General features: G+C 48.3%; 194 protein-coding genes, 2 pseudogenes and 2 riboswitches (2 of these 198 only partly in view). Of the genes and pseudogenes, 140 read left to right on the top strand and 56 right to left on the bottom strand.

The features are described 5' to 3' along the window. From EDD67_RS01535 to EDD67_RS01515, 5 genes are all read left to right on the top strand, one after another. Positions 1-211, top strand: partial view of an amidohydrolase gene (locus EDD67_RS01535; protein ID WP_121439414.1) — the 3' end only. The gene continues 1,115 nt to the left of window position 1, outside the view; the window shows 211 of its 1,326 coding nt (coding positions 1,116-1,326); its start codon lies off the left edge, out of view; its stop codon occupies positions 209-211. 20 nt (positions 212-231) lie between these two features. Next, on the top strand, positions 232-1,479 hold the full coding sequence (locus EDD67_RS01530; protein ID WP_121439413.1) for a M20 family metallo-hydrolase: 1,248 nt from the start codon (positions 232-234) through the stop codon (positions 1,477-1,479). Between the two features lie 2 nt (positions 1,480-1,481). After that, positions 1,482-2,780, top strand: a complete 1,299-nt coding sequence (locus EDD67_RS01525; protein WP_121439412.1) for a helix-turn-helix domain-containing protein — start codon at positions 1,482-1,484, stop codon at positions 2,778-2,780. A 509-nt stretch (positions 2,781-3,289) separates the two neighbouring features. Beyond that, entirely contained in the window at positions 3,290-7,255 is a 3,966-nt protein-coding gene (locus tag EDD67_RS01520) for an MMPL family transporter (RefSeq protein ID WP_158638180.1), read from the top strand. A gap of 176 nt (positions 7,256-7,431) precedes the next feature. Next, on the top strand, positions 7,432-8,202 hold the full coding sequence (locus EDD67_RS01515) for an SDR family NAD(P)-dependent oxidoreductase (protein ID WP_121439410.1): 771 nt from the start codon (positions 7,432-7,434) through the stop codon (positions 8,200-8,202). Between the two features lie 306 nt (positions 8,203-8,508). On the opposite strand, the gene EDD67_RS01510 is transcribed toward EDD67_RS01515, so the two are convergent. From EDD67_RS01510 to EDD67_RS01500, 3 genes are all read right to left on the bottom strand, one after another. Beyond that, complete coding sequence (locus EDD67_RS01510; protein ID WP_121439409.1) at positions 8,509-9,648, bottom strand: glycerate kinase; 1,140 nt, start codon at positions 9,646-9,648, stop codon at positions 8,509-8,511. A gap of 15 nt (positions 9,649-9,663) precedes the next feature. Further along, a complete protein-coding gene (locus tag EDD67_RS01505) occupies positions 9,664-10,923 on the bottom strand; it encodes a GntP family permease (protein ID WP_121439408.1) in 1,260 nt (419 codons plus the stop codon). Between the two features lie 112 nt (positions 10,924-11,035). Further along, a complete protein-coding gene (locus EDD67_RS01500; RefSeq protein ID WP_121439407.1) occupies positions 11,036-12,160 on the bottom strand; it encodes a CdaR family transcriptional regulator in 1,125 nt (374 codons plus the stop codon). Positions 12,161-12,306: 146 nt separating this feature from the next. Here EDD67_RS01500 and EDD67_RS01495 point away from each other — a divergent pair, with 146 nt between their 5' ends. Both EDD67_RS01495 and EDD67_RS01490 read left to right on the top strand, forming a co-directional pair. After that, on the top strand, positions 12,307-13,764 hold the full coding sequence (locus tag EDD67_RS01495; RefSeq protein ID WP_121439406.1) for an MBL fold metallo-hydrolase: 1,458 nt from the start codon (positions 12,307-12,309) through the stop codon (positions 13,762-13,764). Then, on the top strand, positions 13,754-14,038 hold the full coding sequence (locus EDD67_RS01490) for a DUF3006 domain-containing protein (protein ID WP_158638179.1): 285 nt from the start codon (positions 13,754-13,756) through the stop codon (positions 14,036-14,038). The genes EDD67_RS01495 and EDD67_RS01490 overlap by 11 nt, the downstream gene beginning before the upstream one ends. Positions 14,039-14,340: 302 nt before the next feature. Here the strand turns inward: EDD67_RS01490 and EDD67_RS01485 are convergent, their stop codons facing one another. After that, the gene (locus EDD67_RS01485) at positions 14,341-16,161 is read right to left on the bottom strand and encodes a 5'-nucleotidase C-terminal domain-containing protein (protein WP_121439404.1); all 1,821 of its coding nucleotides are present in this window, start codon (positions 16,159-16,161) and stop codon (positions 14,341-14,343) included. A 695-nt stretch (positions 16,162-16,856) separates the two neighbouring features. After that, positions 16,857-16,957: riboswitch (guanidine-I (ykkC/yxkD leader) on the top strand. A 49-nt stretch (positions 16,958-17,006) separates the two neighbouring features. On the opposite strand from EDD67_RS01485, the gene EDD67_RS01480 reads away from it, so the two are divergent. Then, a complete protein-coding gene (locus EDD67_RS01480; RefSeq protein WP_121439403.1) occupies positions 17,007-17,840 on the top strand; it encodes a DMT family transporter in 834 nt (277 codons plus the stop codon). A 55-nt stretch (positions 17,841-17,895) separates the two neighbouring features. Here EDD67_RS01480 and EDD67_RS01475 read toward each other — a convergent pair whose 3' ends face one another. From EDD67_RS01475 to EDD67_RS01460, 4 genes are all read right to left on the bottom strand, one after another. Beyond that, the gene (locus EDD67_RS01475; RefSeq protein ID WP_121439402.1) at positions 17,896-19,323 is read right to left on the bottom strand and encodes a dihydrolipoyl dehydrogenase family protein; all 1,428 of its coding nucleotides are present in this window, start codon (positions 19,321-19,323) and stop codon (positions 17,896-17,898) included. Positions 19,324-19,392: 69 nt separating this feature from the next. Further along, positions 19,393-20,736 (bottom strand): glycoside hydrolase family 30 protein, encoded by a 1,344-nt coding sequence (locus tag EDD67_RS01470; protein ID WP_242005959.1) that lies wholly within the window; start codon positions 20,734-20,736, stop codon positions 19,393-19,395. 83 nt (positions 20,737-20,819) lie between these two features. Further along, entirely contained in the window at positions 20,820-22,154 is a 1,335-nt protein-coding gene (locus tag EDD67_RS01465; protein ID WP_121439534.1) for an ABC transporter substrate-binding protein, read from the bottom strand. 207 nt (positions 22,155-22,361) lie between these two features. Further along, the gene (locus tag EDD67_RS01460; protein WP_121439400.1) at positions 22,362-23,009 is read right to left on the bottom strand and encodes a TVP38/TMEM64 family protein; all 648 of its coding nucleotides are present in this window, start codon (positions 23,007-23,009) and stop codon (positions 22,362-22,364) included. A gap of 168 nt (positions 23,010-23,177) precedes the next feature. Here EDD67_RS01460 and EDD67_RS01455 point away from each other — a divergent pair, with 168 nt between their 5' ends. Continuing rightward, positions 23,178-23,627 carry a VanZ family protein gene (locus tag EDD67_RS01455; RefSeq protein ID WP_121439399.1) on the top strand — a complete coding sequence of 150 codons (450 nt, stop codon included), beginning with the start codon at positions 23,178-23,180 and terminating at the stop codon, positions 23,625-23,627. A 19-nt stretch (positions 23,628-23,646) separates the two neighbouring features. On the opposite strand, the gene EDD67_RS14075 is transcribed toward EDD67_RS01455, so the two are convergent. Next, on the bottom strand, positions 23,647-24,000 hold the full coding sequence (locus EDD67_RS14075) for a TetR/AcrR family transcriptional regulator (protein WP_121439533.1): 354 nt from the start codon (positions 23,998-24,000) through the stop codon (positions 23,647-23,649). Between the two features lie 30 nt (positions 24,001-24,030). Here EDD67_RS14075 and EDD67_RS01445 point away from each other — a divergent pair, with 30 nt between their 5' ends. Next, entirely contained in the window at positions 24,031-24,669 is a 639-nt protein-coding gene (locus EDD67_RS01445; protein WP_242005958.1) for an SDR family oxidoreductase, read from the top strand. A gap of 388 nt (positions 24,670-25,057) precedes the next feature. Here the strand turns inward: EDD67_RS01445 and EDD67_RS01440 are convergent, their stop codons facing one another. The 3 genes from EDD67_RS01440 to EDD67_RS01430 form a co-directional block, all read right to left on the bottom strand. After that, a complete protein-coding gene (locus EDD67_RS01440) occupies positions 25,058-26,548 on the bottom strand; it encodes an amidase family protein (protein ID WP_121439397.1) in 1,491 nt (496 codons plus the stop codon). A gap of 40 nt (positions 26,549-26,588) precedes the next feature. Further along, positions 26,589-27,407 carry a hypothetical protein gene (locus EDD67_RS01435; protein WP_121439396.1) on the bottom strand — a complete coding sequence of 273 codons (819 nt, stop codon included), beginning with the start codon at positions 27,405-27,407 and terminating at the stop codon, positions 26,589-26,591. 129 nt (positions 27,408-27,536) lie between these two features. Further along, a complete protein-coding gene (locus EDD67_RS01430) occupies positions 27,537-27,740 on the bottom strand; it encodes a hypothetical protein (RefSeq protein WP_121439395.1) in 204 nt (67 codons plus the stop codon). A 319-nt stretch (positions 27,741-28,059) separates the two neighbouring features. Here EDD67_RS01430 and EDD67_RS01425 point away from each other — a divergent pair, with 319 nt between their 5' ends. The 3 genes from EDD67_RS01425 to EDD67_RS01415 all read left to right on the top strand — a co-directional run bounded on the left by EDD67_RS01425 (position 28,060) and on the right by EDD67_RS01415 (position 32,325). Next, positions 28,060-29,880, top strand: a complete 1,821-nt coding sequence (locus EDD67_RS01425) for a glycoside hydrolase family 2 protein (RefSeq protein WP_158638178.1) — start codon at positions 28,060-28,062, stop codon at positions 29,878-29,880. A 19-nt stretch (positions 29,881-29,899) separates the two neighbouring features. Next, entirely contained in the window at positions 29,900-31,315 is a 1,416-nt protein-coding gene (locus EDD67_RS01420) for an MFS transporter (RefSeq protein ID WP_242005957.1), read from the top strand. Between the two features lie 98 nt (positions 31,316-31,413). Further along, complete coding sequence (locus EDD67_RS01415) at positions 31,414-32,325, top strand: ArsR/SmtB family transcription factor (protein ID WP_121439393.1); 912 nt, start codon at positions 31,414-31,416, stop codon at positions 32,323-32,325. Positions 32,326-32,480: 155 nt separating this feature from the next. On the opposite strand, the gene EDD67_RS01410 is transcribed toward EDD67_RS01415, so the two are convergent. Beyond that, entirely contained in the window at positions 32,481-33,944 is a 1,464-nt protein-coding gene (locus EDD67_RS01410; protein ID WP_093072997.1) for an alkaline phosphatase, read from the bottom strand. A gap of 389 nt (positions 33,945-34,333) precedes the next feature. Between EDD67_RS01410 and EDD67_RS01405 the strand changes: the two genes are divergently transcribed. The 15 genes from EDD67_RS01405 to EDD67_RS01335 all read left to right on the top strand — a co-directional run bounded on the left by EDD67_RS01405 (position 34,334) and on the right by EDD67_RS01335 (position 50,715). Beyond that, positions 34,334-35,116 carry an ABC transporter ATP-binding protein gene (locus tag EDD67_RS01405; RefSeq protein WP_121439392.1) on the top strand — a complete coding sequence of 261 codons (783 nt, stop codon included), beginning with the start codon at positions 34,334-34,336 and terminating at the stop codon, positions 35,114-35,116. Positions 35,117-35,138: 22 nt separating this feature from the next. Continuing rightward, positions 35,139-36,113, top strand: a complete 975-nt coding sequence (locus EDD67_RS01400; RefSeq protein ID WP_121439391.1) for an ABC transporter substrate-binding protein — start codon at positions 35,139-35,141, stop codon at positions 36,111-36,113. Next, positions 36,110-36,871: an ABC transporter permease gene (locus tag EDD67_RS01395; protein WP_121439390.1), complete on the top strand. Its 762-nt coding sequence runs from the start codon at positions 36,110-36,112 to the stop codon at positions 36,869-36,871. The genes EDD67_RS01400 and EDD67_RS01395 overlap by 4 nt, the downstream gene beginning before the upstream one ends. Before the next feature lie 49 nt (positions 36,872-36,920). Beyond that, the gene (locus tag EDD67_RS01390; RefSeq protein ID WP_093073001.1) at positions 36,921-37,457 is read left to right on the top strand and encodes a DUF4242 domain-containing protein; all 537 of its coding nucleotides are present in this window, start codon (positions 36,921-36,923) and stop codon (positions 37,455-37,457) included. Between the two features lie 46 nt (positions 37,458-37,503). Next, positions 37,504-38,547 (top strand): acyl-CoA dehydrogenase family protein, encoded by a 1,044-nt coding sequence (locus EDD67_RS01385; RefSeq protein WP_121439389.1) that lies wholly within the window; start codon positions 37,504-37,506, stop codon positions 38,545-38,547. A 243-nt stretch (positions 38,548-38,790) separates the two neighbouring features. Beyond that, on the top strand, positions 38,791-40,476 hold the full coding sequence (locus tag EDD67_RS01380) for a C40 family peptidase (protein ID WP_121439388.1): 1,686 nt from the start codon (positions 38,791-38,793) through the stop codon (positions 40,474-40,476). Between the two features lie 388 nt (positions 40,477-40,864). Continuing rightward, the gene (locus EDD67_RS01375; protein ID WP_121439387.1) at positions 40,865-41,833 is read left to right on the top strand and encodes a LacI family DNA-binding transcriptional regulator; all 969 of its coding nucleotides are present in this window, start codon (positions 40,865-40,867) and stop codon (positions 41,831-41,833) included. Between the two features lie 14 nt (positions 41,834-41,847). Continuing rightward, positions 41,848-42,732, top strand: a complete 885-nt coding sequence (gene rbsK / locus EDD67_RS01370) for a ribokinase (RefSeq protein ID WP_121439386.1) — start codon at positions 41,848-41,850, stop codon at positions 42,730-42,732. 2 nt (positions 42,733-42,734) lie between these two features. Then, a complete protein-coding gene (rbsD, locus tag EDD67_RS01365; RefSeq protein WP_121439385.1) occupies positions 42,735-43,130 on the top strand; it encodes a D-ribose pyranase in 396 nt (131 codons plus the stop codon). Between the two features lie 22 nt (positions 43,131-43,152). Then, positions 43,153-44,649 carry a sugar ABC transporter ATP-binding protein gene (locus tag EDD67_RS01360; RefSeq protein ID WP_121439384.1) on the top strand — a complete coding sequence of 499 codons (1,497 nt, stop codon included), beginning with the start codon at positions 43,153-43,155 and terminating at the stop codon, positions 44,647-44,649. Next, positions 44,639-45,577 (top strand): ABC transporter permease subunit, encoded by a 939-nt coding sequence (locus EDD67_RS01355; protein WP_121439383.1) that lies wholly within the window; start codon positions 44,639-44,641, stop codon positions 45,575-45,577. Before EDD67_RS01360 ends, EDD67_RS01355 begins: the two co-directional genes overlap by 11 nt. A gap of 19 nt (positions 45,578-45,596) precedes the next feature. Then, entirely contained in the window at positions 45,597-46,547 is a 951-nt protein-coding gene (locus EDD67_RS01350; RefSeq protein WP_093073009.1) for a D-ribose ABC transporter substrate-binding protein, read from the top strand. 451 nt (positions 46,548-46,998) lie between these two features. Next, positions 46,999-48,051: a homocysteine S-methyltransferase family protein gene (locus EDD67_RS01345; RefSeq protein WP_093073010.1), complete on the top strand. Its 1,053-nt coding sequence runs from the start codon at positions 46,999-47,001 to the stop codon at positions 48,049-48,051. 185 nt (positions 48,052-48,236) lie between these two features. Continuing rightward, positions 48,237-49,349: a hypothetical protein gene (locus tag EDD67_RS01340; RefSeq protein WP_121439382.1), complete on the top strand. Its 1,113-nt coding sequence runs from the start codon at positions 48,237-48,239 to the stop codon at positions 49,347-49,349. Between the two features lie 169 nt (positions 49,350-49,518). Continuing rightward, positions 49,519-50,715: a cation:proton antiporter gene (locus EDD67_RS01335; protein WP_121439381.1), complete on the top strand. Its 1,197-nt coding sequence runs from the start codon at positions 49,519-49,521 to the stop codon at positions 50,713-50,715. Positions 50,716-50,798: 83 nt separating this feature from the next. Here the strand turns inward: EDD67_RS01335 and EDD67_RS01330 are convergent, their stop codons facing one another. Both EDD67_RS01330 and EDD67_RS01325 read right to left on the bottom strand, forming a co-directional pair. Next, positions 50,799-51,203 carry a type II toxin-antitoxin system death-on-curing family toxin gene (locus EDD67_RS01330; protein WP_093073013.1) on the bottom strand — a complete coding sequence of 135 codons (405 nt, stop codon included), beginning with the start codon at positions 51,201-51,203 and terminating at the stop codon, positions 50,799-50,801. Next, the gene (locus EDD67_RS01325; RefSeq protein WP_121439380.1) at positions 51,203-51,475 is read right to left on the bottom strand and encodes an AbrB/MazE/SpoVT family DNA-binding domain-containing protein; all 273 of its coding nucleotides are present in this window, start codon (positions 51,473-51,475) and stop codon (positions 51,203-51,205) included. The genes EDD67_RS01330 and EDD67_RS01325 overlap by 1 nt, the downstream gene beginning before the upstream one ends. Before the next feature lie 198 nt (positions 51,476-51,673). Between EDD67_RS01325 and EDD67_RS01320 the strand changes: the two genes are divergently transcribed. The 4 genes from EDD67_RS01320 (at position 51,674) to EDD67_RS01305 (ending at position 56,745) form a co-directional block, all read left to right on the top strand. After that, complete coding sequence (locus EDD67_RS01320; protein WP_121439379.1) at positions 51,674-52,978, top strand: hypothetical protein; 1,305 nt, start codon at positions 51,674-51,676, stop codon at positions 52,976-52,978. Next, entirely contained in the window at positions 52,979-53,992 is a 1,014-nt protein-coding gene (locus EDD67_RS01315; RefSeq protein WP_121439378.1) for a hypothetical protein, read from the top strand. 170 nt (positions 53,993-54,162) lie between these two features. Beyond that, on the top strand, positions 54,163-55,854 hold the full coding sequence (locus EDD67_RS01310; RefSeq protein ID WP_121439377.1) for an acyl-CoA dehydrogenase family protein: 1,692 nt from the start codon (positions 54,163-54,165) through the stop codon (positions 55,852-55,854). Between the two features lie 192 nt (positions 55,855-56,046). Continuing rightward, positions 56,047-56,745 (top strand): hypothetical protein, encoded by a 699-nt coding sequence (locus tag EDD67_RS01305; RefSeq protein ID WP_121439376.1) that lies wholly within the window; start codon positions 56,047-56,049, stop codon positions 56,743-56,745. A gap of 42 nt (positions 56,746-56,787) precedes the next feature. Here the strand turns inward: EDD67_RS01305 and EDD67_RS01300 are convergent, their stop codons facing one another. The 3 genes from EDD67_RS01300 to EDD67_RS01290 all read right to left on the bottom strand — a co-directional run bounded on the left by EDD67_RS01300 (position 56,788) and on the right by EDD67_RS01290 (position 63,194). Beyond that, positions 56,788-57,315, bottom strand: coding sequence for an acyl-CoA thioesterase (locus tag EDD67_RS01300; protein ID WP_093073019.1), 528 nt, complete (start codon positions 57,313-57,315; stop codon positions 56,788-56,790). 97 nt (positions 57,316-57,412) lie between these two features. Beyond that, the gene (locus tag EDD67_RS01295) at positions 57,413-61,087 is read right to left on the bottom strand and encodes a chitobiase/beta-hexosaminidase C-terminal domain-containing protein (RefSeq protein WP_121439375.1); all 3,675 of its coding nucleotides are present in this window, start codon (positions 61,085-61,087) and stop codon (positions 57,413-57,415) included. A gap of 118 nt (positions 61,088-61,205) precedes the next feature. Beyond that, positions 61,206-63,194, bottom strand: a complete 1,989-nt coding sequence (locus EDD67_RS01290) for a bifunctional metallophosphatase/5'-nucleotidase (protein ID WP_199739582.1) — start codon at positions 63,192-63,194, stop codon at positions 61,206-61,208. Between the two features lie 615 nt (positions 63,195-63,809). Between EDD67_RS01290 and EDD67_RS01285 the strand changes: the two genes are divergently transcribed. Genes EDD67_RS01285 through EDD67_RS01270 form a run of 4 tightly spaced genes read left to right on the top strand, consistent with a single transcriptional unit; the run spans position 63,810 to position 68,345 of the window. Next, a complete protein-coding gene (locus EDD67_RS01285; protein WP_158638177.1) occupies positions 63,810-64,547 on the top strand; it encodes an HAD family hydrolase in 738 nt (245 codons plus the stop codon). Positions 64,548-64,562: 15 nt separating this feature from the next. Next, complete coding sequence (locus EDD67_RS01280; protein ID WP_242005956.1) at positions 64,563-65,543, top strand: extracellular solute-binding protein; 981 nt, start codon at positions 64,563-64,565, stop codon at positions 65,541-65,543. A 32-nt stretch (positions 65,544-65,575) separates the two neighbouring features. Continuing rightward, positions 65,576-67,246 (top strand): ABC transporter permease, encoded by a 1,671-nt coding sequence (locus tag EDD67_RS01275; RefSeq protein WP_121439373.1) that lies wholly within the window; start codon positions 65,576-65,578, stop codon positions 67,244-67,246. Positions 67,247-67,262: 16 nt separating this feature from the next. Beyond that, positions 67,263-68,345 (top strand): ABC transporter ATP-binding protein, encoded by a 1,083-nt coding sequence (locus tag EDD67_RS01270; RefSeq protein ID WP_121439372.1) that lies wholly within the window; start codon positions 67,263-67,265, stop codon positions 68,343-68,345. 405 nt (positions 68,346-68,750) lie between these two features. Here EDD67_RS01270 and EDD67_RS01265 read toward each other — a convergent pair whose 3' ends face one another. Together EDD67_RS01265 and EDD67_RS01260 are read right to left on the bottom strand one after the other, a co-directional pair. Further along, positions 68,751-70,076 carry a 6-phospho-alpha-glucosidase gene (locus EDD67_RS01265; RefSeq protein WP_121439371.1) on the bottom strand — a complete coding sequence of 442 codons (1,326 nt, stop codon included), beginning with the start codon at positions 70,074-70,076 and terminating at the stop codon, positions 68,751-68,753. A gap of 21 nt (positions 70,077-70,097) precedes the next feature. Next, positions 70,098-71,714 (bottom strand): alpha-glucoside-specific PTS transporter subunit IIBC, encoded by a 1,617-nt coding sequence (locus tag EDD67_RS01260; protein WP_121439370.1) that lies wholly within the window; start codon positions 71,712-71,714, stop codon positions 70,098-70,100. Positions 71,715-71,925: 211 nt separating this feature from the next. Between EDD67_RS01260 and EDD67_RS01255 the strand changes: the two genes are divergently transcribed. Beyond that, complete coding sequence (locus tag EDD67_RS01255; RefSeq protein ID WP_121439369.1) at positions 71,926-72,678, top strand: MurR/RpiR family transcriptional regulator; 753 nt, start codon at positions 71,926-71,928, stop codon at positions 72,676-72,678. 125 nt (positions 72,679-72,803) lie between these two features. Then, positions 72,804-73,127 carry a DNA primase gene (locus EDD67_RS01250; RefSeq protein ID WP_123875790.1) on the top strand — a complete coding sequence of 108 codons (324 nt, stop codon included), beginning with the start codon at positions 72,804-72,806 and terminating at the stop codon, positions 73,125-73,127. 69 nt (positions 73,128-73,196) lie between these two features. Here EDD67_RS01250 and EDD67_RS01245 read toward each other — a convergent pair whose 3' ends face one another. Then, positions 73,197-74,885, bottom strand: coding sequence for a glycoside hydrolase family protein (locus EDD67_RS01245; protein WP_121439368.1), 1,689 nt, complete (start codon positions 74,883-74,885; stop codon positions 73,197-73,199). Positions 74,886-75,059: 174 nt separating this feature from the next. Here EDD67_RS01245 and EDD67_RS01240 point away from each other — a divergent pair, with 174 nt between their 5' ends. The 4 genes from EDD67_RS01240 to EDD67_RS01230 all read left to right on the top strand — a co-directional run bounded on the left by EDD67_RS01240 (position 75,060) and on the right by EDD67_RS01230 (position 77,488). Next, complete coding sequence (locus EDD67_RS01240; protein WP_121439367.1) at positions 75,060-75,857, top strand: carbon-nitrogen family hydrolase; 798 nt, start codon at positions 75,060-75,062, stop codon at positions 75,855-75,857. Positions 75,858-75,975: 118 nt separating this feature from the next. Then, complete coding sequence (locus tag EDD67_RS13760; protein WP_154718748.1) at positions 75,976-76,122, top strand: hypothetical protein; 147 nt, start codon at positions 75,976-75,978, stop codon at positions 76,120-76,122. Positions 76,123-76,280: 158 nt separating this feature from the next. After that, a complete protein-coding gene (locus EDD67_RS01235) occupies positions 76,281-76,553 on the top strand; it encodes a hypothetical protein (protein WP_121439366.1) in 273 nt (90 codons plus the stop codon). Positions 76,554-76,624: 71 nt separating this feature from the next. Then, positions 76,625-77,488: an SGNH/GDSL hydrolase family protein gene (locus tag EDD67_RS01230; protein WP_121439365.1), complete on the top strand. Its 864-nt coding sequence runs from the start codon at positions 76,625-76,627 to the stop codon at positions 77,486-77,488. Positions 77,489-77,962: 474 nt separating this feature from the next. Here the strand turns inward: EDD67_RS01230 and EDD67_RS01225 are convergent, their stop codons facing one another. The 3 genes from EDD67_RS01225 to EDD67_RS01215 are packed head-to-tail and all read right to left on the bottom strand — an operon-like array spanning position 77,963 to position 79,607. Then, the gene (locus tag EDD67_RS01225; RefSeq protein ID WP_121439363.1) at positions 77,963-78,799 is read right to left on the bottom strand and encodes a S1C family serine protease; all 837 of its coding nucleotides are present in this window, start codon (positions 78,797-78,799) and stop codon (positions 77,963-77,965) included. A 31-nt stretch (positions 78,800-78,830) separates the two neighbouring features. Further along, complete coding sequence (locus tag EDD67_RS01220) at positions 78,831-79,367, bottom strand: hypothetical protein (protein ID WP_123875789.1); 537 nt, start codon at positions 79,365-79,367, stop codon at positions 78,831-78,833. Positions 79,368-79,397: 30 nt separating this feature from the next. Next, positions 79,398-79,607, bottom strand: a complete 210-nt coding sequence (locus tag EDD67_RS01215) for a hypothetical protein (protein WP_093075094.1) — start codon at positions 79,605-79,607, stop codon at positions 79,398-79,400. Between the two features lie 252 nt (positions 79,608-79,859). On the opposite strand from EDD67_RS01215, the gene EDD67_RS01210 reads away from it, so the two are divergent. From EDD67_RS01210 to EDD67_RS01115, 20 genes are all read left to right on the top strand, one after another. Beyond that, on the top strand, positions 79,860-81,203 hold the full coding sequence (locus EDD67_RS01210) for a C40 family peptidase (protein ID WP_121439361.1): 1,344 nt from the start codon (positions 79,860-79,862) through the stop codon (positions 81,201-81,203). Between the two features lie 385 nt (positions 81,204-81,588). Further along, the gene (locus EDD67_RS01205; protein WP_121439360.1) at positions 81,589-83,412 is read left to right on the top strand and encodes a C40 family peptidase; all 1,824 of its coding nucleotides are present in this window, start codon (positions 81,589-81,591) and stop codon (positions 83,410-83,412) included. A 118-nt stretch (positions 83,413-83,530) separates the two neighbouring features. After that, positions 83,531-85,561, top strand: coding sequence for a penicillin-binding transpeptidase domain-containing protein (locus tag EDD67_RS01200; protein ID WP_121439359.1), 2,031 nt, complete (start codon positions 83,531-83,533; stop codon positions 85,559-85,561). Between the two features lie 57 nt (positions 85,562-85,618). Further along, positions 85,619-85,840 carry a hypothetical protein gene (locus EDD67_RS01195; RefSeq protein WP_123875788.1) on the top strand — a complete coding sequence of 74 codons (222 nt, stop codon included), beginning with the start codon at positions 85,619-85,621 and terminating at the stop codon, positions 85,838-85,840. 480 nt (positions 85,841-86,320) lie between these two features. Beyond that, positions 86,321-87,451 (top strand): glycosyltransferase, encoded by a 1,131-nt coding sequence (locus tag EDD67_RS01190; protein WP_121439357.1) that lies wholly within the window; start codon positions 86,321-86,323, stop codon positions 87,449-87,451. 88 nt (positions 87,452-87,539) lie between these two features. Further along, the gene (locus EDD67_RS01185; protein ID WP_242005955.1) at positions 87,540-88,589 is read left to right on the top strand and encodes a glycosyltransferase; all 1,050 of its coding nucleotides are present in this window, start codon (positions 87,540-87,542) and stop codon (positions 88,587-88,589) included. A gap of 8 nt (positions 88,590-88,597) precedes the next feature. Beyond that, on the top strand, positions 88,598-89,365 hold the full coding sequence (locus EDD67_RS01180; RefSeq protein WP_186805979.1) for a glycosyltransferase family 2 protein: 768 nt from the start codon (positions 88,598-88,600) through the stop codon (positions 89,363-89,365). Between the two features lie 38 nt (positions 89,366-89,403). Continuing rightward, on the top strand, positions 89,404-90,180 hold the full coding sequence (locus tag EDD67_RS01175; RefSeq protein ID WP_121439354.1) for an ABC transporter permease: 777 nt from the start codon (positions 89,404-89,406) through the stop codon (positions 90,178-90,180). Between the two features lie 14 nt (positions 90,181-90,194). After that, positions 90,195-91,718, top strand: coding sequence for an ABC transporter ATP-binding protein (locus tag EDD67_RS01170; protein ID WP_121439353.1), 1,524 nt, complete (start codon positions 90,195-90,197; stop codon positions 91,716-91,718). After that, complete coding sequence (locus EDD67_RS01165; RefSeq protein ID WP_121439352.1) at positions 91,715-94,249, top strand: glycosyltransferase; 2,535 nt, start codon at positions 91,715-91,717, stop codon at positions 94,247-94,249. Before EDD67_RS01170 ends, EDD67_RS01165 begins: the two co-directional genes overlap by 4 nt. Beyond that, on the top strand, positions 94,230-96,827 hold the full coding sequence (locus tag EDD67_RS01160) for a glycosyltransferase (RefSeq protein WP_121439351.1): 2,598 nt from the start codon (positions 94,230-94,232) through the stop codon (positions 96,825-96,827). Before EDD67_RS01165 ends, EDD67_RS01160 begins: the two co-directional genes overlap by 20 nt. Beyond that, positions 96,811-98,196 (top strand): ATP-grasp fold amidoligase family protein, encoded by a 1,386-nt coding sequence (locus EDD67_RS01155; protein WP_121439350.1) that lies wholly within the window; start codon positions 96,811-96,813, stop codon positions 98,194-98,196. Before EDD67_RS01160 ends, EDD67_RS01155 begins: the two co-directional genes overlap by 17 nt. An 18-nt stretch (positions 98,197-98,214) precedes the next feature. Beyond that, positions 98,215-99,846 (top strand): acylphosphatase, encoded by a 1,632-nt coding sequence (locus tag EDD67_RS01150; RefSeq protein WP_121439349.1) that lies wholly within the window; start codon positions 98,215-98,217, stop codon positions 99,844-99,846. A gap of 12 nt (positions 99,847-99,858) precedes the next feature. Beyond that, the gene (locus tag EDD67_RS01145; RefSeq protein ID WP_307723718.1) at positions 99,859-101,478 is read left to right on the top strand and encodes an ATP-binding protein; all 1,620 of its coding nucleotides are present in this window, start codon (positions 99,859-99,861) and stop codon (positions 101,476-101,478) included. Between the two features lie 30 nt (positions 101,479-101,508). Then, positions 101,509-102,552, top strand: a complete 1,044-nt coding sequence (locus EDD67_RS01140) for a CapA family protein (RefSeq protein ID WP_121439347.1) — start codon at positions 101,509-101,511, stop codon at positions 102,550-102,552. A gap of 35 nt (positions 102,553-102,587) precedes the next feature. Then, positions 102,588-104,243: an ATP-binding protein gene (locus EDD67_RS01135; RefSeq protein ID WP_121439346.1), complete on the top strand. Its 1,656-nt coding sequence runs from the start codon at positions 102,588-102,590 to the stop codon at positions 104,241-104,243. Between the two features lie 245 nt (positions 104,244-104,488). Next, the gene (locus EDD67_RS01130; RefSeq protein ID WP_158638175.1) at positions 104,489-108,244 is read left to right on the top strand and encodes a peptidoglycan-binding protein; all 3,756 of its coding nucleotides are present in this window, start codon (positions 104,489-104,491) and stop codon (positions 108,242-108,244) included. Positions 108,245-108,369: 125 nt separating this feature from the next. Then, on the top strand, positions 108,370-112,497 hold the full coding sequence (locus tag EDD67_RS01125; RefSeq protein ID WP_121439344.1) for a peptidoglycan-binding protein: 4,128 nt from the start codon (positions 108,370-108,372) through the stop codon (positions 112,495-112,497). Positions 112,498-112,626: 129 nt separating this feature from the next. Beyond that, positions 112,627-114,006: a sugar transferase gene (locus EDD67_RS01120; protein ID WP_121439343.1), complete on the top strand. Its 1,380-nt coding sequence runs from the start codon at positions 112,627-112,629 to the stop codon at positions 114,004-114,006. A 31-nt stretch (positions 114,007-114,037) separates the two neighbouring features. Further along, a complete protein-coding gene (locus tag EDD67_RS01115; RefSeq protein WP_121439342.1) occupies positions 114,038-114,988 on the top strand; it encodes an NAD-dependent epimerase/dehydratase family protein in 951 nt (316 codons plus the stop codon). A 23-nt stretch (positions 114,989-115,011) separates the two neighbouring features. On the opposite strand, the gene EDD67_RS01110 is transcribed toward EDD67_RS01115, so the two are convergent. Next, positions 115,012-115,998 carry an LCP family protein gene (locus EDD67_RS01110; protein ID WP_093072861.1) on the bottom strand — a complete coding sequence of 329 codons (987 nt, stop codon included), beginning with the start codon at positions 115,996-115,998 and terminating at the stop codon, positions 115,012-115,014. 88 nt (positions 115,999-116,086) lie between these two features. Further along, positions 116,087-116,965 (bottom strand): UTP--glucose-1-phosphate uridylyltransferase GalU, encoded by an 879-nt coding sequence (gene galU / locus EDD67_RS01105; RefSeq protein ID WP_093072860.1) that lies wholly within the window; start codon positions 116,963-116,965, stop codon positions 116,087-116,089. Positions 116,966-117,168: 203 nt separating this feature from the next. Here galU and EDD67_RS01100 point away from each other — a divergent pair, with 203 nt between their 5' ends. The 15 genes from EDD67_RS01100 to EDD67_RS01030 all read left to right on the top strand — a co-directional run bounded on the left by EDD67_RS01100 (position 117,169) and on the right by EDD67_RS01030 (position 132,991). Then, complete coding sequence (locus EDD67_RS01100; RefSeq protein ID WP_121439341.1) at positions 117,169-118,479, top strand: LCP family glycopolymer transferase; 1,311 nt, start codon at positions 117,169-117,171, stop codon at positions 118,477-118,479. A 190-nt stretch (positions 118,480-118,669) separates the two neighbouring features. Next, the gene (locus EDD67_RS01095; protein WP_158638174.1) at positions 118,670-119,539 is read left to right on the top strand and encodes an N-acetylmuramoyl-L-alanine amidase family protein; all 870 of its coding nucleotides are present in this window, start codon (positions 118,670-118,672) and stop codon (positions 119,537-119,539) included. Between the two features lie 222 nt (positions 119,540-119,761). Further along, positions 119,762-121,063 carry an N-acetylmuramoyl-L-alanine amidase family protein gene (locus EDD67_RS01090; protein ID WP_121439339.1) on the top strand — a complete coding sequence of 434 codons (1,302 nt, stop codon included), beginning with the start codon at positions 119,762-119,764 and terminating at the stop codon, positions 121,061-121,063. Between the two features lie 33 nt (positions 121,064-121,096). Further along, on the top strand, positions 121,097-121,300 hold the full coding sequence (locus EDD67_RS01085) for a YwbE family protein (protein ID WP_093072856.1): 204 nt from the start codon (positions 121,097-121,099) through the stop codon (positions 121,298-121,300). A gap of 206 nt (positions 121,301-121,506) precedes the next feature. After that, entirely contained in the window at positions 121,507-122,160 is a 654-nt protein-coding gene (locus EDD67_RS01080; RefSeq protein WP_121439338.1) for a helix-turn-helix transcriptional regulator, read from the top strand. Between the two features lie 21 nt (positions 122,161-122,181). Then, positions 122,182-122,631 (top strand): gamma-glutamylcyclotransferase family protein, encoded by a 450-nt coding sequence (locus EDD67_RS01075; RefSeq protein WP_121439337.1) that lies wholly within the window; start codon positions 122,182-122,184, stop codon positions 122,629-122,631. A gap of 278 nt (positions 122,632-122,909) precedes the next feature. Continuing rightward, positions 122,910-123,770, top strand: coding sequence for a MurR/RpiR family transcriptional regulator (locus EDD67_RS01070; RefSeq protein WP_121439336.1), 861 nt, complete (start codon positions 122,910-122,912; stop codon positions 123,768-123,770). A 135-nt stretch (positions 123,771-123,905) separates the two neighbouring features. After that, positions 123,906-124,814 carry an N-acetylmuramic acid 6-phosphate etherase gene (gene murQ / locus EDD67_RS01065; protein ID WP_121439335.1) on the top strand — a complete coding sequence of 303 codons (909 nt, stop codon included), beginning with the start codon at positions 123,906-123,908 and terminating at the stop codon, positions 124,812-124,814. A 54-nt stretch (positions 124,815-124,868) separates the two neighbouring features. After that, the gene (locus EDD67_RS01060; protein WP_093072851.1) at positions 124,869-126,230 is read left to right on the top strand and encodes a PTS transporter subunit EIIC; all 1,362 of its coding nucleotides are present in this window, start codon (positions 124,869-124,871) and stop codon (positions 126,228-126,230) included. Positions 126,231-126,248: 18 nt separating this feature from the next. Next, complete coding sequence (locus tag EDD67_RS01055) at positions 126,249-127,307, top strand: MupG family TIM beta-alpha barrel fold protein (protein ID WP_158638173.1); 1,059 nt, start codon at positions 126,249-126,251, stop codon at positions 127,305-127,307. 115 nt (positions 127,308-127,422) lie between these two features. Beyond that, on the top strand, positions 127,423-128,163 hold the full coding sequence (locus EDD67_RS01050) for a sulfite exporter TauE/SafE family protein (protein WP_121439529.1): 741 nt from the start codon (positions 127,423-127,425) through the stop codon (positions 128,161-128,163). Positions 128,164-128,259: 96 nt separating this feature from the next. Beyond that, on the top strand, positions 128,260-129,315 hold the full coding sequence (locus EDD67_RS01045) for a sigma 54-interacting transcriptional regulator (RefSeq protein WP_121439333.1): 1,056 nt from the start codon (positions 128,260-128,262) through the stop codon (positions 129,313-129,315). Positions 129,316-129,553: 238 nt separating this feature from the next. Continuing rightward, complete coding sequence (locus EDD67_RS01040; protein WP_121439528.1) at positions 129,554-130,555, top strand: thiamine pyrophosphate-dependent dehydrogenase E1 component subunit alpha; 1,002 nt, start codon at positions 129,554-129,556, stop codon at positions 130,553-130,555. 25 nt (positions 130,556-130,580) lie between these two features. Further along, entirely contained in the window at positions 130,581-131,615 is a 1,035-nt protein-coding gene (locus EDD67_RS01035) for an alpha-ketoacid dehydrogenase subunit beta (RefSeq protein ID WP_093072847.1), read from the top strand. Positions 131,616-131,716: 101 nt separating this feature from the next. Continuing rightward, positions 131,717-132,991 (top strand): dihydrolipoamide acetyltransferase family protein, encoded by a 1,275-nt coding sequence (locus EDD67_RS01030; protein ID WP_121439527.1) that lies wholly within the window; start codon positions 131,717-131,719, stop codon positions 132,989-132,991. 107 nt (positions 132,992-133,098) lie between these two features. Here the strand turns inward: EDD67_RS01030 and EDD67_RS01025 are convergent, their stop codons facing one another. The 3 genes from EDD67_RS01025 to EDD67_RS01015 form a co-directional block, all read right to left on the bottom strand. After that, positions 133,099-133,368 carry a hypothetical protein gene (locus EDD67_RS01025; RefSeq protein WP_123875786.1) on the bottom strand — a complete coding sequence of 90 codons (270 nt, stop codon included), beginning with the start codon at positions 133,366-133,368 and terminating at the stop codon, positions 133,099-133,101. 47 nt (positions 133,369-133,415) lie between these two features. Further along, the gene (locus tag EDD67_RS01020) at positions 133,416-135,095 is read right to left on the bottom strand and encodes an ABC1 kinase family protein (protein ID WP_121439332.1); all 1,680 of its coding nucleotides are present in this window, start codon (positions 135,093-135,095) and stop codon (positions 133,416-133,418) included. Positions 135,096-135,184: 89 nt separating this feature from the next. After that, positions 135,185-135,730 carry a prepilin-type N-terminal cleavage/methylation domain-containing protein gene (locus EDD67_RS01015; RefSeq protein ID WP_121439331.1) on the bottom strand — a complete coding sequence of 182 codons (546 nt, stop codon included), beginning with the start codon at positions 135,728-135,730 and terminating at the stop codon, positions 135,185-135,187. Between the two features lie 49 nt (positions 135,731-135,779). On the opposite strand from EDD67_RS01015, the gene EDD67_RS01010 reads away from it, so the two are divergent. Then, a complete protein-coding gene (locus EDD67_RS01010) occupies positions 135,780-136,259 on the top strand; it encodes a type IV pilus modification PilV family protein (protein WP_158638171.1) in 480 nt (159 codons plus the stop codon). Next, positions 136,259-137,116 (top strand): type II secretion system protein, encoded by an 858-nt coding sequence (locus tag EDD67_RS01005; RefSeq protein WP_121439329.1) that lies wholly within the window; start codon positions 136,259-136,261, stop codon positions 137,114-137,116. Before EDD67_RS01010 ends, EDD67_RS01005 begins: the two co-directional genes overlap by 1 nt. Before the next feature lie 42 nt (positions 137,117-137,158). Here EDD67_RS01005 and htpG read toward each other — a convergent pair whose 3' ends face one another. The 5 genes from htpG to EDD67_RS00980 form a co-directional block, all read right to left on the bottom strand. After that, a complete protein-coding gene (htpG, locus tag EDD67_RS01000) occupies positions 137,159-139,048 on the bottom strand; it encodes a molecular chaperone HtpG (protein WP_121439328.1) in 1,890 nt (629 codons plus the stop codon). A gap of 169 nt (positions 139,049-139,217) precedes the next feature. Beyond that, positions 139,218-139,577: a DUF2500 domain-containing protein gene (locus EDD67_RS00995; RefSeq protein ID WP_162843771.1), complete on the bottom strand. Its 360-nt coding sequence runs from the start codon at positions 139,575-139,577 to the stop codon at positions 139,218-139,220. Between the two features lie 68 nt (positions 139,578-139,645). Next, positions 139,646-140,380, bottom strand: coding sequence for an SIS domain-containing protein (locus EDD67_RS00990; RefSeq protein ID WP_121439326.1), 735 nt, complete (start codon positions 140,378-140,380; stop codon positions 139,646-139,648). 137 nt (positions 140,381-140,517) lie between these two features. Then, positions 140,518-141,108, bottom strand: coding sequence for a hypothetical protein (locus EDD67_RS00985; protein WP_093072838.1), 591 nt, complete (start codon positions 141,106-141,108; stop codon positions 140,518-140,520). 115 nt (positions 141,109-141,223) lie between these two features. Continuing rightward, a complete protein-coding gene (locus tag EDD67_RS00980; RefSeq protein ID WP_121439325.1) occupies positions 141,224-141,745 on the bottom strand; it encodes a DoxX family protein in 522 nt (173 codons plus the stop codon). A 548-nt stretch (positions 141,746-142,293) separates the two neighbouring features. Between EDD67_RS00980 and ppc the strand changes: the two genes are divergently transcribed. From ppc to EDD67_RS00960, 4 genes are all read left to right on the top strand, one after another. After that, a complete protein-coding gene (gene ppc / locus EDD67_RS00975) occupies positions 142,294-145,059 on the top strand; it encodes a phosphoenolpyruvate carboxylase (protein ID WP_121439324.1) in 2,766 nt (921 codons plus the stop codon). 180 nt (positions 145,060-145,239) lie between these two features. After that, positions 145,240-146,727 (top strand): sodium/proline symporter PutP, encoded by a 1,488-nt coding sequence (putP, locus tag EDD67_RS00970; protein ID WP_093072835.1) that lies wholly within the window; start codon positions 145,240-145,242, stop codon positions 146,725-146,727. Between the two features lie 181 nt (positions 146,728-146,908). Continuing rightward, a complete protein-coding gene (locus EDD67_RS00965) occupies positions 146,909-147,931 on the top strand; it encodes a BMP family ABC transporter substrate-binding protein (protein ID WP_121439323.1) in 1,023 nt (340 codons plus the stop codon). 18 nt (positions 147,932-147,949) lie between these two features. Then, on the top strand, positions 147,950-149,764 hold the full coding sequence (locus EDD67_RS00960) for a sensor histidine kinase (protein WP_121439322.1): 1,815 nt from the start codon (positions 147,950-147,952) through the stop codon (positions 149,762-149,764). A gap of 238 nt (positions 149,765-150,002) precedes the next feature. Here the strand turns inward: EDD67_RS00960 and EDD67_RS14130 are convergent, their stop codons facing one another. After that, positions 150,003-150,131, bottom strand: coding sequence for a hypothetical protein (locus EDD67_RS14130; RefSeq protein WP_277872117.1), 129 nt, complete (start codon positions 150,129-150,131; stop codon positions 150,003-150,005). A gap of 251 nt (positions 150,132-150,382) precedes the next feature. Here EDD67_RS14130 and EDD67_RS00955 point away from each other — a divergent pair, with 251 nt between their 5' ends. After that, positions 150,383-150,637 carry a hypothetical protein gene (locus EDD67_RS00955; protein WP_121439321.1) on the top strand — a complete coding sequence of 85 codons (255 nt, stop codon included), beginning with the start codon at positions 150,383-150,385 and terminating at the stop codon, positions 150,635-150,637. Positions 150,638-150,843: 206 nt separating this feature from the next. Here EDD67_RS00955 and EDD67_RS00950 read toward each other — a convergent pair whose 3' ends face one another. Further along, entirely contained in the window at positions 150,844-151,083 is a 240-nt protein-coding gene (locus EDD67_RS00950) for a hypothetical protein (protein WP_123875785.1), read from the bottom strand. A 98-nt stretch (positions 151,084-151,181) separates the two neighbouring features. On the opposite strand from EDD67_RS00950, the gene dcd reads away from it, so the two are divergent. Next, complete coding sequence (gene dcd / locus EDD67_RS00945) at positions 151,182-151,772, top strand: dCTP deaminase (protein ID WP_093072830.1); 591 nt, start codon at positions 151,182-151,184, stop codon at positions 151,770-151,772. Positions 151,773-151,914: 142 nt separating this feature from the next. Further along, complete coding sequence (locus tag EDD67_RS00940; RefSeq protein ID WP_121439320.1) at positions 151,915-153,600, top strand: methyl-accepting chemotaxis protein; 1,686 nt, start codon at positions 151,915-151,917, stop codon at positions 153,598-153,600. A 59-nt stretch (positions 153,601-153,659) separates the two neighbouring features. Here EDD67_RS00940 and EDD67_RS14125 read toward each other — a convergent pair whose 3' ends face one another. Both EDD67_RS14125 and EDD67_RS00930 read right to left on the bottom strand, forming a co-directional pair. Continuing rightward, positions 153,660-154,646: a C40 family peptidase gene (locus EDD67_RS14125; protein WP_093072828.1), complete on the bottom strand. Its 987-nt coding sequence runs from the start codon at positions 154,644-154,646 to the stop codon at positions 153,660-153,662. A 328-nt stretch (positions 154,647-154,974) separates the two neighbouring features. Then, a complete protein-coding gene (locus tag EDD67_RS00930; RefSeq protein WP_121439319.1) occupies positions 154,975-155,955 on the bottom strand; it encodes a C40 family peptidase in 981 nt (326 codons plus the stop codon). A gap of 245 nt (positions 155,956-156,200) precedes the next feature. Between EDD67_RS00930 and EDD67_RS00925 the strand changes: the two genes are divergently transcribed. Next, on the top strand, positions 156,201-156,890 hold the full coding sequence (locus tag EDD67_RS00925) for a response regulator transcription factor (RefSeq protein WP_158638169.1): 690 nt from the start codon (positions 156,201-156,203) through the stop codon (positions 156,888-156,890). A gap of 44 nt (positions 156,891-156,934) precedes the next feature. Here EDD67_RS00925 and EDD67_RS00920 read toward each other — a convergent pair whose 3' ends face one another. Then, the gene (locus tag EDD67_RS00920) at positions 156,935-157,264 is read right to left on the bottom strand and encodes a metal-sulfur cluster assembly factor (protein WP_093072825.1); all 330 of its coding nucleotides are present in this window, start codon (positions 157,262-157,264) and stop codon (positions 156,935-156,937) included. Between the two features lie 209 nt (positions 157,265-157,473). Between EDD67_RS00920 and EDD67_RS00915 the strand changes: the two genes are divergently transcribed. Then, positions 157,474-158,034, top strand: a complete 561-nt coding sequence (locus tag EDD67_RS00915) for an FAD-dependent oxidoreductase (RefSeq protein WP_093072824.1) — start codon at positions 157,474-157,476, stop codon at positions 158,032-158,034. Between the two features lie 18 nt (positions 158,035-158,052). Then, on the top strand, positions 158,053-158,424 hold the full coding sequence (locus EDD67_RS00910; protein ID WP_121439317.1) for a ComEA family DNA-binding protein: 372 nt from the start codon (positions 158,053-158,055) through the stop codon (positions 158,422-158,424). Between the two features lie 54 nt (positions 158,425-158,478). Here EDD67_RS00910 and EDD67_RS00905 read toward each other — a convergent pair whose 3' ends face one another. Further along, positions 158,479-159,120, bottom strand: coding sequence for a YigZ family protein (locus EDD67_RS00905; protein ID WP_121439316.1), 642 nt, complete (start codon positions 159,118-159,120; stop codon positions 158,479-158,481). 357 nt (positions 159,121-159,477) lie between these two features. Here EDD67_RS00905 and EDD67_RS00900 point away from each other — a divergent pair, with 357 nt between their 5' ends. The 18 genes from EDD67_RS00900 (at position 159,478) to EDD67_RS00815 (ending at position 177,996) form a co-directional block, all read left to right on the top strand. Further along, positions 159,478-160,638, top strand: a complete 1,161-nt coding sequence (locus EDD67_RS00900; protein ID WP_093072821.1) for a sensor histidine kinase — start codon at positions 159,478-159,480, stop codon at positions 160,636-160,638. Between the two features lie 147 nt (positions 160,639-160,785). Next, complete coding sequence (locus EDD67_RS00895; RefSeq protein WP_093072820.1) at positions 160,786-161,484, top strand: response regulator; 699 nt, start codon at positions 160,786-160,788, stop codon at positions 161,482-161,484. Between the two features lie 161 nt (positions 161,485-161,645). After that, positions 161,646-162,503: a DegV family protein gene (locus EDD67_RS00890; protein ID WP_121439315.1), complete on the top strand. Its 858-nt coding sequence runs from the start codon at positions 161,646-161,648 to the stop codon at positions 162,501-162,503. A gap of 111 nt (positions 162,504-162,614) precedes the next feature. Next, the gene (locus tag EDD67_RS00885) at positions 162,615-164,063 is read left to right on the top strand and encodes an ATP-dependent helicase ComFA (protein WP_121439314.1); all 1,449 of its coding nucleotides are present in this window, start codon (positions 162,615-162,617) and stop codon (positions 164,061-164,063) included. Positions 164,064-164,077: 14 nt separating this feature from the next. Beyond that, a complete protein-coding gene (locus tag EDD67_RS00880) occupies positions 164,078-165,067 on the top strand; it encodes a nuclease-related domain-containing protein (protein WP_121439313.1) in 990 nt (329 codons plus the stop codon). 245 nt (positions 165,068-165,312) lie between these two features. Next, entirely contained in the window at positions 165,313-165,825 is a 513-nt protein-coding gene (locus tag EDD67_RS00875; RefSeq protein WP_123875784.1) for a ComF family protein, read from the top strand. Between the two features lie 81 nt (positions 165,826-165,906). Further along, positions 165,907-166,344, top strand: coding sequence for a TIGR03826 family flagellar region protein (locus EDD67_RS00870; protein WP_121439311.1), 438 nt, complete (start codon positions 165,907-165,909; stop codon positions 166,342-166,344). A 134-nt stretch (positions 166,345-166,478) separates the two neighbouring features. After that, positions 166,479-166,736 (top strand): flagellar biosynthesis anti-sigma factor FlgM, encoded by a 258-nt coding sequence (gene flgM, locus EDD67_RS00865; RefSeq protein ID WP_093072815.1) that lies wholly within the window; start codon positions 166,479-166,481, stop codon positions 166,734-166,736. A 45-nt stretch (positions 166,737-166,781) separates the two neighbouring features. Beyond that, the gene (locus tag EDD67_RS00860) at positions 166,782-167,288 is read left to right on the top strand and encodes a flagellar protein FlgN (protein ID WP_121439310.1); all 507 of its coding nucleotides are present in this window, start codon (positions 166,782-166,784) and stop codon (positions 167,286-167,288) included. A 54-nt stretch (positions 167,289-167,342) separates the two neighbouring features. Continuing rightward, positions 167,343-169,007, top strand: coding sequence for a flagellar hook-associated protein FlgK (gene flgK, locus EDD67_RS00855; protein WP_121439309.1), 1,665 nt, complete (start codon positions 167,343-167,345; stop codon positions 169,005-169,007). 266 nt (positions 169,008-169,273) lie between these two features. Further along, positions 169,274-170,395 carry a flagellar hook-associated protein FlgL gene (gene flgL / locus EDD67_RS00850; RefSeq protein WP_121439308.1) on the top strand — a complete coding sequence of 374 codons (1,122 nt, stop codon included), beginning with the start codon at positions 169,274-169,276 and terminating at the stop codon, positions 170,393-170,395. Positions 170,396-170,423: 28 nt separating this feature from the next. Further along, positions 170,424-171,005, top strand: coding sequence for a DUF6470 family protein (locus EDD67_RS00845; RefSeq protein ID WP_121439307.1), 582 nt, complete (start codon positions 170,424-170,426; stop codon positions 171,003-171,005). A gap of 608 nt (positions 171,006-171,613) precedes the next feature. Continuing rightward, on the top strand, positions 171,614-172,066 hold the full coding sequence (gene fliW, locus EDD67_RS00840; RefSeq protein WP_121439306.1) for a flagellar assembly protein FliW: 453 nt from the start codon (positions 171,614-171,616) through the stop codon (positions 172,064-172,066). 3 nt (positions 172,067-172,069) lie between these two features. Further along, positions 172,070-172,318 (top strand): carbon storage regulator CsrA, encoded by a 249-nt coding sequence (gene csrA / locus EDD67_RS00835; RefSeq protein ID WP_121439305.1) that lies wholly within the window; start codon positions 172,070-172,072, stop codon positions 172,316-172,318. 177 nt (positions 172,319-172,495) lie between these two features. Then, positions 172,496-173,200: a response regulator transcription factor gene (locus tag EDD67_RS00830; RefSeq protein ID WP_121439304.1), complete on the top strand. Its 705-nt coding sequence runs from the start codon at positions 172,496-172,498 to the stop codon at positions 173,198-173,200. 227 nt (positions 173,201-173,427) lie between these two features. Then, complete coding sequence (locus tag EDD67_RS00825) at positions 173,428-174,315, top strand: flagellin N-terminal helical domain-containing protein (RefSeq protein ID WP_121439303.1); 888 nt, start codon at positions 173,428-173,430, stop codon at positions 174,313-174,315. Between the two features lie 244 nt (positions 174,316-174,559). Beyond that, positions 174,560-175,450: a flagellin Hag gene (hag, locus tag EDD67_RS00820; protein WP_121439302.1), complete on the top strand. Its 891-nt coding sequence runs from the start codon at positions 174,560-174,562 to the stop codon at positions 175,448-175,450. An 818-nt stretch (positions 175,451-176,268) separates the two neighbouring features. Next, the gene (locus EDD67_RS00815; RefSeq protein WP_123875783.1) at positions 176,269-177,996 is read left to right on the top strand and encodes a hypothetical protein; all 1,728 of its coding nucleotides are present in this window, start codon (positions 176,269-176,271) and stop codon (positions 177,994-177,996) included. A 428-nt stretch (positions 177,997-178,424) separates the two neighbouring features. On the opposite strand, the gene EDD67_RS00810 is transcribed toward EDD67_RS00815, so the two are convergent. Next, positions 178,425-179,240: a hypothetical protein gene (locus EDD67_RS00810; protein ID WP_121439300.1), complete on the bottom strand. Its 816-nt coding sequence runs from the start codon at positions 179,238-179,240 to the stop codon at positions 178,425-178,427. A 48-nt stretch (positions 179,241-179,288) separates the two neighbouring features. Between EDD67_RS00810 and EDD67_RS00805 the strand changes: the two genes are divergently transcribed. The 3 genes from EDD67_RS00805 to EDD67_RS00795 all read left to right on the top strand — a co-directional run bounded on the left by EDD67_RS00805 (position 179,289) and on the right by EDD67_RS00795 (position 184,415). Continuing rightward, a complete protein-coding gene (locus tag EDD67_RS00805) occupies positions 179,289-181,697 on the top strand; it encodes a coiled-coil domain-containing protein (RefSeq protein WP_121439299.1) in 2,409 nt (802 codons plus the stop codon). A 404-nt stretch (positions 181,698-182,101) separates the two neighbouring features. Next, entirely contained in the window at positions 182,102-182,782 is a 681-nt protein-coding gene (locus EDD67_RS00800; RefSeq protein WP_121439298.1) for an HNH endonuclease, read from the top strand. Positions 182,783-183,005: 223 nt separating this feature from the next. Further along, positions 183,006-184,415 (top strand): sugar-transfer associated ATP-grasp domain-containing protein, encoded by a 1,410-nt coding sequence (locus EDD67_RS00795; protein WP_158638167.1) that lies wholly within the window; start codon positions 183,006-183,008, stop codon positions 184,413-184,415. Positions 184,416-184,459: 44 nt separating this feature from the next. Here EDD67_RS00795 and EDD67_RS00790 read toward each other — a convergent pair whose 3' ends face one another. Then, positions 184,460-185,569: a DUF5050 domain-containing protein gene (locus tag EDD67_RS00790; RefSeq protein ID WP_121439296.1), complete on the bottom strand. Its 1,110-nt coding sequence runs from the start codon at positions 185,567-185,569 to the stop codon at positions 184,460-184,462. A gap of 418 nt (positions 185,570-185,987) precedes the next feature. Here EDD67_RS00790 and EDD67_RS00785 point away from each other — a divergent pair, with 418 nt between their 5' ends. Next, a complete protein-coding gene (locus tag EDD67_RS00785; RefSeq protein WP_158638166.1) occupies positions 185,988-186,758 on the top strand; it encodes a DUF429 domain-containing protein in 771 nt (256 codons plus the stop codon). Between the two features lie 464 nt (positions 186,759-187,222). Here the strand turns inward: EDD67_RS00785 and EDD67_RS00780 are convergent, their stop codons facing one another. Next, on the bottom strand, positions 187,223-189,622 hold the full coding sequence (locus tag EDD67_RS00780; protein ID WP_121439294.1) for a S8 family serine peptidase: 2,400 nt from the start codon (positions 189,620-189,622) through the stop codon (positions 187,223-187,225). 351 nt (positions 189,623-189,973) lie between these two features. Here EDD67_RS00780 and EDD67_RS00775 point away from each other — a divergent pair, with 351 nt between their 5' ends. The 6 genes from EDD67_RS00775 to EDD67_RS00750 all read left to right on the top strand — a co-directional run bounded on the left by EDD67_RS00775 (position 189,974) and on the right by EDD67_RS00750 (position 196,922). Next, a complete protein-coding gene (locus EDD67_RS00775) occupies positions 189,974-191,644 on the top strand; it encodes a SulP family inorganic anion transporter (protein ID WP_121439292.1) in 1,671 nt (556 codons plus the stop codon). A gap of 220 nt (positions 191,645-191,864) precedes the next feature. Beyond that, on the top strand, positions 191,865-193,058 hold the full coding sequence (locus EDD67_RS00770) for an NAD(P)/FAD-dependent oxidoreductase (protein ID WP_093073814.1): 1,194 nt from the start codon (positions 191,865-191,867) through the stop codon (positions 193,056-193,058). A 39-nt stretch (positions 193,059-193,097) separates the two neighbouring features. Beyond that, positions 193,098-193,646: a hypothetical protein gene (locus EDD67_RS00765; protein ID WP_121439291.1), complete on the top strand. Its 549-nt coding sequence runs from the start codon at positions 193,098-193,100 to the stop codon at positions 193,644-193,646. A 66-nt stretch (positions 193,647-193,712) separates the two neighbouring features. Then, on the top strand, positions 193,713-195,140 hold the full coding sequence (locus EDD67_RS00760) for an MBL fold metallo-hydrolase (protein WP_121439290.1): 1,428 nt from the start codon (positions 193,713-193,715) through the stop codon (positions 195,138-195,140). A gap of 115 nt (positions 195,141-195,255) precedes the next feature. Next, entirely contained in the window at positions 195,256-196,293 is a 1,038-nt protein-coding gene (locus tag EDD67_RS00755; protein WP_121439289.1) for an ATP-binding protein, read from the top strand. Next, on the top strand, positions 196,290-196,922 hold the full coding sequence (locus EDD67_RS00750; RefSeq protein WP_121439288.1) for a response regulator: 633 nt from the start codon (positions 196,290-196,292) through the stop codon (positions 196,920-196,922). Before EDD67_RS00755 ends, EDD67_RS00750 begins: the two co-directional genes overlap by 4 nt. A 41-nt stretch (positions 196,923-196,963) precedes the next feature. On the opposite strand, the gene EDD67_RS00745 is transcribed toward EDD67_RS00750, so the two are convergent. Further along, a complete protein-coding gene (locus EDD67_RS00745) occupies positions 196,964-197,104 on the bottom strand; it encodes a lmo0937 family membrane protein (protein WP_121439287.1) in 141 nt (46 codons plus the stop codon). 200 nt (positions 197,105-197,304) lie between these two features. On the opposite strand from EDD67_RS00745, the gene EDD67_RS00740 reads away from it, so the two are divergent. The 3 genes from EDD67_RS00740 (at position 197,305) to EDD67_RS00730 (ending at position 199,584) form a co-directional block, all read left to right on the top strand. Continuing rightward, the gene (locus tag EDD67_RS00740) at positions 197,305-197,676 is read left to right on the top strand and encodes a DUF8042 domain-containing protein (protein WP_093073824.1); all 372 of its coding nucleotides are present in this window, start codon (positions 197,305-197,307) and stop codon (positions 197,674-197,676) included. A 126-nt stretch (positions 197,677-197,802) separates the two neighbouring features. Next, a complete protein-coding gene (locus tag EDD67_RS00735) occupies positions 197,803-198,447 on the top strand; it encodes an SDR family oxidoreductase (protein ID WP_121439286.1) in 645 nt (214 codons plus the stop codon). Between the two features lie 402 nt (positions 198,448-198,849). After that, positions 198,850-199,584, top strand: a complete 735-nt coding sequence (locus EDD67_RS00730; RefSeq protein ID WP_121439285.1) for an SDR family NAD(P)-dependent oxidoreductase — start codon at positions 198,850-198,852, stop codon at positions 199,582-199,584. A gap of 78 nt (positions 199,585-199,662) precedes the next feature. Here the strand turns inward: EDD67_RS00730 and yyaC are convergent, their stop codons facing one another. Further along, entirely contained in the window at positions 199,663-200,310 is a 648-nt protein-coding gene (yyaC, locus tag EDD67_RS00725) for a spore protease YyaC (protein WP_186805972.1), read from the bottom strand. Positions 200,311-200,467: 157 nt separating this feature from the next. Here yyaC and EDD67_RS00720 point away from each other — a divergent pair, with 157 nt between their 5' ends. Together EDD67_RS00720 and fliD (EDD67_RS00715) are read left to right on the top strand one after the other, a co-directional pair. Then, a complete protein-coding gene (locus EDD67_RS00720) occupies positions 200,468-200,671 on the top strand; it encodes a putative motility protein (protein WP_158638165.1) in 204 nt (67 codons plus the stop codon). Positions 200,672-200,819: 148 nt separating this feature from the next. Next, positions 200,820-202,373 carry a flagellar filament capping protein FliD gene (gene fliD / locus EDD67_RS00715; protein WP_121439283.1) on the top strand — a complete coding sequence of 518 codons (1,554 nt, stop codon included), beginning with the start codon at positions 200,820-200,822 and terminating at the stop codon, positions 202,371-202,373. Positions 202,374-202,448: 75 nt separating this feature from the next. Here the strand turns inward: fliD (EDD67_RS00715) and EDD67_RS00710 are convergent, their stop codons facing one another. The 3 genes from EDD67_RS00710 to EDD67_RS00700 form a co-directional block, all read right to left on the bottom strand. Further along, positions 202,449-203,117: a DUF3159 domain-containing protein gene (locus tag EDD67_RS00710; protein WP_093073836.1), complete on the bottom strand. Its 669-nt coding sequence runs from the start codon at positions 203,115-203,117 to the stop codon at positions 202,449-202,451. After that, on the bottom strand, positions 203,110-203,529 hold the full coding sequence (locus tag EDD67_RS00705) for a DUF1475 family protein (protein ID WP_158638164.1): 420 nt from the start codon (positions 203,527-203,529) through the stop codon (positions 203,110-203,112). The genes EDD67_RS00710 and EDD67_RS00705 overlap by 8 nt, the downstream gene beginning before the upstream one ends. Before the next feature lie 161 nt (positions 203,530-203,690). Continuing rightward, entirely contained in the window at positions 203,691-204,587 is an 897-nt protein-coding gene (locus tag EDD67_RS00700; protein ID WP_121439281.1) for a LysR family transcriptional regulator, read from the bottom strand. A 160-nt stretch (positions 204,588-204,747) separates the two neighbouring features. On the opposite strand from EDD67_RS00700, the gene EDD67_RS00695 reads away from it, so the two are divergent. From EDD67_RS00695 to EDD67_RS00680, 4 genes are read left to right on the top strand one after another with little or no spacing between them, the layout of a single operon-like run. Next, a complete protein-coding gene (locus tag EDD67_RS00695) occupies positions 204,748-205,845 on the top strand; it encodes an ABC transporter ATP-binding protein (protein WP_121439280.1) in 1,098 nt (365 codons plus the stop codon). Beyond that, positions 205,829-206,869: an ABC transporter substrate-binding protein gene (locus EDD67_RS00690; RefSeq protein WP_121439279.1), complete on the top strand. Its 1,041-nt coding sequence runs from the start codon at positions 205,829-205,831 to the stop codon at positions 206,867-206,869. Before EDD67_RS00695 ends, EDD67_RS00690 begins: the two co-directional genes overlap by 17 nt. Further along, positions 206,869-208,542, top strand: a complete 1,674-nt coding sequence (locus tag EDD67_RS00685) for an ABC transporter permease (RefSeq protein ID WP_121439278.1) — start codon at positions 206,869-206,871, stop codon at positions 208,540-208,542. Before EDD67_RS00690 ends, EDD67_RS00685 begins: the two co-directional genes overlap by 1 nt. Before the next feature lie 19 nt (positions 208,543-208,561). Continuing rightward, positions 208,562-209,746: an MBL fold metallo-hydrolase gene (locus EDD67_RS00680; protein WP_121439277.1), complete on the top strand. Its 1,185-nt coding sequence runs from the start codon at positions 208,562-208,564 to the stop codon at positions 209,744-209,746. Positions 209,747-209,841: 95 nt separating this feature from the next. Here EDD67_RS00680 and EDD67_RS00675 read toward each other — a convergent pair whose 3' ends face one another. Next, positions 209,842-210,597 (bottom strand): bacteriorhodopsin, encoded by a 756-nt coding sequence (locus EDD67_RS00675; RefSeq protein WP_093073848.1) that lies wholly within the window; start codon positions 210,595-210,597, stop codon positions 209,842-209,844. A 595-nt stretch (positions 210,598-211,192) separates the two neighbouring features. Here EDD67_RS00675 and EDD67_RS00670 point away from each other — a divergent pair. After that, positions 211,193-212,314, top strand: coding sequence for an NADH-dependent flavin oxidoreductase (locus EDD67_RS00670; protein ID WP_121439276.1), 1,122 nt, complete (start codon positions 211,193-211,195; stop codon positions 212,312-212,314). 651 nt (positions 212,315-212,965) lie between these two features. Here the strand turns inward: EDD67_RS00670 and EDD67_RS00665 are convergent. After that, positions 212,966-213,688, bottom strand: coding sequence for an alpha/beta hydrolase (locus EDD67_RS00665; protein ID WP_242005953.1), 723 nt, complete (start codon positions 213,686-213,688; stop codon positions 212,966-212,968). Positions 213,689-213,856: 168 nt separating this feature from the next. Here EDD67_RS00665 and EDD67_RS00660 point away from each other — a divergent pair, with 168 nt between their 5' ends. Continuing rightward, a complete protein-coding gene (locus EDD67_RS00660) occupies positions 213,857-214,726 on the top strand; it encodes a DMT family transporter (protein ID WP_093073856.1) in 870 nt (289 codons plus the stop codon). Between the two features lie 56 nt (positions 214,727-214,782). Here EDD67_RS00660 and EDD67_RS00655 read toward each other — a convergent pair whose 3' ends face one another. Further along, positions 214,783-215,574, bottom strand: a complete 792-nt coding sequence (locus EDD67_RS00655; protein ID WP_121439275.1) for a 2-oxo acid dehydrogenase subunit E2 — start codon at positions 215,572-215,574, stop codon at positions 214,783-214,785. 207 nt (positions 215,575-215,781) lie between these two features. Here EDD67_RS00655 and EDD67_RS14185 point away from each other — a divergent pair. The 5 genes and pseudogenes from EDD67_RS14185 to EDD67_RS00625 all read left to right on the top strand — a co-directional run bounded on the left by EDD67_RS14185 (position 215,782) and on the right by EDD67_RS00625 (position 219,722). Continuing rightward, a pseudogene (locus EDD67_RS14185) lies at positions 215,782-216,648 on the top strand (DUF6920 family protein). Between the two features lie 62 nt (positions 216,649-216,710). Further along, the gene (locus EDD67_RS00640; protein WP_121439272.1) at positions 216,711-216,926 is read left to right on the top strand and encodes a PLD nuclease N-terminal domain-containing protein; all 216 of its coding nucleotides are present in this window, start codon (positions 216,711-216,713) and stop codon (positions 216,924-216,926) included. Further along, entirely contained in the window at positions 216,923-217,825 is a 903-nt protein-coding gene (locus EDD67_RS00635) for an ABC transporter ATP-binding protein (protein WP_121439271.1), read from the top strand. The genes EDD67_RS00640 and EDD67_RS00635 overlap by 4 nt, the downstream gene beginning before the upstream one ends. Beyond that, positions 217,825-218,613: an ABC transporter permease gene (locus tag EDD67_RS00630; protein WP_121439270.1), complete on the top strand. Its 789-nt coding sequence runs from the start codon at positions 217,825-217,827 to the stop codon at positions 218,611-218,613. The genes EDD67_RS00635 and EDD67_RS00630 overlap by 1 nt, the downstream gene beginning before the upstream one ends. A 173-nt stretch (positions 218,614-218,786) precedes the next feature. Beyond that, a complete protein-coding gene (locus EDD67_RS00625) occupies positions 218,787-219,722 on the top strand; it encodes an aldo/keto reductase (RefSeq protein WP_121439269.1) in 936 nt (311 codons plus the stop codon). Between the two features lie 23 nt (positions 219,723-219,745). Here EDD67_RS00625 and EDD67_RS00620 read toward each other — a convergent pair whose 3' ends face one another. Genes EDD67_RS00620 through modA form a run of 3 tightly spaced genes read right to left on the bottom strand, consistent with a single transcriptional unit; the run spans position 219,746 to position 222,248 of the window. After that, positions 219,746-220,783: a sulfate/molybdate ABC transporter ATP-binding protein gene (locus EDD67_RS00620; protein ID WP_121439268.1), complete on the bottom strand. Its 1,038-nt coding sequence runs from the start codon at positions 220,781-220,783 to the stop codon at positions 219,746-219,748. Positions 220,784-220,788: 5 nt separating this feature from the next. Further along, on the bottom strand, positions 220,789-221,460 hold the full coding sequence (modB, locus tag EDD67_RS00615; RefSeq protein WP_121439267.1) for a molybdate ABC transporter permease subunit: 672 nt from the start codon (positions 221,458-221,460) through the stop codon (positions 220,789-220,791). Beyond that, positions 221,460-222,248 (bottom strand): molybdate ABC transporter substrate-binding protein, encoded by a 789-nt coding sequence (modA, locus tag EDD67_RS00610; protein ID WP_121439266.1) that lies wholly within the window; start codon positions 222,246-222,248, stop codon positions 221,460-221,462. Before modA ends, modB begins: the two co-directional genes overlap by 1 nt. A 68-nt stretch (positions 222,249-222,316) precedes the next feature. Beyond that, a riboswitch (molybdenum cofactor riboswitch) is annotated at positions 222,317-222,472 on the bottom strand. A gap of 177 nt (positions 222,473-222,649) precedes the next feature. On the opposite strand from modA, the gene fliD (EDD67_RS00605) reads away from it, so the two are divergent. From fliD (EDD67_RS00605) to EDD67_RS00580, 6 genes and pseudogenes are all read left to right on the top strand, one after another. Then, positions 222,650-224,440 carry a flagellar filament capping protein FliD gene (gene fliD, locus EDD67_RS00605; protein WP_121439265.1) on the top strand — a complete coding sequence of 597 codons (1,791 nt, stop codon included), beginning with the start codon at positions 222,650-222,652 and terminating at the stop codon, positions 224,438-224,440. A 31-nt stretch (positions 224,441-224,471) separates the two neighbouring features. Further along, entirely contained in the window at positions 224,472-224,828 is a 357-nt protein-coding gene (gene fliT / locus EDD67_RS00600) for a flagellar protein FliT (protein ID WP_093073874.1), read from the top strand. Positions 224,829-224,891: 63 nt separating this feature from the next. Further along, on the top strand, positions 224,892-225,296 hold the full coding sequence (locus EDD67_RS00595) for a flagellar protein FlaG (protein WP_121439264.1): 405 nt from the start codon (positions 224,892-224,894) through the stop codon (positions 225,294-225,296). A 156-nt stretch (positions 225,297-225,452) separates the two neighbouring features. Continuing rightward, positions 225,453-225,836: pseudogene (gene fliS, locus EDD67_RS00590) on the top strand (flagellar export chaperone FliS); the annotation flags it as partial. Positions 225,837-226,129: 293 nt separating this feature from the next. Next, positions 226,130-226,522, top strand: coding sequence for a DUF8042 domain-containing protein (locus tag EDD67_RS00585; RefSeq protein WP_121439262.1), 393 nt, complete (start codon positions 226,130-226,132; stop codon positions 226,520-226,522). A 4-nt stretch (positions 226,523-226,526) separates the two neighbouring features. Continuing rightward, positions 226,527-227,477, top strand: coding sequence for an ROK family protein (locus EDD67_RS00580; RefSeq protein ID WP_121439261.1), 951 nt, complete (start codon positions 226,527-226,529; stop codon positions 227,475-227,477). Between the two features lie 102 nt (positions 227,478-227,579). Here EDD67_RS00580 and EDD67_RS00575 read toward each other — a convergent pair whose 3' ends face one another. After that, on the bottom strand, positions 227,580-229,352 hold the full coding sequence (locus EDD67_RS00575) for an alpha-glycosidase (RefSeq protein WP_121439260.1): 1,773 nt from the start codon (positions 229,350-229,352) through the stop codon (positions 227,580-227,582). Between the two features lie 194 nt (positions 229,353-229,546). Here EDD67_RS00575 and manA point away from each other — a divergent pair, with 194 nt between their 5' ends. Continuing rightward, positions 229,547-230,524, top strand: a complete 978-nt coding sequence (gene manA / locus EDD67_RS00570; RefSeq protein ID WP_121439259.1) for a mannose-6-phosphate isomerase, class I — start codon at positions 229,547-229,549, stop codon at positions 230,522-230,524. On the opposite strand, the gene EDD67_RS00565 is transcribed toward manA, so the two are convergent. Next, on the bottom strand, positions 230,513-230,686 hold the 3' portion of the coding sequence (locus EDD67_RS00565) for a hypothetical protein (protein ID WP_121439258.1). 90 nt of this gene lie beyond the right edge of the window; 174 of the gene's 264 nt are visible here — the last part of the coding sequence; the start codon falls outside the window, past its right edge — the gene reads right to left on this strand; it ends in the stop codon at positions 230,513-230,515. The genes manA and EDD67_RS00565 overlap by 12 nt on opposite strands.

The raw sequence follows: 230,686 nt of genomic DNA, 5'->3' as shown, positions 1-230,686 counted from the left end.
GGTCCGCGCGTCGGAAGATGTGACACACATGATTAAGCGCGTTCAGGACAACGGCGGCACAGCGACGTATCTCTTGTTCGGCACGCCGCTGTCCTACAATCATCACCACCCGAAGTTTGATTTTGCCGAAGCGACGCTTTCCGTTGCCGTTGAGACGCTCGTGCGGACGCTCTTGGAAGCAACGCCGCGGCAAGAAAAAGCCGGACAATGAAGCTGGAGGAGGAACGAGCGATGCAGCAATGGCTGGAAGAACGCTTACTAAAATTAAATCTCACCGAGACGATGGAAAAGCCGGACGGCTTTTCCCGCCTGTCTTACAGCGCCGAAGAATGGGCGGCGCGCGCGAATTTTATTGAATTGGCTGAAGAACTCGGGCTCGCTGTCCGTGAAGATGCAGCCGGAAACGTCATCGCCCGCTGGAACCCGCCGTCCGTACCGGACGACGCGCCGGCGATTGCGTTCGGCTCGCACGTCGATACCGTGACGAACGGCGGCGGCTACGACGGTGTCGCCGGTGTGCTGTGCGCGCTGGCGACCGTCTATCAGCTCCAACAAGACGGTTTCGTGCCGGCGAAGCCGCTGGAAGTCATTTGCTTTGCTTCGGAAGAATCGGCCCGCTTTGGCGTCTCGACGATCGGAAGTAAAGCGATGAGCGGTCTGTTGGATAAAGACGCGCTCGCTGATGTCGCGGATCAAGACGGCGTGACGATCAAAGAAGCTGTCGAAGAACGCGGCCTCGTGTATGACGACACCCCTTCCGCAGCGCGGAGCGAAGCCGAGCTGGAGGAATTTATTGAACTGCATATTGAACAGGGCACGCGGGTTGAACAAGCCGGGGCTGATGTCGGGGCGGTGACGGCGATTGCCTGTCCGATTCGGCTCCAGGTGGATGTGCAGGGCAAGGCGGGTCATACGGGCACGACGCCGATGGATCGGCGTCAGGATGCGCTCGTGATGGCGGCGGAGCTGATTACGTATGTTTATGAGCGGGCGCAGGCGTTAAATGAGCGCGGCGGCATGCCGATTGTTGCGACGGCGAGCACGGTGTCTTGTGAGCCGAATGTGATGAATGTGATTCCCGACCGGGTGCAGCTCGGGATCGATATCCGCAGTGTGTCGGATGTGCTGAAAGAGGAATTGGCGGCGGATATTCGTGAGAAATCGGCGGAGATTATGGCGCGCTTTCGTGTTACGCTGGAGATTGCGACGTTAGTGAACAATCCGTCCGTCCAGCTTGATCCGTCGGTGCATGAAGCGCTTGTCCGTGCGGCCGGTTCGGCGGGGTTGACGAATTACACGCTCGAGAGCGGCGCGGGGCATGATGTGATGAATATGGCGCATCGATGGCCGGCGGGGCTGTTGTTTATTCCGTGCCGCGACGGGCTGAGCCATCATCCGGATGAACATGCGTCGCTTGCCGATTTGGAAAACGGCGTGAAAGTGCTGACAGCGTATGTGAAAAATAAAGCGGGGGACTAATCGTGCAAATACGTCTCGGGGTGATGGGGCCGAAAGATTCGGTCGATAAAATTATCAATATTGCGAAAGCGTATCCGGATTTTATCCTGTACAGCTTTGCCTACGAACATACGGAAGAAACGCCGGCGATCGTGGCCGAACATAACGATTACATTGACCAGTGGCTGTTTTCCGGGCAGTCGCCTTATGCCTTGGCGCTGGCTGAAGGGTTAATCTCTGAGGAAACGGCGTTGTTTCCGCCGCATCACGGGTCGAGTCTGTTAGGCGCGCTGTTGGAGGCGAGTTATAACAGCGGCGCGAAGATGGCGGCGGTAAGCGTCGATACGCTCGATGACAGTGAGATCGCCTTCGTGCGGGAGACATACTCGCTGCAGGCGTTGACGGTGCACGGGCTGCCGTACAGCGGGTATATGCCGCCGGATGAGCTGAGCGCTTTTCATCGTGAGAAATACCGGAACGGCGAGGCGGAGATCGCCTTTACGACGATCCGCTCGGTGTATCAGACGCTGGCCGCCGAAGGGATTCCGGTCTACCGGATCACGGTGACGAAACCGACGATTGAAGTGAGCCTGCGGCTTTTGAAGGAGCGGGCGCAGGCGAACTGGTACCGGAAAAGCCAATTGGCGATCGTCGGCGTGGAGATTTTTGAAGCGGAGCAGGAGTCGGAAGCGCAGCAGTATTCGTATAAACGAAAGCACCAGGAGCTGGAATTAAAGCGGCTGTTGCTCGATTATACCGAAGAGCTGAAGGGCTCGTTCGTGCAAATGGGCGACGGGTTGTTTTACATTTATACAACGCGCGGGGAGATCGAGTCGCATCCGTCGCCGTTTTATTTGCTGGAGTCGGCGCAGCTGCAGGCGAAACTGGCTGTCCGGCTCGGTGCCGGGTACGGGGTGACCGCGCTTGAGGCCGAAGAGCACGTCCGGCTTGCCTTAAAGCATGCGCGCAAACCGGGAACTTCGGCGATTATCTCTGTCGATGAAACGAAGCAGATTACCGAGGTGTTTGCCGATGACGAGCCGGTCTCGTACGATTCGCGCCGGCTGAATGAGGATGTGAAGGCGAAACTCGGCGAGCGCAATTTAAGTCCCGGCGTCGTTTCGAAACTTGCTTCGTCGGTGAAGCATTATCAAAAGCAGGCGGTCACCTCGCAAGAAGTCGCCCAGTGGCTCGCGAGTTCGGAGCGCAATGCCCGGCGGATTTTACTGGAGCTTGAAGACGCCGGGCTTGCCGCGATCGTCGGCGAAGAACAGTCCGGCAGCCGCGGCCGCCCGCGAAAAATTTACCGGCTCGACTTGTAACCGTTTATTCGGCGGTTGGAAAAACACGCTTCTAAAGTGAAGGATGTTTTAGACTGTTGCTAAGTAAGAAAGCCATACAGCCACTTCCTCCGACGCCTCCGGGAAAGCAAGAGACGAAGATCCGGCTTTGGCGGTCTGAGACCGCCGAAGGCTAGCTGAGTCCTTGCCCGGGGCAAGCGGAGGTTAGTGACTGTATGGCTTACGTCAAAATAATCGTTTATCTACACTCTGAAGCATCCTTCCAAAGCGGGAGGGGGTTTTTTATCTGGATATTTGTAAATTGGGAACCCTTTTGGCGGTGAATCGTAGTTATTCGTAGGTTCGATGATGGTTGAGCGGGCGATTCGTTGTCAGTGATGTTAGTGACTGATTGTCAGTCATTGTGTCTCTTCCGAAAAGGGGCACGTTATTTTTATGTTTAGGAGATGCTCATTTTGAACGAGAAGTTTAATCACAGGCTGTTCAGCAAGCAGACATGGCGTCACTTAAAATCAAAGAGGCCTGACAAGATGACGCTTGTATACATAATTCCGATCATTTGGCTGATCTTGGCAGCGGTTACTTACGTATATTCTCCTGATATCGAAAAATTTGTCCGTGAACAAGGCCAGGAAAGTCCGCCGGACGGTTATCCTTCCACTCTCGTCGATCCGATGATTGAAAGCGACGGCGGTTTTGCCGGGGAAGAAGTCATAGTCGTATACAGAGAAGAGGACGGCATCGGGGAAGAGGTTCAGCTCAATATAAAAGAGACGCTTGCAGAGCTGGAGGAGTCTCCCGGTGATTTGCCGCTTAACGATGTGATTACGCCGTTTGACGGCGAGGAAGAAGAACAGCTGTTAAGCGACGACGAAGATGTGCTCTTAGCGATGCTGGAATTAGAGGTTGATTCTGCTGACTTTCAGTTTATCCGTGACGATATTAACGAGAAGACGGAAGCTGACGGCGTTGACCATTATTTAACCGGAGCTGTCGTCATTGATGAAGATGTCAATGTAAGCACGGAACAAGGTCTTGAAACGTCTACATATATCACGGTCATTCTTGTTTTCACGGTTCTGGCGATTATTTTTCGGTCTCCGGTCGCACCGATTGTGCCGCTTCTGCTGTTAGGGAGTGTGTATGTCTCGTCGATTGGTGCAGTGTCGTATTTAATCGGCAACGCAGGGTTTCCGGTTTCGAATTTTACGCAAATTTTTGTGTTAACCGTCGTTTTTGGTGTCGGAACGGACTATTGCATTCTTGTCATGAAACGGTTTCAGGCGGAGCTTTCTGCCGGGGACGGCAAGGAAAGTGCGATGAAACGAACGATGAGCGGATCGCGAAAAACAGTGCTGTACAGCGCCTTTACAGGCTGGATCGGCTTTTCTGCGATCGGCTTGGCAGATTTTGAGTTATACCGCTCTGCTGTCGGTGTTGCGATCGGGATGATTTTTCTTATGATCGGCTTATGGGCTGTGATGCCGGCTGTACTAGCGCTGATGGGCGGATTGATGTTTTGGCCGGCAAAAGTAACTTCTGTTGCGGTCGACAATCGTTTTTGGGGCGCGCTCGGACGTTTTTCGATTTTCCGGCCGAAAACGGCGTTATTGGTCGTCGTGTTGATCATGATTCCGCTGTTGTTCTTTTATGAAAATGCGCGTTCGTTTGATTCGATTGAAGAGATTCAAGGCGATTTCGAATCGGTTGAAGCGTATGATTACATCGATGACGCATTCGGTGAAGGTGAAATGTTTTTCGCTACCGTTGTTTTACAAAGCGATGACTCCTGGAAAAAATCCGAACATGCTCCTTACTTAGAACAGACGGCGAAAAATATTGCCAAGCTTGATGGCGTTGATTCCGCGCGGACCGTCAGCCGTCCTTTAGGCGAGACGCAAGAGGAGTTCACTGTACCTTATCAGGCTGCGGAGCTTTCTGACGGGCTGAGCGAAGCAATTGACGGCTTAGAAGAGCTGGAAAGCGGCTTAGAGGAAATGCAGGAGGAAGTTGAAAACAGCGAAGAGGATATCGACGAAGCGGAAGAAGGGATCAATGAGTTAATTGCCGGCACTGATGAGGCGCTTGAAGGTGTCCGCGAAATAAGGTCGGGCTTAAACGAGCTTGCCGCGGAGCTTGCGGAGGCAGAAGCGGAAGTCCGCGAAGCTGAAGATCAAATCGATGCTTACCGTGCGGAAGTCGCAGCCGCGGAAGAAGACGTTGAAGAGATCGAAGAAGATATCGCAGAAGCAAGGTCCCGGGCGGAGGAAGCGGCAGCTGACGCCGAGGAGCGGATTGACGAGATTCAACGCGAAGCTGAGAGTTTTCAAAACAGGGCTGAAGCGATTATTACTGACGCTGAAGAAAGTCTCGACAGGGCGCGCGAGTTGATTGATGTTGAAGATCTTCCGCTTGAAGAATTGGCCGAGCTTGATATCGATGCAGATCTTGATTTTGCCGATGCGGACAGTTTCTTCGACAATCTAGAGGCGCGGCTGTCTGAAGTGGAAGAGCAGCTCAACCAGTCGCTTGATCAAATGGAAGAAGTGCTTACCGGCTTGGACGTAGAAGATTGGCAAGAAGATGTCCGCGAGCGATTAAGGGATGAATGGAAAGAGCGTGATCTGTTTGAAAACGGCGCGGAGCTGGATATCGAGGAAATTCTCGCCGGAATTTCGGAAGAGAGCGGCGTGGATGGAGAAGAACTGCGCGGCGCGGTGCTGTCGTACCTGGATGAAGTGGATGCGTTTTTAGCGGCTTTACCGGAGATAGTTCCGGATGAGCTGGCGGAGGAATTCGACGATCGAATCGATGAGGCGAAAGGAGCGGTTGACGAGGTTCGCGGTCGTGTCGCCGATCTGGAAGAAGAAGAGTGGCAGGAAGAACTGGAAGCGGTGTTTGCCGAACTGGAGCTCGTCGACGAGACGGTCAACCAATTGGAAGAAGCGGTAAGAGAATATTTGTTTACAGAGATCGAAGACTTTATCGGCGGCTTTGAGGATGAGTTTTCCCGTGCTGAAGAGGAGCTTACAGAGATCAGTGAACGGCTGCCGGATTTGGGCCGCGACGAAATCGATGCAGTGTTTGCAGAGATTTACGATCGGTTAGATGAGGTAGAATCCACGCTTCTCGCGGTCGCTGACGATTTTCCCGACGTTTCGCCGCGTGAATTTGCGGCTGCGCTCGAACAAGCTATCGATGACATGAATCGGATTGAAGCTGATGTGCGCGCGCTCGTAAGCGATGTCGAAGAGGCTTACGGTCAATTAGAGGACGATTTTGCCGGGCTGGAATTAGAAGATGAGTTGGAAAGCTTTTTCCCGGATGGCGACTTGCCCGATCCGGATCAACTTTTTCAGACGATTTACAGCGAATTAGATCGTGCCGAAGACGATCTCAATGAATTGGCTGATGGGCTGGCAGAGGCTGTTTCGGCGCTGAACGAAGCCGTCGACGGGCTGAACGAACTGGAAACAGGTCTGTTAGAGATTCAAGAAGGCCACCTGGAACTGCTCGAAGGGTTGCAAATGGTTCGCGAGGCCGCCGATGAATTGACAACCGGTTTGCAAGAAGCGCGAGACGGTGCCGATGAAATCAGCGAAGGTTTGGAAGATGCCCGAGAGCTGCTTGATGAAATCGCCGATCAACCGGCCAATCCGCTCGAAGGGTTTTTTGTTCCGGAAGAGGCGATGGACGAAGAGGATTTTCAAGATGCTTGGGACATGTATGTTACGCCGGACGAGCATAATGTCGCGCTGATCGAAGCGACGCTTGAATATGATCCATACAGTCACGAGGCGATGGATTTGCTTTACGAAATGGAATACATTACTGAGTTTTCCTTAAATGATACACCGTTTGAGGAGGCGGATATGGCTATTGACGGAATCATGAGTGATAACCGCGATTTACGTGATGTTTCTACGAGTGACTTTATCCGCACCGCGGCGATTATGCTGATCGGCATTTTCACCGCCTTAGTCGTGCAGTTTCGTTCGTTAGTGATGCCGTTAGTCGTTTTGATCTCTCTAGTAGCTGCATACTTTGGCGCAGTTTCAATAACTGAATATGTTTTTACAACATTTTTCGGAGCGGACGGACTAATGTGGGCAGTGCCGTTTTTTGGTTTTGCCTTGTTAACAGCATTAGGTGTCGATTATTCGATCTTTTTGCTCGGGCGGATGACGGAAGTTTATAAAGGCGGCGGCACGGATGAAATCAGCGTTCAACAAAACGCTACAGCGATCCAGCGTGCACTGTTATTTTCGATGAAGCGCGTAGGCGGAACCGTGCTCTCGGCCGCATTCATTCTTGGCGGTACGTTTGCATCGATGATTCCTTCCGGAGTGTTGACACTCTTACAAATCAGTATTTTAACGATTACCGGTCTGCTTTTTTATACGCTGGTGATCCTCCCCCTCTTTGTCCCGGCATCGATCGCGTTATTAGGCCGGCTCAGCTGGTGGCCATTGATGAAGGGGAGAGAAAAGGAATAACGAAGGCGCTTCACAGCAGGAGGACTGAACGGCAGTCTTTCCCGCTGCTGAAGCTTCTTCCTTTCGTATCGCTGAAAAAATGGAAGTTTTTTAAAGATGTTTGCGCCTATTAGTCAAGGGAATAAGACAAGTGTATAAGATTGGAAATTACTCTAGGCGAAAGGGGTGCTGTTTGTATGGCGAGACTGGCAGGGAAGACGGCGATTATTACCGGCGGCGCGAACGGAATCGGGAAAGCGACGGCGCAGCGTTTTCTTGAGGAAGGCGCGAGCGTAACGATCGTCGATTTGGATCAAAAAGCGCTCGATGAGACGAAAAGCGAGCTGGAAAAACACGGACAGGTGATCGCGCTCCAGGCGAATGTCACGAACGAAGCGGACGTCAAACAGTATGTCGAGAAAACCGTCGAAGCGTTCGGGAAAATTGATATTTTCTTTAACAATGCCGGGATTGAAGGGAAAGTAAAGCCGCTTCCGGAACAAACGCTCGACGAGTTTCAAACTGTGATGGCAGTCAATGTCGACGGGGTGTTTCTCGGCTTGAAATATGTGATGCCGGTGATGGCAAAACAGGAGAGCGGCAGTATCATTAACCATTCGTCTGTAGCCGGATTTATCGGTTCGCCGGGCGTTGCGCCGTACGTGGCGTCAAAGCATGCGGTGATCGGGTTGACGAAAACGGCCGCGCTCGAAGCGGCGGAGTCAAACGTGCGGGTGAATTCGATCCATCCGTCGCCGGTTAATACGCGGATGATGCGCTCCTTGGAGAAAGGCTTCAGCCCGGATCACGCCGAGGCGGTTAAAAGCCAGCTCGAGCAGGACATCCCGCTTCACCGTTACGGCGAGTCTGAAGATATCGCGAACCTCGTACTGTTTTTAGCTTCGGACGAGTCGGCGTTTATTAGCGGTTCGCAATACCGGATCGACGGGGGAATGTCGGCGAAATAAGCAGTTTAATGACCACTGTCAGAAAAGCGTTCCTGCCGGATTCGCGGCATGAACGCTTTTTGTTTTTATATCGGCGTCAATATTCGCTTCTACGGCTTCGATAAACGGGTTCAGCCCTTCAATAATCGGACTCACCCCTTCAATAAAGAGTCTTAACGCGTCAATAATGAAGTTATCGTCCTCAATATAGTGTTAACCTCGCTGAAAAACAACCAATCTTCCAACGAAAAAGGACGGTCCTTCCATGAAAGAAGGACCGTCCTTTGGAGAAACCGTTTTTCCGCTAGTGCGAAGCGTTTATCTCGTTTAGCTGGAAAGTTTCATTGCGAGAAGCCGTCCGAGGTTTTCCGCAGCGGTCGCAACCGGGGTGATCGGATCGGCTTTCAGTTCGTCGAAGGTTACAGGACCGGTGACCGCGCTGAAAACAGCGTCGATGCCGGCGTCAAAGACGGTTTCGTAGCCGAGGCTGATCGTGCCGCAGAGAGCGATCACCGGCAGGTTGTGCGTTTTGGCGAGTTTCGCGACGTGGATCGGCGTTTTGCCGTAGACGGTTTGGTGATTGATGCCGCCTTCGCCAGTGATGACGAGGTCGGCGCGGGCGATCGCTGCGGCGAGGTTCGTTTCGTCCGCGACGATCGTCGCACCGCTTTCGAGTTCCGCGTCTAAAAACGCGACCATCCCCGCGCCAAGACCTCCAGCGGCCCCCGAGCCGGGAATTGCGGACGGGTCGATGCTGACGTCACGCGCAAGGTATCCCGCGTAACGGGCGAGCGCAGCATCTAACTGGGCAATGTCGTCCGCTGACGCGCCTTTTTGCGGGCCGAAGACCGCGGAGGCGCCCCGTTCGCCGGTGAGCGGATTGTCGACGTCGCAGGCAATGCGGAAGCGGACGTTTTTGAGCCGAGGATCGAGGTTCGCGGTGTCGATCACGGCGAGCTCGTTCAATGCGCTCCCGCCGCGCGCGACCGGCTCCCTGTTCGCGTCGAGAAAGCGGGCCCCGAGCGCTTCCGCCATCCCGGCGCCGCCGTCGTTCGTCGCGCTCCCGCCGATGCCGATGATCATGTTTGTGACGCCGTGATCGAGCGCGTCGCGGATCAGTTCGCCCGTGCCGAACGTGGAGGTGATTTTCGGATCGCGCTCATCCTCGGCGACGAGGTGAATCCCCGAGGCTTCTGCCATTTCAATTGCTGCCGTTTCGCCGTCGCCGAGCAGTCCGTAGCGCGCGGTGACCGTGCGGCCGAGCGGATCCTCGACGTCAGCTGAAACATAGCGGCCGTTCGTCGCCTCCACAAGTGCATCGACGGTCCCCTCGCCGCCGTCGGCCATCGGGGAGGTTGAAAGATTTGCGGCGGGAAAACCGCGGCGGAGGCCTTTGGCGATCGTATCTGCCGCTTCACCGGCCGTGAGTGTTTCTTTAAACGAATCAGGTGCGATCAGTATGTTCATTAAGGGATCCCTCCGTTAAAATAGTTGAAATACACCGAAGATCAAGGTCGAAATCAAGGCAAGCGTCAACCCGACGAGCGATTCGTACGGCATAATTTTCAGTCGTTCTTTAAAGCCCATCAATACGCTTCCCGCAGTCGCATGAAAGAAACTTCCGTGCGGCATATGGTCAATCACGGTTGCACCGGCGTGAACCATCGCGGCCCCGGCAAGTCCGGAAATACCGAGTTCAAGCAGCGTGCCACTGAATACTTCTCCGGCGACAACGGCTCCGGATGTTGTCGATGCCGTTGCACCACCCATGAAAATTCCTGACGCTGGGGCGAGCGCATAACTTGGGAGTCCGATCGCATCGATGCCGTCAATTAACACATACTGCAAATCCGAGTTGGTAATAATTCCTGCAATCGTACCGGTACCAAGTAAAAGGACGGCTACGCCGGACATTTTGCTGAGACCGGTCAAAATAAAGGAATTGATCGAGCGGAATTTTCCCATCGCAATTGCACCGATCAAACCGCCGAGCGGAAGCGCAATCATCGGATCGATTTCGATATCCGCCAGCGGACGAAGCACTAATAACGAAATCGCGACAAACGGTGCAATAATAGCGGTTATAAGCGAAGGCAATTCTGCATTTTCTGATTCTTTTAAGTCTTCATTTTCAACGAATGTTCCTTTCACCGCGAGGCGCTTAGCAAGAATATATGTGACGATTACCCCGAATACGGCAGGAATAATACCAGCAGCCATCACGGAAGTTAACGGTACTTGAAAGGCTTCTGCAACAGCGATCGTGTTCGGATTCGGCGACATAATGTTACCGGCTTTACCGCCGCCGACCATCGCAAGCAAAATCGCTGTTTTACTCAGTCCGGCCTTATGGGCAATCGCTAATGCAATCGAAGCAACAGTAATAACAGCAACGTCGACAAAAACGCCGACTGCTGTCAAAAGCATCGTTGCGAACACAAGGGCGAGCAAAGCTTTCTTTTCACCGAGGCGCTTTACAACACTTGTCGCAATCGTCACCGCAGCTCCTGATTCAATTAAAACCCCGGCTAAAATACCGGCAGCGAGAATTCTAAGTACAGCCGGAATAATTCCTTCCGCGCCTTCCATCATTAAATCCACCGTTTCCTGAATCCCTGCGCCGCCGACGAGTCCGCCGAGAACAGCTCCGGTGATCAACGCATACACAGGAGGCACTCTTCGAAAAATAAGTATAATAGCTAACACTAAACCGAACATGGCTCCAAACGCACTTACGGGCATCACTCTCACATCCCTTTCAGAGTTATTGTACACCCTGATTGTAAGCGCTTAATATTATCCCGGTCATTGGTCCGTCGACCAAATATAAAGCGTTATCATGAAAGTTTTTTGTTCAAGTCGTTCTCGGTTTAGCGGAGGAAATTTTTAGGGCAGCATACAAGTAAAGCAAATCTTGCAGATTGCGCGGATCCTTCCCCGTTTCTTCCGTAATTTTATTCAACCGGTACTGCAACGTATTACGATGGATAAATAACGCTGCTGCCGTATCACCAATAAAACCGTTATGCGCGATGAATTCACGAAGAGTCTTTTTCAGCACAGGCTGGTCTTTGAGTAAATGGTTTAATTCGCTTAATGAAAAATAGCGATAGCATCTTTCATCCTCGGTTGTATATTGCAGTAAAGCATCGATCATATAATCTTGGTAATAATGAATTGTATCCTCGTTACATTCATCTGAGGAAGCGGATAACGTTCGCCCGGCTTGATAAAAAGAAATCGGCACCTCTCTTGGCTCCGTTGCTTGATTTCCGGCTGCAATATGTACGCTTGCAGGTAAAATATTTCTTTGCCAGTGCGATAAAGTAAGGGTTACGTCTGAATGTGTGCAATCTTTGATAATAATCACTTGGTCATGAAAAACCGCGATCAGATCATGCGCTTGGAGCTGGGGTTTAAGCATTTTTTCAATACGGTTCGCATCTTGGCGCTTAGAAGCTGGATCTAATGGTGTCTGGCTTTCCAATAACAGCACTCGGCGCGGACGGTGCAAGTCAACTGCTAATGACTCGGCTTTTTCTTTTAAGGCGTTCCCAGTCAGTTCTTCATTGATCCATTGAAAAACAAATTCGCGCTGAATCCGTTCATCAAATTGAATTTGTTCAATTAAATATGTTTGTTCGAGAATCATTTCTGCTGTCATTTTTACGAGCTGTCCGAAAGGTGTCACCTCCTCTGGAGCTCCCGTGATCCCAACGGTCCCGATCGTTTCACCGTGAAAGTGAATTGGCATATTCACTCCGGGTTTGACACCTTGCCATACATGATTATCCTGTTCACTTATCGTGAGTTTGTCAGCGACTCGTTGAATTTGTTGGGCCCCACCATGTAAAGATCCGATGCGATTGGGATCGCCTGATCCGATAATAATGCCCCGTTCATCCATTACGTTAATGTTGTAAGGGAGAATTTCCATCGTCCGTGTAACAATCGCTTGTGCGGTTTCATGAGAAAGCATAAGCTGTCCCTCCTCGTTTTCTGTCCGTATTCACTATATCACGAATAAACAGCGTTTTTCCGCCTCGTTCAATTCCAGTCATATGGTAAAATGAGGGCGAGAAAAAACGACAGATCACGATCATTTTTTCAGAGGGGGAATCGGTCATGCACCGCCTGGGTGTGCGCCTGACAGTTGCGTCGGCTGCTTTGCTATTAGGAGCGGCTTGTGCGAACGAGGACGACGCGAATGGGGAAGTGAACGAGGGAGCTGACGCGGAAGAAGAGAGAAACGAGGAGGCCGAAAACAACGAGGAAAACAGCGGCGCGGACAATGACGAAAATGGCGATAATGAGGACACGGCAGACTCGGACACCGGCAATGAACCGGCTGAGGACAATGATAACGATGACAATCAGAACGAATCGGCCGCAGCGGCTGAAAACGATGAAGAGAATGAAAATAGCGCCGCGAACGCTGAAGAGAGCAATAACAGCAACAGCGGCGGAGCCGACATCGACGGCGAACTCGACGTGCATTTCATCGATGTTGCCCAGGCGGACGCGGCGCTCGTTGAAGTCACCGCCCCCGACAGCGACACGCAGCGCATCCTTTACGACACTGGCGACTGGAACCAGACGTACGCGCTCGATTACCTCGAAGCCGAAGGAATTACCGAGCTCGACGCGGTCATCATCAGCCACCCGCACGCCGATCACATCGGCGGCGTTGATCAAATAATGGACGCCGGCATCACTGTCGACGAGCTTTGGATGTCCGGCGAAGAAACGGACACCGACACGTTCGAACGCGCGCTGGATGCCGCCGATACGCACGACGTTGAGCTGATCGAGCCCCGCACCGGCGACGAATTCACCTTCGGCACGCTTGAGCTAGAAATCATTAATCCTGACCAACTGACCGGCGATTTGCACGAGAGCTCGCTCGCCGTCCGCTTCGATTACGGCGACGTCTCGCTCCTCTTCACCGGCGATGCCGAAGACACCGCCGAAGCGCGGATAGCGGAAAAAGGTGAAGCGGCAGACGCTGATATTTTGCAGCTCGGCCACCACGGCTCGGCGACGTCCACAACGGCGCCGTTTCTCGAAGCCGTTGATCCGTCGACAGCCATCTACTCGGCAGGCGAGGGCAACACGTACGGCCATCCGCACGCAGAAGTGATTGACCGTGTCAAAGAAGCCGGCATCGATCTCTACGGCACGGACGCGCACGGCACCGTCCGCGTCGAATCGGACGGCGATGGTTACATTGTCGAGACGGAACACGACGGCGAGGTTGCACCTGGAGATGAAGGAGCGGCTGACAGCGGAGATACGAATGAAGGCAATGGAAACAACGGCAGCACAAATAATCACAGAACAAATGACAGCGAAAATGACGCGGCTCTAGCCGATAATAATAACGGCGTTGCCGCCGGTTGCATCGATATTAACAGCGCGCCGGCCGACGAGCTTGAGGAGATTCACCAAATCGGCGAAGCGCGCGCCCAAGAGCTGAAAGATTTGCGTCCGTTTGATTCGCTCAGCGGCCTCGACGCGATCGACGGCATCGGTCCAGCGCGCGTGGACGAGATCAAAGAGGAGGGACTCGCCTGTGTCGACTGAACGTAAAGCGCACGGCGTGATTGATCGGATCGTTGACGGCGGCACCGCTGTGATCCTGCTTGAAGCGGAACACAGCGAAATTCATGCCGACAAAGCGGAGCTGCCGGACGGCGCCGGCGAAGGCACTCATTTGACGCTGACACTCGCCGGCAATGAACTGATCCGCGCGGAGATCAACACCGACTCGGAAACCGACGCGCGCGCCCGCGTATCGGCGAAAATGACCCGCCTGCGCCAAAAAAGCGCCCGCTCCCGCTTTAAAAAAGACGAATAAAAACAAACGAACGCCCGGCATTTCGGGTTGATGCCCTGCAAGATTTAACCTTTCCCTGTTCTTGTGCAAAATAAGAAAGCCACGCAACCACTTCCTCCGACGCCTGTAGGAAAGCAAGAGCTGAAGATCCATCTAAGACCGGTAAAATACCGGTCTTAGATTAGCTGAAGCCTTGCCTACGGCAAGCGGAGGTTAGTGGCTGCGTGGCTTACGTCAAAATAATCTTTTTTCTAAAAATACGGACGCCCGACAATGCCGGGCGTCCGTTTTCACCTGTCGATCGCTAAAATCGACGGTGATTTTTATTCTTCTTCGATTTGAATACGCCCTTCACCGTCTTCGTAGTCAACAGCGCCTTCTTCTTCCATCAATTCGTCATTCAATTGGAACATCGCGTTTGTGATATAACCGGCAGCTCCTTGCACGACCTCAGCTTCAGAGAAGTCATAGCCGCTTCCGCCTTCAGCCATAAAGTCATTGGTAATCAGCGTATACGTCTTATCGTCTTCGATCGGTTCCTCATCAACGTACAGATCGGCATCGACATACTCGCCGTCTTCATCAGTATACACCGTATAGTTTAACCCGGAAGCCTGCAGATCGATACTGTTGCTTCGTGAGTAAGAATATTCGATCACGTCGCGCATATCTTCACCGGTAATTTCCAATTCAGCCAGTTCATTGCCGAACGGTTCAACCGTGTAAATATCCTGAGCTTTAATCTCGCCTTCGTCAATATTCGCGCGAATGCCGCCGTTATTTGTTACAGCCATATCTCCGCCGACAGCGTCTTTCATCGCATCAGTGATGAAGTTTCCTAATGACGTATCTCTCTCATAACGGGCTTCGCGGCTTAAGCCGGTATTCGTGTAGCCGATGACTTCTTCAAGCAGCTCTTCGGCTTCTTCATTGTAGCCGTCAACCATTGCTTGCACGTCTTCGTTCACTTCGGTCAGTTCTTCAACATCTTGCAAGTAATAATCGTTGAATGTCACGTCGGACCCGTCAAATTCGAGGTTAAATTGCCCGACAAACAACGAATCGCTCCCTGCTTGCACGACAGGGGTGCCGTTAACGACTTTTTCTTCAAACACTCGTGTGTGACTGTGACCGCCGATAATCACATCGAAGAAATCGACGTTTTCGGCAAGGTTTTTATCCGCATTGTTGCCAATATGCGTCAACGCAATCAACACATCGGATTCGTCTTCTAAGTAAGAGTAGGCTTCCGCGGTTTCAACGTAATCATGAAACTCCAGTCCGACAATACCGGACGGGCTTGTCGCAGGCGGACTCTGCGTTAACGAGAAGATCCCGACATCTACGCCGTCAATTTCTTTAATTGTGTATGGTTCGGGCTGTTTGATCGGGATATCCGGGTCGACGACTTCCGTATTGGCACTCAGCCAATCAAACTCTGCTTGTTCTTCTCTCGCGGCAAACGCTTCTTGACCGTAGTCAAATTCATGGTTGCCGATCGCCATTGCATCTAAGCCCATTTCATTGAGCAGCGCAACAATCGGTTCGCCGTCTTCCAGGTCAACGACCGCATTGCCGCTGAAAATGTCGCCGCCGTCTAAGAAAAGGTGATTTTCCGCTTCTGCTTCTTTTTCATCAATAAAGGCAGATATTTTGCCAAAATTATCAATTTTTGAGTGGATATCATTTGTATGAGAGATATCTAACGATAAGCTTTTAGCATAGTCAAACTCCGTTTCAACGCTGTCTACGGCTAACGTTCCTTGCAGCCCCTCGAGGTCATCGTTTTGATGTTCGACCGTGACGTGCGAACGATCCTCGGAAGAAACTTGGTAATCGGTGACTTCTGGTTCGATCTGCTCGCCATCAGCCGTTTCAACCGTCACATCGACAACTCTGTCAATCTCCAGTCCTTTCGGGTACGTTTTATCAAAATCGATCTCAAAGCTGGTTGAATCCAACGCATTCACGCTTTCGACATCCCGTTTCGGACCGTCAGGGGCATTCCCGCTGTTTCCCGGATTGTCGCCGTTTTGTCCGTTTCCAGGATTGGCACTGACTGTCGCCGCTGTCCCGGCCATCAGCACCGCTGTCATCGCTGCCCCAAATAGTTTCCGATACGTCGTCGAATGATACTTCCTCATACAAATTCCTCCCTAACATCAAGTAGTGGATCTTTGCCTGACTGTTATCCGCTTGAAACCGGTAACAACGGTTTCAGTATACGGATGAATACCGCTCGTTGTACAGCTTATGAAAAACCGCGATGACCCGATTCAAGCATTAATACACAGGAGATGAGAACCAGTAATTTTCCTTGTACAGCGATTGTCTGCCGTGAGAAACGATTGAAATGTCAGAAAAAAATGATAACTCGAGGAGCTGTGATCGAGTCTCATGAAACGGCGCAACCGTTTCTTATCTTCAGGCAGTTGTCCGTACTTCTACGTGTCAGTGACTGTCAGTTAAATCAATGATTAGCCTTATTATTTGGATGAATCAGGAATTATTTTAAGGTTGTACGTACGTCTACAGGCGAGCGGAAGCTTCAAGCAAAAAAAACTGAGCAAGAAGACTTACGTTAAGGCGTGCGGCATGTTAAGAAACTTAAATATGCCTACATGAATAAAGGTTCATCATTAATCTTTGCTGGTATCGAAGCCTCCTCCAGCCAGCAGCCAAGGACATCTTCCTGAAAATGCACGATACGCCCTGAATTATGAAGCTTCGGCTGAATTTTTTCGTTAATCGTCTCGTGACTGGTGAGCCTCTCCCTTGCATTCAGAGGCTTCATCCGCGATAATGCCTGTAGAGAGATTGCCAGCGTAATAATAGAAAAAACGAGGTTTTCTAGGGTTCCGTGCGGGGTGCCGCGGGCTGGTCCGAGAGAAAGCCCGCAGCTGAAAAGCTGTGACACGGAGGGAGAAAAGCCCGGGAGATGCCTGATGTCAGGGTCTTCCGTTTTTTATTGCAGAAGGGGTGAAGCAAGATGGCATTAGTATTCGGATTGATGACAGCGATGATGTTCGGGGTCGGCGATTTCCTCGCCGGACGGGTGACGAGGGAGGCGCCGGTCATACTCGTCGTCGTGTATGCGCAGGCGATCGGCGCGCTCCTGATGATGCCGATCGTGCTCGCGGGCGGCGTACCGCTCGAATTAGCGACCGTCTTCTGGGGCGCACTCAGCGGCGTGTCGCTCGGCGCGGCATTTATGTTCTACTTCCGCTCACTCGCGGATGAGAAAATGGGCATCGCCTCCGCGCTCACCGGCGTCGCATCCGCCGTCATGCCGGTGGTGATCGGCTTCGGTCTCGGCGATCGTCCCGGCATGGCCGCGCTCATCGGCATCGTGCTCGTGATCATCGCCGTCGCCTTGATCTCGCAAAAAGAACCGGCCTCCGTCACCGACGTAAGCCGCGGCGCAATGCAAAAAGCGCTCGTCGGCGGGCTCCTGTTCGGCTTGTTCTTCGTCTTTTTGAACGTCCCGGCCGCCGAACAAGGCATGTGGGGCGTGCTGATCACGATGACGAGCTCGTTTATTTTCACTGCCGCTTTTCTATCCGGCCGCGTCAATCATACGCCGGCCACCGCCAACTTCATCAAGCTCATGATCCCCGTCGGCGTGCTCCAGTGCCTCGGCGCCGTCACGTTCGTGCTCGGCGTGAATATCGGCCTCTTGTCGATCGTCGCCCTCGCCGGCGCGATGTCGCCCGTGTTCACCGTGCTGTGTGCGCGGCTGATCGATAACGAACAGCTTACCCGGGTCCAAACCACGGGATTTGCCTTCGCGCTTGCAGGGATCACGTTGCTAGTGACGGGGTAGGGCGCGCGCTAATAAGAAAACGGACAGAAGCCTTTACGGCTTCTGTCCGTTTTGATTAGCGAAACATTGAAATATAGCGTTTGACGAGCTTTGGGAGCGGGCCGGCGAACAGTTTCTCGCGCCAGTATAAATTCGCCGCCGTCTGCACCGCTGCCGCGTGATTCGGGTACGGATGAATGATTTGCGCGAGCGCGCCGATCTTCATGTTTTGCTGCTTGGCGAGCACGGCTTCCTGCATAAAGTCGCCGGCGCCGTTGCCGACGGCGTGAGCGCCTAAAATTACGCCTTTAGGGTCGGTCAGAAGTTTCACGAAGCCGTCCGTGCGGTGTTCGGCGACAAAGCGGTCGACGTCTTTTAAGGCGGTTTTGTAAATGCGAAAATCGGCGCCGCGCTGTTTTAACGCCTCTTCGGTTTCACCAAGGTGAAAGACTTCCGGGTCGGTGTAAATCACCCACGGCATATTCGCGTAATCGATCTTCCGTTTCAAGCCGAATACGGCGTTTTGCACGGCGATTTGGCCTTCAGCGCCGGCGACGTGGGTAAACGGCATCGCGCCGTTGACATCACCGATCGCATAGATCGACGGCACGCTTGTTTGCATCCGGCGGTTGACGGGAATCGCGCCGCGCTGATCCGTTGCAACCCCGGCTTTGTCCAGCTCGAGCGTGTCGCTGTTCGCTTGGCGTCCGGCGGCGAGTAAAATCTCGTCGGCTGCGATCGTTTCTTTTGAGTCGTCGGAATGCTTAAGTTCGAGCCGCTTTTCGCCGTTCTCAACGGAAATCTTTGTCACGGCACTGTTTACACGGACGCCGATTTCTTCGGCTAACAGCCGCTCTGCTTCGCGGCTGATGTCGCGGTCTTCTTGATTGAAGAGGCGCGGTGCCTGTTCGATGATCGTTACGTCGCTTCCGAGCCGGGAAAAAGCTTGTGCCATTTCGACGCCGATCGGGCCGCCGCCGATGACGGCGAAGCGCTTGGGCAAGGACTTGAGCTGGAAAATCGTTTTGTTCGTCAAAAATCCGCTCTCTTTTAAGCCGGGAATCGGCGGCACCGCCGGACGCGAGCCGGTCGCAAGGATGATGCGTTTGCCGCGGATCGGTTCGCGGCCCTCAACGGCAATCTCGGTCTCGCTAAGAAACGAAGCGGTCCCGGTATAAATATCGACGCCGAGGTTTTCGAACCGTTCGTGTGAATCGTGCGCTTGAATCGCGGCGATCGACTGCTGGACTCGCTCATTGATGACCGTCATATCAGCGGCCCCGTGCCTGGTGAAGCCGGTGCCGGTGAGCTTTCCGGCGCGGTGAATGTCATTAGCTGCGCTGAGCAGCGCTTTCGACGGCACGCAGCCGTAATGGAGGCAGTCGCCGCCGAGCCGGCCGTCTTTTTCGACGAGCGCGACGTCCGCTCCGAGTGAGGATGCACCGGCCGCGGCGGTTAAGCCGCCGGCTCCGCCGCCAATTACGATCAAATCGTATCCCTTCAAGGTAAGCCCTCCTTTAGATCCGGAAACGAAACGTCAGCGCCGGTTTTCAGCAAGTCCGCATACCGTCTTTTAGTTGATCACACAAGTCGTGATCGATCGTTTTGGCACCGCCATTTCTCCTTGCTCACCGGCAACATTTAAGACGAGATCTTGGTCGTTTTCCGTTTCATTAAGAATGACAACAACAACCTCATCCGTCAAATTTTTGAACGCTGCGATCGAGACTTGATCAGCGGACGAAGCAACATCAATGCGCTTCGCTCCGGGCGCAATAAATTTACTGAAGTGGCCGATATAGTAATACGTGCTGTTGTAGTGGAGCTGATCGTTTTTTGTATCCGCGATGATCGGCGCGTCGCAATAATTTCCGACGTGATTTGGACCGCCGTGTTCATTAAGGACAAGGTTCCAATCGATAAATCCTTCCAGCCAATTGTTCATATCGCCGATAATATTGCGCGCATAGCGCTCACCGGTGTGCCACTCGCCCAAATGCACTCCCTCTTCGATGCATCCCTCGGTAAAGAGCAAGTGCTTGTCGGGAAAAGCCTCGTGGACTTTACTTAAATTTTCAAACTCCTCGGAAACGTACCAATGATTGCCCGTGCCCCACACGTACTGTGCCGCTTCCGGATCTTCTAAAACGGTCGTCGCCCGCTCGACGATCAAGTCGCGGTTGTGATCCCAAATGACGATGTTTTTCTCCGCCAAACCCTGATTGTGCAAGGTCGGACCGAGATAATTTTTGACAAAATCGCGTTCTTCCTCTGCGGAATAAATGCAAGAATCCCACGTTTGCACGGCGGCCGGTTCATTTTGCACAGATACACCCCAAATCGGAATGCCCGCGTTCTCCATTTCGTCAATATACTTCACAAAGTAGTTCGCCCACGTTTGCCGATGTTCTGCTTTTAACTGTCCGCCGTTATTCATCTCGCCGTTCGTTTTCATCCACGCCGGCGGACTCCATGGTGACGACAGCATCGTCAAGTCGTGGCCTGCTTTTTTAACCGCATCTTGAATAAACGGAATCACATATTTATGCTCGCGTTCAATCGAGAAAGACGCAAGTGATTCATCATGTTCATCGACGTACGTATAATTTTCCAAGGCAAAATCACAGCTGTGAATATGCGTTCGGCCTAAATTGTAGGCGAGGCCGCCGGTTTTATCAAAATACGCATGGATCGCTTCGGCGCGGTTCGCGTCCGACACTTGCGCTAAGGTATACGCAGCCGCTTCGGTGAACGCGCCGCCGAATCCCATCCATTTTTGGTATTCTGTTGCCGGATCGATCGTGACGGACGGTTTCACGTTTGATACTGCCGCTTCGTTTTCCAACACGAGCGGGTCTTTCGTTTGCCATTTTTCATTTTCGAGCTTACTTGTTTGGATGATTTGGACTTCTTTCAATCGGGTCATCTCCTTTGTCATTTTCCTTAATTTGCAACGATTGCGGAGGGGGAAGACCGGATTCCCCGCTGTATCGTTTCTTGTTATCGGCTCAGTAATTGCTCCGTCCGGTCAAGAATATTTTCCCATTCCTCATCAGGGTCGGTGCCGTCATAGACGTTGTCCAGTCCATCAAGAATTTCCGTATTTACTTCACCGAAATCTGCGCCTTTATAGACGTAATTCACTTCTAACGCGGCTTCGGCAAAGATTTCTGCAACGTTTTGGCCGCCGTAGTAATCATCGGTGATTTCCGTGAATTCAGGATCGTCGTAAACTTCAGGTGTCGACGGGAACATTCCGCGTTCTTCGAAGGAGTCTTTCTGCTGCTCTGGAGCCAACAGCCACGTCAGAAAATCATAGGCTTCTTCGGCGTGATCGGTTTCCTTCGGGATCGTCATCCAAGAGCCGCCCCAGTTGCCGGCGCCTTCCGGCATTGATGCAATGCGCCATTCTGTTGCGTCGGGCGCATTTTCTTTAATTGTATCCCGCATCCACGCCGGTCCTAATAATGTGGCGTATTCTCCTTCGGCCATGCCGTTTGCCCACTCCGGCGACCACATGCCAAAGTTCTCAACATAATCGGACTCAATCCAGTCGGCTGTGTCATCATAAGCCTCGCGCACATAAGGAGAAGAGTCGATGATCAGTTCGTCATCTTCATTGAAATATTGCTCCGGGGATTGATCGCGCTTGGCGTTAAATACTGTTTCAGGATTGTCAGCCATCGGTTTTCCGGTTTCCTCCAAGATGGTTGCGGCGATGTCTTCGTAGTCGTCCCAGGTTTCGATTAAGTCGTTCACTTCGTCAGCATCAGTCGGAAGCCCGGCCTCTTCAAATACATCCGTGCGGTAGTACATCACGGTCGGGCCGATGTCTGTCGGAACGCCGAATGAAAAATCCCCCTCCGTACTTGTGCCGAGATCCCAAACCCAATCTAAATAGTCTTCTTCAATCTCTTCAGCCCCGAGGTCGTAAAGGTTATAAAAGCGATCCTCCGCATTTTTATAGCGCTCGATTTCCGAGACTTCGATCGCGGCGATATCGGGTGCGCCGCTGCCGGCTGACAGCGAAGTAAATAAGTTATTATGGTGATCTTCCATGTCAATCTGCTGAATATTAATGGAAACATGCGGGTTTTCTTCAATGTATTCTTCGACTAATAAATCATAGTTCGCGCCAAACAGCCAAAAATCGAGTTCAACTTCTGCGTCCTCCTCGCCGACCGTTTCCGTATCTGCGTTTGCTTCCTCTTCCGCAGCTCCGTTTCCATCATCGGCATTCGCATTATTGATGTTTGCGGATTCGTTGTCGGCGCCGCAAGCAGTCAATGCTGCGGCTGCTAAAGTGATGGCTGACAGTTTCCAGTACTTTTTCATCATTTTTCCCCCTATGTACTCTTTTTGAAGTTTAACTAAACCGGTTTCGTAAAAATCAAAATAAAAAACTTGCGTGCACAAGTTTGATTTATCCTATTTTTATAATGGAAACTGTGAAAAATTTCCTTCCGCGGTTTATGCTTTAATAATATCCTTGATGCGAGGAAGTGTCAACGCTTTCTTTGTTATCAAATCGAAGGCTTGAAGCTATTTAAAGCCTAATCGCTGTTTCATTTTCTTGCTTAAAAGAAACGGGATCACCGAAATCAACACAAACAGTGCGCCGGCAAGGATGAGAACTTCAACACTCGGGTCGACAAGGCTCGAGCCTAAAAATACATAGGCGAAGGTACCGGGAATCATCCCGGAAGCTGTTCCGAAGATAAATGGAGCAAATTTCACTTTCGAAACACCCGCCAAGTAGCTGATCAAATCAAAGTTCAGGAGCGGAATGAAGCGGAGCAAAAAGACATAATAAAATCCGTTAGTTTCCAGCTGCTGCTGTATTTTTTCGGCGCGGCCTTGCCAATCTTTTGCGGCCACGTTTTTGCCGAGTTTACGCGCAACAAAAAACGCGACCGCTGCTGAACCGGATGCGCCGGCGACGCTTAACACCGTGCCCCAAAAGGGACCGAAGGCAAGACCGCCGCCGAGCGTCATAATCGAAGCGGGGAAGAGGATTAACGGCCGTGCCGCGTACAAGACAAGGTAAATCACCGGCGCGTAAACGCCGAAACTCAAGATCCAGGCGCGAATCTCGCCAGGACGGATGTTCAAATAACGCTGATTGACCCAGGTAAGCAAGCCGATGACAATCACAACGGCTGTCAGTTTGAGAATAGTTTTCTTCGTCACCGCTGTGAAGCCTCCTTTATACAACTCGCAGCCATTATGCTTTTAACGATCAACGTGATTGGATAAAATAGTTTGTAACGCTCGTTAGTATTAACGTACCATATTTTCTGCCTGAACGTTTAATAAATCATTTGTTCAGTTTATAAGCTATTGCTTGGAGGGGTCAAAATGAAAGGACGCATGTCGGCCTGGGTGCCGGTTTTCTTATGGATGGGTGTGATATTTTTCTTTTCGGCGCAGCCCGGCGAAACGTCGGGTGCTTTGAGCGGCGGGGTCGTCGCCTTCGTGTTTGACGTTGTGCAAAGCGCGGTCTTTTTTGCCGAGCTCGACGCGGACGGCTTTCACCTGTTCATCCGCAAAGCGGCTCATTTTGTGATCTACGCGATTCTCGCTGTATTGATTCTGCGCGCGCTTTACTTCGCAGACGCGCCTGCGGTTTTTGCGCAGCGAAAGGGGCTTTGGGCTTGGGTGCTTGCGACGGTGTACGCAGCGATTGATGAGACGCACCAGCTGTTCGTGCCGGGGCGGAGCGGCGAGGTGAGCGACGTGCTCTTGGACAGCGCCGGGGCGCTGTTCGGTCTTATGCTCTGCTGGGTGTGGATTCGGCTGCGCCGGTGAGTATAGTCAAGTCTTGCGTTCAGCCGGCAAGGTGACGTTGGTGATTGCGGGACGGTATTGAATGATCATAAGCAGCTGTTCGTTCATATATCCGTACGGATGATGCAGTCAGCTCGCTGATGTCAAACCGGCGGTTGCCGAGATACGGTTCGCGGTAGGAGCGGATCAGTTCGTTCATCGTGTCGCGGACGAGTTCGTCGTACAATTCGTCGAGGTTCGTAAAATGCTGATAAAAGGTGCTGCGGTTCAAATCGGCGGAGCGGACAAGCTCGCTGACGGTGATGCGGTCGAGCGGCTTCGTTTTCAGACAGGTGACGAGGCTTTGTTTGAGTGCGTGTTTCGATTTACGGACGCGGCGGTCTTCGTTCGTCATGTTTTTGCTCCTTTCTCCATCATTAGCAGCGTGACATGTCGGTTAGCCGACATTGAGAAAAACGGCGGGAAAGCCGCTTCGTTTACAGTCAACGTCGGCAAGATTGACGAAGTGAAAAAACTGATCGCCTTTGCGGTTGAAACGTACGGCACGCTCGATGTGCTTGTGAATAACGCCGGGGTTATGGACGGGTTTGAGCCGGTCGGCGAAATCAGCGATGAAAAATGGGATCGGATTTTTGATATTAATACGAAAGGCGTGATGGCGGCGATGCGTGAAGCGATCCCGATTTTTCGCGAAAAAGGAGCGGGCAATATCATGAATATCGCCTCGACCGGCGGGGAAAACGGCGCGCATGCAGGTGTCGCCTACGGCGCATCGAAACACGCTGTCGTCGGGATGACGAAAAACACCGGCTTTATGTACGCGGAAGAGGGCATCCGCTGCAACGCGATTGCTCCCGGCGCCGTCAGCACGAATATCGGTACGAGCATGACCAATATCAGCGAATTCGGCATGGCCCGCTGCGGGAAAACGCACGCTCTCAGCCCGCGCACCGGGGGAGCAAGTGAAATCGCGCAGGCAGCGCTGTTCCTCGCATCGAGTGACTCCAGCTTTGTCAACGGCGTCGTCTTGACCGTCGACGGCGGCTGGACAGCCTCATTTTAGATCACGGTGAAAGGAACAGATGACTAAGCATCGTTCGACTTCTCTCCGCGGGCGAGCGTCGAGCCGCTTCGGGCTTATGCCCTGCAGGGTCTCGTCTAACCCGCAGGAGAAAGCCGGGATGCTGGGTCATCCTTCCTGTTTCAAACAGCGCGTTGTCAATATTGCTCTGCAAAGTAAGAAAGCCACGCAGCCACTTCCTCCGACGCCTGCAGGAAAAGCAAGAGCTGAAGATCCATTAAAGACCGGTCAAATACCGGTCTTTAATTAGCTGAAGCCTTGCCTGCGGCAAGCGGAGGTTAGCGGCTGCGTGGCTTACGTCAAAATAATCGTTTGTCGACAGTCTGAAAAGCAGCCCGCGGGCTGCTTTTCTTTTTGCTCCGGGTGCTTGTTAAAACGCGCTTGGTTCGGCCGCTTGCCAAAGCGGGCTTTGCTCGAATTGGAAGGCGAGGCGGTAGAGCAGGTCTTCGCGGCCTTTTGCGGCGATGATCTGCACGCCGAGCGGCAGGCCGTCGGCTGCGATATGCAGCGGGAGCGACACCGCCGGCTGGCCGGTTAAATTGGCGAGCTGCGTAAACGGCGTGTACGTAAGACTCGGGCGAAACATCTCCTCGATCCGTGCGAGCTGCGCAGCTGACGAAAGTTCACTGAAGCCTGCTTCCAGCTCAGCCGCCCGTTCGGCCGAGGCGGTTAATTCGCCGACAAGCGGCGCGGTCCACGCCGTCGCCGGAGTGAGATACAGATCGTACGTCTCGTGAAACGCGGCCATCGTTTCCGCGGCTGCGTCCCATGACTGCAGGCTGAGCGTATAATCCGCCGCGCCGATTTTCCGGCCCGCTTCGCTTAACAGCCGCGGCTCCAATTCGATATCCGCCGCCGTCAGTTCGCGTCCGAACGCGCGCTCCAGCTGCTGCCGCAGTCCGGACATCTCGCCGCTGTTCATCAAGTAGTACCCCTTCATCAGCTCGTTCCCGTCAATGGCCGGCGCAGCTTCTTCAACATCATGCCCCTCAGCTTCGAGCCAGACGGCCGCGTTTTTCACCGCCGCCACGGCCTCTTCTGACACAGACGTTCCGACAGGCGATGCGACGGAAAAAGCCGCGCGGAGCGGCTTGCCAAACGGGCGCCCGGCTTCCGCCGTGCAGCGCTCAGGCAGGAGCGGTGTCTGAAAGGCGGCGTGCGGTTCGACCGTTTGCAAGACGTCCATAAACAGCGCGCTGTCGCGCACCGTCCGGCTTAACACAAACCCGACGGCCGCGCCTTGCCATTGCCGGCCGGCACCGGGGCCGACGGGGGTGCGTCCGCGCGTCGGTTTCATGCCGACAAGCCCGGTAAATGACGCGGGGATCCGGATCGACCCGCCGCCGTCGCTTGCGCCGGCAACGGGCACGATCCCGGCCGCCACAGCCGCGGCTGCGCCGCCGCTCGAGCCGCCCGGCGAGTGCTCCGTGTTCCATGGATTGCGCGCCGCCCCGTGTAAGAGCGGTTCAGTAATATTTTTTACGCCGAATTCGGGCGTGTTCGTGTGCCCGGTCGGAATCGCTCCGGCTGCGCGCAGGCGGCGGACGAAGTGGGCATCATCGTCGGCGGTGACGTTTTTTAACAGCCGCGAACCGGAGCTGATCGTTTCGCCTGTAACTTGCTGCGACAAGTCTTTTAACAAAATCGGCAGTCCGCTGAGCGCGCCGGTATCCGGCTTGATCGCTTCGGCTTCGGCAGCGGCTGCGGCGCGGCGCTCACGGACAACCGCGTTTAAGCCGGGATTGACGTGATCGAGACGCGTGAAGCTGTGATTGAGCAGTTCCGCACTCGTAATGCTCTTTTCGTTTACGCGGCGGATCAGAGCCGTCGCATCATTAGCGAGGTAAGTTGCGATGTCGATACGATGACCTCCTTTTTTTCATCAAATGTCTTTGGTTGTCTCAGCGCAGGAAGTGGAGCTGGACGATGACGGGCGCGAGCAAAAACAGGGGCTCGCGGGCTTCGGGTGCATCGGTGTAGTCAATAATATCGCCGCGGACGCCGGAGAATGTTTCGAGCGCTTCTGTCGGGATGCCTTCGTATTTGATTTGAATCACCGGGTTGCCGCTTTGGTTGCGGATTTCGAATTGCATGCCGGAGAAGCCGCCGTGGTTTTCACCGATTTGCTCGCCGGCGGGGTTGAAAATGGTCGTGTAGCTGCGGGCCGGGTTCCAGACGTTTATGTCGTAGTAGCCGAGGTGTGTGCCGTCGGCGTGGTACAGATGCGAGCGGTGTTTCAGGCCGCGCTTTTTTTCGAGCCGGTATAACAAGCCGTTCTGATTAGAAATATGTAACGATTTTTTCAAGAACGCGCGCAAACCGATCACGTGCAAAGGAATCGAAGCGATCCGCCGAAAGCCGGAGACGTTCTCGTGAATTCGGGCAACGGCTTGGCCGTCGAGCGTAAACAGAACGTATTCACGGAGCCAGTGGACGAACGGAACGATCATCAGGCGCCGATGGCCGGCAAGCGGTTGGGCGCGGTCGGGTACGGCGAGCTGGAGGCTTTCGGCGCGGCGCTTTTTCGCGGCGGCAAGGATGAAGTTCCCCGGACCGGCTAAAAAAATTACCGCCGATGGCGTGAAACTGGCGTCCAGCATTCGTTCCCAGCCGAAAACCGTGTAGTAACTGGCGAGAAGCACGGCTGCGGCGGAAAAACCGAGGCCGATCCAGTTGAGCGTCCGGGCAGTTAACGTATAATACTGCTGGATCGTCAGCATGGGCCGGCTCCTTTCAGGGAAAATCAGTCACCGCCAGTGTAGCATAACTCTGGAAGGTAAATGGAAGTATAAAGAAAAAAACCTGCCGCGGCAGGTTTTTTGTTCGTTATGAATGTCCGTAACTGCTGACTACAGCATAAACAAAATGAAAATGAGAAAAAACATCGGCACAAAAGCGAGAATGTAAATCAACGTGACGTAGCTCCAGTGGCGGACGACGGCGGACTGATCTTCATATTCGCTGTCCTCAGGTCGAAATCCGATGACGAACGTGGCAACGAGTGCAATGAGGCAAATGATTCCCGCGACGATCAAATACGGTGCCAAGTTCATGATTCTCACCACCTCTTCATATGTCATGCAGCGCAGAGAGGGACGATGGTTACTTTCAGTATAGATCTGTTCACAATTGAAAACAATGGTAAAAAGGCTCAAGTATGAGAAAAGGGACAACGATCATGAAATGAAACGAAAGCGTCGATTGAAACTTGAGATATCAGCGAAATTACATTCGATTTTAGCTGCTGTTTTAGCGGTGAAATGTGAAAAATAAATTTTTATTACGATTTGTATTGTAATAAAACGTGTTTATATGTAATAATAAGCGGTAGAAATGAAAGCCCTTACTAAATTCAGAAAAGGAGCAATTTTTATGGTGATGAAGTCGCTGGCAGCAGCTGAAAAAAAGAACAGTTCCGCGGAGGAATACCCGCGGCCGCAATTTAAACGGGACGCGTGGTACGACTTGAACGGGACGTGGGCGTTTGCTTTTGACGACGATGACATTGGTGAAAAGGAGAAATGGTATGCCCGGGATGGTCAAGGTGAGTTCTTTACCCGGCAAATTGAAGTTCCTTATGCGTACCAAAGCAAAAAATCCGGTATTCAATCCGATGAACAATACGAGGTTGTCTGGTATAGACGAGCCTTTCATTACGAAAAAAACGAGACAAAAGAGTTGCTGCTTCATTTCGAAGCCGTTGATTATTACACAAAAGTTTGGGTGAACGGCGAATTTGTCGGCGAGCACACCGGCGGGCATACGCCTTTTAGCTTTCCGATCGGCGCTGCCGTTCAGTCCGGGGAAAACACGATTGTGATTCGCGCGGAAGATAAGAACAGTGTCGAACAGCCGATTGGCAAACAAACGTGGAAGTCGGAGAACTTTTTGTGCTGGTATACACGGACGACAGGGATTTGGCAGCCGGTATGGATGGAAGAGGTTTCGCCGCTGCACATTGCCGATCTGACGCTGATGCCGAATATTGCCGAATCCAACCTGAGGATCGAATCGAAGCTTTCCGGCCATCAGCAAACGGCATATTTGGAAGCGCACGTTTATTACCAAGGCGAATGGATTAATTCGGCGGCAGCCTGGGTGAAAAAAGGGCAGGAAAACGTTGAAATGACGGTCAATGTTGAATCGGAGTCAGCTGATTTCCGCGTCTTTTATTGGAGTCCGGACAACCCGCGTCTTTACGACATCACGTTGACGTTAACCGCTGCGGATGACGTTGCCGATCAGGTAGACAGTTACTTCGGCATGCGGAGCATTGAAGTGAACAACGGACAAATCTTATTGAACCGGGAAGAATTTTATCAAAAGCTGATTCTTGATCAAGGCTACTATAAGGATGCATTGATGACAGCCGGGTACGACGAGATGAAAGCAGACTTATTAAAAGTAAAAGAGATGGGCTTTAACGGTGTACGGCGCCACCAAACGATTGCCGACCGGCGCTACATGTATTTGTGCGATCAGCTCGGGCTGGTTATGTGGGCAGAGATGCCGAGCTTTTTCTCATTCACCGATCAATCGATGGCAGCGATGCTGAACGAAAGCCGCGAGATGGTGAAAAAGCACCGCAACCATCCGTCCGTGATCATTTATACGATCATGAATGAATCGTGGGGCGTAAATGAGATCTATCACCGCAGCGATCAGCAGAATTTTGTAAACGCTCTCTATTATCAGACAAAAGCAATGGATCCATCACGGCTCGTTGTCGGCAATGACGGCTGGGAGCACACGGTGACAGATATTCTCACGATCCATGATTACAATTCGAATCCAGCGCAGGTTGCGGCAACTTATCAAGCTGACGATTTTGCCGACGGAAGCCCGTCAAAAACGAGTCGGAAGCAAAACTTTGCCCAAGGTTACCGGTACAGCGGCGAGCCGATTATTATGAGCGAATTCGGCGGCATTGCCTACAGCTCCTGTGAAACCGGCAACGAGTGGGGCTACGGAACGAGGCCGCAAACGGAAGAGCAAGCGTTAGAACGGTTTGAACAGCTGATCGAAGCAGTCGCCGATTCGGATTCGCTGCAAGGATTTTGCTATACGCAGCTGACTGATGTCGAGCAAGAAGTCAATGGCCTCCTTAACCATGATCATGAAGAAAAGTTTGATTCGAAGCAGATTTTTAACATTGTCGCGAATGTCAAGTCGGCCGGATTTACGTTTGAATAACAGATAGGGGGAGAATAAAGTGGAATCAGCTGAGCAAGAAAAAAAGAGGAATGAAGATAGGTTGCTGCGTGAAAAAGATTTGAAGCAAGATATCCGCACGAAAGAGATTACGTCTTATTTTGGCTACGGGTTTGCCCAATGTATCAGTTTCGGGCTCGTCGGGACGTATATTATGTATTTCTATACGGATATTTTAGGGATTTCCGCGGCGGCGGCAAGTATCATTTTTTTGATCGCCAGAACGTGGGATGCGGTTAACGATCCGCTGATGGCATCGTTTGTTGATACGCTGAATTCAAAACACGGAAAGTTCCGACCGTTTCTCAAGTTCATGCCGTTTTTAATTGCTTTATCAACAATATCCCTGTTTTTGCCGCTTGATCATTTAAGTATGACGGCGAAAGTGATTTATGCCGGGGCGGCCTATATTATTTGGGGGATGATTTACACGCTGTCTGACGTACCGTATTGGTCGTTATCGTCTGTTATGACCCAGGAATCGAAACAGCGGACAAAATTAATCACCTTTGCGAACATGGGGATTTTTACCGGGATCGCGCTGTCACCGACGGTATTTGTGCCGATGACCGAAGTGTTAGGCGGGGGCGATGAGGGGCAAGGATATTTCCTCGCGACCGTCGTATTGATGCTCGTTGCGGTACCGATTATGTTAAACGGCTTTAAGAATACAAAAGAACGTGTGAAGCCGCCGAAGACGAAGGTGAAATTTTCCGATGGTATTCGCGCGATCCGAGCGAATAAACCGATGTTCGCCATTCTGATTGTCTTTTTCTTAAACGTATTTATGAATATTACGCAAGCGATGATCATTTACTTTTTCACGTACAATCTTGGAAACGCTGCCTTAATGTCGATCTTTGGTATTCTCAGTTTTGCAAGCGTTATCGGGTTCTTTGTGATTCCGAAATTGACCGTCTATTTTAAGAAAAAACACATTTTGATGACGATTGTCGCTGTCGATGTGATTGTCAGAATCATTTGGTTTTCTCTCGGTTACTCAAGCACCGCAGTCTCGCTTACGTTTATCGGGATCACGATGCTGCTATACACGAGTACGGGGCCGCTTATTTCGGCGATGTTGGCAGAAACGATTGAATACACGGAATGGAAAACAGGAAAGCGCAATGAAGCAGTGGTCTTTTCCGGACAGACGTTTACTGGGAAGTTATCCGTGGCTGTGTCCGGCGGTGCTGTGGGCTTGATTTTGACAGCGATCAACTATCAGCCCAACCAGGCACAAACAGATTTCACGCTCAATATGCTGTTCTTTGTCATTGCTCTCTTGCCTGCTGTCGGTTCGCTCTTACGTTTAATCATTATGTACTTCCACTCCTACACGGAGAAAGAATACAATGAAATTCTTGATAAGCTCTACGACAGACGGCAAGAAGAAGAGGCTCAAACGGAAACGTAAAAAAGTCGATCACGGCAAACCGATGCCCGGAGCATATATGTCGACGAATAATAGTTTGCTATACTGGGAGAAACACGTTGTAAACGGAGGTTTCTCTGATGAAAAAATTACCCTTAACGTTTAAAGATATGCTCCCGATTAACAAAGCATTAGCGAATCAAACACGGATTGAAATCTTGCACCTGTTAAGCGAAAAACCTCATAACGTCAATGAACTGGCGGAAAAGCTCAGCCTTCCCTTTTCGACGACCGCCTCACACGTCAATAAGCTGGAAGAGGTCGATTTGATTATTACTGAGCTTGTTCCGGGAAGAGGGACGCAAAAAGTGAGTGCGATCAATTACGACCGGATTGTCATTGATTTGTTCAATAACGAAGAGCAGAATGGCGGGTATGAGCTGACGATGAATGTGGATATCGGTGATTTCCTCGACTGTTACGCTGTCCCTCACTGCGGAATTGTCGGGGAGGACGCCTATATCGGCGCGCAAGATGACCCGCGGGCATTTTTCGAACCGGAACGAAAATATGCCGAGCTGATTTATTTTGCAGACGGGTATATTGAATACAAGCTGCCGAATCGGATTCCTTACGGGCATAAAGCAAAAGAAATCCACTTCAGCGCAGAACTCTGCTCGGAAGCGCCGAACTATAAATTAGACTGGCCGTCCGATCTTACGCTCGCGATCAATGATCAAGAGACGGGGACCTGGACGTCGCCGGGGGATTTCGGCGGCGAGAGGGGAAGTTTGACACCTGATTGGTGGCGGACGAATTTAACCCAGTACGGTTTGCTGAAGCAGTGGAAAGTCAATGAGGAGGGGAGCTTCATCGACAATGAGAAAGTATCGGATGTGACGATCGATGATTTGCATCTCAGCGAGCTTCCTTATATCGCTTTTAAAATCGGCATTAAAGACGATGCCGTAAATAAAGGCGGGATGAATCTCTTCGGCAAGAAATTCGGCAACTATGAACAAGGCATTGAGGTGCATATAAAGTACGAATAATGCTTGCCAAGCCGCCCGGATCAGGGGGGCTTATCAACCGGTTGCGGGAATCGATGACAGTCATCGGCTCCCGCAACGTTTTTTTACGCTTCACTGATAATTGAGAAGAAAAACCCCGTTGCCTAAGCAGCAACGAGGTTTTTACAGAAAGGAACTTATTCTTCGATGATCTCGCCTGGTTCAAAACCTAGGCCTGATAGCTCAGCAATCAGCTGGACAATATCCGTATTGTCATACGTGCCGTCGAAGTTTTCTGCTCCGAGACCTTCAGCAAACACGGGAACCATATCGGCAGAGTGGCCGCCGGTGCTGCTGCCTTCACGAACTTCACGGGACATAATGCCAGCACCGTGGTAGTCAGCGATGAAACTTCCGACTTCCCAGCCTTGTTCGTGAGGGAACTTCAGTTCACCGTCTTCGTCATAAATGTATTCATTTAAGTCGGCGACATCTTCGTCCGACATTTCAACGCCTGCGTATTCTTGCATGACGGACTGAACGGATTCGGTTGTGAATTTACCTTCATCTTCATCGAAGTCAAATTTTTCTTCGACGTAGTATTCCGGTGAACCTTCAACGTTGCGAAGCGCCTCTTTGTCCATCGTCTCAGATGCAGTTACGCCCATCGTTTCGTGGTCGGCGAGCACAACGACAAGGGTGTCATCGCGGTCTGACGCCCATTCTCGGACATCAGCGACAGTGCGGTCGAATTCAATCGTTTCTTGCCAGACACCGGGAATGTCGGCAGCATGTGCAGCGTGGTCGATGCGTGCGCCCTCAATCATCGCGAAGAATCCGTTATCATCTTGAGAAAGCGACTCGAGTGCAACTTCGGTCATCTCTTCCAAACTTGGTTCGTTGGAATCTCGCAGGTCGTAATCGTTTTTATATGTCATAAAGGAAGGGTGAAACAATCCAAGAAGCTGGTCAGGATCATCGATATCCAGAAGCTCGTCACGGTCTGTCGGCGTGTCGTACCCCTTTTCTTCGAGTTCTTCAATTAAATTGTCACCATCTTGCTCATCCGGAAGCCAGTAATCCTCACCGCCGCCGAGCATCACATCGTATTCTTCTTCATACATTTGGCGGGCAATTTCATCTTGTCCCCCGCGATCTTCTACATTTGCCGTAAACGCAGCCGGTGTCGCATCGGTAACGGTGTTATTCGATACAACCCCGACAGAGCGGTCGTGTTCTTGGAATAGTTTCAAAACACTGTCAAGTTCTTCGCCGTCTGGAGACATCCCGAGAACGCCGTTATCTGTTTTTTCCGAGGTGGCAATGCCCGTGCCGGCAGCTGCAGAGTCTGTCACCCAATTATTCGCGGAATATGTACGCATTAATGCAGAGTGCGGCATTTCTTCCATGCTCAGTATTCCTTCCTTGCCGTGTTCTAAGAGTCGGGTCACTTCAATTTGGCCCATCCCCATACCGTCGCCGATCATCATAATGACGTTTTTCGGCTGGTCGCTTTCTTCGTCAGAAGATGCTTCATTTTCACTGTCGTTAGCGTTGTCATTCCCGGCTTCAACTTCGTCTTCCGTCTCTGTGCTGCATCCGGCAATTAAAGCTGCGCTCAAACCAAGAGCTCCGGCCGCTGTAAACCACTGTCTTTTCATCGAATAAATCCCCCAATATGTATATTATTGTCGAAAGGTCTGACATCACATGTCTGATGACAACGCTTTCAAAATAATTATAACTTGCAGGTGCAATAGACACAATGTTTTTTCTATAATTTTCTATTAATGACTCCATTAGCATATAAGGGTTGGTTCTATATAATCAGTTGTATACGGGAAGGGGATTATTCTCACATAGTCTTTTTATATGTGCAGGCACATTGCTGAAAAATAATGAATGGACAAACTTGGTAAACAAGCTCGAAAGGCTGTTACGTTTTAAATTCGGGTTTTTTCATTTTACGGGTTGTGTACGGCGGAAAACTGTATTATCATGTTAAAAACAAAGTAAACCAATAGGGATTATAAACATAGGCGGTGAAAGCATGGCGGAAGCGCTTGTTACGTTAGACGGGGTAGCGAAGGATTTTTATAAAGACGCCGGGGCCGAGCGAGTGCTCGACGGGATTGATGCCGAGGTTCGCGACGGCGAGGTTGTCACCGTGCTCGGCAAAAGCGGCTGCGGCAAAAGCACGCTGTTAAATATCGTCGGCGGCTTTGAGCACCCGACATCCGGTCAAGCGCGTTTTGCCGGCAAACCGATCAGCGGTCCGTCGCGCGATGTGATTATGCTGTTTCAAGATTATGCACTGCTGCCTTGGCGGTCGGCGTTAAAAAATATTGACATCGCGCTTGAACCGGAGGGGCTGTCAAAAGACGCCCGCGAAGAGAGAGCGAAAAGGTATTTGCAGCTTGTCGGCTTAGAACGGGAGATGCACCAGTTTCCTTCGCAGCTGTCGGGCGGAATGAAACAGCGGGTTGCGATTGCCCGCGCGCTCGCGGTTCAGCCGAAACTGATCTTAATGGATGAGCCGTTTGCCGCGCTCGATACGTTTACGCGCTATTACTTGCAAGATGAATTGCTGCGGATTCGCGAACAGGAAGCGACGAACATGATTCTCGTCACGCATGATATTGATGAAGCCGTCTATTTATCCGACCGGATTTTAATGATGGACAGTCATCCCGGCACCGTGCGCAAAAGTATTCCGATTGAACTGCCGCATCCGCGTGACCGAAGCAGCCGCGATTTTCATGCGTACCGCAAGAAAATTCTCGATGAGTTTCAATTCAGTCTCGAAAAACCGAAGCTCGAATATTACATTTAACCGACGGCAAGGAGGAAATGCGATGAACCGGCGTAAAAAACTGACAATTTATTCGATGCTCTGTTCCTCTTTTGTCGTCTCCGCTTGCCAAACACCGCCCTCGGCGGAAACGGATCGCGAGGTGATCCGGATCGGGCACTTGCCGATTACGCATGCGGCGCCGCTTTATTTTCTTGATGCCAATCAAGACGACTACTTTGAAGGCGGCGCTGAAGTCGAACTCGTCCGCTTTTCCAGCTGGATCGAGCTGATGGACGCGTTAAACGCCGGCCGGATCGACGGCGCTTCCGTATTATTTGAACTGGCGATGAAAGCAAAAGAACGCGGGATCGGGCTCCACGCGGCGGCGCTCGGGCACCGGGAAGGCAATGCGGTCATCACCGGCAACGAGATCGACGACCCGGCCGAACTGAAAGGGGAATCGGTTGCAATTCCGCACACGCTTTCGGCGCATCACTTGCTGCTCGATGAAATGCTCGAACGTGCCGGCGTTCCTTACGACGCCGTTGACGTTGTGGAAATGCCGCCGGCGGAAATGCCCGCAGCGCTCGGGGAAGGGCAGGTCGCGAGCTACATCGTCGCTGAGCCGTTCGGCGCGCTCGGCGTGCAAAACGGCGTCGGCGAGGTCGAATACCAATCGCAAGATTTTTGCCCGGACAATTGCCTTTGCTGCGCACTCGTCTTGCGGGACGATTTTGCCGATGCAAATCCCGAGTTTACCGATAAGTTTGTTAAGTCTTATTCCGCTGCCGGCAAAGAGGCGGGCGATCCGACCGAACAGGCGATTGAAACACATCAAGCGTACTTGGATGTGGACGACAATGTGCTCGAACAGTCGCTCGGCTGGATTTCCTACGATGACCTGCGGATTCGCGAAGCGGAATACGATTATTTGCAAAATAAATTGACGGAGATGGACTTAATCGATGAACCGCCGGATTACAGCGAGTTCGTCAATGATGAGATCGTCCGCGACATGGATGGTGAATCACGATGACAGTGTGGCAGCGAACCGTTTATATTTTTACTGCGGCAGCCGTGGTTTTAACCGTTTGGCAGTCAGCGGTTTGGATCGGCGATTATCCTGAGGCGCTCTTGCCGTCGCCGGCACTGGCGTTTGCGGGATTTATGGAAATGGTGCGCGACGGGACGATGGCCGAGCACATCGGCGTCAGCTTATACCGCTTTGCGGCGGGGTATACGAGTGCAGTGATCGCAGCGGTGATTCTCGGACTGCTTCTGGCGCAGTCGGTCCATGTCTGGCGCGTCATTGATCCGATCGTCCAGGTGCTCAGACCGGTCGCACCGGTGGCGTGGTCGCCGTTTATCGTTCTCTGGTTTGGAATCGGCAGCGCGCCGGCGATCGTGATTATCTTCATCGCGGCGTTTTTCCCGGTGCTTTTATCTACGGTCGCGGCTGTGCGGCGAATCGACAAAACGTATTTAAAATTAGCGTCGAATCTGGAAGTTTCACGGACGTCGCGGATGTTCAAGATTATCTTCCCGGCGGCTTTCCCGGGAATCGCGAACGGCTTGCATATCGCCGTTGGCACAGCGTGGATTTTCCTCGTCGCCGGCGAAATGATCGGTGCTCAGTCCGGACTCGGCTATTTAATCGTCGATGCCCGCAACGCGCTCGATCTCGATCATGTGCTCGCGGGGATATTTACGATCGGCATCCTCGGGCTTTTGCTCGATAAAGCCGTCGGCTGGGGCGAAAGCTGGATCGGCCGGCAGTGGGGTGTCGAGCGGTAATAACCGCAAAGATAAACGACTAACAATTATTTGAAGGAGCGGATAAAAAATGGGACTTTATTTAATCGAAACGGACGTGCAAGCGGACGTACAAACACAAGGAGCGTTTGAACAAGCTGTGGAAGACGTCGAGAAAAACCTCGCGGATGCAGCGTTTATCGAGGTGCAAGTGGCTGCTGATTTGAAGCGCGCTTTTTTCATTTTTGAAACGGAGGAGACCGAACCGGTAACAAAGGCGCTCAACGCATCCGGACTGCCGGCCTCACTCGTCAAAGAGGTGCGCATTGTCGGGCAGGAGCTGGAAGAAGCAAAGAAAGAGCGGGAAAAAATCAATTATTTAGTTGAATGGAACTTGCCGGAAGACTTGACGATGGATCAATACTTGGAGCGGAAAAAGAAAAATTCCGTTCATTACGCGGAAGTGCCGGAAGTCAGTTTCTCCCGCACGTACGTATGCGAAGATATGTCGAAGTGTCTCTGCTTTTACGACGCCCCGGACGATGACTCGGTATTGCGTGCGCGTGAAGCGGTCAAGGCGCCGGTTGATGAAATTACGAAGCTGTCGGATAAATCAGCGGATAAATAGAGACATCACCCTGGAAGAGGAACGATGATTGAAGGAGGAATCGGCTGTGACGACCGTGAAAGAAGCAGTGCTCCGCCCGGAGCTCGATGATAAACTCGCCGGGCTTGCCAAAGATGTTGACCAAAATGCCTATTACCCGAAACCGTTCATGCAGGAAGTCTTGACGGACGGATATTTTCGCGGCCAAGCGCTCGCTGAGGAGGCGCGTCTGATTCGGGATGTGTCGTATCGCTGCATGACGACCGGGTTTAACCTTTGGTGCCACGCAGCCGGCCTGACGTATATTCGTCACACGGAAAATCAAACGCTTCATAACGAGTGGATCGATGCGCTTGAATCTGCGCGCACGCTCGCGGCGACTGGTCTGTCGAATCCGATGAAGTATTACGCGGGCTTGGAAAAGCTTAACTTGTCGGCTTCCCCGTCAGCTGACGGCGGTTATACCGTGAACGGTGTTTTGCCGTCAGTATCAAATATTGCTGAAGACCACGGCTTTGGCGTTGTCGCCGATGCCGGCGGGGGACGGTGCGTGATGCTGTTTGTTCACGGGTCGCAAGCCGGGGTGACGTACAAAGAAAAGACGGATTATATCGGTTTAAACGGCAGCGCGACGTACGCCTGCAAATTTACCGATGCGCATATTGCAGCCGGCCGGGTAATCGCGGAAGATGCCGCCGGTTTTGTGCAGAATATTCGTCCGCTGTTTGTCACGTATCAAATCCCGCTTGCTCTCGGCGTTACAGAACGTGCGATTGATGCAATCGAAAAATGCGCAAACAAGCAAAACGGGGCGAACAGTGCGCTTCCCGTGCAGGCGGTAAGCTTACGCTCGCGATTGATTGAATTGTCTTCGGCTTTTGAAGAAGCTGTTAAAGACGGCCGGCCGGAGTGGGAAACGATTTGCCGGCTGCGCCTCGATGCCGCGTATCTCGGGCTTGATTCTACGCATGCGTCGATGCTTCACAGCGGCGGGGCCGCGTATATGCGCGCTGCCGCAGACAACCGGCGCTTGCGCGAAGCGTACTTCTTTGCGAATTTAACACCGACCGTGAAGCATCTCGAGACGATGCTGCAAGCTGATCGGACATAGGATAAAAAAACAGCCACCGGGCTGTTTTTTATTTAGGTTGTTCAAAACGGCGAACGGCGGGGTGTATCCTTTGTACGGCGACAATCGATGCGGTTTTTGCTAATATAGCGTTAATTTTTGTTACACAATCGTAATCTTATTATTACATTGCTGTGATGTGCGGCTGTTAAGGTGGGCAATGTGAGAAATTATGGTTAAAAATGAGATTATTTGCGGGATTACATAAATTAGGAGATGAGTTGTGTGAAAAAAGCGCTGGTGTTGGCAGGAATTGTCGGTTTGGGAACGGCGTTCGGTCAAGTGAACGATGTTTCCGCGACGGAAAATCTTGAAAATGAGCAGGATCAAGTCGAGGAAGAGCGCGAGGATGTTCAAGATGAGATCACCTCTGCGGAACAGGAACTCGTAGATCTGATGGATGATCTTGATGAACTGGAAGCGGATCTTGCCGAATTGAACGAGGCGATTGAAGCGAATGAAGCGGCGATGGATGAGACGGAAGGCGAAATCGATGAAAATGAAGCCGTGGTGGAAGAGCTCGAAGCAGAAATTGCTGAGATTGAAGCGGATATGGAAGAGCGGTTTGACCTGTTAAAAAGCCGCGCGAGTTCGTACCAGCAAAACGGAAGCAGCAATGTCAGCTACATACAAGTAATTCTCGGAGCGGAAGGGTTTGCGGATTTCATCAGCCGGATTATGAACGTTTCGCGCATCGCTGAAGCGGACGAAGAGTTTATTGATGAACTGAAAGCTCTTGAAGACCAGCGCCGCGACACACAAGATGAGCATCAGTCCACACTCGATGAGCTCGATGAGCAATTCGTTGAGATGGAAGGGATGGACGCTCATTTGACGGAGCAGATTGAAGAAACAGAAGCGCTGAAAGAGGATGTCAGCGAAAACGAAGCGGAACAAGAAGCGATGATCGATGAACTGATCGCCGAAGAATCCGATTTGGCTGCGGCGGAAGCGGACTTAATGGAGCGGATTGAAGCAGAACGCGAACGCCAGGCAGAAGCCGAGCGCCGCGCTGAAGAAGAGGCGGCTGCTGAAGCGGAAGAAGCTGCAGAAGAACAGGCTGAGGCGGAAGCTCAAGCAGAACAGGAAGCGGAAGCAGAGCGTGCGGAGCAGGCGGCAGCTGAAGAAAATGCTTCGTCTGAGGAAAACAATACAAATTCTGCAGAAAACAGTTCATCAGCAGCAAACGAGTCACCGAACTCTGCAGCAAGCAACAATAACAGTGCAAATAACAACTCAAATAACAGTTCAAACAACAATTCAAACAACAGCAGCAATTCAAGCAACAGTTCAAATAATACGAGCAGTGAATCGACGAATAGTACAAGCAGCAATACAAGCTCAAACAACAGCAGTTCAAGTAATAATAACAGCAATAACAGTTCAAACAACGCAAGCAATAATAACAGCAGCTCAAACAATACAAACAGCAACAGCTCAAACGAGAGTGCAAGCAGTTCGAATGCTTCAAACAGTTCAAGTTCAAATTCATCTCCGTCAAGCAGCGCGCCGTCCGGCGGAAGCGGGATTGAAGATTTGATTTCAAACGGCAGAGAATATATCGGCAATTCGACGTATGTATTTGGCGCGGGACGCAATCAATCCGACATTAACGCAGGGCGATTTGATTGTTCCGGCTTTCTCAGCTGGGCGTTCAGTTCGATTGGCATGAGCATGCCTGCGTCGACGGACGGTCTCGCGACAGCGGGCACCCGTGTTTCCTCGAGTGAAAAGCAGCGCGGCGACATCGTCTTTTTCGATACGTACAAGACGAACGGCCACGCGGGCATTTATCTCGGCAACGGCACATACCTCGGCGCGCAGTCGTCGACAGGCGTTGCTGTGGCAGATATGTCGAGCGGTTACTGGGCGGACAACTACAACGGTTACGTTATCCGTCCGAACTACTAAAAAATAATAAAAGCAAGCTTAAAAGACTGCCTGCGGGCAGTCTTTTAAGTTGTAGATGAACAATTATTTTGACGTAAGCCACGCAGCCGCTAACCTCCGCTTGCCCCGGGCAAGGACTCAGCTAGGATTCGGCGGCCTCAGGCCGCCGAATCCGGATCTTCGTCTCTTGCTTTCCCGGAGGCGTCGGAAGAAGCGGATGCGCGGCTTTCTTACTTTGCACAATAATATTCAAACTGCGCTGTTTGAAACTGGGAGGATGAACCAGCACTCTTTTCTTGCTCGCAACGGCGTAGGCATATTGAAATAAATTGATTATCGGAGACAGGTTGACAACAAAAATGTAAGCGTTTACTATGTGTGTAACCGGTTACAGATCGGAGGACTTTTTATGACAACGATTAAAGACGTAGCTAAATACGCAGAGGTTTCTGTGGCGACGGTATCAAGAGTATTGAATGACAGAGGGTATGCAAGTGCAGAGGCGCGCCGGCGAGTGCTCGACGCGATCGAGAAATTGAATTATCAGCCGAATTCCGTCGCGCGATCACTTTATCATAAAACATCCGGTATGATCGGGTTATTCATGCCGGATATCACAAACCCGTTTTTCCCTGAATTGGCCCGGGCAGTGGAAGATGTTGCTCTTGAGTCGGGGTATACAGTGGTATTTTGTAATACGGATGAAGAAGAAGCAAAAGAAAAACGTTATTTTGACGCACTGAAGCAAAAATATGTTGACGGGATTATTTTAACAGCGAGCAGTCAATCAGCGAGTGATTATGCGCAATGGGATATGCCGATTGTTGCGCTTGACCGGGTAATCGGCAAACATATTCCGACCGTTGCGTCAGACAATAAAAACGGCGCCCGGCAGGCAACAATTCACTTGGCCGAACGCGGCTGTTCATTTATCGCTCATTTAAAAGGCCCGGCCGGCGTTCGCCCGGCAGACGATCGAGCGGCCGGGTTTGAAGAAGTGATTGAGGAAAAAGGACTTCGAAGCGTGGTTGTTCAAACAAACTTCTCGATTAAACAGGCAGAAAAAGAAACAATGAAGCTGCTGGCCGATCACCCCGATATTGACGGGATCTTTGCAGCCAGTGATGTCACCGCAGCCGGCGCGATGCAAGCTTTGGCGCAATCGGGGAGAAGCGTTCCGGGAGACGTGAAAGTGATCGGTTTTGACGGTATCCCGCTCTGTAATATGCTTGTCCCTTCGTTAACTACCGTGCAGCAATCGATCTATCAAATGGGCGAGAAAGCGGCGCAGCTTTTAATCCAGCAGATTGAGCACGGTGAGAGTGAGAGCTGCGAGCATATTTTTCCGGTTTCGTTGATTATCAGAGAGACGACTTAAGGAGGAGAAAAGAGATGAGACGGCCTAAAGTAACGGTTGTAGGAAGCATTAATTTGGATATGGTCACCAAAACAGAACGGATTCCAGACCAAGGCGAAACGCTGATTGGCGGAACATTTGCGACATTTTCCGGCGGGAAGGGAGCCAATCAAGCGGTCGCAGCCGCAAGACTCGGAGCGGATACAGCTTTAATTGGGGCGGTCGGCAACGATGTATTTGGAAAGACGTTGCTGGATACTTTAGCTAAGGAATCTCTTTTTTTGGATGGTGTGGAACCGGTTACAGATGTTTCGACCGGCGTTGCGACGATCCTGCTTTCCGGCGGAGATAACCGGATTATCGTCACACCCGGGGCAAACAGCACAGTCGACCGCCGGAGTATTGACCGCAACGAGGAGCGTCTCAAAATGAGCGACGCCGTACTCGTCCAAATGGAAATCCCGCTGGATACGATTGCTTATTTAGTTAATAAATGTGCCGAGTGGGGAGTCCCGGTCATTGTCAACCCGGCCCCGGCAGCAGAGCTTGACAAACAAACTTGGATGAAGGCCGCCTGGATCACGCCGAATGAAACGGAGTTTGCGCAGCTTTTTCAGCGCGATGATACTCAAGAGCTTGAGCGAAAATTGATCGTTACAAAAGGCGCGGGCGGCACGTTGTTTTATCAAACGGATCAGGAAATAACTGTTCCGGCGTTTGCGGCTGACGTTGTCGACACAACAGGGGCGGGAGACACATTTAACGGGGCCTTGACCGTAGCTCTGGCTGAAAAGCAAAAAATGTATGATGCTGTTAAGTTTGCCAATGCTGCTGCATCGCTTTCAGTAAGAGTTTTCGGTGCGCAAGAAGGGATGCCCGATCGTGAAGCGGTAGAAAAACTGTTGAAGGAGGAAGGCTGAGTATGCAAAAGCATGGAATTTTGAATCGTGATATTGCTGAAGTGCTGGCAAAGCTTGGTCACACGGACCAAATCGTTGTGGCGGATTGCGGTCTGCCGATCCCGGACGGCGTAAAATGTATTGACCTCAGTTTGAAACTGGGAACCCCTTCGTTTACGGATGTCTTGGACGTAGTGCTGGCAGAAATGGAAGTGGAGCATTTGCTTGCCGCCGAAGAGATGAAGGAGGCGAATCCAGGTTTATATCTTCATTTTACCGAAACATATCAACCGCCTGTTACTTGGGTAAAGCATGAACAGTTGAAAAAAGATTGTGCCAACGTCAAAGCGGTGATTCGAACTGGCGAGAATACGCCTTTTGCAAATGTGATTTTACAGGCAGGGGTCATTTTCGGCTAAGCCGAATAGGGGGGGTGATCAAATGATTGAAATGCGAGGAATTGATAAATCGTTCGGCGCAAATAAAGTGCTGAAAAGTGTTGATTTTCATGTCGCGTCAGGAGAAATTCATGCGCTTATGGGTGAAAACGGTGCGGGGAAATCGACGTTAATAAAAATCTTGACCGGAATTCATGAGAGCGACGCTGGTACCATTCGCGTGAAGGAGAGGGAAATCGAATACAGTCACCCGAAAGAAGCGGAAGGTGACGGGATTGCCGTCATTCATCAAGAATTAAATATTTTGCCTGAGCTGTCGGTTGCCGAAAACTTCTACCTCGGAAAAGAAGAAACAGCAGGACGTTCTCCGTGGCTGAAAACTAAAGACATGAACCGGAAAACGGCTGAAGTCATGGGGAAATTGGGCTTAAACGTCAGCCCGACAACGAGGGCAGGCAGCTTATCGGTTGGGCAGCAGCAAATTATTGAAATCGCAAAAGCACTGGAGACAAAAGCGGAATTAATTATTATGGATGAACCGACGGCTGCGCTGACGGGGCGTGAAATAGAGACGCTTTTTAAGATTATTCGTGATTTACAAGCTGAAGGTGTTTCGTTTGTGTATATATCGCATCGTATGGAGGAGATTTTTTCACTTTGCGATCGTATCACAGTTTTGCGCGATGGCGAGTATATCGGCACACGAAAAACCGCTGAGACCGATTTCGACGGGATCGTTAAAATGATGGTCGGGCGCGATTTAGGTGATCAATTTCCCGATTATCAATTGCAGCCGGGAGCGGAAAAGCTCGCAGTTAAAGAGTTGGCGAAAAAAGGACTTTTCGAAGACGTCTCGTTTTCAGTATGTGAAGGAGAAATTTTCGGTATCGCCGGTCTGATGGGGGCCGGACGCTCTGAGGTTGTTGAAACACTGTTCGGTTATCGAAAAAAAGACAGCGGCGCAGTATTTCTTGACGGGGAAGAAATCAACTTAAAACATCCGCACGATTCGATCGTAAAAGGGTTCGGGTTTGTTTCTGAAGACCGGAAGTCAAAAGGACTCGTCGTTCATTTTTCGATTCAAGACAATTTAAACATGACAAATTTGAACGAGATCTCAAAGCGGACGTGGATATCTGCGAACAAAGAACGTGAGCTGTACGATGAGCTGGTCAAGAAACTCGGCATTGTGACATCGGGGCCAGGACAGTCCGCCAAGTCGTTAAGCGGCGGTAATCAGCAAAAAGTGGTGATCGCGAAGTGGCTTTATACAACTCCGCGTGTATTGATTTTGGATGAACCTACGCGAGGCGTGGATGTCGGCGCGAAAAAAGAAATTTATTCGATTATGAATGAGCTTGCCAAACACGGTGTGGCTATCATTATGATCTCATCGGAGCTTCCGGAAGTGATCGGCATGAGTTCACGGGTCGGTGTCATGTTTGAAGGCAAGATGCAGACCGTGTTGGAGCGGTCTGAACTGACAGAGGAGCGAATCATGCACTATGCCACGGGAGGAGAGTCATTTCATGAAAAATAAACAATTGTCGACAGTGCTGCGGACGATCGGCCCGCTAATAGGCTTGCTTTTGATTGTAGCGATCGTTTCGATTTTGAATCCGAGTTTTCTCTCGCCGACAAATTTGTTTAACCTATTACGTCAAGTGTCTGTTAATGCGTTGATCGCTTTTGGCATGACATACGTTATTTTAACAGGCGGGATCGATTTATCGGTCGGCTCAACATTGGCACTGTCATCTGCAGTCGGAGCCTCCTTAATGGCAGCGGGAGTCGATCCGATTTTGGCGATGCTTCTTGCTCTTTTAGCAGGTGCCGTTCTAGGGGCGTTAAACGGGGTGTTTATCGCGAAAGGAAAAGTAGCGCCGTTTATTGCAACGTTGGCAACGATGACGATATACCGCGGTTTGACGCTTGTGTTGACTGACGGACGTCCTGTAACCGGTCTGGGTGATTCTGTTGCATTTGAAATGTACGGCCGGGGTTACATTTTAGGGGTGCCTGTGCCTGCGATCACAATGATATTATCATTCGTTATTCTCTATTTGATATTGAAGAAAACGACGTTCGGCCGCCGCGTTTATGCTGTCGGAGGTAATGAAGAAGCGGCTTTGTTATCAGGGATTAAAGCTGACCGAATCAAGATTTATGTTTATTCCTTAACCGGTTTTTTAGCGGCGACAGCCGGAATGATTTTAACTTCACGTTTGAACTCCGCGCAGCCGACAGCCGGACAAATGTATGAACTCGATGCGATCGCTGCTGTTGTGCTCGGAGGAACGAGCCTTACAGGCGGAAGAGGTTGGATCGTCGGCACGCTTATCGGTGCCTTGATCATAGGAGTTATTGATAATGGTCTCAATTTGTTGGGGGTGAGCTCATTTTATCAGCAAGTTGTTAAAGGAAGTGTCATTTTATTCGCGGTCATGGTAGATCGAAAAAAATCTTAAGAAAAAGGGGAGAAACAACATGAAAAAAATTCAAGCGTTGTCCGTTTTGTTAACCGGAGGTATGCTGTTAGCTGCTTGTTCAACCGAGTCGCCCGTCGAGGAGAATAATAACGGAGGCGGAAACGAAGGAAATAACAATGCAGAGGCTGATGGAGACGAAGAATATACCATTGGGTTTTCTGTATCAACATTAAATAATCCATTCTTTGTGTCGTTAGAAGAAGCGGCGTCTGATTATGCGGATGAATTAGGGGTGGAATTGATCACAGCTGATGCCCAAGATGATGATGCGACGCAGATCAATGATGTGGAAGATTTGATGCAGCAAGATATTGATTTATTAATGATCAACCCGACAGATTCTGATGCGGTTGTCAGTTCGATTGAATTGGCTAATGCTGAAGACATTCCCGTTGTTACCGTCGACCGCGGCTCAGAAGGCGGCGAGGTAGTGACACACGTAGCTTCGGATAACGTTGAAGGCGGCGAAATGGCCGCGGAACTTCTCGTTGACTTAGTCGGTGAAGGAGCAGAGGTTGCCGAAATTGAAGGAATTCCTGGTTCATCTGCGGCCACGGAACGCGGTGAAGGCTTTAACAATATTGCTGACGATCAACTGGATGTTGTAGCTTCTCAAGCAGGCGATTTTGACCGCTCAGAAGGGCTTTCTGTCATGGAAGATATTTTGCAAGGAAATGAAGGGATTGAAGGAGTATTTGCGCATAACGATGAGATGGCATTGGGAGCTCTCGAAGCCGCTGAAGGGGCTGACCGCGAAGACTTAGAAATTATCGGTTTTGATGCGACCGATGATGCGGTCGATGCTGTTGAAGAAGGACGTCTTTCCGGAACAGTTGCCCAGCAGCCGGGTCTTATTGCAGAAGAAGCACTGGACGCAGCGGTAAGTTACCTTAACGGTGAAGATGTCGAGGATTTTGTCGGCGTTGATTTGGAATTGGTAACAGAGTAATCAATTCTACGGATATAAAAAGACTGCCTGCGGGCAGTCTTTTAGATTGCAGACAAAGTAAAAGCATCATCAGACGTCAACTCGTTTAAAGACCGGATGACGACGCATCGTCCCTCTTTGAATCGAGTATATTCACAAGAAAGGAAGCTGTGCATCCACTCCTCCGGCGCCTCCGGGAAAGCAAGAGACGAATACTAGCTGAGTCCTTGCCCGGGGCAAGCGGAGGGTAGTGGATTCATGGCTTGCGTCAAAATTATCGTTTGTCGACAGCCTAGAAAACCGGCGCCATAACGGCCGCTTTTACCGTGGCTGAGTCTTTTTTACGGCCGCGTTATCGGTCTTTTCGATAAAAAAACAAAATTTTTCGCCTTTTTCTTGTTCAGTCGTTTACAATGACATCTGTTTCCTGTTAAGTTAAGTGAATATATAAGAAAACAAGGAGGTCATCAAGATGGCGAAGCGGAGTTTAGCAGAGCGATTAAACGACGGCACTGTCATTGTGGCAGAAGGATATTTATTTGAATTGGAACGGCGCGGCTATTTGCAGGCGGGTTCGTTTGTCCCGGAAGTATCACTGGAAAATCCGGAAGTATTAAAGTCGGTGTACCGTGATTTTATGTATGCCGGTTCCGATGTAGTATTGGCGTTTACATATAACGCCCACCGTGAAAAAATGCGGATTATCGGCAAAGAAGACCAGCTTGAGCCGTTAAACCGTCAGGCGATTCGGCTCGCGAAAGAAGTCGCCGCTGAACATCCGAATGAAGAGGCGCTTGTCGCCGGGAATATTTCGAACACGAACATTTTCGATCCGGAAGACCCGCAGTCAAAAGAGGATGTCCGCATGATGTTCCGTGAAATGATCGGCTGGTGTAAAGAAGAAGGCGTCGATTTCATCGCCGGTGAAACATTTTACTACCATGAGGAGGCGATGATTGCCCTTGAGGAAATTTTGGCAGCCGACTTGCCGGCAGCGATTATGCTCGCGATGATGGGCGAAAATCAAATGCGCGACGGTTATTCCGTCGAGGAATCGTGCAAAATTTTAGAAGATGCCGGCGCGCTTGTAGTCGGGATGAACTGCTTCCGCGGTCCGGCGACAATGCAGCCGTATATCGAAAAAATTGCCAAAACGGTCAAAGGTCATTTAGGGGCGCTTCCGGTTCCGTACCGCACGACAGAAGAGCATCCGACCTTTTTCAATTTGCCGGATGAAGGCTGCACGTGCTGCATCCCGACCGAGACGACGTTTCCGACATCGCTTGACCCGCTCTACGTTAACCGTTACGAAATAGCTGAATGGGCAAAAGAAGCGAAAGCAGCCGGTGTGAACTATATCGGACTGTGCTGCGGCGCGTCGCCGGCGATGATCCGCTCTGTCACCGAAGCAGTCGGGCTTGAGGCGATCAATTCCCGTTATTCGCCGGATATGCAAAAACACTTCCTTTTCGGTTCCGATGACACGTTAAAGCAGCACAATCAAGCGTATCGCGGCAAAGCGTAACAAAATAGTATAAGCTCCCCCAGTGAAGGAAAACGTCCGCAGCTTCGGTTGCGGACGTTTTTTTGGATGATATGAGGAGATAAATGAAAATATTTAACATTTATTGTTCTTGATATAGTATAATTTAAAATAGATGGTTCAACTGTGTATTCGCAATCAATCCATGAGGGGGAGGGCTGTGACCAATGGTGATCGCTGATTTAGTGCGTCATACGAGAGAAACGTCCAAACTGAAACAGCGTTTTAAGGAAAGGGCAGCGAACATGAAGCCGGGAACGTACGCGTTATCACCCGATTTAAAACTCATTTATCGTGTTGATGCAGACACGATCCGCTATGTCAGCCAATATTTTGGCCTGGAGCACGAAAGAGCCGCAGTCTCATTTGACGGCCGGCGCGTATATTTGAATCTCGGCAATCCGACGTGCAAAATTGAAAAAAAAGCCGATGATGACGGCGGAACTGTCTATTATGTCATCACATCAGCCGATGAGACGGGGAAGGCCGAAGCAAAAGTGTTTAAGTTTGAAGAGGAAGAAGTGCTTACCCTGTTCGAAAGAGACCATGATGTGTATAAATACGCAGCAAACGATACGTATTTTCGCGATTTCTTCCAGCTGACTGAGGTGAACACGATTGATTTGGAGCGCCGGATTTGTTCTGAACAGTTTGTTCCGTTCATGCGAAAAAAAGACTGGACGTTTGCTCATTATGATAAAGTGACAGCCCGTCTGTTCAGTAACTATTATGAGTATGCGCAAACGTGCGGCGAGGAAATATCGGTCAGTTACGGAAACGTTAAAGCGAAGCTCGCAAGAATCGGTTCGGATCGTGCTTTCGTTGAAACAGCCGCGCTGTTGGACACGGCGATTCCGGAACTCGTGAAACGCACGCCGTTTCCGCATATCCGCCAGCATGGCAATATGCATTCGGACAATATTTTAATCTGCTGTGACGATGACGATAAGATTTATTTTACCGGTTGGGACCAGTCAATGAAATATTTGCTCGGCTTCGATTTATTCCATTGGTTTCAAGATAAAATCGACGAACGAAGCGAACCGCATAAAATTGGCTTGATAGACTATTTTCACGGCGATTTTGACCCTTATTTTGACAAGCTGTTCCGGGCGTTCGGTCTTTATTACAATGAGTACTCGCGCAAGACGCTGTATTTCATGTATTTAACGGAGAAGATTTATCGCAAAGAACTTGCGAAAAGCCGTCCGGATAAAAAACGTTCCGCCTTGAAGCATAATGAGCAGATCGACCGGATCAAAGAGCTTGAACTGTCATGATCGATATAAAGATCCCTGCTGATGCAGGGGTCTTTATTTTTTACTGTTAATAGACAGTTTACGATTGCATGAGGATCTTTATAGCGTTTATAATGTTCGGGCTGTGTGTGAAAGGGCGAATTTTACATAGATTATTTATGCGGTTTTCAGCCGAGCGGAGGTGTTGTAAATGGAATTGACAGTTGTAACGATGGGATTGTTCTTATTTGCGGGGATGGTTTCGCACTGGGTTTCTTGGCGCTGGGGGATGCCGGCGATTGTTGTGATGACAGTTGCGGGCATGCTTCTTGGTCCGGGGCTTGGGCTGTTAAATCCGGAAGAAGTGTTTGGCGATTTAATGAAGCCGCTCGTGTCACTGGCAGTTGCGATCATATTGTTTGAAGGCAGTATGAGTTTGGACAGGGAAGAAATTCTCGGTTTTCGCAAGCCGGTCCAGCGGATGATCACGGTTGTGCCGCTGTTATCATGGGTAATGACGGCGCTGGCGGTGCATTTTATTATCGGACTGTCGTGGACGGTTGCATTTGTGATCGGCGGATTGTTTGTCGTGACGGGACCGACAGTGATCATGCCGCTTCTTCGTCAAGCCAATTTGCAAAACCGTCCGTCGGCGCTGTTACGCTGGGAAGGAATCGTTGTTGATCCGATCGGTCCGCTGTATGCGTTGTTTGCGTTTCAAATCGGCCTCGTCTTAACCGGCGCTACGGACATTTTTGCCCTTGCTGCCTTCTTCGGCTCAGCGATCATTGCTTCGGTCGGCGGTTATTTGCTCGGTCATACGATGGGGCGGATGTTCGAGCGCAAGATGGTGCCGTATTTCATGCAGACGTCGATGATGTTCGCCGTTGTCGTGCTCGCGTTCGGCGCGTCCAACCTGTTAATGCCGGAAAGCGGCTTGCTGACCGTGACGGCGATGGGCATGGCGCTGGCCAACATGGGGCTCGACCGGCATATTTTTGAAAATATCCGTCATTTCAAAGAAAACATATCAGTGCTGCTTATTTCAGCTGTGTTTATTATTTTAACGGCATCGGTCACGCGCGCAGAAGCGATGACGATGCTGGATTGGCGCCTGCTCGTCTTCGTCGCGGTGATGATTTTGCTTGTCCGCCCGCTTTCCGTCTGGCTCGGACTTGCCAATACAGGAATTCCGGCGCGGGAAAAAACAATCGTCGGCTGGATCGCACCGCGCGGAATCGTAGCACTCACGGTGAGCAGTTATTTTGAAACGATTCTTGTCGACGCTGGTTTTACCGATGCGGAGATTTTCGTTCCGCTCACACTCGCGCTCGTCTTTATTACCGTGACGATTCACGGCTTTACGCTCGGACCGCTCGCGCGCAAACTCGGGTTGTCGCAAGTGTAACTTATGCAGAAACGATTCGAAGCGAAAAAACCGCGAACCCCTGATTGACTCAATCACGTTCGCGGTTTGTTTATAGTTATCGTTTATTCTTCTGTATTTCTAACCGGTTCAGCATATTTCTCAATCCAAGCGGAAATTTCGCCGATCGACGGTTTATTCACCCAAACGTGCCGGGTGTACTCCTCGGCCCGGTTTTCGCTTGCTGTCAGCCGGTAACCGTTTAAATACAGCATCAATACAAGCGCCGCAAACGCAGTGCGCCGGTTGCCGTAATAAAACGGCCGGTTTTTTAAAACCGTGCTGTACAGCGCAGCACACTTCAGCCAAAACGTCGGGAAAGCTTCCTCGCCGAATAGGCTTTGAATCGGACGTTCCGCCGCATCAACCAGTGCCTCTTCATCGCGAACGCCGAACGGCTGATCAGGCGAATAAATCCGGTTCACAAGCGTATTAATCCACTTCAATTCATGCAAGAGCACATACCGCATCAGCCGCCCCTCCGATCTGCAAGCGTACGAAACGTTTGATCATACTGATCAAGCACGTGCCGCATCCCGTCAATAAAATCTTCGTCTGCATCGTCCATCCCGCTCAGATCAAGCGAACGCTCCGGACGGATCACCACCTGCTTATTCTCAATCCGAAACGATACCTCATCGCCTTGATTAACCGCTAAATATTCGGCAATCTCCGGCGGAATCGTGACTGAAAGTTTCTCTTTTGTCCGGGTGATCCGCTGTGAATACTCTTCTGTCGCCATTTCAACCCCACCTTTGTTTAAACCTCGTCTGCCTTATCTCATACCCGGAAATCCTTCGATTTAAGCCGCCCGCTTCGCACAGATTTGTGACAGATCAAAATTTATGACGATAGGGATTCAAATACAGGGGATTTATGGTAATATAGAAGTAATGTAGTTCTCGAGTATGAGAGGATGGGAAAAAGGAGGGGGTTGCTGATGAAAAAATATTCATTATCGATTGGTTTCGCAGCGCTCGTGTTCGCCTTCGGGGCGGCGGCTGTAACGGCAGAAGAGACGAATAACGATAACAGCGGCAATTCGTATAATTTTGAAAATGATAATTGGAATTGGACACCGCCGGAAAACAACGGCGGAAGTGAAAATGAAGACGATACGGCGGCAAACAATGAGCCGGCCGGTAACAATTCGGGCAATAATACAGACGGCGAAAACAATTCAGCCGATTCCGGGAACTCGAATTCAACCAATAACAGCGGATCCGGAAATAACTCATCCGGCAGCAATTCCTCCAATGAAAACAGTTCGAATACAAACAGCCAGAACACGTCTGACAGCGGCGGATTGAATAATACGGGCAGCACAAATCAATCAAACGGGACAACGGACACCGGTAATACAAACAGCGGAACAAATCAAAATACCGGCGGTACAAGCGGCGGATCATCCGGCGGGAATACGAACTGGCAGCCAAATCAGCAAAACAGCGGCAATAATACTAACAATACATGGAACGGCGGCAACACATCAGAAAACGGCGGTACCGGCGGCCAGTCGACGAATGATGGGCCGCAGGGGAATAGCGGCTCTGCTGAACAAACCGACACTCCCCTGAGCGAAAACGGTGACAACGAAGCCGAGAACGGTAACGCTGCTTCTGAAAACGCGAATAGCGAAATGAATAATGAAAACGATTCTGATAATGACAACAATGAAGAAAACGAGCAAAATGAATCGAATGACAATGCGGAGGAAAATGAAACGGATGAGCATGAGGAAGAAAAGCGTGCTTATTTTTTCCTCAACGATGACACGTTATTTGACCTTCGTGCTGAACGTCTCGCATTAGCTCAGGAAACTTCCGAAGTGGACGAACTGGAAGGAGACGAGACGTTTCGGCCCGGATTCGGTTCCGCGATCGAAACAGAGTATGAGAATGTCAACGGAGCGATCACGACCGATTATCAAGCGATCTTGCTTGCAGCTCGAGATATTTTAGAGGCAGAACCGGGCGATGATCCGTGGAACGGTTCTGCAGATGAAGAGGAATTAGCAGAGCTATGGGCGTTTTTCTTAGCATCGGAGGACCTGCAAGATTACGGACAAAGCGATCTTGTTTTTGCCGTGCTCGAAACGCATTACGACCATCTGCACGATGAGGCGGCCGAGCTGTCTGAAAAACTCGAAGACGCGATTGCCGACGGTTCAGGCGGGACCGGTTTTTTAGGCACGATTCGCTCGTTCTTTTCATCGATCGGAAATTTATTTGCGGGGTTGTTTTAAATGAAGAAAGTAAACATGTATTTCAGCTTAGCCGGTATGACGGCGGCAATCGGGCTGCTTTTCACACCGCTGACGAATAGTGTTGAAGCAACTGATGACGGTTTCGGTCATAATAAACGATTCGATCAGCAGTGGGGGGCGTTTTCCGATGATTCTTCTGCGGATCGGGATATGAACCGGGACAGCAGAATGAACGGGGAAAACGGAGCTAACCGTACAAACCGTTCTCATACAGAAAGCGGCAATGGTTTTATTGGCGGGGAAACGACGGATGCTGGAGATGTTCCAAGAAGTGAACCGAATGCCGGCGGGGTGCCCGAGACAGAAGAAGATGCTTTAGCGCCGGGCATGAGCAGGCAAGAATCAGACTTGTCAGGTGAAGGGTCGGCCGAGAGCGATCAAGAAGCACTTGAAGAACAGCTCGTTGAGGAATTGTTAGGCGAAGACAGCGCAGAATCTGATCCTGCTTCGGAAACAGTGCTGGAAGAAGGGCTGGACGAATCCTTGCAAGAGGAGGCAGTGATTGAGGAATCAACCGATGAGGTTGACGAAACGGATGCGGCAGAAGAATATTATGAAGAGGCGGAAAATCCGTTGACAGAGAATGCAGGCAGCGGTCAAGAGTATCATCATTTCCCGGTCATGTTCAGCCGGATTCTGCTTGCAGGGATTGAGGAATCAACCGACGGTGAAGACAGCATGAACGAAGCTTATGAAGCGGCGCTCGAGACGACGTTCAACAGCATGCCTTACATGCTCGAGCTTGATTATCCCTCCTTAGTATTGGCAGCATCAGATATTTTGGAAGCGGAAAGCGGCGAAGATCCTTGGCAAGGAGAAATTCCGGCTGAAGCTCTGATTGACTTCTGGGCGTTCTTCGAATTAAATGATGAACTTCATGATTTTAAACGAACATCGGAAATTATTGCTGCGCTTAAAGAACATTACAGCGAGTATGAAGGTGAAACAGCTGATCGCGTCAATGCGCTCGAAGAAGCAGCCGCTGCAGAATAAGAAGAAATCCCTCCAGTGCATAAAAATATGCATTGGAGGGATTTTTTGTAATCTGACCAGGACCGGATTTTTTTGCTGGTTAGATAAATCAGTTTGCCAAAACTGAAAAAGTGGTAAATATATGTAAACGATTTCTTTGCCTGTTTATCTTAAAAATGGAGGGTCGGCGAATGAATTTTTTCACAGAAGACCGTACGTTTTGCGCAATGCTGAAGCGGATGATGGACCCCGAACTGTTTAACTGGGCGGAAGGTGAGTTGTCAGACTTGGGAAGTGCAGCGGCGGGACGGATTGATGAGCGGGCGGCGCATACAGACAATGACGGTGAGCCGAAGTTAGTGAAATATGACCGATTTGGTGAAGATCAATCGTACGTTTGGGTGAATGAAGGGTATCGGCAAACGGCTGATGATATCTACCGCCGCGGGATTGTTGCCTATCCGCACCGGGAAATACCCGAGCTGGGCCGAAAAGGCAACTACTTTTATTCCTTCGCACAAGGATACCTTCTTTCGCAAGCCGAACCGGGATTTTACTGCCCGGTGACGTTGACGATGGCAACGGCGTATTTACTGGATTCTTACGGTGATGACGAACTGAAAAGACGATTCCTCCCGCATATATTATCAACCGGAGAAAAAGAAATGTATGAAGGGGGAACCTTTTTAACGGAACGGCAAGGGGGTTCTGATGTCGGCGCGAATGAAACGGAAGCGCTGGAAGCTGAAGACGGCTCCTACCGTCTTTACGGTGAAAAATATTTTGCATCAAACGCCGGTCGCGCAGAAGTCGCGATGGTGCTCGCACGGATTGCCGGATCGAAGCCGGGAACAAAAGGGCTGTCCCTCTTTCTTGTTCCTTGGCAACACGAAGACGGAACGCGCAACCGCCTTTCGATTCGCCGTCTGAAAGACAAGCTCGGGGTGAAGGCTGTCCCTTCAGCAGAAGTGGAATTGGACGGGGCAAAAGGATATCTTGTCGGCAAAGCGGAAGATGGTTTTTATTATATGATGGAAGCGCTCAATTTATCCCGCATCAGTAATGCAGTGGCATCGCTCGGGATTATGCGACGGTCGTACCTTGAATCATACACGTACGCAGAGACGCGCCAAGCATTTGCTAAACCGCTGATTGACTATCCGATGATTCAAGATACGCTGACAAAAATGAAGATTAAACTCGATGCAGAATTGTACAGTGTTTTTCATTTGATTGAAGAGTACGATCTTTCTTTTTATTACGAAGGGAAAACAAGCGGCAGCGAAACAGCCTATTTGCGGCTGTTGATCGCTTTAATCAAAGCGGAAACAGCGGATCAGTCGATTTCATTTGCTCACGAAGCGATTGAGATGCACGGCGGAAACGGTTATATTGAAGACTTTGTCACTCCGCGGATGTTAAGAGACGCCCAAGTATTGACCGTTTGGGAGGGAACGAGTAATATTCTCGGCTTAGAAGTGTTGCGGCTGATGAATAAGTACGCGATTCATCAAGAATTTATTCGCCGTATGGAAGAAAAAGCCGCGAGATGTTATGTAACAGATCCGAAGCTGCTCGCAAATGTACGCTCGATGATTGCGCAATTGGCGGATGAATTAGACGAAATCACCGCCCTTAGCGATTACGAACAAACGCGTAAAATCAAACCGGCGGCGAAAAAAATGGTGACAATCTTTGAAACTGTCATGATGCTTGAAGCAACAGAAGAAGCCGATCCGGGCGGCTGGGAACAAATTTCCGCTTCGATTTATATAAAATCTCAGCTTTATCCGCTGTTTTCATATAACCATACGTCATGGCGGCCGGAAGAAGGATGGGTCGTGCTCGGCTTAACTGAACAAGGCGCAAACTCTAGGGTTTAATCCCGACTTGCCGTGTGTTCTGCACACGGCATTTTTATCTTCTGTTGTCATAAAGTTGAAATATTTTTAAAATTTCTGACATATACCCTTTTAATAGCAACCGTATTAATGTATAATTTTAGTAAATTAACATGTTCTTTGACGATTGCCACGAGAGTAGGGTGAGATCACATTGTAGAGAGGAGAGATACAATGCTTGATAAATACCAAAAACGTGTAAAAAATTTGATCGTCCGTTTCAGTACCGGAGAAGAGTCATTTGAACAATACCAGCATCAGCAAGCGGTTAAGCGTTCGCTCAGAGAGTATGAAAAGCGAACGAAAAAAAGCAGTGATGAAGAGGCCTTATACAATATTTCTCATTATATGAACATTCATCGTTCGATTTATATTCCGATGGAAGATTTAACCCATTATGCACGTGATTTAGGTCTTTCATATGTAACCCCCGCGGGCCGTGATCTGTTTAAAGAACGGTTTGTTGAAGACGGCGATTGGGACCAGCATAAAGCGAAAATCTTTCCGTACATCTATAATGAAAAAAATCTGCGTACGGAACGTTATCTAAAAGTTTATGACCGCATCAAAAAATACGGTTATTTAAGCCAAAAACAATTAAATGCCAAACCGGTGTATCATGATTTTAAAGAAGTGGATGAGATTAAAGTTGTGATTGACCGGCATGGTAATTTTCTCAAAGTTGTCGATTGCGGCAAACACCGACTTGCTGCAGCGCGAACACTGAATATCCGCGAGATCCCGGTGTTTATCCAAGGAATCCATTATGAGTGGGCAATAAAATGCCTGAATAAGCATGCAATGGATCCGATCGAAGCCATCAACCTTGAGATTGAGCAGCTGAATTGCAAACAGCCGGCTGTTGCGAAATAAAAACCGAAGGGCGGAAAGCCCTTCGGTTTTTTTGCGTTTAATTCAGTTATCCCACGGTTTGTTTTCATCAAGTATCTTCGCCAGTTCTTTACTGTGCGCCCGCCGTTCTTGGCGGATTTGGATCCGCGCCGGCGCGGAATTATGCAAGTATAATTCTTCGTCTGATTCCGGTACGACATCAGGCACTTCCGCTGGTGTACCGTCATCTTTTAAGCCGACGAATGTTAAAAAACTGTGCGCCGCAACGCGCCGGGTTCCTGTGCGCAAATCTTCAGCGACGACCTTGACAAATACTTCCATCGAACTTCGTCCTGTCCAGGTAACGTGCGATTCAAGGCAGACGGAATCGGTTTTTCGGATCGGTTCTAAAAAGTCGACGCTGTCTGTTGAAGCTGTGACGCATTCACAGCGGCAATGCCGCGCTGCCGATATGGAAGCAACATCATCAATGTCGCGCATCAGTTTGCCGCCAAACATTGTATTGTGATTGTTCGTATCTTCAGGGAAGACGCGGCCGGTTTTGATTACTTTTGATTCGCGGCATGTTTTCGTGTTTGGTGTGACGTTCATAAAAGTTCCTCCTGTACAAGGTGATTTATACAGTATACAGGAAAAACCCCAGCAATCACAAATTCTCCCGCCTCGAAAGGCAGGAGAATCAGAGTACTTATTCAGCAACTTCAACTTCAACGTTATCGATCACGAGATTTTCCGCATCAGAAGCAGAGAAGATCAGTTCAGCTTCGCCGTCTCCCGGTGCTTCATATTCCCAGGTAATTGTCTCCCAGTCATCATCTGACCTGATTTCTGTATAATCCGAGTAACCGCTGTAGCCGTTGCCGTGATAATCAGGCGCGTACATCGCATTACGGATGTTGCCGGATCCTTTTACTTCGTAGGAAACTTCATACGTTGTCCCGTCAGCGATCGCGTAGCTTTCTGTTGTGAAACGGTTGTGACTCGCCGTCGTGTTTTCAAGTGCGAGGCTGTAGTCGCCGGTAACAGCCTCGTCACTTTGACTTACGCGGCTGTCCGGGAAATTGGTTGCCTCTCCGTTCCAAGCGTCAGGCATACCGTCTGTCCAGTCAGAAAAATCGCCGTTGGCTAAGTCTTCGAGTCCGTCAGCATCTGTCAAGACGCGGACTTCGAGCGTTAAAGTTCCTTTGTTTCCGGCTTCATCTGTGACGCTGTAGACGACTTCGTAGTCACCGGATTCAGATGTGTCAACGTTGTTTTCAATGTTGACTTCATCGGTTAAATCCCCATCGGTTTCATCTTCGGCTGTGACAGCCGGAACTGCAAATTCTTCGCCGACTTCGAGCGTCATCGAAGGATCGTCATTAAGCGCAGCATCTTCAAATGTAATTTCCGGCGCTGTAGTATCGCCGTAATCATAGTCCGGATCGATGTCGGGAACGTCCAGCTGAACAACCATTGGATCGTGGTCACTGGCGCGTCCGTGTTCTTCCATAAACTTCGAGTTAATGTTCATCACATCGACATCGAGTCCGTCCTGTAAATGATCAGATACAAGAATGGAGTCGAGTGATTGGGCATTGCCTTCATAGTTGTACGTAAATTGGTTTTCGCGCGGCAGTTCATAAATAGCGTTGTAGAGCATGCCGTCGTCTTCAAGAATTTGTACCGGCGAAGCCCACGGGAATTCGTTAAAATCACCGCCGACAACAACGTTCGGCTGCTCTTTATTTTCTTCCAATTCGCGGACGAAATCACGCACGACGGTAGCGATTTGATCGCGCTGCTCGCGGCTGTTTTGTTCGGCCGGCGCGTCCATGCTCATCGGCGCTTCATCTCCGCGTTTTGAGTTCCAGTGGTTGCCGATGACATAAACTGATTCACCTTTGAAGTTGAATTCTGTCATTAGCGGAACGCGTGAACTTTCAAATGCGTCGTTTTCCGGATCAATTCGGCCGGTGACGTAGTTCAGTTCACCGTCTTCATCGAACTCGAGCGCGTCCGTTGAACCGCCGATCTCGCCGTCAGGGATTTCAACCCGGTCTGTGCGGTAAATGTAACCGACACGGATATTGCCGCCGGGGATCCCGCCGTCAACGCCGTCTTTTGGCGGGATATCGATGTAATCATAATCGGGGCCGCCTTGAGCAGCAATTTCATCAATCAGCGTCTGATAACTTTCGTCCGCTTCAACGGTGCCGTCATCGGTGTCCCCGCTGTTGGACATCACTTCGACTAAAGCAATCACATCCGGTGCATCGAGTTCATTCGCCATTGAATGAGCTAACCGTTCGCGCCGCGTATCATCGGCGTCCGGATGGAAGTTCTCCACATTGTAGGTCGCAACGGTCAATTGATCTTCGTCAAATTCAATCGTCGTATTTTCCCGGCGTTCCGCATCGCCTTCTTGAAGCTCCGGGAGGCCGCCGTCAACAGGCTCGAGTTTAAAATTGCTGAAATCATACGTCAAAACACCGGTGACCGATTCATCAAAATAGTCGCCGGTTTTCGCGACAGTATCTCGTGGTACATTGACAAACATAATTTCCGGGTTGTCTTCGTCTTCTGTTAAATAGACCCCGCCTTCAGGCGTTCGGTTATCAATGTCCCACTGTTCCGAGACAACGGTCAATTCTCCGTATGATTGCGGACCGGTAACGGTCACCTGCTCAGGAATTTCCAGTTTCATTCCTTCCAAGCTCTCGTAAAAATCGATCGCATTCACGTCAGCATCAAATGTCGATGGATCTTCTGGATCGTATGTGTCCGGGTCGGCGACCGTCTGTTCAGGAATCTGCCGGTCCTCGCCGATTACGACCGCGTCTGGCAGCTCGTTGCCTGAAGATTGGACAGCCGACTCATCAGCAGCGATTTGTGTTGTTGTTAAGTCATTGTTGCCGTCAAAACCGTCTTCTTCGTATTCAACGACTTCGCCGCTCGTATGCACGAGATCGCCTTCGGAGACGTCGTGCCCGTAATGGTAGACATAAATCCCTTCAGATGTATTGTTATCGCCGTCGGATTCTTCACTTTGCATGTAATAGCCGTTGTTTTCCACATGCGTAACGATTCCCGGAACCTCAGTTACTTGCGTTCCTTCATACGGGGATGTGTGCGCGGCACCTTGAATATCATAAATTTCAAGCTCGCCGGCTTCCGGCCTGATCGTGTATTCGAACGAAGCAATTGCACTGTTTTCAAGCTCATCTGCAACGGCGATCGCCCGGATTTCAGTGTCTTCAGTTAATTCGATCGGGCTGTCATATACTTGACTGTCCTCAGTTGGATCCGTTCCGTCGAGCGTATAGTAAATTGTTGCATCTTCCGTCGCGGTGTTCAGCTCGACTTCTGTGCCTTCAGCGACATTCGTACTTTCCGGTGAGGCTTCAACAGGCTGAACACGATCAGCATCTTCAACAAGATCAGCGTTATCGCGCGGCATCAGCTTATCAACACCAAAATTATAATTGATGACCCCGGTAACACTGTCGTAGTTCGTCTCTTCGCTAATGTTTGCATGATTGCCGAGCATAACGAACTCTCCGGCGGAGTCTGATGCATTGTAATCGTCAAAATCAAAATTGTCCGCGACATCAACATCGGTCATTTCAACGAGCTGCGCATGGTAATCTTCGCCGCTTTCGCGCAGTTTCTCTGACGTTATCATTTCAGGTTCAACCAAGCCGGCGTCTTCTTCGATCAATTCAGTATTTTCTTCGTCTGTTGGAAACTGAAGCATGCCGTAATAATCATCACCAGTTCCAGTTGCTTCAACAAGATCGCCGCGGTCATACAGATTACCGAGGTTTTCGCCGCGGATGACGATGGCGGCTGTATCGTCCTCGATGTACATGTTTGTGGCGCCGCCTTCTTCAAACGCAGCGGTGACCGTTCCTTGAATCGTATGTTCTTCATCCGGCTGATCGCGCACTTCCTGAATGGTTGAGCCGTCAAATTCATCGTCAGGCGTGAAATCAAACGTATCTTCTTCGTCCCCGACGAGCAAGGTGCCGGCAAGCTCTGCTAAATCATCATCAGTATGTTCGACGGTCACCGTGCTCCGGTCGTCCTCGTTGACCTCATAATCCGTCAGTTCCGGTTCGACGGTCGTTCCGTCTTCAAGCGCGACGGACGGTTCGATCATTCGGCTGATGTCGATACCGGCGGGGTAAGTTTTATCGAATTCGACTTCAAATGTCGTCGAATCAAGCACATTCACGCCTTCGACGGTGCGGTCAGGTCCTTGTGAATTCGCATGGTCGGGCGGACCGCCGCCGGGACTTGCTTGTGCGCCGGCTGCCGGTGCAAACATCGATCCGAGCATTACAGCTGTCATCGTTAAGGAAAAATATCGGTTAATTGACATCAATCTTGTCCCCCTGTGTAAAAATTCATTATCTATAAAGAAGAATACCGATCTGTTTGTATAAAAAGCCCGGTGCTCACTCAAAGAGACCGGGCTTTTTAATTTTTATTCGTCTGTTTTATTCGTCGCTGGCAGCAAGATCGTTAATCCGGCCTTCGACTTCATAGTCCACATCGCCGAGTTCTGCCATGTAATCGCGGAGCATCTCCCAGTCGGTAAAGCCGACAATCGTTCCGCGTCCTTCATCATAAGCTTCAGCGAAAGTATCATATCCGTCGCCGCCGGTGGCGGTGAAGTTATTGGTTGCGATCGTATGCATCTCGTCATCGCGGGCAATCTCTTCGTATTCGCCATTGCCGTTGAGATCGACTTCAATCGCTTCAACGCGCTCGCCCGGTTCATTGTCGCTGTCATACGTCAGCTGCGTGCCGTCAGAGACTTGCAAGAAGCCGCCGTTCTCATTCGGAGCATCAGCAACGCTTGTCTCGAAGGCTTCATACAACTCTTCACCGGTCAAATCTAATGTAGCGAGCCGGTTGCCGAACGGCTGTACTTCGATCAGTTCGCCGACTGTCACTTCGCCTTGGGCAATTGGCGCGCGGATGCCGCCGCCGTTTTGCACGGCCATAATGATTTCATCATTTGTATCGAGTGCTGCGTCAAGCTGTCCATCTGTAATTAAGTTTCCGAGTGCTGTTTCATTCGCGCGAACGCTGACGTCGCTGCCGTCCCCGAGACGCGGGTTCGGCAATTCGTTAACGACGTAGGACCCTGCCGGCTCATTTTGCACTTCTTCAATTTGTTCTGTATACGGCTCAAGCTGATCGGCTGCGTCCGGATCGGCTTCGCGTTCGTCGGTTGCGAGCAGTTCGCCGTCCACACGTTCAACCGATCCGCTGTAATCGAACGTCAGGTCAATTACACCGACGTGTTGACCGTATTCACCGGCTTGAGCAACAACGGTCGGTTCAATCGCGTCGCCGTCGGCATTTTCTTCCACAAGGGTCGGAGGCTCTACCTCTGTATGGCTATGTCCGCCGACAATGACATCGATCCCTTCGACTTGTTCAGCGAGGCGAAGGTCGTTGCCGACACTTGGATCGCTGTCGTAGCCAAGGTGGGTGAGGGCGACAATTTTATTGATGCCTTCATCTTCAAACTGAGCAACCATCTCTTCAGCAGCTTCAGCATAATCAGAGAACGTTACATCCATCGGACTGGAGATATTTTCGGTATCTTCTGTATTTAAGCCGAAGATCCCGATTTCTTCGCCGTCATGTTCTTCAACGATGCCGTCATAAATGACGCCGTTTTCTGCTTCATAGCTGATTCCGCCTTCTGCCAGTCCGGAAAGAGAAGGGTCATTATCAAAGTTCATGTTCGCGCCGACAACCGGGAATTCAGCATTTTCTACAAATTCGGCGAATTCTGGATGACCTTCATCAGGATCGCCGAGATCGAATTCATGGTTGCCCGGAACAAAAGCGTCATAATCCATTAGATTCATAAATGATAATGCCGCCTGACCGCGGAATTCATTGAAATAAAGCGTACCGGAGAAAATGTCGCCTGCTTCGAGCGTCAGCCCGTCGCCGTATGTGTCACGCGCTTCATTTAATGTCGTGATCATTTGCGGATACATGTCGACTCGGCCGTGGAGATCGTTCGTGTGGAAAATATTCATATCAAATGAGCCATAATTAAAATCAGATGACTCACCGCCGACAGTCAATGTTCCGCTTTCATCGGTCAAATCATCGTGCGTAACGGTGATTTCAGAGCGGTCGTCTTCATGCACTTCAACATCTGTCTCGCCAATATCAATCGCATTACCGTCGTCATCTTTTGCTTCAATGTCGGTGACCCGTTCCAGATCGAGCCCGGCAGGAAACGTTTTGTCAAACGAGACGGTGAAACTGGATGGATCTAACGTATTCACGCTCTCGACAGTTCGATCCGGCCCGTTCGGCGTATTGCCGCTGTTTCCTGGAGCGTCATTTCCATTCCCCGGCGGTCCTTGGCTTTGACCGTTGTTGGCTGCAGCTGTCGTGGCTGAAGCGATCAATCCGATTGTCAACATGCCTGTCAATGTTCGGTAAAATCTCATTTCATCATGGCCTCCTTAAGTATATGTTTCAGCCGCAATTATTGCGAGCGGTTTCATTTTAACGTTCTTGATCAAAGAAAACAATTCCCGTTGTCAGACAAGTCAGACGACTGTCAACCTAAAAGACTAGCGCCCGTGATCAATATCGAACAAAAGATTTAGGACGTTTCATGAAATAACGCTGTTTAAACGAACGAAGTTCAATAAAATCAACAGAATAATCAACAATAAATGGAATATGAGAAAATGTATAAGATTTTAGCCTTATTTTTGAAAATTTTTCTTAGGGGGAAGAGCGAAGATAAACTTGTCTGATAAGCGGTTGAGCAGATGTTAAAAGAAAAATGAGTCTATCCTTCACCAAAAAGCATGAAAGGGAATATGAAAAAATCTCAAAAATGTTTCGATTTTGTGAATGGGCGAGATATAGCAAAGAACTTGCCGTTAGTTAGGAAGATATAAACAGCTAGTATTCTGTCAGAGCATTTGTTCACGTGTGAAAGCCGCTTGTGCGGTTTTACTTTCCCGCGGGAAATGAATAGAATGTTCGTTGTTGTTAAATAAATTTTTTATATTTTATATTTACTTAACACGATGCGGAAAAGGAGGGTATCAATGGCAACGGTTCAGATTAATGGCAGGAGGATCCCGGTGCAGGCCGTCTTTTTTGATAAAGACGGGACACTGATCGATTTTTCATCGATATGGCTTCCGTGGGCTCAACATTTAATGACGGTCTTCCCTGATCAAATGAGCGGGAACGATGCGGAGAAATCGCTCGGCATCTCGCTGGCGAACGGCACGGTCGACCCGGAAGGCCCGCTGGCAATCGGGAGCATGCAAGATGTCCGTTCTATTTTGGCGAATGTGCTTTATGTTCACGGCAAACCTTGGCACCGCGCTTTTCATGAAGTGATCGAACGAATGGATCATCTCGATGAAACGGCTGATCACCTTCGAAATTTGCAGCCGGTCGAGGGAGCGCATGAATTTTTGCGCTCATTAAAAAATTCCGGTGTTAAAACGGCTGTCGTTACTGCGGATGATTCGAAAACAGCTGCAGCTCATTTACAAAAACTTGGCATCGATCGCTGCTTTGACACGGTTATCGGAGCTGATGAGGTGAAGCGCACGAAGCCGTACCCGGATATGGTGAAACTTGCGGCTGAACGTTTAGATGTTCGTTTGGAAGAGACGATGATGATCGGCGACACCAATTCAGATATGATCGTCGGCCGAAGAGGGAGGATGTGCTCAACCGTCGGGATCGTTACATATGCTGATTCAGCGGCGCATTTAACAGAAGCGGATTTTACCGTTTCTTCTTATCACGAATTAACTTGTAAATCATGAAAGGGGTAAATACAAATGAAAAAATCAATCTTAAGTTTAACAGCTGTTTCCGCAGCTGCCGTTTTAACGGCATGCGGGGGAGAAAATGAAACTGTCACGATGTACACACATAACGATGAAGATGAAATGCAGGCGTTTGCGTCCGGAGTAGAAGAGGCGACCGGTGTGGAAACCGAAGTGCTGCGGATGTCGAGTGAAGAAGCTTGGAGCCGGATTGATGCCGAGCATCCTGATGTTAATGCAGACATGATGTGGGGAATGCTCCACAGCTTTGCGCTCGTTGCCGAGAATGAAGAGGATATGCTCGCATCGTACGATTCGCCGGAATGGGAAGATGTCCCGGATGAGTTTGTTGATCCGGAAGGACGCTGGTACGGGTGGTCGTACTGGTTTAACGCTTTGGCTGTAAATGAAGAATTATTGGAAGAAAACGATATGGATGTTCCGGAATCATGGGATGATCTGTTGGATCCGCAGTACGAAGGGGAAATCGCCCTGCCGGACCCAGGAACGTCAGGAACAGCATTTCTCTTCGTATCGACCTTGATGCAAGAAATGGGTGAAGAAGAAGCGTGGGAGTATTTGGATGAACTTGACGACAACGTCGGTCAATATTCGCAGTCCGGTTCAGCGCCGGCGCAAATGGCGGCACAAGGTGAATACGCCATCGGCATCACATGGGATCAAGCGATCTTTGATCGGATAGATGAAGGTTACCCAATCGATATCGTTATTCCTGAAGAAGGCGTCGGCTATGACTTGGATGTAGCTTGGATTTTTGAAGGGGCAGAAAATCAAGAAGCTGCTGAAACCGTTATTGATTATATCGGCAGTGACGCAGGGATGGAGTTAGCTGCTGAGCACCGTTCGATGGTTACAAAACCTGATGTTGACGGAACGATCGATTTTGAGCCGAATTTGATCGATTATGATGCCGTGTGGGCTTCGGAAAACCGCGAGCGGATTATGGATGAATGGCAGGAGCGTTTTGACTAAGCAGATGTATGTAAAGAAAGCAGGTGGCAATCATGAGTGATAACACAGCGGGTTCTGTGAACTCCCCCGCAAAAAAGAAAGAACGAGTTGAAAAAGGATTTTTGGCGGCAACCTGGGGGATTGCCGCCCTCCTATTTCTATTTATTTTAGCGCCTGTGCTTGCTGTTTTACTGCAGAGTTTTGGTATCGGCGCGGGAGCATTCACCCTGGAGCATTATGAACGGTTTTTCACACATGCAAACTATTTGCAGTCATTGTTTAACAGTATCGCTGCTGCAAGTATTTCAACATTTGTGATCGTCTGTTTGAGTATCCCGTTTGCTCTTTATGTGACACGGACGTCAACATGGCTTTCCTCGGTGTATCGCGGGATCGGTTTATTGCCTCTCGTTGCACCGCCGTTTATTTTCTCGTTGTCACTGATTATCTTATTCGGTCGGCGCGGGGTTGTGACACAGGTGTTTAATGATGTGACAGGTCTCGAGATCAGTATTTACGGGTTCTGGGGTGTAGTTATTGCGCAGGTTCTCGGTTATTTTCCAGTCGCTTATATGATGATTGAAAGTTCAATGCGCAATATCAATCCCAGTGTTGAACAAGCCTCGCAAGATCTTGGTGCCGGCCAAGGGCGGACGCTTGGTAAAATTACGCTGCCGCTGGCAGGAACAGCGATTTTAAAAGCAGGATTGATCGTTTTTGTGATGGCGCTTGCTGACTTTTCTAACCCGCTGATTATCGGCGGCGGCGAAAACTTCTTGGCTTCGGATGCGTTTTTACTTGTAACCGGTCAGCAAAACTTGGAGATGGCGGCCGTCCTCGGCGTATTTTTAATTATTCCGAGTTTGCTGGTCTTTTTATTTCAAACGTATTTGCTGAAAGGGCATGACACGGCTACGAGTCAATCGGGCGGAGCAAACAACCCGCTGAATCCGCGGATGAAAAGACTGATGTTTGGAATCAGCACGCTTGTCGCTTTATTTATCGTCGTGATGTTTATTATGGTTGTCCTTAGCGCATTTGTGCAGATTATCGGTGTTAATAACACCTTTACCCTCGATCACTTCGCCGATCAGTCCGGTTTTGACTTTCTGTGGAACAGTGTCGTTGTGTCATTTTTTGCGGCGTTAATTGCTTCAGGCATCGGGATTTTACAAGGGTATATGACGGCGCGTAAAAATGTGCCGATGAAAAAACTGATGGAATTTACCGCTCTATTCGGGCTCGCCGTCCCGGGAACGGTGATGGGGATCGGTTACGTCCTGATTTTTAACGGGGCGCCGTTTTATTTAACAGGTACGATCTTTTTGCTTGTCATGAATATGGCATTTCGAAAAGTCGGGGTCGGTCTTGAAGCGGGGATCAGTAAAATGCAGCAAATCGATCCTTCGCTTGAACAAGCATCACAAGATCTCGGAGCAGGACCGTATAAAACATTCGGACGTATAGTCGTGCCGCTGTTAACACCGGCATTTATGGCCGGATTTGTGTATACGTTTATGACAGCGATGGTTTCAGTCAGTTCCGTTATTTTCATTATTTCGCCGGGAACGAATCTGGCGGCCCCGTATATTTTAAATTTAGCCGATCAAGCAGCTGTCGGCCGCGCTTCGGCCATGTCGTTTATTCTGATCGTTATTGTTATCTGCTGTATGGGCTTATTGAAATTGATGGAGCGAAAATGGAGTATTAACTCTAAGTTGTAAAAAGGAGGCGTCATCTTTGAGCGAGCAAGCAATTCTGCGTTTGCAGGGGATAGAGAAGTTTTTCGGTGAAGAGCATGTGTTGAAAAATATTTCACTGGATGTCGAAGAAGGGGAGTTGATTACATTTATCGGCCCGAGCGGAAGCGGAAAAACGACGCTTTTACGCGTGATCGGAGGGTTCCACGAACAGACAGAAGGAGCGGTGATCCTTGATGGAGAAACCATCGATCAGCTTCCGCCGGAAAAACGGACAACAGGGATGGTATTTCAAAACTACGCCCTATTTCCGCACATGAGTGTATATGACAATGTCGCTTACGGGCTGAAATTAAAAAAAGATGTGCCCGCCGAAGAACGGGACAGTTTAATTAAAGACGCATTGAAACAAGTGCAGCTTGACGGATATGAAGCGAGAAAGCCGAGTGAATTGAGCGGCGGACAGCAGCAACGAGTTGCGATCGCCCGTTGTCTTGTATTAAAGCCGAAAGTGCTTTTGCTTGATGAACCCCTTTCAAACTTGGATGCTAATCTTCGTCTGATAATGCGCGATGAAATCCGGCGTTTAAAAGAGGAATTGAATTTAACAATCGTTTTTGTCACCCATGATCAGGAGGAAGCGCTAAGTATTTCCGACCGTGTTCTCGTTTTAAAAGACGGAGAAGTTCAACAGCTCGATGCCCCTCCAGCCGTCTACCAGCATCCGGAAAATGAATTCGTCGCTGAGTTTGTCGGGCACGCCAATTTGATTGAAGGATCTTTTACCGGCAAGGAAGATGGGATTGTGTTTCAATCAGATGTAAGCCCTGAACTGACATTTCCGTTAAATATCGGCGGAGATTGGAAGGGAAAAAAAGGGACGGTGCTCTTGCGTCCGGAAATGATCACCGTGGATGAAGATAGTCCTTATCAAGCAGAAGTTAAAAAAGCTGTTTATCATGGAAACAGTGTCCGCTATCACGTAGATCTGTTTGGTGAACCGCTCTATATTGATGCGCTCAACCCTCTCAGTGCAAAGATTCACCGGCGCGGTGATAAGGTAGGACTGGGTTTTCCTGACCGCGTGCATATCATTCCGGAAGATCTCCCGGTTAAATCATAAATAAATGACAAGCTGAGACCGTCAGGGTTATGCCTGACGGTCTCAGCTTGTAGACAAATTATTATTTTGACGTAAGCCAGGCATCCACTAACCTCCGCTTGCCCCGGGCAAGGACTCAGCTAGTATTCGGCGGCCTGAGTCCGCGGAATCCGGATCTTCGTCTCTTGCTTTCCCGGAGGCGTCGGAGGAGTGGATAGACGGCTTCCTTTATTATGAATACACTCGATTCAAAGAAGGACGATGCGTAGTCATCCGTTCCTTTTAATATGACATCGATCGATGTCATGACTTTGTCAACACTCTGAAACCGTCAGAGCTATGCCTGACGGTTTGTTTTTGTCTGTTTGATCGAAGCAAAAAACCGTCCCGGATCAGAGGGATCACCGGGACGGTTTGGTAACGAATTTATTTCAGTTCTGGCCAGTAGTCTTTGTTCGCTTCAATTAAATCTTCGAGCAAGTCTTTGGCGACTTGTGCGCTTGGGACGATTTTTGAGAGCGTTAATGCTTGCCAAAGCTTTTGATAAGATTCTTCTTCAAACGCTTCGACAACAAGTTTTTCAACGGCGACTTGCTGTTCCATTAAGCCTTTTTGGAAGCGCGGGATTTCGCCTTGAGTAAGCGGCTCCGGTCCTTGACTTCCGACGAGGCACGGCACTTCGACCATCGCAGTCGGTTCAAAGTTGCTGATCGCGCCGTTGTTTTCGACAATCAAGAGCATGCGCTCTTTCGTGTTGTAGGCGATCGCGCGGGCCAAGTCAACGATATAGGACGCATGTTCATCGATGTGCAGTTCGCTGTTTTTCGCCGTGCCTTCATCGATGATTTTTTGACACTCGCCGAAGACGAATTTTTCGCGTCCGTCCATGACCTCGTTGGCGCGGGTGTAATCAGGATTGGATTTAGCCACTTCGTAGTCAGGATAGAAGTAATACTTCAAGTACGTGTTCGGAACCGTTTCCGGATCGAGCGCCTGCACATCTTTCGCTTTTGCAAAGGTGCTGTTCCAGCTCGCATCCGAGTGCTGGAGCGACTCGTCTTTTGTCACATAACCGAATTTCGACACGTGCTCGCGAATTTGCGGCAGGAGATCGTTGCCTTCTTTATCGCGAATGTCTGTCCACCAGCCGAAGTGGTTCAAGCCGTAGTAACGGACTTCCATTTCTTTACGGGAATTCAGTCCGATCGCATTGGCCATCAGCTCTTCGATGCCGATCGGCATGTCGCAAATGTTCAAGATGTTCGAATTCGGACGGAGTTTGCGTGTCGCTTCAGCAACGATTGCGGCCGGATTCGAGTAGTTCAGGAACCAAGCGTCCGGTGAATACTCGTCCATGAAGTCAATCAATTCCAGGACATCGCCGATCGAGCGCATGCCGTAAGCAATTCCGCCCGGTCCGCACGTTTCCTGGCCGACACAGCCGTGTTTCAATGGAATTTTTTCGTCTTTTTCGCGCATTGCGTACTTGCCGCTGCGGATGTGCGCCATGACAAAGTCTGTGTTGGAAAAGGCTGTTTTCGGGTCTGTTGTTGCTGTGAACGAAATATCCGGCGCTTTTTCCTGCAAAATCACTTCCGTTGCGCCGGCAATTGTTGCCTGCCGGTCTTCATCGTTGTCGAAAAATTTGATTTCACCGATCGGGAACTTGTCCAGGTTGTCTAACAGCATGAGGACGATCCCCGGCGTGAAGGTAGACCCTCCGCCGGCAATCGTAATTGAGAATTTTTTCATAATAACGCCTCCTAATTATAATTATTTTTGATTGTTTTCGTAGTCATCGATAAAGCCTTCGATGGAATCCCGCACTTGCGGAACAGATAAGCCGACAATGACTTGAATGCTTTGACCGTTTTTCACGAGTCCGTGTGCCTGTCCGTGCTCTTTGAAGTACGCATCATCTTGGACTTTTTCCGGATCGTGCACGGTGACGCGCAAACGCGTCGCACAGTTGGTGATATCTTGGATGTTGCCGGCGCCGCCGAGTCCTTCTAAAAAGGCCGATCCGCGCTGGTCGTATTCGCTGTCGTATTGTTGGGCTGCTTGTCCGGAAGCACTTCCCTGCTTGCTTGCTTTATAATCTTCTTTCGTGTAAAGCTTTGTTTCTCCGCCGTTATCATCTTTTTCACGCCCTGGCAGGGCAAAATCGAATTTCAAGATCAAGAAGCGGAAGAGATAGAAGTATATGACGGTGAAAAGAACACCAACGACAATTTGAGCCAAATACACTTCCCAATGGGCCGCGCCAAGCGGAATCCAGTTCGTTGTCGCGATTTCGATCAAACCGCCGCCTTGGTTACCGACGAGGCCGAATGCGTTTTGAATCGTTACCATTGTTGCACCGAGTGCAGCGTGGAGTGCAAAGAGTGCCGGAGCAATGAACAAGAACGTGAATTCAAGCGGCTCTGTGATGCCGGCTACGACAGCTGTTAAGGTAGCAGCGAGCAACAGTGCGCCGACTGTTTTCTTCTTTTCTGGTTTCGCACAGCTGTACATTGCTAACGCAATTCCGATCGAACCGAACATCTTAATGTTTCCTTGCAGGAGGAAACCGCCGCCGTCCCATTCATCTGCCATGGAACCGTCGGTTGCAGCTAATTCGCCGAGTTGACTGACCCATGTGGCGGTGATGCCGTCATTGACCACTGCCGGACCGAATTGGAACGGTGTGTAAATAAAGTGATGCAACCCGGTCGGGATCAAGATTCTCTCAAGGAAGTGGAAAAGCCATACACCGAGCGAACCTGATGCGATCATAAATCCTTGCAAAGCAGCAATGCCGTCTTGCACCATCGGCCAGAACCAAGCGGTGAAAAAGGCCAGCGGCAGCATGACAAAGAAGGAAAGCATAACGACAAACGGGCCGCCTTGGAAAATCCCTAACGAATCGGGAAGTTTCTTATCATAGTAACGATTGTGCAGCCAAATCGTTATTCCGGAGATGACAATCGCGCCTAAAATATTAGTGTCGAGCGTCTCGATTCCGGCAATCGCCGTTAAGCCGGTTCCGGCATCGAGTTCTGCATCAGCATCAATGTTAAATGCCGGTCCCCACATCTCCATAATCGAGTTGATGTACGTGTTAAACATCAAGTAAGCCATCACTGCGGAGAGAACCGCACGGCCGGAAGCTTTCTTCGCTAAGGAAATCGGCAGTCCAATTAAGAAGACCAATTCCATATGCGTGAAAACAGTCCAACCGGTGTTTTCAATCAACGTCCATACTTGATACCAAAGACTGTCCGGGTCGGCCAAGCCGCCCATGATTTGTTCATTTTTAAATAGTGTAGCGAGTCCGACGACGATACCGAAGAAAGGAAATAATAAAACCGGAACAATCATCGCACTGCCGAACCTGCGAATCGAATTCATGAACACTCACCACTTTCATAGTTAGAATTTTTGTATGCGTTTACTGTTTACACTTGTAACTATATCTTTAAAAGAAAGCGGATACAATGGCTTGAGAGCACTGAGGGAAGAGGTGGAAACATCCGGATATTGTTTCAATTCGCGGGAAAATTTCCGAACATTCGTGATACAATGAACAACAGTGAGCTTAAACGTTAAAGGGGTGGTCGATGTGAAACTGGAGGAATTGATTAACGAATATTACGATCGGTTGAATGAAAATGATATGCACGTGTTAAAGTACGTCCTTAACAATAAAGAGCGCAGCGGTCATATGGGGATAAACGAATTAGCTGAAGCCTGCCATGCGTCGAGGTCGTCGGTTCACCGCTTAACGAAAAAACTCGGATTTTCCGGTTACAGCGAATTTCGGGTTTTTCTTAAATGGGAAGAAACACAGGGAAAGGTCGAACCAGGTCATATTCAACGGCTGGAATCCGATACGGCGGCAACGATCAAACATTTAGCGACCGTCGATTTTAAGCCGATTGTCCAGCAGTTGGCGGATGCCAAACGCATATTCATTTATGCCAGCGGGACAGCACAGCTGTCCTGTGCGAAAGAGGCGCAGCGTTTGTTTGCGATCGTCCATACGTTTGTGACGGTGATTCACGACAGCGTCGAATTTGAAACGATATTTCCGGCAATCGATGCGGAAGATGTCGTCATTATTCTCTCGCTTTCTGGTGATACCCCGGCTCTGTTGCCGCAAGCCAAGCAGCTTAATGCGCGCGGGATTCCGTTTATCTCGATTACGAACTTAAAAAACAATCATTTAGCGCAAATGTCGCCGTATACGCTTTACGCTGCCAGCACCCCGGCACAGTCGAAACAAGGAGCGGAAATTGTCTCGTTTGTTCCGTTTTATATTGCTGTTGAAACGTTGTTTCGTCATTACACGGAAAAAATAGAGCAAGATTTATAACCTGGATATGAAACCGTCATTCATAATATGTGAAAATGTCAAAAAAAGTTTATGAACGTTTTGGTGTAGAAAATACGTGAAATAGACTGTACCGTAACACGATATAATGAAGGAGGATTCATATAATGAAAAAATCACTAGGAATTTCTGTCATGTCAAGCGTGCTTGCACTCGGTGTGTTAGCAGGGTGCGGAGACGATGTTGACAATAATGATGGAATGAACAACAACGACGGAATGAATAACAATGTTGAAAACGATGCAGACAACGACGGCTATAATGACGACGATGACGACGATGATATGCTTAACGATGACGATGATGATGACGATGACGATATGATGAACGACGATGATGATGACGACGATGATATGCTCAACGATGACGATGACGACGACGATGATGACATGCTTAACGATGACGACGATGACGACAACTTGAACGATTAATTTGCGTGTGAGAGTTAAATGAAAAGGCATTTCCCGTTTGTATCGGGAAATGCCTTTTTTATGCCGTGTTTAAGATGATGTTGTGATGATTTTTATCGCTTGAATGAAACTGGATAAGCTGTGCTGTGTGTAATCATTGCGAATGTCATAACTGTCGAGGCTTTCATGCAAAGCTCCGAGACAGAGCGTTTTGTTTGTTAAATACATGACGGACTCCAGACGGTATTGCAGCTGAAGCTGAAAGCGAATGCCGGCAAAGATCGCTTCTCTAGCTTTTTCCGCCATGTTGTGATCGTTAATGCGCAGGGCCATTTGATAGACGGCACCGAGCCCTTCGCTTCGGCAGGCTGTCGGCGTCGAACGCGGGATTCCTTTCATTTCATAAGAACCGAGCCATTCGTGATCATAAGCTGTAGCATCTGTTCGCTGAGAAGCAAACATGGCTTCAGCAATGAAATAGCTGTGACGGACGTACAGCTCTTTCGGCCGTTCCCGGTGCAGTTCATTTAAGGCATAAAGAAGCCAGTGATCGTGTTCGATGCTGTCCTGCTGGGCTTCGGCGTCACGGCGGTTGATAAGAAAATCCGCTTCGTTTTCCGCCGTAACAAGCCATGTTTCATTACCGTCCAATTGATACAACCGAACGAGACCGAGGATCGCTTCACCCGGATAATACGACGAATTAAAATGGGTCACTTCGCCGGTCGAAAACGTTTGTTTATGAACGGCGAATTTGCCTGTCTCGTCCTGTGTTGCTTGCATCCAAGCAGCGAGCCCGGTCATATAGGCAAGGTATTGTTTGTCGTTGGACTGTTCTGTGTATTTACTAAGGGCAATTAAAGCCAATCCATTTCCGCCGAGTTTTATGGCGTCGTTTTCCACAACGGCGGCAACTTCTCTGCCTTCCAATTGAAAAAACTCGATTCTTTTCAGTAAATAGCGAAGCGCCTTTTCAGCTGTTTTTAGCAGGTCGGTGTCCTGCGTGAGTTCGTATGCTTCAAGCATTGCGTACACCGTACCGGCATGGCGTAGAATATTGTACCGGTTTGCAGCAAACTGATCGCGCGGATCGTACGAATAAACGAATTTGCCTTGCCGGTTTAACACCTGCATGAAGTAGTGGTTTTTCGTTAAAGCAACAGCCTGTTCCAATTTTTCTCTGGTCAGCGGTTCATTCTGTGTATCGCGGTGGCCGCGAAACAATACATGCAGTCCTTCGTCATTTAAATAATAGCTTGCTGTTTTAAATGTAAACACATCAAACCATTCTTCCGCTGTCAGCATTTTTTCTGCCGGCGTACCGAGCAGGCCATGTTTGCGCAGGGCGCGATACATATGTTCGCGTTGTAATTTTCCGGAACGGATCATGCCGTACATCTCGACTTCTTCCGGCAAAAATGACAAAAATCCTTCTTTATCTAAAATAATACCGTCTTCTCTCGGTGTGTACGAAATTTTTTCGTTCAGGACATTCATCCAGCTCATCGTCTGTTTTACGGTATTGATTTCTGTTACGACGTCGAATTTTACGTCCTCGGTCTTGATCACCGGCATTTGACTCAGGGCAGATTCCGCTGCTTCGGAAAGCGATGCTCCTTTTCCCCCGCGAACTTGAGCACGCTCGCCATTATAGGCGGCGGATATGTATACGTGTTGATGTCCGTTTTCATCGCTATAGGCATATGGAGCATCAATCTCGGGCAACTCAGCCTTCTCACCGTTAATTCGCTGCAAAATATGTCGCAGTAGCTGTTCCATCGTCCATCGCCCTCCTTCATCGTCTTAATGGTTATTTTACCATATCAAAGAAACGTGAAACTGGGAAAAGTTATTAACCTATTTGGATCAATCCGAAAAAGCAGCGGGCATTTATAGTACAATGAAGGTAAAGGTGATTGTTCGTTAATGATTTAATGAAGGGAGTAGTTGTTTATGCATACGAAGGTATTTCAAATGGACATCATCCCTGGCGACCCGGAAGCGAACCGAGAACGAGTGAGAAATTGGTTTGAAACAGAAGCCATTCAAAATGGACCGCCCGTTGACCTGGTTGTTTTGCCGGAGATGTGGACGACGGCGTATACTTTGCCGGAGTTAAATACGATTGCAGAACCGGTGGAGGAGAATGAATCAACGAAACTGCTGCAAGAATTAGCCGTCGCTTACAATACAAACATTATCGGCGGATCGATTGCAGTGAAGAAAAATGCCAAAGTGTTCAACCGGGCGCTCGTGATTAACCGTCAGGGCGAACTGATTTATACGTACGACAAACTTCATTTAGTGCCGATGCTGAATGAACCGGCCTATTTGTCACCGGGGGAAAAAGCCGTAGAAACATTCGAGTTGGATGGAATAAAAATGGGCATCATTATTTGTTTTGATCTCAGGTTTCCGGAAATTATTCGCAGTCTCGCTCTTCAAGGCGCCAAAGCGCTCTTTATTCCGGCAGAATGGCCGGCGTCCCGGACACTTCATTGGGATGTACTCAGCCGGGCGCGGGCGATTGAAAATCAAATGTATGTGATTTCTTCAAATCGAGTTGGCAGTTATGACGGCACTGGATTTGCCGGACGTTCAATGATTATTAATCCATGGGGGGATGTCTTGGCGGAAGGCTCAATAGATCAAGAAGAAGTGTTGGCAGAAGTCTTGGATCTGAATTATGTCTCAGAAGTGAGAGAACAGGTGCCGGCGTTAAAGAGCAGAGTGCCAGAATATTATAACTGAGATGGTTATACGAAAAAATTTGGAATCTAGTTAATTGGGATTATTTCCATTTTTCGACATACTTTGCGGAAAATATGTGCTACAGTAATGGTACATTTCTGCAAAGGGGGGGGAGATAATGGATTCAGAGCGTTTCAAAGCATTGTTGCTCGAAGTGAAGAAACGCGGTTCGACAGACGAAGAAATCAATGAAGCTGAATTGCTGAATTACATACAGGATCAATTAAAAAAACAAATAAACCAATCGAAGGCAACGTATGAATAGGATGAAAAAGCCAGCGGCGAACAGCCGCTGGCTTTTTCTGCGGAATAGCACTAAAAATGAGATAATAAAACGACAGATTGTCTATGAAAGATTTGAAATATGTGGTAACATATATCGGCGACAATATTAGATTAAGATTGAAGTAAAGGATGAGCGTAATGACGACCGAAGAACAAACGTTTACAATATGTGAACAAGCTGAGGGCAGCCGCGTTTTTGCCTTGACCGGTCTTGTGAATACAGCAGAAGATGCGGCAGGGGAAGAAATTGTTTTGTTAATTAATCATCAACGGGTGGCGTCAGTGCATATTGACCGCTATCACTACTTTGAAATGACTGACTTGGATACGGATTTTTCGTTGGAAGCAGATATTCGTCTCCGCATTGAAGGTATGGATGTGGAAGATAAAGTAAATGTAACAGTGCAATAAAGAAGGCATGTGAATGAGGCTGCTTTTCTTGTATAATAACGGTAGATTATCGATTGAAAAGGAGACTGACGATGAAAAGATGGGTGGTTATCACCGGTGTGATCCTATCGGTGGCTGTGATTTTGTTCGGGCGCTGGTACTATACGGAAAAATTGAATGATATTGCGACGGCGGCACAGCAGCAGGCTTTAGATACATATATGGAAGCTGAAGAATCGGAGACGGCAACAGTCAATGATGAAAACGCTGAAGAAGCAAACGAAGAAGAAAGCGCGGATGAGAATGACGACAGCGATGTCGATGTTTCTGAGGCGGATATGGACCGAGCGATGAATTTGCCGGAAGATATTTCCGACGCTTTTATCAATTCGATTGAAAACGGGGAAGAGATTTCCGTGACTGTCGTTGCCTCCGAATCAGCCGAAAGTGAAGAAGGAGATGCATGGCCGGCAGTATTGGAATCGTATTTGGAAGAAACGTATGATAATGCAGCATTTTCAGTCACAGCTGAGACATTCGGTGAGCAAACAACACTCGAAATGGTGCAGGAGAATGCGTATGAAGGTGCCGTTGATGAGGGGACGGATTTAGTCATTTTTGAGCCGCTGCTTTGGAACGACAACGGGGTTGTCGGCCAAGACCAGTCGCTGGAGCATATCACAACGATGATAGCAGAGTTTGAAGAACAGACAGAAGCATTGGCTTTGACACCGTCTCAACCGGCTTTTCAGACCGTAAATTACCCGGCGCAGATCGAAGCCTTGGAAGATTATGCTGAAGAAAGCGGCATAATTTACCTTGATCATTGGAGCGCATGGCCGGATCTTTTTGATACTGAACTGCTTGATTATGTCGGTGAAGAAGACCGTCTGCCGACAGAAGAAGGGCATGCTCTTTGGGGAGAAGCACTTGGACAGATGCTCGGCGGGGAGTAAGCTGAATAGCGACAAGTTAAAAATAACGATAAAAACACCCTCTATGCAGCAGTTGTCCTTGTACAGCATAGAGGGTGTTTTGTACGATCATGATTCACTTGTACGCCAATTAGCAGAGTATTCGTCTTTTGCATCCGTATCCTTTGTCTGTTTATGAAAATCCATTCTATAAGCAGAGAAAGCTTTATAACATGACGGACACTGAAACGGAAACGAATTGTTCTTATCTGCTCCGGCTTTTCGAATGTCGGGCGCTTGATTTCCGTATGTTTGCTGAGCCCAATCATTCCAAGTTTCTGCGGAATGCACATTTGTACAATTCGGACATTCCACATGCGAGGCATTGATCACCTTTTTTCGGCGCGCTGCCTTGAATAACATTCAACCACCACACTCATCCCGATTTTTTACGAACGTACTGCTCTCTCCACGGATTATCATAAGGGAAAAATGAACAAAAATCAATCAAACTTATCAGATGTTCGAAAATTCGTCTAAAATTTGCTCTTCAGACATAGGGGTTTCGAACCACTCATCTATATAATCATGGAAATTATTGACCGGGATCGCGTAACTTGCCCCGTCGACGGTATCACTTCTCGCGGTAATGACACCGACAGCTCCTTTTGCGTCTTCAGTAACGATCGGTGAGCCGCTGTCGCCGCCGTGAATCGCCAAGTCGAGGTAGTAAAGGTGTTCTTGCAGGTTTAAGGATGCATAAATCGATCGGCTTTTTTCAAGCAAAGTTCCGTAATAGTGATTTTCATCAAAGTCAGCGTTCGTATCGAGCCGGATGATTTCATCGTCCTCAGCAAGCTCGCTGTCCGTGCGAAGGGGGATGCTGGTTTCAACGTGCTCGGTGTCGTCCACTTCTAAAAGGGCAATATCCTCATCGATAGAAACGCCGATCACCTCAGCTGTGACCGTCTCGTCATGTTGATTAACAATATCGGCGTTTAAATCGTTTAAAATGACGTGCGCGTTTGTCAGCAGTTTATCCTCTTCTATGTAAAAACCTTGCCCGTACTGTGAGGGTGTTTCAACGTCAACGACCGCATCGTTCATATAGTCAAGGCTTTCTTCCCAGCCAAGATAATCGAGCGGATTTTCCCGCTTATCAACCCAGGCATACTCTTCAGCGGAAAACTCGAGGTTTGAACGTTCAGACAAGACAGGTGTTTCTCGTTCAACATCTGTGAAACTGCTTGATTCTTGAATCGTTTTCGCGGCGCAGCCGGAAATCAAAACCGCTCCCGCTGTAAAACCGGTGAACAGCACTGTGAATACAGTGCAGCTGTTTGTCTTTAGCAATCTTTCCTCCCCCTTGTCTGAACGGCGTACATTACGATGTAATCATCTCAGCTATTTCAGGTATACTCAGCTCATTTGTGAGTTCATATTCCCCTGAACGGACATCCATCATCATGTCATTATCCTCGATGTATGCAGTAAAGTCTGAACGGTCGTCAATGATTTCTGACTCTTCCAGAATAGCGGCGATTTCTCCGGCAGTCATACCGGATGAAACGCCTAGGTAAAGGCGGACTGTTTCATCGTCGCTATTTTCGCCGTCTTCGCTGTGCTGGTTATTCTCGCTTGTCTCTTGTTCTTCTAATTCATCAGCTAACTGCTCTTGGTCCTCTTTAGCTGTTTCCAGCTCTTCTTCCAGTGATGAAATCTCTGCTTTAAGAGCTGCTTCGTCTGCTTGTTCGACGTCGCCGTCATTTGTATTGGACGAGGTATCCGCCGAATTTGTTTCATCTGTCGACGGATTTTCTTCACTTGCGGCGAAATCAAACGGAAAAAACGCCGGGGGCGAAAGAATGATTGTGGCAACAAGCAGACCGAAGGCAAAATTCCGGATACCGGTTTTGGACATCATTATGAATCTCCTTTATTTTAAACTATTTTAATCATTTATGTTGCTTTTTTCATGATTTTCCAAATAAAAAACCCGCTGCTCAAGTTTATGCATCCGGTCTTCGGTTTGAATTAATTTTTTGGATGTTTCGATTGCTTGCTGATCAATCCGGTCAGTAACATCGTCTTTTTTGTTATTGATGAAAAAAGACAGGATAAATAAAACGATAGCGGAAATAAGCAATATATCACTGATCATTTAGGCACCTCCCTTTCGGTAGTCTTCATACCTCTTAAATATATACCATAATATGCAACTTGAAAGAACAGAAAAGCGGAAATATAGTCAGTTTGTCCGTCCATTTATAAGAAAAACATTAAAAAAGGCGTATTTTGTTACACGATTGAAATATAATCGTAATCTTATGATTACATACATGTCACATAGGACTGATAGACTGTTCATTGTGAGAAAAAAATAACGAAACGTGTCGATATGGGGGATGAACTGGTGAGGAAAGCACTAATTTTAGCAACGGTCTTAGGTATAAGTGCAGTATTCGGAGGGCATAACGAAGCAACAGCGACGGAAAATCTTGAAAATGAGCAGAATCAAATAGATGAAGAACGCAGTGAAGTGCAATCGGAATTGTCCGAGGCGGAACAAGAACTGGCGGACTTAATTGATGAGAAGGAAGAGCTGGAAGAAGAACTGACAGAAATGAACGAGACGATCGAGGAAAATGAAGCGAAGATCGTCGATACAGAAGAAAATATTGCTGCAAACGAAGAAAAAGTGACTGAAATTGAAGAGGAAATTGATGTGTTAGAAGCGGACATTGATGAGCGGTTCAATTTGCTGAAAAGCCGTGCAAGTTCTTATCAGCAAAACGGCAGCAGCGATGTCAGCTACATAGAAGTCATTTTAGGGGCTGAAGGTTTTGCGGATTTTATCAGCCGAGTCGCGAATGTATCGCGAATAGCGGAAGCGGATCAAGAATTTATTGATGAATTAAAAGCACTCGAAGACGAGCTCTCTAAGAAACAAGAAAAACATGAGGAAACATTAGCTGAACTCGATGAACAAATGACGGAGCTTGAAGGGATGGCAGATTATCTCCAAGAGCAAAAAGAACAAACGGAAAAGATGAAAGATGATGTAGCGGCCAATGAAGACGAGCAAGAAGATTTAATTGCCGAACTGGCCGCAGAGGATGACGAGCTCGCTTCTGAAGAAGCCGATTTGTTAAATCGTATTGAAGAAGAACGCGAACGCCAAGAAGCGGAAGCAGAGGCTGCTTCAGCAGCATCTGACGAAAACGTTGCACCTTCAAACGAGAGCGGTTCAGAAGACAGCGAAAATACAGAAGACAGCGGAAATAACGCATCGGCGAGCAATCAACCAAGCAGCAATGCAAACACAAACAATGCCTCGTCTTCCGGCAGCAGTGCTCCTTCCGGCGGAAGCGGTGCGGAAAGCTTAATCAGCAACGGCAAAGAATACATCGGCAATTCCACGTACGTTTTCGGCGGCGGCCGCTCGCAGTCTGACATTAATGCCGGCCGTTTCGATTGTTCTGGGTTTCTCAGCTGGGCCTTCAGTTCAATCGGCATGAATATGCCTGCTTCGACAGACGGGTTAGCTTCTGCTGGTACACGCGTTTCATCAAGTGAGAAGCGGCGCGGAGATATTGTCTTTTTTGATACGTACAAAACGAATGGGCACGCGGGGATTTATCTCGGGAACGGCACGTTTCTCGGGGCGCAATCATCAACGGGCGTCGCGGTAGCCGATATGAGCAGCGGCTATTGGGCAAACAACTACAACGGCCACGTGATCCGTCCGAATTATTAAAAAGTCGGCAGCAATAGAGTGAAAAACCGCTTGGCATTTGGATTGCCAAGCGGCATTTTTTAACCGGGGTAAAGAAAAAAGCGGTCGGCCCTGGGACGAGGGCGACCGCTTCGCCCGCAACTGTGCACGGGCATGATATATAAATGATAGGGGGGAGAGATGAAAGTGGTGGTTTCAGCTCTTAATTTTTGTTTACCCCGGTTTTGCAGCGAATAAACATTAATTTAAAAAAGAATCATTATGTATCAAAAATGCCTGTTATTTTCAAAAAAATGTGAAAATGGTACTTAAGGCACTGATGGTTTTGACTACTCTTTGGTAAAATATTTCAGTGTTAGCGTATAAATAGGGCAGTGTCTACAAAAATAAATGAAGAGGTGATTGGATGGCAAAAACGGGGAAATCAATTCGTTCGGCTGTTGTGATATCCGCGGCTGCTGCCGGAGTCGTGGCTGCTCCGCAAGTTACAGAAGCTTCGTTCGGTGAAGAAGACCTTTCGTTCGGGATGCAGGGGGAACACGTGAAGACGCTGCAAAATTTGCTCCAAAAAGAAGGTTTTTTTGGCGGTTTTGACACACCGGGGGTATTTGGTGAAGTAACCCGATCAGCTGTCCAGCAATTTCAAGCAAACCACATGCTCTTGCCTGACGGAGTTGCCGGGGCGAAAACGTTCTCTATACTGAACACTCTGCCGGAAGAATCGCTGGCGACGGAAGAAGCAGAAGATACATATGCTTCGGAATCTGTTTCAGTATCGATTACTCCGATCAGTGATGAATCGCAAGTGCTCCGAAAAGGTGTGCGGTCGAGCGATGTTGAATCGCTGCAGCAGTATTTGCAAAAAGCCGGTTTTTATGATCATCCAGAAGTGACCGGAATTTATGGCAACATGACGAAGGAAGCGGTCCGCCAGTTTCAGCAAGCCAGAGAGTTAAAAACAGACGGTTTGGCCGGGCCGGAGACGCTTGGACAAATGAATCAAGAAATCGGCAGCAATGTTGATCAGGCCACGAGCATGTCGCGTTCATCGCTCGAAGGTTCTGTTCTGCGCCAAGGAGACCGCGGCAGTAAAGTTGAATCCCTGCAAGAAGAACTGAAAGAACTCGGTCATTACACAAGCACTGTTGACGGCATCTACGGACCGCTTACCGCATCTGCCGTACGCGATTTGCAGCGTGAGACGAACATTACGGTCGACGGGATTTTCGGTCCGCAAACGTTCTCGAAGCTCGGCAATACGAGCGGCGGCAATTCTAATTCGTCCTCTTCGAATGATTCATCAGCTTCAAGTTCAAGCGGAAATTCGTCGCTGTCGGGAGTCGTGCTGCGTCAAGGCGCGCGCGGTGATAACGTGCGTACACTGCAAGATGAGCTGAAAGATTTGGGCTATTATACCGGTTCGATTGACGGTATTTACGGGCCGATGACAGCCTCGGCTGTCCGCGGTTTGCAGCGCGCAACGGGGATTTCTGTCGACGGAATATTCGGCCCGCAAACGTACGGTGAGCTGAGCGGAGCGCCGTCTTCATCAGGCGGATCCTCTTCGAACAATTCATCATCCGATTCTTCGGCATCGAGCGGATCGTCCAGCGGTGACGTGCTTAAAGTAGGCAGCCGCGGAGCAGATGTCCGCGAGCTGCAAGAAATGCTGCGGGCGACGGGGCATTATTCATCAGGTGTCGACGGGATCTTTGGTCCGCTGACAAAATCGGCCGTCAGTAAATTCCAAAATCAGTGGGATATGACATCGGATGGTATTGCGACGCAGCGCACGGTTGAGAAACTGGAAGAAGTATCGGCTGTGCATATGAGTGAATCGACGAGTTCGTCCGGTTCCTCGTCCGGAAGCTTTAATGCGACGAATTTAATCGCCGATGCTTCCGAGCATTTAGGCGTTCCTTACAAATGGGGAGGTACAACGCCGTCTGGCTTTGACTGCAGCGGTTTCATTCAATACGTTTTTAATCAAAACGGCGTCGACTTGCCGCGCACGGCTGCGCAGCAGTGGAATGCAGGGACGACGGTGTCGTCGCCGAGAGTCGGCGATGTTGTCTTCTTTGAAACGTACCGCTCCGGACCATCGCATAACGGCATTTATATCGGCAACAACCAATTTATCCATGCCGGCTCGTCGACCGGTGTGACAGTCGCAAACATGAATTCAAGCTACTGGTCTTCAAGATATCTTGGTGCTAAGCGCCTTCATTAAGCCAATCCCGCTGCTTACAGATTGTGAGCAGCGGGATTTTCTTTATTTTTACTGCTGTGGTAGAGTGGTAAATAATGCCTATAAAAGTACAGTGGCAAGTTGGAGGGGGAATACATAAATGATAAAAAGAATCATGTGGTTTTTAGCAGCGGCAGTTATGTTGGCGGGTTGTTCTTCGGAGGAGCCGGAACATCCTGAAGATGCGTTGCAAGCGTATTTAGACAGCTGGGAAGCTCAAGACGGCGCGCAAATGTATGAACAGATGACAGAAGCGTCGCAAGAAACGGTTGATGGTGCAGAATGGGATTTTGCCGAGCGTTACGAGGAAGTTTATGATGAGCTTTTGATCGAAATGACAGAGCTGTCGTTTGATGAAGGCTTTTTTGAAGAACACGAGATTGATGCGGAAGAAACGGAGTCATTTGACATTCCCGTGGAGGTCGCGATGGATACGATCGTCGGCGAGATCACGTATACACTCGCGGTCAATATGCAGCGGCAGACAGAAGAAACGGAAGACGGTGAGGTGATTTCCTGGCGGATCGCATGGGAGCCGGATCATTTCATGCCCGGCATGGAAGCGGTGACGGATACTGTCTCGTATGCGACCGAGTCGCCTGAACGCGGCGAAATTTACGGCAGCGAAGGCGATCCGCTTGCGATCAACGGAGAAGTGTATCAAGTCAGTATTGTGCCTGACAGCACGGACGATACGGACGCAAGTGCGGAAGAGGTCGCCGAAATTTTGAATATCGATGACGAGAGAGCAGTGGAAGCAGCGAATGCGTATCCGGATGAACCGGAATGGGCTGCGCCTGTGCAAATGATCGGCGCGGAAGATGAACGGACAGATGAGCTGCTTGAGGTTGACGGTGTCTTGCTTGAGTCTGCAGAGGGAAGGGAGTATCCGCTCAGCCGTGACGCTGCGCATTTGATCGGCTATATCGGGAATGTGACGGCAGAAGATCTCGAAGAAGACGAAGAGGGTTATTATGACGCCGAATCTGCTATCGGCCGCAGCGGTTTGGAAGCGCATTTCGAAGAAGATCTCCGCGGTGAACGGGGGGGGACGCTGTCGATTATGACAGAAAACGATGAAGTCCGGGAAGAACTCGGCAGTGAAGAAGCAGAAGCCGGAGAGGACTTCGATTTAACGATTGATTCGGCGATGCAAACGATGGTCACCGATAAGGTCGGCGAAGACTCAGCGGCTGTCGTTGTCATGGAGCAGTCGACAGGCGAACTGCGTACGCTTGTCAGTCAGCCTTCTTACGATTCGTCGCTTCGGTATTTGGGGCTTCCGGATGAACAGGCGGAAGAGTATGAAGAGACAGATTTGCTCTTTGAAAACCGGTTTCAAAACGTGTACTCGCCCGGATCGGTGTTCAAACCGCTGACGGCGGCGATCGGCTTAGAAGAGGACTTGTTGGATGCAAATGAAGCCGTTACGATCGAAGGCGAGACGTGGCAGCCGGAAGATGCCGGCTGGGGCGATTACGAAGTGCGGCGCGTCAATGATTCGGAAACTGAAATCGATCTGGATACGGCGATGAAACTGTCGGACAATATTTATTTTGCCCAGCTCGCGCGTGAATACGGCGAGGAGACGATGACGGCCTGGGCGGAAGACTTCGGTTTCGGAGAAAATTTGGCGACGGATTATCCGCTGTATACATCACAGCTTGTCAGCGACGAGCTCGACCGCGATGTTTTGTTGGCTGATACCGGGTACGGACAAGGTGAAATTTTGATTTCCCCGGTTCATATGACGTCGCTGTATTCGCTTTTTACAAATGGCGGCGATTGGCAGCTTCCCGGCCTTACAGAGGAAGGAGAAGTGAATGAGAGTGTCATCAGTGAAGCAACCGCTTCGACGGTGAAAGAGTCATTAGCGAGTGTCGTGCAAGCTGAGGACGGCACCGCTTATCGCGATGAAAACGGGCACGACCGCGAACTGATCGGCAAAACAGGAACAGCGGAATTAAAATCGGACAGCGCTGAAGACGGCGAACAGATCGGCTGGTATGTCAGCGCCGATGCCGGTAACAATGACTACATTATGACGGTGATGGTGCAAAATGCAGAAGATCACGGCGGCAGCGGCTATGCCGTCGATTTGGCGAATGAAATTTGGGCGGAGATGGAGTGAAGAGTCACAAGAAAGACTGACAGAGAAATCTGTCAGTTTCAGAGTGTTGACAAAGTCATGACATCGATCGAAGTCATATTAAAAGGAACGGATGACTACGCATCGTCCGGCTTCTTTCACCTGAAGGTATCACTGCGACATCGGCTCAATAAGACTTCGCCGTGTCTTACTAGTCCGCGGACGAGCGCCGAGCCGCTTCGGGCTGATGCCCTGCAGTGTCTCGCCTGTCTCGCTATCCCGCAGGAGAAAGCCGGGATGCTGGGTCATCCTCTTTTTTGAATCGAGTGTATTCATAAAAAAGAAGCCATGCATCCACTCCTCCGACACCTCCGGGAAAGCAAGAGACGAAGATCCGTATTCGGCGGTCTTAGACCGCCGAATACTAGCTGAGTCCTTGCCCGGGGCAAGCGGAGGGTAGTGGATTCATGGCTGACATCAAAATATAGTTTGTCTACAGTCTAAGACTGACAGAGAAATCTGTCAGTTTTTTTGAAATAATTAGATATATCAATACGCTATTTTAATAATGTAATTTTTAATGCTCGGATAATATCGATTCCTTTTAAATCTCATGGATCGGCTACGTTTTCTTTGATGGAAGGTCTGCATACTTGAGGCCGATAACAGTAATAGTACGGGATGTGCTGGACATAAACTATCACCTCTGAATAAAATGAACAGGAAGTATCGCGGAAGTCCGCATAAAAATATGATATCATTAATTGTTGCAGATGGAATCACAGAAAGGCGGATCGATCGATGAAGCGGACAAAAATTGTTTTTTTCATATATGAAATGGGTGCCGGGGGGGCTGCCCGGACGTTACTTAATATTATGAATAATCTTAATCGAGATGAGTATGAGCCAATGGTTGTGACATTAAATGTAAACGGTTCTTACGAACATTTGATTGACAGTGATATTCCGCTGATCAAACTGCCGACGAAACGCTTGAGCCGTACGGTTTTTAAATTGGCGAAGCTGATTAGAAAGCATGATGTCGATATCGTTTTCAGCACCATACATCGAGTGAATGCGATCGCAACGATTGCAAAACTCCTGTCTTTTTCCAAAGCAAAAAACATTGTCCGAGAAGCTGATAATTTAGGCGGGACATGGAAAGTCGACATAACGCTGCCTATCTACGGCATAGTTTATCGGTTCAGTGATCAAGTAGTTTCATTATCACAAGGCGTGAAAAACAATTTAGCTAAAAAATATAAATTGAAACCCAAAGATATTGAAGTCGTCTATAATCCTGTGGACGTTGCCGCAATCCAAACGCTTGCAGCGGAAAATTTGCCAGATGATCATTATGAGATCTACGAAACAGAAGAAAAAGTGATCATTACCGCCGGAAGGTTGGTTGAACAAAAAGATCATGCGACATTGTTGCGGGCTTTTGCAGCAGTGAAAAAAGAACTGCCGGCAAGACTGGTAATTTTAGGAGAGGGGCATTTGCAGGCGGAACTGGAAGAACAGGCGAGAGAATTTGGCGTTGATAAATCCGTTCATTTTATCGGTTTTCAACATAACCCGTATAACTATTTTGCTCGAGCGGATTTGTTTGTTTTAAGTTCAAAACATGAAGGATTTAGCCACGTCTTAGCAGAGTCTTTAGCAGCAGGAACACCCGTTGTATCTGCAAACTGCAAATCCGGGCCTGCTGAAGTATTAGCCGATGGGAAATACGGTTATCTATGTCCGGTCGGTGACGATCAGCAAATGGCTGCGGCGATGATTAAACAGTTGAAAAAAACAGATACAGAGCAACAGAAAGATATTTCCGCGGGGGTAACCCGAGCTAACCAATTTAGAGCTGATAAGATTGTCAAAGAGTATGAACAAGTATTTCAAAAAGTATTGACCGGATCGAAAGGACAAGGGTGATCAATAGATGACAGCAAAAAAAATTGTGCACATTACCACCGTCCACCATCCGCTCGATCCGAGAATCATGCTAAAAGAATGTCAGTCCTTGGCTGATGCGGGTTATGATGTGACGTTGATTGCGAAAAAGTATAATGATGTACCGAATAATGTTTCTGGTGTGAATTACATAGGGCTTAGGAGTGCTAAGAGAAGATTCATCAGTATGTTTCTGACACCCATACAAGCTTACTTAACAGCGAAAAAAATGAAGGCGGATATTTATCATTTTCATGATCCGGAATTTCTGCCTTTTGCTAAATTTTTAAAAAAGCCAAGCAATAAAGTGGTCTATGACATTCATGAAGATTATGAAACAGGTATTGTAACGCGAGAATATTTTACTTATCCGATTCGCAAGATGATGAGTTTTTTATATAAACGAATAGAAAATTGGGCTGTTAAAGGGATGGAGATCGTCCTTGCAGAAAAATATTATCAAGAAAAATATCCTGACGGTACGCAAATTTTGAATTATCCTCGAATTGAAAATGCAGACAGCCCTCGAACCCCAAGAGATTTCGCGAACAACCATGAACTATTATATACTGGGAACATAACCGAGGATCGAGGGGCTTTTCAGCATGCTCTGCTGCCGATCCACCTTGAAGGGATTGATGTAACGATGGTTGGCAAGTGCCCGGCTCATTTATATAAGGCAATGAAAGACGCAGCCGGGTCATTTTCGGATCATTTAACCGTAGTAGGTGTGGACCGCTTCATCCCTAAAGGTGAGATCGATGAGTACTATTTAGCAGACCGTTGGATCGCCGGTGTAGCTCTGTTTCCCGATTCAGATCATTACCGCCGAAAAGAACTGACCAAGTTTTTTGAATATATGTATCACGGTTTGCCTGTCGTCTGCTCCAATTTCCCGGAGTGGAAAGCATTTATGCACAAGTATAATTGCGGGTTAACAGTCGATCCAGATTCTCCTGAGCAGATTAAAGAAGCAGTCAATTACTTGCGTGACAATCCGGAAGAAGCTCGAGAAATGGGTGAAAATGGCTTTACAGCGGTGCTTGAAACGTTGAACTGGCGAGTTCAGGCAGAGAAGTTAATAGCCTTATACGAAAACAGGAAGAAAGGAACTGGATAAGTGAAATGATGAATACAGCTTCTGATTCGCCTTTAGTATCTGTCATTACGCCGACATATTTTGCAGAACGGTTTATCGGACAAACAATAGACTCAGTTTTAGCGCAAACGTATTCGAATTGGGAGATGATCATTACAGATGACGCTTCTAAGGACGGCACAATCAATATTATTAAAAAATATGAAGAGGACGATTCCCGTATTAAATTAGTTGCTTTAGAAACGAATCACGGAGCCGCTCATGCGAGAAATATATCTTTACAGCAGGCACGAGGACGTTTTATTGCTTTTCTTGACAGCGATGATATGTGGTTTCCGGAAAAGCTTGAAATACAATTATATGAAATGCTGAGGCGGAGCTGGGCGTTTTCGTTCACCTCTTATATAACAGTTGATGAAAACGGCAATGATATTGACAGAACGATTCAAGCACCTAAGCAGTTGTCTTATGCTGATATGTTGAAGCATAATGATATTGGCTGCTTAACAGTGATGATTGATCAGCAGCAAACAGGAGAGCGGTATATGAAACCGATCAAAGCCAGGCAGGATTATGTCCTTTGGCTCGAATTAGCGAAAAGCGGTTTCCCCGCCTACGGAATCAATCGTCCGCTTGCTAAATACAGGGAGTTGACGAAGTCTCTTTCGAGCAACAAGTTAGAAATGGCAAAATTGAACTGGCGGGTATATCGAGAAGTTGAAGAGCTTTCGTTGATAAAAAGCCTTTATTATTTCAGTCATTTTGCAGTAAATAAGCTGACGAAGTACAGCAGTTAAAAACAGAGAAGAACAAGTTAGGCGGTGTCGGAATCAAAATGCGGACGTATTTATTGGAAATTTTTAAGCGAAAAGATTTACTTTTTTATCTGGTTCGTTCAGGTTTAAAAGCCGAACATAGAAATAGTTTCTTAGGGTATTTTTGGTGGCTCTTAGACCCCTTGTTAAATGTTGTAATTTACTACTTTTTAGTGTCGACGATCTTAGGTCGCGGCGGGGAAAATTTTGCTGTTTTTCTTGTTATTGGACTGGTTGCATGGCGCTGGATCAGTACAACGATTAATACATCTTCTAAATCGATTTTGAAATACAGTTCAATTATTAATCAAGTATATATGCCGAAATCAATGTTTCCGTTAGCGTTCACGTTCACACAACTATTTAACTTTGGGTTTGGAATTATTGTCGTGGCGATCTTTCTAGTTGTGTACGGCATTATGCCAGGATGGGAAGTGATCTTTCTTCCGTTAATCATAATCGTACAGCTGATTTTGCTGATCGCCGTGTCATTTATTTTGGCTTATGTAACGATTTTCATAAGAGATATGGAGCATTTGCTTTCTCATGTGACCCGGGTGTTCTTTTATTCTTCGCCAATCATTTGGGAAGGCGGACGCTTGCCGGATGAATACCAATGGGTCGTAGAGATTAATCCGGTAGCGATTATTATAGAGTCGTACCGCGATATCCTCATGTATCAACAAATGCCGAATTTCACAGGACTTTTCGTAATTACGGTTGTATCTGCTCTTGTTTTATTCGGGATGCTGAAATATTACAGCAATAATGAGCATAAAATTATTAAAGCATTATAAAGAGGGGTATGTAGATGAATACTCTAAAGGAAGAAGCTAATAAAGTTATTGAGGCCAAAAACCTCGGGCTTTATTTTAATACAGGATCGACAGATGATTATAAATCGAGAATGATGGATCTTTTTTCTGCTGACAAAAAATCAAAAGGTAAAGAAGTTTTTTGGCCGCTCAAAGATATCGATTTCACTGGATATGAAGGCGAGATCCTCGGAATTATCGGCTCGAACGGCTCAGGAAAAACGACATTGTGTAAATTGTTAACCGGGATTATTAAACCGGATCAAGGCGAGCTTTCCATAGACGGCAAAGTCTCATCACTATTTTCCATGGGAATGGGTTTTAACAAAGAATTAACCGGCCGGGAGAATGTGTATTTAAACGGTATGATGCTCGGAGTCGAGAAAAAGTTTATTCGTGAATATATCGAGATTATAAAAGAGTTTTCCGAGCTCGATGAATTCTTTGAACGTCCGATGAAGTATTATTCCAGCGGAATGAAGGCGCGCCTTGGTTTCAGTGTCGCATCGCATTTAGAGCCAGAAATATTAATTTTAGACGAGGCGTTAAATACCGGTGATCGCCGCTTTGGCGAAAAAGCAGCAGAGAAAATGCGTGAACTTGTCGGAAAAGCCAAAATGGTCATTATCGTCACCCACAGTTTGAACTATGCGAAGAAGAATTGTGACCGGCTGTTGTGGCTGGAAAAAGGTGAAGTTCGCGGTGCCGGCGATCCAGCTGAAATGATTCGTGAATATAAAAAAACAGTACCTAAAAGGGCGAGAAAATCAACAAAAATTGAATTGGAAAAAATTGAAACCACAGTGAAAAATAGAACCGTTATTGAAGCGGACAACCTGGGCGTACATTTTAAAATTAATAAAGATGATTTTTGGGCATTAAGAGATTTGAATTTTAAAGTGAAGGAAGGTCAAGTTGTCGGCATTATCGGTCATAACGGCGCAGGGAAAACGACGTTATGCCGAGCTTTAACAAATATTTTGGTCCCTGATGAGGGAAGTTTGACAGTAGAAGGAGAAACGACATCATTGTTAAGTTACGGCGCAGGTTTTAATGAACAACTGTCCGGGACAGATAACATTTATTTAAATGGAATGCTCTTAGGGATTTCCAAAGAACGGATCGAAGCGATGCATGATGAAATCGTTGCATTCGCCGAACTGGAAAAACACATTGACCGCGCAGTCAAAACGTATTCAAGCGGTATGCGGGCACGTCTCGGTTTCAGTATTGCGGCGATTTTAAAACCGGATGTCTTTATTATTGATGAAGCCTTATCAACAGGTGACATGGCTTTTAAACAAAAAGCAAGCGAAAAAATCCAGGAGATCATGGGACAATCAAAAGCGGTACTCATTGTTACACACAGCATGGGTGTTGCCCGAAAAATGTGCAACCGGGTCATTTGGATGGAACAAGGCAGAATCATGTACGACGGTGATCCTGATGAGGCGGTCGAAAAATACCAGGCCCGCGTTGAAGAATTAAAGGCGCAACGAAAATTGGAGGAAATGAAATGATCAATCTAAAACAGACAGCTGTTCGTATGATTGAGAAATCTATTTTTCAATGGGTATCATCAGACCAAAAGGCAAAAATGTCTGCTTACCTTTCAGAAAATCAAAAACAGCGTATCCGTCGGTTATTAGGTTCAGGTGAACAGCGTAAACGGATGGAAAAAATAAAAAGACTGAACTATAAATTGACGACGCTTGGGTTTGAGGAAAAAGCGGTGGCCGACTTGGAAGACACTTTTTCTCAAGCTGAGGATATCGAGTTGTCTCGGTTGGCTGGTTATGAGTTGATGCAGTGGTATGAGAATTCTGGCGATAGAGCTTCCCGTTTACGTTCTCTGGAAATCGGTGAATGTCTTTTAAAGCTGGAAAAAGATAAGCCGCAATTGCGCCGGCTAATCATCATGGTATCAGAATCTTTACTGTCTTTAGATGAACGCGATACTGCAGCTCGCACACTGCAAAAGCTGTACGATCAGGATAAGCATATAGATGTGCGGTATGCCAAGGCGAACCTCGAACAAACTTCACACGGCAAATTGAATTTCATCAATGAAGAATATATATCATCTAATTATGCACCTGTGTTTTTTAACAGAGATTACGTAAAATTCCCCCTTTATGATCAACTTGATGCATCAGTACCTTCTGAGAAGGTCACTCCATATTCTTACGGACCTAAAGTATCGATCATCATGCCTGCCTATAATGCAGAAACGTACATCAATACCGCGATACGGTCAATTATGAAACAAACATGGCGAAATATTGAGTTGCTCGTCGTCGATGACTGCAGTACGGATCGAACAAAAGAAACCGTACAGAGTTGGGTGGAAAAAGATTCGCGAATCACGCTGCTGCAAACGGATAGAAACAGCGGCCCTTATGCAGCGCGCAATATTGCTTTGAAAGTAGCAGAAGGTGATTACATAACAATTAATGATTCGGACGATTGGAGCCATCCGGAAAAAATCGAAGTGCAAGTGAGGCATTTAGAGAAAAATAAGCGGATTATCGGCAACTTCAGTAATCATGCCCGTGTTTCAAATGATCTTTCTTTTTCACGCAGAGGGAAATTTGGAATTTATGTTTTTCCTAACTTTTCGTCGCTGATGTTTCGCAAAGATAAAGTGCTTGAACAGCTCGGCTATTGGGATTCTGTTCGATTTGCCGGCGATTCAGAATTTGTAGCTCGACTTAAAGCTAGCTTTGGTGAAAAAAGTTTGGCTTATCTTGAAGGGCCTCCGTTGTCGTTATTACGGTCTACTGAGGAATCATTAACGGGAAACTCCGTTTTTGGTTTCCCGGGTTTCTTTATGGGAGCAAGGCAGGAGTACGATGAAGCCCATACATTTTACCGGGAGCAAGGCGGATCGCTGTTTTATGACTTTCCGCAACAAGATCGCCCTTTTCCCGTTCCTGAACCGATGAAACCTGGACGATCAAAAGAGGCAATCCGCCATTTTGACGTTATTATTGCTTCTGAATTTCGTTTGACAGGCGGAACAAATATGACAAACATTGAAGAGATAAAAGCGCAAAAATCAAACGGTCTCAAAACGGGACTTGTACAGTTATCCAGGTACGATTTAAATAAAGCAGAGAGTATGAATCCCCATGTGCGGGAATGGATTGATGGCGAATGGGTTGAAAAAATTGTCTACGGCGAACATGTCACTTGTGACATATTAATTGTACGCCATCCGCCTGCGCTGGAAGAATGGCAGCGCTATGTCCCGAACATCGAGGCGAAAAATATTCATGTCATTATAAATCAAACCCCGCTGCGCGATTACGAAGAAGAAAAACATCGTTTGTACTCTTTTGATAAGAACCTTCGTAATTTAGAGTCCTATTTCGGCAAGAAGGGAACGTGGTATCCAATCGGTCCCCGGATTCGAGAAATTTTATTGACCGAGCACAAAGAGGAACTTCATGATATTCCTTTGGCTGAGAAAGATTGGTTAAATATCATAAATATTGATGAGTGGCGGCGGCCGTCAGACTATACCAGGGAAAAATCGATACGAATAGGCCGTCATTCAAGAGATCAAATGGTGAAATGGCCGGAAGATGAAGAAATATTAAAGCAAGTGTATCCAGAATCCGCCGATTTTGAGATTCGCGTTTTAGGCGGCGCAAAAACAGCAAAGACTATCATGAATGGCTCTCTTCCTAAGAATTGGACTGTATATCAGTTCGATGAATTGACTCCAAAGGAATTTTTACATGAGTTAGATGTATATGTTTATTATACGCATTCCGGATGGGTAGAGGCGTTTGGACGAGTCATCATCGAAGCGATGGCAACCGGTGTACCGGTGATTATTGAACCTAAATACAAGGTTTTGTTCGGGGAAGCGGCATTATATGCCGAACCTGAAAATGTGGAACAGACTGTTCGTGAACTTATGGATAATCCTGAATTTTATCAAAACCAAGTCGAAAAAGCATTCAATTATGTTGAAGAGCATTTCGGCTATACAAAACACATTTCCCGCTTGAAAGGGGGAAACCATGAAACGATTCGAGACTGATTTAAACATAGCAGCAAACGAAGAAATTGATCGGCAACGTAAAAACCTTCGTGAACTTGAGGTAAGTTTCGCAGAAATTGAAAACGGTTTTCCCGGATTACTTTTTGATAAAGCGGCGAAGGCTAAACACTTAACAAGACAAATCGTTAAAATTGCCAAAGGGAAAAGAGCTTTTCGTGACGTCTTCAGTAAACGCCAGCGGAAACAAAAAGCAAAAAAACAAATAAATCAATTGAAAAAAAAGTTATATGAGCACGGATTTGAAACGGCAGTGATCAATGAACTGAAATCGATAGTTTCTTGGTCGGATAATCCTTATTTGTTAGGACTGGCTTCTTGGGAACTAGCTGTGTGGCATGCGAATCAAGATGGTTTGAATGAAAAGCGTAAAGCAATGGACTGGTTCGAACTAGCAGAAACCAAACCAAAGCCTAATGTGTCGAAAAGAAATGTGAATTTGCTGAAATCCGAGCTGTTACGCAGTTTACATGATCATAAACGGGCTTATGCATTGATTACTGATGCGATGAAAAAAGAGCCTCATAACGATTATCTGTTAGAGAGCATGAACTTAACAGACTCAATCGAAACAAAAATAAACTTATTAAATCTTTTGTTAAGAACAAACGGTCAGGAACCGGTATTTTTAAACACGAACATTGCTTCAGACTGCTATTACGATCAATTAGACAGCTCTCAATCTTCGTATATTGACGACGGCCCGCTCGTTACCGTTCTCGTTCCGGTTTATAATGCAGAAAAAACGATCGGGACCAGTCTTCGAAGCATCGTAAAGCAAACATGGAGAAACCTTGAAATCATTGTCATTGATGATCAAAGTGATGACGGCACTATTGAGGAAGTAAGGGCTTGGATGGAAGCGGACCCGAGAATTCGCCTCAAAAAGCTGGCTAGTAACAGCGGTCCTTATGCAGCTCGTAATACAGGGCTGAACGAAGCTTCAGGAGAGTTTGTTACCGTCCAAGATGCTGATGATTGGACGCATCCGGAAAAAATTGCTTATCAAGTTAATCACCTTCTAGAGAACCCGGATGTTATCGCAAATACATCGAGTCAAGTACGTGTAACGGAAGACTTTCATGTAACGCGAAGATTAAAGGCAGGCTATTATATTTATCCGAATATGTCTTCGTTAATGTTTCGCAAGAAACCGGTTCAAGAACATTTAGGCTATTGGGACTCCGTTCGATTCGGAGCTGATGGTGAATTTAAGCAGCGGTTGAAAGAGGTGTTTGGAAAAGAGGCCGTCGCGGATTTAAAAGCAGGCGTTTACTCCTTTCTCCGTCAAAGCAGCCGTTCGTTAACCGGCAGTACTTCCTTTGGGTATCAAGGTTACTTTTACGGTATCCGTAAGGAGTATGTGCAATCCTATCGACATTTTCATAATCAAGCGACAAGTTTGAAGTACTCGTTTCCGATGACTGAACGTCCTTTTCCGATCCCGGAACCGTTAAAGCCTGAACGTAAAAAAGAAGCCATCAGACATTTTGATGTCATTATTGCTTCGGATTTCCGGCTGTTGGGCGGGACAAATATGAGCAACATCGAAGAAATTAAAGCCCAGCGAACGTTTGGCATGAAGACAGGGTTAGTCCAGCTTTATCGTTATGATCTGGATTCTCGTGAAGAGTGGAATCCGTTAGTGCGTGAGCAAGTCAATGGTTTAGATGTTGAGGTGGTTACTTATGGCGAACAAGTGACTTGCGACAAGCTTATTGTGAGGCACCCGCCAATTTTACAGGAATGGCAAAGGTATGTTCCTGAAATATACGCAGAAGATGTGTATGTCATTATTAATCAGCCGCCGATGAGAGATTATACCGGTTCTGAGAATCGACTGTACGATTTTCAAAACACCATGGCGCATCTGCGTTCATACTTTGGTCATTCCGGAATATGGCATCCGATTGGACCGCAAGTAAGAAAAATTTTAGCAGAGCAGCACAGCGAAGAAATAACCAAAATCCCGCTGTCCGCAGATGATTGGGTAAATATCATTAATGTTGAAGAGTGGCATCGGCCTGCTCATCAACCAAATGTCAATCAAGTCCGAATCGGCCGTCATTCTCGAGATCAATATGTGAAGTGGCCGGAAACAGCGGAGTTAATGAATTTGATTTACCCGAAAGATGAAACCTATCAGGTCCGTGTCCTTGGCGGCGCTTCGGCAGCAGAAAAGATTCTCGGTGCAATCCCTGGTAATTGGATAGTTTATCCATTTGGTTCGGTTAAGCCGCATGAGTTTTTGCAAGAAATAGATGTGTATGTATATTATACCCATTCGGAGTGGGTGGAAGCATTTGGGCGATCCGTATTAGAAGCCATGGCCGCGGGTGTTCCGGTCATATTAGATCCGAAGTACAAAGAACTATTCGGTTCAGGGGCCGTGTATGCGAAGCCGGAAGAAGTGAAACCAGCAATACAAGAGCTAATAGCAGATGAGAAAACCTATCAGTCCGCAACATGTGCGGCGAGGCAATTTGCCAAGGAAAATTTCGGTTACGAACACCACATTAAACGGCTTATTGGAGAGATAAATCATGACAAAAGATTATGAAGCGATTCATAATAAATTGAATGATCAGGCCGGCATGAAAAGGCGCTCCAATGAAAAGAAACGATTGATAAAGCGGTCCGATCAAATTGTAAAAAGTAATCGATATCGTGCTGGGAAACTGGTTGTGAAGCCGATAAAAGGGATGCAGGCTTTGTTTCCCAAGCTAAAACAGGAATTGCAAAATGAAAAACGGGAGAACGCATTTCTTGTTGAACAAAACCGGCGTTTGCAAGAGAAGCTGGAGGCAGCTGAAAAAAAGGCAGCTTTTCTTACCCGTTCTATCGAAGACGAGCGCGCAAAAGATTCGAGAGCGCTTGTTAAAGAAATGGAAAATCATGACCCAAGTTTACGCACGATCATGATAAAATTAAATGAAATACAGGAAAGAAAAGAAGCTGATACAGAATTTTTACAAGCGGTCGCCGATCGTTATGTTCATCATCAAGATGCAGATGTTAAGCAGATGATTTTTGAACAGCTATATAAAAGCTTCGATCTGCGCACGTTGTCGGAGAAATATTCACGGATCATTTTAGAAACGTCTTCAAACAGTTGCCCCTGGCCAGCTTCTTTCAACGCGAGCCTTGCTTTTCAAACGGCCAAAAGGCTTATGGAAGATGACAGTGCGGAGAATGCATTGGATGACCGTTTAACAGCTTACCGGCTGGCCGATGAATTGAATATTGTACGCCCCGGTATTTCTGAAGTGTATACTTCGGCAGCAGCTGTTCCGCTTACATCTGCTTCCGTTGTGAAACCGGTTGATGCTGCGGGATCAAGAGGAGTTTACCGAGTTTTTTCAGCCAATCAAATTCAGCGGATAAGGGACGGTCAGTTTTTAAATTCTGAAAACGAATGGCGCGAGGCTATGACAGAAGATCTTCTTTCCGGTGATGTGCATGAAGATAAATGGTACCTCGAAGAGCATATCGTAGAGGAAAACGGAGAACCGGCGCGTGATTTGAAATTCTATTGTTTTTACGGTGAGGTAAAATTAATTTTAGAAGTCAACCGTTCTGAACGGACGGAGTTTTGCTGGTGGGATGTGAACGGCAAGAAAGTGATTACAGGAAAATACGAAGATGAGCGCTTTGCCGGACGCGGCTTCTCAGCAGAGGATTTGTTAACCGCTGAAGGATTAAGCAAAGAAATCCCCGCGCCATTTATGAGAATTGATTTTCTTAAAACCAAGAATAAACTTGTCCTTGGCGAGTTCACACCGAAACCGGGAAATTATCATGAAATGAATAGTGAAACAGATTATTGGCTGGGACTGGCTTACCTGGAAGCTGAAGCTAAGCTTACGGAAGATTTTTTGTCCGGAAAAACTTTTAAAGCTTTTCATGCGGCAGTGAATGAGTCCAAATAAATACAGAGGTGGATATACATGTCGGATAATCAAAACCCTCACTTCCTTGCCCATTTACCTGAAGAAGTCGTAATGGATGCAAGAGGATATGAATTTGACGCTTACCTGGTAGCTCTTGAAGGATGGCGTCGAGGGCTTACTTTGAAGTGGTATACAAAAGATGCAGCAGAGTTCTCAGGGATGAATATATGGAATGTTGATCATCCAGGCAAATTATTTTCTTTGTCGGATGGCGAAAAGACGCATCGTTTTTTTCGGACACGCGGAGACCGTGTTTCTGAACAAGCGGTCAAAGAATGTATGGATAAAGAAACGGCTAAAACAAAACTTTCTGCAAACGATGTTCCGACCCCGGCTGGTGAGCGGGTAAAAACGGATTTAACGGCAGAGGACCTTATTGTTACTGCAGAAAAAATCGGTTTTCCTGTTGTGTTAAAACCTGTAGACGGCAGTTTCGGCCGCGGAGTCTATACAGATCTTCGGGATCAGGACTCCCTTATCCGCTGTTGGAATGAGGTCAGAGAAGAATCAGCTACAAAAGAGTACCTTCTCGAATCGCATGTTGAAGGTGATGAATATCGTGTTTATGTTGTTCAGGGCCGAACGGTTGGTATTATGCGGCGCGATCCGGCGAATGTTACCGGGGACGGCAAACAAACGATTGAACAATTAATTGAGGAAAAAAATACTTTGCGTGAAGCAAATCCAAGGCTTTTCAGCTGTCCGATTATTATCAATAATGATGTCAAACGCCATCTGGATCTTCAAGGTCATTCATTAACGAGCGTTCCTGAAAATGATGCAATGATTCAGTTAACGAAAAAGAGCAACATTTCTTTAGGCGGCGATCCAGAGGGTATAGAAGTTGAGGAAATGACCGCTGTGGCAACTGCTGCTGAGGGAGCAATGCGAGCCTTTGAAGGACTTATAAACGGTGCAGTAGACGTCATTTGGGATGAAGAATCCGGCAACTTAGCTGTTTTGGAAATGAATCCGACAGCGCAAATCGGTTCTCTCGTCTTTCCGATGTCAGGGGTTGCCCATGACATTCCTAAAGCGATCATTGATGAATATTTTCCGGAGACTGCAGATTGTGTAATCGAGCGCGAACGGCTTTATTTTGACTTTGCGGATGTTCTTTATCCACTCAAGTCGCATACAGCCAGGTCATCTACTGTCGCTCACGCTTATACTGGTGAATTAACAGCGAAACAATATACCGTCTACGGAGACGTACAAGAAATTGATTATCACCGCGGATTGAGAAAACAAGCATTCGAGCGGGGATTAAGCGGATTTGTAATGAATCTTGAAGACGGGGCAATCGAAGTTGTTGTGATCGGCTCCGATGAGACAGCGGTGCTGGATTATGAACAAGCGTTGTGGGAAGATCCCGAACGTTCGGAAGTTGAATATGTTGAAGTCACTGATTACAACGGACCGATTAAAATCGGGTTTGAAACAAAATCAGATATGAAAATGCAACTGCAGGAGCTGGACACACTGCGTATTGAAATTGAGCAGATGGAACAAGAGTATAAAAAAGAATCGAAGTTAAATCAAAAACTTCGAAACAGCTGGTCTTGGCGGGTTTCTTATCCGATCAGACTGGCTGGGGATGTATCAAAAGTGTTTAAACGGAAGAAATAACGGAGGTTTATGATGAAAAACGATGCAATCACCCTTCCGCAACTGACAAATGAAATGGTCGTCAATGCGAGGAAAACAAGGCTGTGTGCTTTTTCTGTCGCGTTGGAAGGCTGGCGCCGCGGTTTAAATTTAACTTGGTATACCGCAGATTCAGAACATTTTCAAGATATGGTGATTTTTGGTGTTAATCCGCCGGGAAGGCTCTATTCGTTGAGCAATGGCGAGCGGACGCATTATTTCTTCCGGACCCGCGGTGATAAAGTCAGCAATGAAGCTGTTGAAATCGGTTCGGAAAAAGATTTAACAAAGGAATATTTACGAAAGAAAAATGTCGCTGTTCCGGACGGTGTCGGTTTTACAGCCGAAGACTCTGATGAAGCGATTGTCCAAGAAGCAAATGCCTTAGGCTATCCTTTAGTGATCAAACCGACAAACGGAAGTCTTGGCAATGGGGTATTAACGAATATTAAAGACGAAAAACAGCTGCGTAAAGCGATACAATATGTGCGTTATAAGCTGGAATATCCAGAAGTCGTTATTGAACAGCACGTAAAAGGTGAAGAATACCGATTTTATGTGATTGAAGATCAAGTAATAGCTGTTTATAACCGTGTCCCTGCGAATATTGAAGGGGACGGAGAGCATACAATTGATGAATTGATTCGCTTGAAAAATATTGAACGGAAAAAAAATGCCCGCTTGCACAGTTGTCTGATTGAGAGTGACGAAGAGATCTTTGATTTTTTAAACGACGCGGGTTACAGCTTTGATGATGTGCCGCCAAAAGGAGAGCAGATTTACCTTCGTGAGAAAACGAATGTTTCTTCCGGCGGGGATCCGATCGATGTGACGGATGAAATGGATGATTATTATAAACAAATTGCAATTGATGCGATTCAAGCCGTCGAAGGTCTTCACCACGGCGGGGTCGATATTATTGTTGATCAATCAAAGCCAAAGGAAAAATCGGCTGCAGTGATAGAATTGAATCCGACCGCGCAGATCGGTGGGATCCTTTATCCGCTCCGCGGCAAAGCAAGGGATATTCCGAAAGCGATTATAGATTATTATTTTCCGGAAACAAAAGGAATCGACACGTCAAAATCAAAGATTTATTTTGATTTACCGACAGTTATGGAACCGCTGGAAAATCGTTCATCGCTTGAGATAGAAGTGAACCCTGCCCCTAAAGGGGAATTGTTTGCGAGAAAGTTGACACTCGAAGGGGATGTGAACCGCCCTAGTTTTATGCATGCGATTAGTCTTTATGCACAGCGAAACCGGATCCATGGGGAAATGACGAACAATTACGACGGTCATCTTGAATTAATCGTTGCTGCTGAGTCACAGGAACAAATTGGTGAGTTGAAAAAATTCATGTATTCCTTGACGAAGAAAGCTAAAATTAAGAAAATCCATGATGATCAATGGAAAGAGCCGGTTAAAATCGGTTTCGAAATCAACGAGGATTACAATGCCCGGAAGCGCGGCAGTGTTAATCAAGCGTTAAAACGCATCAACCGCGAACACAAAAAGTTACGAAAAGAAATTGAACGTCTTAAAAAGGATAATTTGCGCATACAGACAAGTACGTCTTGGAAAGCTAGCAGGTTTTTGAGGAAAGAAGGATAGCTGTATTTTTGAAAGGGGTTGCCTTAAGTTATGAGTGAAAAGAGAGTCAAGTTAGGAGCAACAGGAGATATATTGCTTCATTCCAGGCTTTATAATCAAGCCAAAACATCAGCAAATGGATTTGATTTTCGAAAGCAGCTTGAGGCTGCTGAACCTTTATTTCAATCAAGTGACTTAACTGTTGTCAATCAAGAATCATTAGTTGCAGGTTCTGAAATCGGTCTTTCGAGTTTTCCAAAATTCAACAGTCCTGTCGAAATTGCTGAGTTATTAAAAGAATACAACGTTGACTTAATAAACTTGGCGAATAACCATGTGCTTGATAAAGGAGAAAAAGGCCTAAATAAGTCGTTAGAGAATTTGGATAAGTTAAACTTACCTTACATTGGAGCGTACAAGTCGGCAAAAGATAAAAATACGATGCGGATTTTTCAAAAGAATGGATTGAGGATATGTTTTCTGTCATTGACAAAAAGAATGGCAGGTATGAAGGTCCCGCCGGGAAAAGAATATATGCTGGATTACTTTGAAGAGAACGATGTTTTGAAGCCGGCAAAATTTTTAAGAAAATTGAAGAAAGATAATGTTGCAGATGTATTTATTATATCTATTCATTTTGGTAAAGAATATCACCGTTACCCGACCTCTGATCAAAAAGAGATTTCAGCAACCCTCTCTGACGCGGGGGCGGACGTTATTATTGGACATCATCCTCATGTTCTTCAACCCCCTGAGTATATAACGAATTCAAAGGGCAAGAAGACGTTTGTAATGTATTCTTTAGGCAACTTTTTTACGGGACAAGAAGGTTTATACCGGAAGATCGGTGCTTTTATGAATTTAGACATTGTAAAAAAACAAGAAGAGCCCAATGTGGTAATAACAAATCCTAAACTCCAATTAACTATGGTCGACCCTTATGATAACAAAGATTATAAGTTAGAGTTGTTAGAAAATGTTGTGACAAAATTAGACAACATAAAAACACCTGACGGAACTTTTGCAACAAGGGAAGTTTATGATGAACTAATTAAGCATTTAACTTCAAGCGAACCAGATATTGAAGTTAGATAAAATTAAATAGCTAAGAAGAAAAGGTGATGTGAATTATGAATGAGAAAACCTTACTTCCACAACTGGAAGGCTCAGTGCCTTTAAGCGCAAATGGTTACACGTTAAGTATGTACAGTGTTACTTTAGAAGCTTGGAGAAGAGGGCTTCAAGTTACATTTGTAAACAATAACCGGAGAAAATCCGAAACTGAATATATTATTTCAGATCATGATAAAGAATATTGGTTTACAGTAGCACGGGGGCCAAGTGTTTCAAAAGAAGCAATTCAGACATGCATTCATAAAGATAAAACAAAGAAAACTTTAGATGAATATGGTGTAGAAATCCCTAAAGGTAAGATATTTGAAAATAATGAAACTCTCGATGATATTCATCTCTATTTGAATGAGATTGATTTTCCGATTGTATTAAAGCCTTCTGACGGCACAGGTGGTGCTGGAGTTATTGCAAATATAAAAACAATTGAAGAATTTAATGATGCGTATCATTACGTGACGCATGATTTAGGTTTCAGTAAACTTATTGTTGAAAAATTTCATGATGGAGAAGACCATCGTCTGTACGTGATGAATGGCCGTGTCATCGGTGCCTTTAAAAAAGAACCGGCAAATGTAATCGGAAACGGCAAAGATTCAATAAAAAAATTAGTTAAAGCAAAAAATGAACTTCGTACCTCAACGCCTGCTATGAGTAACCGGCCGATTGAGCTGGATAAAGAAACAGATACTATTTTAAAGAGCAAAGGCTACACGTTAGATACGATTCCATCTGAAGGCGAGTTTGTTTATTTAAAAACAAAGAACAATGTGTCTTCAGGTGGCGATCCAATTGATGTGACAGATGAAGTGTCAGAAAAAATGAAAAATATTGCGGTTAATGCTGCGAAAGCAATACCTGATCTGGTTCATTGTGGCGTTGATATGATTATCAACTATCAAGAAGATACGGGTGTCGTGCTAGAGGTTAACTCACGACCGCATATTACAGCCCATTTATATCCGATGAGAGGGAAATCTCGAGATATTCCTAAAGAAATTATCGACTACTATTTTCCTGAAACATCGCAGAATTATAATCTTACAGGACCTAATGTATATTACGATTTCGGTTCTGTTCACAACTTATTTACACAAGGGACTTGTAAATACTTCACTCTTCCTGATTATCCCGGCGGAACGGTATCAGGAGTGCGGTATCGTTTAACAAACAAGCTAAAAAAATCAGATTATAACCGAATAAAAACTGTGGCTCTGAACAATAAAATTCATGGTTATATAAAAACATTACAAAATGGAGAAATTTCCATAGTAGGAATAGGTAATAAAAAGAGGTTGGATAACTTTGGTGAATCACTGCGTCAGCGGTTTCCAGAAGTAACATTTAAATCTTACGATTGGAACAAGCCGATTATTGCAGGGTTTCATATTGATTATAAGGAGCCGAAGCATTCCTCTAGTGATACACCTGAGCATATTAAAAAATTAGATAAAATTGACAAAACTAAGGATGGTTATTTTCCTGTTGAATATGATGGTCCGGAAAAAGTAAAAACCAATAAAAACAAAAGCAAACAAAAAAGTTCAAAGATTACTCAACAAAATGTAAATAATAAAACGAATAAAACGAAAGTCAGTTATATTTTACGAACACTACCTCGTCCAATAAAATCTTTAGTCAAAAAAATTAAATGATAAACTGATCATTATCTGAGACAAGTTTATAGACAAGAATTTGGTAAACATTGCTTGAACTATTGGTTTAAGCAATGTTTACTATTAACAAAGCAAATTAGTTTTAATATTACGTCGCAAAAGGGTTTAATAGACTAATTGAACCTTTTTTCTATTTCTCCTTGATTTTTTATTGAAATAAACAGATAATGACAATTGTGAATGTCAAATAAAAAAACATGAAAAAGTGTAAAGGGAGAAGGCTTATGAACCCAAAATTACATAAAGTATTATCAAGCACGATCGTGTTGACTGTGGCCTCAGGTGTTGCAGGGACAGCGGTTCAAGCAGAGGACGGATCAAATAACGACCAAAACCAAGAAGAGACTTCATCAGAAAACGAGGCGTCGGAGGACGAACAAGTCTTCGAACTCGGCGATGAAGATGAACAGATCTCAGAGCTGAAAGAAGACTTACAAACGCTTGATTACGGACCATTCGAAGAAACAGATGTATACGATGAAGAGACAGAAGAAGCTGTGACTTCCTTTCAGGAAGATCACGAGCTGGAAGTGACCGGTGAAGCGGACGAAGAGACAGTAACGCTTGCCGAAGAGCTTGCGGAAGAAGCTGTATTCGTCCAAGGGGATGAAGCAGAAGAGATTGCCGAATTAAAAGCCAATTTAACAGCGCTTGAATACGGCGATTTAGATGATTCGAAGCTTTATGATGAGGCGACCGAAGAAGGAGTTTATAGCTTGCAGGCAGACGAAGACGAACTGGAAGCTACGGGAGCAGCTGGAGAAGCTACACTGAACCTCGCGGAAACGTTAGCGGTCGAGGTTGAAGCGGAAGAGAACGAAGAAAATGAGAGCAATGAGCATGAAGACCATGAAAACGATACGGAAAATAATGAGGATACTGACGAATCTGCCGAGGACGAATCAGCGGATGAAACAGACGATGCAGATAATGATGTAAATGATGACGAAGAAGCAGAAGAAATTGACAATGAAGAATTGGAAGAAGATGAAGAAGCAGCTGACGAAGAAACGGCTGAAGACAACGGCGAAAATGAGGTCACGATGTTCGGTGTGCAGAACAACGACACGAAAAAAGAGAAGGATGAAGAGGAAGACATCGACGGTCTTCAAGACGGCGACCACGATGATCAAGCGATTGTTGTGAAAGAACACTTGGAAATCCTCGGCTACGGCTCATTCAGCGGAACGACGTATTACGGTCCGCAAACGACGTCGGCGGTAGCGAGTTTTCAGGCTGACCAGGAAGGGTTAGAAGAAACCGGGGTCGCCGATCAGAAAACCCAGGATCGTTTAAAAGAGCTTGCGGAAAGTCCGCTTCGTGACGGGATGTACCGTGAAGATGCAGTAGAAGTGAAGGAGCTATTGGAAGAACTTGGTTTTGGTTCTTTCAGCGGAACGACGTATTACGGCCCACAAACAACGGCAGCGGTCAAAGCTTATCAAGAGCATTACGGTGAGAACGTGACAGGTGAAGTCACGTCAACGACCATGGCAGACATGGCTGATCGTGCGAAGAGCGTGATTCGAGACGGCGACCGTGATGACCGGGCGGTGGACTTAAAAGACCATTTGGAAATTCTCGGCTACGGTTCGTTTAGCGGGACGACATATTACGGTCCGCAGACGACGGCGGCGGTAGCGAGTTTTCAGGCTGACCAGGAAGGGTTAGAAGAAACCGGGGTCGCCGATCAGAAAACCCAGGACCGTTTACAAGAGCTTGCGCAAAGTCCGCTTCGTGACGGGATGTACCGTGAAGATGCGGTAGAAGTGAAAGAGTTGTTGGAAAAACTCGGTTTTGGTTCGTTCAGCGGAACGACGTATTATGGCCCGCAAACAACGGCAGCGGTCAAAGCGTATCAAGAGCATTACGGCGAGAACGTCACCGGTGAGGTGACATCCTCAACGCTCACGGAAATGGCCAATCGGAGCGAGAGTATACTTCAAGATGGTGATTATGACGACCGCGCTGTTTCTTTAAAAGAACACTTGGAGGTCTTGGGTTACGGTTCATTTGCCGGAACAACGTATTACGGTCCGCAGACATCAGCGGCAGTGGCACGTTTTCAAGCATCCGAAGAAGGTTTAACGGAAACAGGAAATGCAGATCGCAAAACAATTGAACGCTTGAAAAATATGGCTGAAGGCCCATTAAATAACTCGATGTACAGGGAAGATGCGATAGAAGTGAAAAATTACTTGGAGCAGCTCGGTTTTGGCTCCTTTAACGGGACAGATTATTACGGCCCGCAAACTGCTTCAGCTGTTAAAAGGTATCAAGAACATTATGAGCTTGAAGTCACAGGATCAGTATCTAAGGAAGCGTTGGCGGGTATGCAAGAACGAGCTGAATCAATTTTAAGTAACGGCGATCGTCATGAATCAGCAATCCCCGTAAAATCGCATTTAGAAATTCTCGGTTACGGTTCATTCAGCGGGACGACGTATTACGGCCCGCAAACTACTGCAGCAGTCAAAGCATTCCAAGAGTCAGAAGACGGGATTGCAGCAACAGGTATGGCGAACGAACGAACACAAGAACGGCTGAAAGCGTTGGCTGAAGGGCCGTTACGTAATGGCATGTACCGCGAAGATGCGGTCGAAGTGAAAGATCTTTTACAAGAGTTAGGGTTTGGCTTGTTTAGCGGTACGTCATACTTTGGACCGCAAACGGAAGCGGCTGTGCAAAACTTCCAAAATCATTATGGTTACACGATTGATGGTGAAGTTTCTGAAGAAACATTAGTTCATTTGAATGAGGAATATGTTAATACTTTGTCCAACGGTGACCGTGCAGACTTGGCAGTGAAAGTAAAAGAGCATTTAGAAATTCTTGGATATGGTTCATTTAGCGGAACGACGTATTACGGTCCGCGAACAACTGCAGCAATAAAAGAATTTCAGTCAGACAATGATCTTTATGTCAACGGGATCGCTAATCCAACAACTGTTGAATTGTTGGAAACGCTCGCGGAAGCAGAAGAAGATGTTAGTTTAGGTATTGTTACTGCCTCTTCAGCATTAAATATGCGTACAGCTCCGAATACATCCGGCAAGGTCATTAACCAACTCCCTCGAGATACAGTTGTCGAAATTCTGAGTACAGAAGATAATGGCTGGCACCGCATCAGGTTTGACGATGAGGAAGGTTACGTATCTGGAAATTTCATTGAGGAATATATTGAAATCGAGGGCATGAATACGGGGCAGGTTGTCGTAAACTCCAGATTGAACATTCGTTCAGAGCCGCGAAGCGGTAATTCAAATACGATCATAGACAGTCTCAGCTCAGGAACAGATGTTGAAATCATTGAAACGATAGAAAATGTCGGTTCTCAAACTTGGCATCAGATCAGGTATGGAAATGGTCAATTAGGGTATGCCAATGCGGGCTACATTCATTTAGATACAGGTGAAGGTGTAGCTGGCGGCCCTTTAGCAGGGAAAACAGTATATTTAGATGCCGGTCATGGCGGGCCTGATCCAGGTGGTACAGCTAATGGATTGTTAGAAAAAGAAATTGCTTTGGATGTGAGTCTTCGCGCTGAACAAGCGCTGAGAGAGGCTGGGGCCAATGTAGTTATGGCGAGGCGGTCAGATTTTTATCTGACTCCTGGTCAACGGGCTTTTCAATCGAACAATTCAGAAGCGGATATTTTCGTAAGTGTTCATGCGAATATCTTTAACGGTGAAGCTAACGGGACAGAAACGATCTGGCACTCAGGCCATGAAAGTTCTAATAGCGAGCGTCTTGCGCATAACTTGCAAGATGCAACTGTTTCAGCACTGAATACTAATTATCGTCGCGTTTTTGAACATAGTAGAACCATTACAGTTGTGGAACAGAATGAAATTCCAAGCGCACTATTGGAACTTGGTTTTATGGATCATGCCGGTGATGCAGAAAAATTAAGATCAAGCAAATATCGCGATAAATCAGCAGAGGCCATAACGAACGGTGTATTAAATTATTTTCAGTAGTTATAAAAAAACCTTCAAGCGGAACAACTGCTTGAAGGTTTTTTTTAATGTTCGGTTGATTTCAGCTGGATAAAAATAGATAATAGATATTAGGTATTAGAATAACTAATTAAAGGAGAGCGATTATGAACCCAAAGTTACATAAGGTATTATCAAGCACGATCGTGTTGACTGTGGCCTCAGGTGTTGCAGGGACAGCGGTTCAAGCAGAGGACGGATCAAATAACGATCAAAACCAAGAGGAAACAACATCAGAAAACTATGAGGAGGAAGAGGAAGGCGAACAAGCCTTCGAACTCGGCGATGAAGATGAACAGGTCTCAGCGCTGAAAGAAGACTTACAAACGCTTGATTACGGACCACTCGAAGAAACAGATGAATACGATGAAGAGACGAAAGAAGCGGTGGCAGCTTTTCAGGAAGACGAAGAGCTGGAAGTGACCGGTGAAGCGGATGAAGAGACAGTGAAGCTTGCCGAAGAGCTTGCGCAAGAAGCTGTATTCGTCCAAGGGGACGAAGCGGAGGAGATTGCTGAATTAAAAGCGAACTTGACGGCGCTTGAATACGGAAACTTGGACGATTCGAAGCTTTATGACGAGGCGACGGAAGAAGCGGTTTATACATTTCAGGAAGATAAAGAAGAATTGGAACCCACGGGAGAAGCGGGACAAGCTACACTGAACCTCGCGGAAACGTTAGCGGCCGAGGTCGAAGCTGAGTTTGAAGATGAAGCGAATGAAGAAAATGAGACCGATGAGCATGACGATCATGAAAACGATACGGAAAATAATGACGATACTGACGAATCTGCCGAGGACGAATCAGCGGATGAAACGGACGATGCGGACAACAACGTAAATGACGATGAAGAATTGGAAGAAGATGAAGAAGCAGCTGAGGAAGAAACGGCCGAAAACAATGGCGAAGAAGCGGCGGATGATGACAGCGAAAATGAGGTCATGATGTTCGGTGTGCAGAACGAAGACACGGAAGACGAGGATGATGAAGAGGAAGACATCGACGGTCTTCAGGACGGCGACCGCGATGATCAAGCGATCGTTGTGAAAGAACACTTGGAAATTCTCGGCTACGGCTCGTTCAGCGGGACGACGTATTACGGTCCGCAGACAACGGCGGCGGTAGCGAGCTTTCAGGCTGACCAGGAAGAGTTAGAAGAAACCGGTGTCGCCGATCAGAAAACCCAGGACCGTTTAAAAGAACTTGCGCAAAGTCCGCTTCGTGACGGGATGTACCGTGAGGATGCGGTAGAAGTGAAAGAGTTGCTGGAAAAACTCGGTTTTGGTTCGTTCAGCGGAACGACGTATTACGGCCCGCAAACAACGGCAGCGGTCGAAGCGTATCAGAACTATTACGGCGAAGATGTAACCGGTGAAATGACAGAATCGGGCATCGCAAACATGAATGAACGTGCAGAAGCGGTGATTCGCGACGGCGACCGCGATGATCAAGCGATCGTTGTGAAAGAACACTTGGAAATTCTCGGCTACGGCTCGTTCGGCGGGACGACGTATTACGGTCCGCAGACGACGGCAGCGGTAGCAAGTTTTCAGGCTGACCAGGAAGGGTTAGAAGAAACCGGGGTCGCCGATCAGAAAACCCAGGACCGTTTACAAGAGCTTGCGCAAAGGCCGCTTCGTGACGGGATGTACCGTGAAGATGCGGTAGAAGTGAAAGAGCTGTTGGAAAAACTCGGTTTTGGTTCGTTCAGCGGAACGACGTATTACGGCCCGCAAACAACGGCAGCGGTCGAAGCATATCAGGACTATTACGGCGAAGATGTAACCGGTGAAATGACAGAATCGGGCATCGCAAACATGAATGAACGTGCAGAAGCGGCGATTCGCGACGGCGACCGTGATGAGCGGGCGGTAGACCTAAAAGAACACTTGGAAATTCTCGGCTACGGCTCGTTCAGCGGGACGACGTATTACGGTCCGCAGACAACGGCGGCTGTGGAGCGTTTCCAAGAGGACTTAACCGGCGTTGAAGCGACTGGAGTTGCGGATGAACAATTGTTACAACGAGCAAAAGAGCTGGCTGAAGGTCCATTGCGTGAAGGTTTATATCGTGACGATGCGGTAGAAGTAAAGGAGTATTTAGAAAAACTCGGTTTCGGCTCGTTTAGCGGAACGGATTACTACGGTCCGCAAACTGCTTCTGCTGTTGAAAGATATCAGGAACATTATGGTCTTGAAGTCAGCGGGACGGTTGATGAAAATATGCTGAAAGAAATGAAAAACCGTGCTGAAGCAGCATTGAGCGATGGTGATCGCGATGATAGAGCGGTAAATGTCAAAGAAAATCTCGAGATTCTCGGTTTTGGTTCATTTGGCGGAACAACATATTACGGTCCCCAAACAACAAAAGCTGTCAAAAAATTCCAAGCTGCTGAAGACAGTCTTAATGAGACAGGCGTAGCTGATCAAGCAACGCAAGATTTGTTAGAAGAACTGGCCCAGGGACCGCTTCGAGAAGGAATGTATCGTGATGACGCAGTCGAAGTCAAGGAACTGTTGACAAACATTGGGTTAGGTTCCTTTAGCGGTACGACTTACTATGGTCCGCAGACAGCAGCAGCTGTTACAGAATTCCAAGAGCTTTATGACTTAGACGTAAACGGCGAGGTCAATGAGGCTACGAAAGAATTACTTGAGGAAATGGGTGACGTCGAACTGGAAAGAGGTGACTCCGGTGAGGCGGTTGAAGAACTAAATAATGATTTAAATCAGTTAGGTTTTAGAGACTCCTCTGAAGGTGTAACGTTTGATGACTCGACAGAGAGCGCCGTGATGGATCTGCAAGAATACTACGGCTTGGAAGCGTCCGGTGAAATTAATCGGGCAACTAGAGAAAAAATCACTGAGTTGTTAACTTCACCATACAGTCTTGGAGATGCTGATTATGAAGGAGTAGTTAATTTAAAAAATAAATTAGAGATGATAGGGTATGGTTCGTTTAGCGGAACGACATATTACGGTCCTCAAACAACAAGTGCGGTAGAGAATTTCCAACAAGATCAAGGACTAGTGGTCAACGGAATCGCAGACGAACCTACACGTGAACGTATGGATATGATCTTGAATGTTGAAGAAGGGGCAGTTGTAAGGCCAAGAAACTCTGAGAGCAGGGAAGGGACGCTGAATATTTATAGTGACTCATCTCTAGGGAACGCACAGACTTACATCACATCGAATGCTGACTTTGGCAGTGAGTTGAACTTGGTAAGTATGACAGAAGACTATATTGAAGTCAGTTACGCTGGCACGACAGGATACGTTTCTGTCGGAGAATTTACCGTTCTTCCGGAATCAATAGCTGCAGGCCAAAGAAATTATTATCAAGCACAAGAAGGTCTTCTTTATCATCGGATTTATGAAGGATTAAATCAATACCATGGAAGTTATCAATACGGAAAGGCGCCATCGTTTTTAAATGAAGAGGACGAGTACTACAGTGAAGATGGCAGCGAATTTACTGATTCATACGGTGATACAGTCGGCGAAGCTGAGCAGTATTTTAATATGCTTCATGTTCGGACAGAATCGAATTATTCTGCGGAAGAACTTGACGAATTTATTAAGAATAATCTCAGAGAATCAGGTAGTGTATTAGAAAATACCGGAGAGTATTTTGTTGAAGCGCAGGAAGAGACGGGGATCAATGCCCTGTTTATCCTAGGTACAGCTATTCACGAGAGCGGTTGGGGATACAGCGAAATTGCTCAAGATCATTACAATTTATTTGGCATTAACGCTTCAGATGAAAATCCTTATGGAAATGCAAATAGTTATTACTCCGTTGAAGATAATATCATGGATTTTGCGAAAAATTATATTTATGATGGCTATGCGCATGTAGATGATTGGAGATTCAGCGGTTCCGTGCTGGGTAATAAAGGCCTTGGATTTAATATACGATATGCATCGGATTCTTATTGGGGTCAAAAGATTGCCGGTCATATGTATCGAGCCGACCGTCAGCTCGGACAAAAAGACCTCGGTCAATACGAGTTGGCAGAGACAAATACAAGCGGAGTCTCCATTTATGAGGAACCAAGTTCATCAGCCAATGTAGCTTACACGCTGAACAGTTCTGAAATACCGGTTGCTATTAAAGAAGAGGTGTCCGGTGACAACGGTTCTAGCTGGTATCGCATCAGCTCAGATCATAAAGATTACGATGATGTTTATGTTGAGAGTTCGAATGTGCAAATGCTGAATGTTGCAAATTAAATGTTTGAATGGCCTGCTGAAAAGCAGGTCATTTTTTTCATTACCAACCTCCTTCGAGCATGATATAATAACATCAGCTATGTGTGCTTTCAGACATAAAAAGGGAATTTTAGAGAGGTTGGGTCGCAGATGACAAATATGGGGGAGTCAAGAAACCACCGGCTGTTTTTAATTACGGCGGACTTGCTGCTCGTATTGATTGCTTATATCAGTGCTTTTTACGTGCGCTATTTTGATTTTCCCGGCCGCAACTGGGATGCGTTTATCTCGTTGCTTCCGTGGATCTTATTAATTGCGCTGTTTTTTATTGCCGTTTATGAACTGTACTCATTGGATCAAAAGCATCAAATCAGCGATATCATGCGCAAGACGATCGTTGCGGTAGCGATGATGACATTTTTAACGATGGCTGCGTCGTATTTGTTCCGCGAATTCGCGATGCCGCGTTCGGTTGTTTTAATCGCCAGCGTGTTTTCTGTCGTCTTGATTGTTGTATTTAAGACATTGTATTTGAAAATCACCCGCGGGAAAGTTGTCGGGCGTGTCTTGTTAATCGGAAATGAGCACAACCTCAAAAAAATGACGAACAAAATTAAGCACCCGATGCTTCGCGGCACGAAAGTAATTCATGCGCACGGAACGGATGCGATCGATAAAATCGATCATCTGTTGCAGCGATCCGATTATGCGGTGCTGTGCACGGACATCTCCAAAGAAACGAAATCGCAAATTATTTACCACGCGATGGAACGCAATAAAAATGTTTACGTTATTCCGACGCTCTATGAATTGCTCCTGCAGCGGGCAGCAACCTCGCCGCTCGAAGATACGATGGTCATGGGCGTCAAACCGTTCGGCCTGACGTGGGATAAAGTGTTTGTTAAACGGGTATTGGATATTATCGGCTCCGGGCTGCTCATTTTGCTCGCTTCACCTGTGTTTGCATTTGTTGCGGTGATCGTGAAGTTAGAAGACCGCAAAAGCGAGATTATTTTCAAACAAGAACGGCTCGGGAAAAACGACAAGCCGTTTATGATGTACAAGTTTCGTTCGATGATCTCCGGGGCGGAAAATCAAACCGGCCCTGTGCTCGCTTCCGCGGATGACGACCGAATTACGAAAGTCGGCCATTTCATCCGCTCGACGCGTCTCGATGAGCTGCCGCAGCTGATCAACGTGTTAAAAGGCGATATGTCGCTGGTCGGGCCGCGCCCGGAACGCGAGTTTTTCACGAGGCAGCTGGCGCAAAAGTATTATCATTACGGCTACCGCAACCGCGTAAAACCCGGTGTCACCGGGTACGCACAAGTGATGGGCAAATATTCGACCGAAGTGGAAGACAAGCTGCGCTTCGACTTATACTACATCCGCAATTACAGTTTATGGCTTGACGTGGTAATTTTGTTGAAAACCTTCTTAGTGATTTTCGAAAAGTCAAAATCTGAAGGCACGTCGGCCGAAGATGAAGAAGGCTCTTCGGAAGAAGACCGGTCATCGATGAATTATTAACGGATTTCTAAGCGGAAGGGGCTCTGATCCTATGGATAAAGTATTAATCAGCGGCGGTGCGGGGTTTATCGGTTCACACATGACGGCCGCTTTATTGGATGCCGGTCATCAAGTTGTCGTGTTGGACGATTTATCGACCGGGAAACGCTCCTATTTGCCGAAAAATGAGAATTTAATGCTTGTTGTCGCGGATATCCGCGATCCGATGAGCGTTCGCGAAACATTCGGCCACCATCCGGACATCGAACAAGTGATTCATTTTGCCGCCCAAAGCAATGTCAGTGTGTCGCTGGCGAATCCGTCAGATGATGCGGAAACAAACATTATCGGTACGATTCATTTGCTTGAAGAAGCGCGGCGTCATGATGTGAAAGCGTTCGTTTACGCTTCTTCGGCTGCGGTTTACGGCTTGAAAAATGAGCTTCCGATCGCTGAAAATGCAGAAAAAACACCGACCTCGCCCTACGGCGTGTCAAAATTGTCTGCTGAGCATTACGTTGAGGCAACCGGCCGCCTTTACGGAATGAGTACCGGCTGCTTTCGTTTTTCGAATGTTTTCGGCCCCCGGCAAAGCGCAGCTCCGGAATCCGGTGTCATATCGATTTTCATTCATAAACTGATGAACGGCGAAACACCTGTTGTGTACGGCGACGGTGAACAGACGAGAGACTTTATTTACGTCGATGATCTCGTTTCCGGTCTAACGGCATTTCTTAATCAGGCTAAAAAAAACACAGAAACAATACACTCGGTATATAATCTCGGCACGAACACTGAGACGTCGATCAATGAAATGATCAGTGTGATCGACCGCGTGTTGGCGACCTCTTCAGTCCCTTCGTATCGGCGAGCAAGAAGCGGCGATATTCCTTTCAGCCGGCTTGATAACAGTAAAATGATCGAGGAATTGGCATGGGAACCGCTAACGGATCTCGAAGACGGAATTCGCAAAACGATTGCCTATTATAATAAAAACGCCTGAATGCTCAGCATTCAGGCGTTTTGTTACTCTGCGGCATAGGAAGCACCGGTTAACTGTAAGTGTTGTTTAAATTTGTCTGAAACTTCCTCGCGGGATGATTCGTAGATTTGGTAATAATAGACACCGTTTATCGTCGTATCCTCCCCGTCGAAGCTGAATTGGTCAATGTTATTCAGTTCGCCGGCGTAACCGTGCATGCTGATAATCTGGCTGAAGCGCAAGTTCGTGCTTAAGTTGTCATCGAGCGCATCGACGAAGGAATTAAACCGGGTCAGCGTCTGCAGCGAGGAGACTTCATGCATTAACGCTTCAAGGACATCTTTTTGCCGGTCGCCGCGGCCGAGGTCGCCCCGCGGATCATCTTTTCGCATCCGCACATACGCGAGCGCTTCTTCACCGTCCAACGTTTGTCTGCCTTCAGCGATTTCGACCGTTCCGTACGTTGCGTTGTCTGTATCGGCAATATCCATCGGCACGTCCACAGTGACGCCGCCCATCGTATCGATAATATCCATAAAGGCATCGAAATTCAAGGAAATCACGTAATCGATCGGGATGTCGAGGTATGATTCAACCGTTTCGATCGTTAAGTCGACCCCGCCGTAAGCATGAGCATGGTTGATTTTATCTTCGCCGTATCCGGGGATCGGTACACGTGAATCGCGCGGAATATTCAGCATCTGAACTGAATCGTCTTCCGGATTAAAGGATGCAAGCACCATCGCATCGGTGCGGCCGCTTAAATCGCCGTCACGCGAATCGAGGCCGAGAAACAATACAGATACCGGATCATCGGAAGGGTTGATGCTCATTTCGCGCAAATCGGATTGATTTCCGCGGTTTAACTCAGTTTGGTTATCGGATGTCACTTGCTGGAGTGAAAAGCCAATGTAAGCAATCCCCGATCCTGCTAATAGTATGAAACCGATAAATGCCAACAGGGCCAGTTTCCATTTGCTTTTCCGGCGCGGACGTTCCCGCCGTTCGCTGCGTGAATAGTTTTCGGTCATAGTGTCCCCTCCATAAAGGTAGCAATGAATTCTTACATATAGACGTGAAACGTCAAAGAAGGTTTCACGTCTATATAGGCAAGCGCGATTATTTTTTCGCGAGTTTTTCGATATAAGCGCGCACGTCCGCTGATAAATCTTTGCGCCTAAGCGCAAAATCAACCGTTGCTTTGATGAAACCGAGTTTATCGCCGACATCATAACGCTGTCCGCTGAACTCGCAGGCGAGGACGATTTGCGATTCATTCAGCACTTTGATGGCATCTGTCAGCTGAATCTCATTACCGGCACCGGGAGGCAAATCGTTTAAGATTGAAAACACTTCCGGTCTGAGAATGTAACGCCCCATGATCGCATAGTTTGAAGGAGCTGTGTTTCGCGGCGGTTTTTCAATCAAGTCATCGACATGAATAATGCCCGGATCTATTTCCGCGCCTTTCGGGGCGATGATGCCGTATTTATGAGTCTCGTCAGCGGGAACTTGCTGCACCCCGACGACAGAAGAGTGGTAGCGGTCAAAGACATCGATCAGCTGTTTTAAACAAGGTGTTTTTTCCGGATGAACAATATCATCGCCGAGCAAAACAGCGAAAGGCTCGTCGCCGATGAAATGTTCCGCGCAGCTGATTGCGTGACCGAGGCCTTTCGGTTCTTTTTGCCGGATGTAATGGATATTGGCCATATTAGAAATCGACTGCACTTCTTGAAGAAGACTGTGTTTGTCTTTTCTGCGCAAGGTTTCTTCTAATTCATACGACACGTCAAAATGGTCTTCAATCGCCCGTTTGCCGCGGCCGCTGATAATGATGATATCTTCGATGCCGGAAGCGACAGCTTCTTCAACAATGTATTGGATCGCAGGTTTGTCGACAATCGGGAGCATTTCTTTCGGCTGGGCTTTTGTGGCCGGCAAAAATCTTGTGCCGAGACCGGCAGCAGGGATGATGGCTTTTTTCACTTCAGACATAATGAATCCCCTTTGTTTTCTGACATTATGTCTTATATTTTACCTTATTTCGTCAAACTGTTGGGCATGAATATCGAAGATTTGATAAATAGAAAAAACTGCTTTACCCGGTACTGGGAATTCGCTAAAATGTACAGTTGAGACTGCCTATAATTTGTCTGAATATGTAAAGATAAAACCGACTTAAAAGGAGCACGCTTTATATGGGAATGTCCCGTTATAATGATAAAAAAACAACGAAGCCGCGGAAGAAACGAATTTGGAAAATTGCATTGCTGGCATTTTTGCTTGTGTTTGCTGTCGCCGGCGCCGGACTTGCTTACGTCATGAATCAAGTGTCGTCAGTAGCTGAAAGCACCCAGCAAGAGCTCGAGAGAGGAGAGCGTTCGGAGTACCGCGATGTGGACGTTGATCCGCGCGAAGATCCGGTTTCTGTTTTATTTCTCGGACTGGATACGCGGGATGGAGATTTAAGCGGTTTGACGGATGCCATGATTCTCGTGACGTTCAATCCCGATGATGAAAGTGTGAAGATGCTCAATATACCGCGGGATTCGCTCGTTGACATTCCGGGGCGGGCGCAGACAGATAAAATCAACCATGCCCATGCTTTTGGCGGCATCGATTTAACGCTGGATACGGTGGAAGGACTTTTAGATGTGCCGGTCGATTATTTCGTATCTGTCAATTTTGATGCCTTTATGGAAGTGGTTGATGAAGTCGGCGGGATTGATGTCGACGCGCCGATGGAAGTCAGAGATACGGATAACGCCACGTACGGTGAAATCGTCATCCCGAAAGGCGAACAGACGCTTGACGGCGAAGAAGCGCTTGCTTACGCCCGGATGCGCAAACACGATCCTGAAGGGGATATCGGCCGCGGGAAGCGGCAAAAAGAAATTATTGAATCGTTAATTCACGAAACGGCAAATGTCAGTAATTTGACCAGTTTTCAGCCGCTTTTGGATACGGTGGAAAGAAATACGGAAATGAATATCGATTTCGATACGATGATGTCGCTTCATCATTATGCTGACAGACTGGCAGAAATTGAGTCATTGAACCTCGATGGATCCGGAATGATGCGCGATGATATTTATTATTATCAGCTTGATGAAGAGTCGCTTCATGACACGAGGCAGCGCTTAAAATTGCACTTGGAAATGATCGATGAAGCGGAAGAATACGCCCCAGAACAAGCGCCGGCTGAACATGAGCAGGTTCCGGAAGAAGCGCCTGTTGAAGAAGAACCTGTGGAGCAAGAACCCAACTCGGAATGGGAAGAAAATGAAGAACAAGAACAATGGAATAATGCCGGCGGGCAAAATGACGGGTATGAAGAGAATTATGACGGCGGAGCGGAAACGGAAGAAGCGCCGCAGTCAAATAGCGAACAGCAGCCAGGCGGACAAGAACAACAGCCGGCGGAGAATGGCGGGTTGAATCAGCACAACGAACAAGCCCCCGCTGAAGAGGACAACAATGCTTACGACGAAGAAGTTCATGATTGGTAAGAAGACTCGCAGATCTCTTTCTGGTATGCCAGAAAGAGATCTTTTTTTGTCGTAAGATTGCTGAAATAAGAGTGAAATTGAGTTGGGTTTCGTTATTCAGTTGTCATGTAATCACTTGAACGTATATTATTTCCAATCAAACTTGCTATTTTATGGAAGTTATATTAAACTGACAAGGATGATATTGGAAATGAAAGCGGGTGATTCGTTGTTCCGTCATGTAAAAATGCTATTTATCAGTGCAATCGTTGTCGGCTTATTCATTTTATCTTTGGCATACAGTTTTAATGATCATCAAGGTTCTAGAGATGCAGAAGCAAGTGTAGCGCCGGAATTTGCCGCGGGGCCTGACATGCAGTCATTTATGCTCGGCGCGATGGCAAGGGGAAAAGATATTTCGGTAGTGAATGATCAAGGCGCTTTTTATGAGGTGGCTATGCAAGGGGAAACAACAACTATTCTCGGATCCTATGCTGACATCGCGATGCAAGAAGCTTCGCCTTTTGTCGACGGGGCTTTGAACGGTATGACTATCTATGTTGACCCCGGTCACGGCGGAGCTGATCCTGGTGCGATTGTTAATGGAGATATTCATGAAAGCGAGTTGATGCTCGATATCGGTTTACGCCTGGAGGAATGGTTAATAGATGAAGGTGCATTTACAAAGTTGAGCCGTCGAGATGATTCGTTTGTCGATAACGATGATCGGGTCGCTGATTCGAAAAAAGTCAATGCAGATGTGTTTATCAGTCTGCACGCGAACACATACGGCAGCTCTTCTGTTCACGGCACAGAAGTATACTTTAATCGAGATGCCTATCCGGAGCAAAGTGAACAGCTGGCTGCCGATATTCAGCATACTCTGACAGAAGACAGCGGTTTTGCAAATCGGGGCATTCGTGCCGAGGAGCTGAATGTAATTGAACATCCGCATATGCCGTCTGTTTTAGTTGAGATCGGTTATATGACAAATGGTGAAGATCTTGAAAAACTTAAAAACGGGCAAGAGGATATCGTTGCTCGTCTGGCGAGCGGCATTGTGCGTTATGCGGAGCAATAATCGGTTCATTTTTAACGAAGTCGAAATACCTATAATTCATCTATAACATTAGTTGAATACTGAATTGAAGGAGGATATACCTCCTTCTTTTTTTAATCCGCCTCGAAAAGTCTGAATGAGAGCAGGTTGTATGGGGGATCAATCTGTATTAGACTGGGAAAACAATAATTGTTCATTTTGAAAAACAAATACAAATAAAACTGCTTATGCGGAGGTGCTTCTATGAAAAAAATGAAATGGACGGCTGCAGCCGGGTTGTCGGCTGTATTTGTAACCGGTGCAGCTATGCAAGTCAGCGGGCAAGGCGAAGCGGAAAAAGGTGAAGTATCGGCAGGTTCATTGTTCGTCAGGGACTCCCCGTCATTATCCGGTGAAATTATCGGCGGTGTGTCAAATGGCGATGGTGTTGATATTACAGCAACGGACGGCGACTGGTATGAGATTGAGTATAACGGTACAACAGGTTACTCGCACGGCGATTACATAGATGTAACTCAGTCCGCCGGAGATACGGAAGCCGGCGAGTCAGCGGACGGGAGCGGAACAATCACAGCCGCGTATTTAAATGTTCGGGAGAACGCCGGAATGAGTCATGCGATTATCGGCGTATTGAACGAAGGGGACGAAGTAGCGATTGAAGGGTCAAGCGGTTCGTGGTATGAGATTGAGTATAACGGTACAACAGGCTACATAGGTGAATCGTACGTTGAAACGGACGGAACGAGCGGCGAAGAAAGCAGCAGTGCACCGGAAAGCGGCAGTGAAGGTGAAGTCACAGCAACAAGTTTGAATGTTCGCGCTGACAGCGGTAATACCGCATCAATCATCGGCGGTTTGTCAAATGGTGAAACGGTCTCGATCGAAGGGGAGAACGGTTCTTGGTATGAAATTGATTATGCCGGCACCGAAGCGTATGTACACGGCTCATTTATTGATACGGCAGTCAGCACTGGCGGCGGAGATGAAGCGTCGGCATCAGGACCGTTAGATGGTTACAAAGTATATGTTGATCCTGGCCACGGCGGGATCGATCCGGGCACAACAGAAGCGTCAAGTATTACGGAAAGCGACTTAGTGCTGGAAATCAGCCGATCATTTCAAGCCGAATTGGAAGCGGCCGGCGCGGATGTGGAGATGAGCCGGACGGACGACTCGTATGTCGCTAACTCGCAGCGTGTAACAGATGCTTCGTATTCAGGAGCTGATCTGTTTGTCAGCGTGCATGCCAATTCCTTTTCGTCCAGCTCTGTGAGCGGAACAGAAGTGTATTACGATAGTAATGCCTACGGATCTGAAAGCAGTGAGTTGGCAGACGCTTTGCTGACAGGTTTGACGCAAGGAAGCGGTTTTGCGAACCGCGGAACGCTTAATCAATCGTTTGAAGTTCTTCGTCAAAACGATATGCCGGCTGTCCTGGTTGAAGCAGGTTTTATGACGAACCAAAGCGATTTAAATGAGATGGAGAATAATCCGGAAGGCGTCGCGGGTTCTATGGCGGACGGCGTCATTGATTATGTTGACTAAACCTGCAGCAAAAGCAGGGAGGAGAGATGACAGATGACAGGAAGCAAGCGGGCGGACATCCGTCCGGGCGTAAAAGTACGTGTTGTGCAAAAGCAGCACCAACGCTCAGGGCAGCTGACGGAAGGAACCGTCAGTCAGCTGCTGACAAAATCAGCGACGCATCCGCACGGTATTAAAGTCCGTTTGACGGACGGCACCGTCGGGCGGGTGAAAGAAGTACTGACTGAACCGGAATAACATGGGGAAAGGCTGCCTTTTTGGCAGCCTTTTTTTCTTGACGAAAATAGAGGCTAAAGCCTTAATTTAATTTCGAACCACGGCATTTCATGTGAAAAGGGTGACAAGCGGTGACGGTTCATGTACGATAACTTGAGAAAGATACCTATAGATAAAATGTACAATAAATGCATAAGAAAAATAAATGAGGTTAAGGAGGGTTGATCATGGCTGAGCAGACGAGCGAGCGACATGCTGTCATCGTTGCGAAAGATCATACTGAATTTGAAACGTGCCGCGACGTTCAATGTGAGCCTTGGCAAATTGATATCCGTTCCGGTATTTCAAAAGACGACGCATGGGATATTGTTTTTTACGTTTATGACCCGGTTGACGGAGACGCCTTTTTAAAAGATTTCAGTTCGGTTTTTCCTATCATTATTGTGATAAAAGGTGAAGTGACCGATGAGATATTGCACCTTGCAGAACAGGAGATCCGCGGTCTGATTCGATCATCGTACTTAATCGAAAAAGGAGCAGACATCTTGCGCGATATGGATATCACGCCGTTTGTCGTCGAACCGGAAGCCAATTACACCGTGGCCCGGCACGTTTCAGACAGACAAGTGCAGCTGCGGAAGGTTTCGCGCTTTGAAGTGATTGAGGAAAAACTGCCGAAGACGGTAACGAAAGATGAAATGAAGACGCTGGAAGAACTTGTGAACGGCAACGACACCGACGCGATTGCGAAAAATCGCCATTACTCCAAATCGACAATTAATTCGCAAATATCGTCGCTGATAAAAAAGTTTCAGCTTGAAGACCGTACACAGCTGGTCGTGGAAATGATTCGGGCGGGATATGTCCGTTCGTATAAATAACGGTTAAGAGAGGTTTACAAGATGCACTATTATTTTGCTTTCGGAAGCTGTATGCATCAAGCCGATATCGCCCGAACCGTTGAAGCAGAAACAATCGGTCCGGCTGTGCTTGACGGCTACCGGCTTGCGTTTACGAAATACGCTGCCTCAAGAGAAGGCGGCGTCGCCGACATTGTAGAAGCATCCGGAGATTTTGTGGAAGGAATGGTTTTTGCTGTTCCCGATTTTATTGAACTGGATAAACGCGAAGGGGCTCCGAACCTTTATGTTCGAACCGCTGTGAACGTTTCGCTTCTCGCGACAGACGAGGAGCTGACAGCGGCGACGTACATGATTAAAGATAAAGAGCCGGTTGAATTAGCGCCGTCAGCGTATTATGCCGGGCTGATTACCGAAGGAGCCGAACAGCTCTCGTCAACGTACCAAACGAAATTGCAAAGCATTTTGCAACAATCGCGCAAACGCTTGTGAGGATTAGCACGTTTGCGCTTGAAAAAAGAAATTTGATTCGATATGCTTATAGTACTATGCACATGCTTACGCAGGCATGTGCTTCATTTAAACGTTTCGTGCAAGCGTTTGCACAAAGGGAACGTTCCTCAGTGGAAGAGGGAAAGGAGAGCTGTCGACCCCTCTGACAGCTGAAAACGATGCGGTTCTCAGATTGATGTGTTTAAATGTGTGCTTTTGCCTGGCCTTTGTTAAAATAATATAAAAGCAAGCAAATGACTAGAAACGGTGTGATCGCAATGGCAAAGACAATGCTCTTGACGCGCATGGAAGAACAGTACAATCAATTCACTTCGGCGGAGAAAAAAGTCGCCGATTACGTATTGGAACAGCCGGAATTTATTTCAACAATGACGACAAAAGATCTCGCCGCGCGGGCCAATGCTTCGCAAGCCAGCATTGTCCGTTTCTGTAAACGTCTCGGGATTGAAAGTTTTCCAAAGCTCAAGCTGACGCTTGCACAGGAATTAACGCAAAAGGATACGTATATTAACAGCGCTTCTCTGCTCGAGTGGGACGATTCATCGTACATGCTGTTTCAAAAAGTATCGTCATTAAATGAAATGACGCTGAATATGGGGACGAAAACGTTAAACAGCAAAGTGTTTGAAGCAGCGGCCGCATCGCTTGCCGCAGCGGAGAAAGTCGTGTTCTTCGGTGTTGGCGGTTCGTATACATCTTGTATTGACGGCCAGTACAAGTTTATGAGGCTTGGCTATAACAGTTTAGCCTCCGCGGATTTTCATCAAGTGATTCCGTTTTTGACGATGATGCGCCCGGGTGACGCCGTTGTATGTGTGAGCAATTCCGGCAAGACGAAAGAAGTGGTTGAACTCGCTGAGTATGCTAAAAAACAAGGGGTACAAATCATCGCATTAACGGCCGGGGGAACATCAAAATTGCAAAAACTGGCGGATTATACGCTGCTTTTGCCGAATGTGGAAGTTGAACAGCGCATCGGCAGCATCGCGTCGCGGACGAGTCAGCTGAATATGATCGATGCTTTGTATGTGTCGATCTTTCATCAAATCGGCGATAACTTGTTGACCTCGTTCAACCAAGCCCGCGGCATTGCCCGCGGCGAGCGAAACCCGGAATAATCCGGGTTTCTTTGCATAAATAAACTGAAATATAATTTCAGTTTATTTAGATTTTATATTGATTTTTAATTTCAAACCGTTATACAATGAAAACGGATTCAAAAGCTGTACAGTTTGCAATACGGGAGGAATACAATGATGCAGGAACGCAGAACAGAAAAACGGAATGCTCGGACGTCTGCACTCGATGAAGCGGATACAGAGCAAGTCGTGCAATGGATGAATGCGGAAGATGCTTTAGTGCCGCAAGCGGTCGGGGAGGAAATCCCCGCGATTACGGCATTGACGAATGCAGTGATTCAGCGCTTGCAGGCTGGGGGGCGGTTGTTTTATTTAGGCGCCGGAACAAGCGGGCGGCTCGGGGTATTGGATGCTGCGGAATGTCCGCCGACGTTCGGGGTCACTCCGGAAATGGTGCGAGGTTTGATTGCCGGGGGTGAAAAAGCGATTATCGAAGCAGTGGAAGGCGCCGAGGACTCCCTCACACTCGCTGCGGAGGATCTTCAGCGTGAACAGTTAACGGCCAATGATGTTGTGGTCGGCATTGCTGCAAGCGGAAGCACGCCTTACGTCATCGGCGGTCTCCGTTACGCCAACTCGATCGGGGCGCTTACCGGAAGCATCGCCTGCAATAAAAATGCGCCAATGTCAGCGGAGGCGGATTATCCGATTGAAGTGGAGACAGGAAGCGAAATTCTGACAGGGTCGACCCGTTTGAAAGCCGGAACAGCGCAGAAGCTGATTTTAAATATGATTTCAACCGCATCGATGGTTGGACTCGGCAAAGTGTATCAAAATTTAATGGTTGATGTAATTCCGACGAACGAAAAACTAAGGCAACGTTCCGTCACAATGATTTGTGAAACAACAGGGGCAGATGAAAAAACGGCGCGTGATACACTGGAAAAAGCATCCGGACATGTAAAAACCGCGATCGTCATGCTTCTCGGCGGTACAGATGATGCAAAAAAGGCAGGGGCGGCTTTGACCGAGCAGAACGGATTTGTCAAACGCGCGATTGAAGAACTTCAGTCTGACAACTGACAGCCGGGTGGCTGCAGAAAAGGACTTGCGCCGAAAGATTAAAGGAGGGACAGTATGAAAAAAGAAGAACAGATCACCCGGGACATTTTAGAAAACGTCGGCGGCAAAGAAAATGTTCAATCGATTTCTCATTGTATGACGCGTCTGCGGATGCAGTTTGATTCGTATGATAAAGTAGATATCGAAAAATTAAAACAAACCGACGGTGTCATGGGTGTGGTCGAAGACGAGACGCTGCAAATCATCATCGGTCCGGGAACCGTGAACAAAGTAGCTGCAGAACTTTGCCGGCTGACAGGATTGACGCTCGGTGAAACGAAGGGCGGCGAACACGTTGCCGCGGACACGAAAGCAGCGGTCGATCAAAAGACGCGCACGCCGATTAAAAACTTTTTAAAACGAATCGGCAGTATTTTTATCCCGCTTATTCCTGCACTGGTCGCTTCAGGCTTAATTAACGGGGGCGCGAGTTTTGCTCAAAATGCCGGGGTTGATCCGGAAACGACCTGGCTTGCGATTTTACTTGTGATCGGAAGCGGATTTTTTACATACTTAGGTATTCTCGTCGGCTGGAACACCGCGAAAGAATTCGGCGGGACACCGGCTCTGGGCGCGATAGCGGGAATTTTGATTATTAACCCGGCGCTTGAAGATATTACTTTGTTCGGTGAGCAGCTCGTCCCCGGGCAAGGCGGGTTATTTGCGGTGCTCTTGGCCGGGTATGTTATGGCCGTCGTTGAACAAGCGGTGCGCAAGTTTGTGCCGGAAGCGGTTGATATTATCGTCACACCGTTTATCACCGTCTTGACGGTCGGGGTCGGAACAATTATTGTGCTCCAGCCGATCGGCGGATTCATTGCTGAAGGCGTCACGCTAGCGATTAACGGCGTGCTCGATGTCGGCGGGGCGATTGCCGGGGCGATATTAGCCGGGACGTTCCTGCCGCTTGTGATGGTCGGGATGCATCACGGGTTGACGCCGATTCACCTTGAATTTATTGAATCGCAAGGGGCAACACCGCTCCTGACGATTTTGGCGATGGCCGGAGGCGGTCAAGTCGGTGCGGCGATGGCCGTATTTGTGAAAACGAACAACAAAAAGTTGAAAAACAATATTAAAGGTGCGCTTCCGGTCGGGTTTCTCGGGATTGGCGAACCGCTCTTATACGGGGTTACCCTGCCGCTCGGACGGCCGTTTTTAACAGCTTGTCTCGGTTCAGCGGTTGCCGGCGCGTTTCAAGCAGTTATGTCGACAGCGGCGCTCGGGATCGGAGTGTCCGGTCTCTCCTTAATTCCGCTGATTGCCGACAATGATTACGTATGGTATTTCCTTGGTCTCGTGATCGCTTATACGTTTGGGTTTATCTTCACTTACTTGTTCGGCTTTAAAGAAGAGATGGCGAAAAATATCGGATAAATGACGGAGGTTGAAACGATGGAAAAAGGATTTTCACTGTATCTTGGTGCGAGCGGCTTTCGCGAAGATCAGTACACGTACATGCAGACGATGAGCGAAGCGGGGTTTACTGTGATGTTTACATCGCTGCACATTCCGGAAGAAAACGGCGGCGAGCGTGAAGCGGTTTTAAAGGGAATGATGGAAAAAGCAGCTAAATGGAGACTCGAGGTTGTGATCGACGTGGCTCCCGATGCGCTGAGCGTGATTCAGTCGCTGCGGGCTAAACCGACTGCGCTGAGACTCGATCACGGTTTTTCCATAAAAGAAATGACTGAACTCGCGCGCTGTTACCGAATTGCGTTTAATGCGAGCACAATGACCGAGACGTTTGCAGCCGATTTGCAAAATGCCGGGGTTGATCCGGCAAAAATTGAAGTGTGGCATAACTATTATCCGCGCCCGGAAACCGGGCTGAGCCGCGATGAAGTGAAGCGGCGCAACGAACGGTTTCGGGCAATGGGCTTTAAGACGGCGGCGTTTGTTCCCGGAGATAAAGATTTGCGCGGGCCGGTTAAAGCAGGTTTGCCGTCGGCAGAAGATCACCGCAGCTGGGCACCCTACGCGGCAGCGCGCGACTTGACTGACGAACTGGCGACCGACTTAGTGATGGTCGGCGATCCCGGCTTAACAGAACACAGCATTTCGTCGTTTCAGTCAGACGAAGCGAGATTTCGGGCAGAGTTCGAAACAGAACTGTCAGAGGCGGAGCGGACCATTGCCGGCTTAAAACATAAGCAGCGTCCTGACCCTGCCCGCGACGTCGTCCGCTCTGAGCCGTCGCGTTCAGAGGCGAAAAAACACAACCTGCATGTGTTGCCGCGCTCAGTATCTGCGCGAAGACGCGGCGATGTGACGATTGATAATGAAAATTACGGGCGCTATCAAGGAGAACTGCAGCTTGTCAAAACACCTTTGAATGACGATCCGCGCGTAAATACGATCGGACAAATTACAGAAAGCGACTTGCCGCTGTTGGACTTGCTTCAGCCGGGCGAAAAATTCTTGCTCTGTGCAAAGGATCAGCAAGGAAAGTAAAAAATTTTTAAGCAGCTGCAAGAATAATTTGCTAAAATATAATAACGAACAATGCGCCGGCCGTTTAACAGCCGGCGCGTTTATTTTGAGTAAAGCAAAAAAGGCGGGTAAACGGATGATTTGGGAAGTCTTATTTATTGTCGTCGTCTTATTTGGCGGTGCATTTGTTCAAGGAGTCAGCGGATTTGGCTTCGGTTTAATTGCGATGAGCTTTTTGCCGTTAATTTATACGGTCCAAGAGAGCGCTTTGCTCGTTTTGTCATTGTCGCTTGTGCTGGCCAGCAGCATGATTTTGCAAATGTATAAGCATATTCAATGGCGCGCGCTGTTTGTGCTTTTGGGGGCGGCATTTGTCGGGCGTCTCGGCGGTTATCATATTCTGCATACATACGGAGAGCTCGATATATTACGCGTGTTTCTCGGGATATTTTTGATCCTCGTGGTGTTTTATTTGTTTTTCAGTAAAAAACCCGATCCGGACAGAATTGTCAGCGGGAAATGGCTTCCGATGGCGGCCGGTTTCGGCGGCGGATTTGTCGGCGGGATTTTTGCCGTCGGCGGACCGTTTTTTGTCTTTTATATGATGCTGAAATTCTCTGATAATAAGTATGCCTACAGCGCGAATTTGCAAGTGACGTTTTTGTTTACAAATGCAACGTCGGTCGCGTTGCACGGTGCAAGCGGCGATTATTCGCTGATGCTCGTTGTGTTCTTTCTTGTCGGGATCATGAGCGTTGTCTTTGGTTCAAGACTCGGGGTCCGCTGTTTCTCCTATATTCCGCAGGATAAAATTAAAAAGCTGGCAGCGGCCGTTGTCGCGCTCTCGGCTGTAAATTTAATATTTTTTGGCGTCTGATCGCCCGGTAAATGTGCTATAATAAGAACGAGAAAGCGTTCTCATCAGATGAGTATCTCTAACGTGTGAACGCCGTTTTGTCAGCAGAGAATCGTCATGCGTGGAATGATCTTGGCGAAAGGCGGGATTTTCATGCAAGAGCTTGAACAAAGCAAGCGTGAGACGCGTGCGCATGTGTCTTCAGAGACGCTGTACCCGTTTCATTTCCCTGGAGTGACAGGGGAAAGCATAGCATTTCGGAATGTGCTGCGGCAGGCAGCAGTATTGGCGCCATCGGGTTTGCCGGTTCATTTAACCGGTGAGACAGGAACAGGAAAAGATTTGCTGGCAAAAGCGATCCATTTGAACAGTCCGCGCCGCAACAGGCCGTATGTAGAAGTGAATTGCGGTGCGCTTCCGGAAAATTTGCTCGCAAGCGAACTGTTCGGCTATGTTCCCGGCGCGTTTACGGGGGCGGGCAAGGCCGGGGCGAAAGGAAAATTTGCCGCAGCCGACGGCGGGACGCTGTTCTTAGATGAGATCGGTGAAATGCCGGAAGCGATGCAAAAAGCGCTCTTAAAAGTGCTCGATCACGGACGGTTTTTGCCGGTCGGCGCTGATCAAGACGTCGCCTGTGATGTCCGGATTGTTACAGCGACGAATCAAGATTTACGCACTCTTGTGCAGTTAGGTTGTTTGCGAGCGGATTTGTATTACAGACTGTATGTCAGCCCGTTATTTTTGCCGCCGCTTCGGGATCGCCGTGAAGATATCTGGGCGCTTATTGCCTGGTATAAAGATGAGCACGATTGGAACGCTGTCTGGACGGATGAACACCTTGCGGAGATGACGGGCTACGATTGGCCGGGAAATGTCCGGCAGCTTCTTCATACCCTCGAGCGGCTGCGCATCTTTCATCCGCAAACGCTTCCGCCTGCCAAGACGCTTCGCGGGCAGATTCGCGAGCTTGATCCGCGTCAGGAACAGCGTGTTTGCCGGGGGGCAGGAGCGGAAACGGCCTCCAAGAGCCTGACGTACCGGGAGCAGTTGGAACGCGATGATCTGAAGCAAGCGCTGGCAGCATCTGGAGGGCGGGTGCAGGCGGCGATGAAGCTCGTCGGGATGCCGCGGAGCACATTTTATCGAAAAATAAAAAAATACGGGCTGGATTGATACAATTTGGGAATGAGCGGTACAGATTGGGACGATGTCTCAATCTGTACCGTTTTTTACGATCCGGAACCACCTGCTTTCGTCTGAAATATCCCGGAGAGACAGTGTTTAGAGCAATTATGATTGCGTTTACAAAATTGGCACGATTTTTGCATTATAAAAAGGGTGGAGGCGTATACTATTGCCGCCGAAAGTTGATTCGCTGTTTCGAAAAATCATCACAGGGAGGTATGTACGGATGAAGGTTACAGAGCATGCTGTTCGCGGGATTACGTCGGAACGGGCGCGGTGGATGTATCAGAAAATGTGTGAGATCCGGATGTTTGAGGATCGTGTTCATGAGTTGTTCGGGCAAGGGAAATTGCCGGGGTTTGTACACTTGTATGCCGGCGAAGAGGCAGTCGCTGTCGGCGTGTGTGCGCATTTAGATGAAACCGATACGATTACAAGCACACACCGGGGACACGGGCATTGCATTGCAAAAGGCTGTGAATTGGACGGAATGATGGCGGAACTTTACGGAAAGAAAACGGGTCTTTGCAACGGCAAAGGCGGTTCGATGCACATTGCGGATGTCGATAAAGGAATGCTCGGGGCAAACGGGATCGTCGGCGGCGGTTTTCCAATGGCAGCGGGTGCTGCATTAACGGCGAAACTGAAGAAAAACGGCGGCGTTTCGGCGTGCTTTTTCGGCGACGGAGCCGGAAATCACGGCACGTTTCACGAAGGGATTAATCTAGCAGCGATTTGGAATTTGCCGGCGCTTTTTGTTGCGGAAAACAACGGTTATGCAGAGGCTACTCCGTTTGAGTATGCATCTTCGTGCGAAAATATTGCCGACCGTGCTGCTGGTTACGGGATTCCGGGCGAAATTGTTGACGGCAAAGATGTTGTCGCAGTGTTTGAAGCGGCGCAGCGGGCAATTGAGCGCGCAAGAGCCGGCGAAGGACCGTCGTTAATTGAGTGCAAAACGTACCGCAATTACGGCCACTTCGAAGGGGATGCGCAAAAGTATAAAACACAAGAAGACAAAGAACGTCACCTCGGGGAAGATGATGCGATTGTGAAATTCCGCAGCTTCGTTATTGAAAATAAATTGCTTAATGAAACCGATCTTGATGAGATCGAAAGCTCGGTTAAGCAGGCGGTTGATGAGGCGGTTTCATTTGCGGAAAGCAGCGAAGATCCGCATGCGGAGGATTTGTTAAAAGACGTGTACGTGCGCTATCACGCTGAATAATTCGAATAAAAGGAGGCAGTTTGGCATGACACGACAGATAACGTTTTCGGAAGCGGTTCGGGAAGCGATGCAGCTGGCAATGAGAAAAGATGATAATGTCATTTTAATGGGAGAAGACGTCGCGGGCGGAGCAGAAGTGGATCATTTAGGTGATGAAGAAGCCTGGGGCGGCGTTATGGGGGTCACCTCAAATCTCGTACAAGAGTTCGGGCGCGACCGTGTATTGGATACGCCGATTTCTGAAGCTGGTTATATCGGCGCCGCTGTAACAACGGCTGCAACCGGCATGCGTCCGGTAGCAGAATTGATGTTCAACGATTTTATCGGCAGCTGCTTGGACGAAGTGATGAACCAGGGAGCGAAACTGCGCTATATGTTTGGCGGTAAAGCGAAAGTGCCGATGGTTATCCGGACGATGCACGGCGCTGGCTTTCGGGCCGCGGCACAGCATTCGCAAAGTTTGTACGGGATGTTTACTGCGATCCCGGGGATAAAAGTTGTTATCCCTTCCACCCCTTACGATGCCAAGGGTCTGCTTTTGGCAGCAATTGAAGACGATGATCCGGTGATCTTTTTTGAAGATAAGACGCTTTACAATGTAAAAGGAGAGGTCCCGGAAGGGTATTACACAGTTCCGCTCGGCAAAGGCGAAGTTAAACGGCCGGGGTCGGATGTAACGATCGTCGGCATCGGCAAACAAGTCAATACAGCTCTCGAAGCAGCGAAGCAACTGTCAGCGAAGGGGATGGAAGCCGAAGTCATTGATCCGCGCAGCACGTCGCCGCTCGATGAAAAAATTATTCTCGATTCGCTGATGAAAACGAATCATCTCGTCATTGTCGACGAAGCGAATCCGCGCTGCAACGTAGCGACAGATATTGCAGCTTTAGCGGCTGACAAAGGCTTCGATTTCCTTGATGCACCGGTTAAACGGGTAACAGCTCCGCATACACCAGTGCCGTTCTCACCGGCATTAGAAGATATCTATTTGCCGACGCCGGAAAAAATTATTAACGTCATTTCGGAAATGATCGGTGATGATACGTCAATGACCGTATAACCATGAAAAAAGAGCCGTTGCTTGATCGGGCGGCGGTTCTTTTTCTGGCGTTTTTCAGCAGTCAAGCTGGATTGTTTGGAGTCTGGAAGGGAGATGATTTGATGGCAAAAGCGGTTGTGATGCCGAAAATGGGCATGAGTATGGAAGAAGGAACGGTCGTCGAATGGTTGAAGCAAGAAGGAGATACGGTGAATAAAGGTGAAGCGATTGCGTCGATTTCATCGGAAAAAATCGAGAATGAAGTTGAAGCCCCGTTTGACGGGGTGCTTATCTCCATTTCTGCACCGGTGGACTCGGTGGTCAAGGTCGGCGAGCCGATCGGATATGTCGGTGAAGCAGGAGAACAAGCCCCGCAAGCGGAAGCGCCGAAAAGTGCAGAAAGCTCAGAAGCTGAAACTGTAAACGAGCAGCCTAAAAAAGAAGATACATCTGTCGCAGTCCAAACGCCTGCCGCAGACGACAGTTCAGCCGGAAACGGACGGCATAAAGCGTCGCCGGCAGCCCGGAAACTGGCAAAGTCTAAAGGTGTCGATTTGTCTGCTGTAACCGGCAGCGGACCGAACGGACGGATCACAAAAGACGACGTGCTTCAAGCTGCGTCCGGCAGTGTACAGACAGAGACAGAACAGCCGGCCATCCCGCTTCCCGATCCTGAACAGCTGAAAGCCGTTCGGCAACAGCCGGTGGAAAAAGACTTTTCCGGGATTCGCAAAGTGATCGGTGAACGGATGCATGAAAGTATCCAGCAATCCGCGCAGCTGACTATTATGCGTTATGCAGATGTGACCGAATTAATGGCGTTTCGAAAAAAATTGAATACCGAACTGGCTGACGCAGGAGTGACCGGTAAAGCAACCGTGACGGATATGGTTTGCCGGGCAGCCGTCAGCGCGCTGAAAGAACATCCGTTTATGAACAGCGCTCTAATTGAAGACAAGATTTATGAGTATCCGTATGTTCATCTCGGAATTGCTGCCGCGATGAAACGCGGACTGATGGTTCCGGTCGTATTTGATGCTGATCAGCTTTCGTTAAGAGAACTCTCGGCGAAGATCCGGCAGATGGCTGATAAAGTTGCCGATGGTTCGATCGGTTCCGATGAGCTGAAAGGATCGACGTTTACAGTAACGAACTTAGGCGCGTCGAAAGTCGGATTTTTCACACCGATTTTGAATCCGCCGGAAACAGGGATTCTCGGTGTCGGTGCGATTGAAGAAACGGCTGTTTTCGACGGACGCCGGCATAAAGAAGCGTTGAAATTGCCGCTCAGTTTAACGTTTGATCACAGAATCGTCGACGGGGAACCGGCGGCACAATTTTTAGACGCTGTGATCCGCCGGCTTGAACATCCGCACGTGCTCGTATACGAAGAATAAAACAACCCGCCCCTTTCTTCAGGGGCGGGTTTCAGACTGTAGACAAACTATATTTTGATGTCAGCCATGAATCCACTACCCTCCGCTTGCCCCGGGCAAGGACTCAGCTAGTATTCGGCGGCTGAGGCCGCCGAATCCGGATCTTCGTCTCTTGCTTTCCCGGAGGCGTCGGAGGAGTGGATGCATGGCTTCTTTTTTATGAATACACTCGCTTCAAAAAAGAGGATGACCCAGCATCCCGGCTTTCTCCTGCGGGATAGCGAGACAGGCGAGACCCTGCAGGGCCAAGCCCGAAGCGGCTCGGCGCTCGCCCGCGGAAAGAAGCCGGACGATGCGTCGTCATCCGTTTCTTTTAATATGACATCTAACGATGTCATGACTTTGTCTACAGTCTACAACCCGCCCCTTTCTTCAGGGGCGGGTTTTACTTTTTCCGCGTCCGTAAGACAGAAATCATCAGCCAGCCGAACAGGAGTGCGAAAAGGACAAAGGCTCCTTCGAGCACAGGCAGCCGCAGCCAGCCGGCGGCTTCCGGGTCGCCAAGGGTGATCCCTAAAATAAGCGCGCCGAGAATCAGGCTGATGGCCAGGAGCAATATGCTCAGCGTCAGCTGGTTGCCGATCCGGGCGAAACGGTTGCTGATCATTTCCGCTTCAGGCAAGCGGACATCGTGCCGAAGCCGGCCGCGGTCGATAACGTTCGCTGCTTTTTTCAGCGTATCGGGCAGCTCGCTGAAAATATCGACGTATTCCATCGAATAGGTTTTCATTTTCCGTTTTAAATATTGCGCGCTGAAATGTTCCCGCTTTAACTCGTTCCCGAGCGGTTTAACAACTTCAATGATACTGATATCCGGGTCGAGGTCGCTGATCAGCGATTCGGCCGTAACGAGCGATTTCGCCACGAGCGTTACGTCTTGCGGAATTTCGATGTTGTAGCTCCCGACGAGCCCGAGCAAATCGTTGACGACGCGTCCGAATTCGATTTCATGAAGCGGGACGCTGAAGTAAAGATCTTGGAATTCATCGATGTCTTTTCGCATTGATTCGCGGTCGATATCCATCGGCACTTTGCCGATCCGGCTGACTGCTTTCACTATATCGTCTGTATCCTGCTTGACAATTCCCATCACAAAGGTAGCGAGATGATTACGCAGCTCCGGTGTCAGCCGTCCGATCATCCCGAAATCTAAAAAAGCGATGCTGTCATCTTCCAAGATAAACACATTGCCCGGATGCGGATCGGCGTGGTAAAACCCGTCGACAAAAATTTGCCGCGTGAGGGTCTGCGCGATCGTTTCGGCAATATGTTCGGTCCGGTCTTTTGTCATCGTCGAGGTATCGATTTGATTAATATTTTTGCCGTCGATCAGTTCCATCGTCAGGACTTTTTTCGTCGTGCACGTCCAGTCGATCTCCGGAATATAAACGTTCGGGTTATCCGCCGTTTGCTGCCGGATACGGTCAGTGTTGCGCCCCTCAATCGTATAGTCCAGTTCACGGCGAATCATTTTCGTAAACTCTTTGACGAGCTTCGTTAACCGGTAACGGGAAGCGCCGTCGATTTGCCGTTCAGCGAGGTGGGCTAAGTCGTATAAAATATCAAGATCGACTTCAATCGTCCGTTCGATCCCTGGCCGCTGAACTTTAACAGCGACTTCCCGGCCGTCATGAGTGACCGCTTTATGTACTTGTCCGATCGACGCAGATGCGAGCGGCTCTCTGTCAAACGAGGCAAAATAGTCGTCAATCGACTGTTCCATCTCCGCATAGAACACGTCTTCGACTTCCTCGTATGAGAACGGCGAAACATGATCTTGCAGCTTTTCCAATTCCGCGATTAAACGCGGCGGGAAGACATCGTTACGCGTACTGGCGATTTGCCCGAGTTTGACAAACGTCGGACCGAGTTCTTCGAGCAAATGGCGGATTCGCTCTTCCGACGTGCGGACGTGTTTATTTTCTTTTGACCACCATTTGCGCGGGCCTTTCACTTCTTCCATTAGACCGATCTTCTGCACAAAAAAGCCGAATCCGTTGCGGACAAGCGCATGAATAATCTGCCTGAAGCGGTTGGCGTGTCTAAGGCGCGTCGTTTTTATCATCAGCGTACACTCCGTTTCCCGGTTATCCTTGCTATCTTCAATTTATCTACCCGTTACACTCCGTCTGTGAAACTTGCCGACATTTAGACTCAGTGATTATTACCGAATGCGGGGTTGCCGCCAGAACTGCTTTTCGCTGGCAGGTCGTCCGGCGGAGTGATGTCATCGGCGGTGTTGTCCGGATATAAGGCCGTATCGACATCGTATGTTAAGCCTTGTTCACTGTCGTCAGAACGAAGAGTAAAGGAAATATCAACTGCTTCAGCACTATCGAACTTTGCATCGAAACATGTTCCTTCTTTTTCAAGCGTCATTCCGGCGGTGTCGATTCGAATGTTCTCTAAACTGTAGCGTTCATCATGAAGGGGGACGTCACCGTCACGCAACTGTCCGTCTTCGTAGCAGAGAATCGCTTCTTCAGCTTGATGTTTTTCTTTTAACTCTGAGATAATAATGTTAGCTTCTTGTTTCAGCTGTGTATGATAAGCGGTCGTTTCAGATTGGGTTGACACTTGGAAGACGATCGTCCAAATTAAACCGATAACGATTGTCATAATTGTAAGCGCCGCGAGAAGTTCTAAGAGAGTGGTGCCGCGGCTGTTATGAATTACATTAAGGAATGTTTTAATTCGCATACATATCACCTAGTATCAGTATATCTTATGAAAGACCGGAGTGGTTCTTGTGCAGAAAAAAAACGAGAAAAAATGTCGCAATCAGAATGGCTTTACATTAATTGAAATTTTAGCTGCACTGGTCATTTTAAGTATAATATCGCTCGTTTTTTTTCAGACGCTCGGTCAAACGCTTTTCAGTTCCGAGGAAGTCAGTCATCGGCAAACGGCGATTCATTTGTCGGAATCGATCTTAAATCAGACAGGTGAAAACGATGAACAACTGCCGGACATCACGTTGGGAGAGCGGGAAACGTGGCTTGCACCGGAGGATAGTTTGCCTGGGCTTGATGTGCAAGGGGAGGGAGAGGATCGTTATCTTGTCCGCAACGGGGAGCGGTTTGATCTTGAAGTGGTGCTGGATCGGACGGATGAGCGGCATGAAGAGGGGCTCGTGACAGTGATTGCGCGTGTTGTTCATGAGGAAGAGAATCGTTCGGCGGAGAATGTCCGACTCGTTCGTCTGACAGAAGAAGAGGAGGGGGCATAATGCGAAAGGACTCCGGCTATGCCCTGCTTTTAGTGTTGGCAGCCATTGTGGTAATTGGTCTGCTCGTGCCGCCTTTAATGTCAGCGGTACTTTCCAGCGCTGAGCAAAACGAGCGGCTCGCAGAAGAACACCAGCTTGAACGTGCGTCGGAAGCCGGCGTTGTTTATGTACGCAATTTCAGTGAGAATTTGCAAGAAGAATTGTCGGCCGAACGGGATGAACGTCTCGATGAGGGCGAAGAACCAGAAGATATATTTACAGACTTGTTTGCCGACATTGAAGGAGTGTTTACCGGAGGCGAAATGTTTCGTGACAAGACGTTTCTCCCGGACCAATCATTTACTGAAGCGAACAACTTAGAAAATCATGTGGACGTTACGGATGTCAGTGCAAATTCAGAGCAAACGGCGGTGACGGTCTCGTATGTAAGCCGAGGTGAAAAGGAGGATGCGGAGTCTGTTCATGAACGGGAAGATGAGTACCCCTTTTACCTTTTTGCCGCAGGGGACGACGAGGATAACGGCAATGGTGATTTAGCTGAATGCGAAGAGTTAGAAGAGAGCGGAACGCATCCCGGAGTCGATTGTGTATTGGAAGGAGATTTTTCTTTTGCTGGAGAATACAAATTCACAGGTCAGTCAGAACTCACAATTAACGGTGATGCCTCTTTCGAAGATTTAACGATTCGAGGAGACAATGTGCAAGTGACGGTTGCAGGAAGTTTGACGGCAGAAAATCTCGATATCAATGCTGGTAGACTCGACTTTTTTGGTGAGGAAGAAGATTTCGATGTTGTTAATATTCAACTTAGAGGAAATGGAGAAATTTTCATAAACGGGGAAGCGTATAATCCGTAAAAGCGAGCCGCCTTATAGAAAAGGCGGCTCGAGTTCGTTTGCTTAAAATAATTTGGCGATGTCATTTGTGAAGGAAACCGGATCTTCAACGGACAGACCTTCGATCAAGCGGGCCTGATTGTACAGAAGGTTCGTGTACAGGGCGACTTTTTCTTTGTCGCCGCTGTCGTGGGCATTTTTCAGTTTAGTGAACACATCATGATTAGCGTTGATTTCAAGCACTTTGTCGGCTTCGATGCCTTGGTTTTCCGGCATCATCGCGAGTGTTTTTTCCATTTCGATCGAGATCTCGCCTTCGGCCGTCAAGCAAACCGGATGCGACTTCAGCCGCTTCGATGTGCGGACGTCTTTTACTTTGTCGCCGAGTTCTTCTTGCATCACAGCGAAAAGCTCTTTGTTTTCTTCCGCCTGTTCTTTATCTTCTTCTGTTTCTTCCTCATCATCTAAACCGAGATCGCCGCTTGCGACGTTGCGGAATTCTTTTTCCCCGTAAGACATCATCATTTTTATCGCGAATTCATCAACTTGCTCGGTTAAGAAGAGGATTTCGTAGCCTTTATCGGCAACGCGCTCTGTTTGCGGAAGCTTTGCGATCCGGTCGACAGATTCGCCGGTCGCGTAGTAAATGTACGGCTGGTCTTCCGGCATGCGTTCCAAATATTCCGCCAAGGTGACGAGTTTTTCTTCTTTTGACGAGTAGAAGAGAAGCAGATCTTGCAAGTCGTCTTTATTTTGACCGAAATCTTGGTAGACGCCGTATTTTAGCTGCGGGCCGAATTGTTCAAAGAATTTCTCATAGTTTTCCCGATCGTTTTTCAGCATCGATTTTAATTCATTGCGCACTTTGTTTTTGACGTTTTTGGCAATCGCGCGAAGCTGACGGTCATGCTGGAGCATTTCCCGGGAAATATTCAATGACAGATCTTCCGAATCAACCATGCCTTTGATGAAACTAAAGTAATCCGGAAGCAGATCCGGGCATTTCTCCATAATTAAGACGCCGCTTGAATACAGTTCGAGCCCTTTTTCATATTCTTTTGAATAAAAGTCGAACGGGACGCTGCCGGGAACGTACAAAATTGCATCGTAACGGATCGTACCTTCGACATTGACATGCATGTAACGAAGCGGCGTGTCAAACCCGTAGCGTTTTTCGGTATAGAAGTTATGATAATCTTCTTCGCTCAGGTCGTTTTTATCTTTCTTCCAGATTGGAATCATGTTGTTGATCGTCTGTTCTTCGATTGTATCGATCATTTCTTCTTCGCCTTCAGCAGCATCTTCTTTTTTCTGCTGCACCGTCACATCCAATTTGATCGGATAGCGGATGAAGTCGGAATATTTTTTGATAATTGTGCGCAGCGTATCTTCGTTTAGGAAGTTATCATAGTCTTCGTCTTCGGTGTTGTCCTTTAATTCAATCGTCAGGACTGTTCCGGTTTCGGCTTTTTCCGCCGGTTCAATTGTATAGCCGTCGACACCGTCGGATACCCAGCGGTACGCTTCATTTGATCCGTGCGCTTTCGTTTCTACGGTCACTTTTTTCGCAACCATAAACGCAGAATAAAAACCGACACCAAACTGTCCGATAATATCATGACCGTCTTCAATCTCATTGGCATTTTTAAAGTTCAGCGAGCCGCTCTCCGCGATCGTGCCGAGGTTCGTTTCCAGCTCCTCTTTCGTCATGCCGATGCCGGTATCGGCGATTGTGAGCGTGCGGTTTTCTTCATCACGGCTGATTTTAATGTAAAATTCATCAGCGTTGAATGAAATCGAATCATCTGTCAGTGCTTTGTAATACATTTTATCGATCGCATCGCTGGCGTTCGAAATCAGTTCGCGCAAAAAGACTTCTTTTTGCGAATAGATCGCATTGACCATCAGTTCGAGCAGTCGTTGGGATTCAGCTTGAAATTGCTTTTTTTCCACAGCAAGTCACTCCTTTTCGCATCGTTAATCTCATACGTTAGCACTCGGGGTTTCCGAGTGCTAATCCACTTCATATTTTACGGATTTGTCACGCTGTGTCAACAGATAATCGGTTACGCCTGCAAACAGAAAAGAAAGCCGCCTTTATTAGCGGCTTTCTTAGGGTTGCTTAAACGGTTGTGATTCGTTCGAATGAGTGAAACCGCGTACCTTGGTATGTCAGTTCGCCGGCGTCTCCTTCCGCGTGCGCACCGTATTCGCGGCCGTTCACGTTGAATTCGCTTCGTTCGCCGTCTTCGAATTCAAACGTGAGGAAATAAGACGTTTTTTGCTGTGAGCGCCCGAGTGAGAGGCTGCTCTTTCTCGTTCCGGACGATCGCCCGGTGCGTCTAGTATCTTCGCGCTTTGACATGAGTTTAGCATTGGCGGTTTTAACAGGCTGTTTGTTGTTTTTCGACCATTCCATCAGCCAGCGGATGGCTGAAACAGATGAGACAGCTAAAATGATCACAGCAACGATTGGAAGCAAACTCTCGATAATTTTCCCTCCCAAGTCAGTATTGGTTGAAGGGTACTATATTATTGGTCCGGGCGCAATCAGCGCAGGAGCGGAATTCGCTCCTTATACGCTTCGATTAACTGCCGGTTTCGTTCATCAGCGCCGTCGATATTGCCGCTTTTTAACACCGGCGCTATTTCTCCTCTGTCTGCCAATGCCCGAATCGTTTCAGCCATTAAAGACTGCATAATAGCAACACCGATTAATGTTGATGTCGGTCCGAACGGCACATCAACATCGGGGTGCGTGAGTGCCGCGTCTCCAGCTTCGCTGTAATTATCAATCGCCGTATCGACAACGTCTGTCAGCTTGTAACCGTCTTGGTGCCGCGACGACTGACTTGCTGAATAGACGAGCGACGTGATCCCGACAACGTAAGCGCCTTTGTTTTTAGCATATAGCGCGGCATCGACAGGAACGGGATTTCGTCCTGAGGTTGAACTGACGATCAGAACATCTTCCGGACGGATATCGGCCTCCTTCATAAATGTGTCTGCGTAATCGTTTTTACGCTCGAAGTCCGATGAACGCAATGCGCCTTCATGAAGCATTAACGGCTCATGCAAAATCGGTGACACGGGCACTAAGCCGCCTGCGCGGTAGAAAACTTCTTCGGCGAGGATATGCGAATGACCGGCACCGAAAATATGAATAATCCCGCCGTTATCAATCGCATCCGCGAGTTTTTCCCCAAGCCCGCTGAAATTTTCGGGCTGTTCATTTTTTAACCGCTCGAGTTTTTCCTGAGCACTGCTGATGTAATTTGTAAGCATAGGCACCTCCAGTTTAGTGTAACGTCTCCGTTGAATATATTATAGCGCTTTTAAATATAGTCGTCTATACCAGATCGATTTTTGTGAAAATAAAAAACACTTGTGTTCATAGGTTTCGAACACAAGTGTTAGCTTATTTATTCTTCGATCGTGCTTCGGTGGTAGTAAATGCCGTCTTTAATTTTGACGAGGTCGGTGCGCGGAGTGCCGTAAAAGAATTCGAGCTGGTTGCGCGACAGAATCACAACGTCTTTCGGGCCGGATTCAGCAGGTTTGCCGCCGTCATCGACAGTCACCTCATACGCCTGGTAACCGAAGATAATCAGTAAGAGCGGATTGAAGTAATACATATTGATTTGTAAAGACAATACAAACAACAAAACCATAATGAGTAAGAACGTGATCGTTTCGGCTGCTGAAGTGAAATTAACATTTAAGATCGGAAGCAAGTAAGAGACGACATACGACGTGAACAAACGGTCTTTGATCGGCCGGGGACTGTAGATTGTCCGGTCAATGTGCGGGTTTTTTGTATTTTTGTCATGGTCGAACAATCCTTGATAACTGCGCCAAAATGTATAAACAACCACCAAGGAGAGAATCATAAACAGTGTTCCAAACATCGTCCAGGAAAGCTGAAGATCTTCATAGAGACGAATGAGCGCAATATAAAAAACAGGGGAATACGAACTGATAAATAAGTTTAACTTGAGGTGCAGGGTTGACATCACAATACCGCCCTTCGAACTGCCAGTCTGATTATTAACTTGCTTCTATTACCCTGATATTCGTTTCGCTAAACAAAAAACAAGCTCCCGGGATGCCGGAAGCCTGTTTTTTAAATTATGCAGCTGATTTGTCAGATTGCTGGTCTTTTGGTGTCATTTTGCCTTTGAATACTTTGCTGCGAAGGTAAGGGATTACCCAGCGGTCGCCGCCGAATTTGCCGGCATTGTAACCTGCAGCCAAGATGAAGAAGCTGAGAAGCAGCAACCAAGGGTTCGACGAAACTGTACCTGCAAACATGAAGGCAAAGTTCATTGTGACGCCGAAGAAAGCAGCGGCTGTTGTGAGAACACCGACGATTAAGCCGAGTCCGACGAGTACTTCGCCCCAAGCAACCATGAAGCTGAACAATTCTGCGTTTGGTGCGGCAAAGTTTTCAAGAAAGGCGTGATACGTCGGGTAACCTTCAGCAACTTCTTCACTTCCGATTGCACCTTGGATAAATCCGCTTGCGTCAAACGGTTCGGCTCCGAATGCTTTATCCCAGCCTGCGGTGAGCCATTGCCAACCTAAGTAAACCCGGACGACTGTCAAAATAGCGGCGGCGATACTGTTGTTTCTTAAGAAATCCATAAACATGATTACATTCCTCCTAAAGAATGATTTTTATTTTTTGTCAGCGACCACATCGTTTTCAGCTGCTAATGAATGATAAGTGCGATTTCACGGTGAAAAACTTGCCGTTTGTTTGTTAGTGGTCACTAACTATCTTTCTTGACTTAAGTATAAAACATCAACAAGGGCTGTGAACGGTATAAAAGTGAAGAAGTTGTTAAGGGTTCGTGTCCAATTTGTGACGAACTGGAAAAAGAGCTTTGCAATCGAGAAAGCAAACGATTCGATTACTTCTATTTTTCGTTTGAATAAACTGTTTTAATGCTTGACGGGGATATTCGCCAAGGCCGATCATCTGGAGTAATTGACGAAATTGTATGAAAAAAATTGCTTTGCAAGGTGACTTTTTGGTAGCATATTATTATATAACTTTTCATCGAGGGATTTTTTTAGCGCGAGCGGGACATACGTAAAGGTTGCGGGACTTAAAATGCCCCGCTGTGAACACGGGTCCTGTATATTTTTAACGGTTCGACTGCGAACAGGATCGGCCGTATAAGGAGGTTTTTTTGATGGAAATCAAAAGACAAGACGAACATCACTATATGCTGCGCAAGGATGTCAACAGACTGGGTACTATCCTTGGTCAAGTGTTAAAAGAGCACGGCGGCGAGGAGCTATTTAATGAGGTTGAAGAAATACGGGAAATGACGAAAGAACTTCGCCGCAATCACAATGATGCCGACCATAAAAAACTGAAAGAAAAGGTTCACCATTTGCAGTCGCCGATGCGTAAAGATGTCATCCGCGCCTTCTCGATTTATTTTTATTTAGTGAATATCGCAGAGCAGAATCACCGGATCCGGCGTTCGCGCAGTTACCGTCTTAAACGCGGTGAAAACGTCCAGCCGAGTTCGATTGAAGCTTCGGTGAAATCGGTGAAAGAAGCCGGTTATTCAAAAGATATTTTGCAAAAAGTTCTCGATGATTCTTCAATTGAATTGATCATTACTGCTCACCCGACTGAAGCGACTAAACGGACGATTTTAGAAATCCAAAAACGCATTTCATCGATTTTACAGCAGCAGGACAATATGTATTTGACAGAAAAAGAGTGGAACGACTTAGATGAAAGTCTTGTTAATGAAGTAACGGCGCTTTGGCAAACGGATGAGCTGCGGCACCGCAAGCCGACGGTGATTGATGAAGTGAAAAACGGTTTGTACTATTTTGATCAGACGCTGTTTGACGTTTTGCCGGCTGTTCATCAAGAGCTGGAAGAACAGTTCGAAGAATATTATCCGAATGAAGAAATTACCGTGCCGAACTTTATTCATTTCGGTTCCTGGATTGGCGGCGACCGCGACGGGAACCCTTTTGTCACAACGGATGTGACGTGGCAGACGCTGAACTTGCAGCGTGATCTCGTCTTGCGTAAATACGACGAAGCGCTGACTGAACTGATGAAACGATTCAGTCAATCGACGACCCGCGTGGATGTAGATCCGGAATTCATTTCAGCGATGGAAAAGTATGAAAAAGAATACTTGCGCAAAAATGATACGTGGCCGATCGGCGCGGAAGTATACCGGCGTTATTTTCAAGTGGTGCTTAAGCGGCTTGCTCAAGTCGGCAAAGGTAAAATCGGTTATGATGATCCGGAAGAATTGCTGGAAGATTTGCGGTTTTTACGCAAACATGTGTTAAGGCACCAGATGTCTGGGCAAAAACTGAAAAAATTAAACAAGGTGATCCGGCAAGTTGAATTATTCGGGTTTCACTTGGCGACATTGGATATTCGCAATCACAGCGGTGAACATGAAACGGCGTTAACGGAAATGCTCCGGGTTGTTCATATGACAGAAGATTACTCATCACTGTCTGAAGATGAAAAAATCGATATGCTCCAAGGCGTGTTGAAAGACCCGCGTCCGCTTATGCTGTTAAATGAAGACTATTCAAAAGAAACGCAAAATATTTTTAATGTCTTCAAAACAATTAAAGCAGCTCATGATGAATTCGGGCCGCGTTCGATTGACGTGTACCTTGTCAGTATGACGCAGTCGGCCAGCGATTTACTTGAAGTGCTCGTGCTGGCTAAAGAAGCGGGCATTTACCGTTTGCATGCCGACGGATCGGTTGAAAGCAACCTTAATGTAGCGCCGCTGTTGGAAACGGTCGAGGATTTAATCGCCGGTCCGAAAATTATGAAACGTCTGTTTGAACTTGACGTATACCGCGATCATTTGACACGGCGAAACAATCACCAAGAGATTATGCTCGGCTATTCAGACGGAAGCAAAGACGGCGGCACGCTTACAGCGAACTGGAAGCTATTTAACGCGCAGCTGGAAATTCATAATATGGCGCGCGAGTACGATGTGCGCTTGAAGTTTTTCCACGGGCGCGGCGGCTCGCTCGGCCGCGGCGGCGGTCCGCTGAATCGCGCGATTGCCTCGCAGCCCGGTGAAACGCTTGGCGACGGTGTTAAAATTACTGAGCAAGGCGAGGTGCTGTCATCCCGTTACTTGCTCGGAGATATTGCATTTCGCAACTTAGAACAAGCGGCTTCCGCTTTGCTGAGCTCTTCAGCACGAGTGTATGCCACCCCGGGTGAAGGCTGTGACGTGCGGCAAACGGTCTGGGAAGAAGCGATGGAAGAGATTTCTGAACAGTCGCTGAAAAAATATCAAGGACTTGTTTTTGGCGACAAAGATTTCTTGACCTACTTTAAACAGACGACACCGCTAAACGAATTAAAAGAACTCAATATCGGCTCGCGCCCAATGAGCCGCAAAGGAAGCGAACGGTTTGAAGACTTACGGGCGATCCCTTGGGTGTTTGCCTGGACACAGTGCCGGCAAATGCTCCCGGCTTGGTATGCAGCAGGCACAGGCTTGGCATCTTTTGCCGAAAAAGGCGAAGAAAATGTCAAACTGCTGCAGGAAATGTATGAAAACTGGCCGTTTTTCCAATCGACGATCAACAATCTGCAAATGGCGCTTATGAAAGCAGATATGTTTACGGCCAAGGAGTACGTGAATTTAGTTAAAGATGAAGAAATCGGCCAGCGGATTTTCGCAGATATCCAAGATGAGTTCGAACGGACAAAAGAGATGCTTCTGTTAATTTCGAAGAGTGAGCGGCTGTTGGACTATACACCGAACATTCAAGACTCGGTTCACTTAAGAAATCCGTACGTCGATCCGCTTAACTATTTGCAAGTTGATTTGATTCAAAAGATGCGCGAAGAAAACGGCGATCATTCCGATGAATTGATGACAGAAGTGCTGCTCACGATCAGCGGTGTTGCAGCGGGACTGTTGAATACAGGCTGATAAAAAAGACGCTCCGTGTTTTGGGGCGTCTTTTTTTGCCAAAAATCGCTCTTCAAAATATTCAGAAAAAGAAGTATAATAAAGCTAATCACGTACGAAAGGAGGAGGGACGAAGCGTCTATACAAATCGAATACGATTCGCTTGAAAACTGAGCGGTCTGTTCAAAGGAGGGAAACGTTGTGGTCGAAAACTTAACGCCGATTTTAACAACATTTGTTATTTATTTAATCGGTATGATGGTTCTTGGGTTGATCGCTTATCGGATGACGGACACACTCTCAGACTATGTACTCGGGGGCAGACGGCTCGGAGCCGGGGTAGCGGCGTTGTCGGCCGGAGCTTCGGACATGAGCAGCTGGCTATTGCTCGGTTTGCCGGGTGCGCTTTATTTAAGCGGACTCGTTGAATCCTGGATTGCGATCGGACTGGCGGTCGGTGCGGTAATCAACTGGATGCTTGTCGCCGGGAGACTGCGTGCGTACACGGAAGTGGCGAATGATTCGATTACCCTTCCGGATTTTTTCGAAAATCGGTTTAATGATACGTCGCGTTCGTTGCGGATCGTATCAGCGCTTGCCCTGCTCGTCTTCTTCACATTTTATACTTCTTCCGGTCTTGTCGGCGGAGCGGTGCTGTTTGAAAGCACCTTTGGCATCGATCAGCAGCTCGCGCTTTATATCGGTGCGCTGATTATTATCGGATACACATTTTTGGGCGGTTTTTTAGCCGTCAGCTGGACGGACTTTGTCCAAGGGATTTTAATGTTTTTAGCTTTAATCATCATTCCTATTTGGGCGATTATGGAGTTGGGCGGGATCGGCCCGACGTTCGATCAAGTGCGTGCGGTTGACCCGCAAAACTTAGAACTGTTTGGCGGGGTCGGCGCGATCGGGATTATTTCACTTCTCGGCTGGGGACTCGGTTATTTCGGCCAGCCGCATATCATCGTCCGATTTATGTCGATTAAATCGATGAAAGAGCTGCCAAAAGCGCAAGGCATCGGGATCACTTGGGTAATTTTATCGATGACCGGTGCTGTTATGACCGGTCTGGTCGGGATTGCTTACTTTGCCGATGCACCGCTTGATAACCATGAGACGGTCTTTCTTATGTTTACGCAAGCGCTCTTTCACCCTGTCATTGCCGGGATCTTGCTGGCGGCCGTTTTAGCTGCGATTATGAGCACGATTGACTCACAGCTGCTTGTATCATCTTCGGCGTTAGCTGAAGATATTTACAAAGGATTCATCCGTAAAAACGCTGACCAAAAAGAACTTGTCCTTGTCGGGCGTTTAGGGGTGCTGACAATCGCTGTGATCGCATTAATCCTCGCACAGGACCCGGACAGCACGGTGCTTGAGCTCGTCAGCTACGCTTGGGCCGGACTCGGTGCGACATTTGGACCGGTGGTCGTGTTCAGTTTATTCTGGAAGCGGATGACCCGGGGCGGAGCCCTAGCCGGACTGATCTCCGGCGCGTTGACCGTATGGATTTGGGTGACGTTTTTGCAAACAGATGCCGGTTTCTTCTCGCTTTATGAACTCGTCGTCGGCTTTGTCGTGTCATCGATTATGATTGTCGTGTTCAGTTTGCTCAGCAAACCGCCGGAAAAAGCGGTGTTGGACACATTCGAAAAAGCCCGCGCTATGGCGAAGGGCAAAGAGTAAAGATAGCAAAAGAGCCAGTCTTTATACCTGGCTCTTTTTGCTTGTTTTAAGCGATTAATTCGTTTAACGCTTTAAAGCAACTTTAATTATGCTCATAGACCCTAGGACTATTTTTAGGTATCATTAAGTCAACACAACGTTCAGTTCGAAAACGGCAAGAGCACGAGAAGGAGGGTCGTGATTGGAGGAAAAAAAACGTCAGCCGAGAATTATACTGATTGTTTCAATCATTGTTGCGGCAGGTCTGATGGCGACTCTTCTACAACGGGCATATCCGCTTTTGACAGAAACCGTATCAGAAAATGCGGCTCAAGAAGAAAATCATCCGACGCGTGTCAGTGTACTGACGTCCGATGTGATTGCCGATCAAAGCTGGGGAAGCTTAGCCTACAAAGGCAAGCTGCAAATCGAAGAATCGTTCAATGCGACCGTCACTTTGCATACAGAAATCTCAGGAGAAATAGATAAAATCAACAAAGTCCACGAAATAATCGATGAAGAAGAGCCGGAGCTTGTGATCGGCCACGGCAAAGAATTTTCCGATCCGTTTGGGTATGTCGCTGAACGGTATCAAGACAAGCACTTTGTCACGATTCAAGGGCACGCGTCCGGTGAAAACACGGCTGCATACACATTAGATGAAGGCCCGGCGGAATTTCTTGCGGCCTATGCCGCTGTGCAAAAGTCAGAGACAGGCCGGATTGGTTTTCTCGAACCTGAAGTTGAACAAGAAAGGGAACGTTACTTTGCTAAAGGAATCGATCATTATGGTCCTGAAGTGGAATTATTTACAGAATTTATTCCCGGGCGTAACAACGGGGAAGCGGCAGTGTCAAAATTGGATGAGTTGACTGCGAAAGGTGTCGATGTCATCTACTCGAAAGGCAATGCGTATAACCAGCATGTGATCGAATATGCGGCTGAGCATGATGTTTATGTCATCGGTTATATCGAAGACCAAGCGTATATGGCGGAAAATTCGGTCCTTACAAGTGTAGTCAAACGAATCCCGTTGGCGTATAATCGAATTATGGAAGATCATTACAGTTCTGAAGGCATTCAATCGGGCACCCACACCTTGACTTTCGAAGATGACATTTATGACTTGGCTGAACTGGGACCGATGTTTTCTGCTGACGAGCGAGAGCAGTTTCAAAAAGAATATCAACACATGCACGACGGCGAGCTGCCAGTTAAGCCGTGAAGATAGAAAGGATTAATTATGAAATTGTTGCTTCAACAGATGACGTTTCGAAGTAAAATATTAATTATTTTTTTGGCATTGACCGTTTTACTGATGACGTTTTCGGTTTTTCTTATCCGCGGGATTGATCAGATGAATCAAACCGGCAACCAAATTGCCGAAGAAGACGTCCCGGAACTGATTTGGGTCTATCATTACGAGGAACAGTTAAATGTCCGTGAGTACATGGTGAGTCACGCGAAAGATAATTTTTTCTGCTGTGATTTTGCCGATACATACGAGAACTATATTGATCAGTCTGCTGACGATCTCCGTGATAATATGCCGGAGAAACCGGAGACGATTGAGACGATCGAGCACCAGATTGAGGCGCTCGACTTTCTTATTTTAAACCATATCCGCGGATTGATTCGTTTTAGCGGACCAACTGCAGCCGAGACGTTTGTTGAAGAAGAGTACAACCCGCAGCTGGAGGAAATCAACAGAGATTTGCAAGCTTATCAGGAGCGGTTAACCCGGTCTATGAGCACTTACAGCGAAGACTTGTCAGCGATTATAACGCAGTCAGTCATTGCTCTGCTCGTTTTGACATCCGTTGCAATTTGCATCGCATTTTCGGTATCGTACAGATTAAGTGCCAGTCTTACGCAGCCGATTGAAGAGATGGAAGAAAAATTAGCATCGATCGCACGCGGCCATTACGGGGAAACATTAGAGGAAAACGATCAAATCGAGTTATCCTCGCTTACCCGTTCGATTAACGAGATGTCTTTAACCTTGCAAGAATCGTTTCAGCAGATTGTCCATGACAAAAAATACCGGGAACAAATTCTTGATTCGCTGCCAGTCGGTGTGATCACCTACAATCAGCGCGATAACGATTTTACGCTGAACTCAGCTGCGATTGATTATTTAAAAGAAGATGAACAGACAGTCAAAGAGCAAATCTTGTGTAAAAAAGGGCACGATCAAGACAACACGGCTTTTTGGCAAAAGATCAGTTCGGAAGAGCTTTTTTCCAATGAGAAAATTCTCTTTCAAAAAGATGGAGAAACCCGCAGTTTGCTTGTATCTAAAGCTGCACTGTCCGATCATGACAGCGTGTTCGGCTACATCTACTATTTTGTTGATATTACAGAAACGGATGAACTGGAACAAAGAATGAAGCAAACTGAAAAGCTTGCCGCGGTCGGTGCTCTGGCAGCCGGAGCTGCGCATGAAATCCGCAATCCATTGGCGGTGATTGACGGTTTCATTTCCTTAATCGACCAGACGCTTCCTGATGAAGAAAAAAGCGAGTTTCACCTCCCTTTGCTTCACAAAGAACTGGCGCGAATCGATGCGATTATCGAAGAAATGCTGATGCTCGCCAAACCGAGTTCGCCGAAAATCAGCGACGTAAATATCCAAGACATTGTTGCTGAGATTATGCCGCTGATCACGAAATCAGAAATATTCCGCGGTGTTGCCTTTAAGGTAGATGTCGATACGGTCGGTGTTCAAACCGACGCGGAACAGCTGAAGCAAGTGATCTATAATCTTCTTGTTAATGCCGGGGAAGCACTGGAAGGGGCCGGAACGGTAAGGATTTATTCAGATGTCAGCCCGACAGTTTATCAGCTGTTTATTTGCGATGACGGTCTGGGGATTCCTGAAGATATCCGAAAAAATTTGTTCTATCCGTTTGAAACGTCAAAAGCAAACGGAACCGGACTCGGTCTGCCGATCGCCCAGCGCATTTTACAAAACCATGGCGGCGATCTCCGATTGTATGAGACTTCTCCAGAAGGCACCTGTTTCGTGCTCGAACTTCCGTTGAAATCCTCTGCTTAAAAAGCCTGCCCGTAGGGAGCAGGTTCATTGTAGACAAATTATTATTTTGACGTAAGCCACGCAGCCACTGCCCTCCGCTTGCCCCGGGCAAGGACTCAGTTAGTATTCGGCGGCTTGAGACCGCCGAATCCGGATCTTCGTCTCTTGCTTTCCCGGAGGCGTCGGAGGAGTGGATGCATGGCTTCTTTTTTTATGAATACACTCTATTCAAAAAAGGAGGATGACCCAGCATCCCGGCTTAATCCCGCGGACTAGTAAGACACGGCGAAGTCTTATTGAGCCGATGTCGCAGTGATACCTTCAGGTGAAAGAAGCCGGGCGATGCGTCGTCATCCGTTCCTTTTAAGATGGCATCTAACGATGTCATGACTTTGTCAACACTCTGAAGCCTGTCCGTAGGGGACAGGCTTTTTTTGTGAACAGTTTGAGTTAAAGAGATATGAACGTTTAGTGAAAGTCATTGCGTTTAAGTAAATAATCTTATATATTATATATATCAAGTTAGTGAAATGATTCACAAAACACTGCGGTTATGTTGTTAACCTTGTTTTTGTTTACTCCACAGCGTCGTCGATCCGTTTTTGTGAATGGCTTACCATTATGAAGGAGGAATGCTCAATGTTACAAATTACTGAGCGCGCAGCAGAGATGTATAAGGATGATATGGAACTGACTTCAGATGATGAAGTGCGTTTGTTCGTTCGCGGAGCGGAAGGATTTTTCCTCGGAGTTGATCGCGATCATTCCGAACAAGGCGATTGGACTGTTGTTGTAAACGGGGTTCATTTCTTTATTAAAGAAGATGACCTATGGTTATTCGAAAATAAAACGCTCGATTTCTGTGAAAAGGGCGATTGCATTAAGCTGCACTAAAATAAAACTGCCAAGAAAACCTGCCCGCCGGCAGGTTTTCAGCTTGTAGACATATTATTATTTTGACGTAAGCCACGCAGCCACTAACCTCCGCTTGCCCCGGGCAAGGACTCAGCTAGTATTCGGCGGTCTTAGACCGCCGAATCCGGATCTTCGTCTCTTGCTTTCCCGGAGGCGTCGGAGGAGTGGATGCGCGGCTTCCTTTATTATGAAAACACTCGATTCAAAGAAAGAGGATGACCAAGCATCCCGGCTTTTTCCGGCGGGATAGCTAGACAGACGAGACCCTGCAGGGCATCAGCCCGAAGCGGCTCGGCGCTCGCCCGCGGACTAGTAAGACACGGCGAAGTCTTTTTGAGCCGATGTCGCAGTGATACCTTCAGGTGAAAGAAGCCGGACGATGCGTCGTCATCCGTTCCTTTTAATAGGACATCGATCGATGTCATGACTTTGTCAACACTCTAAAAACCTGCCCGCCGGCAGGTTTTCTTTTTTGATTGATCGAGATAAAATGGATGAAAACGATGTTTTTGGAGGGATGGTTATGATTTTAAGCGGCAAGACAATTCAGGAGAAATTAAACAGCGGTGAATTGCAAATAGAGCCGAGATCAACTGAGCAGGAACAAATTCAGCCCGCCTCGATCGATTTGCGGCTCGGTCATCATTTTCTTGTGATCGACGATCATTTAAGCACGAAATTGTCGCTCACTTCCGAAGCGGCGTACCGTGAAATTGATGTCGGCGAACGAGGTTCGATTGTCATTCCGCCGCAATCATTTCTCTTGGCGACGACGAAAGAAACGATTGCTTTGCCGTCCTCGTTGACAGCCTTTGTCGAAGGGCGCAGTTCGATCGGACGGCTCGGTTTATTTATCCAAAATGCCGGCTGGGTTGACCCGGGTTTTCGCGGGCGGATTACGCTGGAATTGTACAATGCAAACCGTTTGCCGATTGAGCTGGATGTCGACCGGCGGATTTGTCAACTCGTGCTGGCTGAAGTCGACAGAGAAGCCGAACCGTATGAAGGAAAGTATTTAGATCAAGACGATGCGACAGCAAGCCGCGTTCAATTGGATTATGAAAATCAGCAGCGTCTTGAAGAAATGCACGGCCGGCGCCGGACAAATAGATAACAAGCTAAGTCGCACACCTTAAAAACAGGCGTGCGACTTTTGTTTTATTTGTGACAGCTGACAAAAAGTTCTATGGTTCAATTTGTAGGTATGATATCTTAAAACATATCGAGTTGAAAAACATAGAAGGAGTGGCAAAAAAATGAATATTTTAACAAAAGTGAACGTCTTGATGATCAGCTTAGTCATCATCGTGGCGGGAGCGATCGTCGGGCTTACATATTTTCAAGTGGAGGACGGCATCGAGAGTTTTGCATCCGAAAAAGCACAGTCGGATCTTGATCTCGCTTACCAAATGGTAGATGACAGATATGAAGGGGAATGGGCGCTCGAAAACGGCGAATTGTACAAAGGCGATCATCAAATTTCCGGTGATTACGGCCTTGCCGACGAAATCGGTGAGATAACCGGCGGTCTGGTGACGATTTTCCAAGACACGATGCCGGTAACGACAAACTTAATCATCGATGATGAACGGGCGCTTTCGGCTGAAGCGGAAGGAGACGTTTCGCAGCGCGTACTCGAAAACGGCGAGCGTTATTTTGGCGAGGCCGATATTTTAGGTGTCGACATGCAGACGGCATACCGGCCGATTTTTGACGGAAATGATGACATAATCGGCATGTGGTTTACCGGAGCGTCGCAAGAAACGATTAATGAGACGATGGGAGCGATTCTGTGGCAGTCTGTCGGGGTGGCAGCTGGGGTGATTGCGCTTGTCGGTGTGTTTGCCCTCTTGTTTATGCGCAGCGTCCGCAAGCGGATGACCTCGTTGATTTCAAGCATGAAAGAAGCTGGAGCCGGGGATTTAACCGAAAACGAACGGCTGGCGACAAATGATGAGCTGGGCGAAATCAGCCGTCATTTTGAGCAAATGAAAGCGAATCTTCGCTCTGTGCTCGATGACGTCGGCGATGCTTCCCAGCGTTTGTCCGCTTCTTCAGAAGAATTGACGGCAACAAGCGCTGAATCATCGAAAGCTGCTGAAGAAGTGGCAAATACGATTGAAGACATCGCCAAAGGGGCGGCTGATCAAGCGAAGGATACGGAAAAAGGCTCACACGAAGTTGCCGAGCTTGGCGAATACATTGAACACGAGCAAGAATACGTCGCGAAGTTAAACGATATTGCTGATGACGTGACCGATTTAAAAGATGACGGGATGAAACTCGTACAAGAGTTGATCGAAAAAACAAAATCAAATCATGCAGAAATTGTTGCTGTCCAAGGGATTATTCAAGAAACGAACGCAAATACGGAAAAGATCGAAAACGCGAGCGGAATGATCAAAAACATCTCTGAGCAGACGAATCTGCTCGCACTCAACGCTTCGATTGAAGCGGCCCGGGCCGGAGAAGCAGGCAAAGGGTTTTCCGTCGTCGCCGATGAAATCCGCAAACTCGCGGAACAGTCAAATAAATTTTCGGAAGAAATTAATCAAATCATCGATAAGCTCGGTGAAAAAACAACTGAAGCTGTCGAGCGGATGGAAACGTCCAAACAAACAGCCGATGTCCAGTCGGAAAGCGTTCATTCAACCTCAGAAAAGTTGGAGGGTGTCGCCGGGGCGATCGAACGGATGCATTCGACGATCGGCGATTTGAATCAGTCCGGGGCATCGATGCAGCGGAAGAAAGAAGAAATCGTTCAAGTGATTGAAAACCTCTCGGCCATTTCGCAGGAGAATGCCGCGAGCACCGAAGAAATGTCCTCAGCGATTGAAGAACAAACGGCATCGATGGAAGAGATAGCCAGTTCGAGTGAGGAATTGGCCCGCTTAGCGGACGAATTGCAGTCGACGGTGCAGAAATTCCGTACCGATCATTAACAGAAAAAGTCCCGAGCAGCCAAAGCTGCTCGGGACTTTTTTGTACATTTGGCGTTGTTTTAGTGCAAACGTTTTGCGCCGAGATATCTGGAAGACCAATAGCTTGAGTTCATATCGGACACTGTCACACCGGTTGATGAACCGGCATGAATAAATTGATTGTTGCCGAGATAAATCCCGTTATGCGAAGGGCCGGATGTGTACGTTTCAAAAAAGACCACATCGCCGACTTGAGGTGAAGATACCGACGTTCCGGCATTCCATTGCTGAGATGCCGTCCGCGGGAGGTTGATCCCGTTTTGATTAAAGACGTATTGAATGAACCCGCTGCAGTCAAAGCCGGACGGTGTTGTGCCGCCCCAAGCATAAGGTGTTCCCGTGTGATTTTCTGCTTCGGAGATTAAGCTTCCCACGAGACCGCCGCCGCTTGCTGAGGTAGCTGAATCACTTGAGCTGCTGCTTCCGGAGGAGTCTGAAGCGGAAGAGCTTGAGCCGGTGATTGCACTGTAAGTATTCGGTCCGGCGATGCCGTCAACGCCGATGCCGGCGCTTTGTTGAAACGCTGTAACCGCTGCACGCGTCTTCGGTCCGTAGATGCCGTCAACTGTCAATGAGTGCGACGTAGCGCTGTTCAATTCCGATTGCAAGTCGCTTACGGCGCCGCCGCGGTCACCGCTTCTAAGCACAGAGCCGTCCCAGCTGCCGGACGTCGAACCGGAGCTTGACGCTTGACTGGAGCTGCTGTTAGAAGACGAGCTGCTTGTCCCGCTCATTGCACTGATGGTTTCCGGGCCGACAATGCCGTCTACTTGCAAACCGTTATCGCGTTGAAACGTAAGTACAGCTTCACGGGTTTTCGGACCGTAAATGCCATCGATCGTTAAGGAATGCGACGTTGCGTCACTCATCTCTTCTTGTACGGTGCGGACATCGTCCCCTGTCGCACCAGTGTTTAAAATCGTGTCTGCTGATAATGCTGCTTCACCAAGGTTCGGTGCGGCCATTAAGCCAAACGTAAAAGCTAAACCTACAACCATTTTTTTCATCGTTCATTCACTCCCTCATTTTTTACTACAAGCGTTAGTATAGAACGAAATTATCAAGAAAGTTTGTGAATGTAATTACAAATCGTTGAGTTAAGTAACAATCAAGTTACGTTCGTGACATTCAGATGTCAGAACGATGAAAAAATCTCTTATTCATTCAAATATTGTCAAAGGAAGATTAAAATGTAATATACAGATTGGTTCGTCAAGTCCCGTTTCCGTTTAGAAGCGAACGAATTGCAGCCGACGGTGCAAAAATTCCGTACAGACCATTAAGGTAATAAAAAGAACCCCGGACAGCGGCCCGAGGTTCTTTTGGCGGTTCGTTTTAGTGGAATCGCTTCGCGCCGATGTAACGCGGCTCCCAGTATGAGTTGCTCATGCTGTCGACGGTAACACCTTGTGACGAGCTGGAATGGATAAACTGATTGTTGCCAAGGTAAATACCGGCGTGTGACGGTCCGGATTTGTACGTTTCAAAGAACACAACGTCGCCGCGCTGCGGGCTTGAAACGTCTGTACCGAGCGGGTAGTAGTCTGCGTGCGTACGCGGCAAGTCAATGCCGACTTGGCTGAACGAGTAAACGATAAAGCCGCTCGAGTCCATCGCTCCCGGCTGTGCGCCGCCCCAAGAATACGGTGTGCCCATGTGGCTTTCCGCTTCAGAGATCAAGCTTTCGACGAAGCCGCCGCCGCTAGCGGATGTTGCTGAATCATTCGAGCTGCTGCTTCCGGATGAATCGCTGGACGATGATGAACCGGTCATCGCGCTGTAAGTATTCGGTCCGGCGATGCCGTCAACGCCGATGCCGGCGCTTTGTTGAAACGCTGTAACCGCTGCGCGCGTCTTCGGTCCGTAGACGCCGTCAACTGTTAATGAGTGCGACGTAGCGCTGTTCAATTCCGATTGAAGATCGCTTACGGCGCCGCCGCGGTCGCCGCTTCTAAGCACGGATCCGTCCCAGCTGCCGGACGTCGACCCGGAGCTTGATGTTTGACTGGAGCTGCTGTCAGAAGAGCTGCTTGTCCCGCTCATCGCACTGATGGTTTCCGGGCCGACAATGCCGTCCACTTGCAAACCGTTGTCTCGTTGGAACGTAAGTACAGCTTCACGGGTGTTCGGTCCGTAAATGCCATCGATCGCTAAGGAATGCGATGTTGCATCGCTCATTTCTTCTTGTACGGTGCGGACATCGTCCCCTGTCGCACCAGTATTTAAAATCGTATCTGCGGATAATGACGCTTCACCAAGATTCGGTGCGGCCATTAACCCAAATGTAAAGGCTAAACCTACAACCATTTTTTTCATTCTGCCATCCACTCCCTTAATTTTTTCTACAGGGGCAAGTATAGAATGAAAATATCAAGAAAGTTTGTAAATGTAATTACAATTCATCTATTCAGGTAACAATCAGGTTACGTTCGTAACATTCGTATGTCATGACGATGAAAAAAACTCTTATTCCTTCAAATATTGGCTGTATAAGAGTAAAATGTGATATACGGCTTGTGCCGTCAATCTTTACGCAGAATAACGAGAGGGGGAGGAGACATGTGACGGAGCGGATATTAATTATCGAAGATGATGAAGAAACCCGGGTCTGGGTCCGGTTTATTTTAGCGGATCAAGGCTATGAAACAGCTGAAGCGGAGCACATGCCGCAGGCAAAAACGATATTACAGTCTGAATCGGTGATGGCAATCATCGTTGATATAAACTTATTAAGAAAAGACCGCTACGAATTGCTGCAGCGTCACAGTCGGAAACAGAACGGTTTGATACCAGTTTTGACCCTCGTGAAAGCGGAGGATATTATGCTCGCCGATGAAGCGATGGAAGAAGGCAGCGATGAATTTTTAATTAAACCGTTTGAATCGAAAGAGCTGGTCCTCCGCTTAAAATGGCTTTTGCAGCGCAAAACCGGAGCCGATAAAAATGAACACGGCGAATGGACGATCCACGGGCTGTCGTTTTATCCGGCATATTATGAATTGCGCTACGAAAATCACTTGATCGTATTGACGCAAAAGCAGTTTATGCTGTTTTACCGGATGGCGAAAAATGCCGGCCGGGTTTACAGCCGGGAAGAATTGCTCGAGCTTGAATGGGATGACCCCGGTGAGGGGGACAGCCGGACGATTGATTCGCACGTGAAAAATATCCGCGATAAACTGAAAGAATCCGGTTATCATGAAAAGGTGATCGAGACGGTTTGGGGTGTCGGCTACCGCGTGCTCCCGTAACAAAAAATTGTCCCGAACATATTTGTTCGGGACAAAACTTCCGCTTACTCGGCGACGCCGAGGGCGATTTTCGCATAACGGGACATCATTGACTTGTCCCACGGCGGACTCCATACAATGTTAACGTCAACTTCGCCGATTTCACGAATTTCCTGCAAATCGCTCAGCGCGTTTTTCACTTCGCTGACGATCGTGCCGGCAAGCGGACAACCCATTGCTGTCAGCGTCATCTCCACTTCAACATTATCGCTGTCGTCGAGATGAATCTCATACACTAAACCGAGGTTAACGATATCGATTCCGAGTTCCGGATCTATCACATTTTCCAGTTCGGCCATAATCCGTTCTTTTAATTCCTGTTTCTCATCTGACATGCGAATGCCTCCTTACTAGAATCTCTACTGTTAGGATAACCGATTTAAGCATCGGGAAAACACCGATCTGCTTGCGGAAAAACCGCAGCTCCGTCTTTGCAGGAAATAATTCCTTTGTTTTTCCAGAAGTGAAGGTTTGAATTTTCTTCGCGGAGGAAAACGGTTAAATAGAGAGAAACGATCATTAATTAAAAAGGAGCGATGCAACCATGTATGATATCATTGTTGTCGGAGCCGGCCCTGCCGGAGCGAGTGCCGCGTTAATTGCGGCAAAGGCGGGAAAATCCACGTTGATGCTTGATAATGATACGAGCATTACAAAAAAGGCGTGGGTGAAAAATCATTACGGCGTGAAAGAGATTACCGGGCCGGAGCTTGTCGAAACAGGAATTGAACAGGCGAAACGCTTCGGGACAGAAACGGCTCGGGCAAAAGTTGACAACGTTGAAGCGATCGACGGCGGGGTGCGTGTGTCAGCGGACAGCGGTGTGTACGAAGCGGCGCAAGTAATTTTGGCCACAGGCGTAGCGCCGGCAGTCGCCGAAGCATCCGGCATCGCGGTTAAAGAAGGAACGGAGCCGAAAATTAAAAAAATTGTGGATGCCGGCCGCGACGGACGGACGACGATGCCGGGCGTCTGGGCGGCAGGCACGTGCGCAGGCGTGAGTGTTCATACGATCGTGACAGCGGGGCACGGTGCTGAAGTGGCGATTAATGTCGTCAGCGCGATGAACGGGGAACGCTACGTCGATCACGATGTATTATCTTAAGGCAAGGGAGAGAGAGTCATGTTAAAGCGTGTGCTCGTCGTGTTAGCGGCGATTGTGACGATCGGCTGGCTGCTGCCGTTTTTCAAAGAATTAAAACCAGTTAAAAATCAATGCACAAACAGTTTACGCGTTGATGAAGCAGTAAAGCCGGCCGATAAAACCGATTTGCCCGAGCAAACGGAAGAAGCGGCGGAAGATGGCCGGATCGATTTGAACCGGGCTGATTTCGATCAGCTCCTGTATATTCCCGGCGTCGGGACAGATTTTGCTCACCGGATTATAAATGAACGGCGCCGCGTGAAGGGGTTTCAATCGGTCGACGATTTGCTTAAGATTCAGGGCGTCGGTGAAAAACGGCTCGATTTAATGCGCGAGCGGATTAAAGTTTAACCGAACATACTTAAGAAACCCGGATGACAGTCTTGTCATCCGGGTTTCTTGCGTTTAGCCGGTTTCGACCGGGTATTCGAGGTAGGTATCTTCTTCGTGGTTGACCGTTGCCGTGCCGTTGGTAATATCGGCGATCCAATTTTTAAAAGTTTCTTCTTCACCGGATACGACGTAAGCATACAAGGTCGGCTGTTCGAGATAAGCCATTTCCTTTAACAAAAAGCGGGACGAGCGGATATCGTTTTCGACTTTGCCGAGATAACTGTACGAAAAGGCTGCCGAATAAACGCCGGCTAACCGGCGTTCGACGATGCCGGCTGCTTTGACCCCTTCGCTCACCGCTGTTCCGTACGCACGGATCAAACCGCCTGCGCCGAGCTTAATACCGCCGAAGTAGCGGGTGACGACGACGACAGTGTCTTTTAAGTCGCGTTTTTTTAACACATCAAGCATCGGGACGCCGGCCGTGCCGGAAGGTTCACCGTCATCGTTGGCTTTTTGAATCAGGTTGTTCTCGCCGATCATATAAGCGGAACAGTTGTGGGCTGCGTCATGATGCCTTTTTTTGATTTGCTCAATAAACGCGTGCGCTTCCTCTTCTGAGGCGACCCGGTCAACGTATGTAATAAAGCGCGATTTTTGGATGACATATTCATATTCGCCGTACCCTTTCACTGTGTAATACGAAGGTAACATCTGCTTTCTCCTCATTTCAGTCGGATTAAAAAAAGTTAAAAAGTTGTGTAATCCGGGGGGATAATTCACAAATATCGGGTATAGTGTGTATAGGCCTTGTCCAAAAGGCTTATACTCCCGTCATGCTGTGTGAATTTTCTTTCTGACAGTTTAACAACTTTCTTAGACAAATGCGATATTTTCGCATATGATGAAAGGGGAGGACTCCCGTTCTATGAAGAATTAAACATGACGATTTCCCCCGATTTTTTACGGGTACCCCCATAAATCGTCGAAGGGACGCGACTTATTCCAGTGAACGGCGCTCCTCAGTCAAGATTATCACAACATGCAGTGCATCTGGAAAGAGGGGGTCGCATGAATTCAGCTTCATCAATTGACCAAATCTTGGATAATATGATGGATATGGTCGCCAAAAGCAAAGAAGAAATTTTTGAAATCGGCGAAGATTCCCGCTCGGAATATGAGCAGTTAAACAAGGAATTAAAAGACATTCAGCAAAAAGTCGTGGATGTGATCGAGCGTTCCGAAAGGACTGAACTGCATTCACGTTTTGCCCGGAATCGCCTTGCGGAAGTGAGCAAGCATTTCGGTTCGTATACTGATGAAGAAGTAAAAGAAGCGTACGAACAAGCGAAAGATTATCAAATTCAGCTCGCTGTTTTACAGCAAGAAGAAACGCAGCTCCGGGAACGGCGGGATCAAATTGAGCGCAGGCTGCTGAAATTGCGCGATACGATTGAACGGGCTGACCAGCTGATTAATCAAATCAATGCGGTTCTGCACTATTTAAGCGGCGATTTGCAAGCTGTGTCGGACTTTGTCCACGACGCTGAAGAGATGCAAAAATTCGGTGTGCGGATTATCCAAGCGCAGGAAGAAGAGCGGAAAAAACTGTCGCGGGAAATTCATGACGGCCCGGCGCAGTCGATGGCGAACGTCATGCTTCGTTCAGAGCTTGTCGAAAAAGTGCTCGATCAAGAGAGCGTCGCGAAAGCGCGGGAAGAAATCCGCGATCTCCGGGCAATGGTTCAGTCGACTTTGAGCGAAGTGAGGCGGATCATTTATGATCTGCGCCCGATGACACTCGATGATCTCGGTTTAGCACCGACGCTCGCGAAATATTTACGGACAGTCGACGATCATCATGACGCTGTGACGATCCGTTTCAAAAACGTCGGCGATGACCGGCGCCTGCCTTCGCATATAGAAATCGCGATTTTCCGCTTTATTCAAGAAGGCGTGCAAAATGCGCTAAAGCACGCAGAACCGGATCAAATTGAAGTGAAACTTGATTTGAAAAAAGACCGGGCGACGGCGCTCGTCCGCGACGACGGCAAAGGCTTTCTGACTGAAGAGGCGTCCGAGGACAGTTTTGGACTCGTCGGCATGAAAGAACGAGTCAACATGCTGGAAGGCGAATTGACGATCGACTCGAAGCCGCGCAAAGGAACACTGATTATGATGCATATACCAATAGATGCGAGTGAGCCGGCAGCAGAGCATTCTGACAGCTGAAACAAAAAAGAGTCCTATAAAATTTCGTTGCTGGACGGATATACAAGTTAAACCATTTGCACGATGCTAAAAGATGGATGACAGACGAATTAAGCCAATAATCAAAACAAATCATTGCCATTAATTTACCATGAAGGAGGAATTGTCATGTCAACTGAAGAACAGCTTCGTATTATACTGATTGACGACCACCAATTGTTTCGCGAGGGGGTCAAACGGATTTTATCGATGGAACCGGGGATGGAAGTCGTCGCGGAAGGAAACGATGGCGACGAGGTGCTCGACTTGGTGCGGCAGAATAAACCGCACGTTGTCTTGATGGATATCAATATGCCGGGAGTGAACGGCATGGAAGCGACGAAGACGCTCGTTGAAACATTCCCGAATGTCAACGTGCTGATTCTTTCCATTCATGATGATGAATCGTACGTTACACACGTACTGAAAACCGGTGCAAGCGGGTACTTGTTAAAAGAGATGGATACCGAGGCGTTAATTGAAGCGGTTCGGGTTGTCGGCAACGGCGGCGCGTATATTCATCCGAAGGTTACCCACAACTTGATCAGCGAGTACCGGCGCCTCGCGAGCGACGGCGGCGGACGTTCCGAAGTCGGTTTTCGGGAAGTGGAGTACCGCCGGCCGCTGCACTTGTTGACGCGCCGCGAATGTGAAGTGCTCCAGCTGATGACCGACGGCAAGAGCAACCGTGCGATCGGCGAGACGCTGTACATTTCGGAGAAAACGGTGAAAAACCACGTAAGCAATATTTTGCAAAAGATGAACATGAACGACCGGACGCAAGCGGTAGTTGAAGCGATTAAAAACGGCTGGGTGCAGGTAAACTGATCTTGTTGCACTAAGCGCCGGACCGCTAAAAGGTTCGGCGTCTTTGTGCTGAGCTGAGCGTTCCGGAATAGACAAAGGGATCAGCCTGTTGATAAGATAAGAGACAGGTTTTCCGGTTGTTACCGGATCTTGAAAATATCACGGAAAGAAGTGGACGTTCTATGAGTGAAATCGCGATTGTCACAGACAGCACCGCTTATTTATCGGCAGCAGAGCGAAGCGAATACGGGATCACGATGGTGCCGCTAAATGTTATATTCGGCGACGAGACGTTTCAAGAAGAAACGGATATTACCGCGGAGCAATTTTATGAAAAAATGAAGTCGGCCGAGCAGCTGCCGACAACGTCGCAGCCGCCGGTCGGTCTGTTTGAAGAGACGTTTTCGGAACTGGCAAAAACGTATGACGACATTATCGTCGTGACTCTCTCGAGCGGGATCAGCGGCGCGCATCAGACGGCGCTGACAGCGGCAAACGTGACCGAAAATGCCCGCGTGCACGTATTTGATTCCGAAATCAGCTGTTACGTGCAAGGTTTTTTTGTGTTAACCGCAGCGAAACTGGCCGAAAAAGGTAAAAGCGTCAAAGAAATAATGGATCATCTGTACGACATGAAAACCCGTACGCGCGCGTATTTTATGGCCGACGACTTGAGCCATCTGCACCGCGGCGGCCGTCTCAACGGAGCGCAATTGATCGTCGGAAGCATGTTGCAAATTAAGCCGGTGCTTCATTTTGAAAATAAAGTGATCGTGCCGTACGAAAAGGTCCGCACGGAGAAAAAAGCGCTTGCGAAAATCCGCGCACTCTTGGATGAAGATGCCGCGGGCGGCGAAGCGCTCGAAATTGCCGTTATTCACGCGAACCGTCCGGACAAAGCGGAAGAAATTGCCGCTGAGATTCGCGGCCAACACCCTGCGTGCAACGTCACCGTCAGTCATTTCGGTCCGGTGATCGGAACGCATATCGGAGAAGGCAGCCTCGGCATCGGCTGGACGGAAGCCCGCTTAACCGTGTAATCCCCGCATTTATTCTAAAAGCCGCGGTCCGGTAATTTGCCGGATCGTCCGCGCTTTATTTTTCCCTTACTCTTTAACGACTGAACAATCTCATAAAAAGGCTGTGATCTGATGACAAGGGATACGTCTGTCTTTACGCCCGATTCGGCCCTGCAGCGTCTGTTGACCGGACGCAAGCTCCTCGATGCGGAAGTTTGCCGAAAGGTGACGCGTGAAGAGCTGAATGCGCATATTGACGCCGGTTTTGTGCAAGTATCTCCGGCATTTGAACGAAACGCAGCCGGAAAACGGATCTGCGGCCGCTGCGGCAACGAGGAAGCGCGGCTGTTCGGGTCGTACCCGTGTGCCCATTGCGGCAAGGAGTGCCCCTACTGCCGGGCATGCATCATGATGGGGCGGGTCAGCGAATGCGCGCAATTTGTTGGCTGGATTCCGGAGAGTGTTTATCAGCCGCGCACGGTCCTGCTCGCTTGGGAGGGAACGTTGACAGCGGCCCAGGCTCAGGCCGCGCGAAAATTGGCTGCGCAGGTTGAGAGGCTCGCTTCCGGTGCGGGCGGCGGCGAGTTTCTCGTTTGGGCTGTCTGCGGCGCGGGCAAGACGGAAATGCTCTTTCAAGCGGTGCGCGAGGCGCTTGCGTCGGGCTTTCCGGTGATGATTGCCACGCCGCGGACGGACGTCGTGTTAGAACTTGCGCCCCGTTTTGCCGCGGCGTTTCCGGATACCGTTACGGCAGCGTTATACGGCGGCGCGGACGAGCGTTTTCCGCAAGCCGAACTTGTGATCTGTACGACTCATCAGGCGATGCGCTACCGGCGTCATTTTCCCGTCTGCATCATTGATGAAGTCGATGCCTTCCCGTTTTCCGCTGATGAAAAACTGACGCATGCCGTTTCAGAAGCCGCAACCGCGGACGCGCTCACCGTCTACGTAACCGCAACGCCCCCGCGGGATATGCAGCAGGCCGCCGCCAGCGGCCGCCTCCCGCATATCCGCATCCCGCGCCGCTACCACGGCCACGACCTGCCCGTGCCGACGCTATGCTGGGCCGGCGACTGGCACAAACGGCTCCGCGCCCGCGGCCGCGTTCCGCCGCCGCTCTTGCGCTGGCTCCGCACCCAGCTCGCGGCCGGCCGCCCCGTCTTTCTCTTTCTCCCGCGCGTTGCGCTATTAGACGACGCCGCGGCCGCCCTCGTCCGCGCCCTCGCCGCCGACCTCCCGTCCCCGGACGCGTTCGACCACGTCCATGCCGCCGATCCCGGCCGCACGGACAAGGTCGCCCGCTTTCGCAGCGGCGCCATCCGCCTGCTTCTCACGACGACGATCTTAGAACGCGGCGTCACCGTCCCCGGCGTGCAAGTCGCCGTCCTCGGCGCGGAAGACGCCATCTTCACCGAATCCGCGCTCGTGCAAATCGCCGGCCGGGCCGGGCGCAACCCGGCCGACCCCGCCGGCGACGTCATCTTCTTTCATCACGGCCGCACCGCAGAAATGGCGTGCGCCGTCCGGCATATTAAAGCGATGAACGCAGAAACGGTCGAAATGAATACCCACCTCGATTAAAGGAGCGATTGCCAGTGATTATTAAAGAACGGACAGTTCCGCAAGAATACATGCACTTAAAATGCCTGCTCCGGCGGATTGCCGACAGCCACCCGAAAAAAGCCGAACTCGAAACGCTCTGCCGGCACCGCAAATGGGGGTATCTCGGCGAAGAAAAAACCGACTATTATACCCGCCTTTATGACGACCGCGATACTTACATTTTTCAAGCGCTCAAACTCCCGCACAAAGCCGCCCCCTTCCAGATCGACAGCCTGCTTCTTTTTCCGGAAATGATCTTTCTGATCGAAACGAAATGCTGGAGCGGCACGTACACCATTCAGCCGAACGGCGATTTCCGCCGCAGCGACGGAGATGAGAAGGTCGAGCCGAACCCGGACGCTCAAGCCCGCCTGCGCAAAGAAAAACTCGAACAGCTGCTGAAAGACCGCGCCGGCTGCGACCTCCCCGTCGATTACACCGTCTTCTTCGCCAACGACAAACTCCAACTCACCAACACCCAAAACCTCGCCGGCCCCCATTGCAAAAGCGCCCAGCTCATCCGCAAGATCGACAACCTGCGCCGCAAATACCGAAGCGGAAAAACCGCATACACGCCTGATCGGCTAGAAGCTCTCGCGCAGCAAATCAACGCCTGGCACATCCCCGATACGTACGCGATGCCTGCCGCCGAACGCCTCGGCCTCGGCCGCGGCGACATTCAAACGGGCGTGCAGTGCCCGGCGTGCCTGCGTGTTATGACAAGGCTGCCGAAAACGTGGCACTGTCCGGCTTGTAAAACGTTCGCGCCGGCGGCACACACGCGGGCGCTTGTCGATTACATGTTTTTATACAGCCGCTATATTTCCGCCGCGGACGCATCCGTGTTTCTCGGCGTGCCCGATCAATTGGCAGCGAGACGTCTCGTGCAGGCGGTTGGCGCGGTGAAATTGGAACGCGGCAAAGATACCGTTTACGATCTCGGCGCCGCGCCCGCCGTCCTCGCCGAGATCGACCTCGACTGATGAATACGCATTGTTTGTATTGTGACGCGCGGATCGAAGCGGAGTTGTCGTGGGCCGGGCTGTTCGGCTTTTGCGGGGTGCAGGCGGGGGCGGCGTTTTGCGCCGACTGCCGCGGGCGCCTCGCGCCGATCGGTGCGGTCGGCTGTACGCTCTGCGGCCGCCCGGCGGATGCAGAGCGGGCGGAAGGGGGGCGCTGCCGCGACTGCGTTCGCTGGGAGCGCGCCCCGTCCGGGGGAGAAAAACGGGTGCAGAACCGTTCGCTGTACCGCTACAACGGCTTCATGCAGGAGGTGTTGGCGCAGTATAAGTACCGCGGCGACGCCGCCCTGGCTGAGGTGTTTGCGCCGGAGCTGGCGCGGCTCGGGCGCAGCTTTGCGCGCGGATATACGGCGGTGCCGGTGCCGCTGGCGCCGGACCGGCTGCTCGAGCGCGGATTCAACCAGGCGGCGCTCTTGGCCGCGGGGTTGAGGCCGCGGGAGGATTTGCTCGTGCGTACGGGAACGACGGCGGGGAAGCAGAGCAAGCGGGGGCGCAATGCGCGTCTCGCGTCAGTGGCGGGGTGTTTTGCGGCCAAGGCGCAAGCCCCCGGCGAGGAGACCGTCAGCTGGGGCGAGCTCAAGATTGTGTTAGTCGATGATCTGTATACAACGGGGGCAACGTTGCAAAGCATCGGCGAGGTTTTTTATCAAAAAGGGGTGAAAGATGTCCGGGCGCTGACATTGGCGCGGGCGGGCGATGTAGCAGATATTGACAGTTAATTGTGTCGATTTTGGACTGGAAAGAGGGGTGTGTGCGGCCGATATAAGGGGAAACGGGGAAATGAAACGGAGGGGTCGGCGATGGCGGATTTAAGTAATTGTCCGGAGTGCGGCAAGTTGTTTGTGAAGGCGATGCGGCCGGTTTGTGAGGAGTGTGCGCGCAAGCGGGAAGAGCAGTTTGAGCTCGTGAGCGGTTATATGCGTAAGCGCGAGAACCGGCAGGCGTCGCTGGAGGATGTGCATGCGCATACCGGGGTCGACAAAGATGTGATTATTCAGTTTCTGCGCGAAGGGCGGCTTCGGCTGTCGCAGTTTCCGAATTTGGCGTTTCCGTGTGAGAAATGCGGCGCGGATATTCGCGAGGGGCGGATTTGCGCAGCGTGCCGCAAGGAGATTAACGACGGGATTGCCGCATCGGAGCGGGAGAAGTCGTTTCAAGAGCGGAAAGATGAGCAGGAACGGGCGAAAGTGCAGACGTATTCGACGCTTGAGGATAGAGTCAACCGCCGCCGCCGCTGACGGCAGGGGGCGGTCTTTCGTCGCATTTTTTGCGATTTTTCGGCGCAATGCTTAAACTGTTGAAGAAAATCGCCGATAATAAGAGTAGTAACGCCCGCGCGGCATAAAAGTGCGGACGATGGAGGTGCCAAACGATGAAAATTAATCCGATGCAATCGGTCAATGCGTATCAGAAGCTGCAGGAAGCGCAAAAACAGCAGGCGCATGATAAACAGACGCGGTCGGATCAAGTCGAGATTTCAAAGGAAGCAAAAGAGCTTGCGGAATCGCAGGAGAACCGTTCAGCTGAGAAGCAGGAGCGGATTAACGAGATAAAAGAACAGGTGAAAAACGGCACGTACGAAGTGAACGCGCAAGAGACGGCGCGGAAGTTTTATGAGTTTTGGAATTAAAGACAAGCTGACGTTGACAGCCGCTAACAGCCGGGAGGGACAAGTGTGACAAAGCAGCTCGTACAAGTGATGCAGGCGCTGACAAAAGTGCATCAGCAGTTGAATCAGCAGGCGAAACGAAAAGAACAGGCGATTATTCAAGGTGATATGGCCGAGCTTGAAGACGTGATGAAAGCGGAGTCGCCCTTGATTCAGCAGCTTCGCAAGCTGGAAAACACCCGGCTTCACCTCGTTAAGAATTGGAAAGAGGCGAACGGGATCTTTAAAGAAGATGCGACGATGGATGAGCTCCTGCCGCACTTTCCGGAAAGTGTGCGCAGCGAGCTTTCCTATTGGTCCGATCAGCTCGTCAGCGAAGTGCGCGCTTTGCAGGTGCAAAACGAGCGCAACCAGCTGCTGATTAACGATTCGCTCAAATTCGTCAACATGTCGCTCGATTTAATGACCGTCGGCAACGAAACGTACGCCGGCTATTCCGGCACCGGCGAAGCGGCCGATGATGCGGAAGCCGATGCCGGCCCGGTCCGCTCGCTGTTCGATTCGAAAGCGTAGCGGGCTGACCGGTTTGTCGCGGCCGATTTTTTAACACATAAAGGAGAGAAACCGATGCTTTCAACCTTTCACGGCCTGGAAACGGCTAAACGGGGGCTCAGCACCCAGCAGGCAGGCTTACATACGACCGGCCACAACATATCAAACGCCAACACCGAAGGCTATTCGCGCCAGCGCACGAATATGACCGCGTCCGACGGCTTTCCGAACGCCGCGTTTAACCGCCCCGGCATTCCCGGCCAAATGGGCACCGGCGTTCAAGCGAACGACGTCCAGCGCGTGCGCGAGGCTTTTCTCGACGTGCAGTACCGGGCGGAGAACAATGACCACGGGTATTGGGACGCGAAACACGAGGCGCTGTATAAAATGGAAGATGTCATGAACGAGCCGACCGACGACGGACTGACGAACACGATGGATGAGTTCTGGAATGCGCTCCAGGATTTATCGTCCGACCCGGAAGATTCCGGTGCGCGCTCAGTAGTGCGCCAGCGCGGCGAGGCGCTGGCGGAGACGTTTAACTACAAATCCGATTCGCTCGAGCAGATTCAGTCCGACTACGGCAACGAACTGAGCGTCAACGAAGACGATATCAACTCGATTTTGTACCGTCTGGACGCGGTGAATACGCAAATTGCTGAAGTCGAACCGCACGGCGATTTGCCGAATGATCTTTACGACCAGCGCGACTTGCTCGTCGACGAACTGTCCGGGCACATCAACATCTCCGTTGAACGAAACGAAAGCGGCGGCAACGCGAAAGACAGCGCGGAAGGCGCCTACACGATTCATATGGTCGATAACGACGGTGAGGAAACCGGGATTGAGCTGATCGACGGCGAAAACCTCGATTACAACCAGATTGCGCTCGAATACGCCGATGACGGTGCGGTCGACGCGCAAAACCCGCCGGTCACAGGAGTGTCGTTTACGAACGAAGCGCTTGTTAATACCGATTACGACACCGACGAACTGACAAACGCGGACGGGGAAAGCCGCGAGGCGATGGCAATCGAGGATTTCTTCCAGTCGAGCGGCTCGTTGGCCGCGAAGATTGAAGCGTACGGTTACGCGGAAGGCGGCGCGGAAAATCCTGACCTGGCGAATGTGCAAGGCGATTTTCCCGAAATGATGGCGAAGCTTGACGAAATGATTACAACCTTTGCTGCTGAGTTTAACGAAGTGCACGAATCGGGCTGGTCGCTGGCGGAAATTGCCGACGGCGAAAAAGCAAACGGCGGCGACGGCATTCCGTTTTTCACCTTTGCTGACGGCGCTAATGCGGCGCAAAACGTACGCGTGTCAGACGCGGTCCGTGACAGCACCGATAACATCGCTGCTTCAGCGGCAGCCGACGACGGCGAAGCAGCCGAGGAAGCGTTTGCCGGCGACGGGTCGAATGCGCTCGCCTTGGCGAACGTGAAAGATGCCGAACTGGATTTCGACGGCGACACGACCGATGTGCAAAGCTATTATCAAGGCGTGATCGGCGAGATGGCGGTGAAGACGAATGAAGCGGAGCGGATGAAAGACAATACCGGCTCTTTGCTCGAATCGGTAAAACAAAACCGCGACTCGGTGTCGAGCGTGTCGCTCGACGAAGAGATGACCGATATGATTCAGTTTCAGCACGCCTACAACGCCGCGGCGCGAAGCATCACCGCGGTGGACGAGATGCTCGATCGGATTATTAATCAAATGGGCATTGTCGGCAGATAACGGAAGACGGCTGAAAAGCTGGTATGTTTTTATATAAGGAATGATGAGCCTTGCACAAACTCGCTTGCCGCGCGCAACGCCTCAGCCTTCTTGGAAGCACAAACTGCTTCCTGCGGGGTCTTCGACTGTTGCTTTTCCCGCAGGTGTCGAGTTTGCTCCAGGCTCATCAACTTCTTCTTCCAATGACGAACTATTTCAGCCGCTTATCGTCAATCGAGGCAGGCAGCTGTATTTATTAGAAGTTACGAGAAAGCAGGTGTGAATAGATGCGGGTAACACAATCAATGCTGGCAAGCGGGACGTTGAATCACCTCAGCAACAATTATCAAAAGATGCAGGGGCTGCAGGATCAGCTTTCGACGGGGAAAAAGATTACCCGGGCGTCGGATGATCCGGTGGTCGCGATGAACGGGATGCGCTACCGCTCGCAAGTCGGCGAGATGGAGCAGTTTGAGCGCAACACGTCGGAAGTGCACAACTGGATGGATACGGCTGATGATACGCTCGGGCAGACGACCGATGCGATGACACGGATCCGCGAATTGACGGTGCAGGCGGCGAACGACTCGTACGACGCCGATGAACGCGCCAATATCGCCGCGGAAGTCGGCCAGCTCCGCGAACACATCGAATCGATGGCGAATACGCAAAACAACGGCAAGTACGTCTTTAACGGGACAGACACGACGAATGCGCCGGTTGATCCGGAGGAAATGAACACCGATTTGGCCGCGCTGGAAGAGATGGACGACGAGGAGCTGGCGGAGCAGCGGCTCGTCCATAACGGGGAAAGCTATGCGTTTGATGCCGAGGAGAGCGCGGGCGACACGTACGTGTTTACAAATGGCGGCGGCGAATCGATCGAGGTCGCATTGGATGGCGCCGGTGACGTCGAGACGATCACGGCGCCAGACGGCGAGGAAGTGCTTGCGCGTGAGGTGACGCTGATGAACGAAAACGCGACCTCGACAAACGAGCAAGACGTTGAGATCGAGCTGTTAAAAGGCGTCAACGTGCCGGTCAATATCGATCCGGATAACGTCTACTCGGAAGAATTGTTTGCTGAATTGCATCAATTAGAAGACGCGCTTCGCGACCCGGAAGCAAGCGGCGAGGAATTGACCGGCCGCTTGGACGGACTCGACGGGCAGATCAACAACATCGTGGATGAGCGCGCGGAACTCGGCGCGCGGATGAACCGGGTGGAAATGATCGAAGACCGGATTGCCGATCAGTCGATCACCGCCGAGCGGATTATGTCGGATAACGAAGACGCGCAGATGGAAGAAGTGATTACCGAACTGCTCGAACAGGAAAACGTTCACCGCGCCGCGCTGTCAGCGAGCGGGCGGATCATTCAGCCGACATTGATGGACTTTTTAGGCTGATAGCTTGAAGGGATGAGGAGGAGCTTCGATGGAGATGCCGCGTTTACAAATCGACAGCACGCCGGTGAAACTCGGACTAGAGACGCACGAGCCGCCGCTGGAAATGGCGCAGCGCGATGCGGACGTGCGCATATCAACCGATTTGCACGGCGCGTTTCATCTCGAGCACTACGACCCGCAGCTCTCGATTGATCAGTCCGCCGCGTTTGCCGATGCCGATTTAAAGGGACCGCTGCAGCGGACGGCGGAACACGCGGCGCGCGCCCAGCAGTCTGCTTTGCAGTACGTCGCGGAAACGGCGCGGCACGGGGAGATGCTCAAGCGAATTGAAGACGGTGTCGAAGCGATTCCGGAAATTGCCCGGGAAAAAGGGACGCGTGCGCCGAAAGACGTCAATTACGCGCAAGTGCCGACGGGAACCGAGAAAGTGCAGATTGATTTTGCGCCGGGCGGCGTCAACTTTCATATTGAGCGCGCTGAGGCGCAGTTTGATGTCGAAACGCACGATGTCGAATTGCGCATTCCGCGCTGGGAGACGAATACGTACGTTGAACAAAAGAATCAGCTTCATATCAGTGTTGCCGGTTCGCACGTGAACCGGCAGCTGTAACAGAAAAGCAGCCGCGGCTGCTAATTTGATTTATCTAAATCAGAGCTTAGATCTAATGGCTGAGCTTCTGCATGAAGTTTTAGGTTCGTCAGTTATGAAGCCGCTATCCTTCGCTTGCCGCGGGCAACGCCTCAGCTCTTTCTTTTCGAGATATATAGAATACAGGAGGTTATGAGCCCTGCACAAACTCGCTTGCCGCGGGCAACGCCTCAGCCTCCTCAGAAGCGAGACCGCTTCTTGCGGGGTCTTCGACAGTTGCTTTTCCCGCAGGCGTCGAGTTTGCTCCGGTCTCATAATTCCTCTCTATCGAGAAAGAATAAACATGCAGGTGCTCAATAGATCATCTGTTTTCCCGCAGGAGTCGAAGGAGTGGCTTCATAACTTCCCTAATAAATGTGTTGGGTTCAAAGAAGGATAATAGAATAGATAAAGAACTGATCGGGAAAAAGACCGTATCTTATGAGAGAAAGTAAGAATTCGCAAAGTCGAATCAAAACGGTTTAAATGGAGGTCATCACGAAATGATCTGAGCTTTGGTGTTTGTATCATTTCGATTGGCAATCCGTTACAATAGGACGTAATGAACGACGATTTACGGAGGGATTTTCATGTACATTGAGACGAAATACCACGGTAAAGTGACGGTGACGGATGAGCAGTGCCTGCACTTTAACAACGGGATTCCGAGTTTTGAAGAGGAGAAGACGTTTGCCTTATTGCCGTTTGGCGAAGAGGCGACGCCGTTTTATATTTTACAATCAACGAATGAACCGGGGCTCGCGTTTGTCGTGATGACGCCGTTTACCTTTTTCCCGGACTATGAGGCGAAATTGTCGGATCAGACCGTTGAGGACTTAGCGATTGCGGATCCGGCGGAAGTGCAGCTGTTGGTGATTTTGACGCTGAAAGACACGCTTCAGGCATCAACGGCGAATCTGCGCGGGCCGATCGTCGTTAATACGCGCACGCGCGAAGCGAAGCAGATTGCCTTGACCGAGACGGAATATCATACCCGCCATCCGCTGAAAGCGGCGCAGCCGGCCGGGAAGAAAGGGGAATAAACGATGCTCGTACTGACCCGTAAAGAAAACGAATCGATTCAAATCGGCGACGATATTGAGCTGACGGTCGTGTCCGTTGACGGCGATCAAGTCAAACTCGGCATCAATGCCCCGAAAAACATCGACATTCACCGCAAAGAAGTCTACCTCGCGATTCAAGAAGAAAACGCCCAAGCAGCCGATACCGGTTCGCTCGATTTGCTCAAGCAATTGCATCAAGCTGTCAACGAGGACGGACACTCAAACGAGTGACCTCCACAGGACGCAGGAGAAAATTTCTAATAATAAGCTCTCGTGGAAAAAATTGAACGGTTTGGCGCAAATGAAACAAGAAAAGTCCGATCGTTTTCAAGACTATCGAAACTTGTCGTTTAACGGGTCAAGCCGTAGCCTTGAGGTAGACTGTTTTTTAAGAAAGGGGAACCACCTATGCCTACCTTTGAAAAAACGCAAGACTCGGTGGCGAATGAGAAGGTTCTCTTTATCGATCGCGAACACACCCTGACTCGTGACAAACACTCTGCGCTCGTGAATAATCTTCATGACCAGGAAGTTATCGTCGATAAAGAACCGATGGACGATCTCGAAAACATCACCTACATTTTTTACTTCATCCGCGAAGACCGCTACGAAACGATGAAGTGGCTCGAAGCTGAACTGTCCGTCCCGGCTCCCGGACACGTAAAGAAAATGATTATTACTGACGGCACGCCAAGCCGGAACTTGTTTCCATACTTAAATTACGAGCTGCACGGCATCGTTTCACTGACGAAGTTCATCGATGAAACAAAAGCGGTCTTGCAAACGCTCGACAAGTACAACATTTACTTAGAACAATCGGTACATAAAGCGTTCGTCGAAGAGATTCATGCGCAGAAAATGCGCGACCGCCCGATCAACAAGCTGCAAATCCGCAAACCGGACGTCGAGCACCTGCTTACGGCCAACGAAATCCGCGTGTTGCAGCACATCCTCGACGGCTTCAACAACCGGCAAATTGCCGAAGAGCTCTACCTCGCACCATCGACGGTGAGCACCGTGATCAGCCACCTGCTGAAAAAACTCGACGCCAACGACCGCACCGACGCGATGGTCAAAATCATCCGCCGCGGCTGGGTCGACGCCCTGCGCTAAACCATCTGAACCGCCCTTGCGAAAAACCACGGGGGCGGTTTTTGTATGCAATAAAATTTTATTAGAAAAAATTATAAAAATCCCTAAACATTATTAAAACAGCTCCGATATAGGGAGGGAAAGGTGAATACGGAAGACCGGCGGCCGACGGTCTTCCCTTTCACTTTAATCCAGACCCTTCACTCACAAGGATGTGACCGAAGGAAAAATTCAAGGAGGAATTACTTATGATTATTAACAACAACATCCCGGCGATGAATACGCATCGCCAAATGGAAACGAACAACCAAGCACAGCAGGAGTCGATGGAGAAACTGTCTTCCGGCATGCAAATCAACCGTGCAGGTGATGATGCAGCAGGACTGAACATCTCCGAAAAGATGCGCGCGCAAATTAACGGCTTGGACCAAGCAAGCAGCAACGCGCAAGACAGCATCTCGCTTATTCAAACAGCCGAAGGTGCGCTTGACGAAACACATGACATCCTGCAACGCATGCGTGAGCTTTCTGTACAGTCAGCGAACGACACGAACGTTGACGAAGGCGACCGTGAAGCCATTCAAGCAGAAGTAGATCAGCTCGTTGAAGAAATTGATCGTATTTCCGATAATACAGAATTTAACACTCAAGAGTTATTAGATGGAGATTTTAATGGGACTTTCCATATTGGTGCCAATGAAGACCAAAACATTGAATTAGAAATTGGAGATATGAGCGCCACTGGTACTGATGCTCTAGGTGATGGTATTTTTGCTGCAGATGCTTTAACCGATACGTTGGATAATGCTGATGCTACTACTGACCTCGATCAGACAATTGATGTTTCCACTCAAGATCAGGCTAATACAGCTATTGAAAACATCAATGACGCTATTACAAATGTTTCTGAGCAACGATCCGATCTTGGTTCCGTTCAAAACCGCTTAGAGCACACGATCTCCAACTTGGATAACGCTTCAGAGAACCTCTCTGCTGCGGAGTCACGTATTCGCGACACTGACATGGCTGCGGAAATGATGGAGCAAACTCGTGCGAACATTCTTGGTCAAGCGTCACAGTCGATGCTCGCGCAAGCTAATCAGCAACCGCAAAACGTCTTGCAACTGCTGCAATAAGAATCGGTTCATTTTACGATCCTCCGGAGGTTATTCCGGAGGATCTTTTTCGTTAATGCTGAAGATACATACATGAAATTTGAAAAAACAATTAAAATATCTAAACAATTTATATTAAGTTCCGATATAGATAGGGAAGGGTGAATTACGAAGGTCGGCGGCCGACGGTCTTTCCTTTCACCTTAATCCAGACCCTTCACTCACAAGGATGTGATCGAAGGAAAAATTCAAGGAGGAATTACTTATGATTATTAACAACAACATCCCGGCGATGAACACGCATCGTCAACTGGAAATGAACAACAACGCCCAGCAGGAGTCGATGGAGAAACTGTCTTCCGGCATGCAAATCAACCGCGCTGGCGACGACGCTGCCGGTTTGAACATCTCGGAAAAAATGCGCGCGCAAATTAACGGCTTGGATCAAGCAAGTAGCAACGCACAAGACGGTATCTCTTTGATCCAGACAGCCGAAGGCGCTTTAGATGAAACGCACGACATCCTGCAGCGTATGCGTGAGCTCTCCGTTCAGTCCGCAAACGATACGAATGTAGATGAAGGCGACCGCGAAGCAATACAAGCAGAAGTCGATCAACTCGTTGAAGAAATTGATCGTATTTCTGATAATACGGAATTTAATACACAAGAGCTTTTAAATGGAGATCTTGCAGATGAGACGGAAGCTCTTACTTTTCAGATTGGCGCAAATACGGGTCAAAGTATAGAATTGAACATTGATGATATGAGCGCGAGTGGAGCAGATGGAATTTTTGAAGGAGAGTTAACGGCGGCAGCTGATTTAGATGGAAGTGCAAATACAGACCTTGATGATACTATTGATGTTTCTAGCCAAACTGCTGCTGATGCTGCTATTGAAACTATTAATGATGCTATTACAAATGTTTCTGAACAGCGTTCGGACCTCGGTTCAGTGCAAAACCGCTTAGAGCACACAATCTCCAACTTGGATAACGCTTCGGAGAACCTCTCCGCTGCAGAATCCCGTATCCGTGATACAGACATGGCTGCGGAAATGATGGAGCAGACGCGTGCGAACATTCTAGGCCAAGCGTCACAGTCGATGCTCGCGCAAGCCAACCAGCAGCCGCAAAACGTATTGCAGCTGCTGCAATAAGAATCGGTTCATTTACGATCCTCCGGAGGTTATTCCGGAGGATTTTTTCATGAGTGAAGATAAATATAGAGAATTTGATAAAAATGTTTAAAATAGCTAATTGTTTATCTTTTGCTACGAAATAGGGAGGGGAAGATGAGTACATATTATTAAACGGTACGGAATTTAACGCTAGCTGGAAACTATCTTAAAAATAAAGAGGTAATAAATCTCGTTATTGCAGTCCGCGGCAACTAATGATCATGTTTGTAGGTGAAAATGAAACATTATTCATTTCTGTGAATGAAGTGATCGTTACGCAGATTGGTACAAGTGCTTTTGAAAATGAAGAGCGAGTAGATGTATAAACTGAAGACGCGTCTAATTCGAAGTTAAATAATTTAGAGGGTCAAACTGTTTCAGTTGCTGGAATTGATATTTTCTTTCATGCGGGGAAATCAATCGGGGAAATCAATTGTTACCGAGATTAACGATGCAATTGAACCCGTTTCATGTCAATTCCGTGATTCAAGTGTGACACAAAATCATATAAAGTACACAATGTCTAAGCTGAGGCATTCTTCTGAGAATGGATAATCTGCAACTAAGCTCCTGTCTTGCAAGATTAAAGCAGGTTTAATGGTCAGGATATCACCTAAACAAAGAATTATTCCGGGGAAATTCCCTAGTCAATAGAAGTTGTGTAAAGTGCCAAGTCTTTATGATCGATTGAAAAAAGTAACAATCCATTCCAGATTTTATGTTATTATTTATCTAGTAAAAAATACCTGTGTGTATAATTTTCATAATAACTTCTTATAGTATAGGGTGTGTTGCAGATGTTTGAGGCTATAATTTTGGGAATACTTTTAAGTACGGGGGTATATGTCGTATGGAGGTATCGTAAAGAAAGCGTATATACTGAGAGGCTGGCTCACGTACTTCCTTCTGAAGAGAAATTGCAATGGGAAAACCCTGAGGATAAGCTGAATGGAGTGAAAATAAGAACACGTAATCCTCGCTTTGCTTCAAGATGGAGAGAGGCAGGAGGAGTTGGTGCTGTTGGTGGAATCCCTTCGATGTATTACTTAAGCAAAGTGGATCCAAAGGTAATTGACTCGTTGGACTTTGCTTTTGCCGATGATTTAAGTAACTTTAACAATCTAACCGATTATGTCAGTGATAAATATCTGGATGTGTTAAATACTGATTCGGCAGATGGATGGATGACAAGGTTTGAAGGCTATGTGATGGAAATGCACTCTGCTGATGTACTAGAAGAGATGGGCTATGATGTTGAATTGCCAGATGCATCGAATCAAGAAGGTTGGGATGTATTGTTGGATGGTGAACCTTGGCAGATTAAAGGGGGTGAAACCCCTCAGGTGATCGCCAATCACTTCGAGACATACCCTGACATTCCAGTGATAACCAACGAAGATTTAGGAACAGCTTATGAAGGATATGATAATGTCATGGTTTTGGATGATATATCAGCAGAGAAAATTCATGAGATGGCACATGATAGTTTAACGTCAATAGATCAAATTGATTCGACTATGGGGGCTGGTATCCCAGTTGTCAGTTTAATTATGTCCTCCTATAGAGAAGTGAAGTTACATAGCCAGAATAAAACTGATTTTGGCTCGTCAATGAAAAACGTTGGTCTAGACGCAGCAGGAGTGGGAGGAGGTGGTTATGCTGGTGCTCAAACAGGCGCTGTGATAGGAGCTGTCGGTGGTCCGGCAGGTGCAGTCGTTGGCGGTGTTGTCGTAGGTATTGTCGGTGCAGTCGGAGGCAAAGTGGGGACCAATATCGTGAAAGAAAAGTCGATGAAAGAAGCTTTTTACGATTATGAAAATACAGTCAAGCGGGTTCAACAAGCGATCGAACACGACCAGGAAAAAGAACGGTTAGCAATTACTGCGATGGTTGAAAAGGTGAATACTGACTTAAATTCAGCTAAATCAACCATCGAGGCAAGTTATCAAAAGCAATTTGATGAAAAGAAAGATGATGTAGTAGAAAAACAAAAAGCGTTTTTAAATGAAGTTCCGAAAATATTGCAATCGATAAAGGAAGAACTTCAAGAGTTTGAAAAAGGGCTTGCTGAAAATTACGAGCCTTCATTTGTCCTCAAGCGTTGGTTGAACCCTTCCTATGATGATGTAGCTTATCGAAAACTTAAATCATGGTTTAAACAACGCTATGTTATTATCGACCAAGGATTAAAGAAGTTTTCAAAGGCTTTAAGTGAAGAAAAGTCGCATCAAAAAATACAACAACAGTATGCCGAGGCGATCACCTTTTTCCGCGATTATTCGGTGGTGTCTGAACATCTAGATGATGTTTTAGCAAGTGTCGTTTATGAGACTGATAAAGTAGAAAAAACACGAGATCGTATGAAAAAGGATTTCTACCTGCATTTGCTCCAAGCAAAGGAAAAAATGAGACAAGGAACACAAGACTCCTTTCGTTCACTTGCAGAAAAAGCACTCGTTGAAAAAGAGCAAATTCAACAAGCATATGACCGCTACATAAACCAACGAGAGAAATTAGGACGCTAGTTTAAATCTAGGTCAATTGCGATGGTTCAGTTATGGTAACCGTATGGGTGCTTTTCGGGCGTCTAGTTATCTAACAGCATTTTTGATGACATTCAATATTTTTTGTAAAAATTCTTGAAGATTAGGATATCCTCGAACGAATTTGAATAGTTTTTAAAAAAGATGAACAGCCTCCCTTCTAAAGAAGCCGTGGAAAGATAATCTATCTAATTTCAGACGAATGTAATAAAAAGTGAGCAGCACGCAAACTTCGAGACTTAAAGGAAATGGGTTCTGAACTTCACATAATGTTCGATGGACGTAACGGATTTAATGTATGGAATAACAGCAGAATAAGTTAACTAATGACTAAGGTTAACCTAGAGGGTTTTAAAAACTTATTGACGGTACCGAAAGATTCGATTTTTAGTCATTCACTACCGCTGATGTTAAGTTTGTTCTGCTAGAAACGGAATGATTTGTGTTCTGAACTCTTCCTCACTTAACGCTGAATTATGGGTCATCGTTTGAAAGGTTTCATTTGAAATAAGATTAAGGATAGAGTCTGTATTTTGTTCGAAGTATGATTGAAAAATGCGCGCTTCCATTTTCACACGATTGTCGAAATTCACTGGATCTGCTCGGCTGAACAAGAAGGAAACGATTAAATGTAAAACCGCTTTTTTGCTAATGTCCTCTTCCATTTTTATTAGATGCAAAAAGGAATACGACAAATGAATCGTGTTTAAGTTTAATTCTTTATAGTTGTAGGTGCTTATTAGGGCATCAATAACCGGCACTGCATCTTCTTTTGTAAGAGTTTCTGCGGAGAAATCAGTTCTTTGAAACATGATTGTAGCTTTAGCAGTTTCAGTATAAACATTATGTATATTTTCTTTTTGTGACATCTGGTAAATATAGTTCATATTTTCATAAACAGAGTCATAATTTTTTGCTTTCCAGGCATCGAGACTTTCTTCATAAATATCTTTAACAGTTGTTTCTTCGCTGAATAAGAAGCGAATTTTTTTACCGATGCTTTTTATGGTATAAAACAAAACGATCGCTATGAACATTGTGATTATAAAAATCGCTGCATGATTCATGATAAAGTCCGCTATGTTAATAATTTCTATTTTGTAACCGTCCATAATTGGTATCATTTCATTTGTAAAAAGATGCAATGAAAACAGAATAAGAGAGATGAAAATTAAGCGTTTGGTAAAGTACACAGCCTGTTCTTTGATTGTCTGGATGTTAACCATTAAAAAAACCTCCTCGCAGTTATTATAAGATAAAAAAGGATGATATACATGCGAAAAAATATAATTTTTTATAAAATTTTGGCAAAGAATAAGTCAATAATACCGATAATATTGTTATTAGCCATCAGCATGGCAGCTGTACACAATTATGTCGAGGCGCCAATGCTTAATAATTTCATATGGGCTGTGATGTTATCTGGGCTGTTACTGGTGTTGAAACACCAAAAGCTGATTAAGTGGGATAACAAACCTGTTATGCAAAAAACGAAAGAAGGAAGTTTTGTGCTTTTAAGCAGTTTTCTGCTTCTTTTGATCCCGATAACATTCATAACGATAACCGGTTTGTTCATAGTGCAGCTTTTCCTTATTACGATACTGACTGAAACGGGTGAGGAATCAACTCCGTTAGTAAAAAGTAAAATTTTAACAGCTAGACTTTCGGAAGAAGAGAAGAAAAGTTTTAATGCCAGACAAAAGCTAAATTACCCAGAATTCGATGATGAAACGGAATTAGCGATGATGCAAAACGAATTAAGAATGCAAGAAATGCTGAGTGAGAAAGAAGAATTGGAAAATAATATCACGGATAAAGAGTCAGAAATACATACAATGCAAGAGAAATTGCAAAACAGCAAAGATTATCAATACATCACCGAGTTAAAAGAAACCATTGAGAAAGGTGAAAAAGAAAAGAGTGATTTAGTTTATAAACGAATGAAATTATTAAAAGACAAAGAGTCATTAGAACAGCAGTTGAATATTCAAAACATAAAATTAGACGAACAAAAAAGGAAGACGGAAGAATTAATAATAGAAAGTCACAGTGTAAAAGAAGGATTAGAAAAAGCGGAAGAACAGTTAACGGAAGAGCAACAGAAAAAAAGTTATTTGGAATCGGAAAGGAAGCGATTATCGAAAACACTGAAAGATCGGCACAAAGAAATTGAAGCATTAAATAAAGAGAAACACCGTTTAGCGAATGAGAAAAAAATGAGCCGTGAAGAAATTGACAGCATCACAAAGGAATTAAATGAAACGAAAAATACAAAAACGAAGTATGAGAAAGATCTGGCTGCAGTACAGAAAAAAAATGAAGAATTGAAGAAAAATTACCAAGCAGAAAAAGAGAAATTTGAGCTGGAGCTAGAAAATATCTCAACAGAAAAAGCAACTATTGAACTAAATTATCATGAAATTTCAGAGAAACTTCATGAAGCTGAAAATCTGAATAACTCTTATTGGGAAGAAAAAAATCAATTAACAGAAGACGTCGATGAGTTACAAAAGCAACTTAAAAAACTCTCGAAGGAACAGCAAGAAGAATTGACGGAGAAACAGAAACGAATAAATGAAATTCAGACATTGATCGATGAAAAGAATGAAGGTGTGAAACATTATGAGCTGAAATATCAAGAATTTGAACAGAAAAATGCGCAATTACAAAATGATTATGAGAGTTATCAGAAACTAAAAGAAGACGAGTTACATAAAATGCAAGCTGAAATAAATTCTAAAGCAAATCAAGAGGAACTTTTAGAAAATAAGTTAAATAATTACATTGAATCATATAATAGTCTTGATACGACTCGGGAAGACCTAGAAAAGAAAATTGCCGAACTAAACGAAGAGATAGGTCAGAAAGATAATGAAGTGAGCAGTTATGAAACGAAAATTCAAAAATTAAAAGATGATAAAAAAATCATTGAGGAAGATTACAATGAGAATGTAAAAAAACTGGACCGTCTGATTGAAACTGTCGAAAATTACGAGAACGAGAGAAAAGAAAAACAAACAGAATTAGAACAGTCAGAACATGAACTTACTAGTACCGCAGAAAAATTTGAAAAGTTAAATATGTATATTGCTAAAAAGGAAAGAGAAATAAATGAATCTAAGAAATTAATCGATGCAATTGATGCTGAGAATAAGGAATTAAATGCAAAATATGAAGCTGAAAAGAAACATAGCAATATGTATAATCGGAAAATTTCAGAGCTGAGGGCTGAAACGAAAGCACTTGAAGATGATAAAAAAGAAAAACTGACTGAGATAAGAAACCTTAAATCTCAAGAGTTTGGAGATTCTCTTTCAGCACAGGAGGAAATGTTTAAAAAAGATGAAATCAATTTAAGATTTAATGAATTATATTCCGATTTATCGTTTCATACATATTTTATGAATCGTTTTAAAAGACTTGCTAAAAAAGAGCAGATAGCTGTCGAAAAACAGTTGATATACCTGAATTATGATAAAGAAAAAGCGTCTTTTCGACGCGGGAAATCTTTTGATCTTAATAAAGGTTCACCAGCCAACGAAGTTGCCTACGAGCAATCTGATCTAAAAGGTATCGGTAAAGGTCGAATTTATGTGAAAGGACAACGTGTTTTAGCATTGAGCACAGATGAGAAAGAACAAAAAAGAGTGGCGGAAAAACTTCGAGCGGGAGATATCTATTAAATTGTCAATGGTTTGTATTTATGAAATTTGATAGATATTATCAATTAACTTTTTGGCCGGGTATTTATATGGAGATTATCCTTCCAGTGAAACATAAGTGTGTTATCATGAAATTACTGAGCACAAATACTTACTAATATAGAAAATACTTATAATCTGCTCAGGGTTTAATGGGAGGCGGTTCGATGGGATGGGGGAAGAATGTCGGCAAGTTGTCTGGGACCGTCGGGGGCGGTGTCATTGGCGGGGGAGTGAAACTTTCCGGCTAGGCGATCGGGAAGGAGCTTCCCCGTACCGGCGAGTGGTTCGGTGAAGTCGGCGACGGGATTTATCATGCGTCGAAACATTCGCTGGAAAATACCGGTCAATTCATTGACGGGGCGGTTCGCGGCGGCTACGGCGCTATGAAGAGCAACCCGTATCATAAAGAGACGGCCTGCGCGGATTTGCATGAATCGTCGGTACGCATTGGCAAGGGGTTGAAAAACAGCGTGAGTTTTACCGGGAAATCGGCGTACAATGCTGTGACAGGGTATTCTCAAGGTGATTATGCGAAAGGACATGCCGCGATGCGCGATGTTGCGAAGATCGGTGCTGTCGCGTTTATGGGTATAGGGGCGCTCGAGTTTGCCGGGGTCGATATCGTTTCCGGCGAAGAGTCGGAAGAGCTGAACACGAGAAACATGGGTGTGCAGGGCTCGGTCCATCCGGATACCGGTGTGCCGTTCGAACAGCAAACCATCACGTTAAGCGACGGCTCCGAAGTCAGCGGGGTTTATCCGGTGTTCGATTCGAGTTTCACAGCGGCGGTGCCGGCAGAGGTGTATACTGAAGACGGCGCGGTGCACAATGCGATCGCCAATGAACAGCTGCACTCGGCGCTCTCGTCCGATCCGATGCTCGCTTCACAAATGGGCTTATCGGCCGAGCAGCTCGAACAAGTGTCCAACGGCGAAACACCGGACGGGATGGTTTGGCACCACCATGAACAACCCGGAAAGATGCAGCTGGTCGATGAAAAGACCCACGCACAGACCGCGCACTCCGGCGGGACCGAGCTGTGGGGGAGCGGCAGTGTGACATAAGTTATAAATGTTAATACCTATGGATGCCGAAAAGTTAAATGTCGGCATCTATTTCTTATGTTCAGATATTTCCTCATGATTGTGAGCAGATTTTTACAAATCATGTTAAAAAATTCATGTGCAGCCGATATAAATAAAAGAAAAATATTAGAAGGAAGATACGGTTTATCTTTATGGAAATCCCTCGCTCGATGACATCATGAAAGAAAAGAGGTTGACGCACTTGACAAGTTTAGAGGCATTAGAAATTAAATTAATAGACCGATCGACAGACGCGCTTGATCAATCCATCGAAGCGCTCGATGCGAAAGAATACCATTCTGCGATCACTCTATATAATACGGTTTTAAAAGCATTTGAGGCGTTAAAAAAGAGCACGGTAACAGCTGACCCTGTCTATAAACTGTTGCCAGAAAAAATCGAACAATTACAAAACGAACATGAGAATGCTGTTAAACTTTTTGAAGATTCGTCTTGGGAAGAACTGAACGAGGTTTTAACCAAATCGGTTCGTACGAAGTTTCAAGATTTGCGCTACTATTTACGTTATCGCGATTATCACGAAAAACTTGGTATGAATATTTATTCGAAATACTTTGAGAACTTTCGAAAACATCACTATTTGGAAACATGCCATGCTGATAGTTTAAGCGAGGTTCGAAATTACTGGGAAGAACATTATTATAAAAACGTTGATACTGTTTTACCGACAGCCTTTTATTCATTGACTGGAAACTATGAACCTCGAATAATTCCGCAGGAGCAAATGAGATTTGAAATTATCCCTTTCTTAAATGATAAAAATCAATTAGGAATGTACAAAGATAAAAATATGTATGATAGATTAATCCCTTCTGATCGTACAGCAAATACGATCTTAAAAAGAGTAAATGGTCAGTATTTCGATGGTCGAAATATATTTCTGACTCGGTCTGAAGCAGCTAACCGGATTATGCGGCAACAGATGGATTTGATTGTGAAAGCGAGTCAAAGTGATGATGGTAAAGGAATTGCAAAGATAGTTTATCGATCTGGTCAATATTTGTTAGGGAAAAACAAAGTGAATTTAAAAAACATCGAATCTATTTGGGGTGAAAACTATCTAATTCAGACGGTGATCCAACAGCATGAAATCATGTCTGCACCTCACCCTCATTCATTAAATACACTTCGTATGGTAACGCTTCGCTGGAAGGGTGAAATTCATCATCTTCTTACATATAGCAGATTTGGCAAGGATAAAAGTATACAAGATAATGGCGGCAAAGGTGGAATTTCGGCAGGAGTTACAGAGGAAGGTTTTTTCAAAAATTTTGCGATTGATAAAGAGGCAAATTTTTATAAGAAACATCCAACTACCGGTTATTCTTTTGAAGAAAATAACGTTCAAGTTCCGAATTATGAAGAGTTCAAATTATTTGTAACAGAACTGCATGAATATATATTGCACCATAATTTTATTACTTGGGATATTGCTGTTTCGCCTCAAGGTTATCCAGTATTCCTAGAAATGAATTTTTGGGGAGCGAACTGGTTGCAACAAATGGTAACGGAGAAACCTATTTTCGGTGAATTGACAGAGGAAATTTTATCTGCCGTAAGTGAGACGAAAAAATATGAGAAAGATAGTTGAAAACGCCGGAAAAAGTCTTGATCGGGCTTTTCCGGCGTTTTTATTCAGTCTTCCATCCCTGGATTGGTGTAATAAATCTTTTCGCTTTCTTCACTATCATAAGTTATTTTTGAATATAAAATAACTCCATGACGGCCTGAAGAATGGACGGCAAAGTCATCGAACATATAGTAAGTATACGAAATTCCTTCCAAATTTTCTTCGTTTGTGCCGTCAGTGTCCACGCGGTAGCTTTCTCGGGAAGCTTCTGCCTCAAAATCAGGTGTAAAATAAACAGTCCCGTTGCGCACGTTAAAATCGCGCACGCTTTCGCTTGTGATTTTGATCGTTTGACCGTTGTCGAGGTCATAAGCTTCAATACCGTTTCCACCGTTATAGTAAACGACTCCATCTTCTAAGATAACGGGTGGAAATGCTTGATCGATGACTGGATCGCCAAGTTCTTGTTCTTTCGGTCCGTCGATATCAAAAACAAACGTTTCTGATATCGCAATCGCGTCGTCGCCATCAATGACAATACCTTTTTGTCCCCAGCCATGGTTATCTTTTTCCTTTGTTGTCAAGTCCATATTATATAAGTTCATCCCAGCATCGTCACCGGCTTTTAAGTACCAGAGACCATCGTGATTCATTTGCAAGTTTCGAAGGTTTCCTTCGTCCAATGTGTTCTTTTCGTCGGTATCAAAAGCGTAATGAATCAATTTGATCTCGTCACCGTCGTTATCATAGCCGGGGTCAGTTAAGTAATAAATCCCGTCATTTGTAACGTGCATGTCCTGAGCTTTACCGTCGGTTAATTGCTCGTATTCGTTCGTTTCCAGAGGTACAGCGTAAATGCCGTGTTCTTCGTCCAATGCTGCCGAAACGTAAAAGACATCTTCATGATAAGCTTGACGCCCTCCTTGGGCGAGGTTGCCGTTGAAATTGCCGATGTTTTCCTCAGGGTCAGGCTCGGGGGCGTTTTCTTTCGAGTCGCTGTTTTCAGTTTGTTCATTATTGTCGTCAGCCAGATTTTCATTATCATCCGACAAAATACCGCGATTATTCTCATCAGCCTCATTTTCGGCTGCGAGCTCCTCATTTTCATCATTGCCGCAAGCTGCTAGTAAAAGCAGACTTCCGGCAACCAAAACTTTTTTCCCATAAATATTCATCAAAACCCTCCGATATGTATATAATCAGTATATATATTACCATATAGATGAATTGTGTTGAGTCTTAAGTTTTAAAAATAAGTAAAAAGATAAAAGGACTAGACGAACAGAAACGTAAACGTTTCTAAGCAGTCCGATCAAATCCTGATGAGTTCTGATTAAAGCAGCTCTCGTTCGGTTTAGAGTGTTTCAATAAATGGCTCATTACAACTTGCAGAAAACATGTTGAATTTGAGGGTTAATAATAAATAAGAGAGACTCCATATCCTCATTCCTTTTGAAAAAGAAAAAGCATTATTAATTGAAAAAGATTAACGGTTTTACTTGCGCTCAGAAATATTTATACTGAACTAAGTGAAATATTCGTTCTAGAATGCCTTATTCAATGAGATTTAAGGATAAAAAGGAGCTCATGACAATGGATTTCAATCGAGTGATCGGAATTGGCTGGGATGTCGGCGGCTGGATGGGCAACAATCACGGGGCGGCGATATGTGAATGGAAACGGGAGACAAATCGTATAAGCTGGCTCGGGAGCCCGGCCGAAGTATCGATCCCGGAGAACAATTTACTCTCATTGAAACACTTTATTCAACAAGTGGATCCGAGTTTTAATCTATCATCTGTCGATGAACATACGTTAATTGTGCTCGGGGTAGACGCTCCCCTTGGATTTCCCGCAGCTTTCACTGAACTTCTCAATGGCGGGAGGCCGGAGATGGTCAAACCGAAAAGAGAAATAGACAATCCTCTCGCTTACAGATACACAGACCGGGAGATTCAGAGAGTTTTTGGCAAAAAACCGTTATCAGCCGCTTTTGATCGCATCGGAAACAATGCAACGGCTGCAATGCTGCATACGAAACTTTGGCAGGAAGAAGAATACTTTCAGATTTATCCGTTTACCGACCCAAACTCGGCCGATCGCAGAGTTATTATTGAAGTGTACCCGGCTTTGCTAAAAGAGAAAAAGTTTAAAGAGGTTTACGAGGATTTAGCTGAATTCTTCCCATCAAATGTAGCGCCAGGAACAGATGCTTATGATGCCTGTATCTGTGCTTTATACGCCATTTCTTTTGGCACGAACGGCTTACTGCTGCCAAAACTGCAAGGTCCTCCTGAGGATCACAAAGAAGATGTAAAAGAAGAAGGCTGGATTTATTACTTTGCCAACGAAACAGGTGAGTAAGAAAAATTTTCTTGAATTCATGCTCGATTGTGACACCGATAAAAAGAAGCCATGCATCCACTCCTCCGACGCCTTTAGGAAAACAAGAAGGCTGTTGTAAAAGCAGATGATCAATAAAACGTTCGTATTATTCTCTTAACTTGAGTGAGAGGTTTTATGAGACCGGAGCAAACTCGACGCCTGCGGGAAAAGCAACTGCCGAAGACCCCACAAGAAGCGGTTTCGCTTCTGAGGAGGCTGAGGCGTTGCCCGCGGCAAGCGAGTTTGAGCAGGGCTCATAGCCTCCCTTATTCTATACAACCTATTAATCAAAACTGACTCTGATTATCCAGTATTTTTTCAACAGTTCTAACCCGGGGAAAGCGGAGGTTAGTGGCTGTATGGCTAACCTCAACATAATAGCTAAAAACCCGCTTTCCCAACAAAGGGAAAGCGGGCTTCTTTATCACTCGATCAATCCAAAATCACTCCAATGTCAATACCGGTCCGGGCAGTTCGGTTTCGCGGTCGTCTTTGGCCGCGTAGACGTTAAGCGCGTAGCTCCCGGGTTCGAGCGCTTCGCCGTCAACGGTGAAGTCCCAAAGGAATTCGTGGCGGCCCGCGTCAAGATTTTCCGCTTCGGCTTCTTCACTGATCAGTTCGCCGCTCTCGGCGTCACGGACGCGCAGGCTGAACTCGTCGGCGCCGATCGGCAGCTCGACAAGCCCTAAATACTCGCTGCCGACGATGTCAAAATTGTAGTTATTCATCAACGGATAGTCAGGCTCGTCGACGAACAGGATCGTCGGCACTTCGACGCTCTCGTCGTTATTTGACAGTGTGAACGTGCCGCTGTAATAGCCGGATTCAAGCCCGTTGGCATCGACCTGGACGCCGAAATTGACGTCTTGCGTGCCGCCCGGCTGGACGTTCAAGTTGTTGCTCGTCTGCACTTTAATTCCGTCCGGCCCGTCGAATTCGAGCTCGTAGCGCTGGCGCTCGTCGCTCGTATTTTTCAGTTCAAACGATTGCCGTTCGACTTCGCGCCCTTGCTCTTTTGTGAACGTGCCGAACGAGTGGCTCCCCGGCGTTACGAGCGTTTCGGTTTCCAGTGCGTCCGGCAGGCGGATGCTTCCGGCGCCCTGCGTATTGTGCGGATACCGTTCGCCTTCCGGGTCGTAGACCGTTTGTGCGGTATTCATCAGCGCCGCTTTGACGTCTTCTTCACTCCAATCCGGATTCGCCTGCAAAATCACCGCGGCCGCACCGGCAACGTGCGGGGCGGACATGCTCGTTCCTTGCAGCGACGCATAGCCGTGCGGGTTATCGGCATCGTGGGTCGGAATCGTGCTGACGATATCAACCCCTGGCGCACTCACGTCCGGTTTAATCATCCACGTATCCATTACCGGTCCGCGCGAAGCAAAATCGGCGACCGTTTCATCGACCGTGCCGTCAAAGGCGAAATCAAAGTTGACGGTATCGTTGCCCGCTTCAAGTTCCGCGAGCATCTCCGCTCCGTCCGCTTGCGACATCTTCACTGTCGGGAGCGGCATTCCCGGCACATCGGGCTGCTCGCCGTCGGTATTGTTGTAAATCACCGCGCCGACAGCACCGGCGTCGCGCGCGCTCGCCGCTTTATCGACAAACGGAATTTCCCCGCGCGAAATGAGCGCGATCTTTCCGTCAAAATCGCGGTCCTCAAAGTCTTCGGCAAAACCGAGGCCGGCGTCTTTGAACGTGTAGTCGCCGTCATTTAACGCAAGCAGCTCCTCTTCAGACGGAAAGCCCATTACTTCCGCGGACGGATAGGCGGCATCGCCATTGGTCGTCAGTTCTGCTGTGTACGTGTCGTACGGCAGCTGCGTCGCACCGACAGAAATCGCGTCGCGCGATGTGCCCGGCGAGCCGACCGTCCAGTTGTCCGGTCCGCTGTTGCCGGCGGAGCTTACAGCGACGACGTTATCGGCCATCGCGACATCGAGCGCGATGCTCGTCGCGTAATCGGCATCGTTCACCGGCGCGCCAAGCGAGAGGTTCAAGACATCAGCGCCGTCTTCTACGGCTTGTTCGATCCCGGCGAGCACGTCTTCGGTTGTGCCGGAGCCACCGGGGCCGAGTACGCGGTAAGCAAGGAGCGACGCATCGGGCGCGGTGCCTTGAATCAAGCCGTTGCCGGCAACAGTGCCGGCGACGTGCGTGCCGTGATTTGTCGGATCGCCTTGATCGGGCGTCGTTTCTTGCGGATCGGCGTTGTCATCGACGAAATCATAGCCGAGCATGTCTTCATTAAAGGCATGTTCAAGATCCGGGTGCGTGTAATCAACCCCGGTATCAATCACCGCGACTGTTACATCGTCGCCGGTGTAGCCGGCGTCCCAGGCGTCATTTGCGCCGATAAACGGCGCGCTGTCCATCATTTCCGGCGAGTACACCTCGTCGTCGAGCGGCTCCGCTTCGACTTCCGGCGTCACCTCATATTCCTGGTTCGGATACACCGCGTCGATCCCCGCGACGTCGAGGACGTGTTCAAGGTCAGCCGAGTTCAGCTCGACAGCAAACCCGGAGAATAAGTAATCGTATTCACGCGTCACCTCGAACGTGTCGACGCTCTCTTCTAACTCAGCGATGACCTCATTGCGTTCTTGCTCGAGCGCCTCGCGCGACTGCGAAGCGCCTTGCTGCTCCGCGGCGCGGATCGCGTCTGCTTCCAGCTCGACGATCACGGTCGCTTCTTCATCTTCCAGCTCATCAAGATTGACTTGCAATTCCGCCGGATCGTCCGCGATCGGGCCGGTGTCGTCGGCAAGCGCTGCCGAAACCGGCGCTAACGCCAATCCCGCAATCAATCCATACATGAGCGGCGTGCGTAACGTTCGTTTCATGAAACCATTCCCCCTGTCGTTCGTTTGATCAGACGCCAAGCGTCCAACACATCAAATTTTACATTTTTCAGAAAATTTTTGGAACGTTTTACGGAAAATTGCGTTACATGACTTAGAAAGGAATGCAGACGCGGACGTTTCGTCAAACTTTCGTTGTACGAAATAAAATAGAAAAGGCCTGCCCGGGCGAAACCGTCGAGTTTGCTTGTATTCAGCACAGATCAGCTCGCGCTGAAATAAAATTACGGGGGACGCCCGATGTTCATTCGTTCAGCAGGTCGTATAAGATCAACAGGGAATGCTGTTGAGACAGTTTCTACACGGACGAAAGGTAAAGGGGCTTAGAAAAAAATGCTGAAACGTTTTCTACCTGCAGCGGAGTGGCTGCCGAATTATAAGCGCGACGATCTCTCCGGCGATTTGCAAGCCGGTTTAATTGTTGCGATCATGTTAATCCCGCAAGGCATGGCTTACGCGATGCTTGCCGGCCTTCCGCCAGTTGTCGGGCTGTATGCCTCGACGATTCCGTTAATTCTTTATGCTTTGTTAGGCACTTCCCGCCAGCTGTCGGTCGGACCGGTGGCGATGGTCTCGCTTCTTGTTCTCGCCGGTGTCTCAACGATCGCTGAGCCGGGAACAGACGAATACATCAGTTTAGTGCTTTTGCTCATGCTGATGATCGGTATCATTCAGCTCGTGATGGGGCTTTGTAAGTTAGGGTTTATTGTCAATTTTATTTCGCATGCCGTGATCAGCGGCTTCACGTCCGCGGCGGCGATTATTATCGGCGTGAGCCAATTCGATCATTTATTCGGCTTCGAATTTGCCGGGAGCGACAACGTTTTTCTCCGCTTAGTGGAAACGGTGCAGCGAATCGGTGATATTCATCTCATCAGTTTTTTTATCGGCGCTGTCAGTATCCTCCTGATCATTTTGCTGAAAAAACAATCGCCGAAAATTCCCGCGCCGTTAATCGTCGTCTTTGTGATGATTCTGTTCGTTAACAGCCTCAACTTGCATCACACCGGTGTCGATATCGTCGGCAACGTGCCGGCGGGGCTCCCGTCGTTTTCCGTGCCGGAACTGAGCTTTGAGCTGATAGGGACGTTATTGCCGCTCGCAGTGACGATTGCGCTGATCGGTTTTATGGAATCCATTGCCATGGCAAAAATGATTGCGGCGAAAGAAAAGTATAAAATCACGCCGAACAAAGAACTGATTGCGTTAGGAACGGCGAACATCGGCGGCTCATTTTTTTCCGCATACCCCGTGACCGGCGGCTTTTCCCGCTCGGCGGTCAATTATCAGTCCGGGGCGAAAACTCCGCTTGCCAGTCTCATCAGCGCTGTGATCATCATTTTGACGCTGCTGTTTTTTACCGAGTGGTTTTATTTTTTGCCGAACGCAGTACTAGCGGCGATCATTCTCGTCGCCGTTTACAATTTAATTGACTTCAAAGAGATGAAACACTTGTTCAGCATAAGCCGGATCGACGGCGCCGTGTGGCTGACGACATTTAGCGGAACATTAATTCTCGGGATCGAAGAAGGCATCTTGCTCGGCGTTGCGGCTTCGCTGCTTATTTTAATTGTGAAAAGTTCGTTTCCGTATCTGGCCGAGCTCGGATTTTCAAAAGACAGCGCTGACTACAAAGATATTCGCGTCGATCCGCAGGCGGAAAAATATCCCGGCACCGTGATTATTCGCATTGATGCATCGCTGTATTTCGCGAACGCGCCGTATTTAGAAGAAAAATTCGCCGGCATGCGCGCGGATCTCACTGATGTCAAGCGGGTGATTCTTGATTTCAGGGGCGTCAACTACATCGATGCGACTGCGCTGCAAAGCTTAGAAGAGATCATCGCAGACTACGAAGCGGCCGATGTTGCAGTCGCGATTGCGAATATGAAAGAAACGGTGCGCAAAAAACTGAACCACGCTTCCTGGGAGCAAAAACGGCGACAGGCTTACGACTTTGCCTCGATCGAACAAGCGCTGACCGCGCTGGAAACAAATCAGTAACCGAAAAACCGCTTCATTTTTCACTTTAAAAAACCGCGCTCTGCGTCTGACAGGACTGCGAGCGCGGTTTTTCTTGTCCGAAAAATGAAAACGCTCTCAAAGCTAAGGGTTTTTCCGGATGGTCTGTTCACAAAATTGCCATTATTATAACCATATAAACATTAACAAGTTGTTAACAGTGGAAAGCGATTCAAGACTATACATTGGAGGAGGATCTGTTATGAACCCTCATTTCAGAATTTTAATTATCGGTGCAGGAAGCGCCGGAATCAGTGTTGCCTCGCGGCTTCTTCGCCAGTCGAGCGCGTTTCGCCACGACATTGCGTTAATCGACCCGGCCGAGCATCATTTTTATCAGCCGCTCTGGACGCTGGTCGGCGGCGGTGCGGCGAAGAAGGAATTCTCAAAACGCGACATGGAAGCGGTCATCCCGTTTGGCACGCACCACATTCAAGATGCAGTCAGTTCGTTTGACCCGGAACAAAACCAAGTCCATACCGCGCAAGGCCAGACGATCAGTTACGACTACCTCGTTGTTGCGCCCGGCATTGACATTGATTGGCAAGGAATTAAAGGACTGCAAGAGACGCTCGGCAAAAACGGCGTCTGCAGCAACTATTCGTATGAAACCGTCGATTATACGTGGCAGACGATTCGCAATTTCAGCGGCGGCAAAGCGGTGTTTACGCACCCGAATTCCCCGGTAAAATGCGGCGGCGCGCCGCAAAAGATCATGTATTTAGCCGATGAAGCGTTCAGTCACCGCGGCGTGCGCGGTCAAACAGAGATCACGTTTAATTCTGCGAATCCGGGGATTTTTGACGTCGAAGAATATAAACAAGCGCTCGAAAAAGTGATCGACCGAAAACAAATCCAGGCGAATTTCCGCACGAACTTGATCGAAGTGCGCGGAGAAGAAAAAGAAGCGGTCTTTGAAAATCTCGATACGGGCGAAACGTTTACGACCTCGTTTGACATGCTCCACGTCACGCCGCCGATGCGCGCCCCGGCCTTTTTGGCGGAAAGTCCGCTCGCCGGTGAAGGCGGCTGGGTCGATGTGCACAAGCACACCCTGCAGCATACAAAATATGAAAATGTTTTCGGCCTCGGTGATGCGAGCAATCTGCCGACGTCCAAAACCGGGGCAGCGATTCGCAAGCAGGCCCCGGTCGTCGCGGAAAATATTTTAGCGCTGTTGAAAAACGGCCCGATGGATGCGTTCTACGACGGTTACAGTTCGTGTCCGATCGTCACCGGATACCGCTCGCTCATTTTGGCAGAATTCGATTATTTCAAAGAACCGAAAGAATCGATGCCGTTTAATCAGGCGGTAGAGCGCCGAAGCATGTATCACATGAAAAAAGATTTTCTGCCGATTATTTATTGGAACGGCATGCTAAAGGGCGTCATATAAAGAACCCGGCACTGACTACTCACTAAAGGAGTGATTGCAATGGCAAGCCATGCAGCACGAAACGAACCGCGCTGGGCGGAACCGCTTCAGGACGAAGAGGTGCAGGCGTCGATGGCGTATTTATTGCGCAAGCTTCCGGAAATCGAAGCGGCTGTCGAATCGATCGATCAATTCGTCCAATTCGGCCAGCAAACCTTTCAAGACCGGACATCGATGGATCACGTCGAAGATCAGCTCAGCCTCTCGTCGATTGACCAGGAAAGTATCGAGGCGCTTGGGCAGCTGATCGGGAAGATGCCGGTCCTGCTGAAACTCACAGAGCAGGTTGAACAGGCGGCAACGTTTGCGGAAAGCGTCATGAACGATCAGGAGTCGCTCGCCTACATCGCCGACGTCGCAGAAGAAAGCACCGTGATGAAAAAAGGCAAAGAGCTCTGGAACAAAGCAGATCAGATTCAGGAGATTGCTGAGGAAAACAAAAACGAGCAGATTTCGATCTTTACGGTGATGAAATGGATCAAAGACCCGTCTGTACAGCAAGGGCTGCGGTACACGAAAGCGGCTTTACAAGTAATGAATCAAAAGTAAGCAGAAGCGGACGAGGTTTTTTCTAAACGGTTGGAATTTTAATTTTTGCACAAAGGGGTTTTACAGATGTTGCTGAAATATTTTTACGATAAAAAGTTGGCGCAAGCGTCGTATATGGTCGGCTGTCAGGCGAAAGGGGAAGCGGTGATTGTCGATCCGGCGCGGGATATCGCGCCTTACCTCGAAGCGGCTGAAGCGGAAGGGCTTGAGATTGTCGGTGCGCTGGAAACGCATATTCATGCCGATTATGTGTCGGGGGTGCGGGAGATGGCGGAGCGTCTTAACGCGACGCTGTATTTATCAGATGAAGGGGACGAAAACTGGAAATACGGGTATTTGGACGGCCTGCCGCATCAGCTGGTAAAAGACGGCGACAGCTTTACTCTCGGGAATTTGACGTTTGAAGTGATGCACACGCCGGGGCATACGCCGGAGAGCATTTCCTTTTTATTAACCGACGGCGGCGCGCAGGCGGATGAGCCGATCGGCATTTTCACCGGCGATTTTGTTTTCGCCGGAGATATCGGCCGGCCTGATCTGCTGGAAAAAGCAGCCGGGATTGAAGGCACCTCGTTAGCGGGCGCTTATGAAATGTTCGATTCATTAGAACGGTTTAAACTGCTGCCGGATTTCTTGCAAGTTTGGCCGGCTCACGGCGCCGGGAGCGCCTGCGGCAAATCGCTCGGCGCGGTGCCGTCATCGACAACCGGTTATGAAAAGCGCTTTAACTGGGCGCTGCAATACGCGGATAAAGAACAGTTTGCCCGCGATTTGATCGACGGTCAGCCGGAACCGCCTTCGTATTTTGCTGTCATGAAGCACGTCAACAAAGTCGGCCCGGCGCTTGTAAAGGAACTTGCTCCGCCCGAGGAACTGACAGACGCTGCTGAAGTGAAAGCAAGCATCGACAAAGGCATGCAAGTGATTGATACGCGTGATTATACGCAGTTTGCCGCCGGGCATCTTCCCGGGACGATCAATATTCCGTTCGGCGGATCGTTTCCGAATTGGGCCGGCTGGCTCGTCGATTATGACCGCCCGCTCGTATTGCTCGTCGGCGAAGGGCAATCGTTACAGGAGATTATCACCGCGCTTCAATCGGTCGGAATCGATACCGCTGAAGCGGTAATGCAAGCAGAAACGGCGCTCGCGCAATCCGCCGAAAACGAAAGCTTTCCTGAGATCGAGCCGGAACAAGCGGCTGAAGAGATGAAAAAAGATCATGTCGCTGTGCTCGATGTCCGCAATCTATCGGAATACAATGAAGCAAATATCGCCGGGGCGCAGCATCTCATGCTCGGCACCTTGCCGGAGCGGCTCAATGAAGTCCCGACTGGACAAACGATTCTCGTTCATTGCGGTTCCGGTCTGCGCTCGGCGATTGCCTGCAGCGTATTGCAGGCAAACGGTATTAAAGATGTTGTCAATCTCGCCGGCGGCTACAATGCCTGGGCCGAAAGAGTCCGCCCGCAGACAGCTGCAAGTTCATCATAACCGGAAACGGATCAGCCGCTCTTCGCTGTCGCGTTAGCAGCGGCTGACGTTTCTTTTTTCAGTTGTTATCCGGTACAATAAAAGTGACGGATAATAACCGACGGAGTGATCATAGATGAAATCTTTACAGCTGGAAGACCGCTATTTAAAGCAAATTTTCGAAAATATTCAAGACGGCGTCTTGATCATGGATCACGAGCGCAACATTTTAATGATGAATCCGGCCGCCCGGCATCTGACCGGCTGGGGCTTGGCAGAGCAAGTTCCGTACTGCAAGTTTTGCCAAGAACGCGAGGTCGCTGCCGGAGAGAACCGCTGTTATTTGATTGAACAAGAAGAAGTTCCTTATTTTAAATCGCAAATGCCGACGTATCACGGGGTGAAAGTCGATGTCGAAATGAGCACCGCGTTGATTTATGAAGAAGCGGATTCCGGGGCGAAAGAGTATTTGCTCGTGTTGCGCGATCAGCGGCAAAAAAAGCATGAAGAAGAAATCCGCATGTCAAAGTGGATGATTCAAAAGCTGATTGAAGCGAAAGAAACGGAACATCAGCGCCTCGCGCAGGAACTGCATGACGGCGTCGGTCAATCGTTGTATTCGATTTCGATCGCCTTGCAGACGATTGAGTCGTTCGTTGAAGATGAGCGCGTGCACCAATACGTGCATGAGGTGCGCAATGAATTGAATCAAGTGATGGCAGACGTGAAGTCTTACTCTTCACAGCTTCGGCCGAAAAGTCTCGATCGCTTAGGGCTGGTGGCGGCAGCGGAGGAACTGCTGCAAACGCAGCAAAAAACGCATGCGGAAACAATCTTTCATTTTTGTCATAACATCTCCTCGCGTCTGCCGAATCATATCGAGATTAACCTTTACCGTGTTCTGCAAGAAGCGCTCCACAATGTCAATAAGTACGCCGAGGCCTCAAGCGTGCGCGTATTGCTTGAAGAAACGGACACAGGCGTGTATTTAAATATTCATGATAACGGCCGAGGGTTTGACACAGAGGAAAGAAAACATCAAGGGCTGGGGATGAAACATATGGAAGAACGCGTCGCTCAGCTTGGCGGGACATTCACTCTGCTGTCAGAACCAGGCGAAGGGACGTCTGTCCTCGTTTACGTATCGGTGCAAGAGGAGGGCGAAGAAGAATGATAAACGTGTTGGTTGTCGATGATCACGCCTTAATACGCCGGGGGATCGTCATGCTTTTGGAAGCGTATGATGATATTGCCGTCGTCGGTGAAGCAAGCGACGGCGAGGAAGCGATGTACCTTACCGCTGCCAATCATCCGGATGTGATCCTGCTCGATATTTCGATGCCTGAAGGGCTGGACGGCTTAACCGCCGCAGAGCGGATTAAAAAAGAGTTTCCCGATAAAAAAATCATTTTTCTCTCGATGCATGATGAGGAAGTGTATGTCAAAAAAGCGGCTGAGCTCCAGGCGGAAGGCTTTATTTTGAAAAAAAGCGATCGAAGCGATATGTACGAGGCGATAAAGCAGGTATTGAGCGGGAAAAAATACTATAAAGTCGGTCTGTCGGACGATCAGCTGGCGCGGCTGTTTCAAAACAGCGGCAAGCACTTTTCTGTCCTCTCCATGCGCGAAAAGGAAATTGTTCATTTGACGGTGCTCGGGTATACGAATAAACAGATTGCCGAACGGCTTGTGATCAGCCCGAAAACAGTTGAAACGCACAAGACGAACATCATGAATAAGCTGGAATTGTCGAACAAAAGTGAACTTATTCAATACGGCATAAAAAATTTAAACGTTATATAAACGGCCCGCTGTTCCTCATCGAGGAATACGGGCCGTTTGATCTATCTCCTGCCGGTAATTTGATTAATGATAAAGACGACGAGCGCGACGACGAGCAGAATGTGAATGAGCCCGCCGGCAATTTCAAAGGAGAAGCCGAGGAGCCAAAGTACAAGCAGTACGGCAATAATTGTCCAAAACATGTGTGTTCAGCACCTTTCGTGATTTTTATTGATGATCATTGCGTACTGCACCCTTGCCCGCTGACTAAAAATGTGAAACGTTCATTCACAAGTTTTCCCTTTAAGCGCCGGGAATTGATCATAAGGTCTTACGTCAGCGTTGTTATGTGGTAAAATAGGTGAGGGAAACGTACACTACGATGGGAAAAGGACGTGTTTCGATGAAACGAAAGGATCGCGAGGTTTGCCAAGAAGTGTTGCGTTTGGCGGATCTGTTAGAAGAAGAGTTGGCCCAGCTGCACAAGCAGCTGAATGATAACAATTTAAAAGTCTCATCGGCGATGATTGAGAGCGTGATTAAACGGTTTATGAGCGCGAACCAGGAAATCGCCAAAGTTCGCGGCGAGATTGACACGACAGTGCTGAAATCGGAAGCGATGGCCGTGCAGCAAGGGTTCGATTACGTCGTCAATGCTTACGAAGAAGAGCAAGTAGGAAAAGTGCTCGAGATCATTCAATTTACGCTCAAGCCGCGGGTGAAAACGTGGCGCGCCAAAGTGCACGATGTGATTGGACCGTACGCGCAAAAATAAACGAAAAACCCGGACCGCAGGGCGGTTCGGGTTTTTCGTTTGTCGGATGTTTTTATATGCCAATCTCCGGGAATGGGTATTTTTGTAACGTGATCATTCACGCTAAACTAAAGGAGTGAGCGATAGATGAAAGTATTAGTCGTTGGAGCTAACGGCCAAATCGGCCAGCATACCGTATTGAAATTAAAAGAACACGCCGATCATGAAGTGCGCGCGATGGTGCGCAAAGAGGAACAGGCGAAGCAGCTTCGCACAGAAGGCGCGGAAGCCGTCGTTGCCGATCTGGAAGGATCGGTCGACGAGCTTGCCGAAGCGGCGAAAGGCTGTGATGCGATCGTCTTCACCGCCGGATCCGGCGGAAGCACCGGCGCAGACAAAACCTTGCTCGTTGATCTCGATGGCGCGGTCAAGGCGATGGAAGCGGCAGAAAAAGCCGGCATCGACCGCTTTCTCATGGTGAGCGCGATTCAAGCGCACAACCGCGACAACTGGAACGAAAAGATTAAGCATTACTTCGCAGCGAAGCATTACGCTGACCGCGAACTGATGCGAAGCGGCTTGAATTACACGATTCTCCGTCCTGGCGGTTTGTTGAACGAAGAAGGCCGCGGACGCGTGAAAGTCGGCGAAAACCTCGAGCGCGCTTCGATCCCGCGCGAAGATGTTGCTGACGTTATCGTAGCCGCGCTGAACGATTCGAACGCATACCGTAAAGGTTTCGACCTGATTACCGGCGAAGATGCGCCGGCAGACGCACTGAAAAAACTGTAACGAATGATGTTTTACTGACGCACACCATCGCCGAACCCGCTGGCAAACAGCGGGTTCTTTTTTATGCGCACGGAGCATGATTTTCTTCCATTTATAGGAATTCAGTTGTGGATTTGTTAAGCTGATCCGCACTCATAAGCGAGAATAACGCTTGAGTGCAAAAATTCGGCTCAAAATCAGCACTCAGGCATGTTCCGCGCAGCCGAGTGCAAAAATTCCGGCAAAAATCAGCACTCAGACGATATTCGGATAGTCGAGTGCAAAAATTCGGCTCAAAATCCGCACTCACCATCTTTTCCTGTGCTTGAGTGCTTGAATCGCTAACTGCAAAAGAAAATAAATCTGTAAACGTTTACAAAATGTGTTAAAATATTAGTAACTTTAACGAATGGAGGGGTTTATATGCGCTTGAGCGGGAAGGTTGCCGTTGTCACCGGCGGAGCGAGCGGGATCGGCGAGGCAGCGGTGCGCCGGTTTGTCAGCGAAGGGGCCAAGGTTGTGATCGCCGATATTAACGACCATAAAGGGGCCGAACTCGTGGCCGAAATCGGCGACAGCGTCGTCTACCAGCACGTCGACGTGACCGATGAAACGGAAGTCGAAGCGATGGTCGCAAAAGCGGAAACGACGTACGGCAAGCTCGATATTTTATTTAACAATGCCGGAATCGGCAGTCTCAATGCGACGGATGAGCTGAGTTTGGAGGATTGGCGCAAAATCATGGCGATTAATATGGACGGCGTGTTTCTCTGTGCGAAACATGCGATTAAAGCGATGAAACGTGCCGGGGGCGGAAGCATCATTAATACCGCGTCGATTCTCGGCCATGTCGGCCAAGCGCAAACCGGCCCTTACAGCGCGTCTAAAGGCGGCGTCGCCAATTTCACCCGTGCGCTCGCAGTCGAGTATGCGCAGGAAAAAATCCGCGTTAACGCTGTCTGCCCGGGTTATACGCGCACACCGCTTTTAGAGCAGCTGGATGACGATATGCTCCAGTATCTGATTTCGCTTCATCCCGTCAACAGGCTCGGCGAAGCAGAAGAAATCGCGAATGCGGTGCTGTTTCTCGCGTCTGATGAAGCAAGCTTTATTACCGGTGAAAATCTCCTTGTCGACGGGGGTTACACCGCACGGTGATCGTAAGCGAAGTCAAGGCGGCATCCGCGGATGCCGCCTTGACATTTATGTTTTGAGGAAAAACTTCATGTGTTATTTTTACTGGAGATTTTTCGGCCGGTTCAGCGGCTCGCGGGTGTTCAAAATAATGACGTTTGAACTTTTCTCGCCGGACTCGATGCGCTCCTTGTCGATGCGAAAGTCGACGCGTTTAATAATATTGGAAATTTGTTTTGCCAGATGCATGACAAGGTTCAGCCGGGTGCTTTGCAAGACGGCAAATTCCATCATCCCGCCGACGTTGACGATCCCGGCAATGAAAAGATCCCCGGTCGGGGGCAAGTCTTTTTGCATCGCCGCACCGGGTTTCAGCGCGCCTTCGCCGATTAACAGGGTGCCGATATGTTTGGCGTGCCCTAAACAAGCATCGATCGCAATGATGAACGCATGCGGATGCTTCGTTTGAATTTGCAGCAGTTTCTCGGCGAGATTGGTTCCGTGAATCGGATCGTCGAGCGTACCGTAGACGTGAATATGTTTTAAAAATCGTTCTTTCATCAGCGTTCCGCTCAATGGACCGAGCGAATCTCCCGTTGAACGGTCAGTACCGATGCAGATGACGACAACGTCTGTTCCGGCCGGGATGTGCTGCATCATTTTGCGCGCAGCGGTTCCGGTTAAAAACGGGGTGTCCAACTCATAACGGATCGGCGGCTGATAGCGAAATCGTTCATAATTCGTGTCCATATAAGCACCTCGCATTCGAAATAAAGAACTTATTACGTTCATTATAACGCACGAAATGAGAATTACAAGCAAAATTCAGAAAAATTTCCTTGAAGACTTTATACGTCCGTTCACAGCGCCGATAATACCTATGAAGGCTTCGAAAGGAGGCATTCATATGGATATCGCTACGATGTCTACACTCGCCAGCCATGCGCAAGTGAAACAGCAAACGTCTGTTCAGCTTCAGCAGCAAACGATGGAGTATGCGCAGCAGGAAGGCGAGGCGCTGGAAAAAATGATGAACGATGCTGTCAACACGCAAAAAGTGGAACATGAGGCACAGCCTCACTTAGGCGGCAACGTTGATTTTTCAGCGTAACAATGATCCGCGGAAGCGTCGTCTTCCGCGGATTTTTAGTGAAGTGGGCAAGACAGAAGTCCTGATTTTTCAAGAATGTTAAACGTTTGCGGTGAGCCGCCGATATGAAAAGTAATAGGATGAATGCGTGCGTAAAGGAGTTTTAATCATGGATACAATGCGAATAACCGGCATGGCTTCGGGAATGGATATTGAAGGAACGGTGCGGGACCTCATGCAGGCCGAACGCCAGCCGCTTGTAGATATGCAGCAAGAGCAAAAAGAGACGGAATTAAAGATGGATGAATACCGCGAAGTGAATCGCGACTTGATGAAATTTCACGACGATATGTTTGAAAATATTTTAATGCCGTCGGCGATGACGGCAAAAGAAGTCCAGAGTTCGAACGAATCGCTCGTCAGCGCCGAGGCGTCATCGAGCGCGGCGGAAGGGACGTATACGTTTGAAGATGTTGAACTTGCAAGTTCAGAAACGAACGTGAGCGCTGCCCCGGTTTACGCTGAAGGTTCCGGAAGCGATGATTTCGATCTCCATGCGCCGCTCAGCGAAATGGCCGAGCATTTGACGGGCGAGGTCGGCGAAACGTTTGACGTGGAACTGACAACGTTTAATGATGACGGCGAAGCGGTCGAATTTGCCGAATCGTACGATGCGGCGACGACCTCGATGAACGACGTGCTTGAAGACATCAATGCTTCAGAAATCGGCGCGCAAGCGTTTTTTGATCAAAACAGCGGCCAGCTTTCCGTGACCCGCGAAGAAACGGGCGTGCGCAATCCGGATGGCGGGGCGGAAGTGCTGTTTGGCGAAGGAAACTTCATGACCGATGTCCTAAACATGGACGAAGCCAACGCTAATGAAGCCCGGGATGCGTCATTTACGATGAACGGGATGGAAACGACGCGCCGGGATAATTCGTTTGAAATCGACGGCATGACAGTGTCGCTAAACGACGGGTTCGAAAACCAGCAAGTCGCCGTTGAGGTCGGCACCGACACAGAGGATATTTTTGACAATATCATGTCGTTTGTCGAGGACTACAATGAGCTGATCAATGAGCTCGACGATAAAACGAACGAAGAATATCACCGCGACTATAAACCGCTGACGGAAGAACAAATGCAGGAGATGGACGAGCGGGAAATCGAAATGTGGAATGAACAGGCGGAAAGCGGTCTGCTTCGTAACGATGATGTGATCGGACGCGGTCTCACGTCGATGCGCAGCGATATGTACGGCGAGTTTACCCCTGACGATGAGAATCAGGCGTTTAACATGCTCCCGGATATCGGCATCACGACGGGTGATTGGGAAAACCGCGGCGAACTGCAAGTGGACGAAGACGAATTGCGCGCCGCGATTGAAGAAGATTCCGAGTCGGTGTATAACTTGTTTGCCGCCAACGGTGAAGGCGAGGAACGCGGCATTGCCCGGCGCGTACGCGACTCGGTCGACAATACGATGAATTCGATTGCCGAGCGGGCCGGCAATCCGGACATGCCGGTGACGGAAAACTCGACGCTCGGCCGCGAGATCAGCAACCAAAACGACCGGATTATCAATTTCGAACGGCGCATGCAGCAAGTCGAAGACCGCTACTGGAGCGAGTTCAACGAAATGGAACGCGCGATGAACGAAGCGAACGCGCAAATGCAGCAGCTGCAGTCGCAAATGGGCGGCGGCATGGGCGGCATGATGTAAAAAGAATCGTTTCCGACAAAAAGGTATCCTGATAGGACATCAGGATACCTTTTTATATTACCGGATTTGTTCAGATCAGAATCCTCTCGTCTGTCCTTTCCAAGGGGCTTCTTTGCCCGCAATGAATTCTTCGACACCGGGACCTTTTAATTTTTTCAGCCGCGCAATTCCATAAATATAGCTGATAATGAGCAGCGTAATAATACCGGGCCAACCGAGGATGGTATTCACCCAGACTAATGTAAGCGCATCTCCGTCGACGAGCAAGACAACATGAATAATTAACCGGAAGAGAAAAAACAAGAGCCAAAGCCACGTGACTTCCGTGTAAGCCGGTTTGATATCTTGACGCCAAAACCATTCCAACGGCCATCCGCGCGTTAAATGACTGACCCAAGCTGCCAGCGGTTTCCCGATAACTAAAGTCGTTAATGCTGCTAAAACAATTGCTGCGCTGCTAATGACTGTCGGTATGAAGTAATTTGCAGCGTTATCTGTTAAGTAAGCAAAACCGGAGGCGAAGACAACCCCAAGAAAGCCCCCCAAAGCGTAGAACCAATTTTCTTTGCGAAATAAGCGCAGCACCCCTAAAATGAGCGCACTGACGAGTGCGATGCCAACAGCCGTGTTCAAGCCGAAAAAGCTGTTGCTGAACACAAATAAAAACGGCGGGAATACGGCGTCGACTGTTTTTCCAGACACAACTGATTTAATCTCTTCTAGAAGTTCTCGTGCTTTAGACATGATCTTGCGCTCCTCTCCCCGTCAGTAAAACTTCTTTTTGCGCGCCGAGGAAAAAGCTCAGCCAATCGCCTTTACTCTCATACAGTTTCATTAATACATACAAACTTGCTGTAAAAAATCCCAGTGTCATCATCAAAATGATCCATACGGTTGCGGCGGTCTTTGATTGTTCCCGAAAACCGATCCAAACAGAGAAGAGGATAAAGCCAACGTACAAATCAACCAATGACACAATTCCCCAAGGATTGGCAAGAAGCTCGCCGCCGTCTGCGGCAAAATCCCCATTTATAAATCCATTTCCAATTGCCGCTGTCATTGCAAAGATACCAAGAAAAGCGATTGCTTTTGCAAACTTCATCTGAAACACCCTCTCGCGGTAAAATATCTCCAGCTCGACGGCCGCTGATAACATCAATCTGCCGCCTTTTTTTCTAACCGATGTCATTATCGCACAAAATTGTTAAATAGATAAGAAATACGTCCCGGCATGGGAGCAGCAACAGCGTTTATACTGTCAGCCGTCGTGATCTTTTTTGCATACAAACCTTATAAAAAATAGGGGTGTATTTTCACTCAATTTGCTGCGCTCATCTTTTCTTGAAAGATAAGCGTGATCAATGTTTGCATCCGCTCAGAGATCGTTCGGTCTTTACGGTAGATGATCGTGATCGACCGGGTGTTGTCGAAATGCGGCAGCGGGCGGGTCGTCAAAATACCGTCAGCTACGGCTTGCACGGCAGCGCGTTTCGACAATATCGATAATCCGGAGCCTAACGCGACCATTTTCAGAACAGCATCGATATTCGACAGTTCCATCGCTACATTTAAGCTGAGGCCGTTTTTTGCTTCCCAGTTGATGATCTCGGCGCGGGTTGCGCCTTTAGGCTGCAGAATAAACGGAAATTGACCGAGATCTTCAGCAAAAAGGTGTTCTTTCTTTGCTAAATCATGATCGAGAGGCATAACCAATTCAACCGGGTCGCCGGTCACGACGCGTGAAAAGAGGTCATGATCAAACACCGGTGTTGTCGAGATAACCGCCAAGTCAAGCTTTTTTTGCCGGACATCTTCGATGATCTCCGGAGCGGATTTGACACTGACCGACAGTTTTGATGTACTGTTTTCCTCCATAAAGCGCTGAAATACAGGCGGAAGCAGATAATTCGCCGGAACATGGCTCGCGCCGACAAGAATTTCTCCCCGCTTATCTTCGCGGAATTCCCGCATGACGCGGTCCGCTTCGTCGTATAAACTTGTAATGTTTTTGGCGTAGCGAAGCATCATTTTACCTGCCGTTGTAAAGTCGATTTGCTCCCCGCGCCGTTCATACAGTTTCACGCCCGTTTCATCGGTTAATTTTTTCAGGTGAAAGGTAACCGTCGGCTGACTGATCCCCATTTCCCGAGCGATTTGCGAGACGCTGCCGGTTTCGGCTAAGCGGATAAAAATTACCAGCTGCTGCTTCGTCATGTTGAATCCTCCTTTTTGAAGGTATATAGATTTAATCTATATGAACATTTGTTTTTACTGATATAAGTTTATCATTCTTTTACGTCAAGTTAACCACTTCACGCTTATTTCTTAGTACAGTTGTAACTGTAAAACGAATCAGCAGAGAGGAGCAGATTCAATGGATATCGCGTTACACGGTATTGAGAAATCATTCGGTAAGCTTCAGGCTCTTAAACCGATTGATCTGCACATTAACAACGGCGATTTTGTTTGTTTGCTCGGCCCTTCCGGCTGCGGCAAGACGACACTGTTGCGAATAATCGGCGGTCTGGAAAATGCCGACGAGGGACGCATTCAATTTTCCGATCGGCTCATTTTTGATCAAGCGAAAAAAATCAATGTTCAGCCGCAAAAGCGCAAAATCGGAATGGTCTTTCAAGATTTTGCACTGTGGCCGCATATGACTGTATTTGAAAATGTTGCTTACGGCTTAAGAGCACAGGGGCGAAAAGCGGAAGTGAAAGATAAAGTCAGCGAGGCGCTCGCAAACGTCCAGCTCGCTGAACATGCGAAGCGTTATCCGCATCAGCTTTCCGGCGGCCAGCAGCAGCGGGTGGCGATTGCCAGAGCGATTGCGAATGATCCGGAAATCATTTTAATGGATGAACCGCTCAGCGCGTTGGATGCAACACTGCGCGACGAAATGCGGATTCTTTTGCAATCGCTGGTGAAAAAACTCGGCATGACCGCCATTTATGTTACGCACGACCAGCACGAAGCGATGACGATGGCCGACCAGATTGTCGTGATGAATGACGGCAACATCATGCAGCAAGGAAGCCCGGAAGACGTGTACCGCGAACCGGAAAACGAGACGGTCGCGCGCTTTGTCGGCAAAGGTGCGGTGCTTGAAGGCATGCACAGGCAAGCCGACGGGATCGACTATTTGCAGCTGAACCATCAAACGCGCCTGCCGCTGCCGCAAAAAGAGCACGTAGATTTTGCCGATGGAACGATGCTTACGGTCGTGATTCGCCCGGAACAAATAAATCTCACGAAAGCCCCGGCAGAAACATTGCTTGCCGGCACTGTTAAAACCGTCAGTTTTCTCGGAGAAAAGTATGAAGTCAGTTTCACGGTTGACGGATCCGATGAACTGCTGTTTGCCAATGCCAAAGAACGGATGGCCCCCGGCGATCAGGTCTATTTTAATATCGATACGAAAAGTATTCACATTATCGAAAAGGACGGGATGAACTATGTTGAAACAGCTTAAAGGAATTACAGGGTTGGCGGCGCTTGTTGCACTCACAGCCTGCGGCGGTGAAGGCGAGGAAGAAAACGGTCAAGAAGCCAATGGAAATGACGGTCAGGAAGAAAGTAATGAACAGTCCGGAGAGTTGACGATTTACAGCTCCGGTCCGGGAGGCATGGCCGAAGAGCTCGCCGAAGCGTTTGAAGAAGAAAGCGGGATTGAAGTCGACTTGTTCCAAAGTACGACTGGAGATGTGCTCGGACGCTTGGAAGGAGAAGCATCGAACCCGATCGCTGACGTCGTAGCGCTTGCTAGTATGCCGCCGGCGATGGAATACAAACAAGAAGGGTTAACGTATAAGTATGAATCAGAATATGCCGGCAGCATGCGGGAAGACTGGTACGATGAAGACCACCATTTTTACGGTTTCAGCGCAGCTGCCTTAGGGCTCAGTTACAACACCGATATGGTCGATGAAGCGCCGGCGGATTGGGATGGGCTCCTTGACAGCGAATATGAGGATCAGATTGCGATTCCCGATCCGCAAGAGTCCGGCACAGCCCGCGACTTTGTCAGCGCCTTTATTCAGCAAGAAGGCGATGACGGCTGGGAACTGTTTGAAGACTTAACAGCGAACGGTTTGCAAATGGAAGGTGCGAACACGCCGGCGCTTGAAAGTGTCATCAGCGGGGCGAATACGTTTGTCATGGCTGGCGTCGACTACATGGTCTACAACAATATTGAAGACGGCGAACCGGTTGATATTGCCTTTCCGGAAAGCGGCACGACAATAACCCCGCGCCCGGCGTTTATTCTCGAAAGTTCCGAAAATAAACCGGAAGCGGAAGCTTACATCGATTTTATTCTCTCCGATGAAGGGCAAGAAATCGTTGCTGATGCTTACTTGATGCCCGGCCGTGAAGATATCCCCGCTCACGAAGACCGTGCTCAGCCGGAAGACATTGAAATGCTTGATTTTGACTGGGAGTTTCTTGATGAAAACGGTCAAGACATTCTCGAAGAATTTCTAGAGGTTGTGAGATAATGATGCAGTTTCTTTCAGAACGGATGATCCATCGCGTAAATAAAGGAGCGGCACTGCTGGCGTTGGCAGTGCTCGTTCTTTTTCCGCTCTTGATGGTGCTTTATAACGGGGTTGCCCCCGACGGCGAGTGGCTTGGCCTTGAGGCGTTTAGTGTCCTCGCCGAAGACCGTTATATTCAGATTTTCATCAATTCGATGCTTTTAGGGATCGGCGTTGTCATCGGCGCTTCGATTCTCGCCGCGCCGCTCGCTTATTTTATGGCGCGTACAGAACTGCGCCGGCACCGCTGGATCGACATCGTTTTGATCATCCCGTTTATGACCCCGCCTTATATCGGCGCGATGGGCTGGATTCTTTCGATGCAGTCGGGCGGTTACGCGGAGCAACTCTTTCCGTTTTTAGCCGGAATTACGCCGTATTTCTTCACGTATTTCGGGATGGTGCTTGTCATGAGTCTGCACTTGTTTCCGTTCATTTATTTGATTATGCGCAACACGCTGGAAAATATCGGCGGACGCTTGGAAGAGGCCGGGCTTATTCACGGCGGCGGTTTTTTCTACCGTTTGCGCCGGATCGTCACGCCGCTGTTTTTTTCCGGCTACAGCATGGGCGCGTTGCTCGTGTTTGTAAAAACGATCGGAGAATTCGGCACCCTGGTCACCCTCGGCAACAGGATCGGTTTTTACGTGATGACGTCACAGATTCATACGTACACGTCGATTTGGCCGCTTGACTTCGGGACGGCGGCGATTTTATCGACGGTTCTTCTCGGTGTCAGCATGACGGTCTGGTACATTCAGCAGTGGTTTGTCAGCCGTAAGCATACAAAGGTCGTATCCGGAAAAGGTCAAACGCGCGCGTACAATCCGCTCGGTAAATATCAAGTTTTTGCCTGGGCTTATTTGGCCGGTGTCTTATTTCTGGCGATCGGCGTGCCGTATTTTTCCGTCGCTTCGACCGCGTTTATGGATATTACCGGCGACGGTCTTGCCCTGTCCAATTTGACGTTCAGTAACTTTATTGAATTGTTTGCCGGCAGCGGCCGCGAGGCGCTCTTCAACAGCCTTTGGCTGGCAGCGCTTGCGGCAACGATCAGCGTGGCGCTGGGGGTTTGGTTTGCGATTTTAATTATGAAACGAAACCGGGCGCCGGAAAAAACGATGGATTTTCTCAGTTTAGCGCCGAACACCGTGCCGGGAATCGTCGTTGTTGTCGGGTTGATTTTCTTTTGGAATGCTTTTTGGAATCCGATCGGTGTTTATAATACGTGGATGATGCTTGTCTTGACGTATGTTATTCTTTATTTGCCGTTTACGGTGCAAAATATTAAGGCGATCTACGGGCAGCTCGGCGACAGTCTCTTTCAAGCGTCGCGCATGAGCGGGGCGAGTTCGTTTTATATGCTGCGAAAAATTTTATTGCCGCTTATTGTTCCCGGCGTCCTCGCCGGCTGGATCATGACGTTTACGATCTCGATGCGCGAACTTGTCGGATCGCTGATCTTACGTCCGCCGAATATGGATACGTCCGCGACGTTTATTTATTCGCAGTTTGAACAAGGGTCGCAATCGCTCGGAATGGCGATGGCACTCGTGTCTGTCGGACTGACGACGATTGTCTTAATCGTTGTCGAACATTATAAAGATAAAGCGCAAAGCTACCGGGCTAGCTGATAAAGAGGAGGAAGCTGCGATGCAATTCACATCCTACGGCGGCGTCAACGAATACGGACGCTCCTGCTTTTTAATCGAGATCAGCGGAAGGCGGATCTTGGTGGATTGCGGGATTTCTAAATCTGCCGAAACGGTCCGTGAGCGCTATCCGGACTTTTCAGAAGCAGATGTGCAGCGGATCGATGCTGTATTTATTACCCACTCTCACGAAGATCATACACTTGCTTTGCCTTATGCGGTGTCGCTCGGTCTAAACGCCCCCGTTTTTGCCAGCGCAGAAACAATTGCGCAGACGCGCGCCTATTTTCAGCTGTGGGAGAAGACAGCAGCTCTCGAAAGACTGCTGATTCCTTATCATAAAGAAGCGGAGGAGCAGATCGATTTTCGGCCGATCGACATGGCGGCCGCGGGAGAATGGACGCTGCTGTTTGATGAGATTGAATACATCGCCGGAGCCAACGGCCATGCCCCCGGCTCGCTCTGGTATTTGTTTTACGACCGGGCATCAGAAGAGAGCGTATTTTTTTCCGGCGACTACACGATGTCTTCAGCTGTCTTCCCCTTCGACTGGCCGCCGGCAACATCCGTTGATTTCGCAGTCCTTGACGGGGCAAACGGAGTTTGCAGGTCGAAGCAAGCAGACTGTATTGCTGACGTTTTATCGCAGCTCGATGAGCATGTGCCGCACAACGGTGTACTGTTTCATGTGCCGCTCGCAGGGAAGAGCCAGGATTGGCTGTATTTGCTGCTGTCGTTTTGCAAACAGCGTGACCTTCGGATGGAAGCGGAGCCGTTTTTAATGCAAGAATTGGAAAAACTGATGCACGAAGATCTTTTTAAAAGCGGCATCTTCCGTGACTTCAGTAAGTTTCTCAATGTACAGGCCGGTATCATGGAAAGCGGCGAGACCGAGCCGAAAATCACTTTATTGACGGATTTTACGTTGTTAAACGGGGCTGTCCGGACGCAGGGAAAAGAAGCAATGTTGACAACCGGACCGGTATCGCCGGTTTTAAAGCGGTATGTTGAAGAGGAAAATATGCCGTTAATTAAGCTGCCGTATCACGTTCACCCGACGCTGACGGAATCGACGGCTCTTTACCGGCACTTGCAGCCGACGTCGTTCATCTGCACACACGCGCCGAAAGAGACGACTGAGCAATTGGAAGCGGCGCTTCGGCGTGCAGCTTTTTCCTCTCTTTAAGAGTCACTCAATCGATCCATCTCATAAAAAGACGCTTCCGGCCGTTTTACAGGCTGGAAGCGTTTTTACTATTTTTCTCTATCTGAATTAAGCTGCTAAGATTTTGTATGCTCTTCTGATTTTGACAACGTCGACATCGTCTTGACAGCGAAGAAGGCAATCAATCCGAAGCCGACTTTATTAATTAAGTCAGCGAAGTTGTAAATAAGCTCGCGGACAACCAACACTTCTATTCCCGGCGAGACAAGCGTGACAACATAGCCGATCGGATAAATCGCCCAGCCGATCAGAATAAACAGGCGCATGTTGAGGAGCGCTTTTTTGATCGGGGCTGGTTTTTTGTTCGCTGCTTCTGTCACATTCGTATACAAAAGGAAGATGATATAAATCCACGCCAACGTTCCGATCACAAAACTCCACAATCCTAACTGTGTAAATCCTCCGGCTGCGTTAATCGACGTTTCACCGATATAACCGGATACAATCATAATGACATCGGCACCGAGGAGCTTTGTCAGCAGGATATTTCCTAATTTTCCTTTCAGGCTTAATAAAAGCGGGAATTTGACGAGCAATAACGGTGTTGTAATCAGCCAGTCAATATAGCGGATCTCTGTCGGGAACCCCTGAATTTCTGAAATCAATCCTGATGTTCCGACGGCATCTTTCATGAAAAAGTAGTGCACGGCGGCAACAAACGTAACGAGCGCAGCAACCGTCGCGGTCGAACGGTATTCCGGATTGAGACTGTTGCGTTCGACTAAGAAAAACAGTGTGCCGGCAGCCATTCCGACAAATCCAACCCAAAACATATACTGAGTAGCGAGGACTAAAAAGCTCATCTCTTCCATGTGATTCTCCTCCTCATAACTGGAATATTGTAAACAAAATTCATTGATTAATAAGGTGGCAGAACATCTCGGCTGCTGAAATACAGAAATGTTACAAGCTGCGATGATCATCTAGAGAAGATAATTGGCAGATCGATAAGGAAATGAGAACAAATCAGCTGCATAATGAGAGAGAGAGGCTGCCGCGGGAAAAGTAAATGCCGATTTCTTTTCCGGCTCAGTTTCCAGCGGTTTGTTTGAGCGTATTACGGATCAGATCTGTGAAGCTTGATGAAAGAACTAAGATTGAAATGGTGAGGGTCAAAGAACGTTGTAAGCAAATGAACGTACATTGCGTATGATTGACATTGCATTGCTTTTGATTCTGATCCCCTCCTTTCATGGTTAAATTATATAGAATTTTCAAAAAATTATCAAAAAAACAGACTTATTGATGCTCATGAAATAAAGACGATTCCTCTTGTTAAGCGTCATTGATAAGTTCGAACTTACTTGAACAGCCAAACCAATCTTGAGCAAATCATTCGCCCTTGCTGCTTACTTTTTGTAAACTGTTAAAGGTAAGTCAGTACAGAAGATTGCGAGGAGGGATACGATGTACACATTTTTGAACCCCTATACATTTGCAAACGGTGCAACAGTCAGAAACCGGATTATGCTCGCGCCGATGACGAATTTTGCTTCAGCGGAAAACGGTGAAGTGACAGACGAGGAACTCGCTTATTACCGCGAGCGTTCGCGCGGCGCAGGCACAGTCGTGACCGCTGTCGCGAACGTCACGCCCGGCGGGAAAGGTTTTCCCGGCGAAATCGGGATTGATCGCGACGAACTTGTCGGCAGTTTAAGCAAGCTTGCAACGACGATTCAAGCTGAAGGCGCCAAAGCGATTGTGCAAATATTCCACGCCGGACGGATGGCGCCGCCGGACTTGCTGCCCGACCGGCAAACAGTGAGCGCTTCCGCCGTCGCGCCGGAACGCGAAGGGGCAACAACCCCGCGCGAGCTGACCGAAGCAGAGATTGAGGAGATCATTAAAGCGTTCGGCGATGCAACCCGCCGGGCGATTCAGGCCGGGTTTGACGGGGTGGAGATTCACGGCGCGAATACGTATTTAATTCAGCAGTTTTTCTCGCCCCATTCCAACCGGCGCGACGATCAGTGGGGCGGCTCGGTCGAAAAACGGATGCGTTTTCCGCTCGCAGTTGTCAGAGAAGTCCTGAAAGCAGCGGAAGAAGCGGATGAGCAGTTTATCATCGGGTACCGGATTTCCCCGGAAGAACGCGAAGAACCGGGGATCACAATGGAAGACACGCTCAAGTTCGTCAACGAATTAGCAAACGAGGAGCTCGATTACCTGCACATCTCCGTGCAAGATTTCTTCGCCGGTTCGATGCGCGACTCCTCTGACAAGCGCTCACGCGTGCAGTTGATTCAAGACGAAGTCGGCGCGAAGATTCCCGTCGTCGGTGTCGGCTCTTTGCAAACCCCGGATGATGTAGAGCAGGCGATGGAAGGCGGAGTGCCTCTGATCGCTTTAGGCCGCGAGCTGGTCGTTGAACCGCAGTGGGTCGAAAAAGCCGCGAGCGGACGGATTGATGAAATTCGCACCGAACTGTCGGTCGACGACCGCGAACAGCTCGTCGTGCCCGAATCGCTCTGGAACGCAATCGTAAACCGCCCCGGCTGGTTCCCGGTAAAAGAGCACGCGGAAAACTAAAAGTCTACAGTCTAACGCACCCGAGAGACGTTCTCGGGTGCGTTAGATTATTGACAAGGTCATGACATCGTCAGATATCAACTTGTTTAAAGGCTGGATGACGACGCATCGTCCGGCTTATGTCCTGCGGGCGAGCGCCGAGCCGCTTCAAACCGCGTGGTTTTATATTGTTCTGCGAAGTAAGAAAGACGCGCAGCTCCACCTCCGACGCCTCCGGGAAAGCAAGGAGGCTGCTGAAAAAGTAGATGATCAATTGGATGCCTGCATATTTACTCTTCCTTATAAAGCGAGAAGTTTTATGAGACCGGAGCAAACTCGACGCCTGCGGGAAAAGCAACTTCCGAAGACCCCACAAGAAGCGGTTTCGCTTCTGAGGAGGCTGAGGCGTTGCCCGCGGCAAGCGAGTTTGCGGAGGGCTCATAATATTCTTTATTCTGTGCGGCTCATAAATAAACACCGAATTTGTTTATCCAGTACTTTTTCAGCAGCCTCGAAAGCAAGAGACGAAGATCCGGCTTCGGCGGTCCAAGACCGCCGAAGGCTAGCTGAGTCCTTGCCCGGGGCAAGCGGATGTTAGCGGCTGCGCGACTTACGTAAAAATACGGGTTTGTCATCAGTCTAACGCACCCGAGAGATGTTCTCGGGTGCGTTTTATTGCACGTCCTCTTCCAGCCACCGAACCGTCGCGGCAATGATTTCCTCTTGCTGCTCTTTAACACTGATCGTTGCGGGCCGATCGCCGCTTTGGTCGCCGTAAACGCCGAACTGCGCATGGTTGCCGCCTTCGATTTCTTTAAAGACCGCTTCGTCGGAAAACAGCTGGGATGTCTCATCGATGTCTTCCAGCGTCGTCAGACCGTCGCGCTCGGCATAAATCGATAACATCGGCAGATTTTGCTCCGAGAAGTCGTTGCTGTCCTGCGGATACGAGGCATAGAAAAACAATCCGTCGACATCTTTATCGTAAGCGTAAGAAGCAGCTGCGACCCCGCCTAAAGAATGGCCGCCGATCACCCATTGCTCGAGCTCGGCAAACTCTTCGATCAGCGCATCCGCTTTGCCGATCTCAAAAAAAGCTAGGTTAAAGCGCATTTCCGGTATGAAAACGGTAAAACCTTCTTCAGCAAGAGAAGCGCCGATCAAGCTGTACGCCTCCGGATCAACCCTTGCTCCGGGATAGATGATCACCCCGGTTCCATTCGAACTGTCCGGAAAAAAACGCACGCCGTCTTCGCGAATGAGTTCGTCATCGCCGACAAATCGGTTCAGTTCATCGGACGCCTCATACGTCATTTGCGACCAAATCCAAAAGCCGCCAAATAACACGATAATCAGGATCGCTAATGTGATGGCGCTGATTTTGACAATTTTCATAATCCCCTCCATGTTAATGTTATCGTTTGTGCTGAAAAAAATAGCTTGAAAGCTCATGATATCATTGTTATTTTTTTATCATTCGCTTTTTTACGTTTATTTTAAAGAAAATAAAGGAATTTGAGCAAAAGGCTTTTATTAAACATGTCAGATTTTTAGGAGGCCAAGATGAAACTTGCAGGGTTAAGCTTAATTTTACTCGCTGCTGTATCCTGGGGGATCAGCGGCGGCATTGCCGATATATTAATGAGCAAAGGCTGGGACCCTGTTGTCATCTCCTTCTATCGCGGGGCTGTCGGGTTACTGTTTTTTGTTTTTTGGTTTCTCTTCCGCTTCCGGCAAAATTTAGTCATCTCGAAATATTTATTTCTCTGGTCCGCGTTCGCCGGCGTCGGTGTTGCCGGCAATTTTACGTTTTATTTTTTGAGTATCGAGGCAGCGAGCGTAGCCGTTGCGGCGACGTTAATGTATACTGCGCCGGTTTTCGTGTTTTTAGTCTCTTTCTTATTAAAAATCGAACGCTCGACTTTGTTTAAATGGGTATGCATTACGACGGTGCTGCTTGGCATTGTCATGCTGACCGGCGCGTACGACCCTAGTTCCGTCAGTGTCAGCCCGCTTGGTACGGTCGCGGGTCTTGCATCGGGGATTTCCTATGCGGTATTTATTTTTGGTTTCAAAAACGCTTCCTCTGTCGGAAATCCGCAAGCTTCGTTAACAGTCGCTTTTTTCTTTTTCTGCTTGATCTTGTTTGTCTTTGCTGACGCAAGTGAAGTGGCGGCAGCAGTAACTTCAAGCGATACAGGCTGGTTTCTTCTCCTTGGCATTGTCGGAGCGGGGCTGTCGTTTATCTTTTACGTGATCGGCTTGCGCTGGACGCCGCCGACGACGGCTTCGATGGTCGCGATGTTAGAACCGGTGACGGCGTCGTTATTCGGGGTGCTCTTGCTCGGCGATCACATGACACTGATGCAAGTGCTCGGCATGGCCGTTATTTTGGGGACGGTCACGGTTCTCAGCGTGAAACCATCGAAGTGATATCTCCCGATCGCCTTCGGCTTGAGAACGAACCTGTCATAAAACAGATAATGTTTCTATAACCCGTCCCCATCCTCAACAAGCTTCGTGAGCGCCCTGACGGCAGTTGCGCCGTCAATGACATTATGGTCAATGGCGACGGTCAGAAAGAGGAAATCCCGCAGTTCAATGTTTCCATCTTTCACCCCGGGTTTTTGAATAATCGAACCGACGGTGAAAGAGAGCGGGTGAACGCTGACCGGGAGAACCCAGCCGTTAATTTTGCCGATCATGCCGACAGAAGAAACCATCACTGTCCCCATAAGCTTTTTAGTTAAAAAAGGGCGTTTGATGATATTTTTCCACAGGATCCGGCGACAACATCCGGGCAGCGCATAATAGACTTTCATGAAAAATGCGTTCTTCGTCTCTCCTAACACGTAATCCCCTTCATCATTGATCGCCGCTGTTTGTCCGCTTCTGATTTCCGCTTGAATCTCCGCTATTCCTTTGTCATTTGTTTTCCGCAGTACATAAGGCAAAGGAACGTTTACTCCATTCAATTCCCTTTCAATCATTATCGAAATATCAATATCCGCGAAAACAATGATGTTTTTTTTGCCTTTTCGAATCCCGTGCAAACTGTCGCAGCTTTCGACGGTTTTACTAATACACTTGATGAACCAAGCGTTAAAGGAGATAATCTCTCCTTGCTGCTTTTTGTCTTGCAAAATATGCCGCGCATCAGTGACATCCAGTTCAATGAAGGCATAAACATGGTGTTTCATTTTACTTGCTGCGCCAATATCAATTGTTGCCAGCCGGCTTGAGGAAAAAGATTCGCTGCGGTAATCACCTGATTGTTTCATAAGTGGTCCTTTCTTAAAAATTATTTGCGGCCGTTGCTTTTATTGGCGGTTGATATTTATTACTGTCCCCATATGGTATGATATAAGTATTATATAAAAATTTTTCCAGATATAATAATGAAACGATTAAACTTAAGGCAGTCAATGGAAACGAAGAGCGGCAATATTCTTTATGCCGACGAATGACAGTAGGATAAGAGGATAAAAATGAAGAGCTTGTTTACTAAATACTTGCGAATCGTCCTGCCGGGTACGCTGATTTTTATTTCAGCCCCGTTTTTGCTCGGTCGCTTGCAGATGAATAGAAAAATTGCCAAGGAAAAGGAGAAGCTGCTGGCGCTTCCGGCGATAAACGAGGAAGATGAATCCTCGCCGATTACGATAGATAATCTAATGAGCCTTCCCGCCCCCGTGCAAAACTGGCTGCAATCTATCGGTGTGATCGGTCAAGAAAAGATTCGAGCTGTAACGCTGACCCAAAGCGGTCAAATGCGGCTGAATCCGGAACAAATAACGTGGTTTAAATCTTAGGCACGTCAATACATCCGCGCCGATGAACCGGGTTATTTATGGCAGGTGGACGTACGGATGATGCCGCTTCTCAATACGAAAGGACGCGATTTGTTTTATGAAGGAGAGGCTGCGATGGAGATTCGTATCGGTTCACTTATTCCGGTTGTTAACGAAAAAAATAACCGTAAACTGAATGAATCGTCCTTGCACCGGTTTTTATTGGAACTTCCTTTCTATCCGACCGCGGCGTTGGCAGATTACATTGTGTGGAAAGAAATCGATGCTCAAACCGCAAGAGGGATCCTGACTTATAAGGGTATAACGGCAGAAGCGGACTTCTTTTTCGATCAATCAGGTAATCTGATCCGGCAGGAAGCGCTGCGTTATCACGGCAGTGATGAACAAGCTGAAAGAATTCCTTGTATTGCAGAAATTACCGCATACTCGTCAATCGAAGGGCTGCAGATTCCGCGTGAAGCAACAATCACGTGGATGCTCGCAGACGGCCCGTTCACTTGGTATAAGTTAACCATTGCCGATATTCAAATCGAACGATATTAACGAGATAAACGAACACGTTACCGCAGGAGAGCAGCAGATTTTTTCAAGGAGGAACCGCTCGCATGAATGAACTGATCGCATCGCTTCAAGAAGTGAACTGGCCGCTGATTGCGCCGCTATTTTTATTGTCTCTTATCTTAATGATCACCGCGTTAGTCGACTGTCTTAAACGCGGACAGACGAACGGACCGAAAATACTTTGGATTTTGGTTATCGTGTTTATCAATTTTTTCGGCCCGATTGTGTATTTTTTGTTTGGCAGGAGGAACAATGAATGAATTTAATCGAAACGAAAGGACTCGCGAAACAATTTAACGAAACCGCCGCTGTGAAGGATTTAAATTTATCGGTCCGTGAAGGAGCATGTACAGCGCTGCTCGGTCCGAACGGAGCCGGAAAGACGACAGCTTTGAATATGCTGACGGGGTTAATGAAACCGACACAAGGAACGATTCATTTCCATGCGAACTACCCCGGTGACAGAAGAGAGTATCTTGGGTATTTGCCGCAGCATCCGAAGTTTTTCGGCTGGATGTCGGGTCTGGAGTATGTCACCTTTGCTGCGCAATTGGCCGGCTTAGAAAAAGAAGAGGCGATTGCGCGCGCCAAAGAGATGCTCGATTTGGTCGGGTTGACGGATAATCGGGCCAAGAAGACGGCGGGCTACTCGGGCGGGATGAAACAGCGGCTCGGCATTGCTCAGGCGCTCGTACACAGCCCGAAAATGATTATGCTGGATGAACCGGTATCCGCGCTCGATCCGATCGGCCGAAGAGAGATTCTTGAATTGATGAAAGAGCTGAAGAAACGGACATCGATTCTGTTTTCGACCCATGTCTTACACGATGCGGAAGAAGTCTCAGACGATATTTATATTATGAAAAAAGGCGAAGTTGTTGCAGAAGGCAGCTTAGTTTCCCTTCAAGAGAAGTACCGGCAGCCGGCGATTGTGATTGAAACGGAACGAAATCTGGCAGATTGGGCACAATTGATCGAAGACAAAGCGTGGCTGCGGCATATGAAAACAGAGGAAACCAAAGCCACCTTAACGGTAGAAAACATTGAGAACGCGCGAACAGAGCTGTTAAACGACGCTTCGCTCCAGCAATTGAATATCGTTAAATTCGAAGTGATGAAAACGTCATTAGAGGATTTATTTATGCAGGTGATGAACTGATGCAGCAATGGAAGGTTCTTTTTAGGAAGGAACTAAAAGAGTCGTTAAGGAATTACAAGTGGCTCTGGATCCCGGTTGTGTTCGTATTATTAGGGATCACACAGCCGCTGACGTCCTATTACTTTGCCGACATCATTGAACAGTTCGGCGCTTTGCCGGAAGGAGCAATCGTAGATATTCCTCCGCCGACGAGCGCAGAAGTGCTGGCTGGTACGTTAGGGCAGTTTAACCAAATCGGATTGTTAGTGCTTGTATTAGCGTTTATGGGGACGGTCGCAGCAGAAAAAAATGACGGAACGCTGATCATGGTGTTAGCGAAACCTGTTGCTCACTTTAATTATCTCACCGCGAAGTGGGTGCACGTGTTAGTTTTGGCGGTCAGTTCCTTTTTGTTAGGGTACGCAGCAGCCGTTTATTACACGATTTTATTAATCGGGTCCATTTCTTTTTCTCAAGTTGTAATTAGCGCCTTGGTTTATTGTTTATGGCTCTGTTTTGTTATGACGCTTGCCGTTTGTTTGAGCGCGCTCTTAAACAGCAGCGGCTTAGCGGCTTTTGCAACTTTGGCAACGGCGCTGATTTTAAGCATTGCCAGCATCTACGCACCGGACCTTGTTAAAGGTTCGCCGGGAATGCTGACCGTGTACAGCGAGCAGTATCTTTATGCGGGAGAACCTGAAGACGGTTTTTGGCTCGGTGTGATTGTGACGGCCGGATTGATATTCATAATGATGAGTGCAGCGATTTATCTGTTTAAAAATCAGGAGGCAGCGAAAAATGCCGGCTGAAAATTGACGGTTGTCCGTCTGTCTCGGCAGTAAAGCGTTCCGAATTGTCTGTTAAAACAGAATGATTTTTGTTAAACTGAAGATCAAGGTGAAAACAGTGCACCTTGATTTTTTTACCGGATTCACGAAAGCGGTTTCGTGAATTGCGTAAATGACTGCGAGGGGGAAAAATAATGAAAAAGCGGCCGTTAGGAAACACCGGAAAGTTTGTGTCAGAAATCGGTCTGGGAGCATGGCAGCTCGGGAACACAAAAAACGGGGGGACGATGACCGAACGTGAAGGGATCGAAATCGTTGAACAAGCGCTGGAATCGGGCTGCAACTTCTTCGATACGGCGCCGAACTACGCGCTCGGAAAGAGCGAGCGGATTCTCGGCAAAGCTTTGGACGGCAAGCGCGATGAGGTGATTATCAGCAGCAAGTTCGGTCATCATGCCAACGGCGAGATTGACTTTGACCCGGCGACGATTGCTCCGTCTGTGGATGACAGTCTCGGGCGTCTAAAGACGAATTACTTGGATTGTGTTTTGCTCCATAACCCGCCGTTTGAATACTTAAACGGCGAAACTGAACACTTTGCCGAACTGGAGAAACTGAAGCAGGCGGGAAAAATCGATGCTTACGGCGTTTCTGTTGATACGAGTGAAGAGATGTTTGCAGCGATGAATCAGACGAACAGCCAAGTGATTGAAGTGATGTTCAATATTTTTCATCAAGATCCGGCGAACGCTTTCCAGGCCGCTTATGAAAAAGGAATCGGCCTGATCGTTAAAGTCCCGCTTGATTCCGGCTGGCTCTCCGGTAAATATAATGCAGAGAGCACGTTTGCGGACATTCGCAGCCGTTGGACACCGGAAATCATCAAGATGCGCACGAATATGCTGGAAGAAACGAAAAAATATCTTAATCAGAATGAAAGCCTCGTCAAACAAGCGATGGCGTTTATTTTAGCCTATGAGCAAGTCTCAACGGTGATTCCCGGGGCGAAAAGTGTTGCACAATTAGAGGAGAATTTTTCCGCCGCCGGAAGTTCCATGGATAGCGAGACCGTTAAGCAGCTGCAGCAAATGTGGGAAAACGAATTGAAGGACAATTCGCTTCCGTGGTAGGTGTGTGAACGTATGCAGTCAGCTCAATGATACAGCGGCATAATTGCTTCGGCGGGAATGGATACGTGAACGGTCTGGCCGATTTGATAGCTGTCTGTATTCCGGACTGACACCCGCCAAGTGAGGCCGCCGATATTTATCAGGATCGTGCCGTCTTTAACACCCGGAACGACCCGTTCAATGACCCCGGTTTTGATACCGGGGTCATTTGTTTTGTCTGAAGAAACGATCCCGATGGTGTGCCCGTGAACAGCAACGCCGCTCAACGGTGCGCTGACCTTGTGAAATCGTTCCTTGCCAATCATCAAAACGCCGTCTTCGTCAACAGCGAATGCCCGGCCTTGAAAAATATTTTCAATACCGAGTATTTCCGCGGCAGCAATAGATTCAGGGCGGGTTAATACGTCTGCACGCGCGCCTTTTTGCAGTACGCGCCCATCGTGAAAGAGCATTCCTTCTTCACTGAGCCGGTAAGCTTCTTCGATGTTGTGGGTGACAAGAAGCGCGACCCCGTGATAGTGTTCACCGATCAGCCGGAGCATATCGACTTCCAGCTGTCTGCGAATATGCTGATCCAGAGCGGAGAAAGGTTCGTCTAACAAAAGCAGCCTCGGTTCGGTAATCATCGAGCGCGCAAGCGCCACGCGCTGTTTTTGCCCGCCGGACAATTGCCCCGGATAACGTCTGCCGAAATCTTGCAGCTGAATTAGTCTGAGCCAGTCCGCGACTTTAGCGCGGATTTCTTCTTTTGGCCGGCCTTTCAGACCGTACGCGATATTATCGGCGACGGTCAGGTGCGGAAAGAGCGCATAGCTTTGGAAAACATAGCCGGATTTTCGCAGCTGCGGCCGGACGTTAATGTTCGTTTCACTGTCAAACCAGACGCTGCCGTCCATAACAATCCGTCCGTGATCGGGGGATAAAATGCCGGCGATCGTCTGCAGCGTCAAACTTTTTCCGCACCCGGACGGACCGAGAATACCGGTTAAGCCGGCGGCGGCGGTGAAAGAAATATCAAGACTGAAATCGGGATACTGTTTTTGAATATCGGCTTCGAGCATCGTCATCACCCTTGAATGACCCGTTTTTCTAAACGGTTAATCGTGTATAAGATCGTAAGCGCGACTACGGTCATGATCGCGACAAGCACGTTCGCCATTTCCCGGTCGCCTGCTAACAGTGCATCATAGATCGCAATCGGCATTGTCATCGTTTCATTCGGGATGCTCCCCGCTACCATCAGCGTCGCGCCGAAATCACCGAGCGCGCGGGCAAATGTCATGGTGATTCCGGCGACGATCCCCCGCCAGGCAAGCGGGATGGTCAGTGTGAGGAAAATATTGATTTTCGATCGGCCGAGAATCTCTGCAGAATAAAGCAAATCTTCCCCGACCGACGCAAACGCCGTTTTGGCGGATTTAATCATAAACGGGATCGACACGACAAGCGCGGCGACGACGGCAGCCGCAGGGGTGAAGACGAGCGTGACCCCGAATGTGTCCTCGAGAAACGTCCCGATCGCACTGTTTCGCCCCAACAGTACGAGCAAATAGTACCCGAGCACGGTCGGCGGCAGGACAATCGGCAGCGTGATCAATGTATCAATCAGGGTGCCGAGACGCGAGTCGGCTTTATGAAGATAATAAGCGATCGGAATCCCGATCAAAATTGCCAAACCTGTTGCCGTTAATGCGACCCTTAATGAGAGAAAAAGGGGGAACAGCGAGATATCGGCCATTACGACTCCTCCTCAGGAACGATAAATCCATACGCCTCCATCGTCTCTTTCCCCGAACCGTCGGTGATATAATCGATAAATAACTGTGCTTCTTCTGGATGATCGGCCTGACTAGTCACGCCGATGACCTGTTCAATCGGCTCATGAAGCTCCTCGTCTAATAGTATAAAGTCATACCCGTCTTCGTTGGCGATTCCGAGTGAATATGCAATAATCCCCGCGTCTGCATTGCCGGTCTCAATGTGCGTGAACGCATCGGTGATATTGCGTCCGTATACCAGTTTGTTCTCGACGTCTGCATAAAGTCCGCTTGCTTTGAGCGCTTCTTCTGCCGCCATTCCGTAAGGTGCATGGGCCGGATTAGCGATAGACAGCTGTTCAATCTCAGCAGAAGTGAGATCAGCGATATTTTCAGCTGCGCCGGTATTTTCTTCCTTCATCATTAAACCGATGCGCCCAAACGCATAAGGCTGTGCCGACTCCTCAATAATATCGTCGGTTTCGATTAAATGATCGATAAACGATACATTGGCCGAGGCAAATACGTCAAACGGCGCGCCGTTTTCAATTTGATCAGCCAGCTGCCCGGTTGACCCGAACGAAAAGGTCAACTCAACCCCGGTTTCAGCTTCAAATTCATCTTTTAGCGCCTGAAAAGCCGGGTTTAAGTCTGATGCGGCTGCAATCGACACTTCGGCTGTTTCCGCTGCCTCCTCTTGACCACTTTCAGCGGCGCATCCAGAGCTTATCGCTAAGATAATTGCACCGGCTGCGATTCGTTTTTTCATACGGCAAACCTCCAAGAAAAATATGTACAAAAAAAGGCGCGGCAAAGAAACCGCGCCTCTTGATCAACTGCACCAATGAAACGCCTCCTTTACAAAAAAGGGAAGGTCCGGGTGTTTCCACACAGGACCCCGTGAACAGAAAGAAACATCGTGACATTCTGCTCAGGTCAACGTACCATAGCCGAAAGGCCGCAGGTATCAGTGACTCGGAGACTGATATAGACTTTTGATATGTCAGTTCAATTATACCGTATTCTAATAGGCCTGGGTATGAATGATTTGTGAAAACATCGGCAAGTTATTTTTGTTATTTTGCTAAATATCCGGCCCCGTTTCACCGATAATACATATAGATAGAAACTTGCTTTGACATCAGAATAAGGGAAGGGTGGTTCAAAGTGATGCGGATGACGGGCTTTGCCACAGGAATGGATATTAATCAAATGGTAAAAGATCTCATGCAAGCCGAGCGGATGCCGGTGCAGCGGATGGAACAGGATAAGATTGAAATGGAGCGGAAGATGGACGAATTCCGCGAAGTGAACCGCAAGCTCGACCAATTCCGGCAAAATACGTTTGACGGGATTTACCGGCGTTCGAACATGCTTCAACGCGAGGCTTCGAGCACGAATGAGTCGCTCGTAACTGCTTCAGCGCAATCGAGCAGTCAGACCGGCTCGTTTACAATTGACGAAGTCACCCGGCTCGCGTCGGCTGCGACGGCGGCAAGCGAAACAGCGATTGTCGATGCCGACGGCGCGAAAGCCGATCAGAATGCATCTTTGGCTGATTTATTCGGGGAAGAAGAAGGCCTGCGGCGTGGAACGCTGACAGCGGAAGAGCATCAAGCAAGCTCCGGCGACAATGCTGTCAGGCTGAACACGGCTTTGCCGACAGCCGACGGAACGCTCGATACCGATGCCGCCGCGCTGCGGGTTGTCGTCGACGGGCAAGCTGTCCAATTCGGCGAAGACTTTACTTTGTCTGAAGATGGAACGGAGCTGTTGTTTCATGAGGCTTTTTCAAGCACGGCCTCGGTCGAAATAACCTCCGCTGTCACCGATGAGACCGGAGGAGATACTTTTTTTGTTTCAGATCTGACAGCCGCGCATGAAACGGGCGCAGTGACGGATACGTTTATTTTTTCCGGGGAAGAAACGATTGCCGATGCCGTCGATGCGTTGAACCGTTCGGAAACGGGCGTCAATGTCTTTTTCGATGAGCAGTCGAGCCGCATCTCCGTGCAGCGCGATGAAACCGGCCGTTTTAACGGAGAAGACGGGGAGCCGGAACTGACGTTTGATACCGGGATCGGCGGAGCCGGACTGTTCGGCAGTGCGTTTCACTTAACGGATTCCGGTGCGAGCGGATCGAATGCTGCCTTCACCGTCAACGGACTTGAGACGTACCGGACGTCGAATGAATTCACGATCAATGACGTGACGATGACGCTTCATGAAACGTTCGATGCCGGTTCGGTGACGGTCGGGACAACCGTCAATACCGACGGTGTCTTTGAAACGATTATGGATTTCGTCGCTGAATACAATGAGATTGTCGAGCACGTCAACGATAAACTCGGCGAAGACTATTACCGCGATTATGCGCCGCTGACCGATGATCAGCGCGCCGACATGACCGAGCGGGAAATCGACCTGTGGGAAGAGCGTTCTGAAAGCGGGCTGCTTCGCGGCGACCGTACGCTGCGAAACGGGATGACTTCGATGCGCACGGATTTCTACACGCCGATTGCTGCGGAGAATGCCGAGGGATTCACGCATTTGGCGCAAATCGGCATCGCGACGACGAATGATTATACGCAAGGCGGCAAGCTTGAGGTCGACGAAGAAGCGTTAAAAGCAGCGATCGACGAAGATTCGGAAGCGATATTTCATCTTTTTACTGCTGATGGAGACAATTACGGGGAAAAAGGCATTGCCAGACGGCTGCGGGATTCTGCTGATCAAATGATTGAATCGATTTCTATTCAGGCAGGGGGAATGCGCGGACGCAATATGAACCACCAGTTCACACTCGGGCGGGGAATTGAACGAATGGATAACCGGATTTCCAATTTTGAGCGCCGGATGGAGCAAGTGGAAGACCGTTATTGGTCGCAGTTCAATGCGATGGAAGCTGCGGTGAACCGGGCGAATCAGCAAGCGGATACGCTGTTTTCTTTTATCTATTAACGAAGTTTAACGGAAAGAACGGAGGCAAACCATGTCGTATTATACTGAAATGCTCAAGTGGACGAAGCGGTTTCTTGACCATGTTGAAATGCCTCTTCCTAAGAGCGATGCCGAGCGGGACGATTATTTTCAGCAAATCGACCGTTTTTTAACGAAGCGGGGAGAACTTTTGGCCAAGCTCGGGAGACCGGAAACAGATCACGACCGCCGGATCGGCCAGACGGTGATCACGATGAATAAACAGGTCAACGATCGATTGGCGGCGCTGCAAAAAGAAATCGGGCAAGATTTATCAACGGTCCGAAAAAAGCGGCAAACCGGAAAAAGTTACGAAAATCCTTATTCGAACCGCACGCAAGACGGCGTTTTTTTCGATTCGAAAAAATAGTTCACAATCGGCGAATCAAGCCGATATAAGATACAGGACCTATATAAAGAGGAGTTGGTGCACATGGACGTGAAATCAATCGGATCCTCGCCGGCACACGATTTTTTATCCCAGCAAAGAGAACGGGAAGATCGGCGGCAGGTGCAGACAGAAGGGCAGCAAGCAAAAGCTCCGGCACAAGGACGTGCAGACGCAGCAGTGAAACAAGCAGCAGAGATTGCTCGAAACGGGGGACAGGCTTGGCCGGCCGCGGAACTCGACGACGCCTTAACGGCGATGAATGAACTGCATGAAATTCAGCATACGCAAATGCAGTATGAAAAACACGAAACGCTCGATCGCACGATGGTCAGGGTTGTCGACCGTGATTCTGAAGAAGTGATCCGTGAAATCCCGCCGGAAAAATTTCTCGACATGATTTCGCATATGCTTGAATTTGCCGGCCTGATTGTCGATGAGAAGGCTTAAGCAAAAGCAGGAAAAGGAACTTGCGATGTAAAAAAACGGGTTCTGATGTTTTTTTGCTAAAGATTGGCTGTTATCTGCCGATATTACGTATGTGAGCATGAATCGTTCCGCCTAAAACCGGCGGAAGATGGACGAGAAGGAAAGGGTGTTGTGACAATGGCTGTCAATAATCCGTACGCGAAGTATCAGCAATCATCAATAGAGACGAAGTCTCCCGGTGAACTGACGTTGATGTTATACGAAGGCTGCTTGAAATTTATCCGTTTAGGCAAAGAGGCGATGGCGGAGAAAAAGTATGACGTGAAGAATACGAATTTGCAAAAAGCGCAAAAAATTATCCGCGAGTTAATGGTAACACTCGATATGGACGCCGGTGTGAGTGAAGAGATGCTGACGATGTATGATTTTATCCACGCCAAGCTCGTCGAAGCGAACATGAACAACAGCGTCGAGGCGCTGGACGAGGCGGAAAAATTCGTGACACAGTTTCGCGATACGTGGAAAGACGTGATAAAAGAGGACCGGAAAAACCGGTTCGGAAGCCGGGAGACGACTGCTCCGCAGGCATCGGGACAAGCGTCGGCAGCTCAGTCCGGCGAAAAACCGGCGTCTGTGCCGAACAATCCATACACGCAAGCGAAGCAGGCGTCTGCCGCCGCCGGAAGCGGGCGCACGAATTTTCGCGGTTAAAAAAACAGATACAGGTTGATGAAGGGCCGCTGCCGGTGAACTTGGCAGCGGTTTTTTCTTATTTGTTGCCCGGACGTAATTTGTACCTTCAGCTCAGGCAGTGATAAAATAAGAAATAGTGATTCAACAAAAGGGGGCAGCGAATGACACAGCAATTAACCGAAGCGCAGCAGACGTTTTTAACGCATTACCGCGACATGCTCAGTGAAGTGGAGCGCTCAGTCGCTTACGTCAGCGAGTGCTATATCAAAGAAGATTACGATATCGGCGATCGGCTGTTAAAAAGCGTCATCGAAAGTCTGGCGGCTTATAATATCGAAAATATGACGATGGATTCGATCTTCAGCAGCGATGCTGAAGCAGTTCAGGTTTTAGGCGAGTTTCAAGAAGCGGCGTCTGAAGCTTTAAACGTTGACGAAGTGCACGCCGGAGAAGGGGAGCGGATGCACTTTACGCATGAAGTGCTGTTGCCGCGTTTAGCTGCCTGGGGAAAGGTCGTTGACCGTTATTTAGCGGAAATTAACGCGAAGGGGTGAACAGATGGGGGTTATTGGGGTCGATATTGGCGGAACGAACGTTCGCATCGGCTGGTTTGAAAACAATCAGCTGACAGCGAAACGCGCAGAAAACACGCGTTCCTTTGCGACGCCGGCCGAGGCGGTCGCCTATATAAAAAACGAAATTCGCGCGCTGTCACAAGCGTCAGAGACGGAGCTGACCGGAATCGGCGTTGGTGCACCGGGCCCGCTTGATCCGTTTCGGGGCTTAATCATTTCACCGCCCAATTTGCATGGATGGCGCGGGGTGCCGTTAAAATCATGGCTCGAAGACGGCTTCGATGTTCCGGTTTATGTTCATAATGATGCGAATGCAGCCGCCGTTGCCGAATACGTGTCGATGCAATCGTATGCGAGCCGCCGCGCGGAAAATATTGTTTATATGACAATCAGTACCGGGGTCGGAACCGGCGTTGTCTGCGACGGCCGGCTCCTTCTCGGGCACTCCGGCGGAGCAGCGGAATTTGGCCACACGGTGATTCGCCCTGACGGGGTTGAGTGCGGTTGCGGCCAGCAAGGATGCATCGAGGCGCAAATTTCCGGCACGGGCATCGTTAAACGGATGCGCGCAGCGCTTGAAAAGGATGGAGGGGACACGGAATTAAACGCGCTTCTAAAGGCGGACGTTACTTCTTCAGATGTGCTGATCGCCGCGAAAAACGGCGATGCACTGGCCTCTCAAGTCGTGACAGATGTCCAAGAGGATCTGAGCATTGCGATTTCGAACGCTGTTCATGCTTACAACCCGCAAGTTTTAATTCTTGGCGGCGGCGTCATGTCGGCCGGCGATTGGTTTTGGCAGCCGGCGGTTGAGCAGGCGCGAAACCGGATGATGGCCGGTATGAAAGAAGATGTGATGTTTCGAAAAACGGTGTACGGGGAAGACCTTGGTCTTTTCGGGGCCGCTGCGCTTGTGTCGTTTTTTGAGCGCTGAGAACCTCCCGCAAACATAAAAAAACCGCTCTCTGTCTGCTGCACAGCTGAGCTGAAGCAACAGACGCGAGAGCGGCGGATTTTTCTGCCGGTTGGAGAAGTTTTACTGTTCTTTTAAAATCACAAAGCTTAATGGCGGAAGTGCAACGTTTAATTGGCCGCGCTTAGTTTTATATTTTTTGTTCGTTGCCGTGTCGCGAAACGCGGCTTTGCCGAACCCGCTTGTGCGGATTTTCGCTTTTTTATCGCTGCTGTTCATCATGATCACGAAGCGGTCTTGACTGTCCGTGCGTTCAAATGCGACATACCCTTTGTTCTTCTCCGCGGAGAGAAAGCGGAATGTGCCGTTTTGCAGCGCCGGGTGATTTTTTCTGAGCTCGATCAAGCGCTGGTAAAAGGCAAACAATTCGTGATCCTGTTTGTCTTCTTCCCAAATCATCGGCTTGCGGCAGCCGGGATCAGCCCCGCCGTCCATGCCGATTTCATCGCCGTAATAGATGCACGGCGCTCCGAAATACGTCAGTTTAAAGGCGGCAGCCAGTTTCATCCGGGCCTTATTGCCGTCGGCAATTGTTAACAGCCGCGGGGTGTCGTGTGAATCGAGCAGGTTAAACGCAACTTCGTTCGCCTGCATCGGATAGGCGATTTTTAATTGATCGAGCCGGCCCATAAATGATTCAGCGTCAATCTCATTTTTGACGAAGAAATCGATGATGCTGTTAGTGACTGGATAGTTCATCACCGCGTCAAATTGATCGCCGCCGAGCCAAGCGAGCGAATTGTGCCAGATTTCGCCGAGGATATAGGCTTCCGGATTTGCTCGTTTAACGGTCGCGCGAAAATCGCGCCAAAAACGGTGGTCGACTTCGTTAGCGACGTCGAGCCGCCAGCCGTCAATGCCGATATCTTCAACCCAGTACCGGGCAACTTCGAGCAAGTACTCTTTCAGTTCCGGATTTTCGGTGTTCAGTTTCGGCATATGCGGTTCGAATGCAAACGCATGGTAATTCGGCGGATTCGTTTGGACCGGGAACTCTTTTATGTGGAACCAGTCTTTATACGGTGAATTTTCTCCGTTTTGCAAAACGTCTTGAAACGGCGGGAAATAATATCCGGAATGATTAAAGACGGCATCGAGCATCACGCGAATCCCGCGTTTATGCGCTTCGTCGACCAGTTCTTTCGCCTTTTCATTCGTGCCGAACTGCGGATCGACTTTTAAGTAATCAATCGTATCGTATTTGTGGTTTGAGTAAGCTTCGAAAAACGGCGTAAAATAAATACAGGTAATGCCGAGATTTTTTAAATAATCGAGATGATCGATGACACCTTGCAAATCGCCGCCGAAAAAATTCGTCCGTGTCGGTTCGGCATCAGCTGTCCAGGATTCTGTTTCCGGCGGGTTTAAAGATGGATCGCCGTTTGCGAACCGCTCCGGAAAGATTTGATAAAAAACGGCTTGTTTAACCCACTCCGGCGGTTTATTGACATCGATCGGATTGAGAAACGGAAATTCGAACATGCCGGAAGGGGACCAGAGCATGCCGACGCCTGATGACTGCATTTTTCCTTCGCTGAAGCCGACTTCGTTGTAATAGACAACCGATTTGCCCTGTTCAAATTTAAACGCGTAGGCAAAACGAAGGTGCGGCGGTTTCACTTCGGCGTGATAGTAGTCAAACAAAGAGTCTTGGGCAAAGACTTCCATCGGTGTCTCGGTAATGGTCTCATCATTAAAATTGTACTTGTCTCCCCAGATGACAGCGACGCGGTCCATATCTCCGCGTTTCGTGCGGACCCGGATATGAAGCGTTTCTTCATCATAAGCGTAAGCGTATTGCGATTTTGGCTGGTGATAGATCGCTTCCAGCAGCATAAACATCCTCCTTTGGATTCATCGGGCGTTCAATGCGAGTTGCGAAACGGAACTAATGCAATCGTTTGCGCAAACGGACGTTTAAACTTCCCGATAAGCATTTGTTCACAAGTATAGCACGGTTGTGAAAGCGTGTCCATTCAAGCTAAAACAGTTGCAAAAAAAATCAGTTGATATGTAAAGGAGCGGAAATGATGAACGATATTTTGAAATTTGAACCGGTATGCAAAGAAAAAGTTTGGGGCGGGACGAAACTGCAGAAAATATTCGGCTATTCGATTCCGTCAGATCGAACGGGGGAATGCTGGGGCATTTCCGGTCATCAAAGCGGCACAAATAAGGTCATTAATGGACTGTATCACAATAAAACGCTTCGCGATGTATGGTTTGCGAACCCGGAACTGTTCGGCCGCGCCTCTACTGCAGAAGAGGAATTCCCGCTGCTCGTAAAAATGATTGATGCGCGCGACGATCTGTCTGTCCAGGTTCACCCTGATGATACGTATGCGAAAGAACAGGAAGGGTATGCGTACGGCAAGACGGAATGCTGGTATATTTTAGATGCCGATCCCGGAGCGGAGCTGATCCTCGGCCATCACGCAGCGACAAAAGAAGAACTGAGCTCATGGGTGTATAACGGCGAATGGGATAAACTGTTTCGCCGCGTGCCGGTGCAAAACGGGGATTTCATTTATGTTCCAAGCGGGACGGTGCATGCGATCGGCGCGGGGATCGTCCTTTTAGAAATTCAGCAAAGCTCGGATATTACGTATCGTTTTTATGATTATGACCGGCCGGACCAACACGGTGAACTTCGCGATTTGCATATTGAAGATTCGATTGCATGCACAAACGTTCCGCACGAGGAGCCGTTATTGAAGCGGCCGGTCTCAGAACACGGCGGGCTTTTAACAGAGCGTTTAATTGCGGAAAATTATTTCACGGTGAAACGCCTGACTTTGCAGGAGAAAAACGGAAGTGTTCGCATCGAACCGGATACGTATGAGCTGATGACAGTTATCAACGGAGGCGGTGAGATAACGATCGGAGAACGTACGTATGGGCTGGAAAAAGGTGATCATTTTCTCGTGCCGGCAACGGTTTCACACTATTTTCTCGCAGGCGAGATGACGCTGATTTGTTCAACTGAAACGGCACATTTATCCGCTTGATTGGTTCGCGTGCTGATTGGACGGGTTCTCAATCAGTGCGCGCAGCAATACATCGTCTGAATTAATGTTTTCTTGATGGTGCATGTTCATTTGAATGTGCATCGCTTGCAGTATTTGCGTCATTCGCTCAATTTGATCGTTCTGTTCGTTGACGGTATCGAT

The sequence above is a fragment of the Salisediminibacterium halotolerans genome, from assembly GCF_003814815.1.
GTDB lineage: Bacteria > Bacillota > Bacilli > Bacillales > Salisediminibacteriaceae > Salisediminibacterium > Salisediminibacterium halotolerans.
This window is presented reverse-complemented; position numbering and strand designations above follow the sequence as displayed.

Coding starts and splice junctions, on each gene's coding strand:
- EDD67_RS00765 (WP_121439291.1), top strand. CDS start 193,098: ATGGCAAGCCATGCAGCACGAAACGAACCGCGCTGGGCGGAACCGCTT.
- EDD67_RS00830 (WP_121439304.1), top strand. CDS start 172,496: ATGCCTACCTTTGAAAAAACGCAAGACTCGGTGGCGAATGAGAAGGTT.
- EDD67_RS01015 (WP_121439331.1), bottom strand. CDS start 135,730: ATGCGAATTAAAACATTCCTTAATGTAATTCATAACAGCCGCGGCACC.
- EDD67_RS01415 (WP_121439393.1), top strand. CDS start 31,414: ATGAAAAAATTACCCTTAACGTTTAAAGATATGCTCCCGATTAACAAA.
- dcd (WP_093072830.1), top strand. CDS start 151,182: ATGATTTTAAGCGGCAAGACAATTCAGGAGAAATTAAACAGCGGTGAA.
- EDD67_RS00680 (WP_121439277.1), top strand. CDS start 208,562: ATGCAATTCACATCCTACGGCGGCGTCAACGAATACGGACGCTCCTGC.
- EDD67_RS01495 (WP_121439406.1), top strand. CDS start 12,307: ATGCACCGCCTGGGTGTGCGCCTGACAGTTGCGTCGGCTGCTTTGCTA.
- EDD67_RS01170 (WP_121439353.1), top strand. CDS start 90,195: ATGAATACTCTAAAGGAAGAAGCTAATAAAGTTATTGAGGCCAAAAAC.
- EDD67_RS01360 (WP_121439384.1), top strand. CDS start 43,153: ATGATTGAAATGCGAGGAATTGATAAATCGTTCGGCGCAAATAAAGTG.
- EDD67_RS01300 (WP_093073019.1), bottom strand. CDS start 57,315: ATGAACGTCACACCAAACACGAAAACATGCCGCGAATCAAAAGTAATC.
- EDD67_RS01025 (WP_123875786.1), bottom strand. CDS start 133,368: ATGACATCGTTAGATGTCATATTAAAAGAAACGGATGACGACGCATCG.
- modB (WP_121439267.1), bottom strand. CDS start 221,460: ATGGCCGATATCTCGCTGTTCCCCCTTTTTCTCTCATTAAGGGTCGCA.
- murQ (WP_121439335.1), top strand. CDS start 123,906: ATGATGCAGGAACGCAGAACAGAAAAACGGAATGCTCGGACGTCTGCA.
- EDD67_RS00870 (WP_121439311.1), top strand. CDS start 165,907: ATGGCGGATTTAAGTAATTGTCCGGAGTGCGGCAAGTTGTTTGTGAAG.
- EDD67_RS00785 (WP_158638166.1), top strand. CDS start 185,988: ATGGATTTCAATCGAGTGATCGGAATTGGCTGGGATGTCGGCGGCTGG.
- EDD67_RS00750 (WP_121439288.1), top strand. CDS start 196,290: ATGATAAACGTGTTGGTTGTCGATGATCACGCCTTAATACGCCGGGGG.
- EDD67_RS01020 (WP_121439332.1), bottom strand. CDS start 135,095: ATGATAAAAACGACGCGCCTTAGACACGCCAACCGCTTCAGGCAGATT.
- EDD67_RS01205 (WP_121439360.1), top strand. CDS start 81,589: ATGGCAAAAACGGGGAAATCAATTCGTTCGGCTGTTGTGATATCCGCG.
- EDD67_RS00655 (WP_121439275.1), bottom strand. CDS start 215,574: ATGAAACAATCAGGTGATTACCGCAGCGAATCTTTTTCCTCAAGCCGG.
- EDD67_RS00950 (WP_123875785.1), bottom strand. CDS start 151,083: ATGACATCGATCGATGTCCTATTAAAAGGAACGGATGACGACGCATCG.
- EDD67_RS14130 (WP_277872117.1), bottom strand. CDS start 150,131: ATGACATCGTTAGATGCCATCTTAAAAGGAACGGATGACGACGCATCG.
- EDD67_RS14125 (WP_093072828.1), bottom strand. CDS start 154,646: ATGAAAAAAATGGTTGTAGGTTTAGCTTTTACGTTTGGCTTAATGGCC.
- EDD67_RS01145 (WP_307723718.1), top strand. CDS start 99,859: ATGAAAAACGATGCAATCACCCTTCCGCAACTGACAAATGAAATGGTC.
- EDD67_RS00960 (WP_121439322.1), top strand. CDS start 147,950: ATGAAATTGTTGCTTCAACAGATGACGTTTCGAAGTAAAATATTAATT.
- yyaC (WP_186805972.1), bottom strand. CDS start 200,310: ATGGACACGAATTATGAACGATTTCGCTATCAGCCGCCGATCCGTTAT.
- flgM (WP_093072815.1), top strand. CDS start 166,479: ATGAAAATTAATCCGATGCAATCGGTCAATGCGTATCAGAAGCTGCAG.
- EDD67_RS01455 (WP_121439399.1), top strand. CDS start 23,178: ATGAAAGGACGCATGTCGGCCTGGGTGCCGGTTTTCTTATGGATGGGT.
- EDD67_RS01240 (WP_121439367.1), top strand. CDS start 75,060: ATGCATACGAAGGTATTTCAAATGGACATCATCCCTGGCGACCCGGAA.
- modA (WP_121439266.1), bottom strand. CDS start 222,248: ATGAAAAAACGAATCGCAGCCGGTGCAATTATCTTAGCGATAAGCTCT.
- EDD67_RS01390 (WP_093073001.1), top strand. CDS start 36,921: ATGGGACTTTATTTAATCGAAACGGACGTGCAAGCGGACGTACAAACA.
- EDD67_RS01190 (WP_121439357.1), top strand. CDS start 86,321: ATGAAGCGGACAAAAATTGTTTTTTTCATATATGAAATGGGTGCCGGG.
- EDD67_RS00685 (WP_121439278.1), top strand. CDS start 206,869: ATGATGCAGTTTCTTTCAGAACGGATGATCCATCGCGTAAATAAAGGA.
- EDD67_RS00940 (WP_121439320.1), top strand. CDS start 151,915: ATGAATATTTTAACAAAAGTGAACGTCTTGATGATCAGCTTAGTCATC.
- EDD67_RS01005 (WP_121439329.1), top strand. CDS start 136,259: ATGCGAAAGGACTCCGGCTATGCCCTGCTTTTAGTGTTGGCAGCCATT.
- EDD67_RS01035 (WP_093072847.1), top strand. CDS start 130,581: ATGACACGACAGATAACGTTTTCGGAAGCGGTTCGGGAAGCGATGCAG.
- EDD67_RS00780 (WP_121439294.1), bottom strand. CDS start 189,622: ATGAAACGAACGTTACGCACGCCGCTCATGTATGGATTGATTGCGGGA.
- EDD67_RS00595 (WP_121439264.1), top strand. CDS start 224,892: ATGGACGTGAAATCAATCGGATCCTCGCCGGCACACGATTTTTTATCC.
- EDD67_RS01050 (WP_121439529.1), top strand. CDS start 127,423: ATGATTTGGGAAGTCTTATTTATTGTCGTCGTCTTATTTGGCGGTGCA.
- EDD67_RS01130 (WP_158638175.1), top strand. CDS start 104,489: ATGAACCCAAAATTACATAAAGTATTATCAAGCACGATCGTGTTGACT.
- EDD67_RS00705 (WP_158638164.1), bottom strand. CDS start 203,529: ATGTTATCAGCGGCCGTCGAGCTGGAGATATTTTACCGCGAGAGGGTG.
- EDD67_RS01485 (WP_121439404.1), bottom strand. CDS start 16,161: ATGAGGAAGTATCATTCGACGACGTATCGGAAACTATTTGGGGCAGCG.
- EDD67_RS01310 (WP_121439377.1), top strand. CDS start 54,163: ATGAATTTTTTCACAGAAGACCGTACGTTTTGCGCAATGCTGAAGCGG.
- EDD67_RS00620 (WP_121439268.1), bottom strand. CDS start 220,783: ATGCTCGAAGCCGATATTCAAAAACAGTATCCCGATTTCAGTCTTGAT.
- EDD67_RS00770 (WP_093073814.1), top strand. CDS start 191,865: ATGAACCCTCATTTCAGAATTTTAATTATCGGTGCAGGAAGCGCCGGA.
- EDD67_RS00775 (WP_121439292.1), top strand. CDS start 189,974: ATGCTGAAACGTTTTCTACCTGCAGCGGAGTGGCTGCCGAATTATAAG.
- EDD67_RS01235 (WP_121439366.1), top strand. CDS start 76,281: ATGACGACCGAAGAACAAACGTTTACAATATGTGAACAAGCTGAGGGC.
- EDD67_RS00800 (WP_121439298.1), top strand. CDS start 182,102: ATGAAGAGCAACCCGTATCATAAAGAGACGGCCTGCGCGGATTTGCAT.
- EDD67_RS00735 (WP_121439286.1), top strand. CDS start 197,803: ATGAAAGTATTAGTCGTTGGAGCTAACGGCCAAATCGGCCAGCATACC.
- EDD67_RS00990 (WP_121439326.1), bottom strand. CDS start 140,380: ATGCTTACAAATTACATCAGCAGTGCTCAGGAAAAACTCGAGCGGTTA.
- EDD67_RS01150 (WP_121439349.1), top strand. CDS start 98,215: ATGTCGGATAATCAAAACCCTCACTTCCTTGCCCATTTACCTGAAGAA.
- EDD67_RS01285 (WP_158638177.1), top strand. CDS start 63,810: ATGGCAACGGTTCAGATTAATGGCAGGAGGATCCCGGTGCAGGCCGTC.
- csrA (WP_121439305.1), top strand. CDS start 172,070: ATGCTCGTACTGACCCGTAAAGAAAACGAATCGATTCAAATCGGCGAC.
- EDD67_RS01465 (WP_121439534.1), bottom strand. CDS start 22,154: ATGAAAAAGTACTGGAAACTGTCAGCCATCACTTTAGCAGCCGCAGCA.
- EDD67_RS00665 (WP_242005953.1), bottom strand. CDS start 213,688: ATGAAAATTGTCAAAATCAGCGCCATCACATTAGCGATCCTGATTATC.
- EDD67_RS01165 (WP_121439352.1), top strand. CDS start 91,715: ATGATCAATCTAAAACAGACAGCTGTTCGTATGATTGAGAAATCTATT.
- hag (WP_121439302.1), top strand. CDS start 174,560: ATGATTATTAACAACAACATCCCGGCGATGAACACGCATCGTCAACTG.
- EDD67_RS01075 (WP_121439337.1), top strand. CDS start 122,182: ATGCACTATTATTTTGCTTTCGGAAGCTGTATGCATCAAGCCGATATC.
- EDD67_RS00845 (WP_121439307.1), top strand. CDS start 170,424: ATGGAGATGCCGCGTTTACAAATCGACAGCACGCCGGTGAAACTCGGA.
- EDD67_RS00695 (WP_121439280.1), top strand. CDS start 204,748: ATGGATATCGCGTTACACGGTATTGAGAAATCATTCGGTAAGCTTCAG.
- EDD67_RS00675 (WP_093073848.1), bottom strand. CDS start 210,597: ATGGAAGAGATGAGCTTTTTAGTCCTCGCTACTCAGTATATGTTTTGG.
- EDD67_RS01520 (WP_158638180.1), top strand. CDS start 3,290: ATGACGCTTGTATACATAATTCCGATCATTTGGCTGATCTTGGCAGCG.
- EDD67_RS00955 (WP_121439321.1), top strand. CDS start 150,383: ATGTTACAAATTACTGAGCGCGCAGCAGAGATGTATAAGGATGATATG.
- EDD67_RS01325 (WP_121439380.1), bottom strand. CDS start 51,475: ATGGCGACAGAAGAGTATTCACAGCGGATCACCCGGACAAAAGAGAAA.
- EDD67_RS01080 (WP_121439338.1), top strand. CDS start 121,507: ATGGCTGAGCAGACGAGCGAGCGACATGCTGTCATCGTTGCGAAAGAT.
- EDD67_RS01090 (WP_121439339.1), top strand. CDS start 119,762: ATGAAAAAAATGAAATGGACGGCTGCAGCCGGGTTGTCGGCTGTATTT.
- EDD67_RS00690 (WP_121439279.1), top strand. CDS start 205,829: ATGTTGAAACAGCTTAAAGGAATTACAGGGTTGGCGGCGCTTGTTGCA.
- EDD67_RS00700 (WP_121439281.1), bottom strand. CDS start 204,587: ATGACGAAGCAGCAGCTGGTAATTTTTATCCGCTTAGCCGAAACCGGC.
- EDD67_RS00745 (WP_121439287.1), bottom strand. CDS start 197,104: ATGTTTTGGACAATTATTGCCGTACTGCTTGTACTTTGGCTCCTCGGC.
- EDD67_RS01220 (WP_123875789.1), bottom strand. CDS start 79,367: ATGTCCAAAACCGGTATCCGGAATTTTGCCTTCGGTCTGCTTGTTGCC.
- EDD67_RS01435 (WP_121439396.1), bottom strand. CDS start 27,407: ATGCTGACGATCCAGCAGTATTATACGTTAACTGCCCGGACGCTCAAC.
- EDD67_RS00640 (WP_121439272.1), top strand. CDS start 216,711: ATGAATGAACTGATCGCATCGCTTCAAGAAGTGAACTGGCCGCTGATT.
- EDD67_RS14075 (WP_121439533.1), bottom strand. CDS start 24,000: ATGACGAACGAAGACCGCCGCGTCCGTAAATCGAAACACGCACTCAAA.
- EDD67_RS00980 (WP_121439325.1), bottom strand. CDS start 141,745: ATGTTTATGGATTTCTTAAGAAACAACAGTATCGCCGCCGCTATTTTG.
- fliD (WP_121439265.1), top strand. CDS start 222,650: ATGCGGATGACGGGCTTTGCCACAGGAATGGATATTAATCAAATGGTA.
- EDD67_RS00580 (WP_121439261.1), top strand. CDS start 226,527: ATGGGGGTTATTGGGGTCGATATTGGCGGAACGAACGTTCGCATCGGC.
- EDD67_RS01480 (WP_121439403.1), top strand. CDS start 17,007: ATGGCATTAGTATTCGGATTGATGACAGCGATGATGTTCGGGGTCGGC.
- EDD67_RS01320 (WP_121439379.1), top strand. CDS start 51,674: ATGAAAAAATATTCATTATCGATTGGTTTCGCAGCGCTCGTGTTCGCC.
- EDD67_RS00740 (WP_093073824.1), top strand. CDS start 197,305: ATGAAACGAAAGGATCGCGAGGTTTGCCAAGAAGTGTTGCGTTTGGCG.
- EDD67_RS00630 (WP_121439270.1), top strand. CDS start 217,825: ATGCAGCAATGGAAGGTTCTTTTTAGGAAGGAACTAAAAGAGTCGTTA.
- EDD67_RS01425 (WP_158638178.1), top strand. CDS start 28,060: ATGGTGATGAAGTCGCTGGCAGCAGCTGAAAAAAAGAACAGTTCCGCG.
- EDD67_RS01215 (WP_093075094.1), bottom strand. CDS start 79,607: ATGATCAGTGATATATTGCTTATTTCCGCTATCGTTTTATTTATCCTG.
- EDD67_RS01155 (WP_121439350.1), top strand. CDS start 96,811: ATGACAAAAGATTATGAAGCGATTCATAATAAATTGAATGATCAGGCC.
- EDD67_RS01250 (WP_123875790.1), top strand. CDS start 72,804: ATGAAAAAATCACTAGGAATTTCTGTCATGTCAAGCGTGCTTGCACTC.
- EDD67_RS01260 (WP_121439370.1), bottom strand. CDS start 71,714: ATGAATTCGATTCGCAGGTTCGGCAGTGCGATGATTGTTCCGGTTTTA.
- EDD67_RS01395 (WP_121439390.1), top strand. CDS start 36,110: ATGACAGTGTGGCAGCGAACCGTTTATATTTTTACTGCGGCAGCCGTG.
- EDD67_RS00720 (WP_158638165.1), top strand. CDS start 200,468: ATGGATATCGCTACGATGTCTACACTCGCCAGCCATGCGCAAGTGAAA.
- EDD67_RS01305 (WP_121439376.1), top strand. CDS start 56,047: ATGCTTGATAAATACCAAAAACGTGTAAAAAATTTGATCGTCCGTTTC.
- EDD67_RS01405 (WP_121439392.1), top strand. CDS start 34,334: ATGGCGGAAGCGCTTGTTACGTTAGACGGGGTAGCGAAGGATTTTTAT.
- galU (WP_093072860.1), bottom strand. CDS start 116,965: ATGTCTGAAGTGAAAAAAGCCATCATCCCTGCTGCCGGTCTCGGCACA.
- EDD67_RS01160 (WP_121439351.1), top strand. CDS start 94,230: ATGAAACGATTCGAGACTGATTTAAACATAGCAGCAAACGAAGAAATT.
- EDD67_RS01400 (WP_121439391.1), top strand. CDS start 35,139: ATGAACCGGCGTAAAAAACTGACAATTTATTCGATGCTCTGTTCCTCT.
- EDD67_RS01135 (WP_121439346.1), top strand. CDS start 102,588: ATGAATGAGAAAACCTTACTTCCACAACTGGAAGGCTCAGTGCCTTTA.
- fliT (WP_093073874.1), top strand. CDS start 224,472: ATGTCGTATTATACTGAAATGCTCAAGTGGACGAAGCGGTTTCTTGAC.
- manA (WP_121439259.1), top strand. CDS start 229,547: ATGAACGATATTTTGAAATTTGAACCGGTATGCAAAGAAAAAGTTTGG.
- EDD67_RS01335 (WP_121439381.1), top strand. CDS start 49,519: ATGGAATTGACAGTTGTAACGATGGGATTGTTCTTATTTGCGGGGATG.
- EDD67_RS00730 (WP_121439285.1), top strand. CDS start 198,850: ATGCGCTTGAGCGGGAAGGTTGCCGTTGTCACCGGCGGAGCGAGCGGG.
- EDD67_RS01275 (WP_121439373.1), top strand. CDS start 65,576: ATGAGTGATAACACAGCGGGTTCTGTGAACTCCCCCGCAAAAAAGAAA.
- EDD67_RS01040 (WP_121439528.1), top strand. CDS start 129,554: ATGAAGGTTACAGAGCATGCTGTTCGCGGGATTACGTCGGAACGGGCG.
- EDD67_RS01070 (WP_121439336.1), top strand. CDS start 122,910: ATGGCAAAGACAATGCTCTTGACGCGCATGGAAGAACAGTACAATCAA.
- EDD67_RS01330 (WP_093073013.1), bottom strand. CDS start 51,203: ATGCGGTATGTGCTCTTGCATGAATTGAAGTGGATTAATACGCTTGTG.
- EDD67_RS01290 (WP_199739582.1), bottom strand. CDS start 63,194: ATGAGATTTTACCGAACATTGACAGGCATGTTGACAATCGGATTGATC.
- EDD67_RS00890 (WP_121439315.1), top strand. CDS start 161,646: ATGAGTGAAATCGCGATTGTCACAGACAGCACCGCTTATTTATCGGCA.
- rbsD (WP_121439385.1), top strand. CDS start 42,735: ATGCAAAAGCATGGAATTTTGAATCGTGATATTGCTGAAGTGCTGGCA.
- EDD67_RS01295 (WP_121439375.1), bottom strand. CDS start 61,087: ATGTCAATTAACCGATATTTTTCCTTAACGATGACAGCTGTAATGCTC.
- EDD67_RS01180 (WP_186805979.1), top strand. CDS start 88,598: ATGAATACAGCTTCTGATTCGCCTTTAGTATCTGTCATTACGCCGACA.
- EDD67_RS01510 (WP_121439409.1), bottom strand. CDS start 9,648: ATGAACATACTGATCGCACCTGATTCGTTTAAAGAAACACTCACGGCC.
- rbsK (WP_121439386.1), top strand. CDS start 41,848: ATGAGACGGCCTAAAGTAACGGTTGTAGGAAGCATTAATTTGGATATG.
- EDD67_RS01230 (WP_121439365.1), top strand. CDS start 76,625: ATGAAAAGATGGGTGGTTATCACCGGTGTGATCCTATCGGTGGCTGTG.
- EDD67_RS00625 (WP_121439269.1), top strand. CDS start 218,787: ATGAAAAAGCGGCCGTTAGGAAACACCGGAAAGTTTGTGTCAGAAATC.
- fliW (WP_121439306.1), top strand. CDS start 171,614: ATGTACATTGAGACGAAATACCACGGTAAAGTGACGGTGACGGATGAG.
- EDD67_RS00900 (WP_093072821.1), top strand. CDS start 159,478: ATGAATTCAGCTTCATCAATTGACCAAATCTTGGATAATATGATGGAT.
- EDD67_RS00895 (WP_093072820.1), top strand. CDS start 160,786: ATGTCAACTGAAGAACAGCTTCGTATTATACTGATTGACGACCACCAA.
- EDD67_RS01100 (WP_121439341.1), top strand. CDS start 117,169: ATGGGAATGTCCCGTTATAATGATAAAAAAACAACGAAGCCGCGGAAG.
- EDD67_RS00910 (WP_121439317.1), top strand. CDS start 158,053: ATGTTAAAGCGTGTGCTCGTCGTGTTAGCGGCGATTGTGACGATCGGC.
- EDD67_RS01120 (WP_121439343.1), top strand. CDS start 112,627: ATGACAAATATGGGGGAGTCAAGAAACCACCGGCTGTTTTTAATTACG.
- EDD67_RS01110 (WP_093072861.1), bottom strand. CDS start 115,998: ATGACCGAAAACTATTCACGCAGCGAACGGCGGGAACGTCCGCGCCGG.
- EDD67_RS01500 (WP_121439407.1), bottom strand. CDS start 12,160: ATGCTTTCTCATGAAACCGCACAAGCGATTGTTACACGGACGATGGAA.
- EDD67_RS01315 (WP_121439378.1), top strand. CDS start 52,979: ATGAAGAAAGTAAACATGTATTTCAGCTTAGCCGGTATGACGGCGGCA.
- EDD67_RS01045 (WP_121439333.1), top strand. CDS start 128,260: ATGCGTGGAATGATCTTGGCGAAAGGCGGGATTTTCATGCAAGAGCTT.
- EDD67_RS01375 (WP_121439387.1), top strand. CDS start 40,865: ATGACAACGATTAAAGACGTAGCTAAATACGCAGAGGTTTCTGTGGCG.
- EDD67_RS00585 (WP_121439262.1), top strand. CDS start 226,130: ATGACACAGCAATTAACCGAAGCGCAGCAGACGTTTTTAACGCATTAC.
- EDD67_RS00915 (WP_093072824.1), top strand. CDS start 157,474: ATGTATGATATCATTGTTGTCGGAGCCGGCCCTGCCGGAGCGAGTGCC.
- EDD67_RS00710 (WP_093073836.1), bottom strand. CDS start 203,117: ATGTCTAAAGCACGAGAACTTCTAGAAGAGATTAAATCAGTTGTGTCT.
- EDD67_RS01115 (WP_121439342.1), top strand. CDS start 114,038: ATGGATAAAGTATTAATCAGCGGCGGTGCGGGGTTTATCGGTTCACAC.
- fliD (WP_121439283.1), top strand. CDS start 200,820: ATGGATACAATGCGAATAACCGGCATGGCTTCGGGAATGGATATTGAA.
- EDD67_RS00670 (WP_121439276.1), top strand. CDS start 211,193: ATGTACACATTTTTGAACCCCTATACATTTGCAAACGGTGCAACAGTC.
- EDD67_RS00755 (WP_121439289.1), top strand. CDS start 195,256: ATGAAATCTTTACAGCTGGAAGACCGCTATTTAAAGCAAATTTTCGAA.
- EDD67_RS00810 (WP_121439300.1), bottom strand. CDS start 179,240: ATGGTTAACATCCAGACAATCAAAGAACAGGCTGTGTACTTTACCAAA.
- EDD67_RS01055 (WP_158638173.1), top strand. CDS start 126,249: ATGGAAAAAGGATTTTCACTGTATCTTGGTGCGAGCGGCTTTCGCGAA.
- EDD67_RS01515 (WP_121439410.1), top strand. CDS start 7,432: ATGGCGAGACTGGCAGGGAAGACGGCGATTATTACCGGCGGCGCGAAC.
- EDD67_RS00885 (WP_121439314.1), top strand. CDS start 162,615: ATGACAAGGGATACGTCTGTCTTTACGCCCGATTCGGCCCTGCAGCGT.
- EDD67_RS01340 (WP_121439382.1), top strand. CDS start 48,237: ATGGTGATCGCTGATTTAGTGCGTCATACGAGAGAAACGTCCAAACTG.
- EDD67_RS13760 (WP_154718748.1), top strand. CDS start 75,976: ATGGATTCAGAGCGTTTCAAAGCATTGTTGCTCGAAGTGAAGAAACGC.
- EDD67_RS00920 (WP_093072825.1), bottom strand. CDS start 157,264: ATGTCAGATGAGAAACAGGAATTAAAAGAACGGATTATGGCCGAACTG.
- EDD67_RS00790 (WP_121439296.1), bottom strand. CDS start 185,569: ATGAATATTTATGGGAAAAAAGTTTTGGTTGCCGGAAGTCTGCTTTTA.
- EDD67_RS00985 (WP_093072838.1), bottom strand. CDS start 141,108: ATGTCAACCCTGCACCTCAAGTTAAACTTATTTATCAGTTCGTATTCC.
- EDD67_RS00825 (WP_121439303.1), top strand. CDS start 173,428: ATGATTATTAACAACAACATCCCGGCGATGAATACGCATCGCCAAATG.
- EDD67_RS00815 (WP_123875783.1), top strand. CDS start 176,269: ATGTTTGAGGCTATAATTTTGGGAATACTTTTAAGTACGGGGGTATAT.
- EDD67_RS01505 (WP_121439408.1), bottom strand. CDS start 10,923: ATGCCCGTAAGTGCGTTTGGAGCCATGTTCGGTTTAGTGTTAGCTATT.
- EDD67_RS01410 (WP_093072997.1), bottom strand. CDS start 33,944: ATGAAAAGACAGTGGTTTACAGCGGCCGGAGCTCTTGGTTTGAGCGCA.
- EDD67_RS00575 (WP_121439260.1), bottom strand. CDS start 229,352: ATGCTGCTGGAAGCGATCTATCACCAGCCAAAATCGCAATACGCTTAC.
- EDD67_RS01350 (WP_093073009.1), top strand. CDS start 45,597: ATGAAAAAAATTCAAGCGTTGTCCGTTTTGTTAACCGGAGGTATGCTG.
- EDD67_RS01175 (WP_121439354.1), top strand. CDS start 89,404: ATGCGGACGTATTTATTGGAAATTTTTAAGCGAAAAGATTTACTTTTT.
- EDD67_RS01530 (WP_121439413.1), top strand. CDS start 232: ATGCAGCAATGGCTGGAAGAACGCTTACTAAAATTAAATCTCACCGAG.
- EDD67_RS00760 (WP_121439290.1), top strand. CDS start 193,713: ATGTTGCTGAAATATTTTTACGATAAAAAGTTGGCGCAAGCGTCGTAT.
- EDD67_RS00805 (WP_121439299.1), top strand. CDS start 179,289: ATGCGAAAAAATATAATTTTTTATAAAATTTTGGCAAAGAATAAGTCA.
- EDD67_RS01265 (WP_121439371.1), bottom strand. CDS start 70,076: ATGAAAAAATTCTCAATTACGATTGCCGGCGGAGGGTCTACCTTCACG.
- ppc (WP_121439324.1), top strand. CDS start 142,294: ATGGAAATCAAAAGACAAGACGAACATCACTATATGCTGCGCAAGGAT.
- EDD67_RS01140 (WP_121439347.1), top strand. CDS start 101,509: ATGAGTGAAAAGAGAGTCAAGTTAGGAGCAACAGGAGATATATTGCTT.
- EDD67_RS00930 (WP_121439319.1), bottom strand. CDS start 155,955: ATGAAAAAAATGGTTGTAGGTTTAGCCTTTACATTTGGGTTAATGGCC.
- EDD67_RS01085 (WP_093072856.1), top strand. CDS start 121,097: ATGACAGGAAGCAAGCGGGCGGACATCCGTCCGGGCGTAAAAGTACGT.
- EDD67_RS01125 (WP_121439344.1), top strand. CDS start 108,370: ATGAACCCAAAGTTACATAAGGTATTATCAAGCACGATCGTGTTGACT.
- EDD67_RS01060 (WP_093072851.1), top strand. CDS start 124,869: ATGAAAAAAGAAGAACAGATCACCCGGGACATTTTAGAAAACGTCGGC.
- EDD67_RS01030 (WP_121439527.1), top strand. CDS start 131,717: ATGGCAAAAGCGGTTGTGATGCCGAAAATGGGCATGAGTATGGAAGAA.
- EDD67_RS01095 (WP_158638174.1), top strand. CDS start 118,670: ATGAAAGCGGGTGATTCGTTGTTCCGTCATGTAAAAATGCTATTTATC.
- EDD67_RS00905 (WP_121439316.1), bottom strand. CDS start 159,120: ATGTTACCTTCGTATTACACAGTGAAAGGGTACGGCGAATATGAATAT.
- EDD67_RS01430 (WP_121439395.1), bottom strand. CDS start 27,740: ATGAACTTGGCACCGTATTTGATCGTCGCGGGAATCATTTGCCTCATT.
- EDD67_RS01345 (WP_093073010.1), top strand. CDS start 46,999: ATGGCGAAGCGGAGTTTAGCAGAGCGATTAAACGACGGCACTGTCATT.
- EDD67_RS01280 (WP_242005956.1), top strand. CDS start 64,563: ATGAAAAAATCAATCTTAAGTTTAACAGCTGTTTCCGCAGCTGCCGTT.
- EDD67_RS01200 (WP_121439359.1), top strand. CDS start 83,531: ATGATAAAAAGAATCATGTGGTTTTTAGCAGCGGCAGTTATGTTGGCG.
- flgL (WP_121439308.1), top strand. CDS start 169,274: ATGCGGGTAACACAATCAATGCTGGCAAGCGGGACGTTGAATCACCTC.
- EDD67_RS01195 (WP_123875788.1), top strand. CDS start 85,619: ATGACATCGATCGAAGTCATATTAAAAGGAACGGATGACTACGCATCG.
- EDD67_RS00660 (WP_093073856.1), top strand. CDS start 213,857: ATGAAACTTGCAGGGTTAAGCTTAATTTTACTCGCTGCTGTATCCTGG.
- EDD67_RS00635 (WP_121439271.1), top strand. CDS start 216,923: ATGAATTTAATCGAAACGAAAGGACTCGCGAAACAATTTAACGAAACC.
- EDD67_RS01355 (WP_121439383.1), top strand. CDS start 44,639: ATGAAAAATAAACAATTGTCGACAGTGCTGCGGACGATCGGCCCGCTA.
- flgK (WP_121439309.1), top strand. CDS start 167,343: ATGCTTTCAACCTTTCACGGCCTGGAAACGGCTAAACGGGGGCTCAGC.
- EDD67_RS01245 (WP_121439368.1), bottom strand. CDS start 74,885: ATGGAACAGCTACTGCGACATATTTTGCAGCGAATTAACGGTGAGAAG.